Annotated in this window: 205 protein-coding genes and 2 pseudogenes (2 of these 207 only partly in view); 104 read left to right on the top strand and 103 right to left on the bottom strand. The window is 63.3% G+C overall.

Annotated elements, in window-relative coordinates:
• Window positions 1-41, top strand: partial view of a sulfate ABC transporter permease subunit CysW gene (gene cysW, locus JYG36_RS26390; RefSeq protein WP_045201758.1) — the 3' end only. Its footprint begins 832 nt before the window's first position; the window shows 41 of its 873 coding nt (coding positions 833-873); its start codon lies beyond the left edge, outside the window; the stop codon is at window positions 39-41.
• Window positions 42-44: 3 nt separating this feature from the next.
• Window positions 45-1,034 carry a sulfate/molybdate ABC transporter ATP-binding protein gene (locus JYG36_RS26385; RefSeq protein WP_045201760.1) on the top strand — a complete coding sequence of 330 codons (990 nt, stop codon included), beginning with the start codon at window positions 45-47 and terminating at the stop codon, window positions 1,032-1,034.
• A 94-nt stretch (window positions 1,035-1,128) separates the two neighbouring features.
• On the opposite strand, the gene JYG36_RS26380 is transcribed toward JYG36_RS26385, so the two are convergent.
• Together JYG36_RS26380 and JYG36_RS26375 are read right to left on the bottom strand one after the other, a co-directional pair.
• Window positions 1,129-2,730, bottom strand: coding sequence for an alkaline phosphatase family protein (locus tag JYG36_RS26380; protein WP_213602764.1), 1,602 nt, complete (start codon window positions 2,728-2,730; stop codon window positions 1,129-1,131).
• A 100-nt stretch (window positions 2,731-2,830) separates the two neighbouring features.
• Window positions 2,831-3,781 carry a LysR family transcriptional regulator gene (locus tag JYG36_RS26375; protein WP_213602763.1) on the bottom strand — a complete coding sequence of 317 codons (951 nt, stop codon included), beginning with the start codon at window positions 3,779-3,781 and terminating at the stop codon, window positions 2,831-2,833.
• Window positions 3,782-3,925: 144 nt separating this feature from the next.
• Here JYG36_RS26375 and JYG36_RS26370 point away from each other — a divergent pair, with 144 nt between their 5' ends.
• The 11 genes from JYG36_RS26370 (at window position 3,926) to JYG36_RS26320 (ending at window position 14,604) form a co-directional block, all read left to right on the top strand.
• Window positions 3,926-6,268 (top strand): TonB-dependent receptor, encoded by a 2,343-nt coding sequence (locus tag JYG36_RS26370; protein ID WP_213602762.1) that lies wholly within the window; start codon window positions 3,926-3,928, stop codon window positions 6,266-6,268.
• 247 nt (window positions 6,269-6,515) lie between these two features.
• Window positions 6,516-7,316 carry an energy transducer TonB gene (locus tag JYG36_RS26365; RefSeq protein WP_093377395.1) on the top strand — a complete coding sequence of 267 codons (801 nt, stop codon included), beginning with the start codon at window positions 6,516-6,518 and terminating at the stop codon, window positions 7,314-7,316.
• Between the two features lie 28 nt (window positions 7,317-7,344).
• Complete coding sequence (locus tag JYG36_RS26360; protein ID WP_038997727.1) at window positions 7,345-8,073, top strand: MotA/TolQ/ExbB proton channel family protein; 729 nt, start codon at window positions 7,345-7,347, stop codon at window positions 8,071-8,073.
• Window position 8,074: 1 nt separating this feature from the next.
• The gene (locus tag JYG36_RS26355; protein ID WP_045201768.1) at window positions 8,075-8,476 is read left to right on the top strand and encodes an ExbD/TolR family protein; all 402 of its coding nucleotides are present in this window, start codon (window positions 8,075-8,077) and stop codon (window positions 8,474-8,476) included.
• Between the two features lie 171 nt (window positions 8,477-8,647).
• Window positions 8,648-9,229 carry an alpha/beta hydrolase gene (locus tag JYG36_RS26350; RefSeq protein WP_045201770.1) on the top strand — a complete coding sequence of 194 codons (582 nt, stop codon included), beginning with the start codon at window positions 8,648-8,650 and terminating at the stop codon, window positions 9,227-9,229.
• 69 nt (window positions 9,230-9,298) lie between these two features.
• Window positions 9,299-10,240, top strand: coding sequence for a sigma 54-interacting transcriptional regulator (locus JYG36_RS26345; protein ID WP_213602761.1), 942 nt, complete (start codon window positions 9,299-9,301; stop codon window positions 10,238-10,240).
• A 176-nt stretch (window positions 10,241-10,416) separates the two neighbouring features.
• Window positions 10,417-11,202 (top strand): MetQ/NlpA family ABC transporter substrate-binding protein, encoded by a 786-nt coding sequence (locus JYG36_RS26340; RefSeq protein WP_213602760.1) that lies wholly within the window; start codon window positions 10,417-10,419, stop codon window positions 11,200-11,202.
• A 451-nt stretch (window positions 11,203-11,653) separates the two neighbouring features.
• Entirely contained in the window at window positions 11,654-12,319 is a 666-nt protein-coding gene (locus tag JYG36_RS26335) for an amino acid ABC transporter permease (protein ID WP_213602759.1), read from the top strand.
• The gene (locus JYG36_RS26330; RefSeq protein ID WP_093377382.1) at window positions 12,300-12,959 is read left to right on the top strand and encodes an amino acid ABC transporter permease; all 660 of its coding nucleotides are present in this window, start codon (window positions 12,300-12,302) and stop codon (window positions 12,957-12,959) included. Before JYG36_RS26335 ends, JYG36_RS26330 begins: the two co-directional genes overlap by 20 nt.
• Window positions 12,956-13,729 (top strand): amino acid ABC transporter ATP-binding protein, encoded by a 774-nt coding sequence (locus JYG36_RS26325; RefSeq protein ID WP_045201779.1) that lies wholly within the window; start codon window positions 12,956-12,958, stop codon window positions 13,727-13,729. Before JYG36_RS26330 ends, JYG36_RS26325 begins: the two co-directional genes overlap by 4 nt.
• The gene (locus JYG36_RS26320) at window positions 13,726-14,604 is read left to right on the top strand and encodes a transporter substrate-binding domain-containing protein (protein WP_213602757.1); all 879 of its coding nucleotides are present in this window, start codon (window positions 13,726-13,728) and stop codon (window positions 14,602-14,604) included. Before JYG36_RS26325 ends, JYG36_RS26320 begins: the two co-directional genes overlap by 4 nt.
• Before the next feature lie 93 nt (window positions 14,605-14,697).
• On the opposite strand, the gene JYG36_RS26315 is transcribed toward JYG36_RS26320, so the two are convergent.
• On the bottom strand, window positions 14,698-17,061 hold the full coding sequence (locus JYG36_RS26315) for a penicillin acylase family protein (RefSeq protein ID WP_213602755.1): 2,364 nt from the start codon (window positions 17,059-17,061) through the stop codon (window positions 14,698-14,700).
• An 84-nt stretch (window positions 17,062-17,145) separates the two neighbouring features.
• Between JYG36_RS26315 and JYG36_RS26310 the strand changes: the two genes are divergently transcribed.
• Window positions 17,146-17,694, top strand: a complete 549-nt coding sequence (locus JYG36_RS26310; RefSeq protein ID WP_213602753.1) for a sugar O-acetyltransferase — start codon at window positions 17,146-17,148, stop codon at window positions 17,692-17,694.
• Here JYG36_RS26310 and JYG36_RS26305 read toward each other — a convergent pair.
• On the bottom strand, window positions 17,691-18,260 hold the full coding sequence (locus tag JYG36_RS26305; protein WP_093377366.1) for a DUF6436 domain-containing protein: 570 nt from the start codon (window positions 18,258-18,260) through the stop codon (window positions 17,691-17,693). The two genes, JYG36_RS26310 and JYG36_RS26305, sit on opposite strands and share 4 nt — an antisense overlap.
• A gap of 98 nt (window positions 18,261-18,358) precedes the next feature.
• Between JYG36_RS26305 and bipL the strand changes: the two genes are divergently transcribed.
• Window positions 18,359-19,300 (top strand): phospholipase BipL, encoded by a 942-nt coding sequence (gene bipL, locus JYG36_RS26300; protein ID WP_195885428.1) that lies wholly within the window; start codon window positions 18,359-18,361, stop codon window positions 19,298-19,300.
• Here bipL and JYG36_RS26295 read toward each other — a convergent pair whose 3' ends face one another.
• The gene (locus tag JYG36_RS26295; RefSeq protein ID WP_045201792.1) at window positions 19,301-20,050 is read right to left on the bottom strand and encodes a DUF2059 domain-containing protein; all 750 of its coding nucleotides are present in this window, start codon (window positions 20,048-20,050) and stop codon (window positions 19,301-19,303) included.
• 114 nt (window positions 20,051-20,164) lie between these two features.
• Between JYG36_RS26295 and JYG36_RS26290 the strand changes: the two genes are divergently transcribed.
• Window positions 20,165-20,797: a 2OG-Fe(II) oxygenase gene (locus JYG36_RS26290; protein WP_045201793.1), complete on the top strand. Its 633-nt coding sequence runs from the start codon at window positions 20,165-20,167 to the stop codon at window positions 20,795-20,797.
• A gap of 1 nt (window position 20,798) precedes the next feature.
• The gene (locus tag JYG36_RS26285; RefSeq protein WP_195885429.1) at window positions 20,799-21,281 is read left to right on the top strand and encodes a 2-thiouracil desulfurase family protein; all 483 of its coding nucleotides are present in this window, start codon (window positions 20,799-20,801) and stop codon (window positions 21,279-21,281) included.
• 67 nt (window positions 21,282-21,348) lie between these two features.
• Here the strand turns inward: JYG36_RS26285 and JYG36_RS26280 are convergent, their stop codons facing one another.
• On the bottom strand, window positions 21,349-22,116 hold the full coding sequence (locus JYG36_RS26280; RefSeq protein WP_213602751.1) for a transporter substrate-binding domain-containing protein: 768 nt from the start codon (window positions 22,114-22,116) through the stop codon (window positions 21,349-21,351).
• Window positions 22,117-22,341: 225 nt separating this feature from the next.
• On the opposite strand from JYG36_RS26280, the gene JYG36_RS26275 reads away from it, so the two are divergent.
• Window positions 22,342-22,818, top strand: a complete 477-nt coding sequence (locus JYG36_RS26275) for a DUF4399 domain-containing protein (protein WP_045201806.1) — start codon at window positions 22,342-22,344, stop codon at window positions 22,816-22,818.
• 56 nt (window positions 22,819-22,874) lie between these two features.
• Here JYG36_RS26275 and serA read toward each other — a convergent pair whose 3' ends face one another.
• Window positions 22,875-24,104, bottom strand: a complete 1,230-nt coding sequence (gene serA, locus JYG36_RS26270; RefSeq protein WP_045201808.1) for a phosphoglycerate dehydrogenase — start codon at window positions 24,102-24,104, stop codon at window positions 22,875-22,877.
• 172 nt (window positions 24,105-24,276) lie between these two features.
• Here serA and JYG36_RS26265 point away from each other — a divergent pair, with 172 nt between their 5' ends.
• From JYG36_RS26265 to JYG36_RS26250, 4 genes are all read left to right on the top strand, one after another.
• A complete protein-coding gene (locus JYG36_RS26265; RefSeq protein ID WP_045201810.1) occupies window positions 24,277-25,674 on the top strand; it encodes a D-2-hydroxyglutarate dehydrogenase in 1,398 nt (465 codons plus the stop codon).
• Between the two features lie 41 nt (window positions 25,675-25,715).
• Window positions 25,716-26,381 carry a fumarylacetoacetate hydrolase family protein gene (locus JYG36_RS26260; protein ID WP_045201812.1) on the top strand — a complete coding sequence of 222 codons (666 nt, stop codon included), beginning with the start codon at window positions 25,716-25,718 and terminating at the stop codon, window positions 26,379-26,381.
• A gap of 152 nt (window positions 26,382-26,533) precedes the next feature.
• On the top strand, window positions 26,534-27,466 hold the full coding sequence (locus tag JYG36_RS26255) for an SdiA-regulated domain-containing protein (protein ID WP_213602750.1): 933 nt from the start codon (window positions 26,534-26,536) through the stop codon (window positions 27,464-27,466).
• An 86-nt stretch (window positions 27,467-27,552) separates the two neighbouring features.
• A complete protein-coding gene (locus JYG36_RS26250) occupies window positions 27,553-28,464 on the top strand; it encodes an SdiA-regulated domain-containing protein (RefSeq protein ID WP_195885432.1) in 912 nt (303 codons plus the stop codon).
• A 60-nt stretch (window positions 28,465-28,524) separates the two neighbouring features.
• Here the strand turns inward: JYG36_RS26250 and rpiA are convergent, their stop codons facing one another.
• Entirely contained in the window at window positions 28,525-29,196 is a 672-nt protein-coding gene (gene rpiA / locus JYG36_RS26245; protein ID WP_010222132.1) for a ribose-5-phosphate isomerase RpiA, read from the bottom strand.
• Between the two features lie 136 nt (window positions 29,197-29,332).
• Here rpiA and ilvA point away from each other — a divergent pair, with 136 nt between their 5' ends.
• Window positions 29,333-30,847, top strand: coding sequence for a threonine ammonia-lyase, biosynthetic (gene ilvA, locus JYG36_RS26240; RefSeq protein WP_045201818.1), 1,515 nt, complete (start codon window positions 29,333-29,335; stop codon window positions 30,845-30,847).
• Between the two features lie 41 nt (window positions 30,848-30,888).
• On the top strand, window positions 30,889-31,317 hold the full coding sequence (locus tag JYG36_RS26235) for a DUF2269 family protein (protein ID WP_093377338.1): 429 nt from the start codon (window positions 30,889-30,891) through the stop codon (window positions 31,315-31,317).
• A 46-nt stretch (window positions 31,318-31,363) separates the two neighbouring features.
• Here the strand turns inward: JYG36_RS26235 and JYG36_RS26230 are convergent, their stop codons facing one another.
• Window positions 31,364-32,020 carry a histidinol-phosphatase gene (locus JYG36_RS26230; protein ID WP_045201820.1) on the bottom strand — a complete coding sequence of 219 codons (657 nt, stop codon included), beginning with the start codon at window positions 32,018-32,020 and terminating at the stop codon, window positions 31,364-31,366.
• A 140-nt stretch (window positions 32,021-32,160) separates the two neighbouring features.
• Between JYG36_RS26230 and JYG36_RS26225 the strand changes: the two genes are divergently transcribed.
• Window positions 32,161-32,640 (top strand): RNA pyrophosphohydrolase, encoded by a 480-nt coding sequence (locus JYG36_RS26225; protein ID WP_010222140.1) that lies wholly within the window; start codon window positions 32,161-32,163, stop codon window positions 32,638-32,640.
• Between the two features lie 22 nt (window positions 32,641-32,662).
• A complete protein-coding gene (ptsP, locus tag JYG36_RS26220; protein WP_045201822.1) occupies window positions 32,663-34,942 on the top strand; it encodes a phosphoenolpyruvate--protein phosphotransferase in 2,280 nt (759 codons plus the stop codon).
• A 48-nt stretch (window positions 34,943-34,990) separates the two neighbouring features.
• On the opposite strand, the gene JYG36_RS26215 is transcribed toward ptsP, so the two are convergent.
• Complete coding sequence (locus JYG36_RS26215; protein WP_213602749.1) at window positions 34,991-35,737, bottom strand: NRDE family protein; 747 nt, start codon at window positions 35,735-35,737, stop codon at window positions 34,991-34,993.
• A gap of 129 nt (window positions 35,738-35,866) precedes the next feature.
• Here JYG36_RS26215 and JYG36_RS26210 point away from each other — a divergent pair, with 129 nt between their 5' ends.
• From JYG36_RS26210 to JYG36_RS26200, 3 genes are read left to right on the top strand one after another with little or no spacing between them, the layout of a single operon-like run.
• Window positions 35,867-36,649 carry a sulfite exporter TauE/SafE family protein gene (locus tag JYG36_RS26210; RefSeq protein ID WP_045201826.1) on the top strand — a complete coding sequence of 261 codons (783 nt, stop codon included), beginning with the start codon at window positions 35,867-35,869 and terminating at the stop codon, window positions 36,647-36,649.
• Window positions 36,650-36,663: 14 nt separating this feature from the next.
• The gene (lgt, locus tag JYG36_RS26205; RefSeq protein ID WP_045201832.1) at window positions 36,664-37,473 is read left to right on the top strand and encodes a prolipoprotein diacylglyceryl transferase; all 810 of its coding nucleotides are present in this window, start codon (window positions 36,664-36,666) and stop codon (window positions 37,471-37,473) included.
• 47 nt (window positions 37,474-37,520) lie between these two features.
• Complete coding sequence (locus JYG36_RS26200; RefSeq protein ID WP_045201834.1) at window positions 37,521-38,492, top strand: thymidylate synthase; 972 nt, start codon at window positions 37,521-37,523, stop codon at window positions 38,490-38,492.
• 99 nt (window positions 38,493-38,591) lie between these two features.
• Here the strand turns inward: JYG36_RS26200 and cadR are convergent, their stop codons facing one another.
• The gene (gene cadR / locus JYG36_RS26195; RefSeq protein WP_045201835.1) at window positions 38,592-39,035 is read right to left on the bottom strand and encodes a Cd(II)/Pb(II)-responsive transcriptional regulator; all 444 of its coding nucleotides are present in this window, start codon (window positions 39,033-39,035) and stop codon (window positions 38,592-38,594) included.
• An 82-nt stretch (window positions 39,036-39,117) separates the two neighbouring features.
• Here cadR and JYG36_RS26190 point away from each other — a divergent pair, with 82 nt between their 5' ends.
• The 7 genes from JYG36_RS26190 to JYG36_RS26160 all read left to right on the top strand — a co-directional run bounded on the left by JYG36_RS26190 (window position 39,118) and on the right by JYG36_RS26160 (window position 47,994).
• On the top strand, window positions 39,118-41,379 hold the full coding sequence (locus JYG36_RS26190) for a heavy metal translocating P-type ATPase (RefSeq protein ID WP_213602748.1): 2,262 nt from the start codon (window positions 39,118-39,120) through the stop codon (window positions 41,377-41,379).
• Between the two features lie 7 nt (window positions 41,380-41,386).
• A complete protein-coding gene (locus tag JYG36_RS26185) occupies window positions 41,387-42,256 on the top strand; it encodes a LysR family transcriptional regulator (protein WP_093377326.1) in 870 nt (289 codons plus the stop codon).
• Window positions 42,257-42,378: 122 nt separating this feature from the next.
• Entirely contained in the window at window positions 42,379-43,443 is a 1,065-nt protein-coding gene (locus tag JYG36_RS26180; protein WP_045201841.1) for a putative 2-aminoethylphosphonate ABC transporter ATP-binding protein, read from the top strand.
• A gap of 1 nt (window position 43,444) precedes the next feature.
• Window positions 43,445-45,169 carry a putative 2-aminoethylphosphonate ABC transporter permease subunit gene (locus JYG36_RS26175; RefSeq protein ID WP_213602747.1) on the top strand — a complete coding sequence of 575 codons (1,725 nt, stop codon included), beginning with the start codon at window positions 43,445-43,447 and terminating at the stop codon, window positions 45,167-45,169.
• A 39-nt stretch (window positions 45,170-45,208) separates the two neighbouring features.
• Window positions 45,209-46,234, top strand: a complete 1,026-nt coding sequence (locus JYG36_RS26170; RefSeq protein WP_045201846.1) for a putative 2-aminoethylphosphonate ABC transporter substrate-binding protein — start codon at window positions 45,209-45,211, stop codon at window positions 46,232-46,234.
• Between the two features lie 75 nt (window positions 46,235-46,309).
• Window positions 46,310-47,437, top strand: coding sequence for a TIGR03364 family FAD-dependent oxidoreductase (locus tag JYG36_RS26165; protein ID WP_213602746.1), 1,128 nt, complete (start codon window positions 46,310-46,312; stop codon window positions 47,435-47,437).
• Between the two features lie 2 nt (window positions 47,438-47,439).
• A complete protein-coding gene (locus JYG36_RS26160; RefSeq protein ID WP_045201848.1) occupies window positions 47,440-47,994 on the top strand; it encodes a phosphonate degradation HD-domain oxygenase in 555 nt (184 codons plus the stop codon).
• On the opposite strand, the gene JYG36_RS26155 is transcribed toward JYG36_RS26160, so the two are convergent.
• Window positions 47,977-49,341 carry a GTPase/DUF3482 domain-containing protein gene (locus JYG36_RS26155; RefSeq protein WP_045201852.1) on the bottom strand — a complete coding sequence of 455 codons (1,365 nt, stop codon included), beginning with the start codon at window positions 49,339-49,341 and terminating at the stop codon, window positions 47,977-47,979. The two genes, JYG36_RS26160 and JYG36_RS26155, sit on opposite strands and share 18 nt — an antisense overlap.
• Window positions 49,334-50,725, bottom strand: a complete 1,392-nt coding sequence (locus tag JYG36_RS26150) for a DUF2868 domain-containing protein (protein ID WP_093377299.1) — start codon at window positions 50,723-50,725, stop codon at window positions 49,334-49,336. The genes JYG36_RS26155 and JYG36_RS26150 overlap by 8 nt, the downstream gene beginning before the upstream one ends.
• A 63-nt stretch (window positions 50,726-50,788) precedes the next feature.
• Here JYG36_RS26150 and JYG36_RS26145 point away from each other — a divergent pair, with 63 nt between their 5' ends.
• Window positions 50,789-51,307, top strand: a complete 519-nt coding sequence (locus JYG36_RS26145) for a dihydrofolate reductase (protein ID WP_213602745.1) — start codon at window positions 50,789-50,791, stop codon at window positions 51,305-51,307.
• A 40-nt stretch (window positions 51,308-51,347) separates the two neighbouring features.
• Here the strand turns inward: JYG36_RS26145 and JYG36_RS26140 are convergent, their stop codons facing one another.
• Window positions 51,348-52,739, bottom strand: coding sequence for an L-cystine transporter (locus tag JYG36_RS26140; protein ID WP_045201857.1), 1,392 nt, complete (start codon window positions 52,737-52,739; stop codon window positions 51,348-51,350).
• A gap of 240 nt (window positions 52,740-52,979) precedes the next feature.
• Between JYG36_RS26140 and JYG36_RS26135 the strand changes: the two genes are divergently transcribed.
• The 4 genes from JYG36_RS26135 (at window position 52,980) to JYG36_RS26120 (ending at window position 58,159) form a co-directional block, all read left to right on the top strand.
• A complete protein-coding gene (locus tag JYG36_RS26135) occupies window positions 52,980-54,035 on the top strand; it encodes an HAD family hydrolase (RefSeq protein ID WP_093377290.1) in 1,056 nt (351 codons plus the stop codon).
• An 80-nt stretch (window positions 54,036-54,115) separates the two neighbouring features.
• On the top strand, window positions 54,116-54,649 hold the full coding sequence (locus JYG36_RS26130) for an RNA polymerase sigma factor (protein ID WP_093377285.1): 534 nt from the start codon (window positions 54,116-54,118) through the stop codon (window positions 54,647-54,649).
• A 29-nt stretch (window positions 54,650-54,678) separates the two neighbouring features.
• Window positions 54,679-55,623: a FecR family protein gene (locus JYG36_RS26125; protein ID WP_093377281.1), complete on the top strand. Its 945-nt coding sequence runs from the start codon at window positions 54,679-54,681 to the stop codon at window positions 55,621-55,623.
• Between the two features lie 130 nt (window positions 55,624-55,753).
• Complete coding sequence (locus tag JYG36_RS26120; RefSeq protein ID WP_213602743.1) at window positions 55,754-58,159, top strand: TonB-dependent siderophore receptor; 2,406 nt, start codon at window positions 55,754-55,756, stop codon at window positions 58,157-58,159.
• Between the two features lie 71 nt (window positions 58,160-58,230).
• Here the strand turns inward: JYG36_RS26120 and ilvD are convergent, their stop codons facing one another.
• Window positions 58,231-60,072, bottom strand: coding sequence for a dihydroxy-acid dehydratase (gene ilvD / locus JYG36_RS26115; RefSeq protein WP_093377274.1), 1,842 nt, complete (start codon window positions 60,070-60,072; stop codon window positions 58,231-58,233).
• Window positions 60,073-60,387: 315 nt separating this feature from the next.
• Between ilvD and JYG36_RS26110 the strand changes: the two genes are divergently transcribed.
• On the top strand, window positions 60,388-62,061 hold the full coding sequence (locus tag JYG36_RS26110) for a DUF4153 domain-containing protein (RefSeq protein ID WP_045201869.1): 1,674 nt from the start codon (window positions 60,388-60,390) through the stop codon (window positions 62,059-62,061).
• Window positions 62,062-62,118: 57 nt separating this feature from the next.
• Here JYG36_RS26110 and JYG36_RS26105 read toward each other — a convergent pair whose 3' ends face one another.
• The gene (locus JYG36_RS26105) at window positions 62,119-63,315 is read right to left on the bottom strand and encodes a class I SAM-dependent rRNA methyltransferase (RefSeq protein ID WP_010222172.1); all 1,197 of its coding nucleotides are present in this window, start codon (window positions 63,313-63,315) and stop codon (window positions 62,119-62,121) included.
• 154 nt (window positions 63,316-63,469) lie between these two features.
• On the opposite strand from JYG36_RS26105, the gene JYG36_RS26100 reads away from it, so the two are divergent.
• Entirely contained in the window at window positions 63,470-64,336 is an 867-nt protein-coding gene (locus JYG36_RS26100; protein ID WP_045201871.1) for an HDOD domain-containing protein, read from the top strand.
• Window positions 64,337-64,339: 3 nt separating this feature from the next.
• Entirely contained in the window at window positions 64,340-65,152 is an 813-nt protein-coding gene (gene mutM / locus JYG36_RS26095; RefSeq protein WP_045201873.1) for a bifunctional DNA-formamidopyrimidine glycosylase/DNA-(apurinic or apyrimidinic site) lyase, read from the top strand.
• A gap of 6 nt (window positions 65,153-65,158) precedes the next feature.
• Here the strand turns inward: mutM and ggt are convergent, their stop codons facing one another.
• The 6 genes from ggt to JYG36_RS26065 all read right to left on the bottom strand — a co-directional run bounded on the left by ggt (window position 65,159) and on the right by JYG36_RS26065 (window position 71,417).
• Window positions 65,159-66,847, bottom strand: a complete 1,689-nt coding sequence (gene ggt, locus JYG36_RS26090) for a gamma-glutamyltransferase (RefSeq protein WP_213602741.1) — start codon at window positions 66,845-66,847, stop codon at window positions 65,159-65,161.
• Window positions 66,847-67,098, bottom strand: a complete 252-nt coding sequence (locus JYG36_RS26085; RefSeq protein WP_093377271.1) for a YfhL family 4Fe-4S dicluster ferredoxin — start codon at window positions 67,096-67,098, stop codon at window positions 66,847-66,849. The genes ggt and JYG36_RS26085 overlap by 1 nt, the downstream gene beginning before the upstream one ends.
• Before the next feature lie 108 nt (window positions 67,099-67,206).
• Window positions 67,207-67,686, bottom strand: coding sequence for a pantetheine-phosphate adenylyltransferase (coaD, locus tag JYG36_RS26080; RefSeq protein ID WP_038997673.1), 480 nt, complete (start codon window positions 67,684-67,686; stop codon window positions 67,207-67,209).
• Between the two features lie 112 nt (window positions 67,687-67,798).
• Window positions 67,799-69,397, bottom strand: coding sequence for a GMC family oxidoreductase (locus tag JYG36_RS26075; RefSeq protein WP_213602739.1), 1,599 nt, complete (start codon window positions 69,395-69,397; stop codon window positions 67,799-67,801).
• A 27-nt stretch (window positions 69,398-69,424) separates the two neighbouring features.
• Window positions 69,425-69,958, bottom strand: a complete 534-nt coding sequence (locus JYG36_RS26070) for a twin-arginine translocation pathway signal protein (RefSeq protein ID WP_093377265.1) — start codon at window positions 69,956-69,958, stop codon at window positions 69,425-69,427.
• Window positions 69,959-69,983: 25 nt separating this feature from the next.
• Complete coding sequence (locus tag JYG36_RS26065; protein ID WP_213602737.1) at window positions 69,984-71,417, bottom strand: coniferyl aldehyde dehydrogenase; 1,434 nt, start codon at window positions 71,415-71,417, stop codon at window positions 69,984-69,986.
• 150 nt (window positions 71,418-71,567) lie between these two features.
• Between JYG36_RS26065 and JYG36_RS26060 the strand changes: the two genes are divergently transcribed.
• Together JYG36_RS26060 and JYG36_RS26055 are read left to right on the top strand one after the other, a co-directional pair.
• Entirely contained in the window at window positions 71,568-72,233 is a 666-nt protein-coding gene (locus JYG36_RS26060; protein WP_045201895.1) for a TetR/AcrR family transcriptional regulator, read from the top strand.
• A 39-nt stretch (window positions 72,234-72,272) separates the two neighbouring features.
• A complete protein-coding gene (locus JYG36_RS26055; RefSeq protein WP_213602735.1) occupies window positions 72,273-73,127 on the top strand; it encodes a sulfurtransferase in 855 nt (284 codons plus the stop codon).
• 13 nt (window positions 73,128-73,140) lie between these two features.
• Here JYG36_RS26055 and JYG36_RS26050 read toward each other — a convergent pair whose 3' ends face one another.
• From JYG36_RS26050 to JYG36_RS26025, 6 genes are all read right to left on the bottom strand, one after another.
• Window positions 73,141-74,133, bottom strand: coding sequence for a hydrolase (locus tag JYG36_RS26050; protein ID WP_213602733.1), 993 nt, complete (start codon window positions 74,131-74,133; stop codon window positions 73,141-73,143).
• A gap of 66 nt (window positions 74,134-74,199) precedes the next feature.
• Window positions 74,200-75,474: a M16 family metallopeptidase gene (locus tag JYG36_RS26045; protein WP_213602731.1), complete on the bottom strand. Its 1,275-nt coding sequence runs from the start codon at window positions 75,472-75,474 to the stop codon at window positions 74,200-74,202.
• Between the two features lie 121 nt (window positions 75,475-75,595).
• Window positions 75,596-76,945 carry a M16 family metallopeptidase gene (locus JYG36_RS26040; RefSeq protein ID WP_213602729.1) on the bottom strand — a complete coding sequence of 450 codons (1,350 nt, stop codon included), beginning with the start codon at window positions 76,943-76,945 and terminating at the stop codon, window positions 75,596-75,598.
• 112 nt (window positions 76,946-77,057) lie between these two features.
• Window positions 77,058-77,651 (bottom strand): 16S rRNA (guanine(966)-N(2))-methyltransferase RsmD, encoded by a 594-nt coding sequence (gene rsmD, locus JYG36_RS26035; RefSeq protein WP_045193976.1) that lies wholly within the window; start codon window positions 77,649-77,651, stop codon window positions 77,058-77,060.
• Complete coding sequence (locus JYG36_RS26030) at window positions 77,651-79,150, bottom strand: M16 family metallopeptidase (RefSeq protein ID WP_045193975.1); 1,500 nt, start codon at window positions 79,148-79,150, stop codon at window positions 77,651-77,653. Before JYG36_RS26030 ends, rsmD begins: the two co-directional genes overlap by 1 nt.
• Window positions 79,143-80,498, bottom strand: a complete 1,356-nt coding sequence (locus tag JYG36_RS26025; protein ID WP_213602727.1) for a M16 family metallopeptidase — start codon at window positions 80,496-80,498, stop codon at window positions 79,143-79,145. The genes JYG36_RS26030 and JYG36_RS26025 overlap by 8 nt, the downstream gene beginning before the upstream one ends.
• Window positions 80,499-80,728: 230 nt before the next feature.
• Here JYG36_RS26025 and ftsY point away from each other — a divergent pair, with 230 nt between their 5' ends.
• From ftsY to JYG36_RS26000, 5 genes are all read left to right on the top strand, one after another.
• On the top strand, window positions 80,729-82,243 hold the full coding sequence (ftsY, locus tag JYG36_RS26020; RefSeq protein WP_213602725.1) for a signal recognition particle-docking protein FtsY: 1,515 nt from the start codon (window positions 80,729-80,731) through the stop codon (window positions 82,241-82,243).
• Entirely contained in the window at window positions 82,240-82,911 is a 672-nt protein-coding gene (gene ftsE, locus JYG36_RS26015; protein ID WP_010222191.1) for a cell division ATP-binding protein FtsE, read from the top strand. Before ftsY ends, ftsE begins: the two co-directional genes overlap by 4 nt.
• The gene (gene ftsX / locus JYG36_RS26010; RefSeq protein WP_093377228.1) at window positions 82,908-83,939 is read left to right on the top strand and encodes a permease-like cell division protein FtsX; all 1,032 of its coding nucleotides are present in this window, start codon (window positions 82,908-82,910) and stop codon (window positions 83,937-83,939) included. Before ftsE ends, ftsX begins: the two co-directional genes overlap by 4 nt.
• A gap of 112 nt (window positions 83,940-84,051) precedes the next feature.
• Window positions 84,052-84,906, top strand: a complete 855-nt coding sequence (gene rpoH / locus JYG36_RS26005; RefSeq protein WP_038997660.1) for an RNA polymerase sigma factor RpoH — start codon at window positions 84,052-84,054, stop codon at window positions 84,904-84,906.
• Window positions 84,907-84,986: 80 nt separating this feature from the next.
• Window positions 84,987-85,496 carry a DUF1993 domain-containing protein gene (locus tag JYG36_RS26000; RefSeq protein ID WP_045193971.1) on the top strand — a complete coding sequence of 170 codons (510 nt, stop codon included), beginning with the start codon at window positions 84,987-84,989 and terminating at the stop codon, window positions 85,494-85,496.
• A 63-nt stretch (window positions 85,497-85,559) separates the two neighbouring features.
• On the opposite strand, the gene mtgA is transcribed toward JYG36_RS26000, so the two are convergent.
• Window positions 85,560-86,318, bottom strand: a complete 759-nt coding sequence (mtgA, locus tag JYG36_RS25995; protein ID WP_176794197.1) for a monofunctional biosynthetic peptidoglycan transglycosylase — start codon at window positions 86,316-86,318, stop codon at window positions 85,560-85,562.
• Window positions 86,319-86,352: 34 nt separating this feature from the next.
• On the opposite strand from mtgA, the gene JYG36_RS25990 reads away from it, so the two are divergent.
• The 4 genes from JYG36_RS25990 to trmB all read left to right on the top strand — a co-directional run bounded on the left by JYG36_RS25990 (window position 86,353) and on the right by trmB (window position 88,601).
• Window positions 86,353-86,724: a DUF423 domain-containing protein gene (locus JYG36_RS25990; protein ID WP_045193969.1), complete on the top strand. Its 372-nt coding sequence runs from the start codon at window positions 86,353-86,355 to the stop codon at window positions 86,722-86,724.
• Between the two features lie 101 nt (window positions 86,725-86,825).
• The gene (thiS, locus tag JYG36_RS25985; protein WP_045193991.1) at window positions 86,826-87,026 is read left to right on the top strand and encodes a sulfur carrier protein ThiS; all 201 of its coding nucleotides are present in this window, start codon (window positions 86,826-86,828) and stop codon (window positions 87,024-87,026) included.
• A gap of 48 nt (window positions 87,027-87,074) precedes the next feature.
• Window positions 87,075-87,869 (top strand): thiazole synthase, encoded by a 795-nt coding sequence (locus JYG36_RS25980; protein WP_213602723.1) that lies wholly within the window; start codon window positions 87,075-87,077, stop codon window positions 87,867-87,869.
• A gap of 9 nt (window positions 87,870-87,878) precedes the next feature.
• Window positions 87,879-88,601, top strand: coding sequence for a tRNA (guanosine(46)-N7)-methyltransferase TrmB (gene trmB, locus JYG36_RS25975; RefSeq protein WP_045193967.1), 723 nt, complete (start codon window positions 87,879-87,881; stop codon window positions 88,599-88,601).
• A 44-nt stretch (window positions 88,602-88,645) separates the two neighbouring features.
• Here trmB and JYG36_RS25970 read toward each other — a convergent pair whose 3' ends face one another.
• The 9 genes from JYG36_RS25970 to JYG36_RS25930 all read right to left on the bottom strand — a co-directional run bounded on the left by JYG36_RS25970 (window position 88,646) and on the right by JYG36_RS25930 (window position 95,279).
• On the bottom strand, window positions 88,646-88,969 hold the full coding sequence (locus tag JYG36_RS25970; RefSeq protein WP_010222202.1) for a DUF3392 domain-containing protein: 324 nt from the start codon (window positions 88,967-88,969) through the stop codon (window positions 88,646-88,648).
• Window positions 88,970-88,978: 9 nt separating this feature from the next.
• Window positions 88,979-90,193: a radical SAM family heme chaperone HemW gene (gene hemW / locus JYG36_RS25965; RefSeq protein ID WP_093377209.1), complete on the bottom strand. Its 1,215-nt coding sequence runs from the start codon at window positions 90,191-90,193 to the stop codon at window positions 88,979-88,981.
• Window positions 90,190-90,786, bottom strand: coding sequence for an RdgB/HAM1 family non-canonical purine NTP pyrophosphatase (gene rdgB, locus JYG36_RS25960; RefSeq protein ID WP_045193965.1), 597 nt, complete (start codon window positions 90,784-90,786; stop codon window positions 90,190-90,192). The genes hemW and rdgB overlap by 4 nt, the downstream gene beginning before the upstream one ends.
• Window positions 90,783-91,217 carry a DUF4426 domain-containing protein gene (locus tag JYG36_RS25955; RefSeq protein ID WP_045193964.1) on the bottom strand — a complete coding sequence of 145 codons (435 nt, stop codon included), beginning with the start codon at window positions 91,215-91,217 and terminating at the stop codon, window positions 90,783-90,785. Before JYG36_RS25955 ends, rdgB begins: the two co-directional genes overlap by 4 nt.
• Before the next feature lie 24 nt (window positions 91,218-91,241).
• On the bottom strand, window positions 91,242-91,862 hold the full coding sequence (metW, locus tag JYG36_RS25950; protein WP_038997652.1) for a methionine biosynthesis protein MetW: 621 nt from the start codon (window positions 91,860-91,862) through the stop codon (window positions 91,242-91,244).
• Between the two features lie 7 nt (window positions 91,863-91,869).
• Window positions 91,870-93,009: a homoserine O-succinyltransferase MetX gene (metX, locus tag JYG36_RS25945; RefSeq protein WP_045193963.1), complete on the bottom strand. Its 1,140-nt coding sequence runs from the start codon at window positions 93,007-93,009 to the stop codon at window positions 91,870-91,872.
• 125 nt (window positions 93,010-93,134) lie between these two features.
• On the bottom strand, window positions 93,135-93,725 hold the full coding sequence (locus JYG36_RS25940; protein ID WP_045193962.1) for a YggT family protein: 591 nt from the start codon (window positions 93,723-93,725) through the stop codon (window positions 93,135-93,137).
• 10 nt (window positions 93,726-93,735) lie between these two features.
• The gene (proC, locus tag JYG36_RS25935) at window positions 93,736-94,554 is read right to left on the bottom strand and encodes a pyrroline-5-carboxylate reductase (RefSeq protein WP_213602721.1); all 819 of its coding nucleotides are present in this window, start codon (window positions 94,552-94,554) and stop codon (window positions 93,736-93,738) included.
• A 38-nt stretch (window positions 94,555-94,592) separates the two neighbouring features.
• Window positions 94,593-95,279, bottom strand: coding sequence for a YggS family pyridoxal phosphate-dependent enzyme (locus JYG36_RS25930; RefSeq protein WP_213602719.1), 687 nt, complete (start codon window positions 95,277-95,279; stop codon window positions 94,593-94,595).
• Between the two features lie 66 nt (window positions 95,280-95,345).
• Between JYG36_RS25930 and JYG36_RS25925 the strand changes: the two genes are divergently transcribed.
• The gene (locus tag JYG36_RS25925; protein ID WP_093377194.1) at window positions 95,346-96,374 is read left to right on the top strand and encodes a type IV pilus twitching motility protein PilT; all 1,029 of its coding nucleotides are present in this window, start codon (window positions 95,346-95,348) and stop codon (window positions 96,372-96,374) included.
• Here JYG36_RS25925 and JYG36_RS25920 read toward each other — a convergent pair.
• The gene (locus JYG36_RS25920) at window positions 96,371-97,006 is read right to left on the bottom strand and encodes a C40 family peptidase (RefSeq protein WP_045193958.1); all 636 of its coding nucleotides are present in this window, start codon (window positions 97,004-97,006) and stop codon (window positions 96,371-96,373) included. The two genes, JYG36_RS25925 and JYG36_RS25920, sit on opposite strands and share 4 nt — an antisense overlap.
• Window positions 97,007-97,252: 246 nt before the next feature.
• Here JYG36_RS25920 and JYG36_RS25915 point away from each other — a divergent pair, with 246 nt between their 5' ends.
• Window positions 97,253-97,672, top strand: coding sequence for an NINE protein (locus JYG36_RS25915; RefSeq protein ID WP_045193957.1), 420 nt, complete (start codon window positions 97,253-97,255; stop codon window positions 97,670-97,672).
• 48 nt (window positions 97,673-97,720) lie between these two features.
• Here the strand turns inward: JYG36_RS25915 and JYG36_RS25910 are convergent, their stop codons facing one another.
• The 3 genes from JYG36_RS25910 to JYG36_RS25900 all read right to left on the bottom strand — a co-directional run bounded on the left by JYG36_RS25910 (window position 97,721) and on the right by JYG36_RS25900 (window position 102,474).
• Window positions 97,721-98,410 carry an SPOR domain-containing protein gene (locus JYG36_RS25910; protein ID WP_038997644.1) on the bottom strand — a complete coding sequence of 230 codons (690 nt, stop codon included), beginning with the start codon at window positions 98,408-98,410 and terminating at the stop codon, window positions 97,721-97,723.
• A gap of 1 nt (window position 98,411) precedes the next feature.
• Window positions 98,412-100,148 carry an arginine--tRNA ligase gene (gene argS, locus JYG36_RS25905; protein WP_045193990.1) on the bottom strand — a complete coding sequence of 579 codons (1,737 nt, stop codon included), beginning with the start codon at window positions 100,146-100,148 and terminating at the stop codon, window positions 98,412-98,414.
• 106 nt (window positions 100,149-100,254) lie between these two features.
• The gene (locus JYG36_RS25900) at window positions 100,255-102,474 is read right to left on the bottom strand and encodes a primosomal protein N' (protein WP_045193956.1); all 2,220 of its coding nucleotides are present in this window, start codon (window positions 102,472-102,474) and stop codon (window positions 100,255-100,257) included.
• 172 nt (window positions 102,475-102,646) lie between these two features.
• On the opposite strand from JYG36_RS25900, the gene rpmE reads away from it, so the two are divergent.
• From rpmE to JYG36_RS25885, 3 genes are all read left to right on the top strand, one after another.
• On the top strand, window positions 102,647-102,862 hold the full coding sequence (gene rpmE / locus JYG36_RS25895; protein WP_010222223.1) for a 50S ribosomal protein L31: 216 nt from the start codon (window positions 102,647-102,649) through the stop codon (window positions 102,860-102,862).
• A gap of 2 nt (window positions 102,863-102,864) precedes the next feature.
• Window positions 102,865-103,686 carry a thermonuclease family protein gene (locus JYG36_RS25890; protein ID WP_093377189.1) on the top strand — a complete coding sequence of 274 codons (822 nt, stop codon included), beginning with the start codon at window positions 102,865-102,867 and terminating at the stop codon, window positions 103,684-103,686.
• Between the two features lie 178 nt (window positions 103,687-103,864).
• Window positions 103,865-105,133, top strand: a complete 1,269-nt coding sequence (locus JYG36_RS25885) for a malic enzyme-like NAD(P)-binding protein (RefSeq protein ID WP_045193954.1) — start codon at window positions 103,865-103,867, stop codon at window positions 105,131-105,133.
• A 135-nt stretch (window positions 105,134-105,268) separates the two neighbouring features.
• On the opposite strand, the gene JYG36_RS25880 is transcribed toward JYG36_RS25885, so the two are convergent.
• Entirely contained in the window at window positions 105,269-107,722 is a 2,454-nt protein-coding gene (locus JYG36_RS25880) for a penicillin-binding protein 1A (protein WP_177329133.1), read from the bottom strand.
• A gap of 135 nt (window positions 107,723-107,857) precedes the next feature.
• On the opposite strand from JYG36_RS25880, the gene pilM reads away from it, so the two are divergent.
• The 10 genes from pilM to JYG36_RS25830 all read left to right on the top strand — a co-directional run bounded on the left by pilM (window position 107,858) and on the right by JYG36_RS25830 (window position 122,437).
• Window positions 107,858-108,940 (top strand): pilus assembly protein PilM, encoded by a 1,083-nt coding sequence (pilM, locus tag JYG36_RS25875; protein WP_093377178.1) that lies wholly within the window; start codon window positions 107,858-107,860, stop codon window positions 108,938-108,940.
• A complete protein-coding gene (locus JYG36_RS25870; RefSeq protein ID WP_213602718.1) occupies window positions 108,937-109,791 on the top strand; it encodes a pilus assembly protein PilP in 855 nt (284 codons plus the stop codon). Before pilM ends, JYG36_RS25870 begins: the two co-directional genes overlap by 4 nt.
• Before the next feature lie 24 nt (window positions 109,792-109,815).
• A complete protein-coding gene (locus tag JYG36_RS25865) occupies window positions 109,816-111,057 on the top strand; it encodes a type IV pilus secretin PilQ (protein ID WP_093377169.1) in 1,242 nt (413 codons plus the stop codon).
• 4 nt (window positions 111,058-111,061) lie between these two features.
• Window positions 111,062-111,580 carry a shikimate kinase AroK gene (aroK, locus tag JYG36_RS25860; protein WP_010222231.1) on the top strand — a complete coding sequence of 173 codons (519 nt, stop codon included), beginning with the start codon at window positions 111,062-111,064 and terminating at the stop codon, window positions 111,578-111,580.
• 99 nt (window positions 111,581-111,679) lie between these two features.
• Entirely contained in the window at window positions 111,680-112,777 is a 1,098-nt protein-coding gene (aroB, locus tag JYG36_RS25855; protein ID WP_213602717.1) for a 3-dehydroquinate synthase, read from the top strand.
• Between the two features lie 16 nt (window positions 112,778-112,793).
• Window positions 112,794-114,389, top strand: a complete 1,596-nt coding sequence (locus JYG36_RS25850) for an SPOR domain-containing protein (protein ID WP_213602716.1) — start codon at window positions 112,794-112,796, stop codon at window positions 114,387-114,389.
• A gap of 363 nt (window positions 114,390-114,752) precedes the next feature.
• Window positions 114,753-119,198, top strand: coding sequence for a glutamate synthase large subunit (gltB, locus tag JYG36_RS25845; protein WP_045193949.1), 4,446 nt, complete (start codon window positions 114,753-114,755; stop codon window positions 119,196-119,198).
• Window positions 119,199-119,314: 116 nt separating this feature from the next.
• The gene (locus JYG36_RS25840) at window positions 119,315-120,733 is read left to right on the top strand and encodes a glutamate synthase small subunit GltD family protein (RefSeq protein ID WP_045193948.1); all 1,419 of its coding nucleotides are present in this window, start codon (window positions 119,315-119,317) and stop codon (window positions 120,731-120,733) included.
• Window positions 120,734-120,912: 179 nt separating this feature from the next.
• Window positions 120,913-121,977, top strand: coding sequence for a uroporphyrinogen decarboxylase (gene hemE / locus JYG36_RS25835; RefSeq protein ID WP_093377152.1), 1,065 nt, complete (start codon window positions 120,913-120,915; stop codon window positions 121,975-121,977).
• Between the two features lie 112 nt (window positions 121,978-122,089).
• A complete protein-coding gene (locus tag JYG36_RS25830; RefSeq protein ID WP_093377148.1) occupies window positions 122,090-122,437 on the top strand; it encodes a YgiW/YdeI family stress tolerance OB fold protein in 348 nt (115 codons plus the stop codon).
• Window positions 122,438-122,481: 44 nt separating this feature from the next.
• Here JYG36_RS25830 and JYG36_RS25825 read toward each other — a convergent pair whose 3' ends face one another.
• Entirely contained in the window at window positions 122,482-123,711 is a 1,230-nt protein-coding gene (locus JYG36_RS25825) for an MFS transporter (RefSeq protein WP_371128663.1), read from the bottom strand.
• Window positions 123,712-123,864: 153 nt separating this feature from the next.
• Here JYG36_RS25825 and JYG36_RS25820 point away from each other — a divergent pair, with 153 nt between their 5' ends.
• Window positions 123,865-124,755: a LysR family transcriptional regulator gene (locus JYG36_RS25820; protein ID WP_045193945.1), complete on the top strand. Its 891-nt coding sequence runs from the start codon at window positions 123,865-123,867 to the stop codon at window positions 124,753-124,755.
• A gap of 10 nt (window positions 124,756-124,765) precedes the next feature.
• On the opposite strand, the gene JYG36_RS25815 is transcribed toward JYG36_RS25820, so the two are convergent.
• Genes JYG36_RS25815 through JYG36_RS25710 form a run of 22 tightly spaced genes read right to left on the bottom strand, consistent with a single transcriptional unit; the run spans window position 124,766 to window position 143,656 of the window.
• Window positions 124,766-125,212 carry a hypothetical protein gene (locus tag JYG36_RS25815; RefSeq protein ID WP_045193944.1) on the bottom strand — a complete coding sequence of 149 codons (447 nt, stop codon included), beginning with the start codon at window positions 125,210-125,212 and terminating at the stop codon, window positions 124,766-124,768.
• 15 nt (window positions 125,213-125,227) lie between these two features.
• Complete coding sequence (locus JYG36_RS25810; RefSeq protein ID WP_045193943.1) at window positions 125,228-125,671, bottom strand: hypothetical protein; 444 nt, start codon at window positions 125,669-125,671, stop codon at window positions 125,228-125,230.
• Window positions 125,672-125,696: 25 nt separating this feature from the next.
• Entirely contained in the window at window positions 125,697-126,923 is a 1,227-nt protein-coding gene (locus JYG36_RS25805; protein ID WP_093377139.1) for a beta-ketoacyl-ACP synthase, read from the bottom strand.
• Window positions 126,923-127,651 carry a 3-oxoacyl-ACP reductase FabG gene (gene fabG, locus JYG36_RS25800; protein ID WP_213602715.1) on the bottom strand — a complete coding sequence of 243 codons (729 nt, stop codon included), beginning with the start codon at window positions 127,649-127,651 and terminating at the stop codon, window positions 126,923-126,925. Before fabG ends, JYG36_RS25805 begins: the two co-directional genes overlap by 1 nt.
• Entirely contained in the window at window positions 127,644-128,114 is a 471-nt protein-coding gene (locus tag JYG36_RS25795; RefSeq protein ID WP_093377133.1) for a hotdog family protein, read from the bottom strand. Before JYG36_RS25795 ends, fabG begins: the two co-directional genes overlap by 8 nt.
• Complete coding sequence (locus tag JYG36_RS25790) at window positions 128,111-129,310, bottom strand: beta-ketoacyl-[acyl-carrier-protein] synthase family protein (RefSeq protein ID WP_213602714.1); 1,200 nt, start codon at window positions 129,308-129,310, stop codon at window positions 128,111-128,113. The genes JYG36_RS25795 and JYG36_RS25790 overlap by 4 nt, the downstream gene beginning before the upstream one ends.
• Complete coding sequence (locus JYG36_RS25785; RefSeq protein ID WP_213602713.1) at window positions 129,307-129,792, bottom strand: hypothetical protein; 486 nt, start codon at window positions 129,790-129,792, stop codon at window positions 129,307-129,309. Before JYG36_RS25785 ends, JYG36_RS25790 begins: the two co-directional genes overlap by 4 nt.
• Complete coding sequence (locus JYG36_RS25780; RefSeq protein ID WP_213602711.1) at window positions 129,789-130,532, bottom strand: class I SAM-dependent methyltransferase; 744 nt, start codon at window positions 130,530-130,532, stop codon at window positions 129,789-129,791. Before JYG36_RS25780 ends, JYG36_RS25785 begins: the two co-directional genes overlap by 4 nt.
• Window positions 130,529-131,776: an NAD(P)/FAD-dependent oxidoreductase gene (locus tag JYG36_RS25775; protein WP_045193936.1), complete on the bottom strand. Its 1,248-nt coding sequence runs from the start codon at window positions 131,774-131,776 to the stop codon at window positions 130,529-130,531. Before JYG36_RS25775 ends, JYG36_RS25780 begins: the two co-directional genes overlap by 4 nt.
• On the bottom strand, window positions 131,763-132,923 hold the full coding sequence (locus JYG36_RS25770) for a cation:proton antiporter (protein ID WP_195885477.1): 1,161 nt from the start codon (window positions 132,921-132,923) through the stop codon (window positions 131,763-131,765). The genes JYG36_RS25775 and JYG36_RS25770 overlap by 14 nt, the downstream gene beginning before the upstream one ends.
• Entirely contained in the window at window positions 132,920-135,232 is a 2,313-nt protein-coding gene (locus tag JYG36_RS25765) for an MMPL family transporter (RefSeq protein ID WP_213602709.1), read from the bottom strand. The genes JYG36_RS25770 and JYG36_RS25765 overlap by 4 nt, the downstream gene beginning before the upstream one ends.
• Window positions 135,222-135,821, bottom strand: coding sequence for an outer membrane lipoprotein carrier protein LolA (locus tag JYG36_RS25760; protein WP_093377106.1), 600 nt, complete (start codon window positions 135,819-135,821; stop codon window positions 135,222-135,224). Before JYG36_RS25760 ends, JYG36_RS25765 begins: the two co-directional genes overlap by 11 nt.
• Window positions 135,818-136,243, bottom strand: a complete 426-nt coding sequence (locus JYG36_RS25755; protein ID WP_045193932.1) for an acyl-CoA thioesterase — start codon at window positions 136,241-136,243, stop codon at window positions 135,818-135,820. The genes JYG36_RS25760 and JYG36_RS25755 overlap by 4 nt, the downstream gene beginning before the upstream one ends.
• A complete protein-coding gene (locus JYG36_RS25750; RefSeq protein WP_093377102.1) occupies window positions 136,236-137,780 on the bottom strand; it encodes an HAL/PAL/TAL family ammonia-lyase in 1,545 nt (514 codons plus the stop codon). The genes JYG36_RS25755 and JYG36_RS25750 overlap by 8 nt, the downstream gene beginning before the upstream one ends.
• Entirely contained in the window at window positions 137,761-138,699 is a 939-nt protein-coding gene (locus tag JYG36_RS25745) for a lysophospholipid acyltransferase family protein (protein WP_213602708.1), read from the bottom strand. The genes JYG36_RS25750 and JYG36_RS25745 overlap by 20 nt, the downstream gene beginning before the upstream one ends.
• Window positions 138,696-139,430, bottom strand: coding sequence for a glycosyltransferase family 2 protein (locus tag JYG36_RS25740; protein ID WP_045193929.1), 735 nt, complete (start codon window positions 139,428-139,430; stop codon window positions 138,696-138,698). The genes JYG36_RS25745 and JYG36_RS25740 overlap by 4 nt, the downstream gene beginning before the upstream one ends.
• Window positions 139,423-141,102 carry an acyl-CoA synthetase family protein gene (locus tag JYG36_RS25735; RefSeq protein ID WP_213602707.1) on the bottom strand — a complete coding sequence of 560 codons (1,680 nt, stop codon included), beginning with the start codon at window positions 141,100-141,102 and terminating at the stop codon, window positions 139,423-139,425. The genes JYG36_RS25740 and JYG36_RS25735 overlap by 8 nt, the downstream gene beginning before the upstream one ends.
• Window positions 141,099-141,644 (bottom strand): COG4648 family protein, encoded by a 546-nt coding sequence (locus JYG36_RS25730; protein WP_195885482.1) that lies wholly within the window; start codon window positions 141,642-141,644, stop codon window positions 141,099-141,101. The genes JYG36_RS25735 and JYG36_RS25730 overlap by 4 nt, the downstream gene beginning before the upstream one ends.
• Window positions 141,641-141,895, bottom strand: coding sequence for an acyl carrier protein (locus JYG36_RS25725; protein ID WP_045193926.1), 255 nt, complete (start codon window positions 141,893-141,895; stop codon window positions 141,641-141,643). Before JYG36_RS25725 ends, JYG36_RS25730 begins: the two co-directional genes overlap by 4 nt.
• A 9-nt stretch (window positions 141,896-141,904) precedes the next feature.
• Window positions 141,905-142,177: a phosphopantetheine-binding protein gene (locus JYG36_RS25720; protein WP_010222262.1), complete on the bottom strand. Its 273-nt coding sequence runs from the start codon at window positions 142,175-142,177 to the stop codon at window positions 141,905-141,907.
• A complete protein-coding gene (locus JYG36_RS25715; RefSeq protein WP_093377098.1) occupies window positions 142,152-142,964 on the bottom strand; it encodes a lysophospholipid acyltransferase family protein in 813 nt (270 codons plus the stop codon). Before JYG36_RS25715 ends, JYG36_RS25720 begins: the two co-directional genes overlap by 26 nt.
• Window positions 142,940-143,656 (bottom strand): beta-ketoacyl synthase chain length factor, encoded by a 717-nt coding sequence (locus tag JYG36_RS25710; protein WP_045193924.1) that lies wholly within the window; start codon window positions 143,654-143,656, stop codon window positions 142,940-142,942. Before JYG36_RS25710 ends, JYG36_RS25715 begins: the two co-directional genes overlap by 25 nt.
• Before the next feature lie 317 nt (window positions 143,657-143,973).
• Between JYG36_RS25710 and JYG36_RS25705 the strand changes: the two genes are divergently transcribed.
• Entirely contained in the window at window positions 143,974-144,747 is a 774-nt protein-coding gene (locus JYG36_RS25705) for a ParA family protein (RefSeq protein WP_213602705.1), read from the top strand.
• Here the strand turns inward: JYG36_RS25705 and trxC are convergent.
• Window positions 144,744-145,178: a thioredoxin TrxC gene (trxC, locus tag JYG36_RS25700; RefSeq protein ID WP_213602703.1), complete on the bottom strand. Its 435-nt coding sequence runs from the start codon at window positions 145,176-145,178 to the stop codon at window positions 144,744-144,746. The genes JYG36_RS25705 and trxC overlap by 4 nt on opposite strands.
• Before the next feature lie 109 nt (window positions 145,179-145,287).
• Between trxC and JYG36_RS25695 the strand changes: the two genes are divergently transcribed.
• Window positions 145,288-145,773 (top strand): DUF4265 domain-containing protein, encoded by a 486-nt coding sequence (locus tag JYG36_RS25695; RefSeq protein ID WP_123564839.1) that lies wholly within the window; start codon window positions 145,288-145,290, stop codon window positions 145,771-145,773.
• A 10-nt stretch (window positions 145,774-145,783) separates the two neighbouring features.
• On the opposite strand, the gene selO is transcribed toward JYG36_RS25695, so the two are convergent.
• From selO to betI, 6 genes are all read right to left on the bottom strand, one after another.
• Window positions 145,784-147,244, bottom strand: coding sequence for a protein adenylyltransferase SelO (selO, locus tag JYG36_RS25690; RefSeq protein WP_213602701.1), 1,461 nt, complete (start codon window positions 147,242-147,244; stop codon window positions 145,784-145,786).
• Window positions 147,245-147,302: 58 nt separating this feature from the next.
• The gene (gene mscK / locus JYG36_RS25685; RefSeq protein WP_213602699.1) at window positions 147,303-150,653 is read right to left on the bottom strand and encodes a mechanosensitive channel MscK; all 3,351 of its coding nucleotides are present in this window, start codon (window positions 150,651-150,653) and stop codon (window positions 147,303-147,305) included.
• A gap of 39 nt (window positions 150,654-150,692) precedes the next feature.
• Window positions 150,693-152,435 (bottom strand): potassium/proton antiporter, encoded by a 1,743-nt coding sequence (locus JYG36_RS25680; RefSeq protein ID WP_045193919.1) that lies wholly within the window; start codon window positions 152,433-152,435, stop codon window positions 150,693-150,695.
• Window positions 152,436-152,661: 226 nt separating this feature from the next.
• The gene (betA, locus tag JYG36_RS25675; RefSeq protein WP_093377077.1) at window positions 152,662-154,353 is read right to left on the bottom strand and encodes a choline dehydrogenase; all 1,692 of its coding nucleotides are present in this window, start codon (window positions 154,351-154,353) and stop codon (window positions 152,662-152,664) included.
• Between the two features lie 176 nt (window positions 154,354-154,529).
• On the bottom strand, window positions 154,530-156,002 hold the full coding sequence (gene betB / locus JYG36_RS25670; protein ID WP_045193917.1) for a betaine-aldehyde dehydrogenase: 1,473 nt from the start codon (window positions 156,000-156,002) through the stop codon (window positions 154,530-154,532).
• Between the two features lie 31 nt (window positions 156,003-156,033).
• Window positions 156,034-156,699 carry a transcriptional regulator BetI gene (betI, locus tag JYG36_RS25665; protein WP_093377074.1) on the bottom strand — a complete coding sequence of 222 codons (666 nt, stop codon included), beginning with the start codon at window positions 156,697-156,699 and terminating at the stop codon, window positions 156,034-156,036.
• 479 nt (window positions 156,700-157,178) lie between these two features.
• On the opposite strand from betI, the gene JYG36_RS25660 reads away from it, so the two are divergent.
• The 3 genes from JYG36_RS25660 (at window position 157,179) to JYG36_RS25650 (ending at window position 164,813) form a co-directional block, all read left to right on the top strand.
• Window positions 157,179-159,125, top strand: coding sequence for a BCCT family transporter (locus JYG36_RS25660; RefSeq protein ID WP_230090940.1), 1,947 nt, complete (start codon window positions 157,179-157,181; stop codon window positions 159,123-159,125).
• Between the two features lie 128 nt (window positions 159,126-159,253).
• Window positions 159,254-159,994: a substrate-binding periplasmic protein gene (locus tag JYG36_RS25655; RefSeq protein WP_093377071.1), complete on the top strand. Its 741-nt coding sequence runs from the start codon at window positions 159,254-159,256 to the stop codon at window positions 159,992-159,994.
• A 79-nt stretch (window positions 159,995-160,073) separates the two neighbouring features.
• Window positions 160,074-164,813 (top strand): dermonecrotic toxin domain-containing protein, encoded by a 4,740-nt coding sequence (locus JYG36_RS25650; protein WP_213602697.1) that lies wholly within the window; start codon window positions 160,074-160,076, stop codon window positions 164,811-164,813.
• 7 nt (window positions 164,814-164,820) lie between these two features.
• On the opposite strand, the gene JYG36_RS25645 is transcribed toward JYG36_RS25650, so the two are convergent.
• The 4 genes from JYG36_RS25645 to gpmI all read right to left on the bottom strand — a co-directional run bounded on the left by JYG36_RS25645 (window position 164,821) and on the right by gpmI (window position 170,006).
• The gene (locus JYG36_RS25645) at window positions 164,821-165,606 is read right to left on the bottom strand and encodes a divergent polysaccharide deacetylase family protein (RefSeq protein WP_213602695.1); all 786 of its coding nucleotides are present in this window, start codon (window positions 165,604-165,606) and stop codon (window positions 164,821-164,823) included.
• Window positions 165,607-165,615: 9 nt separating this feature from the next.
• Entirely contained in the window at window positions 165,616-166,944 is a 1,329-nt protein-coding gene (locus JYG36_RS25640) for a S41 family peptidase (RefSeq protein ID WP_045193911.1), read from the bottom strand.
• A gap of 87 nt (window positions 166,945-167,031) precedes the next feature.
• Window positions 167,032-168,318: a murein hydrolase activator EnvC family protein gene (locus JYG36_RS25635; protein ID WP_213602693.1), complete on the bottom strand. Its 1,287-nt coding sequence runs from the start codon at window positions 168,316-168,318 to the stop codon at window positions 167,032-167,034.
• A gap of 152 nt (window positions 168,319-168,470) precedes the next feature.
• Window positions 168,471-170,006, bottom strand: coding sequence for a 2,3-bisphosphoglycerate-independent phosphoglycerate mutase (gene gpmI / locus JYG36_RS25630; protein WP_213602691.1), 1,536 nt, complete (start codon window positions 170,004-170,006; stop codon window positions 168,471-168,473).
• Window positions 170,007-170,223: 217 nt separating this feature from the next.
• On the opposite strand from gpmI, the gene JYG36_RS25625 reads away from it, so the two are divergent.
• From JYG36_RS25625 to secB, 3 genes are read left to right on the top strand one after another with little or no spacing between them, the layout of a single operon-like run.
• A complete protein-coding gene (locus tag JYG36_RS25625; protein WP_010222286.1) occupies window positions 170,224-170,640 on the top strand; it encodes a rhodanese-like domain-containing protein in 417 nt (138 codons plus the stop codon).
• Window position 170,641: 1 nt separating this feature from the next.
• Window positions 170,642-170,896 carry a glutaredoxin 3 gene (grxC, locus tag JYG36_RS25620; protein WP_045193908.1) on the top strand — a complete coding sequence of 85 codons (255 nt, stop codon included), beginning with the start codon at window positions 170,642-170,644 and terminating at the stop codon, window positions 170,894-170,896.
• 40 nt (window positions 170,897-170,936) lie between these two features.
• Window positions 170,937-171,428 carry a protein-export chaperone SecB gene (gene secB, locus JYG36_RS25615; RefSeq protein WP_045193907.1) on the top strand — a complete coding sequence of 164 codons (492 nt, stop codon included), beginning with the start codon at window positions 170,937-170,939 and terminating at the stop codon, window positions 171,426-171,428.
• Between the two features lie 50 nt (window positions 171,429-171,478).
• On the opposite strand, the gene JYG36_RS25610 is transcribed toward secB, so the two are convergent.
• Entirely contained in the window at window positions 171,479-171,934 is a 456-nt protein-coding gene (locus JYG36_RS25610; protein WP_195885493.1) for a tRNA (cytidine(34)-2'-O)-methyltransferase, read from the bottom strand.
• Here JYG36_RS25610 and JYG36_RS25605 point away from each other — a divergent pair.
• On the top strand, window positions 171,933-172,370 hold the full coding sequence (locus JYG36_RS25605) for a hypothetical protein (RefSeq protein WP_045193905.1): 438 nt from the start codon (window positions 171,933-171,935) through the stop codon (window positions 172,368-172,370). The two genes, JYG36_RS25610 and JYG36_RS25605, sit on opposite strands and share 2 nt — an antisense overlap.
• A gap of 265 nt (window positions 172,371-172,635) precedes the next feature.
• Here the strand turns inward: JYG36_RS25605 and ntrC are convergent, their stop codons facing one another.
• From ntrC to glnA, 4 genes are all read right to left on the bottom strand, one after another.
• Complete coding sequence (ntrC, locus tag JYG36_RS25600; protein WP_093377053.1) at window positions 172,636-174,072, bottom strand: nitrogen regulation protein NR(I); 1,437 nt, start codon at window positions 174,070-174,072, stop codon at window positions 172,636-172,638.
• Complete coding sequence (glnL, locus tag JYG36_RS25595) at window positions 174,069-175,154, bottom strand: nitrogen regulation protein NR(II) (protein ID WP_038997586.1); 1,086 nt, start codon at window positions 175,152-175,154, stop codon at window positions 174,069-174,071. Before glnL ends, ntrC begins: the two co-directional genes overlap by 4 nt.
• A 256-nt stretch (window positions 175,155-175,410) precedes the next feature.
• A complete protein-coding gene (locus JYG36_RS26700; protein ID WP_213602689.1) occupies window positions 175,411-176,298 on the bottom strand; it encodes a chorismate mutase in 888 nt (295 codons plus the stop codon).
• Between the two features lie 144 nt (window positions 176,299-176,442).
• Window positions 176,443-177,849 (bottom strand): glutamate--ammonia ligase, encoded by a 1,407-nt coding sequence (gene glnA / locus JYG36_RS25585; RefSeq protein WP_038997584.1) that lies wholly within the window; start codon window positions 177,847-177,849, stop codon window positions 176,443-176,445.
• A gap of 330 nt (window positions 177,850-178,179) precedes the next feature.
• Between glnA and thiI the strand changes: the two genes are divergently transcribed.
• Together thiI and typA are read left to right on the top strand one after the other, a co-directional pair.
• A complete protein-coding gene (thiI, locus tag JYG36_RS25580) occupies window positions 178,180-179,634 on the top strand; it encodes a tRNA uracil 4-sulfurtransferase ThiI (RefSeq protein WP_213602687.1) in 1,455 nt (484 codons plus the stop codon).
• A gap of 128 nt (window positions 179,635-179,762) precedes the next feature.
• Window positions 179,763-181,583 (top strand): translational GTPase TypA, encoded by a 1,821-nt coding sequence (gene typA / locus JYG36_RS25575; protein WP_045193901.1) that lies wholly within the window; start codon window positions 179,763-179,765, stop codon window positions 181,581-181,583.
• Between the two features lie 75 nt (window positions 181,584-181,658).
• Here typA and JYG36_RS25570 read toward each other — a convergent pair whose 3' ends face one another.
• The 3 genes from JYG36_RS25570 to JYG36_RS25560 form a co-directional block, all read right to left on the bottom strand.
• Complete coding sequence (locus tag JYG36_RS25570; RefSeq protein WP_249744382.1) at window positions 181,659-182,867, bottom strand: type II toxin-antitoxin system HipA family toxin; 1,209 nt, start codon at window positions 182,865-182,867, stop codon at window positions 181,659-181,661.
• On the bottom strand, window positions 182,864-183,115 hold the full coding sequence (locus JYG36_RS25565) for a helix-turn-helix domain-containing protein (protein ID WP_213602685.1): 252 nt from the start codon (window positions 183,113-183,115) through the stop codon (window positions 182,864-182,866). Before JYG36_RS25565 ends, JYG36_RS25570 begins: the two co-directional genes overlap by 4 nt.
• 107 nt (window positions 183,116-183,222) lie before the next feature.
• A complete protein-coding gene (locus JYG36_RS25560) occupies window positions 183,223-183,687 on the bottom strand; it encodes a YkgJ family cysteine cluster protein (RefSeq protein WP_176794302.1) in 465 nt (154 codons plus the stop codon).
• Window positions 183,688-183,832: 145 nt separating this feature from the next.
• Here JYG36_RS25560 and JYG36_RS25555 point away from each other — a divergent pair, with 145 nt between their 5' ends.
• The 3 genes from JYG36_RS25555 to JYG36_RS25545 all read left to right on the top strand — a co-directional run bounded on the left by JYG36_RS25555 (window position 183,833) and on the right by JYG36_RS25545 (window position 188,036).
• Window positions 183,833-186,283 (top strand): glycogen/starch/alpha-glucan phosphorylase, encoded by a 2,451-nt coding sequence (locus JYG36_RS25555; protein ID WP_045193899.1) that lies wholly within the window; start codon window positions 183,833-183,835, stop codon window positions 186,281-186,283.
• Between the two features lie 142 nt (window positions 186,284-186,425).
• Window positions 186,426-187,436, top strand: coding sequence for a class 1 fructose-bisphosphatase (locus tag JYG36_RS25550; RefSeq protein WP_045193898.1), 1,011 nt, complete (start codon window positions 186,426-186,428; stop codon window positions 187,434-187,436).
• A 3-nt stretch (window positions 187,437-187,439) separates the two neighbouring features.
• Entirely contained in the window at window positions 187,440-188,036 is a 597-nt protein-coding gene (locus tag JYG36_RS25545) for a DUF924 family protein (RefSeq protein WP_045193897.1), read from the top strand.
• A gap of 98 nt (window positions 188,037-188,134) precedes the next feature.
• Here JYG36_RS25545 and JYG36_RS26955 read toward each other — a convergent pair whose 3' ends face one another.
• Window positions 188,135-188,923: a methyl-accepting chemotaxis protein gene (locus JYG36_RS26955; RefSeq protein ID WP_371128662.1), complete on the bottom strand. Its 789-nt coding sequence runs from the start codon at window positions 188,921-188,923 to the stop codon at window positions 188,135-188,137.
• A gap of 114 nt (window positions 188,924-189,037) precedes the next feature.
• Window positions 189,038-189,892: pseudogene (locus tag JYG36_RS26950) on the bottom strand (cache domain-containing protein); the annotation flags it as partial.
• A 369-nt stretch (window positions 189,893-190,261) separates the two neighbouring features.
• On the opposite strand from JYG36_RS26950, the gene JYG36_RS25535 reads away from it, so the two are divergent.
• Together JYG36_RS25535 and JYG36_RS25530 are read left to right on the top strand one after the other, a co-directional pair.
• Complete coding sequence (locus JYG36_RS25535) at window positions 190,262-190,516, top strand: outer membrane protein assembly factor BamE (RefSeq protein ID WP_213602683.1); 255 nt, start codon at window positions 190,262-190,264, stop codon at window positions 190,514-190,516.
• Entirely contained in the window at window positions 190,513-191,088 is a 576-nt protein-coding gene (locus JYG36_RS25530; protein WP_045193896.1) for a lipocalin family protein, read from the top strand. The genes JYG36_RS25535 and JYG36_RS25530 overlap by 4 nt, the downstream gene beginning before the upstream one ends.
• A gap of 64 nt (window positions 191,089-191,152) precedes the next feature.
• On the opposite strand, the gene JYG36_RS25525 is transcribed toward JYG36_RS25530, so the two are convergent.
• Complete coding sequence (locus tag JYG36_RS25525; protein WP_213602681.1) at window positions 191,153-192,517, bottom strand: formimidoylglutamate deiminase; 1,365 nt, start codon at window positions 192,515-192,517, stop codon at window positions 191,153-191,155.
• A 143-nt stretch (window positions 192,518-192,660) separates the two neighbouring features.
• Between JYG36_RS25525 and hutC the strand changes: the two genes are divergently transcribed.
• From hutC to JYG36_RS25455, 14 genes are all read left to right on the top strand, one after another.
• Window positions 192,661-193,371: a histidine utilization transcriptional repressor HutC gene (gene hutC / locus JYG36_RS25520; protein WP_176794301.1), complete on the top strand. Its 711-nt coding sequence runs from the start codon at window positions 192,661-192,663 to the stop codon at window positions 193,369-193,371.
• The gene (locus tag JYG36_RS25515) at window positions 193,368-193,937 is read left to right on the top strand and encodes a HutD/Ves family protein (protein WP_093377014.1); all 570 of its coding nucleotides are present in this window, start codon (window positions 193,368-193,370) and stop codon (window positions 193,935-193,937) included. Before hutC ends, JYG36_RS25515 begins: the two co-directional genes overlap by 4 nt.
• A 298-nt stretch (window positions 193,938-194,235) precedes the next feature.
• A complete protein-coding gene (gene hutU / locus JYG36_RS25510; RefSeq protein WP_045193892.1) occupies window positions 194,236-195,915 on the top strand; it encodes a urocanate hydratase in 1,680 nt (559 codons plus the stop codon).
• Window positions 195,916-195,982: 67 nt separating this feature from the next.
• A complete protein-coding gene (gene hutH, locus JYG36_RS25505; protein ID WP_045193891.1) occupies window positions 195,983-197,515 on the top strand; it encodes a histidine ammonia-lyase in 1,533 nt (510 codons plus the stop codon).
• Window positions 197,516-197,627: 112 nt separating this feature from the next.
• A complete protein-coding gene (locus JYG36_RS25500) occupies window positions 197,628-199,031 on the top strand; it encodes an L-histidine transporter HutT (protein WP_093377005.1) in 1,404 nt (467 codons plus the stop codon).
• Between the two features lie 15 nt (window positions 199,032-199,046).
• Window positions 199,047-200,252 (top strand): imidazolonepropionase, encoded by a 1,206-nt coding sequence (gene hutI / locus JYG36_RS25495; RefSeq protein WP_213602679.1) that lies wholly within the window; start codon window positions 199,047-199,049, stop codon window positions 200,250-200,252.
• Between the two features lie 10 nt (window positions 200,253-200,262).
• Window positions 200,263-201,066, top strand: coding sequence for an N-formylglutamate deformylase (gene hutG / locus JYG36_RS25490; protein WP_213602677.1), 804 nt, complete (start codon window positions 200,263-200,265; stop codon window positions 201,064-201,066).
• Window positions 201,067-201,226: 160 nt separating this feature from the next.
• Entirely contained in the window at window positions 201,227-202,198 is a 972-nt protein-coding gene (gene pip, locus JYG36_RS25485) for a prolyl aminopeptidase (RefSeq protein ID WP_045193887.1), read from the top strand.
• The gene (dtd, locus tag JYG36_RS25480; RefSeq protein WP_045193886.1) at window positions 202,195-202,632 is read left to right on the top strand and encodes a D-aminoacyl-tRNA deacylase; all 438 of its coding nucleotides are present in this window, start codon (window positions 202,195-202,197) and stop codon (window positions 202,630-202,632) included. The genes pip and dtd overlap by 4 nt, the downstream gene beginning before the upstream one ends.
• Before the next feature lie 261 nt (window positions 202,633-202,893).
• Window positions 202,894-204,609, top strand: coding sequence for a glucan biosynthesis protein G (locus JYG36_RS25475; protein WP_213602675.1), 1,716 nt, complete (start codon window positions 202,894-202,896; stop codon window positions 204,607-204,609).
• Window positions 204,602-207,175, top strand: a complete 2,574-nt coding sequence (gene mdoH, locus JYG36_RS25470) for a glucans biosynthesis glucosyltransferase MdoH (protein WP_213602673.1) — start codon at window positions 204,602-204,604, stop codon at window positions 207,173-207,175. The genes JYG36_RS25475 and mdoH overlap by 8 nt, the downstream gene beginning before the upstream one ends.
• 251 nt (window positions 207,176-207,426) lie before the next feature.
• On the top strand, window positions 207,427-208,227 hold the full coding sequence (locus JYG36_RS25465; RefSeq protein WP_176794300.1) for a transporter substrate-binding domain-containing protein: 801 nt from the start codon (window positions 207,427-207,429) through the stop codon (window positions 208,225-208,227).
• Window positions 208,228-208,303: 76 nt separating this feature from the next.
• Window positions 208,304-209,266 (top strand): amino acid ABC transporter permease, encoded by a 963-nt coding sequence (locus JYG36_RS25460; protein WP_045193883.1) that lies wholly within the window; start codon window positions 208,304-208,306, stop codon window positions 209,264-209,266.
• Entirely contained in the window at window positions 209,259-209,993 is a 735-nt protein-coding gene (locus tag JYG36_RS25455) for an amino acid ABC transporter ATP-binding protein (RefSeq protein ID WP_038999651.1), read from the top strand. Before JYG36_RS25460 ends, JYG36_RS25455 begins: the two co-directional genes overlap by 8 nt.
• A 63-nt stretch (window positions 209,994-210,056) precedes the next feature.
• Here the strand turns inward: JYG36_RS25455 and JYG36_RS26945 are convergent, their stop codons facing one another.
• From JYG36_RS26945 to ubiE, 11 genes and pseudogenes are all read right to left on the bottom strand, one after another.
• Window positions 210,057-210,761 (bottom strand): methyl-accepting chemotaxis protein, encoded by a 705-nt coding sequence (locus JYG36_RS26945; protein ID WP_490101768.1) that lies wholly within the window; start codon window positions 210,759-210,761, stop codon window positions 210,057-210,059.
• A gap of 198 nt (window positions 210,762-210,959) precedes the next feature.
• Window positions 210,960-211,973, bottom strand: a pseudogene (locus JYG36_RS26940) (methyl-accepting chemotaxis protein); the annotation flags it as partial.
• A gap of 78 nt (window positions 211,974-212,051) precedes the next feature.
• A complete protein-coding gene (locus JYG36_RS25445; protein ID WP_213602671.1) occupies window positions 212,052-212,759 on the bottom strand; it encodes a 16S rRNA (uracil(1498)-N(3))-methyltransferase in 708 nt (235 codons plus the stop codon).
• Complete coding sequence (gene tatC / locus JYG36_RS25440; RefSeq protein WP_045193879.1) at window positions 212,756-213,547, bottom strand: twin-arginine translocase subunit TatC; 792 nt, start codon at window positions 213,545-213,547, stop codon at window positions 212,756-212,758. Before tatC ends, JYG36_RS25445 begins: the two co-directional genes overlap by 4 nt.
• Window positions 213,544-213,927 carry a Sec-independent protein translocase protein TatB gene (gene tatB / locus JYG36_RS25435; RefSeq protein ID WP_213602669.1) on the bottom strand — a complete coding sequence of 128 codons (384 nt, stop codon included), beginning with the start codon at window positions 213,925-213,927 and terminating at the stop codon, window positions 213,544-213,546. The genes tatC and tatB overlap by 4 nt, the downstream gene beginning before the upstream one ends.
• A gap of 3 nt (window positions 213,928-213,930) precedes the next feature.
• Entirely contained in the window at window positions 213,931-214,200 is a 270-nt protein-coding gene (locus JYG36_RS25430) for a twin-arginine translocase TatA/TatE family subunit (RefSeq protein ID WP_045193875.1), read from the bottom strand.
• Between the two features lie 25 nt (window positions 214,201-214,225).
• Window positions 214,226-214,561, bottom strand: a complete 336-nt coding sequence (locus tag JYG36_RS25425; protein WP_010222337.1) for a phosphoribosyl-ATP diphosphatase — start codon at window positions 214,559-214,561, stop codon at window positions 214,226-214,228.
• 1 nt (window position 214,562) lies between these two features.
• A complete protein-coding gene (gene hisI / locus JYG36_RS25420; protein WP_093376980.1) occupies window positions 214,563-214,955 on the bottom strand; it encodes a phosphoribosyl-AMP cyclohydrolase in 393 nt (130 codons plus the stop codon).
• A 72-nt stretch (window positions 214,956-215,027) separates the two neighbouring features.
• A complete protein-coding gene (gene ubiB / locus JYG36_RS25415) occupies window positions 215,028-216,635 on the bottom strand; it encodes a ubiquinone biosynthesis regulatory protein kinase UbiB (protein ID WP_045193871.1) in 1,608 nt (535 codons plus the stop codon).
• Window positions 216,632-217,255, bottom strand: a complete 624-nt coding sequence (locus JYG36_RS25410; RefSeq protein WP_093376970.1) for a ubiquinone biosynthesis accessory factor UbiJ — start codon at window positions 217,253-217,255, stop codon at window positions 216,632-216,634. The genes ubiB and JYG36_RS25410 overlap by 4 nt, the downstream gene beginning before the upstream one ends.
• Window positions 217,255-218,025, bottom strand: a complete 771-nt coding sequence (ubiE, locus tag JYG36_RS25405; RefSeq protein WP_045193869.1) for a bifunctional demethylmenaquinone methyltransferase/2-methoxy-6-polyprenyl-1,4-benzoquinol methylase UbiE — start codon at window positions 218,023-218,025, stop codon at window positions 217,255-217,257. Before ubiE ends, JYG36_RS25410 begins: the two co-directional genes overlap by 1 nt.
• Window positions 218,026-218,149: 124 nt before the next feature.
• Between ubiE and JYG36_RS25400 the strand changes: the two genes are divergently transcribed.
• The 3 genes from JYG36_RS25400 to JYG36_RS25390 all read left to right on the top strand — a co-directional run bounded on the left by JYG36_RS25400 (window position 218,150) and on the right by JYG36_RS25390 (window position 219,890).
• Window positions 218,150-218,425 carry a polyhydroxyalkanoic acid system family protein gene (locus JYG36_RS25400; protein WP_045193867.1) on the top strand — a complete coding sequence of 92 codons (276 nt, stop codon included), beginning with the start codon at window positions 218,150-218,152 and terminating at the stop codon, window positions 218,423-218,425.
• Window positions 218,426-218,659: 234 nt separating this feature from the next.
• On the top strand, window positions 218,660-219,079 hold the full coding sequence (locus tag JYG36_RS25395) for a phasin family protein (protein ID WP_045193865.1): 420 nt from the start codon (window positions 218,660-218,662) through the stop codon (window positions 219,077-219,079).
• Between the two features lie 10 nt (window positions 219,080-219,089).
• Window positions 219,090-219,890 carry a phasin family protein gene (locus JYG36_RS25390; RefSeq protein WP_093376965.1) on the top strand — a complete coding sequence of 267 codons (801 nt, stop codon included), beginning with the start codon at window positions 219,090-219,092 and terminating at the stop codon, window positions 219,888-219,890.
• Window positions 219,891-220,007: 117 nt separating this feature from the next.
• On the opposite strand, the gene JYG36_RS25385 is transcribed toward JYG36_RS25390, so the two are convergent.
• From JYG36_RS25385 to phaC (JYG36_RS25370), 4 genes are all read right to left on the bottom strand, one after another.
• On the bottom strand, window positions 220,008-220,622 hold the full coding sequence (locus JYG36_RS25385; protein WP_045193863.1) for a TetR/AcrR family transcriptional regulator: 615 nt from the start codon (window positions 220,620-220,622) through the stop codon (window positions 220,008-220,010).
• A 13-nt stretch (window positions 220,623-220,635) separates the two neighbouring features.
• Window positions 220,636-222,318 (bottom strand): class II poly(R)-hydroxyalkanoic acid synthase, encoded by a 1,683-nt coding sequence (phaC, locus tag JYG36_RS25380; RefSeq protein WP_213602667.1) that lies wholly within the window; start codon window positions 222,316-222,318, stop codon window positions 220,636-220,638.
• 119 nt (window positions 222,319-222,437) lie between these two features.
• The gene (gene phaZ / locus JYG36_RS25375) at window positions 222,438-223,289 is read right to left on the bottom strand and encodes a poly(3-hydroxyalkanoate) depolymerase (protein ID WP_045193860.1); all 852 of its coding nucleotides are present in this window, start codon (window positions 223,287-223,289) and stop codon (window positions 222,438-222,440) included.
• Between the two features lie 60 nt (window positions 223,290-223,349).
• Window positions 223,350-223,537, bottom strand: partial view of a class II poly(R)-hydroxyalkanoic acid synthase gene (phaC, locus tag JYG36_RS25370; protein ID WP_213602665.1) — the final stretch only. Its footprint extends 1,492 nt past the window's final position; the window shows 188 of its 1,680 coding nt (coding positions 1,493-1,680); the start codon falls outside the window, past its right edge; its stop codon occupies window positions 223,350-223,352.

Here is a 223,537-nt window from a genome sequence, read left to right as displayed (position 1 = left end):
CCCGTATTAACCGTCTGCGCCATAACGCGGCGGAGGAATAATTCATGTCGATCGAAGTTCGTAACGTCAGCAAGCGCTTCAACGCTTTCCAGGCTCTGGACAGCATCAACCTGGATATCCACAGCGGCGAGCTGGTGGCTTTGCTCGGCCCGTCCGGCTGCGGCAAGACCACCCTGCTGCGGATCATCGCCGGGCTGGAAACCCCCGACCAGGGCAGCATCGTCTTCCACGGCGAAGATGTCTCGGGCCACGATGTGCGTGATCGCAACGTCGGTTTCGTGTTCCAGCACTACGCGCTGTTTCGCCACATGAGCGTGTTCGACAACGTCGCCTTCGGCCTGCGCATGAAGCCCAAGGGCGAGCGCCCGAACGAAAGCAAGATTGCCGAGAAGGTCCACGAGCTGCTGAACATGGTCCAGCTCGACTGGCTCAGCGACCGTTACCCCGAGCAACTGTCGGGCGGCCAGCGCCAGCGTATCGCCCTGGCCCGCGCCCTGGCGGTGGAGCCCAAGGTACTGCTGCTCGACGAGCCGTTCGGTGCCCTGGATGCCAAGGTACGCAAAGAGCTGCGTCGCTGGCTGGCGCGCCTGCACGAAGACATCAACCTGACCTCGGTGTTCGTTACCCACGACCAGGAAGAGGCCATGGAAGTCGCCGACCGTATCGTGGTGATGAACAAGGGCGTGATCGAGCAGATCGGCTCGCCGGGCGAGGTCTACGAGAACCCGGCCAGCGACTTCGTTTATCACTTCCTTGGCGATTCCAACCGCCTGCACCTGAGCGAAGGCCAGCACGTGATGTTCCGCCCGCATGAAGTGTCGCTGTCGCGTCACGAGATCGAGGGCCATCACGCGGCGCAGGTGCGCGATATCCGTCCGCTGGGGGCGACGACCCGGGTGACCTTGAAGGTCGAAGGGCAGAGCGAGCTGATCGAGGCCGAGGTGGTCAAGGACCATGACAGCCTGAGTGGTCTGGCGCGTGGCGAGACCTTGTTCTTCAAGCCCAAGGTCTGGCAGAAAGTGGCCAATATCTGAGGGCCTCATCGCGGGTCAAGCCCGCTCCCACAGGTACTGCATACACTGAACCCTGTGGGAGCTGGCTTGCCAGCGATGGGCTGCAAAGCAGCCCCTACCACACCCCGATCTTCACCACGCTGTCCTCGCGCGGTTCGCCATAGCGAAACCATTGCCCACGCCGCTCGATCTCGGCATGGCTGATGGTGGTCCGCCGCTTCAAGCTCCTGAGCCATTCGAACAGATAACCCTGGTGGGCCTCGCGCACGCTGGCATAGGCCGGGTCCGCACCCAGGTCGTGCAGCTCTTGCGGGTCGTTGAGCAGGTCGAATAGCTGTGCGCGAAAGCCGTCATAGGCCAGGTACTTCCAGCGCTCGCTGCGCACCATGGTCATCCGGCAACGGTCGATCGGCTGGCCCAGGCGCTCGCGGGCCGGGGCCTGGAAGGCGTAGTCGTATTCGGCGATGGCATAGCTGCGCCAGGCGCTGGCGGTGCCATGCAACAGCGGAATCAGCGAACGCCCCTCCAGCCGATGCTCGGCACTCGGCAACCCCAGCACGTCGAGGAAGGTCGGCAGCGCATCGATGGTCTCAACCAATCGCTCATCCACCGTGCCGCGGCTGACATCCGCCGCCGCCCGTGGATCACGCACAATCAGCGGTACGCCCACCGCAGGCTCTAGCAAAAACTCCTTTTCGCCCAGGCCATGGTCGCCGAGAAAATCACCGTGATCACTGGTGAACACGATCAGGGTGTCGTCCCAGCGGCCATTGCTTTGCAGCACATCGAACAGGCGCCCGAGCTGGTCGTCGATCTGTTTGATCAGGCCCATGTAGGTGGGGATCACTTTCAGGCGCACTTCTTCGCGAGAGAAGTTGAGGCTTTCCTGGTGCTGGCGGAACGCGACATACACCGGATGGTCGTTGCCTGGCTGAACAGCTATCGGCGCCTGCACCTGGCTGGCGTTGTAAAGCGCGTGGTAAGGCGCCGGGGCGATGTAGGGCCAGTGCGGCTTGATGTACGACAGGTGCAGGCACCAGGGCTGCTCGCCCTGGGCCTGGATGAAGTCGATGGCGCGGTCGGTGCTGTAGACCGTCTCGGAGTGCTGCTCGGGCAGGCGCGTGGGCAGGTCGGCGTTGCGCATGTGCCAGCCGCTGAGAATTTCACCGTTTTCGCCTGCGGCGGCATTGGCCCAGCTGTGCCAGGGGTTGTCGCCGGTAAAGCCGTGGTCGCGCAGGTAGCGGGTGTAGGGCGCGCTTTCGCGCTTGTCGGCGAACAGCGGGTCGTCGGGGAAGATGCCATCGTGGCGGGCAACCGGTTCGAACCCCACCTCGTTGAGCTGCTCGGCCATCAGCGGGTCGATGGCCAGCTGTTGCAAGGCCTCCTGGTTCGGCGTGGCGTGGGTCTTGCCCACCAGCGCGGTGCGGATGCCGGCAGGGCGCAGGTAGTCACCGAGGGTCAGTTCATCCAGCGGCAGCGGCACGCCGTTCCAGGCCACCTGGTGGCTGCTGACATAACGCCCGGTGTAGGCCGACATCCGCGACGGGCCGCAGATGGTGCCCTGGGTGTAGGCGCGGCTGAAGCGCACCCCGGCGGCGGCCAGGCGGTCGATGTTCGGCGTGTGCAGATGGCGGTGGCCATAGCACGAGAGGTAATCGCGACGCAGTTGGTCGCACATGATGTACAGCACGTTGCGCACGGCAGTGGGGTGGGGCATGGCAGTCACCTGGGCAGATTTCAGTTGACTGTTTTCGCCGCCCGGGGCGCGTATCACAAGCGCATTTGCCGAATGCAGTCGATGCGTTTTGCGCAATGGCTCAGATCGCCAGTTGCTCCAGGTTGCAGGCGTCGAGGGCGCGGTCGGCCTGATCAGTGAGGATGATCTGTTCGATCATCGCCTCGGCCAGCGGCGACAGGCGCAGGCGCGCCTGGCTGACGATGCCGTAGCGGGTGTAGAGCTCTTCGCAGTCGTCCGCCAGGCCATCGATGCTCAGCCGCACCAGTTTGCCGTTGGCGTTGTGCAGGGCGTCGCTGTAGGCGCCGCAGATGCCGATGGCATCGGAACTGAGCACCACCCCAAGCAGGCTGTAGCTGTTCTCGCACTCGACGTTGGCGACGAAATCCGGGCGGCCGCTGAGGTCGGCGATCACCTTGCGCAGGTTGGGTGGGCGCAGGGTGACGGCCAAGGGGTAGTGCAACAGTTGCTCGGCGCTGACGCTCGATAGCGCCGCCAGCGGGTGCCCGGCGCGGCAGCAAAAATGCCAGCGTCGAGGCCGCAGGCGCAGGGTCTGGTATTGCGGGTCGGCCTCGAAGCTGCGGGTGTCGGCGACGAAGAATTCGAACTCCTCGGCCAGCAGGCGCTTGTTCAGGCTCTGCCAGTCATCGACCTGAAACTGCACCCGCGCCTTGGGGTAGCGGCCGATGAAGCCGCCAATCGCCCGTGGCACCAGGCCCGCGGCGGGCGCCGGGCCGCAGCCGAAGCGCAGCTCGCCGGCTTCCAGGCCATTGAACTGGCTGATCTCGTTGCTCAACTGGCGCGCGCCGCTGATCAGCCGGCGCGCGTGTTCGAGCACCACCAGGCCCTGCTTGGTCGGTGGCAGTTCTTTGTGTGAGCGGTCCACCAACTGGCAGCCGGCGCTGTGCTCCAGGGCCTGGATGCTGCGGCTGAAGGCCGATTGCGAGAGGTTCACCGCGGTCGCCGCGGCGACGAAGCTGCGGTGCTCGGCAAGGGCGATCAGGTGGCGGAGTTGGCGCAGGTCTATATGCATTTTTCACATAAAAAGTATCGGGCAAATGCATTTGCTCTGCCTCTGGTGCACTCCTTATAAAGGCAATCTCTTATGCAGTAAATATATGTCGAATCATAAATAAATAACTTAAAGGAATATAAATTCCTTTGCCAGGAGCCGCCCATGAGCCCGACCCTTCGCGCTGCACCCTTGTCTTCACGGCGGCTCCAGCGCCTGCCCCTGGCCTTGCTGCTGGCCGGCAGCGCGCACTGGTTGCCGGCTCAGGCCGCCGACTCGGCAAAGCCTGAGGTCAAGGCCAGCGACAGCCAGCTCAAGACCGTCACCGTCACCGCCCGGCGCCGCGAAGAGAGCGCCCAGGATGTGCCAACGCCGATCAGCGTGCTTGACGGCCAGGCCCTGGAAAGCCAGCGGGTGTATCGCATTCAGGACCTGCAGCAGCTGGTGCCCAGCGTCAACGTCGCCTATATGCACGCGCGCCAGTCCAGCGTGTCGATTCGCGGCCTGGGCAACAACCCGGCCAGCGACGGCCTGGAAGGCAGCGTCGGCCTGTACCTGGACAACGTCTACCTCGGCCGCCCGGGCATGGCCGTGTTCGACCTCATGGACATCGAGCAACTGGAAGTGCTGCGCGGCCCGCAGGGCACGCTGTTTGGCAAGAACACCACCGCCGGGGTGATCAACATCAGCACCCGTGCGCCGAGCTTCACCCCCGAGCGCAGCATCGAAACCTCGGTGGGCGAGGATGGCTACTTGCAGACCAAGGGCACCCTGTCCGGGCCCTTGAGCGAGACCCTGGCCGGGCGCATTTCGGCCTACCGAACGCGCAACGATGGCGACATCAAGAACGAATTCGACGGCCATACCCTCAACGGCGGTTCGCGCCAGGGCTTTCGCGGCCAGCTGCTGTACAAGCCCAACGAGCAGTTCAACCTGCGCTGGATCGGCGACTACAACGAAGAAGATTCCAGCGCCGGCACTCGCCTGCTGTACAGCACCGGGCCGACCATCAATGGCGTCAACCGCTATGAAGCGCGGGCCCAGGCGGCCGGGGCGACGCTGGTCGATGGCAGCAAGCGCAAGGTCAACCTCGATGACGATCAGCAGGTCACGGTGTTCCAGGGCGGGACTTCCCTGGAAGCCAACTGGACCCTGGACAACGACTTCACCCTGACCTCGGTAAGCGCCTACCGCTGGTGGGACTTCACCCCGCGCAACGATGATGGCCTGAACGTGCCGGCGGCCTACAACGCCGGGGTGTCGGTGCGTGATAAACAGTACTCGCAGGAATTTCGCCTGGCCTCGCCAACCGGCGGCTTCTTCGACTATGTACTGGGTGCCTATTACTTCGGCTCCGACCTGGACAACAAATCCTTCGTCCATTACGGGCCCCAGGCGGATATCTGGAACGGTACGCCAGCCGGGGCTCTGGCCAATGTCAGCAGCGTCGGCAAGGGCCATATCAAGACTGACAGCTTTGCCCTGTTCGCCCAGGGCACCTGGCACCTGACCGAGCGCCTGGATTTCACCGCCGGGGTACGCGGCACCTATGAGGAGAAAAGCGCCTGGGTCGATCGCGCCGCGGCCGTCGGTGGTGCGGCGGTTGCAGGCGCTGCGGCAACTGCGCGCCAGGGTCGGGTGGGTGCCTATGAATCGGGCGACCTCAACCAGTACAGCACCAGCCCTTCGGGCTTGCTCAACCTGAGTTATCGCTTCAGCGATGACCTGCTTGGCTACGCCACCTTGTCCCACGGCGAGAAGTCTGGTGGCGTCAACCTGGCGGTCGGTACCGCCCCGGTTGCCGGCGCCGATTCGCTGCTGATCGGCACCGAGCGCGCCAACAACGCCGAACTGGGCTTGAAGAGCACCCTCTGGGACCGTCGCCTGCAGCTCAACGCCAACCTGTTCTGGACCGAGGTGCACGGCTACCAGACCAACGCCTACGACGACGCCAACCGCGTGCAGTACCTGACCAATGCCGGCTCCGTGCGCTCACGCGGGGTGGAGCTGGAAAGCACGCTGATCCCGGTACGTGGCCTGACCCTGAACATCAACGGCTCCTACAACGACGTGCGGTATCTGTCTTACAAGGACGCCCCGTGCGCCCCGGAAGTCGCTCTGCAACCGGGGGCGCCGGCGGCCTGCGACCTCAGTGGCCACCAGGTAGTCGGCGCGTCGAAATGGATCGCCAACGCCAACGGCCAGTACCAGTGGGATCTGGACAACGGCCTGCAACCTTACGTCACCGCCAGTTACGCGTTCCGCTCCAAGGCGGTGGGCACGGTCGAGGACTCGGACTTCGCGCAGATCCCCAGCTACGCCGTGGTCAACCTCTCCACCGGCTTGCGTGGCGACCTTGGCCTGGGCCAGTGGGATGTCTCGCTGTGGCTGAAGAACGCTTTCGACAAAACCTACTACACCACCCTCTGGAGCGCGGCCAACGGCGGTTATGAAGGCTTGCTCGGCACCCCGCGGACCTTGGGTGTGACCGGCCGCTACGACTTCTGAAACGGTGTTTTTCGATGCCTTTGGCGAATATTTTTCATGCCCTGCAGGCATGGCGTTTCAGGGCGTTGGCGCCAGCCCTTGAAGGGCGCGGCTTAGAGCGGTTCGGCTCATTTATATATGTGTTTTGGTTCTATCCATAACTTTAAAAATTACTTTAAGACATAAGTAACAGAAGTTGATGATCCACCCCAGCGAAGGCAATTGACCTGCCTTCGACGAAACGCACTCACGTCCCAGGAGTTGATCAATGGGTAATGTCCAGACCGCCGCCAGTGCTCACGATGTGCTTTGGCGCCAGTCGCCGAGCGGCGAGCTGGTCGACCTCGGTCGCCCGCTGCGGTTGCCGCTGGCGCAGTTGCGTCTGCAAAGCACGCCGAAAAGCGCGCTGAGCCGTCGGGAGAAGATTCTGCTCGGGGTGTTTGCCCTGGCCTTGCACGGTGCGCTGGCGTACTGGGTGAGCCAGGCGCCGACCCCGGTGTTGCCGGTGGTGCCGCCGGAAATCCCGCCGATGACCATCGAGTTTTCCCAGCCAGCGCCGCCGGCCGTCGAGCCGCCTCCGCCACCGCCACCGGCAGTGGTCGAGCCGCCGCCACCGGTGGTTGATGAGCTGGCCGCCAAACCTGCGCCCAAGCCGGTACCCAAGCCCAAGCCGAAACCTGTGCCTAAACCGGTACCCAAGCCTGCGCCCAAGGCGGTCGAGCAACCGCCCGTACCGCCACAACCGGCAGCACCACCAGCGCCCCCGGCTCCGCCGGCACCAGCGCCGGTGACCCCGGCTTCGGCCAACGCCGCGTACCTGAAGAACCCGGCGCCGGAGTACCCGTCGCTGGCCCAGCGTCGCGGCTGGGAAGGCACGGTGTTGTTGCGGGTGCGGGTACTGGCCAGCGGCAAGCCGGGTGACATCCAGATTCAGAAAAGCAGTGGCCGCCAGCAGCTCGACGACGCCGCCCTGGCTGCGGTCAAGCGTTGGAGCTTCGTCCCGGCCAAGCAGGGCGACGTGGCCCAGGACGGCTGGGTCAGCGTACCCATCGACTTCAAGATCCGCTAATTCGCGCTAACAGAAGAGAGTATTGATCATGACTGTATTGGCATCCCCCCTCGAATCCATCGAAAGCGCGGTGATCTGGCTGCTGGTGGGCTTCTCCGTCGTCACCTGGGGCCTGGCCCTGGTCAAGGGCGTGCAGTTCGTGCGCCTGAAGAACCAGGACAAACGCTTTCACAAACAATTCTGGGCGGCTTCAAGCCTGGATTCCGCTGCCGAGCTCAGCCATGCGCAACCCGGTGCCGCAGCCCGGGTCGCCCAGGCCGGTTACGCCGCTATCGCGGTCGGCGAGCCAGGCCAGCAAGCCAGCGACCTGAGCCAGGCGATCAACCATCAGGACCGCCTCGAACGTGCCCTTCGCCAGCAGATCGTGCGTGAGCGTCGCTCGCTGGAAACCGGCCTGGCGGTAGTCGCCAGTATCGGCAGCACCTCGCCCTTCATCGGCCTGTTCGGCACCGTCTGGGGCATCATGGAAGCGCTCAAGGGCATCAGCGCCGCAGGTTCGGCGAGCCTGGAAACCGTGGCCGGGCCGATCGGTGCGGCGCTGGTCGCCACCGGTGTCGGTATTGCCGTCGCGGTGCCGGCGGTGCTGGTCTACAACTACTTCCTGCGCCGCCTGAAGCTGACCGCCGCCGACCTCGATGACTTTGCCCACGACTTCTACAGCCTGGCGCAGAAGAGCGCGTTCCGGGTACTGGTGCACCCGACTGCCTACAAGGCCGCCGCTGGCCAGCACACCCAGAAAGTGAAGGAGGCATCCTGATATGGCCTTCTCGACCCAGGACAGTGACGAAGTACTCAGCGAGATCAACGTGACGCCGCTGGTGGACGTGATGCTGGTGCTGCTGGTGGTGTTCATCGTCACCGCGCCACTGCTGACCAACGCCATCCCGATCAACTTGCCCAAGACCGAGGCCGTGGCTCCGGTGGAACAGAAGGATCCGCTGGTGGTGAGCATCGACGGCGGCGGCAAGCTGTTTATCAACAAGGACGAGATCCAGCCGGATCTGCTGGAAACCAACCTGCAGGCGGCCAAGGCCAAAGACCCGGAACTGCGCGTACAGCTGCAGGCCGACGATGGCGTTAATTATGGGGAGGTGGCGCGCGCCATGGCCTCGATCGAACGTGCCGGTATCACCAAGTTGTCGGTGATCACCGCCCGCTGAGCAACATCTCTCAGGCAATGCTTCAGGGACCGGTCCTTCGGCAGGGGGTGGTCCCTTTTTTTATGGAAAATTTATATTTTTGTTATTAATAAATAGCTTCTTATTCCTTTACGAATATAACCACCCCCCTATACTGGGCCTCATGCACGCAAACGCAGCAGGAGGCGTCCCATGCGCAACGAGTCGATCCGTTACCTGATTGTGCCGGGCTGGCAAGGTTCGCCAGACGAGCATTGGCAAACCCACTGGCAGCAGGTGCTGCCCAACAGCGCCCGGGTCGAGCAGGCCGACTGGTTGAACCCGCAGCGCCAGGACTGGGTCGCAACTCTCGAGCAAGCGGTGGCCGCCGATGAGTCGCCGGTGATCCTGATCGCCCACAGCCTGGGTTGCATCACCGTTGCCCATTGGGCCGCGCAAGCCAGCGCTACCCTGTTGCGCAGGGTACGCGGTGCCTTGTTGGTGGCGCCGGCTGACGTCGAGCGGCCGACCTGTGCGCCGGCACTGCGCAACTTTGCACCGATTCCGCAGCTGCTGCTGCCGTTCCCAAGCCAGGTGGTCAGCTCCGACAACGACCCGGCTGTCAGTGCCCCGCGGGCCATGCAGCTGGCCCGTGCCTGGGGCGCCGAAACGGGCTTCCTCGCAGGTGCCGGGCATATCAACGTCAAGTCCGGGCACCGTCGCTGGGAGCAGGGCTTCGCTTACCTGTACCGCCTGCAGAACCGTCTGGAACAGCACGCTCTACGCCGCGCCTGAGCTTCAGGCGCTGACCATTTGCCTTGATTCGAACGCCCGGCCGGAAAGCGCCAAGGGCGGGAGTTTGCCATGAGTAATCACGACACCTTCGGCCAGCCTTTGTTGACGTTTCCCGAGCTGGACAAGAGCCCGCTGAGCATCCGCGCCAAGGCGCTGGTGTTCGTCGATCCGCGGTCGCGGCAATTGCGCGAAGAGCTCGAGCTGCTAGCGCCCCTGGCCCTGCCAGTGCTGATCCGCGGCGAAACCGGGACTGGCAAGGAATTGCTGGCCCGCCAGATTCATCGCGCCAGTGATCGCGGCGGCTTGTTTGTTTCGGTCAACTGCGGGGCGATCAGCCCGACCTATGCCGACGCCGAGTTGTTTGGCTACAGCGCCGGTGCTCACAGCGGCGCGGCCAGCAGCCGGGCCGGATGGTTCGGCTCGGCCAACGGCGGCACCCTGTACCTGGACGAAATCGCCGACCTGCCGCTGCCGATCCAGATCAAGCTGCTCTCGGCGCTGGAAAACCGCGAAGTCACCCGCGTCGGTGCCCAGCAACCAAACCCGGTGGACGTGCGCCTGGTCGCCGCCTCGAGCATCGACCTGGCCGAGGCGGTGAGCGCCGGCAAGTTCCACGACCGCCTGTACCACTACCTGCGCGAAGGCCAGCTGGAGCTGCCGGCCTTGCGTGAACGGGTCGGCGATATCCTGCCGTTGGCCGAGTATTTCGTTGGTATCTATAGCCCGCGCCTGAACCTGCCGGTGCCGTTGATCAGCGAAGCGGCGCAGCGGGTATTGGAGCTGCACAGCTGGCCGGGCAATACCCGTGAGCTTGAGAACGTCATTCACTTTGCCCTGCTGGTCAGCAGCGGTGAAGAAATCCTCCCCGAGCATTTGAACCTGCCGACACCCTTGAGCGCTCTGGCCAGCCAGCTGGAGCAGCTTCTGAGCCTTGGTGAGCCGGGTGAGCGCAGTGCTCTGCAACAATTGCTGGAGAAGACTCTGTTGCGTCTGACGCAACCCGCTGCCTGATGCCATGTATGGGGTGCATGGCGGCGTCCGTTGAAAATGGCATAAGCAGCAAAATAAAAGATATTGTTCTGGTATAAAAAATCTAGGTATTGTCCGCTTCAAGCCAGCTAGCAAAGTGCTGGCAACCCCCATCTTCGCCGTCGCCCGATGGCCATGTATTCGAATAAGGACTGCGCATGAAAAAGGCTCTGTTGTTGACTGCTCTGGCGGCCGCTCTGTCGGTTGCAGGTTTTGCCCAGGCGGGCGAGAAGCTGGTAGTTGCCGCTACCCCGGTACCGCACGCGGAAATCCTCGAGCTGATCAAGCCGACCCTGGCCAAGGAAGGTGTGGACCTGGAGATCAAGGTATTCACCGACTACGTGCAGCCTAACGTGCAGGTCGACCAGAAGCGCCTGGACGCCAACTACTTCCAGACCCTGCCGTACCTGAAGAACTTCAACGAAGGCAAAGGCACCCACCTGGAAACCGTGATCGGCGTGCACGTCGAACCCTTCGGCGGCTACTCGAAGAAGGTCAAGAGCCTGAGCGAACTGAAGGAAGGCGCTACCGTTGCCATTCCTAACGAAGGCAGCAACAGCGGTCGTGCCCTGCTGCTGTTGCAGAAGGCTGGCCTGATCACCCTGAAGGATCCGAAGAACGCCCTGGCGACCCCGAAAGACATCGCCGAGAACCCGAAGAAGCTGAAGTTCCGCGAGCTTGAATCGGCCATGCTGCCGCGTGTGCTCGATCAGGTCGACCTGGACATGATCAACACCAACTACGCCCTGGAAGCCGGCCTGAACCCGGCCAAGGACGCCCTGGTGATCGAAGGCGCCGACTCGCCGTACGTGAACTTCCTGGTGGCCCGTCCGGACAACAAGGACAGCGACGCCATCCAGAAGCTGGCCAAGGCCCTGACCAGCCCTGAAGTGAAGACCTTCATCGAGAAGAAATACAGCGGCGCGGTACTGCCGGCGTTCTAAGAGGCTACACACACATCCTGTGGGAGCGGGCTTGCCCCGCGATGCGATCTACCAGTCAAATCGCATCGCGGGTCAACCTTGCTCCCACAGTGCTTTCAATTCCCCGCATTGACCGCCCGGCGCAATGCCGTCAGCCACTTGATCAGTTCTTTTGCATCGAGAGAGGGGGCGCTATTCATCCTTTGTCTTCCTTGTTGGTGTGATGGGCCGACAGCGCTTGGATGGCATTTTCAGCAGAAAGATCCCGTCACCGCCAAGGATTTCGCAGGTTAGCTGTTTGGGTGATATCAATATGCAATAAAGGTATTTAAAGAAATATTTTTATACCTTTAGAGTCTACCTATTGTGCTCACCCGCACTGACAACCCCTGTGTAGAGCCGCCCGTTTACCCTCGGGCCGGTCCGAGATCCTGTCCATGTCGCATCGTCATCGTCTGCCGAGGCTCACTCCATGAGCTTCGACTTCGCCTTTATCCTTAGCACATTGCCAGCCTTTCTCAAGGCGGTGGGCGTCACACTGCAAGTCGGCCTGATCGCCATCGGTACTTCGCTGCTGGTGGCGCTGGTCAACGCCGCGATTCTGGTTTACCGCACGCCGTACCTGCAGCGCCTGGTCAAACTCTACGTGGAGCTGGCGCGCAACACGCCGCTGCTGATCCAGCTGTTCTTCGTTTACTTCGCCTTGCCGGAACTGGGCCTGAAGATGTCCGGGTTCGCCGCGGCGATCATCACCATGACCTTCCTCGGCGGCGCCTACCTCACCGAGGTGCTGCGCGCCGGTGTCGAGGCGGTGCCGGTGGCGCAACTGGAGTCCGGCCGCTCGATCGGCCTGTCGGAAGGCCAGTTGCTGCGCCATGTGATCCTGCCGCAGGCGGGGATCCTCAGCCTGCCGGCGCTGTTTGCCAACTTCATCTTTTTGCTCAAGGAAACCACCGTGGTGTCGGCGGTGGCGGTGCCAGAGATCCTCTACACCACCAAGAGCTACATCGCCCTGTATTACAAGACTTACGAGATGCTCGCGGTGCTGACGCTGATTTGCGTGCTGCTGTTCCTGCCTTTGTCGCTGCTGCTCAGCCGCCTGGAACGGAGGCTGCAACATGGCCAGTTCGGGTCTTGAGTTGTTGCTGGTGTCTTTGCCGCAACTGGGCAAGGGCGCTGCGCAAACCCTGGCGATTTCGGCGCTGAGCATCCTCTTTGCCACCCTCGGCGGCGTGCTCTACGGCGTGCTGGCGACCTTGGGCAAACGCAGTGTGAACCTGCTGCTGCGCATCTACCTGGAGCTGTTTCGGGCGATTCCGGTGCTGGTCTGGTTGTACCTGCTGTTCTTCGGCCTGCCGATTTTCTTTGCCGTGAGCATCCCAAGCTTCTGGTGTGCGGTGCTGGTGCTGTCGTTGTGGGGCGCCAGCGAAGTCGGCGAGGTGGTGCGCGGGGCGCTGCAGTCGTTGCCGCGCGGGCAGCGTGAAGCGGGGCTGTCGATCGGCCTGTCCGGCGCGCAGCTGTATGGCTACGTGCTGCTGCCCCAGGCGCTCAAGCGCATGACCCCGCCGACCATCAACATCTACACGCGGATCATCAAGACCAGCTCGCTGGCGGTGCTGATCGGCGTAGTCGATGTGATCAAGGTCGGCCAGCAGATCATCGAACGCACCTACGAGTCGGTGCTGATCTACGGCGCGCTGTTCCTGTTCTTCTTCTTCATTTGCTACCCGCTGTCAGCCGCCTCGCGCGCGCTGGAGCGCCGCTGGACACACGCATGAGCGCACTGATCGAGTTCAAGGGCTTCAATAAATTCTTCGGCGAGCAGCAGGTGCTCGACCACGTCGACCTGCAGGTGCGCAGCGGTGAAGTGGTGGTGATCCTCGGCCCCAGCGGCTGCGGCAAGAGCACTTTGCTGCGTTGCCTCAATGGCCTGGAAAGCGCCCACAGCGGCAGCCTGCGCCTGGCCGGTGAAGAGCTGCTGACGCCTGGCACCGACTGGCGTCAGGTGCGCCAGCAGGTCGGCATGGTGTTCCAGAGTTATCACCTGTTCGGCCACATGAGCGTGATCGACAACCTGCTGCTCGGCCCGCTCAAGGTGCAAAAGCGCGAGCGCCGCGAGGCCCAGGCCCAGGCCGAAGCCCTGCTGGCCCGGGTTGGCCTGCTGGACAAGCGCGACGCCTTCCCGCGCCAGCTTTCCGGGGGCCAGCAGCAACGCATCGCCATCGTCCGCTCGCTGTGCATGAACCCGCAAGTGATGCTGTTCGATGAAGTCACCGCGGCGCTCGACCCGGAAATGGTCAAGGAAGTGCTGCAAGTAATCCAGGGCCTGGCGCGCGACGGCATGACCCTGCTCATCGTCACCCATGAAATGGCCTTCGCCCGCGCGGTGGCCGACCGCATCGTGTTCATGGAGGCCGGCAGGATCCTTGAACAGCGCGACCCCGAGAGCTTCTTTACGAACCCGCAGAGCGCACGCGCGCAGCAGTTCCTGGAGAAATTCTCCTTTGTTGAAAGCCTGCCCAAAACACCCGCAAAGGAATTGTCATGAAAACTGCCCAGACGTCGAAACTGCTGTTGTCCCTACTCGGCCTGGCCTTGCTGGCCGGCTGCAACAAGGCTGAAGAACCGGGCAAGCCGGCCGCCGCTGGCGCCGCTCCGGCCACCAGCTACCTGGAAACCATCAAGGCCCGCGACAAGCTGATCGTCGGCGTCTTCACCGACAAGCCGCCATTCGGCTTTGTCGATGAGGCCGGGCGCTATGTCGGTTTTGATACCGACATCGGCCGCCAGTTTGCCAAGGACCTGCTCGGCGACGAGAACAAGGTCGAGTTCGTGGCTGTCGAGCCTGCCAGCCGTATTCCGTTCCTGCAAAGCGACAAGGTCGACCTGATCCTGGCCAACATGACCGTGACCCCGGAGCGCAAGGAAGCGGTGGAGTTCACCAACCCCAACCTGCGGGTGGCCGTGCAGGCCCTGGTACCGGAAGGCAGCAGCGTGAAAAAACTCGATGACCTGGCCGACAAGACCACCATCGTCACCACCGGCACCACCGCTGATATCTGGCTGACCAAGAACCATCCGGACTGGAAGCTGCTCAAGTTCGAGAAGAACACCGAGTCGCTGCAGGCCCTGGCCAGTGGTCGTGGTGATGCCTATGCCCAGGACAACCTGATCCTGTTCAGCTGGTCGAAACAGAACCCGGGCTACCGCGTGCTGGAAGAAAAACTCGGTGAGGAAGCGCCGATTGCACCGGCGGTGAAGAAGGGCAACATCGAGCTGCGCGACTGGGTCAACGCCGAACTGGTGCGCCTGGGCGAGCAGAAGTACCTGCTCAAGCTGTATGACCAGTATGTGCGCAAGGAACTGAGCGATGACACCAAGCCTGAGAGCGTGATTGTCGAAGGCGGTAACTGGCAGGGCTGATCAATCGCGGGGCAAGTCGGGTCGCCGCACCGCCGCTCCCATCAGTGTCGGTAGGAGCGGCGGTACGGCGACCCGACTTGCCCCGCGATGCTTTCAAGGCACCAGCTTCAAGGTGCTCTGCGCCGGAATCACCCCCATCTGCGCCTTGTGGTAGCGGCCCTCGATATAGTCCTTGGCCTGGTCGCCATAGTGGCGGTCAAACAACACCCCGCTTTGCCCGACCGGGTTGATGGTCAGTGCCTGGCCGGCATCGGCAAAGTCGATCAGGCGCCGGGTCGATGGCCCATAGGTCACCGGCCAGGGCGCCGGGCCGATTTTCGCCGACAGGTTGTTGGGCACTTCATGGCTGCCCGGCGCGGCGAACGGGCCGACGTTGAACAACAGGTTGAGCGGCTTCTGCAGCCCCAATGGGTGGTTGTGGGTCAGGGTGTGTGCCTTGCCCCATTGCCAGCCGGCCGGGTCGTTGCCGAAGGTCTCGCGCAGGTGCGCCAGGGTGTTGCCCCAGGCCTGCTTCACCGCTGCGGTGCGATCGCCGTGCTCGCTGCTGCCCTGTTTGCCCCACCAGGGTGAACCGACGTCGGCCGCCAGGCGCGGCAATGCGGCGTCGATGGCGCGGGTGCTGATCAGGGTCTGGAACCAGGTGTCGCCCAGCTCGTCGTGCAGCGCCGCGTAGGCCAGTTCGTAGAGGAACTGGTTGAACAGCGTGGCACTGACCGAGTCCACCGGATAGTCACCATTCCACGCCGCCAGTTGCTCGACCAGTTCCTTCTCCTGATCGCCCTCGGCCACTTCGCGCAGCACTGCCAGTAGCGGCGCCAGGGTGCGCGGGCCGTAATCGGTGGCGGTGTCCAGTTGCAGCGCCTGGCTGTTTTGCTGGTCCCACTTGATCTGCGGGTCGGCCAGGTGCTGGTTCAGGCGCTGGCCACGGTCGGCCAGGTTGTAATAGCCCGGCACCGGTATGTTCGCTGGCGGCTGGAAGTTGGCCGAGACGATGTAGCCGCTGGCCGGGTTCTGCGCCTGCGGGTTGGCGCTGAAAGGATAAAAACCGAGCTTGTCGGCCTGCGCCGTACTGCCATCGAGAATGAAGCCCGGGTTGACTCCGGCAGGGCGAATCGGCAACTGCGCCGCCGCCCACCAGCCGATATCGCCACGGGCGTTGGCCCAGATCAGGTTGAGCCCGGGTGCCTGGATCTTCGCCGCCGCGGCGCGCATCTTGTCGAGGGTGTCGGCACGGTTGACCTGGTAGAAACCATCGAGGATCGGGTTCTCGGTTTCCAGGAACGCCCACCACACGGCAATCGGCGTCGGGCCCGCCATGTCGCCCAGTACCGTGTTGACGATCGGCCCATGGGGCGAGCGGCGCAGGGTGATGTCCACCGGCGCCTCGTTCTTCACTGCGATCTGTTCATGGGTCTGGCTCAGGGTTTGCCACTGGCCGTTGATCTTCACTTGCTCGGGGTTGTCGGGGTTGACCTGTTCGGCGATCAGGTCGACGTCATCGTTCTGGAACATGGTCAGGCTCCAGCCGAAGTCGCGATTGTGCCCGAGCGATGCGAAGGGATTGAGCGCCTGGTGATAGCCATAGAGGTTGAAGCCGGGCGCGCTCAGTTCCGCCTCGTACCACACCGATGGCACGGCGAAACTGATATGCGGGTCGCCGGCCAGCAGCGGCTTGCCGCTGCGCGTGCGGCTGCCGGCAATGGCCCAGGCATTGCTGCCTTCGTACTGGGGAATGCCGGCATCGCCCAGGGCTTGCTGGCTGAGCTGCGCAAGCTGCTGCAGGCTTTGCCAGTCGCTGGCGGCCAGGGCTGGCGTGCTGGCCAGGGCGCCTTGCGGGTTCCAGTCGAGGTCGAAGATTTTCAGGTAGTCGGCGCCCAGCTGGTCACGGATATAGGTCAGCGCAGGCTCGGTGCGGAACGCTGCGGCAAAGCTGTAGGCCATGTAGCCGGCGATGCTGATGGTGTCCTGGGCGGTAAAGGGCCGTGGCGAGATGCCCAGCACGTCGAACTCCATTGGCTTGGGATGGCTGTCCTGCCAGGCGTTGACGCCCTCAAGGTAGGCCTGCAGGGCCAGCCAGGCGGGCGAGGTTTTGTCCTGGCGCTCGACGTAAAGCTCGGCCTGCTCGCGAATGCGCAGGCTGCGGAACAGGGTGTCGGTAGCGACCAGTTTGCTGCCAAGGATCTCGGCCAGCTCGCCACGGGCCAGGCGGCGGATGATCTCCATCTGGAACAGGCGATCCTGGGCATGCACGTAGCCCAGGGCACGGTACAGGTCGGCCTCGTTCTGCGCCTGGATATGCGGCACGCCGCGGGCGTCGTAGCGCACATTGACCGGTGCCTGCAGGCTGCTCAGGGTAACCTCGCCCTGGCGTTGCGGCAGCTTGCCGTGCACGTACCAGTAACCGCCGCCGGCGGCCGCGGCGATGACCACGGCGAGGAAGGTCAGGCTGCGCTTCATCGTGACTCCTTGTGCTTTTTAGCGGATCGTGTGGTCCGATCATCGAGGTAAAGTCGGACAGAGGATAGCCCCAAAGGAGGGAAGATGAGTCTCAGTGAAAAGCAGAAGATGCTCAGCGGCCAGCTCTATCACGCCAGCTGCCCGCAGCTGCAGGCCGAACAGATCGCCAACAAGCACTGGATGCAGCGCTACAACAACAGCGCCGAGCTGCTCAATGAGCAGCGCCATGGTTTGCTGGTCGAGCATTTCGGCAAGGTCGGTGACGGCGCGGTGATTCGCCCACCGTTCTATTGCGACTACGGCTACAACATCAGTGTCGGCACCAATGTGTTCATGAACTTCAACTGCGTGATCCTCGACGTCACCCCGGTAAGCATCGGCGATGACTGCCAGATCGGCCCGGCGGTGCAGATCTACACCGCCGACCACCCGCTGGACCCGGCGCTACGCCGCAGCGGCCTGGAAAGCGGGCGGCCGGTGAAGATCGGCGGCAACGTGTGGATCGGCGGCGGCGCGATCATCCTGCCGGGGGTGACGGTGGGCGACAACGCGGTGATCGGCGCCGGCAGCGTGGTCACCCGCGATGTGCCGGCGGGTGCCACCGTGGTGGGCAACCCTGCGCGGGTGCGCTAGGGCTGCCAGGGACAGTAGCAGCCCACCGCCATGGTGTGCGTGGCGCTGACGGCGCGGCCCTGGCTCAGGGCGAGCAGGATCGGCTCGATGAAGCTGTTGCTGGAGTTGCAGGTGGCGCCTTCGCTGTAGGGGCCGAAGTAGGCCAGTTGGCCGTTGCGGTCCCAGATCGCCACGCCGGGGGTGGCCGGCAGGTGTTCGGCGCCGGGCAGCTCGCCCAGCGGTTTGAGCGCACTGAGGGTGGCAGGAAGTTGGCCGCGGGTGCCGGGTTTTTGCACCACGTAGAACTCCACGCCTTGGGGGGCGAAGTGCTCGATCAGCTCGCCCAGGTGCTGCTGGTTGCCGACGTTGCACGGGCAGGCCGGGTCCCAGAAGTGCACCAGGCGGATCGGGCCGGGGCCGGCAATGCCCGCCGGCAGTTGCAGGCGGTCGCCGGAGAACAGCGCGGTCTGGTTGTCGAAGGTGCGCAGGTAGCGGCTCTGAAAACTGTCGTAGGCCCACCACAGGCCGGCGCCGCAGAGGGCGGCGAGCAACAGGCCAAGCAGGGTACGCAGGGGCGAGCGGGGCATGTCGGCAGTGTCCGAAAAAAGTCGCTTAGCTTGCCATGCCGGCGGCGACAGATGAATATCACAGGTCAATAACCCGCTTTTGTGTCTGGAATTCTTTTATGCCCGCGTCATTTCAGCCCGACTCCCTACGTGCCAGCCTGACCTCCCTGGCGGCGCGGCAGCCGCTGTCGACGCAGGGCCAGGCCTATCAGCGCTTCTACGGGCTGGATCTGCCCGCCCGCGAAGAGGCCCCGCAGAGCTGGCTCGGGCGCTTCGACGCCGCAGGTTTCGAGGTGGTCGGCCAGGTGTGGCTGCCGGCAGCGCCAGTGGCAACGCTGATTCTGCTGCATGGCTTTTACGATCACATGGGCCTGTACCGGCATGTCATCGACTGGGCGCTGGACCAGCACTATGCGGTGATTTCCTGCGACCTGCCGGGGCACGGGCTGTCCAGCGGCGAGCGGGCCAGCATCGATGATTTCAGCGCCTACCAGCAGGTGCTGCATGCGTTGTTCGAGCAGGCCCGCAGCCTTGAGTTGCCGCAGCCCTGGCACCTGTTCGGGCAGAGCACCGGTGGCGCCATCGTCGTCGACCATCTGCTGCATCACGGCGCCCAGAGCCCGGCCCAGGGCGAGGTGATCCTGCTGGCGCCGCTGGTACGGCCACGGGCCTGGCGCTGGTCGAAGTTCAGCTACCGGGTGCTCAAGCCGTTCGTCAACGGCATCGAACGGCGCTTCAGCGAGAACAGCAACGACCCGACCTTCTTGCCGTTCCTGCTGGCCGACCCGCTGCAGCCAAGGCGCCTGCCGACGGCCTGGGTCGGGGCGCTGCTCGATTGGGTCAAGCGTATCGAGGCGGCGCCGCTCAGCCCGCGCCAGCCGCTGATCATCCAGGGCGAATGCGACATGACCGTCGATTGGCCGTACAACCTCAAGGTGCTGGGGGAGAAGTTCGCCGCGCCGCGGATCCTGATGATCCCCGAAGCGCGGCATCACCTGGCCAACGAGCTGCCGGCGATTCGCGCGCGCTATTTCGAGTTCATCGACCAGCGCCTGGGCTGATCACTTCAGCTGCGAGGTTTCCTGGCCCACCGCAAGGCCGGCGCGGATCGCCGCCAGGGCCGCCTTGTAGTAAGCCTTGCCTTCAGCGGATTCGGCAAAGGTGGCGAACTCTTCAAGCTCGGCGTCGGACAGGTCGCGATAGACGTACAGCAAGGTGTTGTTCAGCTCGCTGCCGATCTGCTCCATCAAACGCTGGCGCTGGCCGTCGAGCAGGCCCTGGGCCTGGCCGCCACCGAGCAGGCCGGGGATCATCTGGCTAAGGCTGTCGGCGGCGACCCCGGCAATCGCCAGGCTCACTTCGGCACCGGCTTCACGGGCCGGCAGGGCCTGGGCCAGGTGGCCGATGATCAGCAGGCGGTTGTCGCTGGCCTGGACCTTGGGCAGGCCCTTGGCATTCTTGGCCAGCTGGTCGCGACGGGTGGCGAGCAGTTCGGCAGCGACGATCTTGCGCCCCAGCGGCGACTGGAAGAACGCCAGGGCCGGCGCTGGATCGCTGAGATTGGCGCGCAATTGGGCCTCGGCGCGTTTATCCACGGCCTGGGCCTGGAAGCGCTGATTGCTGTTATTGACCAGCGCCTGGTAAACCGCAGGCGGCAGGCTGTTGCGATAGCGCTGCTGGGCGGCATCGAGGGCATCGGTAAAGTGGGCGCGCTGCTCGGGCCAGCCGGCGACCTTGTAGAGTTGGTCGAGGCTGTCTGCCCAGACAGGCGTGGTGCAGATCATCATCAGCAGTAAAAACAAACGGCGCATTCAGGACTCCTGTCGGCAGGGCGCTATTGTCCTTGCCATGGCGGGGCTTTGTCGAGAAGCCATTGCATACTCTCGGCCAAGTGGCGCTGTCGGATTTCGCAGCAGATCGATACTATGCGCGACATGCACATATCCCCTGATGACCCCCTGCTGTTGCGCATCGTCGACGACCTGGCCACCCGTGGCTGGTCGCAGCAAGATACCTTTCTTCCAGAGCCTCTGACCCTGGCGCTGGCGGCCGAGTGCCGCAAACGCGCCGCCGAGGGCGAGCTGGAACCGGCAGCCGTGGGTCGGGGCGTTGCCCAGGAGGTCCGCGAGGGCATCCGCGGCGACCGCATCCAGTGGCTGGAGCCCGGCCAGGCCGAGCCTTGCGACCACTACCTGGCACTGATGGACAGCCTGCGCCTGGCCCTCAATCGCGGGCTGTTCCTCGGTCTTGAGGACTTCGAGTGCCACTTCGCCCTGTATCCGCCGGGCGCCTTTTATCGCAAACATCTTGACCGCTTTCGCGACGACGACCGGCGCATGGTTTCGGCGGTGATCTACCTCAATGAAGGCTGGCAGCCCGAACATGGCGGCCAGCTACGCATGACCCTCAAGGGTGATGTCGAGCACGACGTGCCGCCGATTGGCGGTTGCCTGGTGATATTCCTTTCCGGCGAAGTCCCCCATGAGGTGCTGCCGGCCCATCGCGACCGCCTGTCGTTGACCGGCTGGTTCCGCCGCCGTGGCAACGAGCCGTTCTGAGATGCACAAGGTCCTGGTCAGTGCCTGCCTGCTCGGCCAGCCGGTGCGCTATGACGGACGCGCCAGCGGCCATCCGGAATTGCTCCAGCAGTGGCAAAACCAGGGGCGCATCGTGCCTTTGTGCCCTGAAGTGGCCGGCGGCTTGCCAACGCCACGGCCACCGGCGGAGATCCCCGGTGGCCAGGGCGCAGCGGTGCTCGAAGGTGACACGCAGGTACTGACCGTCACGGGCGAGGATGTCAGTGTGCAATTTCTGGCCGGTGCGCAGCGGGCGCTGGAGCTGGTGCGGCGGCATGGCATCCGTATCGCGGTGCTCAAGTCAGGCAGTCCTTCGTGTGGCAATCTGCTGACTTATGACGGTACCTTCAGTGGCACCAAAGTCACCGGCGAAGGGGTGACTGTGGCGTTACTGCGCCGGGAAGGGGTGCAGGTGTTCAGTGAGCTGGAGCTTGAGGCGGCAGAGCAAGCCTTGAAACAGCTTTAACACCATCGCGGGGCAAGCCCGCTCCTACCGGGCCCGGTGGGAGCGGGCTTGCCCCGCGAAGCTTTTGTTACTTCGGCGGCTTGCTCGCATCCATCCCGAACCACTTCTGCGACAGCTCGCTCAAGCGGCCATCGGCCTTGATTCGCTGCAGGGCGTTGTCCACAGCGCTCTGGAACGCCGGGTTTCCCTTCTGAAACGGAATCGCCAGGGTCAGGATCGGGCCAACGGTGGCTCCCTTGCTCACCGCTTGCTGGCTGTCGCGGATGGCATAGGGCACCAGCAAACGGTCGCTGATGGCGGCATCGATCTGGTCGCTGGCCACGTCTTTGATCGGCTGCATGGCATCCGCGTAGCTGCGCAGGTCCACGCCTTCGACCACCCGCGCCTGTTCGGCGAACTGGCTGCCCTGGACCACGCCCAGGCTATGGCCCTTGAGGGCCTGGAGGGAACTCAGCGGGCGCTTTTCTTCCTTGCGCACGATCAGTTGGGCACTGGAATACGCGTAGGGCTCGCTGAAATCCAGGCGCTCCTTGAGCTCAGGGGTAGCGGCGATGTGGTTGATGGCGATGTCGTAGCTGCCGCTTTCAACGCCTTGCAGCAGGTCTTTGGCTTCAACCACGACAAACTCGGCGCGCACATCCAGTTCGTTGGCCAGCAACTGTCCAAGCTCGACTTCGAAGCCGCTCAGCTTGTCGTTTTCCTTGAAATTGAACGGCGCCATGTTGGCTTCTACGGCAATGCGCAGTTCACCGCGGTCGTTGACGTCGTCGATCAGCTCGGCCTGTGCCCATGGGCTGAGCAGGGTGGCAAGTAGTACCCCAATGGCAAAACGCATTTAAGCCCCTTGAATGCTTGGCAGTGAAATCGAGTCGCCGCGACTTTCTGGTGTTGTCACGGTCGAACACAACTTAAGACCACGTCAGGTGGAGGATGTTTAACGGGCGGCGAAATTTTTCTGTCACCGTTGTTAAACATGTTTTGACGCATTTGGACTATGGTAATCCACCGTTGCCGTTCGTTCAGTGGCAAGGGTTATTGAAGTAAAACACAGGAGAAGTGAATGAAAAGCCTATTTTCGCGTGCAGCCGTCGCCGGATTGCTGATGGGGGTCTCGGCCTTTGCCGCTGCCGCCGATGGCCTGAAAAGCCAGGAGCCGCCAAAAGCCGCCAAGGTCTTCATCGTTTCCCCGGCCGATGGCGCCACGGTCGACCAGACCTTCACCGTCAAATTCGGCATCGAGGGCATGGAGCTCAAGCCGGCGGGTGATCAGACCCCGCATAGCGGCCACCACCACTTGCTGGTGGACGTCGATCAAGAACCTGCAGCCGACCAGGTACTGCCAACCAGCCTACTGCCGGAAAACAACGCGCCGCTGGCGGCGGGCCCGCAAGTGCTGCACTTCGGCAAGGCACAGACTGAAGTAAAACTGACCCTGACCCCGGGCAAGCACACCCTGCAACTGGTGCTGGGCGACAAGTTCCACGTGCCGTTCAAGCCAAGCGTCGAGTCGAAGAAGATCACCGTTACCGTCAAGTAAGGCGGGCATAAAAAAGGGAGGCCATCACGGCCTCCCTTTTTTGTCGCACGGAAAACTTAGAACAGAACGCGGGAACGGATGGTGCCCTTGATCTGTTGCAGTTTTTCTTGCGCCAGGTCCGAGTACTCGGCGTCAACGTCGATAACCACGTAACCGACTTTCTCGTTGGTCTGCAGGAACTGACCGGAGATGTTGATCCCGTTTTCGGCGAACACTTTGTTGATTTCGCTGAGTACACCCGGGATGTTTTCGTGGATGTGCAGCAGGCGGTGTTTGCCCGGGTGCGCCGGCAGGGCCACTTCAGGGAAGTTGACCGACGACACGGAAGTACCGTTGTCGCTGTACTTGACCAGCTTTTCGGCCACTTCCAGACCAATGTTGGCCTGGGCTTCAGCGGTGGAACCGCCGATGTGCGGGGTCAGGATCACGTTGTCCAGGCCACGCAGCGGGCTTTCGAATTGCTCGTCGTTGGAGCGCGGCTCGACCGGGAACACGTCGATGGCGGCGCCAATCAGGTGCTTGTCCTTGATCGCCGCAGCCAGGTGATCCAGTTCGACCACGGTACCGCGGGCGGCGTTGATCAGGATCGAGCCCTTCTTCATCGCGCGGATTTCTTTCTCGCCGATCATCCACTGGGTGGATGGCAGCTCAGGCACGTGCAGCGAGACGATGTCGGCCAGGCCCAGCAGTTCGTTGAGGCTGGTGACCTGGGTCGCGTTGCCCAGTGGCAGCTTGGTCAGCGGGTCGAAGAAGAACACCTGCATGCCCAGGCTTTCGGCCAGGACCGACAGTTGCGTGCCGATCGAGCCGTAGCCGACGATGCCCAGCTTCTTGCCGCGGATCTCGAAGGAGTTGGCCGCGCTCTTGATCCAGCCGCCACGGTGGCAGGAAGCGTTTTTCTCGGGGATGCCGCGCAGCAGTAAGATCGCTTCGGCCAGCACCAGCTCGGCCACCGAGCGGGTGTTGGAGTACGGCGCGTTGAACACGGCGATACCGCGCTCACGAGCGGCGTTCAGGTCAACCTGGTTGGTACCGATGCAGAAACAGCCGACAGCGACCAGTTTCTTGGCGCAGTCGAAAACCTCTTCGGTCAGTTGAGTGCGCGAGCGGATGCCGATGAAATGGGCATCAGCGATCTTTTCTTTCAACTCAGCGTCGGGCAGAGAACCGGTGAGGTACTCGATGCTGGTATACCCGGCGGCCTTGAGGACGTCCACGGCGGATTGGTGGACGCCTTCGAGAAGAAGGAACTTGATCTTGCTCTTATCGAGAGAAGTCTTGCTCATCTGCGTAAACCTGTGTCCCGGAGAAAAATGGCAGGGAAGTGAAGCTCTCGCAGCATCGGCCTGAAGCACGATCAGCGGGGGGCGTATGCTAGCATGAGTACCCCCCGATACGCCCATCCCTGGGACGTGAAGAGTGCTCAGGGTGACTATGAATAGTTCGAGAGTTCTATCGATGACCGATTCTGCGCTGATTGATGAGCTGATGACCCTGGTAGAGCCCGGCAAGGTGCTGACCGATGCGGCCTCCCTTGAGGCTTACGGCAAGGACTGGACCAAGCACTTCGCCCCCGCGCCCTCGGCCATCGTCTTCCCCAAGAGCATCGACCAGGTCCAGGCCATCGTGCGCTGGGCCAACCGGCACAAGGTCGCCCTGGTGCCGTCGGGCGGTCGCACCGGGCTATCAGCTGCAGCGGTGGCGGCCAATGGCGAGGTGGTCGTGGCGTTCGACTACATGAACCAGATTCTCGATTTCAACGAGTTCGACCGCTCGGTGGTCTGTCAGCCGGGGGTGGTTACCCAGCAGCTACAGGATTTTGCCGAAGACAAGGGCCTCTACTACCCAGTGGACTTTGCCTCGGCAGGTTCCAGCCAGATTGGCGGCAATATCGGCACCAATGCCGGCGGGATCAAGGTTATTCGCTACGGCATGACCCGCAACTGGGTGGCCGGCCTCAAGGTCGTCACCGGCAAGGGCGACCTGCTCGAGCTGAACAAGGACCTGATCAAGAACGCCACCGGCTACGACCTGCGCCAGCTGTTCATCGGCGCCGAGGGCACCCTGGGCTTTGTGGTCGAGGCGACCATGCGCCTGGATCGGGCGCCGAACAACCTCACGGCGATGGTCCTCGGTACCCCGGATTTCGACTCGATCATGCCGGTGCTGCACGCGTTTCGCGCCAAGCTCGACCTGACAGCCTTCGAGTTCTTTTCCGACAAGGCCCTGGCCAAGATCATGGGCCGTGGCGACGTGCCGGCACCGTTCGAAACCGACTGCCCGTTCTATGTCTTGCTGGAGTTCGAAGCCAGCAACGAAGAGGTGGCCAATGATGCCCTGGCCACTTTCGAGCACTGCGTCGAGCAGGGCTGGGTGCTCGACGGCGTCATGAGCCAGAGCGAGCAGCAACTGCAGAACCTGTGGAAGTTGCGCGAGTACATCTCCGAGACCATCTCGCACTGGACCCCGTATAAGAACGACATTTCCGTGACCGTGTCGAAAGTACCGGCGTTTCTCAAGGATATCGACGCGATCGTCGCCGATAACTACCCGGACTTCGAAGTGGTCTGGTACGGCCACATCGGCGACGGCAACCTGCACCTGAACATCCTCAAGCCCGACAACCTGAGCAAGGACGAGTTCTTTGCCAAGTGCGCGACGGTCAACAAGTGGGTGTTCGAGACCGTCGAGAAGTACAACGGCTCGATCTCTGCCGAGCACGGTGTCGGCATGACCAAGCGCGACTACTTGACCTACAGCCGTTCGCCGGTCGAAATCGAATACATGAAAGCAGTGAAGGCGGCGTTCGATCCTAACGGGATCATGAACCCGGGCAAGATCTTCGCGGTCGAGTAAGCCACAGGCACAAGAGCATCCAATAGCGCCAGGAGTCGGTAATGAGCTATCAGCACCAGTATGTAGACGGCACGCGTATTCACTTTCCGCTGGGCAAGGTGGTGTGCATCGGGCGCAACTATGCAGAGCACGCCAAAGAGCTGGATAACCCGATCCCGAGCGAGCCGCTGCTGTTCATCAAGCCGGGCAGTTGCGTGGTGCCGCTGGACAGCGGCTTCAAGATCCCGACCGAGCGTGGCTCGGTGCACTACGAGACGGAAATTGCCGTGTTGCTCGGCAAGTCGCTGTCCACCAGCCCCACCGAAGAAGAAGTGCTCGACGCCATCTCCGGCTTTGCCCCGGCCTTGGACCTGACCCTGCGCGACCTGCAGGCGCAGCTCAAGGAAAAGGGCCTGCCGTGGGAGCGCTCCAAGTGCTTCGATGGCGCCTGCGTACTGCCGCCGTTCGTGCCGGTCGGTGCCTTTGAAGACCTGACTGACATCGGCATCCGCCTGACCCTCAACGGTGAGGTGCGCCAGGACGGCAACAGCGCGCTGATGCTCAACCCGATCGTGCCGATGATCCAGCACATGGCCACGCAATTCTCGCTGCTGGCCGGCGACGTGATTCTCACCGGTACCCCGGTTGGCGTCGGCCCGCTCAACCCCGGCGACCAACTGGTGCTCGAACTGCCAGGCGTCAGCCGTTTCGAAAGCCAGGTGCTCTGAACCACCGACGTGGCAGCCAGAAATACTGGCTGCCATACTGCCCGTCGGCTTTTGCCATTTTTTTCACAATCGATCCGGATAATGCTTGCGGACCTGGCTCTGCGAAATGTGCCGGTACGGTGTTATCAACTGGCAAAAAAGAGCACAAATCCATGGCCACTCCTCTTCCTTCGAGCAATTCCCTGCCGCCTGCGCGCAAGCGTGGCCTGGCCTTGCGCTGGTCCACCTGGCTGGTGGCCGCGGCGATCATCGGCTATGGCGTGGCGATCGCCATGCATTGGGATGACCGTGGCCTGCTCTGGTTGCAGGAGCGTTTCGAAAGCCAGAGCGAGCAACAGGCGAGCATCTGGTTGCCGGACTACCAGGTCGATATCGATGCCAAGGTATTGCCGGGCATGGAGGACGATGAAGCTTCAGACCTGTCCTACAACCCGGTGAGCAAAACTCTGTTCGCGGTCATGGGCAAGAATCCCTTTCTGGTCGAACTGACCCTTGACGGCGACGTGCTGCGCAAGATGCCCCTGGTGGGCTGGAGCAACCCCGAGGGCGTGGCCGTGCTTGAAGGCGGGCGCCTGGCGATCGTCGACGAGCGCGATCACAAGATGACCATCGTCACCCTTGCTGCCGACACCAAGTCGCTGAACATCGCCGATTTCCCCCAATACGACCTCGGCCCCTCGGCAAACCAGAACAAGGCCTTCGAAGCCGTGGCCTGGGACCCTCTGCAGCAGCGCATCATCCTCGGCGAAGAGCGGCCGCCGGCATTGTTCACCTGGAAAAGCGACGGCCACAGCCCGCTGACCGGCGACAAGCAGCCGCTGCCAAGCGACGAACTGGACCTGCGCAACCTCTCGGCGCTGGGTGTCGACCCGCGCACCGGGCATCTGCTGGTGCTGTCGGCCGACTCCAACATGCTCCTGGAGCTGGACGAGAAGGGCGAGCAGGTCAGCTTCATGACCCTGCTGGGCGGCTTCAACGGCCTGAAGAAGCGAATTCCGCGCGCCGAAGGCGTGGCGATGGACGAACACGGCACGCTGTACATCGTCAGTGAGCCGGACTTGTTCTATCGTTTCAAAAAGCCGTGATTTCAGACTTTTCCTACGTCAGGATTTAAGTTTCGCTTCAGTTGAGTGTGGGAAGATTCAGGCTGTCACCCAAAGAGTCCACCTGAATGCGTCGCTACATCCGCCTGCCGCTGATTTTTCTGGTTGCGAGCCTTCTCGCCTTGCTCCTGGTCGCCGTTGCCGGGCAGCAATACCGTTTGTTCGAGCGCGGCTGGTTCAACCTCAAGACCTGGTGGCAGCCGTTCGAGCAGAGCATCGGCCTGGATCAATACCAGGTGGTGCTTGAGGCGCAACCCATCGAAGGCCTGGACGACGATATCTCGGCGCTGACCTTCGACCCTGACCGCAACAGCCTGTTCACCGTGACCAACAAGCGTTCCGAGCTGATCGAGCTGTCGCTGGACGGGCGTATCCTGAGGCGCGTGCCGTTGACCGGCTTTGGTGATCCGGAGGCGGTGGAGTACGTCGGCGCCAACAGCTACGTGATTACCGATGAGCGCGAGCAGCGCCTGATTCGCGTGCGCCTGACCGACAACACGCCGTTTCTCGACGCCAAGGATGCCGAACAGCTGACCCTGGGCATTGGCCTCAATGGCAACAAAGGCTTTGAGGGCCTGGCCTACGACTCGGCCGGCAAGCGTCTGTTCGTCGCCAAGGAGCGCGACCCGATGCTGATCTACGAGGTGCATGGCTTCCCCCACGACAACCCCGAGCAGCCGTATGCGGTGCATGTGGTACAGGACCAGAAGCGTGATTCGCGGTTGTTTGTGCGGGATCTGTCGAGCTTGCAGTTCGATGAGCGCAGCGGCCACTTGCTGGCGCTGTCGGATGAGTCGCAACTGGTGCTGGAGCTGGATGTGCAGGGCAAGCCGTTGAGCACCTTGTCGCTGCGCAAGGGTTTTCAGGGCTTGAACAAGAGTGTGCCGCAGGCCGAAGGCATCGCCATGGACGATGCCGGGACCATTTACCTGGTCAGCGAGCCGAACCTGTTTTACGTGTTCAAGAAGCCGACCGAGTAGGCATTATCGCGGGGCAAGCCCGCTCCTACATTGTAGGAGCGGGCTTGCCCCGCGATGCTATCAGGCCTTGAGGCTCTTGACCCCTTCCGAAGTCCCCAGCAACAGCAGATCCGCCGGGCGCGCCGCGAACAGGCCGTTGGTGACCACGCCGACAATCGCGTTGATCTGGCTTTCCAGCTCGACCGGGTTGGTGATCTGCAGGTTGTGCACATCGAGAATGATGTTGCCGTTATCGGTCAGCACACCCTCGCGGTACACCGGGTCGCCGCCAAGCTTGACCAGCTGGCGGGCCACATGGCTGCGGGCCATGGGGATGACTTCGACCGGCAGCGGGAAGGCGCCCAGCACCGGTACCAGCTTGCTGGCGTCGGCGATGCAGATGAAGGTCTTGGCCACGGCGGCAACGATCTTCTCGCGGGTCAGGGCCGCGCCACCACCCTTGATCAGGTTCAGGTGCTCGTCGCTTTCGTCGGCGCCGTCGACGTAGAACTCCAGGTCACTGACAGTGTTCAGCTCGTACACCGGAATGCCATGACCCTTCAGGCGTGCCGCGGTCGCTTCGGAGCTGGCGACCGCGCCGTCGAAGGCGGTCTTGTGCTTGGCCAGGGCGTCAATGAAGCAGTTGGCGGTCGAGCCGGTGCCGACGCCGACGATGCTCTTGTCGTCGAGCTTGGGCAGAATGAAATCGACAGCGGCCTGGGCGACAGCCTGTTTGAGTTGGTCCTGGGTCATGCGGGCTCCGAAGCGGGGAGGAGTATCGTGAAGGCGCGTAGTATAGCGGCTAAAACCGCTGCCTTGCTGTGGTCGCCCGACAGGGCGCTGGGGTAGACTCGCAAACCCCGCCCAACCGCTCAGTGATGCTTTCCCGATGCTCGAACAGTACGTCAAGAAGATCCTCACCTCGCGCGTTTACGACGTCGCCGTCGAAACTCCGTTGCAGACCGCCGGCCAGCTGAGCAAGCGTCTGGGCAACAACATCCTGCTCAAGCGTGAAGACTTGCAGCCGGTGTTCTCGTTCAAGATTCGCGGTGCCTATAACAAGCTGGCCCAGCTCAGTGCTGAGGAACTGGCCCGTGGCGTAGTCACCGCATCGGCTGGCAACCATGCCCAGGGCGTGGCCCTGGCGGCCCGTGAGTTGGGGATCAAGGCTACCATCGTGATGCCCAAGACCACCCCCGAGATCAAGATCGAAGGCGTGCGTTCGCGCGGCGGCAAGGTGGTGCTGCACGGTGACTCGTTCCCGGAAGCGCTGGCTTATTCGCTGAAGCTGGTGGACGAGAAGGGCTATGTCTACATCCACCCCTATGACGATCCGCACACCATTGCCGGGCAGGGCACCGTGGCCATGGAAATCCTTCGTCAGCACCCGGGGCAACTGGACGCGATCTTCGTCCCGGTTGGTGGTGGCGGCCTGATTGCCGGCATCGCCGCCTACGTGAAGTACCTGCGCCCGGAAATCAAAGTGATCGGCGTCGAGCCGGACGACTCCAACTGCCTGCAGGCCGCCATGGCTGCGGGTGAACGCGTGGTATTGCCGCAGGTCGGGCTGTTTGCCGATGGCGTGGCGGTGGCGCAGATCGGCCAGCACACCTTTGACATCTGCAAGGACTACGTCGACGCGGTGATTACCGTCAGTACCGACGAGATCTGCGCAGCCATCAAGGATATCTACGACGATACCCGCTCGATCACCGAACCTGCCGGCGCCTTGGGCGTTGCCGGGATCAAGAAGTACGTCGAACTCAATGGCGTGGCCGGCCAGACCCTGGTGGCCATCGACTCCGGCGCCAACGTCAACTTCGACCGCCTGCGCCATGTTGCCGAGCGCGCCGAGCTGGGCGAGGGCCGCGAAGCCATCATCGCCGTGACCATCCCCGAGCAGCCGGGCAGCTTCAAGGCCTTCTGCGAGGCGGTGGGCAAGCGCCAGATCACCGAATTCAACTACCGCTACCATGCCGACGGCGAAGCACACATCTTTGTCGGCGTGCAGACCCATCCGGATACCGACCCGCGTAGCGCGCTGATCCAGAGCCTGACCGAGCAAGGCTTCCCGGTGCTCGACCTGACCGACAACGAGCTGGCCAAGCTGCATATCCGCCACATGGTCGGCGGCCATGCGGCGCGGGTCAGCGACGAGCTGGTGCTGCGTTTCGAGTTCCCGGAGCGTCCGGGGGCGCTGTTCAACTTCCTCAACAAGCTCGGCGGGCGCTGGAACATCTCGATGTTCCACTATCGCAACCATGGCGCGGCCGATGGTCGCGTGGTCGCCGGCCTGCAGGTACCGGATGATGAGCGCCACCTGGTGCCGGCGGCGCTGGCCAAGATTGGCTACCCGTACTGGGACGAAACCGATAACCCGGCGTACCGGCTGTTCCTGGGCTGAGCGTCTACGCTGTTGGGCAACGCCTGAGGAAGAAATAAGAAATGGAACTGCTGACTACCCTGAAAATCGCCCACATCCTGGCCACCGTGTTGCTGCTGGGCAGCGCCCTGGGGCTGGCGATCTGGACCTTTATCGCGCGCCGCAAGGGCGATGCCAGTGCCCACACCCGGCTGATGGCCCGGCCGCTGGTGTTTGTCTGGCTGTTGATGGGCATCTGCCTGGTGAGCATGCCCTTTACCGGCTGGTGGCTGGTGCACCTGATCGGCTGGCCGCTGGGCCAGACCTGGGTGCTGGGGTCCAGCGTGATCTACACCTTCGCAGCGTTCAGCTGGTTCTGGCTGCTGGCGCGGGTCAACCGCCTGCGCACGGCGCCGACTGTGGGCAACCCGAAATTCACCCTGGCGCTGGCGGTGTTCAGCGGTGTCTGTTTTATCGCCATCGCCGGGCTGATGGGTGCCAAGCCGGTCTGATCATGCGGGCTTCGGTGGGAGCGAGCAGTCGCTCCCATAGCGGCGATCAATCGCGCAGGCTGATCACCGGCCAACCGCGCTTTTCAGCTTCGGCGCGCAGGTTCGGGTCCGGATCGACGGCGACCGGGTTGGCCACCTTCTCCAGCAGCGGCAGGTCGTTCATCGAGTCGCTGTAGAAGTAGCTGTCGTCCAGGCTGTAGCCGTTTTCCAGCAACCAGCGGTTCAGACGCGTCACTTTGCCTTCACGGAAGCAGGGTATATCGGTACTGCGCCCGCTGAAACGGCCGTCGAGCATTTCGCATTCGGTCGCCAGCAGGGTCTGTACGCCCAGGCGCTTGGCGATCGGGCCGGTGATGAAACGGTTGGTGGCGGTGATGATCACCAGTTTGTCGCCGGCATCCTGGTGCTTTTTCAGCAGGGCCAGGGCCTTGGGCAGGATGATCGGCTCGACGCAGTCGCGCATGAAGTCGCGATGCCATTCGTCGAGTTGCGCCATTTCCGTGGTCGCGAGGATTTCCAGGCTGAAGTTCAGGTAGGCGTTCAGGTCCAGCTTGCCGGCCAGATAGTCCTGATAGAAGGCGTCGTTGCGGTTCTGGTACTCGACCGGGTCGAGAATGCCGCGTTCGCACAGGTAGTCACCCCAGGCGTGGTCGCTGTCGCCACCAAGGAGCGTGTTGTCCAGATCGAATAAAGCCAGGCGCATTTAAGTCACTCGCATAACATCTGAAAAGTCCCACAGAATACGGACTTTTCACATCGGTGCACATAAGGTAAACAGGCGCGTTGCTGGCCTTGTGACCTTTGTGGAACAATGCCGTGACATGCGTTTGCGAGGTTGCTGCCGTGATCGACCCCGATGGTTTTCGCCCCAATGTCGGGATCATTCTGACGAATGATCTTGGGCAGGTGCTATGGGCTCGACGGATCAACCAGGATGCCTGGCAGTTTCCCCAGGGAGGTATCAACCCCGAGGAAACGCCGGAAGATGCCCTGTACCGCGAGCTGAACGAAGAAGTGGGGCTGGAGCGAGATGATGTTGAAATTCTTGCCTGCACCCGCGGCTGGTTGCGTTATCGTTTACCCCAACGCCTGGTCCGTACCCACAGCCAACCGCTGTGCATCGGCCAGAAACAGAAATGGTTCCTGCTGCGCCTGGTCTCCAACGAGCAACGGGTGCGGATGGACTTGACCGGTAAACCGGAGTTCGACGGCTGGCGCTGGGTCAGCTATTGGTATCCGCTGGGCCAGGTGGTGACATTCAAGCGCGAGGTTTACCGCCGCGCTCTCAAAGAGCTTGCCCCGCGCCTGCTGGCGCGCGACTGACGACGGAGTTCGACCCCGAGCCATGCTCAATACGCTGCGCAAGATCGTCCAGGAAGTTAACTCCGCCAAGGATCTCAAGACGGCGTTGGGGATCATTGTGTTGCGCGTAAAAGAGGCCATGGGCAGTCAGGTCTGCTCCGTCTACCTGCTCGACCCCGAGACCAACCGCTTCGTGCTGATGGCCACCGAGGGCCTGAACAAGCGCTCGATCGGCAAGGTCAGCATGGCCCCCAACGAGGGCCTGGTGGGCCTGGTCGGCACGCGCGAAGAGCCGCTGAACCTGGAAAACGCCGCCGACCACCCGCGTTATCGCTACTTTGCTGAAACCGGCGAGGAGCGCTTTGCTTCCTTTCTCGGTGCGCCGATCATCCACCACCGTCGCGTGGTCGGGGTGTTGGTCATCCAGCAAAAGGAGCGGCGCCAGTTCGACGAGGGCGAAGAAGCCTTCCTGGTGACCATGAGCGCGCAGCTGGCCGGGGTTATCGCCCATGCCGAGGCCACCGGTTCGATCCGTGGCCTGGGCCGTCAGGGCAAGGGTATCCAGGAGGCCAAGTTCGTCGGTGTGCCCGGTTCACCCGGCGCTGCGGTGGGCAAGGCGGTGGTCATGTTGCCACCGGCCGACCTCGATGTGGTGCCGGACAAGACCGTTGATGACATCGACGCCGAACTGAAACTGTTCAACAACGCCCTGGAAGGGGTGCGCGAAGACATGCGCAACCTCTCCGCCAAACTCGCCACCCAGTTGCGCCCGGAAGAGCGCGCGCTGTTCGACGTCTACCTGATGATGCTCGAAGACGCGGCCCTGGGCGGTGAAGTGGTGCAGGTGATCAAGACCGGCCAATGGGCCCAGGGCGCGCTGCGCCAGGTGGTCGGCGAGCACGTCAATCGCTTCGAACTGATGGACGACGCCTACCTGCGCGAGAGGGCTTCGGACGTGAAGGATCTGGGCCGGCGACTGCTGGCCTACCTGCAGGAGGCCCGTCAGCTGTCGTTGGTCTATCCCGACAACACCATTCTCATCAGCGAAGAACTCACCCCGGCGATGCTCGGCGAAGTGCCGGAAGGCAAGCTCGTCGGCCTGGTCTCGGTACTGGGCTCGGGCAACTCCCACGTTGCCATCCTGGCCCGGGCCATGGGCATTCCGACCGTCATGGGCCTGGTCGACCTGCCGTATTCCAAGGTCGACGGCATCGACATGATCGTCGATGGCTACAAGGGCGAGGTCTACACCAACCCCAGCGAAGTGCTGCGCAAGCAGTACGCCGAAGTCGTCGAAGAAGAACGCCAGCTGGCCCAGGGCCTTGACGCCCTGCGCGAACTGCCTTGCGTGACCCTCGATGGCCACCGCATGCCGCTGTGGGTCAACACCGGGCTGCTTGCCGATGTCGCTCGCGCCCAGCAGCGTGGCGCCGAAGGCGTCGGCCTGTACCGCACCGAAGTGCCGTTCATGATCAACCAGCGCTTCCCCAGTGAGAAGGAGCAGCTGGCGATCTATCGCGAGCAACTGGCGGCCTTCCACCCGCTGCCGGTGACCATGCGCAGCCTGGATATCGGCGGCGACAAGGCGCTGTCGTACTTCCCGATCAAGGAAGACAACCCGTTCCTCGGCTGGCGCGGTATTCGCGTCACCCTCGACCACCCGGAAATCTTCCTGGTGCAGACCCGCGCCATGCTCAAGGCCAGTGAAGGCCTGAACAACCTGCGCATTCTGCTGCCGATGATTTCCGGTATTCACGAACTCGAAGAAGCCCTGCACCTGATCCACCGGGCCTGGGGCGAAGTGCGCGACGAAGGCACCGACGTGCCGATGCCGCCGGTGGGGGTGATGATCGAAATCCCTGCGGCGGTGTACCAGACCCGCGAGCTGGCGCGCCAGGTGGACTTCCTCTCGGTCGGCTCAAACGACCTGACCCAGTATTTGCTGGCGGTCGACCGCAACAACCCGCGCGTCGCCGACCTCTATGACTACCTGCACCCGGCGGTGCTCCAGGCCCTGCAGAACGTGGTGCGCGATGCCCACGCCGAAGGTAAGCCGGTGAGCATCTGCGGCGAGATGGCCGGTGACCCGGCGGCGGCGGTGCTGCTGATGGCCATGGGTTTCGACAGCCTGTCGATGAACGCTACCAACCTGCCCAAGGTGAAGTGGATGTTGCGTCAGGTCAGCATGAGCAAGTCCAAGGAACTGCTGGCCCAGGCCATGGGCATCGACAACCCGCAAGTTATCCACAGCTCGCTGCAGCTGGCCCTGAAGAACCTGGGCCTGGCGCGGATGATCGGGCCAGGAGTGGGCAAGCCTTTGTGAGGTTTGGGGGCTGCTTTGCAGCCCATCGCTGGCTTGCCAGCGATAGCGTCAGACCTGCAAACACACCTCCCCCAGATGCCCGCCAAGCGGCCCAAAACTGCGCTCCACTAAATGTCGCCGGCCATCGGCCTCGACAATCAGCACGGTACTGGCCCGGGTCCCGTAGTTCTGGCTGGCAATAAACACGCTCGACAATAACCGCTCGGTACCCAGGCCGACGCCGGTCTCTGGCAGCTCGCTGTCTGCCGCCGGCAGGTTATCCCCAAGTAAGTCCAGCAAGCGCTGCGGCTGTGGATCGGCCAGTTGCAATTGCAAGCCCGCACGCGCCTTGACCAGCTTTGGCCAGGGCGTATCCAGGCCGGCGTTGGACAACCCGTAAACCCCGGCGCCCAGCAGCTGCGGCGTGGCTTGCCGGGCATTCAGGTAACCCAGTTGCGTGCTGTCGGCGACCAGCAGGTTGAACCCCGAATATTGCTGGCTGCGGCTGGCCACCTGATCCAGGTAAGCCTCAACCCCAAGCTCCCCGCGCAAAAACGCCGCCACCAGCTCGCCGCGCGAGCGCGTGCCCTGGGGTTGCTGCGGGTCGCGGATATTGGTCAGCGCGGCAAAGCGGCCGTTGGGGCCGACCCCCAGCCAGGTGCCGCCGGCTTCCAGGTCGCGCCCGGCGTAAACCCCGGGCGCATCTTCCCAGGCCCCCAGTACGCGGCTGGGGCGGGCGTAGAACTCATCACGGTTGGCCGCGACGATCAGCGGCTGGGCATGCCCAGGCCGCCAGGCAAAGACGATCAGACACATAGGTGGACCTCTGTGTTTTTGCCCACTCTACCGATAGCGTCCGACGCGATCCATCGACTTAATGTGTCTTCACTAGAGCCGCAGGCCTACCTTCCGTTACCATGCCGGACTGAATTTACGGGGGCGACAATGGAATTCGTGCTCTATCTGGCGCTGGGCGCCTGCGCAGGCGTGCTGGCCGGGCTGTTTGGGGTTGGTGGCGGCATTATCATCGTGCCGGTGCTGGTGTTCAGTTTCACCCTGCAAGGCTTCGACGCGTCGGTGCTGACCCACCTGGCGGTGGGCACCTCGCTGGCGACCATTGTCTTCACCTCGGTCAATGCCATCCGCGAGCACCACCGCAAGGGCGCGGTGCAGTGGCCGATCTTTGTCTGGATGACCCTGGGGATCCTGGTCGGTGCGGGTATCGGTGCCAAGACCGCCTCGGCCATTCAGGGGCCAATGCTGCAAAAGATCATCGGCGTGTTCGCTCTGGTGATCGCCGCGCAGATGGCCCTCGACCTCAAACCCAAGGCCAGCCGCGGCATCCCTGGCAAGCCCGGGCTGACCCTCGCCGGCAGCGTGATCGGCTGGGCCTCGGCGATCTTCGGCATTGGCGGCGGTTCGTTGACCGTGCCGTTCCTGACCTGGCGCAGCCTGCCGATGCAGCAGGCGGTGGCAACCTCGTCGGCCTGCGGCTTTCCGATTGCGGTGGCCAGCGCCCTGAGTTTCATCTGGCTCGGCTGGCACGACCCGCACCTGCCCGCCCATAGCCTGGGTTTTGTGTACCTGCCGGCGTTGCTGGGGATTGCCCTGACCAGCATGTTTTTCGCCCGCTTCGGCGCGCGCCTGGCACATAAACTGTCGCCACGCCTGCTCAAGCGGCTGTTCGCCGCGCTGCTGTTTTGCGTCGGCCTTAGCTTTTTGCTTTAACGAGAGGAGTCACCATGCTGCCTTATCCGCAGATAGATCCAGTAGCCCTTGACCTGAAATGGATCAAAATCCATTGGTACGGTCTGATGTACCTGGTCGGCATCGGCGGCGCCTGGCTGCTGGCCTCGCGTCGCCTGAACCGCTTCGACCCGACCTGGAGCCGCGAAAAACTCTCGGACCTGGTGTTCTGGCTGTCCATGGGCGTAATTGTCGGCGGGCGGTTGGGCTACGTGCTGTTTTATGACCTGCACGCCTACCTGGCCAACCCGACCTTGATTCTCGAAGTGTGGAAGGGCGGCATGTCGTTCCACGGCGGCTTTATCGGCGTGATGCTCGCCGCCTTGTGGTTCGGCAAGCGCAACAACAAGTCGTTCTTCGAGTTGATGGACTTCGTTGCGCCACTGGTACCGATCGGCCTTGGTGCGGGGCGTATCGGCAACTTCATCAACGCCGAGTTGTGGGGCAAGGCCACTGATGTGCCGTGGGCGATGGTCTTCCCGCCGTTCAGCGACCCGGCGCAGTTGCCGCGTCACCCGTCGCAGCTGTACCAGTTCGCCCTGGAAGGTGTGGCATTATTCCTGATCCTTTGGCTGTACTCGCGCAAACCGCGCCCGACCATGGCCGTTTCCGGCATGTTCGCGCTGTTCTACGGTATTTTCCGTTTCATCGTAGAGTTCGTGCGGGTACCCGATGCCCAGCTTGGCTACATCGCCTTCGGCTGGTTGACCATGGGTCAGTTGCTCTGCGTGCCGATGATTGTCGGTGGCATCTTCCTGATCTGGTGGGCCTACAACCGCAAACCCACGGTCAAGGCCGCCGTTTGAATTTCCACGGCAGGGCGATCCCCTGCCGTCTTTGCTACAGGTAAGCCATGAAACAGTATCTAGATCTGGTCCGCGACGTCATCGAAAACGGCACCCTCCAAGGTAACCGTACCGGTATCCGCACCATCAGCCTGCCTGGCGCCATGCTGCGCTTCGACCTGCAGAAGGGCTTCCCGGCCATCACCACCCGCAAGCTGGCGTTCAAGTCGGCCATCGGCGAGATGGTCGGCTTCCTGCGTGGCGTGAAGAACGCCGGCGAGTTCCGTGAGCTGGGCTGCAAGGTCTGGGACCAGAACGCCAACGAAAACGCCCAGTGGCTGGCCAACCCGTTTCGCCAGGGCCATGACGACCTTGGCGAGATCTACGGCGTGCAATGGCGCCAGTGGCCGGCCTACAAGCGCATCCCGCTGAGCAACCCGGCGGCCATCGAACTGGCCAAGAGCCAGGGCTTCCAGCAGATCGCCCAGGCCGAGGAAGACGGCGAAGCCTTCGTGGTGCTGTACAAGGCCATCGACCAGATCCGCCAGTGCATCGACACCATCCACAACGACCCGGGCAGCCGGCGCATCCTGTTCCACGGCTGGAACTGCGCCCAGCTCGACGAAATGGCCCTGCCGCCGTGCCACCTGCTGTACCAGTTCCACCCGAATGTCGAGACCAGGGAAATTTCCCTGACCCTCTACATCCGCTCCAACGACCTGGGCCTGGGCACGCCGTTCAACCTCACCGAAGGCGCCGCACTGCTGTCGCTGATGGGCCGCCTGACCGGCTACACGCCGCGTTGGTTCACCTATTTCATCGGTGATGCGCATGTCTACGAAAACCACCTGGACATGCTGGGCGAACAGCTCAAGCGCGAGCCGCTGGCTGCGCCGAAGCTGGTGATCAGTGATCGCGTGCCGGAATTCGCCAAGACTGGCGTGTACGAGCCAGAGTGGCTAGAGAAGATCGAACCGAGCGACTTCAGCCTCGAAGGCTACGAGCACCACGCGCCAATGACGGCGCCGATGGCGGTCTGATCCTGTAGGAGCGGGCTTGACCCGCGATGCGGTCTGTCAGTCACATCGCATCGCGGGGCAAGTCGGGTCGCCGCACCGCCGCTCCTACAGGTACCTTAATCAGTGCCCGTGGCTTCTGCCCACATGTGAATGCTCCGCCTCTGGCGCCGTTACTGCGCCATTGACCTCAAGATGCTGCAGGATCGAGCACTGGACCTCCTTGGGATGGCAGTGCTGACGCAGTTCCAGCAGTTGCGCCTGCAGTGCCTGCAGTCCATCGATGCGCGCCTTGACGTGCTGGATGTGCTCGTCGATCAACGCATTGACGCTTTCGCACTGGTCATCCGGGCTGTCGCGCAGGTGCAGCAGGCTGCGGATTTCTTCCAGGGTCATGTCGAGGGTGCGGCAGTTGCGGATGAAGGTCAGGCGCTCGACGTGGGCCTGGGTGTACATCCGGTAGTTGCCTTCGCTGCGCGCCGGCTCCGGCAGCAGGTTTTCCCGCTCGTAGTAACGGATGGTTTCCACCGCGCAATCGGTGGCCTTGGCCAGTTCTCCGATCTTCATCTGCAAATACCTCGACAAGTGGCTTGACCCTATAGTGGCTACAGGGTGTTCACTTGGCAACAGGACATTTAAGGATGAACCCATGAATCAGCCTGTCAGCCACACCCCCGGTAAAGCTCCTCACGATCATGACCACAGCCATGATCACGCCAGGCATGAACATGCCGAGCACGCCCACAGCTGCTGTTCCCACGACGCCGCACCGGCGCTGGTGCAACTGAGCGAGGCGAGCAGCGCCGGTGCGCGCCTGAGCCGCTTTCGCATCGAGGCCATGGATTGCCCGACCGAACAGACCCTGATCCAGAACAAACTGGGCAAGCTGGCCGGGGTCGAGCAGCTGGAATTCAACCTGATCAACCGCATCCTCGGCGTGCGCCACACCCATGCCGACACTGTCGCCATCGAGCAGGCGGTCGCCTCGTTGGGTATGCAGGCCGACCCGTTGAGCGAGGCCAGCGAAGAAGCTGGCGCTGCGCCTGCGCCGGTGAAAAAACACTGGTGGCCGCTGGCGTTGGCCGGTGTTGCGGCACTGGGCGCCGAAGCAATCCACTTTGCCGAGCTAGCGCCGTCCTGGGTAGTGGCCCTGGTCGCCCTGGTGTCGATCCTCAGTTGCGGTCTGGGCACCTACAAAAAGGGCTGGATCGCCCTGAAGAACGGCAACCTCAACATCAACGCACTGATGAGCATCGCCGTGACCGGCGCGGTGCTGATCGGCCAGTGGCCGGAAGCGGCCATGGTCATGTTCCTCTTCACCGTCGCCGAGCTTATCGAAGCGCGCTCGCTGGACCGCGCGCGCAACGCCATCGGCGGTCTGATGCAGTTGAGCCCGGACCTTGCCACCGTGCAGCAAGCCGATGGCCAGTGGCGTGAGCTGGACGTCAAGCAGGTCGCCCTCGGTGATCTGGTGCGCGTGCGTCCCGGCGAACGCATCGGCCTGGACGGCGAGGTGGTCAGCGGCCAGTCGAGCATCGACCAGGCACCGATCACCGGCGAGAGCCTGCCGGTAGAGAAGGGCCCCGGTGACAAAGTGTTCGCCGGCACCATCAACCAGGCCGGGGCGTTGGAGTACCGGGTGACGGCAGCGGCCGGGCAATCGACCCTGGCGCGGATCATCAAGGCCGTGGAAGAAGCCCAGGGCGCGCGGGCGCCGACCCAGCGCTTCGTCGACCAGTTCTCGCGCATCTACACCCCGGCGGTGTTTGCCTTCGCACTGGCGGTGGCGGTGATTCCGCCGCTGTTCATGGCTGGCGCCTGGTTCGACTGGATCTACCGCGCGCTGGTGTTGCTGGTGGTGGCCTGCCCCTGTGCCTTGGTGATTTCCACCCCGGTGACTATCGTCAGCGGCCTGGCCGCGGCGGCGCGCAAAGGCATCCTGGTCAAGGGCGGGGTGTACCTGGAGGGCGGGCGCAAACTCGACTTCCTGGCCCTGGACAAAACCGGCACCATCACCCATGGCAAGCCGGTGCAAACCGACCATGAAGTGCTCGAACCGCTGTTCGAAGGCCGCGCCCAGGCGCTGGCGGCAAGCCTTGCCGATCGTTCCGACCACCCGGTATCGCGCGCCATTGCCGTGTTCGCCACTGAGCAGCAACTGCCCCTGAGCGAGGTCACGGCCTTTGAAGCCCTGGCAGGTCGCGGTGTGCGTGGCGAGATCGACGGTGAGCTGTATCACCTCGGTAACCATCGCCTGGTCGAGGAGCTGGGCCTGTGCTCGGCACAGCTCGAAGCCCGGCTCGATACCCTGGAGCGGCAGGGCAAGACCGTCGTGCTGCTGCTCGACAAGTCCGGCCCGCTGGCGCTGTTCGCCGTCGCCGACACGGTCAAGGACAGCAGCCGCGAGGCAATTGCCGAGCTGCATGAGCTGGGTATCAAGACTGTCATGCTGACCGGCGACAATCCGCACACGGCCCAGGCGATTGCCGCCCAGGTCGGGATCGACCAGGCCCATGGCAACCTGCTGCCGGCCGACAAGCTCAAGACCATCGAGGACCTGTACGCCCAGGGCCATCGGGTCGGCATGGTCGGCGACGGTATCAACGATGCGCCGGCACTGGCCCGCGCCGAGATCGGCTTTGCCATGGCCGCGGCCGGTACCGACACCGCCATCGAGACCGCCGACGTGGCATTGATGGATGATGACTTGCGCAAAATCCCGGCCTTCGTCAGGCTCTCGCGCCAGAGTGCGGCGATCCTGACTCAGAACATTGTTCTGGCGCTGGGGATCAAGGCGATCTTCCTGGCGGTCACCTTCGCCGGCATGGCAACCATGTGGATGGCGGTGTTTGCCGACATGGGCGTGAGTTTGCTGGTGGTCTTCAACGGCCTGCGCCTGCTGCGTAAATAGAGGATCTATGTTGAGTTCCGAGTTGAAAGCCTTCTACATGGTTGCCCGCCTGGGCAGCATTACCCTGGCGGCGAAGAAACTCGGGCTCAGCCAACCGACGGTAACCACGCAGATCCGCAACCTCGAAAGCCAGTACGCGGTGGAGCTGTTCTACCGTGGCGGTCGCCGCCTGACCCTCAGTGACGACGGCACGCGGCTGCTGCCGATGGTCAAGGCGCTGCTGCAGCAGGAGGCCGATATCGAGTTCTTCCTGCGCAACAGTGGCCAGGGTCAGGGCAGTTTGCGTATCGCTGCCACGGCGCCGTACTACATCCTCGACCTGGTGAAGATCTTCCGCGAGCGCTTGCCGCAGGTGGAGGTGTCGGTGGAGATCGGCAACTCCCAGCAGGTGCTGGAATTGCTCGAGGACTACCGGGTCGATCTGGCCGCCTCATCGCAACTGGTCGAGGATGCACGGCTGGTGCGGCGGGTGCTGGGTACCGATCCGCTGGTAGTGGCGGTGCATCGCAACCATGTGCTGGCCAGCCGCGAATCGCTGCCGCTGTCGGCGCTGGCCGGGCATTGCCTGCTGGTGCGTGAGCAGGGCTCGACCACGCGCAAGCTGACCGAGCAGATGCTTGAAGCGGCGGGGGTGAAGGTCGGCTCGCTGCTGGAGATCGGCAGTCGCGAGTCGATTCGCGAGGCGGTGCTGCGCAATATCGGCATCAGCATCATTGCCCGCCATGAAGTGCCGCATAACCCCGAGCTGCGGGTGCTGAGCCTGGAGGGCGCGCCGCTGATGCATGAGTATCTGTATTGCTTGAAGGAGCGGCGCCAGGCGCGGTTGCCGGCGGCGTTTCTGGGGTTGGCTCAGGAAGTGGCGGCGGTCGAGGTGTAGGAGCGGGATTTGCATCACACCAAAATCTGCCTATACCACTATCGGCAACTTTTGCCTCTGCGCCACAGAACCTTCGCATTGCCCGCCTAGCATGGCCCTCATTCGTTCGATGAGGTCCTGCCATGAACACTCCGGTCGCAAACCCTGGCGCACAGATGAAAGTGCGCGGTATCCACAAGCGCTTCGGCGCCTTTACCGCCCTGCACGATGTTTCCCTCGACGTCGCCGCCGGTGAGCTGGTGTGCCTGCTGGGCCCCTCCGGTTGTGGCAAGACCACCCTGCTGCGCTGCATCGCCGGCCTCGAGCGCCAGGATCGCGGCACCCTGTACATCGGCGACCGTGATATCTCCGAGCTACCGCCCCAGGCCCGCGACTACGGCATTCTGTTCCAGTCCTATGCGCTGTTCCCCAACCTGACCGTCGAAGCCAATATCGCTTACGGCCTGGCCGGCAGCGGTCGTGACGAAGTGCGTCAGCGGGTGGCGCAGATGCTTGAGCTGGTGGGCCTGAGCGGCAGCGAGAAGAAGTACCCCGGCCAGCTTTCCGGCGGCCAGCAACAGCGCGTGGCCCTGGCTCGAGCCCTGGCCCCGGCACCGTCGTTGCTGCTGCTCGACGAGCCGATGTCGGCCCTCGACGCCCGGGTGCGCGAACACCTGTGCAGCGAATTGCGCCAACTGCAACGCCAGCTCGGCATCACCACCCTGATGGTCACCCACAACCAGGACGAAGCCATGTTGATGGCCGACCGTATCGCGGTGATGAACAACGGCCAGGTCGAGCAGTACGCCACCCCGCAGGAAATCTACGACAAGCCGGCCACGCCGTTCGTTGCCGAGTTCGTTGGCCAGGGTAACTGGCTGCCGTTCCAGCGCCACAGCGACAGCCATGCCCAGGTCGGTGCGCTGAACATGCGCCTGGCCGATGGCGCCAGCCAGGCCCGCAGCGGTCGGCTGTTCTGCCGCCCGGAAGCGATCAGCGTCAACCCGCCGGTGCATGAAGAGAACCTGTTCCCGGCGCGGGTGCGCGAGATCACCTTCCTCGGCAATCGCTGCCGCATGAGTTTCGAATTCAATGAATTGCCAGGCCATGCCCTGCTTGCCGAAGTCGCCCCCGAGTCGATGCCGCGCCTGGGCTCCCAGGACATCTGGGTCGCCTTGCCGCCGCGCAGCCTGCAGGTGTTTGCCTGAGATGGCCGCGCCAATCGCCATGCCGATCGCGCACGCGAAGGCAACCCGGCGCGCCGGTGTTTCGCTGGGTGATCGACTGTTCGTGGTCGGCGGCAAATGGTTGCTGCTGCTTTTGCTCACCGTCGCGGTATTGATGCCGCTGCTGGCGATCTTCTGGCGCGGTTTCAGCAGCGATGCCGGCCAGGGCGGCGGCCTGGTCGCTGCTCGCGAACTGTTTGCCAGCGCCAACTTTCACTGGCTGCTGGGCAATAGCCTGAAGGTCTCGCTCAGCGTTGCGGCCATTGTGGTGCCGCTGGCCTACCTGTTCGCCTACGCTCTGCAGCGTACACTGATTCCGGCCAAGGGCCTGTGGCGCGGCATTTCGCTGCTGCCATTGCTGGCGCCGTCGATGCTCCCGGCCATTGCCCTGGTCTATCTGTTCGGCAACCAGGGGCTGCTGCGCGGGCTGCTCAGCGACAATATCTACGGCTTCTGGGGCATTGTCCTCGGCGAGGCGATCTACACCTTCCCGCATGCGCTGATGATCCTGCTGTCGGCGCTGTCGCTGGCCGATGCGCGCTTGTTCGACGCCGCCTCGAGCATGGGCGCCGGGCCTTGGCGGGCGTTTCACAGCATCACCTGGCCAGCCACCCGGCAGGCGGTGTTCGCCGCCTTCTGCCTGGTGTTCACCCTGACCATCACCGACTTCGGTGTGCCGGTGGTAGTCGGTGGCGACTACCAGGTGCTGGCGCTGGAAGCCTACAAGGCCGTGGTCGGCCAGCAGCAGTTCGGCCGTGGTGCCTTGATCGGTATGGTCCTGCTGGTGCCGGCGCTGCTCAGCTTTGCCGTCGATGCCTGGCTGCGCCGCCGTCAGGGCGATTCGATGAGTGGCCGGGCGCAGGTGTTCCAGCCACAGCCGTCGCGGCGTCGCGATGCCTGCTTCATGGCCGTGGTCATCCTGATTTGCGCGGTGCTGTTGCTGGTGGTGGGCATGGCGGTGTACTCATCGCTGGTCAAGTTCTGGCCTTACAACCTGTCGCTGTCGCTCAAGCACTACCAGTTCGACGAAACCGCCGGTGGCGGCTGGCTGGCCTACCGCAACAGCCTGACCATGGCCCTGGGCACGGCGCTGATCGGTAGCGCGGTGATTTTCACCGGCGCCTACCTGATGGAAAAAACCAAGGGCCAGCGCAGCTTGAACCTGCTGCTGCGCCTGCTCAGCTTCGTGCCGATGGCGGTGCCGGGCCTGGTGCTGGGCCTTGGCTACGTGTTCTTCTTCAACCTCAGCAGCAACCCGCTGCATGTGTTCTACGGCAGCATGGCGCTGCTGGTGGTGTGCACCATTGCTCACTACCTGACCACCGCCAACATGACCGCGACCACTGCCCTGCGCCAGCTCGATGGCGAGTTCGAGGCTGCCGCGCTGTCGCTCAAGGCACCGCTGTACCGGCACTTCATGCGGGTCACCGTGCCGATCTGCCTGCCGGCATTGCTCGACATCATTCGCTACCTGTTCGTCTCGGCGATGACCACGGTGTCGGCGGCGATCTTCCTCTACAGCCCCGACACCATCCTTGCCGCGGTCGCCGTGCTGAACATGGATGATGCCGGCAACGTCGGCGGCGCCGCAGCGATGTCGACCCTGATCCTGATTACCAGCGCCACCGTTTCGCTGCTCCTGGCCTGGGCCTCGCGCGGCCTGTTGCAACGCTCCCAAGCCTGGCGCCAGCGCGCGCCGGGTCACTGATTGCCTCTCCCAACCTGTACTGTTCAAAGGAACCGCATCATGTTCAAGCCACTTGCTCTTGCCGCTGCCGTCCTCACTGCATTCAGCGTGCAGGCCTTTGCCGCCGATACCCAACTGACGGTGTACACCGCGCTCGAAGCCGAACAGCTCAAGAGTTACAAGCAGGCCTTCGAAAAGGCCAACCCGGACATCGAAATCAAGTGGGTGCGTGATTCCACCGGCATCATCACTGCCAAGCTGCTGGCCGAAAAAGACCGCCCGCAAGCCGATGCCGTGTGGGGCCTGGCGGCATCGAGCCTGGCAATCCTCGACCAGCAGGGCATGCTGCAAAGCTATGCACCGAAAGACCTCGGCAAGATCGGCGCCAACTACCGCGATGCCGCCAATCCGCCGGCCTGGGTGGGCATGGACGTCTGGGCCGCGACCATCTGCTTCAACACCGTCGAGGCCGAGAAGCAGGGCCTGAGCAAGCCGCTGAGCTGGCAGGACCTGACCAAGCCTGAGTACAAGGGCAAGATCGTCATGCCTAACCCGGCGTCTTCCGGCACCGGTTTCCTCGATGTCAGCGCCTGGTTGCAGACCTTCGGCGAGAAGCAGGGCTGGGCGTACATGGACGGGCTGCACCAGAACATCGGCCAGTATGTTCACTCTGGCTCCAAGCCGTGCAAGCTGGCTGCTGCTGGCGAATTCCCGATCGGCATCTCGTTCGAATACCCAGCCGTGCAGCTCAAGCGCCAGGGTGCGCCGCTGGACATCGTCCTGCCGAAGGAAGGCCTGGGCTGGGAGATCGAAGCCACCGCGGTGATCAAGGGCAGCCAGCATGAAGACGCGGCCAAGCGCCTGGCCGACTTCTCGGCGAGCCCGGCGGCCATGGAGCTGTACAAGGAAAACTTCGCCGTCCTGGCCCAGCCGGGCATCGCCAAGCCGCAGACCGAACTGCCGGCCGACTACGAACAGCGCCTGATCAAGAACGACTTCGCCTGGGCTTCGAAGAACCGCGACAACATCCTCGCCGAATGGCGCAAGCGCTATGACGGCAAGTCGGAGAAGGTCGCGCAGCAGTAACCGCATCGCGGGGCAAGCCCGCTCCTACTGTAGGAGCGGGCTTGCCCCGCGATAGCATTCTTCAAGGAACCTCAGATGACCGATCTACTCATCGTCGGCGCCGGCATCCTCGGCCTGTCCCATGCCTACGCCGCTGCCCGGCGTGGGCTCAAAGTGCGGGTCTTCGAGCGCAGCGCGACGCCCCTGGGCGCTTCGGTGCGCAACTTCGGCCAGGCCCTGGTAACCGGCCAGCCACCCGGCCAGATGCTCGAACTGGCCAAGGCCAGCAGTGGTATCTGGAAGCACTGGGCGCAGCAGGCCGGCTTCGAGCTCAAGGCCAATGGCTCGCTGTTGTTTGCCCGCACTGCGCTGGAGCTGGAACTGCTCGAAGCCTTCTGTGCCGAGCGCGCGCCACAACATGATTACCAGGTGGAACTGCTCAGCGGCGCCGCCTTGAACGACCTGTACGGCGGCCAGTTCCGCCACCACCGCGCGGCCTTGCGTGGCTTGCAAGACCAGCAGTTGTATTCCCGCGAAGCGCTGCCGAGCCTGATCCGCTTCTTGCAGCAGGAACTGGATGTAGCGTTTCACTTTTCAACCTTGGTACGTGCTATCGAACCTGGTCGCGTATCGACCACGGCGGGGGACTTCAGCGCCAGACAGATCGTGGTCTGCTCCGGCCACGACTACCAGACCCTGCTCGCCGAACCCATCGCCGCCCTGCAACCGCAGGTTTGCCGTCTGCAGATGCTGCGCGCCCGGCCGCGCTTCAAGCTCGACCTGCAGCACGCCTTGCTGACCGGCCTGAGCTGTGTGCACTACGGCGCCTTCGCCGACCTGCCGCAGGCCCAGGTGCTGAAAGCGCAACTGCAGGCCAACAGCCCGCACCTGCTGGAGCATGGCATCCACCTGCTGATCAGCCCGACGCCCCATGGCGAGCTGATCATCGGCGACTCCCATGCCTATGGCAGCGATGCTTCACCGTTCAACGCCGAGCAGGTCGACAACTGGATGATCGAGCTGGCCGAGCAGACCCTGGGCGGGCGCATCGAGGTGGCCGAACGCTGGCAGGGCGTCTATGGTTCAGGCGGGCCGGGGCCGTTTTCCTTGCTGCAGGTGGCGCCGGGTATCAGTGCTGCGCTGATGCACAGCGGCGTCGGCATGAGCGTCGGCCCGGCCCTGGCCGAGCAACATATCGCCCGTTTGCTGGAGGAGAGTGACTGATCATGGTTAGTGCCGAACAGATTGTCAGCGAGGTCTTCGCCTTGTATCAGCAGCATGGCAATGAGGACTACATCGGCGAGCCGGTTTCGCAGCTCGAGCATATGTCCCAGGCGGCGCAGCTGGCGTTGGCCGAGGGCTATGACGACGAGGTGGTACTGGCGGCGTTCTTCCATGACATCGGCCATATCTGTGGCAGCGCCGAAGGCGACATGGGCGGCTATGGCGTGGTCAGCCATGAGCGTGTTGGCGCCAACTACCTGCGCCGCTGCGGCTTCAGCGAGCGTTTGGCCAGGCTGGTGGAGTACCACGTCGAGGCCAAGCGCTACCTGACCTTGCGCCAGCCGGGTTATTACCAACGCCTGAGTGAGGCCAGCCGGCGCACTCTGGAGTACCAGGGCGGGGTGATGAGCGAGGCCGAGGCCGATGCCTTCGAGCAAGACCCACTGTGTGCGGTGAGCCTGCGCATGCGCCAGTGGGATGAGCTGGCCAAGGAGATGGATGTGCCGGTGATTGACCTGCAACTGCTCAAGGGCAAGGCGCTAAAGCTCCTGCACTAGCGCATCTATCTGCTCCTGGCGCTCGGCCTGATTCACTTTCGCCCCGGGATTGAGCGACGACCACTGCGGATGCGCCCGGGCCTTGCCCAGCGCTTGCGGCAGCTTGCCTTCGCGCCAGGTCTGCTCTTGTGGCGCCGCCAGCTTGATCCGCTCCAGCGCCGCATGGCCACGGGCATCCAGGGCGTGAATCAGCTGATGCTGACGCAACGCCAGCAGGCGCAACACACTGTCGTCCACCGTCAACTCGCGCTGGCCCTTGAGTTTGCCGAGCAGGCGCGAGCCGTAGCTGCGGGCAGTCTGTAGTGCCCCGCCGGCTATCGCCCCGGCCAGCGCCGCGGCACCGAGGGTCAGGCCGCCGACCAGCAAATCGACCCCGGCCCCGGCCGCCGCACCGGCTGCCACGCCACTGCCCAGGCGTACACCGAGCAGCTTGAGGGTTTCCGGGTTGAACAGGTCATCGCCCCAGCGCCCGTCGAGCAAAGGCAGGTCGCTGCTGGCGGCGTCTTCCTTGCGAAACGCATAGAGCTTGAGCAGCGCTTCGACGCAGCGTTGCTCGCGCTGGCGCACATCGCGGCGCAGGGCTTCGATGGCCACGGCTTCGGCGCCAGGCTCGGCGACCACACTGCGCCGGCAAGCGGCGCAGTCGAGCAGCAGGTCGGCGACCAGGCGCTTGGCGCTTTCACGCCGGGCCTGGCGCTGGGCCTGCTGATCGTCGATCAGGCGTTGCAGCGCTGGTCGTGAGTGCTCCAGCATCAACGCCAGGCTTTCGTACAGGCGGCGCTCGCCGTCTTCTGGCGGGGCGACGCTGTCGAAGCGCACCAGCGCATGCAGCCCCAGGCGCGCCAGGGCTTCGCGCCAGTCAGCTTCGCGATGGTCGCTACTGGCGACGAAGTTGAGCACCGGTAGCAACGGCCTGCCGCAGCCGGCCAGCACTTGCAGTTCGTCGCGGTACTTGGCCAACACCGGCTCGCGGGCATCGATCACATACAGGCCGGCATCGCTGGCCAGCAGTTGGCGCAGCACCTTGGCCTCCTGCTCGAAACGCTGGCGCGCCTCGCTACCCTGCAGAAAGCGCTCCAGCCGTGCCGGGCCATCGAGGCGTTCGCCCGGCCGTTCCAGGCGCTCAAGGTAGTCGAGCAGGGCGATGGCGTCTTCCAGCCCCGGGGTGTCGTAGAGTTCGAGCAACGGCTCGCCGTCCACCGACAGGCGTGCGCCCTCGACATGACGGGTGGTGCTCGGCCGATGCGAGACCTCGCCGAAGCCGACATCGCGGGTCAGGGTGCGCAGCAGCGAGGTCTTGCCAACGTTGGTGTGGCCGACCACGGCCAGTTTCAGCGGCTTAGTCATGGCCATGCTCCAGCCAGTTCAGCGGGGCGCTGTCGGCGTAGCTCAAACCCAGCTGTTCCAGGGCCTGATGCCAGTCGCCCAGGCGTTCAGCGTCCAGCGCCTGACCGGGCATTGCCTGCAGCAGCCAGATGCGCGTGGCCCCGGCATTGCGCGCAAGCTCGGCGAGTAGCGCCAGGCTGCCGCGGTCGGGCGAGCGGCGCGGGTCGCAGGCAATCGCCAGGCGCGCTGGCGGAAAACGGCTGAGCTGTTCCAGCAGTTTGTTGCGCGACTCGCGGCTATCGAGGATACCGGCGTTGCTCACCGTTGCCGGCAGGGTAGGTGGCCACGGGCGTTTGTCGTCCAGCTCCAGGCCGACCAGCAGGGCGCCTTCGCTGTGTTCTTCACCAACGCCACGCACGATCTGCGGCAAGGCATCAGGCGCGGCGTCGTTGACGCCCAGGCGTTCGCTGCTGGGCATCAGCACATCGCGCAGCTGGCTGTAGCCGGGCAGCTTGAGGTCCAGTTGCAGGCGTGCCCGGCCACTGCGCCAGCGCCACAGGCACAGGGCGGCAAGCAGCAGGCGCGGAACGATACCGTATACCAGCAGCACGCCGAGCAGCCAGCCGGCCCAGGCCTGGCGGGCCAGCTCAAGTGCCGGTTGCGTGTCGCCGCTGGCGCGGATCATGGCCACGTCCGGCACGCTGAAGCCGAGTAATGCGGGCAGGGCGCCAAGGGCCTGGGTCAGGGCGACGAAGGTGTCGGCGCCGAGAATGGTGGTTTCCCAGACGAAGCCGTAACGTCGGGTGGCCAGCAGCATCAGCAGCATCAACAGCGCAGCGCTCAAGGCCAGCAGCCACAGGCTGTGCACCAACAGGCCGAGCAGCCAGCGATTGAGTTTTTGTCGCTGCAGCATCACCAGCAGGGCGGGGGCCAGGTGTGCGGCCTGGGCATCGCGGGCGAATTTTTCGCTCAGCCACAGCCACAGGCGACCAAGGCTGGCGCCCTGTTCACCGGCCAGAAAAAAGCCCAGCAGCCAGCCCAGCAACAGCAGCAGGTTCAACCCGAGCAGGCTGCCCAGGGCCCAGAACACGTTGACCGGGCGCAGGCTGTCGCCGAGGGCGGCCAGGGCCAGGCCGGCGCCGCTGAGCACGGCCAGTACCACCAGGGCTGCCAGCGCCAGGCGAGCGCCTTGTTTCCAGTGTTGCAGGGCGCTGCGCATGCCGTCGCGTTCGGCCAGCCACAGGGCGCGGCTTTCGATGCGCGCCGGCAGGTCGCCGCCTGCCTGGCGGGCGCGGCGGTTGGCTTCCTGGTCTTCCAAGGGGCCTGCATGTTCTTCGCGCAGGCGCACGGCTTCGGTGAGCCAGCGTTTGTCCAGGTCAGTCAGTGCAGTCACACGGTCTTCCATTGATCAAGTCAGCCCAAAGCATAACCCAGGCATCGAAGATCGGGCTTTGCTATCCTCGCCGGCATGAAAACATCACTCCCCCTCAGCCTGATCGCGGCCCTCGCCGAGAACCGCGTGATCGGCATCGACAACAGCATGCCCTGGCACTTGCCGGGGGATTTCAAGTATTTCAAGGCCACCACCCTGGGCAAGCCGATCATCATGGGGCGCAAGACCTGGGATTCGCTGGGTCGCCCACTGCCGGGGCGCCTGAACCTGGTGGTCAGCCGCCAGCCGGGCTTGCAGCTCGAAGGTGCCGAAGTGTTCGCCTCGCTGGAGGCTGCCATTGAGCGTGCCGAGCAGTGGGCACTGGCGCAGGGCGTCGACGAGCTGATGCTGATCGGCGGCGCGCAGCTGTATACCCAGGCCATCGAGCGCGGCCTGGCGGATCGCCTGTACCTGACCCGGGTTGAGCTCAGCCCGCAAGGGGATGCGTGGTTTCCTGAGTTTGATCCGGCGCAGTGGAAGCTGGCGTCGACTCAGGCCAATCCGGCTGAGGGTGACAAGCCGGCGTATCACTTCGAGGTCTGGGAAAAGGCCTGAAATGCATCGCGGGGCAAGTTGTGGCCCCGCGATGAGGTCGTCAGGAGTGCGTCAGCTGCGCATGTTCCTGCGCATCCAGCACCGACTTGTCGGTCTGTTTGAGCATCTGGCTGGTAATCGCCCCGGCCGTCATTGAGCCGTTGACGTTCAGCGCCGTGCGGCCCATGTCGATCAGCGGCTCGACCGAGATCAGCAAGGCCACCAGCTCCACCGGCAAGCCCATGGCCGGCAATACGATCAGCGCCGCGAACGTCGCACCGCCGCCGACACCGGCAACACCTGCCGAGCTCAGGGTGACGATCGCCACCAGGGTGGCAATCCACAGCGGGTCAAACGGATCGATGCCCACCGCTGGCGCCACCATCACCGCCAACATTGCCGGGTACAGGCCGGCACAGCCGTTCTGGCCAATGGTTGCGCCAAATGACGCGGCAAAGCTTGCGATCGACTGCGGAATACCCAGGCGCAGGGTTTGCGCCTCGATGCTCAGCGGGATGCTGGCGGCGCTGGAGCGGCTGGTGAAGGCGAAGGTCAGTACCGGCCAGACCTTGCGGAAGAAGCGCAGCGGGTTGACGCCGCTCATCGCCAGCAGCACGCCGTGTACCACGAACATCAGGCCCAGGCCGATGTACGAGACCACCACGAAGCTGCCGAGCTTGAGGATGTCGTCGAGGTTCGAGCTGGCCACTACCTTGGTCATCAACGCCAGCACGCCGTAGGGGGTGAGCTTCATCACCAGGCGCACCAGGCGCATCACCCAGGCTTGCAGGGTGTCGATGGCGGCCAGGGCGCGGTTGCCCTTCTCGGCGTCATCCTTGAGCAACTGCAGGGCGGCCATGCCGAGGAACACGGCAAAGATCACCACGCTGATGATCGAGGTCGGCTTGGCCCGGGCCAGGTCGCCTACCGGGTTGCTGGGGATGAACGACAGCAGCAATTGCGGGATGTTCAGGTCGGTGACCTTGCCCACGTAGTCGCTCTGGATCGCCGCCATGCGCGCGGTTTCGGCGGTACCGGCCACCAGGCCTTCGGCGGTCAGGCCAAACAGGTTGGTCAGCACGATACCGATCAGCGCGGCGATGGCCGTGGTGAACAGCAGCGTGCCGATGGTCAGGAAGCTGATCTTGCCCAGCGACGAAGCATTGTGCAGGCGCGCCACGGCACTGAGGATCGAGGCGAAGATCAGCGGCATGACGATCATCTGCAGCAACTGCACGTAGCCGTTGCCGACCAGGTCGAGCCAACTGATGGTGGCCTTGAGGACCGGGTTGCCGGCGCCGTAAATGGCATGCAGGGCAGCGCCAAACAGCACGCCGAGGACCAGGCCGACCAGCACTTTCTTGGCCAGGCTCCAGTTGCCATGACGGGTTTGCGCCAGGCCTAGTAGCAAGGCCAGGAACGCCAGCAGATTGAGAGACAACGGCAGATTCATTGAAGCTCCAGGAAAAAAGGCGGGGCATCGCCTCTGTGTGCGATTGCGAACAGAAATGCTAACAGCATGAAAACCAACGAATTTATATCGAAATGGAATTTCGATAGTCGTTTTTGGAATAACGCCAGGTCGCAAACAGAATGCTCGTGGCCGCTCAGGGGCGTGTCGGTGTCGCTGTCGGGTCGGTGCGCATTGCAGGCTTTGCTAGCGTGGGCGGGCCACTTTTCTGGAGAAAAGCACATGACGTCTGCCCCGAAAATCCTCGCCGCCGGCCTCGCCCTGTTGCTTACCGGGCACAGCTGGGCCACCGAGCTCAAGCACTGGCCGGCCGAGGCTGCCAAGCAACTGGACAGCATGATCGCGGCCAATGCCAATAAGGGCAACTATGCGGTCTTCGACATGGACAACACCAGCTACCGCTTCGACCTCGAAGAATCGCTGCTGCCGTTCATGGAGAACAAGGGCCTGCTCAGCCGCGACAAACTCGACCCGTCGCTCAAGCTCATCCCCTTCAAAGACACCGCCGAGCACAAGGAGAGCCTGTTCAGCTACTACTATCGGCTCTGCGAAATCGACGACATGGTCTGCTACCCCTGGGTCGCCCAGGTGTTTTCCGGTTTTACCCTCAAGGAGCTCAAGGGCTATGTCGACGAGCTGATGGCCTCGGGCAAGCCGGTGCCGAGCACCTATTACGAGGGTGATCAGGTCAAGCCCATCGAGGTGCAACCGCCGAAAGTGTTCGCCGGCCAGGCCGAGCTGTTCAACAAGCTGATGGAGAACGGCATTGAGGTCTACGTGATCAGCGCCGCCTCCGAAGAGCTGGTGCGCATGGTCGCTGCCGACCCCAAGTACGGCTACAACGTCAAACCGCAGAACGTGATCGGCGTCAGTTTGCTGCTCAAGGACCGCAACAGCGGCGCCCTGACCACCGCGCGCAAGCAGATCAGCGCCGGCAGCTATGACCCGCAGGCCAACATGGGCCTTGAGCTGACCCCGTATCTGTGGACCCCGGCCACCTGGATGGCCGGCAAGCAGGCGGCCATCCTCACCTATATCGACGAATGGAAGAAGCCGGTGCTGGTCGGTGGCGATACTCCGACCAGTGACGGCTACATGCAGTTTCATAGCGTCGACGTGGCCAAGGGCGGCATCCACCTGTGGATAAACCGTAAGGCCAAGTACATGGACCAGCTCAACGGCATGATCGCCAAGCATGCCGCGGCGCAGGCCAAGGAAGGCTTGCCGGTGACGGCGGACAAGAACTGGGTGATCGTTACGCCGGAGCAGATTCAGTAAGCAAAATAGATATCAATTGCGAATTCATCTCATCTTCTGCTAGCGTGCGCGCACCTTGAGGTCCATCGCCAGGAAGTACCGTGTCTTCGTGGAATACGCAGATTGCCCGCCTGTTTGCCGAGCACAAGAAAGCGCTGGAAGCCTTTGTTGCGCGCCGCACGGGCAATTCGCAGGTGGCAGCCGACCTGACCCAGGAGTCTTTCCTGCGCCTGGCGCGGCTGCCTGCCGACAAGAAGATCGACAACCTGCCGGCCTTTCTTTTCACCATTGCCAGCAACCTGATCCGTGACCACCAGCGCCAGGCCATCCGCCGCGAGCGCCTGGACGGCGGTGAGCCCAGCGACGAGCTGGCCTGCGAAACGCCCGGGGCCGACGAGCAACTCTCGGCGCTGCAGGAACAAGCGCTGATGCACGAGGCCATTCAGGCCCTGCCCGAGGCGACCCGGCATATCTTCCTGCTTTATCATGTCGACGAATGTTCCTACCGGGAAATTGGCGAGCGGCTGCAGATTTCCCCGCGTAGTGTCGAATACCAATTGCGCCGTGCGCTGATCGACTGCCGGGCCTTTATCAAGGCGCGCTTGCTCAGTGGCACGCCGGGGCCGCGTCCATGAACCGGCCATTTGCAGTGACGGATACCCCGATGACCGACCCTCACGCCACGGATGCCGACGACCTGTTCGCCGAAGCCAGTGGCTGGTACTACCGCCTGCAGGCCGACGACGTCACGCCCGCAGAACGTGAGGCCTTCAGCGCCTGGCTGGGCCAGGGCCCGGAACAGGCCCAGGCCTGGGACGAGGTGCTTGGCCTGCTCGGGGCCCTGCGTGAGCCGGCACGGCAACTGCGTCAGGCCCAGCGCGCGCGTTGGCGCCGACCGCGGCTGCAGCTCTGGGCGAGTGCCGCGGCGGTATTGCTGATGGTCGCTTTACTGGTGAATAGCCCCTGGCCGGACCGCTGGCGTGCCGACTACGCCACCGCCACTGGCGAGTCGCGCAGCATTGCCTTGGCGGACGGTTCGCAACTGCAGCTCAACACCGACACGGCCGTGCAGGTCGAATTGGCAGGTGGCGAGCGGCGGGTGCGGCTGCTGCGTGGCGAGGCGTGGTTCGAGGTCAGCCATGATCCGGCGCGGCCATTCGTGATTCGCTCCGGCGATGGCTGGGTGAAGGTGGTGGGCACGCGTTTCAGCGTCGCCCGGGAAGGTGACCAGACCCGAGTGCGGGTTGCCCAGGGCAAGGTCCAGGTCGGTGCCGACAGCCATCAGTCGGTGCTGCTGGAGCCTGGTCGCGCCGTCGAGTATCGCGGCACACAACTGGGTTCAGCACATGCTTTCGATGTGGCCGCCGAGTTCGCCTGGCGCCAACGCCAGCTGGTGTTCCGCGAACAGCCGCTGGTCGAAGTGGTCGATGCCCTCAACCGCTACTGGCCGGGGCAGACCCTGGTGCTGGGCGAGGGCCTGCGCCAGCGCAAGGTCTCGGGGGTGTTCGAGATCGACAAGCCCGAGGCGGTGCTCAAGGCCCTGACCCACACCCTGGGCCTGCGCGCCGAGCATTACACCCCGTATCTGCGGGTGTTGCGTGAGGGCTGAAAAATTTCTTACGAAAGTTTCAGGGTTTCCCCAGTAGCTGACGTCCTTGATCTCGTAGGCGCAAATAATAAGCACTCTCAGACAGTGCGGCGCTATTCAACGACTTCGACGATTCTGGGGAGCTTCACTGATGGAACATACCACCGCCACCCGGCGCCTGCCCGGCGTGCCCACCCTGCTGAGCCTGGCCATTGCCCTGTGCTGCGGCACACTGGCAACGCCGATACTGGCCGCGCCTGCCGCGCAAGCGCAGGAGTATCGCTTCGAGATTCCGGCGCAATCGCTGGATGCAGCGCTGGCGGCTTTCAGTGCGGTTACCCGGGTGCAGGTGCTGGTCGGCGCCGAGGTCACTCAGGGCTTGCGCTCCCCGGGCATCAGCGGCAGTTATCCACAGGACCAGGCGTTGGCCCGCCTGCTGGCTGGCACCGGCCTGAGCGCCAGCTACATCGATCGCGACAGCGTGACCCTGGAAAAACGCCAGGGTGAAGAGGCGGCGCTGCAGTTGGGCGCGACCATGGTCGGCGGCAAGGTGCTTGGGGCTACTACCGAAGGCAGCCAGTCCTACACCACCGGTGCGTTGACCATCGGCAAGGGCGAACAGAAGCTCAAGGACATTCCGCAGTCGGTGTCGGTGGTCACCCGCCAGCGCCTGGACGACCAGAACATGAACAGCCTGCAGGACGCCATGCGTCAGGTGACCGGGGCGACGATCAAAAGCTACAACTCCGGCTCCAGCCTCAACGACGTGTACATGCGCGGCTTCCTGGTCGATCAGGTGCAGGTCGATGGTGTTTCGCAAATGACTGGCCAGGGCGACCTGATGACCAGCTTCGACCTGGCGATGTTCGACCGCGTCGAAGTGCTGCGCGGGCCTTCCGGCCTGTACCAGGGCGCGGGTGAACCTGGTGGCACCATCAACCTGGTGCGCAAGCGCGCCCTAGGCCAGTTCGCCCTGAGCGGCGAGCTGTCGGCAGGCTCCTACGATCATTACCACTCGACCGTCGACATCACCGGCCCGCTCAACAGCGACGGCAGCCTGCGCGGGCGCTTCGTCACCGCCTACGAAGACAACAAGTCCTTCGTCGACTACGCCCAGAACGAGCGGCCAATGGTTTACGGCCGGCTGGAATACGACGTGACCCCGGACACCACCCTATCGCTGGGCGGCGCCTATCAGAAAAACCACTCCACCCCGGCGTTCGGCCTGCCGGCGTACGCCAATGGCAAGCTGCTGGACGTCAAGCGCTCGACCTTTGTCGATGCCAAATGGAACGAACTGGACGAGCACGTCTGGGAAAGCTTCTTCGAAGTCGATCATGCCCTGGACAACGGCGGCCAGTTCAAGACCTCGCTGACCTACCGCGACGCCGAGACCCCGACCCGCAACTTCACCTGGAGCGACGGTGCGGTCGACCCGGCCACCGGCGCCAGCTCGGCCGTGGCCTATTCCTACTACACGCACATCAAGACCCTGGGCCTGGACAGCTTCGTGACCTTGCCAGTGGAAGCCTTTGGCCGTACCCACGAGCTGACGGTGGGCGCCGAATACCAGCACCTGGACAAGGACTTCACCTACGGCGGCGGAGAATACTTCGACACCAACGTGTTCGACCCGGGCAGCATCAATATCCCTAAGCAGAAGTACCAAATGGACAACGGCAACTGGTCGAAATCGCACCAGTACGGCCTCTACGCCCGCACCAAGATCAGCGCCACCGACTGGCTGGACGTGATCCTCGGCAGCCGGGTGACCTGGTTCGAAAGCGAAGCGCACAACGCCAACGCCTTCTTCAACAACTTCAACAGCACCGAGTCGAGCATCAACCGCAAGGTCATCCCCTATGGCGCGCTGGTGGCCAAACTGACCCCGGAACTGTCGGCCTATGCCAGCTACACCAGCGTGTTCAAGCCGCAGACCGATGTGAATGCCGGCGGCGAGACCATCGCCCCGCGCAAAGGCAAGCAGTACGAAATCGGCCTCAAGCGCGAGTTTTATGAGGGGCGCTTGAATGGCAGCGTGGCGCTGTTTCGCATCTACGACGAAAACCGCGCCGAGCTGGTCGCCAACAACCAGTACTACGAGCCGCAAGGCAAGATCCGTAGCCAGGGTTGGGAAACCGAGCTGAGCGGCAACCTCACCGACAACTGGAGCATCAGCACCGGCTACGCCTTCACCATGCTCAAGTCGCTGAGCGGCGAAGACACCAACCAGGGCACCACCATCACCCCCAAGCACAACTTCAACCTGTGGACGCGCTACGAGTTCGCCGATGGCCCGTTGAAGGACTTCAGTGTCGGTGGCGGGCTACGGGCGGTGAGCGCCACCTACTACAAGCGTGACGTCGACTTCGTCCAGGGCGGCTACAGCATTGCCACGGCCCAGGTAGGGTACAAAATCAACCAGAACCTGTCGGCAACGCTGACGGCCAACAACCTGTTCGATCGTACCTACTATGAGCGGGTGGACAGTTCGTGGGGGTCGAACTTCTATGGCGAACCGCGCAACCTGACCTTTACTGTACGGGCCAAGTACTGAGTTGAGGCCATCGCGGGGCAAGCCCGCTCCCACACCTGTGGGAGCGGGCTTGCCCCGCGATGCTTTTCTGCTTACAGCCCGTCGAGCAGTGCCTTGTTACGTACCGCGCCCTTGTCGGCGCTGGTCGCCAGCAGGGCGTAGGCCTTGAGCGCCGTGGTCACTTTGCGTGGGCGCGCTTCGACCGGCTTCCAGCCTTTCTTGTCTTGCTCGACACGGCGCGCCGCCAGCTCTTCATCGCTGACCAGCAGGTTGATCGAGCGGTTGGGGATGTCGATCAGCACCTTGTCGCCGTCCTGCACCAAGCCGATAGCGCCGCCGGCTGCGGCTTCTGGCGAAGCGTGGCCGATCGACAGGCCCGAGGTGCCGCCAGAGAAACGGCCGTCGGTGAGCAGGGCGCAGGCTTTGCCCAGGCCCTTGGACTTGAGGTACGAGGTCGGGTAGAGCATCTCTTGCATGCCCGGGCCGCCTTTCGGGCCTTCGTAGCGGATGATGACGATGTCACCGGCCTTCACTTCGTCAGCAAGGATGCCGCGCACGGCGCTGTCCTGGCTTTCGAAGATCTTGGCGTTGCCTTCGAAGACGTGGATCGACTCGTCGACGCCGGCGGTTTTCACCACGCAGCCGTCCAGGGCGATGTTGCCGTACAGCACGGCCAGGCCGCCTTCTTGCGAGTAGGCGTGCTCGACGCTGCGGATGCAGCCGTTTTCACGGTCGTCGTCCAGGCTCGGCCAGCGGGTCGACTGGCTGAACGCGGTCTGGGTCGGAATACCGGCCGGGCCCGCCTTGAAGAAGTGGTGCACCGCTTCGTCGCTGGTCTGGGTGATGTCCCACTTGGCGATGGCTTCTTCCATGCTCGGGCTGTGCACGGTCGGCAGGTCGGTGTGCAGCAGGCCGCCACGGGCCAGCGAGCCGAGGATGCTGAAGATGCCGCCGGCGCGGTGGACGTCTTCCATGTGGTACTTCTGGATGTTCGGCGCCACTTTGCACAGCTGCGGCACTTTGCGCGACAGGCGATCGATGTCGCGCAGGTCGAAAGCGATCTCGGCTTCCTGGGCGGCGGCCAGCAGGTGCAGGATGGTGTTGGTCGAACCGCCCATGGCGATGTCGAGCATCATGGCGTTCTCGAACGCCTTGAAGTTGGCGATGTTGCGCGGCAGTACGCTCTGGTCGTTGTCGCCGTAGTAGCGCTTGCACAGCTCGACGATGGTGCGCCCGGCCTGCAGGAACAGCTGTTCGCGGTCGCTGTGGGTGGCCAGGGTCGAACCGTTGCCCGGCAGAGCCAAGCCCAGGGCTTCGGTCAGGCAGTTCATCGAGTTGGCGGTGAACATGCCGGAGCACGAACCGCAGGTCGGGCAGGCGCTGCGCTCGTACTCGGCGACTTTTTCATCGCTGGCAGTGGAGTCGGCGGCAATGACCATGGCATCGACCAGGTCCAGGCCGTGGCTGGCCAGTTTGGTCTTGCCGGCTTCCATCGGCCCGCCAGAAACGAAGATCACCGGGATGTTCAGGCGCAGGGCGGCCATCAGCATGCCGGGGGTGATCTTGTCGCAGTTGGAGATGCAGACGATGGCGTCGGCGCAGTGGGCGTTGACCATGTACTCGACCGAGTCGGCGATGATCTCGCGGCTTGGCAGCGAATAGAGCATGCCGTCATGGCCCATGGCGATGCCGTCGTCGACCGCGATGGTGTTGAATTCCTTGGCCACGCCACCGGCGCGTTCGATCTCGCGAGCCACCAGCTGGCCGAGGTCCTTCAGGTGCACGTGGCCCGGGACGAACTGGGTGAACGAGTTGGCGATGGCGATGATCGGTTTCTTGAAGTCTTCGTCCTTCATCCCGGTGGCACGCCAGAGGGCGCGGGCGCCGGCCATATTGCGGCCGTGGGTGGACGTTTTCGAGCGGTAATCAGGCATGAAGCACTCCTGGCGGCTAATCAGGTAACAAAAAGGGGAGTGAGCTTCTCTTGTCCTTTGCACCGAAGGCAGGTGGCCGCTGGTACGGATGAAGCCAAGATCGCCGCGGGATCGCCGTGCGCTCGGCCAGAGCTCATAAACCCGCCGGGGATGACTGGCGATGAATAGCCCGATTCTACACCGCTGCGGCCTTGAGGGAATGGCGTTGTGATAATTGGCCGTTGGCGCAGCCCGCAAGGTAAAGGCCTTGGCGTCGGCTGCCAGGCTTTGGGTAGACTTGCGCGCTTCGCACCCCACTGGCCAAAAGGATTTGCAATGCCTGCGATAAGTCGATCTTTACTGTTCTACCTGGCCATTGGCCTGCTGCAAGGCCTGGTGTTCCTCTTCGCCAGGCACATCCAGATTGATATCGCCGGGCTGCCATTTGGCCTGTGCGCCGCCGTGCTGGTGGCCGGGGTCAACCTGCAACTGCTCGGCAGTGCGGTGTTGCAACGCGGTACCGCCTGGCTGGTCCTGGGCCTGACGCTGCTGATCGGCTTTATCAGCAGCTGGACCTTCAGCCAGGACACCCTGGGCTGGGTCTGGCAGAGCTCATGGCTGGCCGCGGTTGTGGTGACCTACATCGGCACCGCCTTCATCCTCAGCTGGCCGACCCGCGAAGGGCTGCGGCCGCGTTATGAAGACCTGTTCCGGCATGCCTGGAACAACATCTTCATCGTCCTCCTGGCGCTGCTGTTCACTCTGTTGTTCTGGCTGCTGCTGTGGCTGTGCGGGCGCCTGTTCCTGATGCTCGGCATCCCCCAGGTCGAAGATGTGCTGACCTCGGCGCCAGTGGTGCGTATCGGTCTGGCTGTGGTGTTCTCCCTGGGGATGCGCATGGGCCTGGAGAACGAAAAGGTCATCGGCCTGTTGCGCGGTGTGCTGCTGACCCTGTGCCGTGTGTTGCTGCCACTGAGCGCACTGATCGCCTTGCTGTTCAGCCTGATGCTGCCGTTTACCGGGTTGCAGCCGATCTGGAACACCGGCTACTCGACCACCATCCTGCTGTTGCTGGTGGCCATCAACCTGTTTTTGGTCAACGGCGTGTTCCAGGATGGCCATCAGGCCAATCCCTATCCGGGTGTGCTCAAGCGCCTGGTCGAGGCCTGCTTGCTGTGCTTGCCGGTGCTGGTGGCGTTGGCGGGCTATTCAAGCTGGTTGCGGGTGAATCAGTACGGCCTGACGCCTGAGCGTATTCTCGCCCTGTTGCTGATTGGTGTGATGCAGGTGCACAGCCTTGCTGCGCTGTGGGCGGTGTTCGCCTCGGGCAAGGGCTGGCTCAATAGCCTGCGGGTCAGTAACCCGTGGATTGCCCTGCTCAGCGCGGTGCTGGTGGTGCTGTTCTATACCCCGCTGCTGAACCCTTTGCAGCTCAGTGCCAACAACCAGGTCGAGCGCTTGCTTAGCGGGCGCACCGCGATCCAGGAATTCGATGCCAGAACCTTGTATCACGGCCTGGGCAAGCCGGGACGTGAGGCGTTCACGGCGCTGCAAGAGCGGCTCAAGACTGACGAGCTGTTCGACGCTGAAGGGCGCAAGAGGCTGCAGTGGATCATGGAAGAATCCCACGCGCGGTACGGCGAAGACACTCGCGGGCCGAAACTGGAATGGTTGGGCCCCGAGCAGCCTGGCAGCGAGGCGTTCGCCAAGATGGTCATGGCCGAGACTCAATGCACCGGCAGGGGCTGCTTTTTGTGGGGCGTGGACATGGATGGCGACGGGCGCAACGAAGTGTTGATGATCCCGCGGCACACCTACGCATCCAGCGTTTTTCTGTTTGCCCGCGAGGGCAAGGGTGAGTGGCGCGAAGTCGGTAGCCTGCACAGTATTCGCGATAACACCGAGCGCCTGGTTCAGCTGATCCGCCATGGCCAGATGAAACCGGTGATGCCGCGCTACAAGACGCTGACCATTGATGGTGTCGACCTGACCTGGCAGCCCAACCGCTAGCGTCTTGCAGGCGAAAAAATCCCGGCACCAGGCCGGGATTTTTTATTGCACCCCGCCTTAGCTGTTGGGCAGCAGGCGGCAGGTGATGCTCTTGATGTAGCGGGTTTCCGGGATCGCCGGGTGCACCGGGTGATCCGGGCCCTGGCCGCCGCGCTCGAGCAGCTGGATGTTGCGGTCCAGGTGACGGGCGCTGGTCAGCAGGATGTTCTGCAGGTCGTCTTCAGGCAGGTGCATCGAGCACGATGCGCTGACCAGAATGCCGTCCTTGGTCAGCAGGCGCATGGCTTGCTCGTTCAGGCGGCGGTAGGCGCCTTCGCCGTTTTTCAGGTCTTTCTTGCGCTTGATGAAGGCGGGCGGGTCGGCCACGATCACGTCGAAACGCTCTTCGGAGGCCTTGAGCTCTTTCAGCGCTTCGAACACATCGCCTTCGATGCAGGTCAGCTTCTCGGCAATGCCGTTGAGCCCGGCGTTACGCTCGACGCCGTCCAGAGCGAAGCCCGAGGCATCGACGCAGAACACTTCGCTGGCACCAAAGGCACCGGCCTGCACGCCCCAGCCGCCGATGTAGCTGAACAGGTCGAGCACGCGCTTGCCCTTGACGTACGGCGCCAGGCGCGCGCGGTTCATGCGGTGGTCGTAGAACCAGCCGGTCTTCTGGCCTTCCATGACCGGCGCCTCGAACTTCACGCCGTTCTCTTCCAGGGCCACCCACTCCGGCACCAGGCCGAACACGGTTTCAACGTAACGGCCCAGGCCTTCGGCGTCGCGCGCGGCCGAGTCGTTCTTGAACAGGATGCCGGTGGGCTTGAGCACCTGGACCAGCGCGGCAACCACGTCATCCTTGTGCTGTTCCATGGTCGCCGAGGCGAGCTGGACCACCAGGATATCGCCGAAACGATCGACCACCAGGCCCGGCAGCAAGTCGGAATCGCCGTACACCAGGCGGTAGAACGGCTTGTCGAACAGACGCTCGCGCAGCGACAGGGCTACGTTGATGCGGTGCACCAGCAGCGATTTGTCCAGGGCCAGCTTGGCGTCACGTGACAGCAGGCGGGCGCAGATCAGGTTGTTCGGGCTCATGGCGACGACGCCCAGGGCCTTGCCGCCGGCGGTCTCGAGGATCGCCTGGTCACCGGCCTTGAAGCCATGCAGCGGGGTCGCGGCGACGTCGATTTCGTTGCTGTAGACCCACAGGTGGCCGGCGCGCAGGCGGCGGTCGGCATTGGCTTTGAGACGAAGGCTGGGCAGGGACATGACGTCGCTCCGGGAAAAAAGAGCGGGATTATAACCCGATGCCTGACGCCTCGATGGGGAATAGCGACAAATTGCAACAGAGCGATGGCCTTTAGCTTCACCGCTGGCCAGTACGATCAGGTTAGAATCGCCGCTCAGCCCCGAGTGTGTACTTATGTCCCAGGAACTCTCCGCCGAACAGATCCAGCATGCCCTGCAAGGCATCAGCGTACCGCCGCAGCCGCAGATCATGGTTGACCTGCAGTTCGAGCAATACATGCCCGACCCTGACCTGGAGGTGATCGCCAAGCTGATCTCCCAGGACCCGGGCCTGTCCGGCGCGCTGCTCAAGCTGGTCAACTCGCCGTACTACGGCCTGACCAACAAGATCGCCTCGATCCAGCGCGCGGTGAACCTGCTCGGCAGCCGCTCGATCATCAACCTGATCAACGCCCAGTCGATCAAGGGCGAGATGAGCGACGACACCATCGTCACCCTCAACCGTTTCTGGGACACCGCCCAGGACGTAGCCATGACCTGCCTGACCCTGGCCAAGCGCATCGGCTCGCAGGCGGTGGACGAAGCCTATGCCCTGGGCCTGTTCCACGATTGCGGCGTGCCGTTGATGCTCAAACGCTTCCCCGAGTACATGAGCGTGCTCGAGGATGCCTACGCCAGCGCCGGTGCCGAGCAGCGGGTGGTCGACACCGAGAACCAGGTGTTCAACACCAACCACGCGGTGGTCGGTTACTACACCGCCAAGTCGTGGCGCCTGCCCGAGCACCTGAGCAACGCCATCGCCAACCATCACAACGCCCTGGCGGTGTTCAGCGATGACTCGGCGCGCAACAGCCAGCTGAAAAACCTGCTGGCGATCCTGAAAATGGCCGAGCACATCTGCGCTTCGTACCGGGTGCTGGGCAACCAGAGCATCGACCACGAATGGAATACCGTCGGGCACCTGGTGCTCGATTATGTCGGCCTGTCCGAGTATGACTTCGAGAACCTCAAGCAGACCATTCGCGAACTGGGCGGTCACTGATCCATGCCGGAATTGCCAGAAGTCGAAACCACCCGGCGCGGTATTGCGCCCTACCTGGAGGGCCAGCGGGTCAGCCGGGTAATCGTGCGCGACCGGCGCCTGCGCTGGCCGATCCCCGAGGACCTCGACATTCGCCTTTCCGGGCAGCGCTTCGTCAAGGTCGAGCGGCGCGCCAAGTACCTGCTGCTCAATGCCGAAGTGGGCACCCTGATCAGCCACCTGGGCATGTCCGGTAATTTGCGCCTGGTCGAGATTGGATTGCCGGCGGCCAAGCACGAGCATGTGGATATCGAACTGGAGTCGGGCCTGGCCTTGCGCTACACCGACCCGCGGCGCTTCGGCGCGATGCTCTGGAGCCTCGATCCGCTCAACCATGAGCTGCTGATCAAGCTCGGCCCGGAGCCATTGACCGATCTGTTCGACGGCGAGCGGTTGTTCCAGCTGTCGCGGGGCAAGTCGATGGCGGTCAAGCCGTTCATCATGGACAACGCGGTGGTGGTCGGGGTTGGCAATATCTATGCAACCGAGGCGCTGTTCGCTGCCGGTATCGACCCGCGCCGCGAAGCCGGGGGCATTTCCCGGGCGCGCTACCTGAAGCTTGCGATCGAGATCAAACGCATCCTCGCCTGCGCCATCGAGCGCGGCGGCACCACCTTGCGCGACTTTATCGGCGGCGACGGCCAGCCGGGCTACTTCCAGCAGGAACTGTTCGTCTACGGGCGCGGGGAAGAGCCGTGCAAGGTCTGCGGCAGCATCCTGCGTGAGGTCAAGCTTGGCCAGCGCGCCAGCGTCTACTGCCCGCGCTGCCAGAAGTGAAGGTGCTCAGCGCGGGCTGAGCACTTGCGCGGCGCCCACGCCGCGGGGGTCGCTGGCGGCTTCGAGGGTTTGCCCGGCCTTGTCCCAGTACAGCACTTGCTGATTGCCATAGCTGCGGCCCAGGTCCTTGAGCGGGTAGCCGCGTGCTTGCAGCTCGCGCTGCTGCCCGGTGCTGAAAGCCCCCGGTTCGTGCTCGACCACATCGGGCAGGTACTGGTGGTGATAGCGCGGCACCGCCGGCCATTCGGCCACCGGCCGGCCCTCAAGAAAGCCCATCATCGACAGCAGCACCATGCTCGGAATACGGCTGCCGCCCGGCGTGCCGAAGGCGGCGAACTGGGTCGGGCTCTCGATAAAGCTCGGGCTCATGCTCGACAGCGGCCGTTTGCCGGCGGCCACGGCATTGGCCTGGCTGCCGGCCAGGCCGTAACTGTTGCTGCCACGCGGGTCGGCGGCAAAGTCGTCCATTTCGTTGTTCAGCACCACGCCGGTGCCCGGGGCAGTAAACGCGGCGCCGAACGGCAGGTTGACCGACAGCGTCGCGGCCACGGCATTGCCGTCAGCGTCGATCACTGCAAAGTGGGTGGTGTGATCGCCCTCGCGCCAGGCCGGGGCGGGGGGCAGGCTGCTGCTGGGCGTGGCCTGGCGGACGTCGATGCTGTCGGCCAGCGACGTCAGGTAATTACGCGCGAGCAGCTGTGGTATCGGATTGCTGACGTAGTCCGGATCGCCGAGCAGGCCGCGGTCACGGTAGGCCCGGCGCAATACTTCCAGTACGTAATGGCTGCGCTGTACAGGCTCGGCGCTCTGCCAGGGCAGGCGCTGCAGCATCGCCAGGCTCTGGGCCAGGGCCACGCCACCGGCCGAGGGCGGCGGGGCGCTGATCAGTTCGCGTTGATTGGCCAGTTGGTAGCGCAGCGGCTCGCGTTTGGCGGTGCGGTAGTTGGCCAGGTCATCCAGGCTCCAGATCCCGCCCGCGGCCTGTACCCCCTGCACCATGGCCTGGGCGGTCGGGCCGGCATAGAAACCGTCGCGGCCCTGGCTGGCGATACGTTCAAGGGTTATGGCCAGTTGCGGTTGGCGGATTTTAGCGCCCAGGGCCGGCACTTCACCGTTGATCAGGAACAGACGGGCGCTTTCTGGATCGTCGCGCAGTGCGCTCAAGCGCATCTGCGCGCGGTCGCGATAGATGCGGTCGACGGCAAAGCCCTGGTTGGCCAGGCGAATAGCCGGGGCCAGGGTACTTTTCAGTGGCAGCTTGCCGTAATGGGCAGCAAGGTCGGCGAGGGCTGCCGGCAAGCCGGGAATCGCCGCCGCCAGCGGGCCATTGATCGACAAGCCCGGCTGGACCTTGCCGTCCTTGAGGTACATGGCTTCGCTGGCCTTGCCAGGTGCGCGCTCGCGGGCATCGATAAAGGCATAGCGGGCGGGTGTGTCGCCCTCGCGCAGCAGGAAGAAGCCGCCGCCGCCCAGGCCTGAACCATAAGGCTCGACCACCGCCAGCGCGGCGCTGACGGCAATGGCGGCGTCAAAGGCGTTACCGCCCTGCTCGAGAATTTCACGTGCGGCGGCAGTCGCGTCGCTATGCGGCGTGGCAATCGCCGCGCGGCCCGGGCCTTGTGCCTGGGCACTGACCATCCCCAGCGCCAGTACGGCGCCAAGGACCAGCGGGGCAAGCCGGGCGACGAACGGCATCAGGCCTTGCCGGTAATTCGGCGGTATTTTTCCATCAGCTGCTCTTCGCTCTCCGGATGCGCTTCATCCAGCGGGATGCAGTCAACCGGGCAGACTTGCTGGCATTGCGGCTCGTCGTAGTGGCCGACGCACTGGGTGCACAGGTTGGGGTCGATCACGTAGATCTCTTCGCCTTGAGAGATCGCAGCGTTCGGGCACTCGGGTTCGCAGACGTCGCAGTTGATGCAATCGTCGGTGATGATCAGGGACATGGGGACTCCGGCCAGGGCTCAGAACCCGGGCATTTGAAAACCAATGGGCACAATTGTGCCGCATTAGCGCCCGCAGTGCACGCGGGCGCCATGGTCAAATCACCGATGTCACTTCTTGAAGCGTTCGGTCAGGGCCTCGGCCACCACCGGGTGGACGAATTTAGTGATGTCACCGCCCAGCGCCGCGATTTCCCGGACCAGGGTCGAGGAAATGAACGAATAGCGCTCTGAAGGGGTGAGGAACAGGCTCTCGACGTCGGGCGCCAGTTGGCGGTTCATGTTCGCCAGCTGGAACTCGTACTCGAAGTCTGAAACAGCCCGCAGGCCGCGCAGGAACACATTGGCCTGCTGTTCCTTGGCGAAATGCGCCAGCAAAGTGGAGAAGCCGATGACTTCGACATTGGGCAGGTGCTTGGTGACCTCGCGAGCCAGTTCCACCCGTTGCTCCAGCGGGAACAGTGGGTTTTTCTTCGGGCTGGCGGCGACCGCAATGATCACCTGGTCGAACAGCCGCGAGGCACGCTCGACCAGATCGCCATGGCCCTTGGTAATAGGGTCGAAAGTACCTGGGTACAACACTCGGTTCATCGCGTCGTCCTGGCAGGAGTGCGTTGGGGAGTCGGATGGTATCGCAGCAGTGGCGGTCGGCCAAGTCGCCCGACCACGCTGAAGGCACTATAGACAGTGCGGCCATTTGTTGTCATCTGCCAGCCACCAGGCGCGCGGCCAGGGCGTCGCTGAGCCGGGCACTGAGGCCGTACACCGACAATTGCGGGTTGGCGCCGATGCTGGTGGGGAACAGCGAGCCGTCGTGAATCGACAGGTTTTCCAGCTGATGGTGCCGGCCCAGGCTGTCGCACACCGCCTGGCGCGGGTCTTCGCCCATGGCGCAGCCGCCCATGACATGGGCGCTGCCCAGGCGGGTACGAAACAGTTCAAGGTTCAGGCCGTCGATCATCTGCCGCGCCTCGGCCAGGTTTTTTGCATGGCGGGCATCGCTGTGCACCGGCATCACGCTGTCGGCGCCAGCGGCGAACTGGATCTCGGCCATGCTCTGGAAAGCCCGGCGCACGCCGTCCCAGGCATAGGCCGACAGCGGGTAGTCGAGCACCGGCGAGCCATCGCCGCGCAACTGCACCTCGCCGCCGACGCTGTCGGGGTGAAAACCGTCGCGCAGCAGGGCGAGCATCACGTGGGTGTGCGGCAGTTGCTCCATGCGCAGGGCGTTGTCCTTGCCGAAGCTGCCCAGCAAGGTGCTGGCCAGCGCCGGGTGCAGGGGCGGCACCTCGAGCTTGTAGCCGATCGGCCCGTTGACGCCGTCGCGCCACTGGAAATGGTCGGAGTAGATCGACTGCGGCGCGCCGTAGAACGGATTGACCTTGTCCTTGAACAGCCCGGCGCTGAAGTTGACCAGGTGCAGGAAGGTCCGCTTGCCCAGGCGCTCATGGGGGTCCGGAGCGTCCGAGCGCAGCAGCAGGCCGGGGCTGTTGATGCCGCCACCGGCAAGGATGTAATGCCGGGCCTTGACCCGGATCTGCCGGCCAGTGGGCTCGACGCAGCGCGCGTCCATGGCCACGCACTGCAGGCCGCTGATCTGTTCGCCGTTGTGTTCCAGGCGCTCGGCGCGGGCCAGGTACAGCAGCTCGCCGCCGTGCTCAAGGGTCGCCGGGATGCTGGTGACCAGCATCGACTGCTTGGCGTTGACCGGGCAACCCATGCCGCAATAGCCCAGGTTCCAGCAGCCGCGCACGTTGCGCGGGATCACTTTCCAGCTGTAGCCCAGCGCTTCGCAGCCGCGGCGCAGTGCTTCGTTGTTGGCGTTGGGCGGCATGATCCATGGCTCGATACCCAGGCGCTGTTCCATGCGTGCGAACCAGGGCGCCAATTCGGCGCTGCTCAGGCCTTTTACCCCGTGTTCGCGGGCCCAGTGCTCCAGGGTTGGCGCGGGGGTGCGAAAGCTCGAGGTCCAGTTGATCAGGGTAGTGCCGCCGACTGCGCGGCCTTGCAGGATGGTGATGGCGCCGTCCTTGCTCATACGCCCGATGCCTTCCTGGTAGAGGCTGGCGTAGGCCTGGTCTTCGAGCATGTGAAAGTCGCTGCTGGTTTTCAGCGGGCCTTCTTCGATGAGCAGTACCTTGAAGCCTGCAGCACTGAGCAGCTCGGCACTGGTGGCGCCGCCGGCGCCGCTGCCGATAATGGCGATGTCGGTTTCAAGGCTCAGGTCCTGGTCCAGGCGCGAGGCATCACGGGTTTTCCAGCCACGGCCAAGGCCGTCGCGAAACAGGTCGGGTACGGGCATGTTCAGCCTCTTGTGGTTATCGGTGGATCAGACCTTGGGTGGCCCTGGGTAGCCGCAATGGGCCCAGGATTGCGGCAGTTCGTACCAGGCCATGTGCAGCAGTTGCAGCAGCGAGGCATGGCCCATGCGCAGCAGGTTCAGCGAGCTGTCCTGCCAGCGCTGCAAAAAGGCTTCGATCTGCACACTGCTGGCGTTGTCCCAACTGCCCCAGATGCCGGTCAACGGCCCGCGGGTGAGCGTCATGGCGAGCACGTCGAACAGTTGCCGGGTCAACTTGAGCATGGCCGGCGACAGCGCGGCGAGCTTGTTGTCCAGCCCGCGCAGCAAGGCTTCGCGGTTGTCCGCCGCCTGGGTGCCAGCCAGGACTACCGGAATCAGCGCGTGGAGGATCGGCAAGTCGTTTTCGCGCAGGGTAATGAAGCCGCTGGCCGGTGTTTGCGCCGAGCAGCCGCTAAGGCTGGCGCCCAACCCGGCGGTGGCAAGCAAGGCGCTGGCGCCGAGGCTGAACTTGAGCAGCCCACGCCGGCTCAGCGCGGGGTTTACAGGCAGGCTTGTGGTCATTGTTATCAGGCCCGAGGGTGGTTTTTCAGCGAATGAACAGTGTGTACACCAGCTTGAGCAGCCCCTTGCCGTAAGGCGGGTAGATCAGCCGCGCGGCGTTGAAACGCTGCTTGGCGAACACCGCCTTGGCCTTGCTGAAGGTCAGGAAACCTTCATGGCCGTGGTAATGGCCCATGCCCGAGGGGCCAATGCCGCCGAACGGCAGGTCGTCCTGGGCGACGTGCAACAGGGTGTCGTTGAGGCACACGCCGCCAGAGTGGGTCTGTTCCAGTACCCGTTGCTGCTCGCTGCGCTCGTAGCCGAAGTAATACAGCGCCAGTGGGCGCGGGCGTTGATTGATGTAGGCCAGCGCCTGGTCGAGGCTGTCGTAGGGCACCAACGGCAGCAGCGGGCCGAAGATTTCGTCCTGCATCACGCGCATGTCGTCGCTGACTCCGAGCAGCAGGTGCGGCGGCAGGCGCCGGCCATGGCGTGGCTCTTGTGGGTACAGGTCGATGATCTCGGCGCCCTTGCTGCGGGCATCCTCGAGATAACTCTCCAGGCGGGCCAGGTGGCGCGGGTTGATGATCGCGCTGTAGTCCGGGTTGTCGGCCAGGGTCGGGTAAAAGCGCCGCACGACGTCGCGGTAGGCCGTGGCGAAGTCCCCCAGGCGATCACGTGGCACCAGCACGTAGTCGGGAGCCACGCAGGTCTGGCCGGCGTTGAGGGTCTTGCCGAAGGCGATGCGTTCGGCGGCGTCGGCCAGCGGCACGCTGGCCGAGACAATGGCCGGCGATTTGCCGCCCAGTTCCAGGGTCACTGGCGTTAGGTTGTGCGCGGCGGCGAGCATCACCTGGCGGCCGACGCTGGTGGCCCCGGTAAACAGCAGGTGATCGAACGGCAGGCGCGAGAAGGCCTGGGCAACGTCGGCCTCACCCAGCACCACGCTGACCAGGTCTTCGGGGAAGATCTTGTCGAGCAGTTGCTGGAGCAACAGGCCGGTCGCCGGGGTTGCTTCGCTGAGCTTGAGCATTACCCGGTTGCCGGCGGCCAGGGCGCAGGTCAGCGGGCCGATGGCAAGAAACAGCGGGTAGTTCCACGGCACGATGATGCCGACCACTCCCAGCGGTTGGTACTGGACCTCGGCGCTGGCCGGCTGGAAGGCCAGGCCGACCTTGCGCCTGGAGGCTTTCATCCACTGCTTGAGGTGCTTTTCGCCATGGCGCAGGCCCTGAATGCTCGGCATCAATTCGGCCAGCAGGGTTTCGTTGGCGCTACGGCCAGAGAAATCCTCGTTGATCGCTGCGATCAACGCGTCCTGTTGCTCCAGCAGGGCTTCGCGCAGGCTTTTCAGCCATTGCCGGCGCTGTGGCGCAGAGGGCAGGGGGTTGCCGGCAAAGGCCTGGCGCTGGGTGGCGAACACCGCGTCAAGGGCGGCGAATTCGGTGGGCGGCAGGGAGCGAGTAGCGTCGGCGAGCATGCGAAACTCCACGGCAAGGCAGGTTTTCTAGAGCATATACTCTAATATGTGCCCGGTGCGACTGTTTTTCACAGCGCCTGCGGGTACATACCGGTGTGGATACACCGTAAGATGGACCTATTCATTCAAGCTCAACGCCTGGAATTGATCATGGCCCCGCGTATCAAGACCCGCGAGCGCATCGTGCAGAACAGCCTGGAGCTGTTCAACCAGCAGGGCGAGCGCAGTGTCAGCACTAACCACATTGCCGCGCACATGGAGATTTCGCCCGGCAACCTGTACTACCACTTCGCCAACAAGCAGGAAATCATCGCCGTGCTCTTCACCCAGTATGAAGAGCTGGTGGAAAGCTTTTTGCGCCCGCCCCAGGGGCGTGTTGCAACAGTCGAAGACAAGCGCTTCTACCTCAAGGCGTTGCTGGCGGCGATGTGGAACTACCGCTTTCTGCACCGCGACCTGGAACACCTGCTCGACAGCGACAAGGAACTGGCCGCCCGTTACCGGCGCTTCTCCCAGCGCTGCCTGCTGCAGGGCCAGGCGATCTACCGCGGCTTTGTCGAGGCCGGCATCGTCGAGATGGACAGCGTGCAGATCGAGTCGCTGACCCTCAATGCCTGGATCGTGCTTACGTCCTGGGTGCGTTTTCTCTGTACCACTCGCGAAAATTCCGCGCACTTGAGTGAAGAAGCCTTCAAGCGCGGTGTCTATCAGGTATTGGTGCTGGAGCTTGGCTTCGTCACCGCCAAGGCGCGCCCCGCCGTCGACGCCTTGTGCCAGGAGTTCTACGTTTCGCTTAACCAGGCGCTGGAGCAATAACGCCCGGGCCTTATCCGTTCAATCGTTCAGGAGACTGTCATGCCCCTCGCGCAACTGATCACCGCCCAGCAATTGGCCGAACGCCTGGAGGCGCCGGCGCTGGTGATTCTCGATTGCCGTTTTGCCCTGGAAGACATCGATTATGGTCAGCGCAGTTATGCCGAGGGGCATATTGCCGGGGCGCACTTTGCCGACCTTGAGCGCGACCTCAGCGGGCCGATCATCAAGGGCGTGACCGGCCGCCACCCGTTGCCGGACCCGGAGCGTCTGGTCGAGCGCCTGCGGGACTGGGGCATCGACAACGACAGCGAAATCGTCCTCTACGACGACGGTCCAGGTGCCTTCGCGGCCAGGGCCTGGTGGCTGCTGGCCTGGCTGGGCAAGCGCAGTGGTGTATTCATCCTCGATGGCGGCCTCAAGGCCTGGCACGCGGCCGGGCTGCCGCTGAGCCTCGATCCGCCGGTCAGGCGCGAAGGCAACTTCAGTGGTGAGCCGGACGCCAGCCTGGTGCTGGATGCTGCGCAGTTGGGCGAGCGCCTGGGCAAGCCGGAGCTTACGTTGATCGATGCCCGTGGCCTGCCGCGCTTTCGCGGCGAGGTCGAGCCGATCGATCCGGTGGCCGGGCATATTCCCGGTGCACAATGCGCAGCCTTTACCGACAACCTCGGCGCCGACGGGCGGTTTCTGCCGGCCGAGCAGCTCAACCAGCGCTTTGCCCAGAAGCTGGACAAGCGTTCGCCAGAGCAACTGGTCGCTTACTGCGGGTCGGGGGTGACGGCTTGCCACAACCTGTTTGCCCTGGCGCTGGCGGGGTATCCGCTGGGCAAGCTGTATGCGGGCTCGTGGAGTGAGTGGATTACCGACTCCAAGCGGGCGGTGGCCACTGGCGACTGAAAAGCATCGCGGGTCAGTTTCCAGCCAGCCACTGCGGAATCCGCCGCTCCAGGTAATACCCCGGATTCCGCACGCTGCCATCGACAAACCCTACATGTCCGCCCCGCGCATGCAGCTCAAAGGTGGTCTGCGCCGCCAGTTCATTGGCTGCTGGCAAGCTATGGGCGAACACGAAGGGATCATCGCTGGAATGGATGATCAGCGTCGGCGTGCGGTTCTCGCCCAGAAAATACCGGCTGGAAGCACGTCGGTAGTAGTCCTTGGCATCGCTAAAGCCATTGAGCGGCGCGGTCACCCGGCCGTCGAAATCCCAGAAGGTGCGCAGGTTTTCCAGCGGCCCCAGGCGCTCCAGCGCGGCCAGCCCTTCGTGGTGGCCGTGATGCTGGAAGTGGCGCTGCTTGTCCTTCACATAAGCGAGCATGGCGCGCATGAAATGCGCCTGGTACACCCGGGAAAAACCCAGGCCGATGCGGTCGGCGCACTGGTCCAGGCGAAACGGCACCGACACCGCCACCGCCGCCTGCAACTGGCTGGCCGAGCCGGCTTCGCCCAGGTGCTTGAGCAGCACATTGCCGCCCAGCGAATAACCCACGGCATACAACGGCGCTTGCGGGCGCTGGGCGCGCAGGTGATCAATGGCTTCGGCCAGGTCTTCGCTGGCACCGGAATGGTAGCTGCGTGGCAGCAGGTTGGGTTCGCCCGAGCAGCCGCGCCAGTTCAGCGCCACGCTGGCCCAGCCACGGTCGGCCAGGGCCTGCTGCATGCCGATGACGTACGGCGAGCTGGACGAGCCGGTGAGCCCGTGCAGCACCAGCACCACCGGGGTTGTCGCTTCATGGGGGCCGTGCCAGTCGATGTCGAGGAAATCGCCATCAGCCAGCCACAGACGTTCGCGCTGGCGGCTCAGGGCCGCTGACTTGCGCCATAGTGGCCCCCAGAGCGTCTGCATGTGCGGATTGCCCAGCCCCAGGGCGGGTTTGAAGGGGCTGGGGGTTGAGGCAAACATCGTGGCGTACTCGCAGATCTGTTTCAGACAAGTGTATGTCCGGTTACTGGCAGTTGCCCGCACCGATCAGCCGGTTGCAGGCTCGATGTTCGGCAAGGCGTCTTGTTCGACCGTCGGGCCGACACTGATTTGCACCAGCTTGTCGAGCTTCAGGTGTTTTTTCAACGCGACTTTCAGCTGATCCAGGGTCAGCGCCTGGAGCTTGTCGAGAAACGCCTGGCGGTTGTCCAGCGGCAACTGGTTGACCCCGGTGTGGGTCAGGATATCGCTGATCTGCTGGTTGCTCACTGAACCCAACAGGTAGCTGCCGCGCAGCTTGTGCTTCGCGCCTTCAACCTCCTGCGCGGTCGGCCCCTGTGCGGCGTAGTCTGCAAGTAATTGCTCGAGCAACGCCATGCTGGCATCGCGGTACCTGGCCTCGACCGCAGTGGTAAAGGTCCAGAGGCCGCTGGCAGGGTGCTGGATCAGCTTTGATCTGGCGCCATAGGTCAAACCACGTTGGCTGCGCAGTTCATCGAACAGGCGCGAAGTCGCACCGGGGCCGCCCAGAATCAGATTGGCCAGGGTCAGCGCCGGTGCATCGGCATGGTGCACGTTGATGCCGGGTATGGCAAACAACAACAGCGCCTGGCTGCCCGAATGCTCAAGGTGATAGATCTCCGACTCGAAAGCAGCGGGCACGGGTAAAGGTGAGAGTGCCGGCCCGTCGGGCAGTGCTGACGAAACTTGAAGCGCAATGGCTTGAGCCTGCTCAAGCGAAAGGTCACCGACCAGGGTGATCAGTGCATTGCCCGCAGCGAACGCTTGCTGGTGAAATGCGCGGATATCGGCAATGGTCAGCGATTCAATTGCCTGCCTGGTGCCGGTGCTGTTCGTCGCATAGGGGTGATTGGCGTAAGCATGTTGGTAAAGCAGGTCGGTGGCCCTGTAGTTCTGGAACTCCTGGCGTTGTATGAGCTGGCTGGTGAGCTGATCCTTGATCGCCTGCAGCTTGTCATCGGCAAGTTGCGGTTTGCCGAGCACACCTGTCAGCAAGCCGACGGCTTTGCTGCTGTGCTCCTGGCTGCTGAGGCTGCGCAGGGTTACGGCCAGGCTGTCTCGCCCGGCCTGCTTGTGAAACTGTGCGCCGACCGCATCGAAGCCTTCGGCAACCTGCAGGGCATCGTACTGGCCTGCGCCCTCATCGAGCATGCCCAGGGTGAGTTGTGCCAGGCCTGCTGCGCCATCATCGCGGGCGCTGCCGGCAGCGAATACAACCTGCAGGTCAAACATCGGCAAATGGTTGTTCTGCACAAACAACACCTGGCTGCCCTGAGGCGTGTGCCACGATTCGATCGGCAATTGAGGGATGCTTGTCAGGGGGGCGGTGGATTTCAGGGATTGCAGCTCAGCCGCAGCGCTCTGGGCGTATGCAGTGACAGATGCTATCAACAGGACGATCGGTAAAAGGTTTCTCCTGAACTTATTCATCATCGGCCTCCTTGGCCTGCAGGTAGGCGACCGTAAGCCGTTCGCGGGTGAAGTAGGTGTTGGCAGCCTGCTGTAGTTGTTCAGGCGTTATTCGCGCCAGGTCGTCGGCATCATTGTCCAGTTGAGCGGCTGGCAAGCCGCTGCCGAGCAGGGCAGCCAAGTCGCCGGCCTGATAGTCGAGGGTGTCGCGGGCGAAGGTGTTTTCTGCCAGCAGCAGTGTTCGCGCCCGGGCAAGTTCGTCAGGTTCGGGAGGGTTTTTTTTCAGTGCCTGCAGTTGTGCCCAGATCGCCGCTTGCAGTTCGTCCAGTGGTCTGGGCTGAACGGTATTGATTGAAGCCTGGATCTCGAACAGGTTATCGCCCCTGGCCACCGGGTCGTAGCTGACTTCAGGGCGTGTCAGCAGAGTTTGCTGGCGCTCCAGCCGGGTGCTGAGGCGGGCGCTCAAGCCTTTGCCCAGCAGGGCCGAAAGCAGGCGCAAGGCATGTACGTCGGTTGCCGACGCTGCGCTGGCATAGGTCGGCACGTTGAAGGCCATGACCAGGGTTGGCGTACTGACATCTTCGTAGACCGTAACCTGACGGGGGCCGGGGGCAGCGGTCTGAAGGGGCTTCTTAATGAACGGCAGGTCTTGGCGGGGGAAACCGGCAAAATACTTTTCAACCTCGCGTTTCACCGCATCACGCTGTACATCGCCAACGATGATCAGCGTGGCATTGTTGGGCGCGTACCAGGTGCGATACCAGGCGCGCAGTTCTTCGTTGTGCATGCGCTGCAGATCGCTCATCCAGCCGATCACCGGGGTGTGATAGCTGCTTTGCGGGTAGGCAATGGCCTGCAGTTGCTCAAAGAGCCTTAGCAATGGATCGCTATCGACATTCTCTCGCCGCTCAGCCTTGACCGCTTCGATCTCGCGAACGAACTCGTGTTCGCTGAGCACTGCGCCTTTGAGCAGATCGGCATTGAGCTCCAGCGCTACAGCCAGCCGATCACTGGGGAGCGTCTGATGATGCACGGTGAAGTCACGGAGGGTGTAGGCGTTGTCCTCGCCGCCCAGGCGTTCGATGATCTGTGAGAGCTGACCCGGGGCGGTCTTGGCACTGCCTCGGTAGAGCAGGTGTTCGAGGGCGTGGGACAAACCGGACTGCCCGGGGTACTCATGGCTCGAACCGACCTTGACCAGCATATGTGTGGTGACCACGGGCGCCCGGCGGTCTTCGCTGATGACTACGTGCAGGCCGTTGTCGAGGGTGAACTCATGGCGAATGGAGGGTTCGGCCAGGGCCTGGCCGGATAGCAGAAACAGGCCGAGCAGGCTGCTCCTGAGGGAGGTGCGTCGATCCATGACAGTGGTCCTTGTGGTTGAAAACAAGGCGCACGATCAAGCAAGCGTAAAGGTGAAAGGCGTTAGATATTTAGCGGGCACGACCCGGCGGCGGCCGGGTCGTGCTGATTGCTTAGCCGCGCTGCCAGAGTGCGTAGTAGACCTGGCCGGCCTTTTTCTCGCGGTGCAGGCGCCAGTTGCCGGGCAACTGCAAGGTCGATGGCGGGGTTTCGCTCTCGGTGTAGATCCAGGCGTTTTCGGCCAGCCACTGACGCTCTTCAAGCAGGGCGCAGGTGGTCGGCAGCAAGCCCTGGTTGAACGGCGGATCGAGGAACACCAGGTCGAAGGCCAGCTTCGGCTCACCCTGCAGGTAGCGCTGGGCGTCGGTCTGGATCACCTGGCCGCGAGGGCAGCGCAGGGTCTCGAGGTTCTGCCGCAGGCTGGCGATGGCCGCCGGGTTGCTGTCCAGGGCCACGGAATCGCCCGCGCCACGGGACAGCGCTTCGAGGTACAGGGCGCCGCTGCCGGTGTAGGCGTCGAGCACCTTGGCTCCTTCGATGTGCGGGGCAAGCCAGTTGAACAGGGTCTCGCGGACCCGGTCCGGGGTTGGGCGCAGGCCCGGCGCGTCAGGGAAGCCCAGGCGCCGGCTGCGCCATTCGCCGGCAATGATGCGCAGCTGGCCCTGGCCGTGGTGCGGCTTGGCCGGTTTTGCGGATGGACTGGCCATTAATGCTCCGGTACGCCAAGCGGTTGCTCGGCGGGTTTGTCAGTGGGCGGCGGCAAGGGTTTTTGCGGCACGCTTGGCCCGGCGGTGACGATAACCATCTTGTCAGCGGCCAGGTGTTTGTTCAGCGCTGCCTTGACCTGTTCAGTGGTCAGTTGCTGGGACTGCTGCATGTAGTCTTCCAGCCAGGTCAGTGGCAGGTTGTAGAAGCCGATGGCACCCAGTTGGCCAACGATGCTGGCGTTGCTGGCATTGGACAGCGGGAAGCTGCCGGCCAGTTCCCGCTTGGCGTCGTCCAGCTCAGCCTGGCTCGGGCCGCTCTTGAGGTAGTCGGCGAGGATGTCCTGGACCAGCTTGAGGGTGCCTTCGCTGAGCTCGGCACGGGTCTGCAGGTTGATCATGAACGGGCCACGCACCTGCATCGGGCTGAACACCGAGTATACGCCGTAGGTCAGGCCGCGTTTCTCGCGCACTTCGCTCATCAGGCGGGTGCCGAAGGTGCCACCCCCGAGGATCTGGTTGCCCAGCGACAACGCCGGGTAGTCCGGATCGTTACGATCAATGCCCAGTTGCGCGAGCATCAGGTGGGTCTGCTTGGACGGGAAGTCAATGTGGGTTGCGCCGGCCTTGGGTTCGCTTGGCTGGGCCACTTTGGCCAGGGCCGGGCCTTTTGGCAGGGCCGAGGACACCTGTGCGGCAATGGCTTCGGCTTCGCTGCGGCTCAGGTCGCCGACCAGGGCGATCACCGTATTGCCAGCGGCATAGGCCTTGGCGTGGAAGGCACGCAGTTGCTCCAGGGTGATCGGCGCAATGCTCTTGGCGGTGCCGTCACTCGGGTGGGCATAGGGGTGGGTGCCGTACAGGCGCTCGAACAGCTCGATGCTGGCCAGCTTGCCGGGGTTCTGCTTCTGGTATTCGAAGCCGGCCTGCATCTGGTTCTTGATGCGCGCCAGGGCGTCCTGCGGGAAGGTCGGCTTGCCGACCACTTCGGCGAACAGCTTGAGCGCAGGTTCGCGCTTGTCGGCCGCGCTCAGGCTGCGCAGCGAGGCCACGGCCATGTCGCGGTAGGCGCCGTTGCCAAAGTCGGCGCCCAGGCCTTCGAAGCCTTCGGCAATGGCGGTGACGTCCTTGCCGGCCACGCCTTCGTTGAGCATGGCGTTGGTCAGGGTCGCCAGCCCCGGGGCATCGCCGTCCTGGCTACTGCCGGCGGCGAAAGTCAGGCGCAGGTCGAACATCGGCAGCTCGCGGGCTTCGACGAACAGCACGCGGGCGCCTTCGGCGGTGTTCCAGGTCTGGATGTTCAGTTGCCGGCGGCTTGGCGCCTTGCCATCCAGCTCGGCCAGCGATTGCAGGGTGTTGGCCGCCTTGGCTTCGGTGACCGCAGCCGGTTGCGCGGCGTTATCCGATTGCGCAGGTTTGGCCAGGAAGAACGCCAGCAGGCCAATCAGCAACAACAGGCCCAGGCCGATCAGGGTGTAGCGGGGTGCGCTGCGTTCACTCATGAGCGTTCTCCTCGGGCAGTACATGGGCAACGCTCAGGCGTTCATGGGTGAAATAAGTACGGGCGGCGTTCTGGATGTCGGCCGGGGTCACGCTTTTGAGCTCGTCCAGCTCGCTGTCGATCAGTTTCCACGACAGGCCGACGGTTTCCAGTTGGCCGATGGCGGTGGCCTGGCTGCTGATCGAGTCACGGTCGTAGACCAGCCCGGCGATGACCTGGGCACGTACGCGCTCAAGCTCTTCAGCCGACGGCGGGGTGGTTTTCAGCTCGTCGAGCAGCTTCCAGATACCGGCTTCGACGTCGGCCAGGGTCTTGTGCTTTTGCAGGTTCGGCATGGCCGAGATCACGAACAGGCTGTCGCCGCGGGTGAACGGGTTGTAGCTCGACGACGCCCCGGTGACCAGCTCCTGGCCGCGCTCCAGGCGGCTTGGCAGGCGCGCGCTGTAGCCGCCGTCGAGCAATGCCGAGATCAGCCGCAGGGCGTGCACGCTGCGCGGGTCCTTGGCGGTGGCCAGGCCCGGGGTGTTGAAACCGTAGATCAGGCTCGGCAGCTGGGTTTGCACATGCAGGGTGGTTTCCCGCAGGCCCGGCTCGGCCAGTTCGAGTGGCAGCTTGGCCGGTGGCACCGCGCGTTTCGGGATGGCGCCGAAGAAGCGCTGGGCCAGGCCCTTGACCTCGTCGACGGTGACATCGCCAACCACCACCAGGGTGGCGTTGTTCGGCACGTACCAGGACTCGTACCAGTGGCGCAGTTCCTCGACCTTCATGCGGTCAAGGTCTGCCATCCAGCCGATGGTCGGGGTGCGGTAGCTGCTGGCCGGAAAAGCCATGGCGCTGAACAGCTCGAAGGCCTTGGCGTTGGGCTGGTCGTCGGTGCGCAGGCGGCGCTCTTCCTTGATGACCTCGATCTCGCGGCTGAACTCGTCGGCCGGCAGGCGCAGGCTGGCCATGCGGTCGGCTTCAAGCTCCAGGGCCACCGGCAGGCGGTCGCGGGCCAGTACCTGGTAATAAGCGGTGTAGTCGTCGCTGGTGAAAGCGTTCTCTTCGGCGCCCAGGTCGCGCAGGATGCGCGAGGCTTCGCCAGGGCCGAGCTTCTCGCTGCCTTTGAACATCATGTGTTCCAGGGCATGGGAAAGGCCGGTCTGGCCCGGTGATTCGTAGGTCGAACCGACCTTGTACCAGATCTGCGAGACCACCACCGGCGCCCGGTGGTCCTCGCGCACGACCACTTTCAGGCCGTTGTCGAGAATGAATTCGTGGGTGGGTTGCGTATCGGCGGCGAAGGCCGCGAACGGCAGACAAACTGTGCTGAGCAACAGGCCAGCGGCGCGGCGGGCTAGAGCATTCATACGTTGTTTAACCTGTAGGACTGCCCGCGTGGTCTTAGCGTCGGCGGGCTTGGAGGTGCTAGGATACTGATCCGGTTGCCTGAGGACCATGCCTGTCATGGAACCAGCCCGAAGGCTTGATGACAAAATGCTGCGCAAGAACGAGCCGGATTAAAAGTAGACTGTTCTGCGTTAAAAGAATTTAAGAAGCGCCGCAGTGGCGCATCGCTACCCTGAGATAGCCGTCTTCCATGTTTGGTTCCAACGACGACAAAAAGACGCCGGCCGCGGCTGGTGAAAAGAAAGGCCTGTTCGGCTGGTTGCGCAAAAAACCGCAGCAACCCGTAGCCGAACAGCCGCAAAACCCCATTCCGGCTGAAGCGGAGCAACCGGCTGCGTTGCCGGTCGAAACGCCGGCTGCCGTTGCCCCGGTCGAGGTGGCTGCAGCACCTGTTGTTGCGCCTGCACCGGTTGCTGTTCCAGAGCCCGCTGCCGTTGCGCCCGTTGCGGCGCCGGTCGAGGTCCAGCCCGCAGCGCCCGTCGGCCTGGTGCTGCCCGTGCCGGAAGAGCCGGTTGCCCTGGTCGCCGACCTTGAGCCACACACACCGCCGCCGATTCCGCCGCGCCAGGAGCCTGCTCCCGCGCCAGTGGTTGAGCCAGTGTTCATCGCGCCTGAGCCGGTGGTGGTTGCACCTGAGCCGGTTGTAGCGCCGGAACCAGTGGTAGTGCCCGAACCCGAGCCTGTACCTGTAGTTGCTGCTGTTGCAGCGCCAGTTCCGGTTGCCGAGCCAGCCCCGGCCGAGCCAGCCGCACCTGTGCGCAGCGAAGAGAGCAAGGGCGGCTTCTTTGCCCGCCTCAAGCAGGGCCTGTCGAAGACCAGCGCCAGCATTGGCGAAGGCATGGCCAGCCTGTTCCTCGGCAAGAAGGCCATCGATGACGACCTGCTTGATGAAATCGAAACCCGCCTGCTGACCGCCGATGTTGGCGTCGAAGCCACCTCGGTTATCGTCCAGAGTCTGACCCAGAAGGTCGCGCGCAAGCAGCTGGCCGACAGCGACGCGCTGTACAAGTCGCTGCAAGACGAGCTGGCCGACCTGCTCAAGCCGGTCGAGCAACCGCTGCACATTCAAGCCCAGAGCAAGCCGTTCGTGATCCTCGTGGTCGGCGTCAATGGCGCCGGCAAGACCACCACCATCGGCAAGCTGGCGAAGAAGCTGCAGCTTGAAGGCAAGAAGGTCATGCTCGCCGCGGGTGACACCTTCCGCGCCGCAGCGGTCGAGCAGTTGCAGGTCTGGGGCGAGCGTAACCAGATCCCGGTCATCGCCCAGCACACCGGTGCCGATTCGGCTTCGGTTATCTTCGACGCCGTGCAAGCCGCCAAGGCCCGTAACATCGATGTGCTGATCGCCGACACCGCCGGCCGCCTGCACACCAAAGACAACCTGATGGAAGAGCTGAAGAAGGTTCGCCGGGTCATTGGCAAGCTCGATGCCGACGCGCCGCACGAGGTGCTGCTGGTGCTCGACGCCGGTACTGGCCAGAACGCCATCAACCAGGCCAAGCACTTCAACCAGAGCGTTGAACTGACCGGCCTGGCCCTGACCAAGCTCGACGGTACCGCCAAGGGTGGGGTGATCTTTGCCCTGGCCAAGCAGTTCGGCCTGCCGATCCGCTATATTGGCGTGGGCGAAGGGATTGACGATCTGCGCACCTTCGAAGCCGAACCCTTCGTGAAAGCACTGTTTGCCGAGCGGGAGCATCCATGATTCGATTCGAACAGGTCGCCAAGCGCTACCCCAATGGTCACGTTGGCCTGCATGAGTTGAGTTTTCGGGTGCGTCGGGGCGAATTCCTGTTCGTGACCGGCCATTCCGGCGCCGGCAAAAGTACTCTGCTGCGCCTGCTGCTGGCCATGGAACGCCCTACCAGCGGCAAGCTGCTGCTGGCCGGGCAGGACCTGGGGCAGATCAGCAACGCGCAAATCCCGTTCCTGCGCCGGCAGATCGGCGTGGTGTTCCAGAACCACCAGTTGCTGTTCGACCGTACCGTATTCAACAACGTCGCCCTGCCGCTGCAGATCCTCGGCTTGTCCAAGGCCGAAGTGGCCAAGCGGGTCGACTCGGCGCTCGAGCGCGTGGCCCTGTCGGACAAGGCCGAGCTGTACCCGGGTGACCTGTCTACCGGCCAGCAGCAGCGCGTCGGCATTGCCCGCGCCATCGTTCACCGCCCGGCCTTGCTGCTGGCGGACGAACCCACCGGTAACCTCGACCCGCGCCTGGCCGCGGAGATCATGGGCGTTTTCGAAGATATCAACCGCCTGGGCACCAGCGTACTGATCGCCAGTCACGACCTGGCGCTGATCGCGCGCATGCGCCATCGCATGCTGACCCTGCAGCGCGGCCGCTTGATCGGCGATGGGGAGGCCGGGCAATGAGTGCGACACGCAGTCCCAAGGTTTCCGAGCGGGTAGCGCCAAAAGCCGCTGACCCTGCGCCGGAAAAGAAAAAAACCGGCGGCGGCCACGACGATGACGGCCCGGATTTCCGTACCCTGCTGCACGCCTGGCTGGAAAGCCACCGCTCAAGCCTGCTCGACAGCCTGCGGCGCCTGGGCAAGCAGCCGATCGGCAGCTTCTTTACCTGCCTGGTGATGGCCGTGGCCCTGAGCCTGCCCATGGGCCTGTCGTTGCTGCTGAGCAACGTCGAGCGCCTGGGTGGCTCGTGGCAGCGCGCGGCGCAGATTTCCCTGTACTTGAAGCTCGATGCCAGCAGCCACGACGGCGAAGCCTTGCGCGAGCAGATCAAAGGTTTGCCAGGGGTTGCCGAGGCCGAATACGTCAGCCGCGAGCAGGCCCTCAACGAGTTCCAGCAGCAGTCCGGCCTGGGCGAAGCCCTGCGCGAACTGCCGGAGAACCCGTTGCCTGGGGTCGTGGTGGTGACTCCCGCAGAGGTCGACAAGCCGGCGCTGGAAGCCCTGCGTCAGCGCCTGGCCGAGCTGCCCAAGGTCGAAGCCGCGCAACTGGACCTGGTGTGGGTCGAGCGCCTGGCGGCGATTCTCAAACTGGGCGACCGCTTTGTCTTCGGCCTGACCGTCTTGCTGGTCTCGGCGCTGCTTTTGGTAATTGGTAACACAATTCGCCTGCACATCGAGAACCGCCGCACCGAGATCGAGGTGATCAAGCTGGTCGGCGGCACCGACAGCTATGTGCGCCGGCCTTTCCTGTACATGGGCGCCTTGTATGGCCTGGGTGCCGGGGTATTGGCCTGGGGCGTGCTGGCGTTTGGCCTGAACTGGCTGAACGACGCGGTTATCGGGCTCTCCGGGCTGTACGGCAGTGATTTTGCCTTGGCCGGGGTTCCGTCAGCCGATGGTCTGTCCCTCTTGCTTGGGGCGGTGTTGTTAGGGTATATCGGTGCTTGGATTGCGGTCGCCCGCCACTTGAGCGAGCTTGCACCGCGATAGTGTCTTTTTGCTGGTATTGACTCTTTTCATTTTTAGGGAACTTGTTTCGCGGTTCCCGGTCAATGTTGGCAGTGCCTTTGGCACGAGTTTAGTGAGTCGGAGGTTTTTTCGTATGACCACTTCGTTGCAACCTGCCTATGCCCTGGTTCCCGGCGCAAACCTGGAAGCCTATGTGCACACGGTCAACAGCATTCCATTGCTGACGCCCGAGCAGGAGCGTGAACTGGCCGAGAGTCTCTACTATGAGCAGGATCTTGGGGCGGCTCGGCAGATGGTGCTCGCCCACCTGCGTTTTGTTGTACACATCGCTCGCAGCTATTCCGGCTACGGGCTGGCCCAGGCCGACCTGATTCAGGAAGGCAACGTTGGCCTGATGAAAGCGGTCAAGCGCTTCAACCCGGAAATGGGCGTGCGCCTGGTGTCCTTTGCAGTGCACTGGATCAAGGCCGAGATTCACGAGTTCATCCTGCGTAACTGGCGCATCGTCAAGGTGGCGACCACCAAGGCCCAGCGCAAGCTGTTCTTCAACCTGCGCAGCCAGAAAAAACGCCTAGCCTGGCTGAACAACGATGAAGTTCATCGTGTCGCCGAAAGCCTGGGTGTCGAACCGCGTGAAGTGCGTGAAATGGAGAGCCGCCTGACCGGTCAGGACATGGCCTTCGACCCGGCCAGTGAAGCCGACGACGACAGTGCATTCCAGTCGCCGGCCAACTACCTGGAAGACCACCGTTACGACCCTGCGCGTCAACTGGAGGATGCCGACTGGAGTGACAACTCCACCAGCAACCTGCACGAAGCCCTGCAAGGCCTGGATGACCGCAGCCGCGATATTCTCTATCAGCGCTGGCTGGCCGAGGAAAAGGCCACCCTGCATGACCTGGCCGAGAAATACAGCGTGTCCGCCGAGCGGATCCGCCAGCTGGAAAAGAACGCGATGAACAAGGTCAAAGCCTTGATCGCGATCTGAGCCGCGAAACGGCAATACCCAAAAAGCCCCGACGTGTCGGGGCTTTTTCATGATTCTCCGCCACCCTTGTCGAGACTGCTATGACCATTTCCTTGTATGCCGCTTCTGTTCCTGTCTTCAAGCAAATGCTCAACGCCTTGAGTGATGTGCTGAACAAGGCCGAAGCTCACGCCACGGCGAAAAACATTGATCCAAGCGTTTTCCTCCAGGCTCGCCTGTATCCGGATATGTTTCCGCTGGTTCGCCAGGTGCAGATCGCTGTTGATTTCGCCAAGGGCGTTTCGGCGCGCCTGGCTGAGGTCGAGTTGCCGAAATACGATGACAGCGAAACCACCTTTGCCGAGCTGCAAGCGCTGATCAGCAAGGTCCTGGCTTTCCTGGACGGCATTGCGCCGGCGCAGATCGACGGCAAGGAAGGCATTGAAATCGTGACCCGTCCGGGCACGCCGAAAGAGAAGCGCTTCAGTGGCCAGGCCTATTTGCTGACCTACGGCCTGCCGCAATTCTTCTTCCACGTCACCACCACCTACGCAATCCTGCGTCACAACGGTGTAGAAGTGGGCAAGCGTGACTACATGGGCGCGTTCTAAAACGTTTACCCAGTAATGGGCATGCAGTAAAAACCCGGCAAAGCGTGCGCTTTGCCGGGTTTTTTATTGCTTCCAAGGTGCCCGACGTGGGCTGTCCAGCTGGGCCAGGTAGCTGTTACCGCCGAGCTGGCGCATCTGCTGGCGAATCCAGCCTGCGCGTCGCGCCACATAAGTGCTGGGCCGGCTGGCGCTCCAGTTCAGCGGGCTGGGCAGCACCGCAGCCAGCAGGCTGGCCTGCTGGCGCGAAAGCTGGCTGGCATCGACGCCGAAGTGGTGCCGGGCGGCCGCCTGTGCACCAAACACGCCTTCGCCCCACTCGGCGCTGTTGAGATAGACCTCAAGAATCCGCTCTTTCGACCATAGCAGCTCGATCAGTGCGGTGAACCAGGCTTCGAGCCCCTTGCGCAACCAGCTACGGCCGGCCCAGAGGAACTGGTTCTTGGCCACTTGCTGGCTCAAGGTGCTGGCGCCGCGGATGCTGCCGCCGCGCTCGTTATGGGCCAGCGCCGCCTGGATGGCGTTGAAGTCAAAGCCCCAGTGGTTGGCGAACTTCTGGTCTTCGCCAGCAATCACAGCCACTTTCAGCTCATCGGAGATTCGCTCCCACGGCTCCCAGTCCCGTTGCAAGTCGATCGGCTGGCCATCGACCCAGGACTCGACCTTGCGCTCGACCATCAGGGCGGTGCCGGGCGGCGGCACCCAGCGAAACACCAGCACCAGCAGGGCGCTGCCTGCGGCAAACCACAGCAGGGCACGGGTGAGGCGACGGAAAATGGAAGACAGCATAGGCGATGGCTTGGCCGAAGCGATGGAGCGGGCCATTATACAGACCCTGTGCTGACTAGGAGTCTTCCCAATGCTGCGTAGTTTTCTGCTGCTTTCGGCGTTTTTCGGCTTTACCGGCGTGGCCCTGGGCGCCTTTGCTGCCCATGGCCTCAAGGGCCGGCTGAGCAGCGAATACCTGGCGATCTTTCATACCGGCGTCACCTACCAGCTGGTACACGCCCTGGCCCTGCTCGCGGTAGCAGTGCTGTCGGTGCACCTGCCCGGGCGTCTGGTCGGGTGGGCCGGTGGTCTGTTCACCCTGGGGATCCTGCTGTTTTCCGGTAGCCTGTATGTGCTGACCCTGAGCGGCATCGGCAAGCTCGGTATCATCACTCCCTTTGGCGGCCTGGCGTTTCTCGGCGGATGGCTGTGCCTGGGCCTTGCAGCCTGGCGCCTGAGCTGACCCGCGAGTCCGGATCGAGACGAATGGCGCGGCCCGGCCTTGGGTTTGCGCCCTGATCAGGGCTAGAATGCGGGCCCCTAAAAATAATGGCGGCCGTGCGCATGCGCATTCAACTGAACGGTGAACCTTTCGAATTGCCCGATGGCGAAAGCGTCGCGGCCCTGCTCAACCGGCTTGACCTGGCGGGTCGCCGGGTGGCGGTCGAACTCAACCTGGACATCGTGCCGCGCAGCCAGCACGACGTCACCACGCTGAACGACGGCGACCAGGTTGAAGTGGTGCACGCCATTGGCGGCGGCTAGGCCTTCGCGCTTCACCTGCAAGTCCCTCAACCTTCAAGAGGATTACCGATGAGCAACGTACGTAGCGACAAGCCCTTCACCCTGGCCGGTCGTACCTTCCAGTCGCGCCTGCTGGTTGGCACCGGCAAGTACCGTGACCTGGAAGAAACCCGCCTGGCCATCGAGGCCTCCGGCACCGAGATCGTCACGGTTGCCGTGCGCCGCACCAACATCGGCCAGAACCCGGGCGAACCGAACCTGCTCGACGTGCTGCCGCCCGATCGCTACACCATCCTGCCGAACACCGCTGGCTGCTATGACGCGGTCGAAGCCGTGCGCACCTGCCGCCTGGCCCGTGAGCTGCTCGATGGCCACAACCTGGTCAAGCTCGAAGTACTGGCCGACCAGAAGACCCTGTTCCCCAACGTGATCGAGACCCTCAAGGCCGCCGAAGTGCTGGTCAAGGACGGTTTCGACGTGATGGTCTACACCAGTGACGACCCGATCATTGCCCGCCAGCTGGCCGAAGCCGGTTGCATCGCGGTAATGCCACTGGCCGGGCTGATCGGTACGGGCCTGGGGATCTGCAACCCGTACAACCTGCAGATCATCCTCGAAGAATCGAAAGTCCCGGTGCTGGTCGATGCCGGTGTCGGTACCGCGTCCGACGCCACCATCGCCATGGAAATGGGCTGTGAGGCGGTGCTGATGAACTCGGCGATCGCGCACGCACAGCAGCCGGTCATGATGGCCGAAGCCATGAAACACGCCATTGTCGCTGGCCGCCTGGCTTACCTTGCCGGGCGTATGCCGAAAAAACTCTATGCCAGCGCGTCGTCGCCGCTGGATGGTCTGATCAAGTAAGAGCCCCTGATGACCGAATCGCAAGAAACGCCGATCACCACCGAAGGCGAAGAGCGCCAACACCGCCGCATCAAGAGTTTCGTGATGCGCGCCGGGCGCATGACCGAAGGCCAGCAGCGCGGCCTGGACCAGGGTGGGCCGCTGTTCATCCTGCCCCTGGCCGAGAGCCCGGTGGACTACGACCAGGTCTTCGGCCGCTCGGCGCCGCGTACCCTGGAGATCGGCTTCGGCATGGGCCACTCCCTGCTGGAAATGGCTGCTGCCGCGCCGGAGCAGGACTTCATCGGTGTCGAAGTGCACCGTCCGGGTGTCGGTGCGCTGCTCAACGGCGTGCTGACCCAGGGCCTGAAGAACCTGCGGGTGTATGACTGCGATGCCATCGAAGTGCTGAACAAGTGCGTGGCTGACAACAGCCTCGACCGGCTGATGCTGTTCTTCCCCGACCCTTGGCACAAAAGCCGTCACCACAAGCGTCGCATCGTCCAGCCGGAGTTCGCGCAGCTGGTGCGCAGCAAGCTCAAGGTGGGGGGCGTGTTCCATATGGCCACCGACTGGGAGCCCTATGCCGAATACATGCTGGAAGTGATGAACGTCGCCCCGGGTTATCGCAACCTGGCCGCCGACGGCAAGTGCGTAGAGCGTCCGGCCGAGCGCCCGATCACCAAGTTCGAACGCCGCGGCGAGCGGCTTGGGCATGGGGTGTGGGATCTGAAGTTCGAAAAACTGGCGTAGGTGATGTCAATCGCGGGGCAAGTCGGGTCGCCCCGCGATGCTTTTCAGCGCCGATCGGCAACCACGCCAATCAACACCAGCACAATCAGCAACACCGGCGCCAACGCATAGTTGTTGAACTGTGCCAGCCCCTTCACCACCCACGGGGTGGCATAGATCAATGCCGCACCGCTGCCGATCATCACCAGCAAGGCCATGAACGGTACGCGCAAGGCGCCTGCAAGGCCGCCCAGGCGTTGTTCGACCCAGCCTTTGATATCGGTGCCAAACAGCACCAGCAAACAGCCCACCAAGGCCAGGGAAATCTCCGACAGGTTGCTGCGACTCCAGCGGGAAACGGTCGAGAGCAGGTCGAGTACCAGGTCCATTCGCAATCCTTAGGTCAAGAAATACTGCAGCAGGTCGTTGAGGAACAACTGGCCACGCGCGGTAGCGACCAGTCGCGTCGGTTCGACCTGCAAAAGCCCTTTTTGTTCGGCTTCCCGCCGCGCCGCCGCCAGTTGCTCCAGGGGCAGGCCGGTACGCTGGCTGAACAGCTCGATGTCTACGCCCTGGGTCAGGCGCAGGGCGTTCATCAGGAACTCGAAGGGCAGCTCGTCCACTGGCAGCAGCTTTTCGCCGGCCTTGAAGGGCTTGGCCGGGTTCAGGTAGTCCTTGGGCAGCCGCGTCTTCCAGGTGCGCAGGATCCGTCCGTCGGGGTGGCTGAGTTTGCCGTGGGCGCCGGCGCCGATGCCGATGAAGTCGCCAAAGCTCCAGTAGTTGAGGTTGTGCCGCGCGGCGCGGCCCGGCTGGGCGTAGGCCGAGACTTCGTACTGGGCGTAGCCGTGGCTGGCCAGCAGGGCCTGGCCGGCTTCCTGGATGTCCCAGAGGATGTCGTCTTCGGGCAGCAGTGGCGGCTGGTTCCAGAACACCGTGTTCGGCTCCAGGGTCAACTGGTACCAGGACAGGTGCGTGGGGTTCAGCGCAATCGCCTGGCGCAGGTCGCCCAGGGCGTCGTCCAGCGTCTGGTCAGGCAGGCCATGCATCAGGTCGAGGTTGAAGTTGTCGAAGCCGGCATTGCGCGCCATGTCGGCGGCGCGAATCGCTTCGTCACCGTTGTGGATGCGACCCAGGGCTTCGAGCTTGGCCTGCTGGAAGCTCTGGATGCCGATCGACAGGCGATTGATGCCCAGTTGCCGGTAGGCCTTGAACTTCTCTTGCTCGAAGGTCCCAGGGTTGGCTTCGAGGGTGATCTCGATGTCGCTGGCAAACGGGATGCGTTGCTCCACACCGACCAGCAAGCGCCCCAGCGCGCGGGCGCTGAACAGGCTCGGGGTGCCGCCGCCAAAGAAGATCGAGCTGATCGGGCGGCCATGGACGTTGCCCAGCTCCTGGTCGAGGTCGGCGAGCAGGGCGTCGACGTAGGCTTCTTCCGGCAGTTCGGGGGTGGCGGCGTGGGAGTTGAAGTCGCAGTACGGGCATTTACGCACGCACCAGGGGATATGGATGTACAGCGCCAGGGGCGGCAGCTGTGGCAGGGCCGCCCGCGGTGCTTGGGAAGTAAAGCCAGCCTCGCCCAGGTGCAGTGGCTGTGCCGGCGAATGCTCGGTCATGCCAGGCCCAGACGTTGACGCAACAGGCTCATGGCGCGGGCACGGTGGCTGATCTGGTTCTTGTCGGCAGGGCTCAGCTCGGCGCTCGAGCAATCGCGCTCCGGCACCCAGAACAGTGGGTCATAGCCAAAGCCGTGCTCGCCGCTGGCCTGGGTCAGGATGCGCCCGTGCCACAGGCCTTCGCAGAGGATCGGCAGCGGGTCGTCGGCATGCCGGACCAGGGCCAGGACGCAGACGAACTGGGCGCCGCGCTGCTCCTGCGGGACGTCCTTGAGCACGTCGAGCAACTTGGCGTTGTTGGCCGCATCGCCTTTGCCATCGGCATAACGAGCGGAGTAGATGCCCGGCGCGCCGCCGAGAAAGTCCACCGCCAGGCCCGAATCATCGGCCAGCGCCGGCATGCCGGAAATGCGCGCGGCATTGCGCGCCTTGAGGATGGCGTTTTCGACGAACGACAGGCCGGTTTCTTCCGGCTCGACGCTGCTGAATTCGCCAATGGAACGCAGTTGCACGGTGTCACCGAGCATGGCCTGCAGTTCCTTGAGTTTGCCGGCGTTATGGCTGGCCAATACGATTTGCTGAAAAGTCATCATTCGCCTGGAAAAAGCTCTTGGTTGAAGCTGATGGTTTCGGTCTTGCCACCAATGCCAACGTCGATGGTGAAGGTCCGGGTTTCCTGTTGTTCAACAGGGAACTGGGCGATGTAGTAGATGGCGCCCTGTTCGGTGATCTGCTTGAACTTCAACGGCACCGAGTTGCTGGTCAGGTCCTTGACGGTGCCGCTGACCTGGGTGACCAGTGGCTTGCCAGCCTTGATCACCGAGACGTTGATCACGCCCTGGTTCTTGCTGCGCACCAGTTCCGCAGCCTTGGCAATATCTGGTTGCAGGAAGGTCGAAATGAAAGTGCTGTAGTGCACCGTGGTGTCACCGAACACTTCCTGGCGCTCGCCCTTGATGGCATCGGCGGCGACCGCCGTCACACTCAGGCAGGCAGTCAGTAAAAAACTCAACAAGCGGCCCATGATCGTTCTCCTCCGGTGTGCGGGTTAAACCGCGACCTTGTGTTCGGTAAGGCCGGGGCTGCTGACACGGTAAATGCCGATCTCACCTAGAAGATTAGGCCATAGCTTGCTCGCCCACCCGTGGCGGTGCAAATGGTCGACCGCCAGGCGGTCGAGGACCTGGGCGCGGCGTTCGCTGCACAGGGCCTCGAAGTCTTCGAAGGTACAGAAGTGGATGTTCGGCGTGTTGTACCAGGTATACGGCATGAAGTCGGAAACCGGCATGCGACCTTTGGTCGCCAGGTACCAGCGGCAGCGCCAGTGGCCGAAGTTGGGAAAGGTGATGATGCACTGGCGGCCGACGCGCAGCATTTCGTCGAGAATGCGGTCGGGGTATTCCACGGCCTGCAGGGCCTGGGTCATGACCACCACGTCGAAACTGTTGCTGGCAAAGTTGCCCAGGCCCTTGTCGAGGTCCTGCTCGATGACGTTGACGCCCTTGGCCACGCACTGGGCGATGTTGTCGGGGTCAATTTCCAGGCCGTAGCCGGCCACCTGCTTGTGGTCGCGCAGCGACGCCAGCAGTTCACCGGTACCGCAACCGAGGTCGAGTACCCGGCTGCCGGCGGGGATCCAGTCTTGGATGATTTCCAGGTCGGCTCTCATAGGCTCCTCAGCAGACGATGCGGTTCATGTAGTTCGTGAATCCCGTGATGTAGCGCGGGGTCGGGATCAGGAAGGCATCGTGGCCATAGGGCGAATCGATATCCAGGTAGCAGACGTTCTTGCGCGCGGCGATCAGCGCATCGACGATCTCCCGCGAGCGTGCTGGCGAGAAGCGCCAGTCGGTGGTGAACGACATCACGCAGTAATCCGCGGTGACATGCGCAAGAGTCGCTGCCAGGTCGCCGCCGTGGCTGGCAGCCGGGTCGAAGTAATCCAGTGCCTTGGTCATCAGCAGGTAGGTGTTGGCGTCGAAACGCCCGGAGAACTCCTCGCCCTGATAGCGCAGGTAGCTTTCAACCTGGAACTCGACGCTGTGGAAGTCGTAGTTGAGCTTGTCGCTTTTCAGCTCGCGGCCGAATTTCTCGCCCATGGAGTCATCGGACAGGTAGGTGATGTGCCCGACCATGCGCGCCAGCATCAGGCCGCGCTTGGGGATCACGCCCTGATCCTGGAACGAGCCGCCGTGGAATTCCGGGTCGGTGAGGATGGCCTGGCGTGCCACCTCGTTGAAGGCGATGTTCTGTGCCGAGAGCTTGGGTGCCGAGGCGATGTCCAGGCAATGACGCACGCGATCGGGGTAGGTGATGGTCCACTGCAGCGCCTGCATGCCGCCCAGGCTGCCACCGACGACGGCGGCCCATTGTTGGATACCCAGGCGATCGGCCAGGCGCGCCTGGCTGTGCACCCAGTCTTCCACGGTCAGTACCGGGAAATCGGCGCCGTAGGGCTTACCGGTGAGCGGGTTGATGCTGCTGGGGCCGGTGCTGCCGTTGCAACCGCCAAGGTTGTTGAGGCTGACCACGAAGAAACGATTGGTATCGATCGGCTTGCCGGGGCCGATGCAACTGTCCCACCAGCCCGGCTTGCGATCGTCGGGGCTGTGGTAGCCGGCGGCATGGTGATGGCCGGACAACGCATGACAGATCAGCACGGCGTTGCTGGCGCTGCTGTTGAGCGTGCCGTAGGTTTCGTAGATCAGTTCATAGGCGGCCAGCGAGCGACCGCAGGCCAGCGCCAGCGGCTCGCTGAACTGTGCCAGTTGCGGTGTTACCAGACCGACCGAATCTTCGGGAAAGACAGTGGACATCGACCCTGCTCACGCTTGAATGAGGCGTAAGTCTAAAGACCACTGCGAAGTGCGGCAAGGAAAGCATCGCGGGTCAAGCCCGCTCCTACAGAAGTGCTGTGGGAGCGGGCTTGCCCCGCGAGTGATCAGACCAGCAGTCGCAGAATCTCCGGCATCCCGCTCATCGCCGCCAGGTTGTTGATCACCAGCATGTCGATCAGCTTCAGCGCCATGAACGCCAGGATCGGAGAGATATCCAGGCCGCCGAGGTTCGGCAGGATGCGGCGGAACGGCGCCAGAAACGGGTCGCAGATCTGGTTGATCAGCTCGGCGCCCGGGTTGTGGCTGCCCGGCGCGACCCACGAGAGGATCACGCTGATGATCAGGGCGAAGAAGAAAATCTTCAGAAACAGCGCGGTCACGCCAATGATCGACCAGACCAGCAATTGCAGCGGGTTGCCGGTGGTGCCGTAGGCCAGCAGCAGGGTCAGGCCCATCACCAGCAGCTGGATGATGATCGCCAGCAGCAGCGACGACATGTCCAGGCCGAACAGGCTCGGTATCACCCGGCGCATCGGCTTGAGCAGCGGTTGGGTGGCGCGTACGGCGAACTGGCTGAGCGGGTTGTAGAAGTCCGCGCGCACCAGTTGCAGGACAAAGCGCAGCACCACGATCAGCAGGTACAGGCTGCCGAGGGTCTGCAGCACATAGATTGCAGCGGTGTTCAATCCGATCATCTTCGGCTCCTTAGTTGCCCAGTTGTTCAGCCATTTCGGCCGAGCGGTGCGCAGCGGCACCCAGCGCCTGTTCCACCAGCGCTTCGAATCCATTGGCCTGGAACGACTTGATCGCCGCTTCCGTGGTGCCGGCCGGTGAGGTGACCCGACGGCGCAGTTCGGCGGCGTCAACATCGCTGCTGACCGCCATGTGCGCAGCGCCCAGGGCGGTTTGCAGGGTCAGCTTGGCGGCGGTTTCTCGTGGCAGGCCGAGTTTCTCGCCGGCGGCGGTCATGGCCTCGATCAGCAGGAAAAAATACGCCGGGCCACTGCCGGACACCGCAGTCACGGCATCCAGCTGTTGTTCGTTGTCCAGCCACAGGGCGATGCCCACGGCCGACAGCAGTTGCTCGGCCTGCTGGCGCTGGGCCGGCGAAACCTCGGCGGTGGCGAACAGGCCGCTGACGCCCTGGCGCAGCAGCGCCGGGGTGTTGGGCATGCAGCGCACGATCGGCTGGGCGCCGAGCCAGCTGTTCATGCTCGCGCAGGTGATCCCGGCGGCGATCGAGACGGCCAGTTGCTCGGGCTTGAGCTTGGGCTTGAGCGCTTCGCACACGGCTTTCATCGCCTGTGGCTTGACCGCCAATACCACCACATCGGCGCCTTCGATGGCCTGGGCGTTGTCGGCGAACATCTCGATGCCGTGCTCGGCATGGATTTTCGCCCGCTGCTCGGCGCCCGGATCGCTGGCGCGGATCTGCGAAGCTTCCAGGCCCTGGGCGCGCAGGCCGCCGATCAGGCTGGCAGCCATGTTGCCGGCGCCGATAAAGGCAATACGAGTCTTGCTCATGTCAGGTCCTTGATAGGGAAAGAGGGAAAAAGCATGGGTCAGGGCTGGCCGTAGTCGCGGGCACCGAACAGCGCGGTGCCGATGCGCACCCAGGTCGCGCCCTGGGCAATCGCGGCTTCCAAGTCATGACTCATGCCCATGGACAGGGTGTCGAGGGGTAACTGAAGGTTCGCCTGCAACTCGCGAACCCGGGCGAAGGCCGCTTGTTGGGCGGCCTCGTCGTCGGTCGGCTCGGGAATCGCCATCAACCCGCGCAGGCGCAGGCGTGGCAGCGCGGCGATGGCGCTGGCCAGGGCCGGCAGCTCTTCGGGCGTGCAGCCAGACTTGCTGGCTTCGCCACTGACGTTGACCTGCAGGCAGATGTTCAGCGCTGCAAGGTTGTCAGGGCGTTGCTCGGACAGGCGTTGGGCGATTTTCAGACGGTCCACGGAATGTACCCAGTCAAAGTGCTCGGCAATCGCACGAGTCTTGTTCGACTGAATGGGGCCGATGAAGTGCCAGGTCAAGGGCAGGTCGGTCAATTCGCCCTGTTTGTTCAGGGCTTCCTGCAGGTAGTTCTCACCGACATCGCGCACCCCGGCGGCGAAGGCTTCGCGCACGGCAGCGGCGGGTTTGGTCTTGCTCACGGCCAGCAGCTGCACGGCCGCAGGCTCGCGCCCGGCGGCCAGCGCGGCGGCACGGATGCGTGCGGCGAGCGTGGAAAGGTTGTCTGCTATGGTGGACATTGATCGATGCCAGCGGCTCTTTGGGTCTGCGGCATTCTACCTGCTTGGCGGCCTTTGGGGAGTCTCATGGATGTGACTGAACTGCTGGCGCTGGCTGTGCAAGCCGGTGCCAGTGACCTGCACCTGGCGGCGGGCGAGGTGCCGGCGCTGCGTTTTGGGGGGCGTTTGCGGCCGCTGGAGCTGGCGGCGCTGACGCCGCAAGACATGGACGAAATGCTCGGGCAGGTAATGTCCGCGGCGCAGCAAAAGGATTTTGAAACACATCTGGATATCGACTTTGCCTTTGCCGTGCCAGCATTGGCGCGCTTTCGGGTCAATGCTTTCCAGCAACTGCATGGCGCCGCTGCAGTGCTGCGGGTGATTCCGGCGCAGGTCAGCAGCCTGGCAGAACTCGACCTGGGGGATGTGTTTCGGCAAATTGCCGAGCTGTCGGGCGGGCTGGTGCTGGTTACCGGGCCCACAGGGTCGGGCAAATCGACCACCCTGGCGGCTCTGGTCGATCACCTGAACCGTGAGCGGGCGCTGCACATCGTCACCCTCGAGGACCCCATCGAATTTATCCACAGCTCGCAGCGCAGCCGCATCAGCCAGCGCGAGATCGGCCGGCACACCCGGGGTTTTGCCCAGGCCTTGCGCGCAGCATTACGTCAGGACCCGGATGTGATCATGCTCGGTGAACTGCGCGATCCGCAGAGCATTCGCCTGGCCCTGACTGCAGCGGAAACCGGGCACCTGGTGCTGGCCACGGTGCATACCGGCTCGGCGGCTAAAACCATTGACCGCCTGGTGGATGTGTTCGCCGCCGAAGAGAAGCAACTGGTACGCGCCATGCTCGCCGAGTCGCTGCAGGCAGTGGTCTCGCAGGTTCTGGTGGAGAAGGTTGGCGGCGGCCGGCTGGCAGCCCACGAGATACTCCTGGCAACGCCTGCGGTGCGCAACCTGGTGCGCGAGGGCAAGGTGGCGCAGATTTATTCGGCGATACAGACAGGCGGGGCACAGGGGATGCAGACCCTCGACGCGTGTCTGCAGGGCCTGGTGCGTCAAGGGCTGGTCAGCCCTGAAAGCGCCCGGGAGCGGGCGCCGGGGCGTTTCTAGCGTTTAGCCAGGGCCAGTTGCTGGCTTTTTGGTAAGACACGTTTGGCAACCACGTAACGGCTGTTCCAGTACGGCTTGTTCAGGGTGTCGATGCTTACCCGTTTGCCAGTGCGCGGCGCGTGGATGAAGCGGTCGTTGCCCAGGTAGATGGCGACGTGGTTGACCCGGCGGCTCTTGATGTTGAAGAAGATCAGGTCGCCGGGCTTGAGGTCGTTGCGATCGACTTTTATGCCGTGGCCGCTGGCCATGGCGTTGGAGGTGCGGGGCAGGTCGACTTCATCGATGTCGTTGAAGGCGTACTTGACCAGGCCGCTGCAGTCAAAGCCCTTGCTCGGGCTGCTGCCGCCCCAGCGATACGGGGTGCCGAGCACGTTGACCGCGCGGCTGAGCACATCGCTGCTCTGCTGCGGCGACATGGCCGCGGCAACCGGCAGCGGTTTGCCCGGGCGAGCGCTGCGCTTGGGGCTGTGCTGGACTTTGTTGCTGCTGACGTTCTTGTGTGGACGCGCAGCAGTGGAATTGGAGGTGTACCCGGAGAAACCGTTGGGTAACCGTTGCTCACGATTGGTGGCGTGGGCAGCCAGTGGCAATAATAGGCAGATGGTCAGCCATGTCTTGAAAAAAGGACGCATAGGCAGGGCTCTGGTTGGTTAGCGCGCAACTTTATAACAGCTTTTTGATCAAATTCTGATCCGTTGGTCGATTCCAGGGGGCGGCAAAAACCGGCAGAAGCGGCGATTGGCCTGCATTCGAAAGGCGCGGGCCAGACAGGATAGGGGTTTGCGGCGGGTAGGGTGGCAAATGACCACACGTCGGCTTGCCACAGAAAAGTCACATTTTTCTTTAGAAAATTTATCGATAACCCACAGGGGCTATGAATGAACAGTTATCAACAGGGCGGTCAGCTACACGACACCCACAGCAAGGTGATCGGTTATCTGCTGTGGATTTTCGGCTTCACCGGTTCGCACCGCTTCTACTATGGCAAGCCGGTCACTGGCACGATCTGGTTCTTTACCCTGGGCCTGCTCGGCATCGGCTGGTTGATCGACCTGTTTCTGATTCCGGCGATGGACCGCGAAGCCGACCTGCGCTTTCAGCCGGGCCCACTGGACTACAGCCTGGCGTGGATCCTGCTGACCTTCCTCGGGGTGTTTGGCGTGCACCGCATGTACCAGGGCAAGTGGATCACCGGCCTGATCTACCTGTGCACCGGCGGGTTATTCCTGGTGGGGGTGCTGTATGACTTCTGGACGCTCAATACCCAGGTGTCACTGGCCAACGCCCAGCGGCGTTAAGGCCTGAAGCCTTGTCGCAGTGAATGCGACAAGGCTTTTACGGCGAGGTTACTGGCGGGTCTGGCGCTGCTGCAACAACAGGTTGCTGAAGCCGCTGCCGGCCAGTTGCTTCTGCGCCACGGTCAGCTGCTCACGGTTGCTGAACGGGCCAACCAGCACGCGGTACCAGGTTTCTTCCTTCACCGTGCCGGACTCCACCTTGACCGCCTGGCCGAGCAGGATGATCTGCGCGCGGACCTTGTCGGCGTCGGCCTGCTTGCGGAACGAGCCGGCCTGCAGGAAGAACTGGGTGGTCGCCGCCGGCTTGATCACCGGTGGTGCAGGTGGTGGCGTTTGGCCCATCAACGCGGCCTGGGCACGAGCGGTGTCGATCTTCGCCGCTTCCGCCGGGGTGACCGGAGGTTGCGCCGGCACCGGCGGGGTTTTCTCCGGCACCGCTTCAGGCGGCACGATCACTTCCGATTCCGGCAGCAAGGTATAGAAGTCGTACTTGGGCTTCACCGGCTGCTGCGGGCTTGGTGCGGTCTTGTTGGCTTCGGCGACCTTCTCGGCCTTCTGCTGCTCGGGCTTGGTGCGCTTGACCTCGCCGTTGCCAGGCTCAAGCTTCATCAGAAACACGACAAAGGCGCCCACCGACAAGCCGATTGCCAGCCACAGCCAGCCCGGGATCGGCTGCTTGGCAGGTGCCTGATAGCGACTCGCGCCGCGCTTGGGTGCGGGTTTTTTCTTGGCAGCCAACTTACATGCGCTCCAGGGTTTCCAGGCCGAGCAGTTGCAGACCTTGCTTGAGGGTACGACCGGTCAGGGCGGCCAGACGCAGGCGGCTCTGCTGCTGTTCAGGGGTGTCGGCGGCGAGGATCGGGCAGTTCTCGTAGAAGCTCGAGAACAGGCCGGCAACGTCGTACAGGTAAGCGCACAGCACGTGCGGCGTGCCCTTCTCGGCGACGTTGTTGAGGATCTCGCCGAACTGCGCCAGGCGCGCGGCCAGGTCCTGCTCCTGCGGTGCTTGCAGGATGATCTGTCCGTCGACTTCTTCAAAGCTCTTGCCCAGCTTGCGGAACACACCGGCGACGCGGGTGTAGGCGTACAGCAGGTAAGGCGCGGTGTTGCCTTCGAAGTTGAGCATCAGTTCGAAGTTGAAGCTGTAGTCGCTGGTGCGGTGCTTGGACAGGTCGGCGTATTTCACCGCGCCAATGCCGACCACTTCGCCGATGGCGCGCAGGTCGGCCTCGGCCAGCTCCGGGTTCTTCTCCTTGACCAGGGCGTAGGCACGCTCCTTGGCTTCGGTGAGCAGGTCGATCAGCTTCACCGTGCCGCCGTCGCGGGTCTTGAACGGACGGCCGTCGGCGCCGTTCATGGTGCCGAAGCCCATGTGCTCCATTTGCATCGGGTGGCCGACGAAACCGGCGCGGCGAGCCACTTCGAACACCTGGTTGAAGTGCAGGGCCTGACGCTGGTCGACGAAGTACAGGGCGCGGTCGGCCTTGAGCACGTTGCTGCGGTAGCGCACGGCAGCGAGGTCGGTGGTGGCGTACAGGTAGCCGCCGTCGGCTTTTTGCACGATCACCGGCAGTGGCTCGCCTTCGGCGGTTTTGAATTCTTCAAGGAATACGCACTGGGCGCCCTTGCTCTCGACCAGCAGACCCTTGGCCTTGAGGTCGCTGACGACATTGGCCAGGTCGTCGTTGTAGGCGCTTTCGCCCATGACGTCGGCCATGGTCAGTTTGACGTTGAGCAGTTCGTAGGTCTTCTGGCAGTGCGACAGCGAGATGTCCTTGAAGCGGGTCCACAGCTTCAGGCATTCCGGGTCGCCGGCTTGCAGCTTGACCACCAGGCCACGGGCGCGGTCGGCGAACTCTTCGGACTCGTCGAAGCGTTTTTTCGCCGCACGGTAGAAGTTCTCCAGGTCCGACAGCTCGTCGCTGGTGATCGGGTTTTCCTGCAGGTAGGCCATCAGCATGCCGAACTGGGTGCCCCAGTCGCCGACGTGGTTCTGGCGGATTACGTCATCGCCGAGGAACTCCAGCACGCGGGATACGGCGTCACCGATGATGGTCGAACGCAGGTGGCCGACGTGCATCTCCTTGGCCAGGTTAGGGGCCGACAGGTCGACCACCACCTTCTGCTGCGGGCCGGCTTTCTTCACGCCAAGCTTGGCGTCGGCCAGGGCCGCGTCCAGGCGCGAGGCCAGGGCCTGGGTGTTCTGGAAGAAGTTGAGAAAGCCTGGGCCTGCGATCTCGACCTTGCTTACCTGCTCGTCGGCAGGCAGGGCGGCGATGATCTTCTCGGCCAGGTCGCGCGGTTTCATGCCGGCAGGCTTGGCCAGCATCATCGCGATGTTGCTGGCGAAGTCGCCGTGGGTCTTGTCCCGGGCGTTCTCCACCTGGATCGCCGGCGTCAGCCCTTCAGGCAGCACACCGTCGGTGACGAGTTGGGTGAGGGCTTGCTGGATCAGCTGGCGAATGGTGTCTTTCATGGGCTTCTCTTTCGACCGCAAGCGCGGCGGCGCTTCGATGCGCAGGTGGAAAAACTGGACATTATCCGTTGCCGGGGCGAGGTTGCCAACCTTTGGGCCAATGCTGTCAGTACAAATCCACCGGATCGACATCCAGCGACCAACGCACCTGGCGCCCGGACGGCATCTGTTCCAACACTAGCAACCAGGCGCTGATCAGTCGATGCAAAGGTGCCCTGGCATTGGCCTGGAGCAACAATTGCGCACGAAACCGCCCGGCACGGCGTTCCATCGGCGCCGGTACCGGACCTAGCAACTCGATGCCGTGCAGGTTCTGTTCGGCCAGCAACTGCTCGGCGGCGCTGCAGGCTTCATCGAGAAACCCCTCGGCCTGCCCCGGCTTATGCGCTTCGGCGCGCAACAGCGCCAGGTGCGCGAAAGGCGGCAGGCCGGCGGCGCGGCGCTCGCTCAGGGCCTGCTCGGCAAAGGCGAAGTAACCCTGCTCGGTCAGTTGCACCAATAAAGGATGGTCGGCCAGGTGGGTCTGGATGATCACCTTGCCCGGCTCCTCGGCGCGCCCGGCGCGGCCGGCGACCTGGACGATCATCTGCGCCATGCGCTCGCTGGCGCGAAAATCGCCGGAGAACAGGCCGCCGTCGGCATCGAGGATCGACACCAGGGTCACCCGCGGAAAATGGTGGCCCTTGGCGAGCATCTGGGTGCCAACCAGGATGCACGGCTGGCCGCGCTGGATGGTGGCGAACAACTGGTTCATCGCATCCTTGCGCGAAGTGCTGTCGCGGTCGACCCGCAGCACTGGGTAATCCGGAAAAAGAATGCTCAGGCGCTCCTCGGCGCGCTCGGTGCCGGCACCCACCGGGCGCAGGTCGACTTTGTTGCACTGCGGGCACTGGCGCGGCACGCGCTCATCGTAGCCGCAGTGATGGCAGCGCAGCTCGTTGGAGCGCTGGTGCACGGTCATGCGCGCATCGCAGCGTGGGCATTCGGACATCCAGCCGCAGTCATGGCACAGGAGCGTCGGCGCAAAGCCGCGGCGGTTGAGGAACACCAGTACCTGCTGGCCGGCCGCCAGGGTCTGGCCGATGGCTTGCTGCATCGGCCCGCTGATGCCGCTGTCCAACGGCCGGCTCTTCACATCCAGGCGCAGGAAGCGCGGCTGCTGGGCGCCGCCGGCGCGCTGGTTGAGGCGCAGCAGGCCATAGCGGCCGCTGTGGGCGTTATGCAGGCTCTCCAGCGACGGCGTGGCCGAGCCCAGCAGGATCGGGATGTTCTCCTGGCGCGCGCGCACCAGCGCCAGGTCGCGAGCGTGGTAGCGCAGGCCTTCCTGCTGTTTATACGAGCCGTCGTGTTCTTCGTCGATGATGATCAAGCCGGGGTTTTTCATCGGTGTGAACAATGCCGAGCGGGTGCCGATGATGATGTCGGCCTCGCCGTCACGTGCGGCCAGCCAGGCATCCAGGCGCTCGCGGTCATTGACCGCCGAGTGCAGCAGGGCGATGCGCGCGTTAAAACGCTGCTCGAAGCGCGCCAGGGTTTGCGGCCCCAGGTTGATCTCCGGGATCAGAATCAGCGCCTGCTTGCCGGCCTCCAGGGTTTCGCGGATCAGCTGCAGGTAGACCTCTGTCTTGCCGCTGCCGGTGACCCCGGCCAACAAGAAGGCATGAAAGCTGTCGAAGCCTGAGCGTACCGCATTGAAGGCGGTGCGCTGCTCGTCGTTGAGCGGCAGCTCCGGCTGCGCCAGCCAGTGTTCGTGGCGTTCCTGGGGCAAGTGGCGGCGCACCTCGACCTGCACCAGCTCCTTGGCCAGCAGCAGGTCGAGGCTGTCCTTGCTCAGCATCAGCTTGCTCAGCAGGGTATGGGCCACGCCATGGGGGTGCTGCGCCAGGGTTGCCAGGGCTTCGCGCTGGCGCGGCGCGCGGGCGATGCGCGGGTCGTCCAGGCGCGCGCCTGGGGCCACTTGCCAGAAGCGCTCCTGGCGCGCTTGCGCCGGTTCGCCCTGGCGCAGCAGCACCGGCAGGGCCCAGCTCAGGGTATCGCCGAGGCTGTGCTGATAATACTGCGCAGTCCACAGGCACAGCTTGAACAGTGCCGGCGGCAGCGGCGACACCGGATCGAGCAGGGCGATTGCGGGCTTGAGCTTGTCGGCCGGCACCTCGCTGGTGTCGCTGATCTCGATCAGGATGCCGATCATCTCGCGTCGACCAAACGGCACGCGGATACGCATGCCCGGGGTCAGTGCCTGGCGCGCCATGCTTGCCGGTGCCCTGTAGTCGAACAGCCGCCGCAGGGGCGAGGGCAGGGCAAGGCGTAGAATGACGTCGGACACGCGAAAGGTTCTCTGCAGGGGGAATTCCAGGGTCCGGCGAGCCTAGCAGACGACCGCCGGTCTAAGCGACAACTTGCGTTGGCTGTTTGCTCTGGTATTATTCCGACCCTATTTTGCGTGCGGTATTCAACAATGGTGTTGAGTGGCGGCACGTCAGCACTGAGGAAACACCATGAAAGCCGATATCCATCCGGTATACGAAGCTGTAGAAGTTACCTGCAGCTGCGGTAACAAATTCGAAACTCGTTCGACTCTGGCCAAGGCCCTGCCGATCGACGTTTGCAACCTCTGCCACCCGTTCTACACCGGTAAGCAGAAGGTCCTGGACACCGGCGGCCGCGTACAGAAGTTCGCCGATCGCTTCGGCATGTTCGGTGCCAAGAAGTAAGATTGCGCGACGCTGGCCCGATGGGTTTGGCATTGCTGCTGAAAAAGGCGTCCCTCGTGGGCGCCTTTTTTATGGGCGCGATCTGGCAGTTGCCGGCCCTGGCATTCTGCGCGGCACCGGTCGATGCGCAGGTGGTCAGCGTGCGCCAGGTGGTCGATGGCGATACCTTGCGTCTGAATGATGGCCGCAGTGTTCGCCTGATTGGCATTAATGCACCGGAAATCGGTCGCAAAGGTCGCAGCAGTGAAGCCTTCGCCGAGGCTGCACGGCAGCGCTTGCAGGCCCTGGTCAAGGCCAGCGGCGGGCAGGTGGGGCTGGTTCCTGGCGTCGAGGCGCGGGACAAATATGGCCGTACTCTGGCGCATGTCTACGGCCGCTCTGGCGACAATTTCGAAGCACAACTGCTCAGTGAAGGCCTTGGCTACCGGGTTGCGGTGGCCCCCAACGTCGCGTTGGCCGGCTGCCAGGCGCAGGCCGAGCGCGCCGCTCGTCAGGCCGGTAAAGGCCTGTGGCGGCAATCGCCATTGACCCCGGCAAGCGCCGTGCGTCAGTCCGGTTTTGCCCTGATAAGTGGCAAGGTGATGGATATCCAGCGCAATCGCGGGGGTATCTGGATCGAAATCGACGATTCTCTGGTGCTTCAGGTGCCGGCACGCCTGCAGCGCAATTTCCCCTCTTCGTTCTTCACTGATCTGAAAGGTCGATCGATCGAAGCCCGCGGTTGGGTGCTGGATCGTTCCCGCAAAGGTGGCCTGAAGCCGGGACAGCAACGCTGGTTGCTGCCCCTGACCGATCCGTCGATGCTGGAACGGGTCGAAAGATAAAAAATTGTCTACATTTTTAATTTCGATTGTACACATCGAAACCCTTGCAGGCCGTGGCTCTTGGCGGAAAGTCGTAGGTTAAAGGCCTTGACACAAGTGACCGGGCAGTCTTGTCGGCCCTTTGCTCTTTGCGTATCCTCGGCGGTCCGTCAGAACAGTAAATAGCGGAATGCCCACCATGTCAGATTTGAAAACTGCCGCTCTCGAATACCACGCTCAACCTCGTCCGGGGAAACTGAGCGTCGAGCTCACCAAACCTACCGCGACTGCTCGCGACCTGGCGCTGGCCTACAGCCCTGGCGTGGCTGAGCCGGTTCGCGAAATCGGTCGCGATCCGGAACTGGCCTACAAGTACACCGGCAAGGGCAATCTGGTAGCAGTCATTTCCGACGGCACCGCCATCCTCGGCCTGGGTAACCTCGGCCCACTGGCCTCCAAACCGGTCATGGAAGGCAAGGGCGTTCTGTTCAAGCGTTTCGCCGGTATCGACGTGTTCGACATCGAAGTCGACTCCGAGAGCCCGCAAGCCTTCATCGACACCGTCAAGCGCATCTCGATCACCTTCGGTGGCATCAACCTGGAAGACATCAAGGCGCCAGAGTGCTTTGAAATCGAGCGCGCGCTGATCGAACAGTGCGACATCCCGGTATTCCACGATGACCAGCACGGCACCGCGATCGTTACCGCCGCCGGCATGATCAACGCTCTGGAAATCGCTGGCAAAACCCTGGCCGACGCCAAGATCGTCTGCCTGGGCGCCGGTGCCGCCGCCATCTCCTGCATGAAACTGCTGGTGAGCATGGGCGCACAGATCGAGAACATCTTCATGGTTGACCGTACTGGCGTGATCCACGCTGGCCGTGACGACCTGAACCAGTACAAGGCGGTGTTCGCCCACGCTACCGACAAGCGCACCCTGGCTGACGCCCTGCAAGGCGCTGACGTGTTCGTCGGCCTGTCCGGCCCGAACCTGCTGAGCCCTGAAGGCCTGAAGTCGATGGCGCCGAACCCGATCGTGTTCGCCTGCTCCAACCCTGATCCAGAGATCTCCCCGGAGCTGGCCCACGCCACCCGTAACGACGTGATCATGGCTACCGGTCGTTCCGACTACCCGAACCAGGTCAACAACGTACTGGGCTTCCCGTTCATCTTCCGCGGTGCCCTGGACGTTCGCGCCAAGCGCATCAACGAAGAAATGAAGATCGCTGCCGCCAACGCCCTGAAGGACCTGGCCAAGCTGCCAGTGCCTAAGGAAGTCTGCGCAGCCTACGGCGTCGACGCCCTGGAATTCGGTCGTGAGTACATCATTCCGAAGCCAATGGACGCTCGTCTGATCACCGTGGTTTCCGATGCCGTGGCCAAGGCCGCGATCGAGACTGGTGTGGCGACCCTGCCGTATCCGAAGAACTACCCGCTGAAAAGCGTGGATGACGTGTTCAACGGCTAAGCTGTTGTAGCGTCATAACAAAAAGCCCCGGCTCGCGAGAGTCGGGGCTTTTTTGTGGGTGACGGCTGTGGATCGGTGTTGGCTTCATCGCTGGCAAGGCCAGCGCCCACAAAGGATCTGTGGGCGCCTCCGTCATCAGAACAGATCGATCGGCGCTGCCTCGTCCGCTGGCAGCGGGCTGCCCGGTGCGCTGCCGTTACCCAGCTCGTTGACCGAAGGCGGTGTGTCTTCGGCCTTGAACAGCTCGAAGTAGGCGTTCGGCGTGCTTGGCGTCGCCGCCCGGCCGCTGACCGGGTCGACGCGCAGGCTGAGGATGCCTTCCGGCTCGGCCGGGGCATGGTTGGGCTTGTCTTTGAGTGCAGCGCCCATGTAGCTCATCCAGATCGGCAGCGCCACGGTGCCGCCGTACTCGCGGCGGCCGAGGGTTTCCGGTTGGTCGAAGCCGGTCCAGACGGTGGTTACGTAGTCGGCGTTGTAGCCGGAGAACCAGGCGTCCTTGGATTCGTTGGTGGTACCGGTCTTGCCGGCGAGGTCAGTACGGCCCAGGGCCAGGGCGCGGCGCCCGGTACCGCGCTTGATCACGTCCTGGAGCATGCTGGTGAGGATATAGCTGGTGCGCCCGTCAATGATGCGCTCGGCCACGGCCGGCGGCTGGGCGACGGCGGCGGCCGGATCGCTGGCCACGGTGCTCAGGCCTTCGCCCGGCAGCTGGGTGCTGATCGGCTGCTCGGGGGCGGCGATGCCGGCTTCGACCTGTTCGCTTTGCGGGACCCGTGGCGGGTTGGCAGTGAACAGGGTCTCGCCGTTGCGGCTCTCGATGCGTTCGATCAGGTATGGGCTGATCTTGTAGCCGCCGTTGGCAAAGGTGCTCCAGCCGGTGGCGATTTCCATCGGCGTCAGGGTTGCGGTGCCCAGGGCCAGCGACAGGTTGGGCGGCAGGTCCTGCTTGTTGAAGCCGAACTTGCTGATGTAGTCGATGGTCGGGCCTACACCCATGGCCTGCAGCAGGCGAATCGATACCAGGTTGCGCGACTTGTACAGCGCCTCGCGCATGCGGATCGGGCCGAGGAAGGTGTTGGTGTCGTTCTTCGGCCGCCAGACCTTGTCCAGGTATTCGTCGACAAATACGATCGGCGCGTCGTTGACCAGGCTGGCGGCGGTGTAGCCGTTGTCCAGCGCAGCGCTGTACACGAACGGCTTGAAGCTCGAGCCCGGCTGACGCTTGGCCTGCATGGCGCGGTTGTAGTTGCTCTGCTCGAACGAGAAACCGCCGACCAGGGCGCGGATCGCACCACTGTTCGGGTCCAGCGATACCAGCGCGCTCTGCGCCCCCGGCACCTGGCTGAATTTGAGGCTGCCGTCGTCCAGGCGCTGCACGCGAATCAGGTCGCCGACCTGGGCAACGTCGGCAGGCTGCTGTGGTGCACGGCCCTGGCTGTTGGTGTTGAGGAACGGGCGGGCCCACTTCATGGTCTCCCAGGCCACCGACTCCTGGTTGCCGGCGCGGGTCAGCACCTGCAGGCCGGTCTTGCTGACTTCGGTGACGATCACCGGCTCCAGGCCGCCCAACGGGCGTTGCTTGCTCAGTTCCTGCAGCCAGGCGTCACGGGTCTTGCCCGGGAAGCGCGACTCGGGGCCACGGTAACCATGACGCTCGTCGTAGGCGGTGAGGCCGTTGAGTACGGCTTTGTTGGCGATTTCCTGCAGGTCGCTCGGCACCGTGGTGGTGACGCGGAAGCCTTCGGTGTAGGCATCGCTGCCGTAGCGGCCGACCATTTCGGCGCGGGCCATCTCGGCGATGTAGGGTGCGTTAACTTCTGGGGTCGGCACGTGGTAGCTGGCGTTGATCGGTTCGGCCAATGCTGTCTGGTAGCTGGCTTCATCAATTTTGCCGAGCTTGTACATGCGCCCCAGGATCCAGTCGCGGCGCTCTTTGGCGCGCACCGGGTTGGCCAGTGGGTTGAAGCGCGACGGCGCTTTCGGCAGGCCGGCGATCATCGCCATCTGCGCCAGGCTGACATCGCGGATCGACTTGCCGTAGTACACCTGCGCGGCGGCCTCGATGCCGTAGGCGCGGTTGCCCAGGTAGATCTTGTTGACGTACAGCTCGAGGATCTCGTCCTTGGTCAGTTCGCGTTCGATCTGCAGGGCCAGGAGAATCTCGTTGGTCTTGCGCGAGAAGCTGCGTTCGCTGCTGAGGAAGAAGTTCTTCGCCACCTGCATGGTGATGGTGCTGCCGCCGGTCTGGATGTGCCCGGACTTGAGCAATTGTGTTGCAGCACGCATCAGGCTGCTGGGGTCAACGCCGTAGTGATTGGCGAAATTGTCGTCTTCAGCCGACAGCAAAGCCTGGATGAAATGCGGCGGAATGTCGGCAAAACGGATGGGCGAGCGGCGCATTTCGCCGAACTCGGCGATCAGCTTGCCGTCGCTGCTGTAGACCCGCAAAGGGATCTGCAACTGGATGCTTCTGAGGGCCTCTACCGAGGGCAAGCTGGGGCTAAGATACAGAAATGCGCCGCTCAGACCGAGCACGAGCGCGCAGATGACTGCGACGAAAGACCACCAGAAGAACTTCAGCAGGCGTATCAAGGCTTTAGGGCGTCCAGATAAAAGAATGGGTTGCGCGCGGGGCCAGCGGACAAAGGATAAACGCTGGGCATTATAAGCATTTTTCAACTCGCCGCGTTACGCACGCGGCTGTCGCCAGCAAGGAAAAAACCAATGCTTGGACGCTTCGGCATGGATGCCGGTTCACTCCTGGGGGTAGAAATTGCCCCGCCGTCTATCCGACTGGTGCAATTGCACCGGCGCAAAGGCGCGTGGCGCGTGCGGGCCTGGGCGCTTGAACCGCTGCCTGTCGGGGCCATGCTCGACGGCTGGATTGCCGACCCTGAGGTGGTCGGCCTGGCCCTGAAACGCGCGCTGCAGCGCAGTGGCAGCCGCTGTCGGCAAGCCGCCGTGGCCTTGCCGGCGGCGCGGGCTATCAGCAAATCTATAAGCTTGCCGGCGGGTCTGGCCGATGCTGAAGTTGCTGCGCAGGTGCACGATGCCGCTGAGCAGTTCATTCCCTTCGACCTTGAAGACACCGCGCTGGATTACCGGCTGCAGGCGCCGGCTGGCGCTAATGCGGTGAGCGTTCAGGTCGCGGCCTGTCATCGCGGTTTGCTGGAAACACTTGAGGCCACCTTTGAAGTCGCCGGGCTCAATGCACGGGTGCTGGAGATCGATAGCCAGGCGCTGCAGCGTGCTCCGGCAGTAGCGCTCGACGCCGAACTGGGCCACGCGGGCTCGAGCCTGGACGTGGCCTGCGCCCTGGCCATGGGCGGCGTGCGACTTAATTTGTTGCCATGGCGCGAGCGCCGCCAGCGTCTGCGTACTCGAGGGTTTCAGACAGGCTGTGCAAGTGTTGTGCTGCTGGTTGCCGTTGCCAGTGGTCTCATCGACCAGCATTTTCGTGGCGTCATGCAGCAGTCGCTCAGCCCGCCCGGCGGGCAACTGGAGCCCGAGGCTTTGCGGCAGGAACTGAGGCAGTTGCAACGCTTGCAGGCTGGCCGGCATTTCGCCGTGGATGTCTTCGAGCAGGTTGAGCGGGCCATGCCCGATGGCGTGTACCTGACCGCACTGAGCCAGGAGCCAGCTGTGCTGAGGCTTGCCGGCATGGCCGGTTCGGCTGCACTGGTTGCGGAACTGGCAGACCGCCTGAAGTCTTCATCCTTGATCAGTACTGCCGAATTGCAGCAGCTAAGTGCGGTCGAGGAGGGGCATGCGTTTGAGCTGGTAGCAGCCCTTGAGGTTGCACCTTGAGCTTCTGCGGTGTGCTGGCAAGTCGAGCCTGGCCAGTGCAGGCGTTGATACTGACGGGCTTGCTGGCGCTTCTGGCAGGCCTGGCTTACGCCGTGCATTTACGGCCGCTGATGACGCAGGCGGCGCTGATGGTCGATGCCTTGGCGCACGCCAACGCAGACAGCGTTGAGCCGACGGCCGAATTGCACAGCGGCTTGCAGCAAGCGCGCTGGCAATTGTCGGCAGGGAGCGCCGAGCCTGCCGTGTTCGAGTTGCTCTCCCGCCTGGCCGAGGCCCATGAAGTGGCCATTGAACAGTTGCAGGTAGTCCAAGCGTCGACCGCTGAGCATTACTTGGAACTGCCCGTGCAACTGCGCTTGCGTGGCGCCTTTTCGGCGCTTGCCGAATTTTTCGCGGACCTGGCCGCGCAGCCGCGGCTGATTACCGTGCAAGGGCTTTCGCTGAAGCCGGCCGATGCGCAGTTGCTGCACATGGAATTGCAGGTTCGCTCATACCAGCCTCGCTCGCAGCCGCAGTTGGCCCCTGGCGCGCAGCCACAGGCGGCGCAGCGACGGCCGGTTGCGATGCTGCGCAATCCATTCGCTCCATCTGCGCTGGCGGTGCATGCCGATGTCTTGCAGCGCCTGGCGCTGGAGCAGCTGGAAATGGTCGGCAGCCTCGCCAGTCGCGGCGTGCGCTACGCGCTGATCCAGGCTGATGGCCGCGTGCATCGGCTGCAGGTCGGTGACCGCTTGGGGCGTGACCAGGGGCAGGTGGCCGAGATTGGCGAGCGCCATGTCGAGGTCATCGAACAGGTTTTTGTTGCCGGCCAAGGCTGGCAAGCGCGGCGGCGAACTCTCGCCCTGCGCTGAAGGTGCCGACCAGGGAGGTCATCGATGGGCAAGGGGGCTGTGGTTGGGGCGCTGATAGGCTGTTGCCTGTCTGCCGGCGCGTTTGCGGGCAAGCAACAGTACGGCGGTGAGCCGTTGTCATTGAATTTTCAGGATGTCGAGGTGCGTACGGTACTGCAGGTGCTGGCTGATTTTTCCGGGGTCAACCTGGTGGCCAGTGATGCGGTGCAGGGCAAGGTGACCTTGCGCTTGCAGGATGTGCCCTGGGACCAGGCGCTGGAGCTGGTGCTGCGCAGCAAGGGCCTGGAGCAGCGCAAGGATGGCAATGTATTGCTGGTCGCACCGCTTGCCGAACTGGCCGGGTCCGCGCCGTCGCGGCGCGAGCTGATACCGATCCACCACGCCAGGGCCACCGATATCGCCGAGCTTTTCCACAGCCTGATGGCCCATGAGGCCGGCGGCGCCAGCCATGGTTCGCTGAGTGTCGATGAGCGCACCAACACCCTGGTCGCCAGCCAGTCGCCGGAACGTCTGGAAGAGCTGCGCAGGTTGATCGGCGAACTCGATGTGCCGGTACGCCAGGTCATGATCGAGGCGCGGATCGTCGAGGCCAACGTCGATTTTGAAAAGAGCCTGGGTGTGCGCTGGGGTGGCCAGGTGCAGTTGGGCAAGGGCTTGAGCCTGGGTGGTGGCGATACCTTCGTCGACCTTGGCGCGGACCGGGCATCGTCGAGTATCGGCTTTGGCCTGGTGCGCAACAGTGCGCTGCTCGACCTGGAACTGAGCGCCATGGAGCGCACCGGCAACGGCGAAATCATTTCCCAGCCCAAGGTCGTCACCGCTGACAAGGAAACTGCGCGGATCCTCAAGGGCACCGAGGTGCCGTATCAGGAAACCAGCGGCAGCGGCGCTACCTCGGTGACCTTCCGCGAGGCCTCGCTGTCCCTTGAGGTCACCCCGCAGATCACCCCGGACAACCGTGTAATCATGGTGGTCAAGGTGACCAAGGACGAGCCCGACTACCTCAACGCCCTGGATCACGTGCCGGCGATCCGTAAAAACGAGGTCAACGCCAAGGTGCGTATCAATGATGGCGAGACCATCGTCATCGGCGGCGTGTACTCGACGGTGCAAAGTAAAGTTGTCGACAAGGTGCCATTTTTCGGCGATGTGCCGTATGTTGGGCGGCTGTTTCGTCGCGATGTTCTACAAGAGAAAAAATCCGAGCTGCTGGTCTTCCTGACTCCGCGTATCATGAGTGACCAGGCGATTGCTGTGAGTCGTTGATTCTGTGCGAAATTTGATACTTGTGGGGCCGATGGGTGCTGGCAAAAGCACCATCGGCCGCCTGCTGGCCAAAGAGCTGCGCCTGCCGTTCAAGGATTCCGACAAGGAAATTGAATTGCGCACCGGCGCCAATATCCCGTGGATCTTCGATAAGGAAGGCGAGCCGGGCTTTCGTGACCGCGAGCAGGCGATGATCGCCGAGCTCTGCGCGTTCGATGGCGTGGTGCTGGCTACCGGTGGCGGCGCGGTAATGCGCGATGCCAACCGTCAGGCCCTGCATGCCGGCGGGCGAGTGGTGTACCTGCACGCCTCGGTCGAGCAGCAGGTCGGGCGCACCTCGCGTGATCGCAACCGGCCGTTGCTGCGCACCGCCAACCCGGAGGCGACTTTGCGCGCGCTGCTGGAAGTTCGCGACCCGCTATATCGCGAGATCGCCGATCTGGTGGTGGAAACCGACGAACGGCCACCGCGAATGGTGGTGCAGGATATTCTCGAGCGCTTGCAGAAGTTGCCGCCCCGTTAAGCCAGGACTATCCTCGGCGACCAGTCATGCCGTGACAGGGCACACCGTTATCGCGCGGTTCGAGCCATCGATGCCGCGCCTAGTTCATTGTGGGGACACATGCAGACACTAAAGGTCGAATTGGGCGAGCGTAGCTACCCGATCTACATTGGCGAAGGCCTGCTGGATCAACCTGAACTGCTGGCGCCGCATATCGCTGGCCGGCAGGTCGCCATCGTGTCCAACGAGACTGTCGCACCCCTCTATCTCGAACGCCTGAGCAAGACCCTGGGTGCCTATTCGGTACTGCCGGTGGTGTTGCCCGACGGCGAGGCCTACAAGAACTGGGAAACCCTGCAGTTGATCTTCGATGCGCTGCTGACCGCCCGCCACGACCGCCGCACTACCGTGGTAGCGCTTGGCGGCGGGGTGATCGGCGACATAGCCGGCTTTGCCGCCGCCTGCTACCAGCGCGGCGTGGATTTCATCCAGGTGCCGACTACCTTGTTGTCTCAGGTCGATTCGTCGGTAGGGGGCAAGACCGGCATCAACCACCCGCTGGGCAAGAACATGGTCGGTGCCTTCTATCAGCCCAACGCGGTGCTGATCGACACCCGCAGCCTCAATAGCCTGCCGCCGCGCGAGCTGTCGGCAGGCCTGGCCGAAGTGATCAAATACGGCCTGATTTGTGACGAACCCTTCCTGGGCTGGCTCGAAGAGCATATGCAGGCCTTGCGCGGCGTTGACCAGGTGGCGCTGACCGAGGCCATTCGTCGTTCCTGCGCGGCCAAGGCTGCGGTAGTGGGCGCCGATGAGCGCGAGTCGGGCGTGCGTGCCACGCTGAACCTGGGCCACACCTTCGGTCACGCCATCGAGACCCACATGGGCTATGGTGTGTGGCTTCACGGTGAGGCCGTCGCGGCGGGCACTGTAATGGCCCTGGAAATGTCCATGCGCCTGGGCTGGATCAGCCAGCAGGAGCGTGACCGTGGTATCCGTCTGTTCCAGAACGCAGGCTTGCCGGTGGTGCCGCCCGCCGAGATGACCCCGGCGCAGTTCATGGAACACATGGCAGTAGATAAAAAGGTACTCGACGGTCGTCTGCGTCTGGTCCTGCTGCGCCGCATGGGCGAAGCGGTGGTCACCGACGACTATCCGAAAGAGATTCTTCAGGCCACGCTGGCCGCGGATTACCGCGCGATCGTGGCCCAGCTTTGAGGTTGATGAGCGTCCGATGACTAGTTTGCATGCCGACGAGGCCTTTCTCGGCCATTACCAGTTGAACCACGACCCCTTCGCTGCACGGGTGCCGGGTTTCAAATTCTTCCCAGCCCAGCGCAAGCCGGTACTCGGCCAATTGCACCACCTGGCCCGCTACAGCCAGTTGCTGCTGGTGGTCACTGGCCCTCAAGGCAGTGGCAAGACCCTGCTGCGCCAGGCCCTGGTGGCCAGCACCAACAAGCAATCGGTGCAGAGCGTGGTGGTTTCCGCCCGTGGCGCCAGCGATGCCGCCAGCCTGCTCGGCCAGGTGGCCCAGTCATTGGGCGTGGCCCAGGCTGAAGTCCCGGACATCCTTGCCCAGGTGGTACAACTGGCGCTGACCGGGCAGGAAGTCTATCTGCTGGTGGACGATGCGGAACAACTTGGCGAGTCGGCACTCCAAGCCTTGCTGGAGTTGGCGGCGGGTACCCCGGAAGGGCGTCCGCATGTCTTCCTGTTTGGCGAGCCGTCACTGATCGCCGGGCTGGAAGAGCTCAATGCCGAGCAGGAGCGCTTTCATGTCATCGAGCTTGAGCCCTACAGCGAAGAAGAAACCCGTGAATACCTCGAGCAGCGCCTGGAAGGTGCCGGGCGGGGCATCGAAGTGTTCAGCAGTGAGCAGATCGTTGATATTCACCAAAACTCTGACGGCTGGCCCGGGACTATCAACCAGGTTGCCCGCGATACCTTGATCGAAGCCATGATCGCCAGCCGGACCACGGCGAAGCGACCATCAATGGGGTTCAATATGCCGAAGAAACATGTGCTGGCGCTGTCTGCAGTTGTCGTGGTCGCCGTCGCGGCCGCCGTGCTGATGCCGAAGAAGGGTGATCAGGCGCCAACTGCCCCTGCCGAACAGGCGCAACTGCCGCTGGGCGAAGGTCAGCCAGGCAATGCCCAATCGAACAACGGCGGCCCGGCGATCGAATTCGCCGGCAATTCGCAGCCGATGCCACTGCCGCTGGTAGGTCAGTCGCAACCGGTCATGCGTGGCCCGCTGGCCGAGTCTACCGGCATGGGTGAAGGCGAAGAGTCGACGCCAGCCGGCGAAACCGCGCTGCAACCCTCTACTCCGCCGACCGTCACCACTATCGCGCCACCGGCAGGAGTCACCGCTGGCCCTGCGCCAACCCCGGCGCAACCGGTTGCACCTGTGCAGCAGTCGGTAGCACCTGCTGCCAGCAAGCCGGTTGCTCCTGCAGCCAAGCCTGCGCCAACCCAGGTTGCAACCGCCAAGCCTGCGCCCAAGCCCGCCGAGAAGCCGGCCGCCAAGCCCGCAGCCGGTGGTAGCTGGTACGCCGGGCAGAAGCCGGGCAATTATGTCGTGCAAATCCTCGGCACCAGCTCCGAAGCGTCGGCCCAGGCCTACGTCAAGGCTCAGGGTGGCGACTATCGCTACTTCAAGAAAACCCTGCAGGGCAAGCCGCTGTACGTCATCACCTACGGCAACTTCGCCAGCCGTGATGCCGCCCTGGCTGCAATCAAGGCCTTGCCAGCCAAGGTCCAGGCTGGTAAACCTTGGCCTCGTACCGTCGCCAGCGTCCAACAAGAACTGGCCTCGACCCGCTGATATAGCCTGGTGGCACTACCCCCGCCACCTGCTGAGCGACTCCTGAACATCGGTCAAGCCTGCTGCGTACTGCGCGGCAGGCTTTTCTGTCCCAGACTGCCGGCCACAAGCCGTTCTTGCAGTCCAGGCTGAAACGCTTCAGACTCAAGCCATGCCGTTACCACGGCGCACGCTTAAAAACATTCAAAAATGCGACATGGACTTACGGCAATTCGTCGTAAATTTGTGGGCTTCCCTGTCGCTGTGCAACAATGGCTCCCCTATTGCCCCCGCAAAGCTGGCATTCGTTCGGCGTGGATGGTAAGTGGTTGTACTAAAAAAAGATTTGCCTTGGTGAGAGGCGAACCTGGTGAGAAAGTGTCTATGAAAACAGGTCTGTACCATCCCGAAGAATTCAAGGATAACTGTGGTTTCGGCCTGATCGCCCATATGACGGGCGAACCCAGCCACCACCTTTTGCAAACGGCCATCCAGGCCCTGACCTGCATGACCCACCGCGGTGGGATCAACGCCGACGGCAAGACCGGCGACGGTTGCGGTCTGCTCATGCAAAAGCCCGATCAGTTCCTGCGTGCCGTGGCCCGCGAACAGTTCGCCACTGAGCTGCCCAAGCAATATGCGGTCGGCATGGTGTTCTTCAATCAGGACAACGCCAAGGCTGAAGCCGCGCGCGCCAACATGAACCGCGAGATCCTCGCGGCCGGCCTGCAACTGGTGGGCTGGCGCAAAGTGCCGATCGACACCAGCGTCCTCGGCCGCCTGGCCCTGGAGCGCCTGCCGCAGATCGAGCAGGTGTTCATTGGCGGTGAAGGCCTGAGCGATCAGGAATTCGCCATCAAGCTGTTCAGTTCGCGTCGTCGCTCTTCGGTGGCCAACGCCGCCGACACCGACCACTACATCTGCAGCTTTTCGCACAAAACCATCATCTACAAAGGCCTGATGATGCCGGCGGACCTCGCCGCCTTCTATCCGGACCTCAGCGACGAGCGCCTGCAAACCGCGATCTGCGTGTTCCACCAGCGCTTCTCCACCAACACCCTGCCGAAATGGCCGCTGGCGCAGCCGTTCCGCTTCCTCGCCCACAACGGCGAGATCAACACCATCACCGGTAACCGCAACTGGGCCCAGGCGCGGCGCACCAAGTTCGCCAACGACCTGATCCCGGACCTCGAAGAACTCGGCCCGCTGGTCAACCGCGTCGGTTCCGACTCCTCGAGCATGGACAACATGCTCGAACTGATGGTCACCGGCGGCATCGACCTGTTCCGCGGCGTGCGCATGATCATTCCGCCGGCGTGGCAGAACGTCGAGACCATGGACGCCGACCTGCGCGCGTTCTACGAATACAACTCCATGCACATGGAAGCATGGGACGGCCCGGCCGGCGTGGTACTGACCGAAGGCCGCCATGCGGTGTGCCTGCTCGACCGCAACGGCCTGCGCCCGGCGCGCTGGGTCACCACCAAGAACGGCTACATCACCCTGGCGTCGGAAATCGGCGTGTGGGACTACAAGCCTGAAGACGTGATCGCCAAGGGCCGGGTCGGCCCGGGGCAGATCTTTGCCGTGGACACCGAAACCGGGCAGATCCTCGACACCGATGCCATCGACAACCGCCTCAAGTCGCGCCATCCGTACAAGCGCTGGCTGCGCCAGAATGCCCTGCGCATCCAGGCCGACCTCAGCGATGACCAGGGCGTGGCCAGCTACGATGCTGACCAGCTCAAGCAGTATATGAAGATGTTCCAGGTCACCTTCGAAGAGCGTGACCAAGTGCTGCGTCCGCTTGGCGAACAAGGCCAGGAAGCGGTCGGCTCGATGGGCGACGACACGCCGATGGCGATTCTTTCGCAGCGCGTGCGCTCGACCTACGACTACTTTCGCCAGCAATTCGCCCAGGTCACCAACCCGCCGATCGATCCGCTGCGTGAAGCGATCGTCATGTCGCTGGAGATCTGCCTGGGCGCCGAGCGCAACATCTTCCAGGAATCCCCAGAGCACGCCTCGCGGGTGATCCTCAGCTCGCCGGTGATCTCGCCCGCCAAGTGGCGCTCGCTGATGAACCTCGACCGCCCCGGCTTCGAGCGTCAGTTGATCGACCTCAACTACGTCGAGAGCCTGGGCCTGGAAGCGGCGGTGCGCAACATCGCCGATCAGGCCGAAGAAGCCGTGCGCAGCGGCAAGACCCAGCTGGTGCTGAGCGACCGCCATATCGCCCCGGGCAAACTGCCGGTGCATGCCTCGCTGGCCGTCGGTGCGGTGCATCACCGCCTGACTGAACTGGGCTTGCGCTGCGACAGCAACATCCTGGTGGAAACCGCCACCGCCCGCGACCCGCATCACTTTGCCGTGCTGATCGGCTTCGGCGCTTCGGCGGTGTACCCGTATCTGGCCTACGAAGTGCTGGCCGACCTGATCCGTACCGGCGAAGTGCTCGGTGATCTTGAAGAGGTCTTCAAGTACTACCGCAAGGGCATCTCCAAGGGCCTGTTGAAGATCCTCTCGAAGATGGGCATCTCGACCGTCGGTTCCTACCGGGGTGCACAGCTGTTCGAAGCCGTCGGCCTTTCGGAAGAAGTGGTCAACTTGAGCTTCCGTGGCGTTGCCAGCCGCCTCAAGGGCGCACGCTTCGTCGACATCGAGAATGAGCAGAAGCTGCTCGCCGCCGAAGCCTGGAGCGCGCGCAAGCCGATCCAGCAGGGTGGCCTGCTGAAGTTCGTCCACGGTGGCGAGTACCACGCCTACAACCCGGACGTGGTCAACACCCTGCAGGCCGCCGTGCAGCAGGGCGACTACGCCAAGTTCAAGGAATACACCGCACTGGTCGACAAGCGTCCGGTGTCGATGATCCGCGACCTGCTCAAGGTGAAAACCCTGGAGCAGCCGCTGGAACTGAGCGAGATCGAACCGCTGGAAGCGATCCTCAAGCGCTTCGACTCGGCCGGTATCTCCCTCGGCGCGCTGTCGCCAGAGGCTCACGAAGCTCTGGCCGAGGCGATGAACCGCCTGGGCGCGCGCTCCAACTCCGGTGAGGGCGGCGAAGACCCGGCCCGCTACGGCACCATCAAGAGCTCGAAGATCAAGCAGGTGGCCACCGGCCGCTTTGGCGTCACTCCCGAGTATCTGGTCAACGCCGAAGTGCTGCAGATCAAGGTTGCCCAGGGCGCCAAGCCGGGTGAAGGCGGCCAGCTGCCAGGCGGCAAGGTCAACGGCCTGATCGCCCGGCTGCGTTACGCCGTGCCTGGCGTGACCCTGATTTCACCTCCGCCGCACCACGACATCTACTCGATCGAAGACCTCTCGCAGCTGATCTTCGACCTCAAGCAGGTCAACCCGCAGGCGCTGGTCTCGGTCAAGCTGGTGGCAGAAGCCGGTGTTGGCACCATCGCCGCCGGCGTGGCCAAGGCCTATGCCGATCTGATCACCATCTCCGGCTATGACGGTGGCACCGGCGCTTCGCCGCTGACCTCGATCAAGTACGCCGGCGCGCCGTGGGAACTGGGCCTGGCCGAAACCCACCAGACCCTGCGCGGCAACGACTTGCGCGGCAAGGTCCGGGTGCAGACCGACGGCGGCCTGAAAACCGGCCTCGACGTGATCAAGGCGGCCATCCTCGGCGCCGAAAGCTTCGGTTTCGGTACCGCGCCGATGATCGCCCTGGGCTGCAAATACCTGCGTATCTGTCACCTGAACAACTGCGCCACCGGCGTCGCCACCCAGAACGACAAGCTGCGCAAGGATCACTACATCGGCACCGTCGACATGGTGGTGAATTTCTTCACCTACGTCGCCGAAGAAACCCGCGAGTGGCTGGCCAAGCTGGGTGTGCGCAGCCTCGGCGAGCTGATCGGGCGTACCGACCTGCTGGAAATGCTCCCCGGCGAAACCGAGAAGCAGAAACACCTGGACCTCAGCCCGTTGCTGGGCAGCCCACACGTGCCGGCCGACAAGCCGCAGTTCTGCGAAGTCGACCGCAACCCGCCGTTCGACAAGGGCGTGCTGGCCGAGAAGATGGTCGACATGGCCCTGCCGGCCATTCGCGACCTGTCGGGCGCGGAGTTCGAGCTGGACATCTGCAACTGCGACCGCTCCATCGGCGCGCGGATCTCCGGCGAAATCGCCCGTCTGCACGGCAACCAGGGCATGGCCAAGGCACCGATCACTTTCCGCTTCAAGGGCACTGCCGGGCAGAGCTTCGGGGTGTGGAACGCCGGTGGCCTGAACATGTACCTCGAAGGCGATGCCAACGACTACGTCGGCAAAGGCATGACCGGTGGCAAGCTGGTGATTGTGCCGCCTGCGGGCAGCCCGTTCGCCACCCAGCACAGCGCCATCATCGGTAACACCTGCCTGTATGGTGCCACGGGCGGCAAGCTGTTCGCCGCCGGTACCGCGGGCGAGCGCTTTGCCGTGCGCAACTCCGGTGCCCACGCGATTGTCGAGGGCACGGGCGATCACTGCTGTGAGTACATGACCGGTGGCTTTGTCTGCGTTCTGGGCAAGACCGGTTACAACTTCGGCTCGGGCATGACCGGTGGTTTTGCCTACGTGCTGGACATGGACAACAGCTTCGTCGACAAGCTCAACCACGAACTGGTCGAGATCCAGCGCATCAGTGGCGAGGCCATGGAGGCTTATCGCAGCCACCTGCAGCGCGTGCTGGCTGAATACGTCGAAGAAACCAACAGCGAATGGGGTCGTGAGCTCTGGGAAAACCTGGACGATTACGTGCGGCGCTTCTGGCTGGTCAAGCCGAAGGCGGCCAACCTGAAGAACCTGCTGTCCAGCACCCGTGCCAACCCGCAGTAGCGGCAAGCGGCAAGCCTCAAGCTGCAAGTTCAAAGCAGTACGAGGTTTGCCGGCCCACGTGATCGTCTTGCAGCTTGCAGCTTGAAGCTAGCAACTGCGGTAAAGAGGTATTGAAAATGGCTGAACGTCTCAGCAATGACTTCCAGTTCATCGAGGTCGGGCGCAAGGATCCGAAGAAGAAACTGTTGCGTCAACGCAAGAAAGAGTTCGTGGAAATCTACGAACCCTTCAAACCCCAGCAATCGGCCGAGCAGGCCCACCGCTGCCTGGGTTGTGGCAACCCGTACTGCGAGTGGAAGTGCCCGGTGCACAACTTCATCCCCAACTGGTTGAAGCTGGTTTCCGAAGGCAACATCCTCGCCGCCGCGGAGCTGTCGCACCAGACCAACACCCTGCCGGAAGTCTGCGGCCGGGTGTGCCCGCAGGACCGCCTGTGCGAGGGTGCCTGTACCCTTAACGACGGCTTCGGCGCGGTGACCATCGGTTCGGTGGAGAAGTACATCACCGACACCGCCTTCGCCATGGGCTGGCGCCCGGACATGTCCAAGGTCAAGCCGACCGGCAAGCGCGTCGCCATCATCGGCGCCGGCCCGGCCGGCCTGGGCTGCGCCGACGTACTGGTGCGCGGCGGGGTAACCCCGGTGGTGTTCGACCGCAACCCGGAAATCGGCGGCTTGCTGACCTTCGGCATCCCCGAGTTCAAGCTGGAAAAGACCGTGCTGAGCAATCGCCGCGAAGTCTTCACCGGCATGGGCATCGAGTTCCGTCTCAATACCGAGGTGGGCAAGGATGTCAGCATGGAGCAACTGCTCGAGGAATACGATGCGGTGTTCATGGGCATGGGCACCTACACCTACATGAAGGGCGGCTTCCCCGGTGAAGACCTGCCGGGCGTGCACGATGCCCTGGACTTCCTGGTGGCCAACGTCAACCGCAACCTGGGCTTTGAAAAGTCGCCGGAAGATTTCGTCGACATGAAGGGCAAGAAGGTCGTGGTCCTCGGTGGTGGCGACACGGCGATGGACTGCAACCGCACCTCCATCCGCCAGGGCGCCAAGGCCGTGACCTGTGCCTACCGTCGTGACGAGGCGAACATGCCCGGCTCGCGCAAAGAGGTGAAGAACGCCAAGGAAGAGGGGGTGAAGTTCCTCTACAACCGCCAGCCGATCGCGATCGTCGGGGAAGACAAGGTCGAAGGTGTGAAGGTGGTCGAGACCCGTCTCGGCGAGCCGGACGCCCGTGGCCGCCGCAGCCCCGAGCCGATCCCGGGTTCCGAAGAGATCATCCCGGCCGATGCCGTGGTCATCGCCTTCGGTTTCCGTCCGAGCCCGGCGCCGTGGTTCGAGCAGTTCAGCATCCAGACCGACAGCCAGGGCCGCGTGGTGGCGCCGGAGAAGAACACCTACAAGCACCAGACCAGCAACCCGAAGATCTTCGCCGGTGGCGACATGGTCCGCGGTTCCGACCTGGTGGTGACGGCGATCTTCGAGGGGCGCAATGCCGCCGAGGGGATCTTGGATTACCTGGGCGTCTGAAACAGCTTCGCGGGACAAGCCCGCTCCTACAGAACCTGTGTAGGAGCGGGCTTGACCCGCGATGAATTCAACAAAATCTATTGACCTGTCACAAGTCGATAGACAAAAGGCACGGTTGATACCGTGCCTTTTACGTTGGGCTCTGAGAAAATGCCCCCACTTTTTTTCCGGATGCCGACATGACTGCCTTGAAGAACGATCGTTTTCTGCGCGCCCTGCTCAAGCAACCCGTAGACGTCACCCCGGTGTGGATGATGCGCCAGGCCGGCCGCTACCTGCCGGAATACCGCGCCAGCCGCGCCAAGGCCGGCGACTTCATGAGCCTGTGCATGAACCCGCAGTTTGCCTGCGAGGTCACCCTGCAGCCGCTGGACCGCTACCCGCTGGACGCCGCGATCCTGTTCTCGGACATCCTCACCATCCCCGACGCCATGGGCCAGGGCCTGTATTTCGAAACCGGCGAAGGCCCGCGCTTCAAGAAGGTCGTCAGCACCCTGGCCGATATCGAGGCGCTGCCGATCCCTGATCCGCAAAAGGACCTGGGCTACGTCATGGACGCGGTCAGCACCATCCGCCGCGAGCTCAACGGCCGCGTGCCGCTGATCGGCTTCTCCGGCAGCCCCTGGACGCTGGCCACCTACATGGTCGAAGGCGGCTCGTCGAAAGACTTCCGCAAGACCAAGGCCATGCTCTACGACAATCCGCAGGCCATGCACCTGCTGCTCGACAAACTCGCGCAGTCGGTCATCAGCTACCTCAACGGGCAGATCCTCGCCGGCGCACAAGCGGTGCAGATCTTCGACACCTGGGGCGGCAACCTGTCGGCGGCGGCCTACCAGGAGTTCTCCCTGGCCTACATGCGCAAGATCGTCAGCGGCCTGATCCGCGAGCACGAAGGGCGCAAGGTGCCGGTCATTCTCTTCACCAAGAACGGCGGCCTGTGGCTGGAAAGCATCGCCGATGCCGGCGCTGATGCCCTGGGCCTGGACTGGACCTGCGACATCGGCGAAGCGCGCCAGCGCGTCGGCAGCAAGGTTGCCCTGCAGGGCAACATGGACCCGACCGTGCTGTACGCCAAGCCAGAGGCCATTCGTGCCGAAGTCGGGCGCATCCTCGCCAGCTACGGCAAGGGCAGCGGTCATGTGTTCAACCTTGGCCACGGCATCACCCCCGAGGTTGATCCGGAGCACGCCGGCGCGTTCATCAACGCTGTGCACGAGCTGTCGGCGCAATACCACCAGTAAGCAGCGCTGCAACACGAAAACGCCCGGCCTATGCCGGGCGTTTTGCTATTAAGGTTCAATTCAGCCTGCATGGGTAATCTGGCTCCATCGAAACCCAGACAGGATCTTCACCATGAAAACCCGTTACCTCGCTCTGCTGCTTGCCCCGCTGTTCAGCACCGCTGCCCTGGCCGCCGGCTACACCGGCCCTGGCGCCCAGTCGGTGACCACGGTGGCTGCCGCCAATGACGCCGCTGACGACACCCCGGTTGTGCTGCAAGGCTACGTCATCAAGAAAGTGAACAACGATGACAAGTACGAGTTCAAGGACACCACCGGCACCATCACCGTCGAGATCGATGACGAAGACCTGCCGGCAGTAGCCTTCAACGACAAGACCAAGGTCAAGCTGACCGGTGAAGTCGAGAAGCACCTGATGAGCCGTGAAGTGGATGTCGACCTGGTTGAAGTGATCAACTAAACAATGCATCGCGGGGCAAGTCGGGTCGCCCCGCGATTTGCATTTCAGGCCTTGGCCGGCAACCGGCTCAGGTGCACCGCCACCAGCAACGCCACCACCAGCAAGCTGCCAATGAACAGGCCGATGCCGTTCCACCCCGCCTGATGCCAGAACACCCCGCCCGCTGTACCCGCCACACTCGACCCCGCGTAGTAACTGAACAGGTACAACGACGACGCCTGGCCCTTGGCCTTGGTCGCCCGGCGGCCGATCCAGCTGCTGGCCACCGAATGCGCGCCGAAAAAGCCGAAGGTGAACACCAGCATGCCGACGATAATCAGCGCCAAGGGGCTGAGCAGGGTCATCAACAAGCCGCTGAACATCAGCAAAATGGTTGCCCAGAACACCTTGCGCCGGCCCAGCTTGTCGGCCAGGGCGCCGATCTGCGCCGAGCTGTAGATGCCCGACAGGTACACCACCGACAGCAGCCCGACCAGCGCCTGGCTCATGTGATAGGGTTCGGCCAGCAGGCGATAGCCGATGTAGTTGAACAGGGTGACGAACGCGCCCATCAGCAGGAAGGCTTCAAGGAACAGCCACGGCAAGCCTGCATCGCGAAAGTGCAGGGTAAAGCCGTCGAGCAGGCTGCGCGGGTGCAGCGAGCGCGGGCGGAAGTTGCGCGATTCGGGGAGGATCTTCCAGAACACCGCCGCAGCAATCAGCGCCAGGCCACCGATCACCAACATCGCCGTGTGCCAGCTGACGAAGTCGATCAGTACCCCGGTGATCAGCCGCCCGCTCATGCCGCCGATGGCATTGCCACCGATGTACAGGCCCATGGCCAGGCCAATGTGCTGGGGGTGGATCTCTTCGCTCAGGTAGGTCATGGCTACCGCCGCCAGGCCGCTGAGCGACAACCCGAGCAGCGCGCGGGTCAGCAGCACGCCGTGCCAGCTGGGCATCAGGGCGCTGACGATGGTGCACAGCGCGGCGCAGAACAGGGCGAAGACCATCACTGGCTTGCGCCCGATGCGGTCGGAAATCGGCCCGGTGATCAGCAGCCCGAAGGCCAGCATGCCGGTGGACACCGAGAGGATCAGGCTGCTCTGCGCGGCACTGATGGAAAATTCCTGCGACAGCAGCGGCATCATCGGCTGTACGCAATACAACAGGGCAAAGGTGGCAAAGCCGCCGCAGAACAGCGCCAGTACGGTGCGCAAAAAGGCCGGGGTGCCTTTTTCGATCCAGCTTTCGTTGAGGGTGGCGACGATTTCGTCCAGCGGAGCAGGGGGCAATTCGTGGGCGTGTGGCGCAACAGCAGTTTTCACGGGTGACCTCGGGGGCGCTACGGCCTGTCAGGCAGTGAAAAAAGCATATAGCTGGCTAATGATCATTTCCAATATATTGTTCGACCTGTTTAAGAGGTTTTACGACCTATTGGAGCCGCCATGGAATTGCGTCACCTGCGCTACTTCATTGCCGTCGCCGAAGAGCTGCATTTTGGCCGGGCGGCGCAGAACCTGGGGATCTCCCAACCACCGTTGAGCCAGCAAATTCAGGCCCTGGAGCAGGAGCTGGGGGCGCGCCTGTTCGAGCGTACCAATCGTCGGGTCGAGCTCAGCGAGGCCGGGCGGCTATTCCTTGAAGAGGCGCGGCTGGTGCTGGCGCAGGTCGACAAGGCCGCCGATGTCGCCCGGCGCGCGCAATTGGGCGAGCTGGGCGAGATGAAGATCGGCTTCACTTCGTCGGCGCCGTTCAATTCGAGCATTCCCAAGGCCATTCACGCCTTTCGCCAGCGCTTCCCGGCCGTGCACCTGAACCTCAAGGAGATGAGCAGCCGCGACGTGGCCGATGCCTTGCTCGACGAGTCGATCGAAGTCGGCCTGATGCGGCCGTTGGCGTTGCCCGAGAGCCTGAATGCCGTCGAGCTGTTTCGCGAGCCGCTGGTGGCGGTGATCAATGCCGCTCACCCGTTGGCCGAGGGCAGCGAAGCCGGGGTGCATATGGCCGAGCTGGCCCACGAACCCTTTGTGTTTTTTCCGCGTAGCTACGGCAGTGGCTTGCATGCGCAACTGCTGAGCCTGGCGCGTCAGGCCGGGTTCAGTCCGCATTTTGCCCAGGAGGCGGGGGAGGCGATGACCATCATCGGCCTGGTGGCTGCGGGGTTGGGGGTATCGGTGTTGCCGGCTTCGTTCCAGCGCATGCGTATCGATGGCGTGGTGTACCGGACCTTGCTTGACGACGACGCGGTGACGGCGGTGTGGCTGGTGCAGCGCCGCGCTGCGCCGTCGGCGATGGCCAGGGCGTTTGCCGAGCTGTTGACCCGGCAAGCCCTGTAACGCAGCTGAGTTACTGGACCTTGGCCAGGTCGCCCTTCAGTGCAACGCCCGCCATGACTGCGCCGGCGTGGCATTCGTAGGTGGTGGCGTCCTTGCGCTCGTTGCGCTTGTAGTAGCTGCTGATGTTGGTCACGGCGTTGGCGCCGACCTTGCGCGCGGCGTCCTGCATGGTCAGCAGCGCCGATTGCAGGGCCCATTCGCAGGCCGCTTCATCAGACTTGTTGAAAGCGTTGGTCTTCTTGTTGGTGATCGCCGCCGGGCTGACCACGGTGACCTTGCCTTTTGGCTGCACGCCGGCCAGGTAGAACTTCACCGAACCGTCGAGCTTGTTCTCGGCGGTCATCTGCGCCACGACTTTCTCGAACGGCAGGTAGTGAGTGGTGTCGCGAGCCTGGCTCAGGCCGGGCAGGGCGCAGAGCAGCAAAGTGGCGGTGGCGGTCCAGGTTTTCAGACGCATTGTGTCGTTCCTTGATTATTTGACAGTGTTCGAGTGCTGTTCGTTGATGGCGCGTTGCACCATGTTTTGCGCTTCCATCCTGTTCAGCTCTTGCAGGATGCTTTTGTCGAGGTTGTTCACCCAACGGTTGTAATTACGGTGAATCTTGCCGTTCTTGTAACCCAGCTCGCGGCTGTCGCGGTAGTTGATGCGAAAGTTGCTGACGCTGTAGCGGATGTCGATGGCGGCATAGAAGGTATTGCGCACCAGGATGTCGGCCTGGATCAGGTTCGGGCTGACCGTGCGTGCGGTCCAGCCGCGCTCGGCGACGGCCTTGAGGATGGCCTGCTGCACTTGCTCGTGGCTGTAGTTGTGGCCGACCACAAGTTGCTCTTGCGGGGTCAGTACCGGCTTTGAGGTACAGCCAGCCAGGCCCGCCAGGGCCAGGCCGAGGACAGCGGCGCGAATCAATGAAGACATTCCTTTCTCTCCAGCAGGTTTGAGGTCAGGTCCAGCGACGGAAAATCAGCGAGGTGTTGACCCCGCCAAAGGCGAAGTTGTTGTTCATCACGTAGTCGTGACTCATGCTGCGAAACTCGCCGCACAGGTAGTCCAGCTCGCCGCAGCGCGGGTCGATGTGCTCAAGGTTGAGGGTGTGCACATAGCGGTCGCTGTTCATCATCTCGATGCTGAACCAGGACTCCAGCGCGCCGCAAGCACCGAGGGTGTGGCCGAGGAAGCTTTTTTGCGAGCTGATCGGCATGCGCGGGCCGAAAAGGCTGCTGGTGGCCAGGGTTTCGGCGATGTCGCCCTGCTCGGTGGCGGTGCCGTGGCCGTTGACGTAGCCAATGGCAGCCGGCGTGAGGTTTGCGTCTTCCAGCGCCAGCTCCATGGCCCGGCGCATGGTCGCCTGCTCCGGGCGGGTGGTGTGCTGGCCGTCGGCGTTGCTGCCAAAGCCGACGATCTCGGCATAAATGTGCGCGCCCCGGGCCAGGGCGTGCTCGAGCTCTTCGAGCACCAGCATGCCGCCGCCTTCGCCGATCACCAGGCCATCGCGACCGCTGTCGTAGGGGCTCGGGCTCTTGTGCGGGGTGTCGTTCTTGAGGCTGGTGGCGTACAGCGCGTCGAAGACCATCGCCTCGGTCGGGCACAGCTCTTCGGCGCCGCCGGCGAGCATCAGCGGCAGGCGGCCGAACTTGATCGCTTCATAGGCATAGCCGATGCCCTGGCTGCCGCTGGTGCAGGCGCTGGAGGTCGGGATCAGGCGCCCGGTGAGGCCGAAGAAGATACTGATATTGGCTGCGGTGGTGTGCGGCATCATGCGCACGTAGGAGTTGGCGTTGAGGCCTTCGGCCACCGAGTTGAGCAGCATGTTGCCGAACGCCTTGATCTCGTCGGTACTGCCGGTGGACGAGCCGCAGGCCACGCCCATGCGCCCGTCGCGGATCGACGGGTCGTCGAGCAGGCCGGCGTCGCGCAGGGCGTTCTGCGCTGCCGCCACGGCCAGGCGCGAGACCCGACCCATGCTGCGCAGCTGCTTGCGGGTCCAGCCGCTCGGCACCTTGAAATCGTCGATGGGGCCGGCCAGGCGCGTATTGAGCTCCTCGAAACGGTCCCATTCATCCATGCGGCGAATGCCGCTGCGGTTGCTGGCGAAGTTGCCGGCAATGGTCTGCCAGTCGCTGCCCAGCGAGGTGATACCGGCCATGCCGGTGACGACCACACGTTTCATCAGCACAGGCCTCCGTTGACCGCCAGCACCTGACGGGTAATGTAGGCGGCTTCGGCCGACATCAGGAAGTTCACCGCGCTGGCGACTTCTTCCGGGGTGCCCATGCGTTGTGCCGGGATCATCTTCAGCAGCTCTTCAACCGGTACGTGCTCGTCGAGCATGGCGGTATCGATCAACCCCGGGGCAACGCAGTTGACGGTGATCTTGCGCTTGCCCAGCTCGATTGCCAGGGCCTTGGCGGCGCCGATGACGCCGGCCTTGGAGGCGCTGTAGTTGACCTGGCCACGGTTGCCGATCATGCCCGACACCGAGGTGATGCAGACGATACGCCCGGCTTTGCGCCGGCGGATCATCGGCATCATCAGTGGGTGCAGGACGTTGTAGAAACCGTCGAGGTTGGTGCGCAGCACCTGGTCCCAGTCGTCTTCGGTCAGCGCCGGGAAGGCGCCGTCGCGGGTCAGGCCGGCGTTGCAGACCACACCGTAGTAGGCGCCGTGGGTTTCTACGTCATCAGTGAGGATGGCCGCGCAGGCGGCGCGGTCGGCGACGTCGAACTGCAGCACGCGGGCTTGCTGGCCCAGGCCCCGGACTTCTGCGGCAACGGCGTCGGCTTCACTGCGCCCGTTTCGGCAATGCAGGACCAGGTCGAAACCGGCGTGCGCCAGGCGCAGGGCAATGGCCCGGCCAATGCCACGGCTGGAACCGGTGACCAGGATGGTGTCAGTCATGGGGGGACTCCTCAGGGCCCGCTTCGGCCAGGTAGCTGGCCACCTGCGGCGGGCGAAAAACGTTCAAACGGGCCATGGCATGGATGCCCGGGCCGCGCAGGTGACACTCGAACACGCCCATGCCGTTGTCGTCTTCGAGCGAGCGCAGGGCATGGATGCGCAAGTGGGCACCGGCAGGGAAATGTTCGACATTGCATTCGAATTTACGCGTGCCGAGCAAAAAGCCCAGCTCCACCGGCTGGCCTTGCTGGCGCGCGCGGCAACCGGCATAGGCGGCCACGCTCTGGGCCATCAGCTCGATGCCGACCCAGGCCGGCAGGCTGCCGTCGGCGCGGTTGAACAGGCCGCCGGGGCGTACGGTCAGGTGGGTATGGATCTGCTCTTCATCGAACGACTCGACCTGATCGATAAGGATCATGTCGCCGGCGTGCGGCAGCAGTTCGGCCAGTGGCCAGGTGATCATGGGGTGTCTCCGAGAATCAGGCTGACATTGTTGCCACCGAAGGCGAACGAGTTGCTCATCAGGCGTCGCGGGCCGCTGGCCGGCAGGCGCTGGCTGGCATCGGCCAGGTTCAGGGCTGGCAACTGCGGGTCATCGACGCCATCCCAGACATGCGGCGGCAGGCGCCCTTCGGTATTGCCGGCGGCCAGGCTCAGCCAGCAGAACGCCGCTTCCAGTGCACCGGCGGCGCCCAGGGTGTGGCCGGTCATCGGCTTGCTCGACGAGCAGGCCAGCTGGCTGCCAAACAGTTCATGCACGGCCAGGCTTTCCATGGCGTCGTTGTGCCGGGTGGCGGTGCCGTGCAGGTTCAGGTAGTCGATGTCTTGTGGTTGCAGGCAGGCATTGTCCAGCGCCTTGCGCATGGCCTGCAAGGCGCCCTTGCCGCCGGGCTCTGGCGCCGAGATATGGTGCGCATCGGAGCTGGCACCGGCACCGAGCAGGGCAATGCCGGGGCCTTCGTGGTTGGTATCGCGAGTCATCAGGAACAGTACCGCCGCTTCGCCGATGTTGATGCCATTGCGGTTGACCGAGAACGGGTTGCAGCGCTCGGCGCTCACCGCCTCGAGGGAGCTGAAGCCGTTGAGGGTCAGCTTGCACAGGCTGTCGACACCGCCGCAGATCACCGCATCGCACAGCCCCAGGTCGAGCAGGCGCCGGGCGCTCATCAAGGCCCGGGCGCTGGAAGTGCAGGCGGTGGAAATCACATAGGCCGGGCCGCTCAGTTGCAGCCAGTCGGCAAGGAAATTGGCCGGGGCGCTGAGCTCCTGCTGGGCATAGTCGTAGCTGGGCGAAAATTGTTGCTCGCGCAGGTAGTGGGCGATGCCCTCGCTGGCCTCCTTGATGCCCGAGGTGCTGGTGCCCAGGACGATACCGATGCGCGGGCGGCCAAAGCGGGCGATGGCCGCTTCGATCGCTGAGCTGATCTGCAGGCAGGCCTCCAGCAGCAACTGGTTGTTGCGGCTTTGGTGGGCCTGCAGGCCGGCAGGCAGCTCGGGCAGTTCGCCGTGCACGGCTGCTACCGGCAGGCTGCGCTGCGCTACCCAGCCCTCCTCGACGCGCATGCCCGAGCAGTCGCCGGCAAACAGTTTGCGGGCAACTTCGGCCTGGCCGCGCCCCAGGGCGCAGACCAGGCCCAGGGCATTGAGGTAAGCGGTCATGGCGTGTTCTCGCTGGGCAGTGGGCTGACTAGATAACGCAGGCCCTGGCCCAGGTTCAAGGTGAAGTCGTCGGCTTGTCGGTAGTCGACATGCCAGCGCTCACCCAGCCAGCGTTGCTGGCCTTGCTGGCGGGCGCCGGGGTAGAGCGTTTGCACCTGCTCGGCCGGGGTCATGGCGAACAGCAGGGCGGCGAACAGTTCACGGGCACCCGGGTTGGGTGGCAGCAGGCCATCGGCTTGCCACTGGCCGTCGTTGAGCAACTGCCGTGCCTGCGGAATGCCCAGCAAGTCCAGCAACGACCAGCGCAGGCTGGCGTCTTCGCGCTGGATCACCAGCAGCCAGTCCTGGCTTTGCCCCGCCTGTTGGCGCTGAATATGCAGCTGCATCGGCAGCGTCAGCGCCGGCATTTGCGTGGGCAGCGGCACCCGGCTGGCGCAGGCGCTCAGCAGGGCAAAGGCGAGGATCAGCAACAGGCGTTTCATGCACTCGGCTCGGTGGGGTTCAATGGTTTGCGCGCCACCACGTTGACCAGGGTTTCTTCGCGCTGGCCGACGGGCGGCGGCTTGCGCAGGCCGAAGCGTTCGAGCAGGCCGAAGTCGCTGGAACGGCTCCACCACAGGTACGGGTAAGAGACATTCTGCGCGCCGAATTCGAAGCCCTGGTCGCGCAGCATCTGCAGGTACTGTTCGGCGCTTTTCTGTACATGCATGGGGTGACGGAACAGCCAGCGGATCACCCAGGTGTCGATATAGGCTTCGGTGGACTCGGCGAACAGCAGGTAGCCGCTGGGCTTGAGCACCCGGTAGAACTCGGCCAGGGCCTTTTCCTGCTCGACCAGGTGGTGGAAGGTCTGGTGGCAAAAGAGCATGTCGACGCTGTTGTCGGCAAACTGCAAGGCCGCGCAGTCACTGCCGCGCAGCTCGACATTCAGCCCCAGGCGCCGGGCCTCGGCCTGGCTCAGTTCGAGGCTGTGCGGGTCGGCGTCGGTGCCCAGCAACTGGCCGGGGCTGAACACCTGCTGCAGGTACTGGAACGACTTGCCCTGGCCGCAGCCGGCATCGAGCAGCACCGGTGCTTGCGGCAGCGGCGCGTCGAACAGCCGGCGCAGGTCGTTGATCGCCACCCGCAGCACGTGGTGCTGCCAGGTATGGCTACGCAGGAACCAGAAGCCGAAGCGGGTTTCCTCGACGTAGCTGTCGCTGAGGAAGGGTTGTTGGCTCATGCTGCCGTCCTTGCACAGACTTCGGCGAGCATGCGCAGGCGCCGCTTGGGCTCGGCCACGAACGGGTTGCGCGGGTCCCAGGCATAACCGGCGAGGATCGAGCTGATCATCGCGCGGATTTCCGGCGAGCTGGCCGGGTGGTAGATGACGTCCTGGAAGCTGCCGTTGTACCAGCCTTCGACATAGGCGCGGAAGGTATCGACGCCGCGCTTGAGCGGCTCGGCGAACTCGCTCTGCCAGTCGACGTTTTCACCTTGCAGCTGGCGGTGCAGCACGCCGGCGGCCATGCTCGCCGAGCGCATGGCGATGGTTACCCCGGAGGAAAACACCGGATCGAGGAATTCGGCGGCGTTGCCGAGCAGGGCAAAGCCCGGGCCGTGCAGGGTCTTGACGTTGGCCGAGTAGCCGCCGATGGTCCGCGCCGGGGTGTCCCACACGGCGTTGGCCAGCACCTTGGCCAGGCTTGGGGTCTGGGCGACGAAGTCTTTCAGGCAGGCATCCAGGTCAGCCGGCGCGGCGGCAAAGTGCTCGGCGGCGGCGACCACGCCCAGGGAGCAGCGGCCGTTGCTGAAGGGAATGGTCCAGAACCAGATATCGCGGTGCTGCGGATGGGTGGTGATGAGGATTTTTTCGCGGTCGAACGCCGGGTGGTCGATGCGGTCTTCGATGTGGGTGAACACCGCCTGGCGCACCGGAAAGCTCGACGGCGCTTCGAGGTCCAGCAGGCGCGGCAGGACGCGGCCATAACCGCTGGCATCGAGGACAAACTCAGCTTCGACGCGGTACTCGCTGCCATCCAGGCGGCGCACGCGCAGCTGCGGGCGGGCACGCTCGAAGTCGGCGGCGATGATCTCTTCTTCGTAGCGGATTTCCACGCCCTGGGCAGCGGCCTGGTCGGCCAGCAACTGGTCGAACTGGGCGCGCTGGACCTGGAAGGTGCTTGGCTTGCCGTTGCTGAAGGTGTCGCCAAAATCAAACGCGCTGTATTCCTCGCCCCAGGCGAAGGCCGCGCCGTTCTTGCGCTGGAAGCCTGCCGCTTCGAGGGCCGGGAGCATGCCGGCTTCCTCGACGAAGTCGATGCAGTGCGACAGCAGGCTCTCGCCGATGGAAAAGCGCGGAAAGCGCTGGCGCTCGATGATCAGTACGTCGTGGCCATTGCGCTTGAGCAAGGCCCCGGCGATGGCGCCGGACGGACCGGCGCCGATGATCAATACCTGCCGTTGTTGCAGTTCAGTGTTCGGCATAAGGCCTCCTTGCCGGTTGGGCAGTCTTCAATGGAATCCGGTGCAGGCCGGCCAGCGCGGGCATCAGCGTGGCGACCAGGCTCATCAGCATCAGCGCGAAGTACAGCGCCGGGCTGATCAGCTGTTGTTGCAGCAGCAGGTTGAGAAAGACGATCTCGCTCAAGCCGCGAATATTGAGCAGCAGGCTTTCCCGCCATTTGCTCGCGCCGGCGAACGACGGCGTCGCCCAGCACAGGCCCAGCCAGTTGCCGAGCAGCTTGCTGACGATCGGTAACAGCAGCAAGGCACTCAACTGGATGGCATCGAAGCCCTGCAGCACGTTGTGGATATCGATCTGGATGATGCCGAAGGTCATGATCAGCGGGATCGCAATGCCGTTCTGCAGGCGTTTTATCCACAGCGCCGACAGCGGCATGTGCAGTGGCAGCTTGAGCCAGGCCAGGCAGCACAGGTAGCCGATACCGAAAATCAACGCATTGAGGCGGTAGTGCTCGGCAACGAACAGCAGGGCGAAAAAGCCCAGGCTGTAGACCCACGGCCGGCGCAGGCCAAGGGCGTAGAGTGGCAGCGGCAGGCAGGCGCCCAGCACGGGCAGCAGCAGGCTCACGGGGTCGAGGCTACCCTTGCCCAGGCCAAACAGCAGCCAGCAGGTCAGGTCGATGAGGATCGCCGACTGCATCAGACGCCGGGTCGCTGCGGGCGGATAGTCAATGTTGCGCAGGTACAGGTAGAGCACCGGAATGGCGGTGATGGCGAACACCAGCCCAAGCGCCAGGGTGGTCAGCCAGGGCTGCGTCGGCAGCAGCAAGGCGCCGCAGGCCAGGCCACAGGCAAAGGGCACCAAGAAGCTCGGCAGGGCGATCTTCAGGCTCTGGCGGTCGAACTTCAGCTCCACCACGTCAGCCAGAATATGCCCCAGCAGCAGGGCGAAACTCAGGCCATACAGGGTTTTCAGCCAGGACGGCGCCACCAGCGCAGCGCCACTGAGCTGCCAGTGCGGCTCGACCCAGAACAGCATCAGCAGCGGCAGGCCGAGGGTCGCCAGCAGCAACTGGCTGACAATCGGGATCAGCCCCAGGCGCCGGCCCAGCTCACTGGCGATCCAGAACAGTGCCAGGGCCAGGACCCAGAACAACACGATACTCATGCCGCCTGTTCCTTGTGGCCGGTGGCAGCCCAGGGCGCCAGGACAAAACTGAAGGCCAGGCCGAGGCTCACCGCCAGGCCAAAGTTGCTCACCGCCGGGGTGCTCGACACCGCCAGCAGGCCGAACGACAGCCAGGTGGTGGTCGCCGCCAGCAGGGTGCCGAGCAGGCTGACGGCGGCGCCGCCGATCTGCTCATGCATGAGGATCGCGTAGTCGACGCTGATGGCGGTCACCAGCAGCAGGCCGAACAGGCTGAACAGGGTCAGCGGCTGGCCCAGCCAGCCCAGGCAGGCCAGGCTGCACAACGCGGCGAGTAGCGGCAGGGCGACGATGCGCAGGGCACCGCCGAGGCCGAACGGCAGGATCAGCAACACCACGATCAGCGCGCACGACAACAGCTTGAGCTCGGCGGCGCTGACCTGGGTGGCGGCAAACACCCGGTTGAGGTCGCCGAGGCGGTCGACCAGTTGCACGCCGTCGAGGTCGTCGGCTTGCAGGCGCAGCAATGCCGGATCGTTCAAGCCCTGGAGGCTGACGATGGCGGCCACGCCCTGGCCATCGGCGCCCAGCCACAGGGTGCGCCAGGGCTCGCCCAGCGGGCCGCTGAGGGCGTGATCGATGTCGAGGGTAGGCAAGGCCTGCACTTTTGCCAGTTCCGCCTTTAACGCGCTTTGCGGTACGCCCAGGGCCAGCAGCGGCTGCAGTGGCAGGCTGCCCAGTGCATCGCGTACCTGTTGCTGCTCGGCAGGGCTGGCGACCAGTTGGCTGAGGGCCATGTAGCCCTTGAGCTTGTCGGTTTCGACCAGTTCATCGAGCCGCGTGCTCAGCGCTTGCAGGCGACCCAGCAACTGCGTCTGGTCGGCGCCGCGAACCAGGTAGAACTGGCTGGTGGGCTGGTAACCGGTGATGCGTGCCACGGCCTGGGCTTCTTCGAGCAGTTGCGGCGGGCTGCCGACCCACTGGCGGATGTCGTTGCGGCTGTCCAGCTGCCACAGGCCCGCCGCGCAAAACAGGATCAGCAGGCCGAGCAACACCGGGCTTGGCACGTTGTTCAGTAGCTTCAGACGCAGGTCCACCAACCATTGGGCAATGCGCAGCGGCCATTGCGCCGGCTGCAGCTCGATACCCTTGAGCAATGCCGGCAGCAGGCACACGGCGCTGAGGTAGGCGCCGACCAGGCCGGCGGCGGAAAACACGGCGATCTGGGTCAGGGCCGGGAACGGCGTGAAGGCCAGGGCCAGGTAGCCGATGCAACTGGTGGCCAGGCTCAGGCTCAGGCCCGGCAAGGTCAGCCGCAAGGCCGGCCAGGCACGCCAGGGGCGCAGGCTCCAGCTCTTGGACAGGTAGTGCAGCGGGTAGTCGACGGCGACACCGATCAGGCTTGAGCCGAGCACCAGGGTCATCACGTGCATCTGGCCGAACAGCGCCACGCAGGCCACCGCACCGAACAGCATGCCGACCAGCACCGGCATGAACGCCAGCAACACCCGCAGGCGCCGGAACGTCAGCAGCAACAGCAAGAGGATGCCGACCGTGGCGCCGCCGCCAACCCAGGTGATTTCCTGGCTGGCCTGGCGCTGGCCGCTGGCGGCATACAGCAAGCCGCTGGCGGCCAGCAGGCGGGCGCCGCGCTGCCCGGCTTCAACCCGGCTGGCGGCGAGCAGGTCGGCGACCTGCAGCGGCAGTTGCAGGTCGAACGCATTGCCCAGGGTGCGCGCGCGCAGCAGCACCCAGTGCTGGCCGTCGGCCTCGGCCAGCAGCGCGCCGCTGGCGGTGTCCAGTTGTACCGCAGCAGGGCGTGGCTGGCTGTTCTGGATGCGCCCGGTCAGGCCCAGCCAGTCGTCCTGGCTGGGCACCAGGCTGAAGCCGGCAAAGGGATCGTAGAGGCTCTGCACGCGCTGCTCGATAAAGCCTTGCGGGTTATCGACCAGGCTGCTGCGGTCGGCGCGCGAGAGCATCGCCAGGCGCCCTTGCAGCAACTGCTCGCGCAATGCCTGCAGGTCGGTTTGCAGGCTCCACTGGACCTTCTCGAACAGGCCGCTGGCCTGCCATTGCCCGGCCAGGCGCTGGGCCAGGGCGATGGCCTGGTCACGCTGGGGATGGCCGACCAGCACCAGCATCTCGCGGTTCAGCGGCTCCTGCATACGCTGTTCGGCGCGTTGCATCAGCGGGTCCTGGGTGGCGCCGGGCACCAGCGTCATCAGGTCGGCAGACAACGGCGCGGCGCGGTGCCATTGCCAGCCGGCGAGGGCCAGCACAGCGATCAGCAACAACAAAAACAGCCGTGGCAACAGGCGCTCACTCGGCAAAATCGCGGCGCTCCGTGTCGGTCAGGCTGGCGCTGCTGCTCGATGGCATGCGTAGCACCGTGCTGTCGCCCTGGGTTTCCAGCAACTGGATGCGTTCGACGTAGCGCCCGCCCTCGATATCGATCTGGCTGAACACCTGCTTGAGCAGCAGCGAGCGCGGAGTCAGGCGCAGTTGCCAGTGCTGGGCATCGCCTTGCAGGCTCAGCTCGAAGTCACGCTGCAGGCCGCTGCTGTCGCCTTGCAGCACGGCGAAGAACAGGCGGTTCTGCTCGGCGCCGGCGCTCTTGCCCGGCAGCATCTGCCAGCCGGACGGGTCGCGGCGGGCGATGCCCTGGGCGTTGAGGCGGTAGTCCTGCTTGAGCGGCGTTTGCAGCAGCCACAGCAGGCCATGGTCACGGGCGAGCACGAACTGGCCTTTGCTGACCAGTGGCTGTGGCAGGGCACGCAGGTGCTTTTCCTGGATGAACGGGCCCTTGATGACCGCAGGTTCGCCCAGTTGCTTGCTCAGGTCATCGAGGCCAAAGGCGTGGGCCAGGGTGCAGCTGGCCAGCAGGCCAAGGCACAGCAGGCCACGCAACAGCGTCTTCATGGCAGCACCTTGTTCACAGCGTCGATCATCACCTGCGGCGAGGCCAGTTGCATCTCGCCGCTGGCGATCTCGACCGCGACCTGCACCGAGCTGGCGCGGGTCATGCGTGCGCCAGTGACGGCATCGCTGATCAGGTAGTTGATCTTCAGGCGGTTCTCCCACTCCACCAGGCTGGCGCGCACGTTCAGGCGCTGGCCGAAGGTGGCGCCACGCACATAGCGCAGCTGCAGGTCGATCACCGGCCAGGCGAAGCCGGAGGCCTGCATCTGCAGGTAGTTGTGTTCGAGCCTGTCGAGCAGCGCGCAGCGCGCCACCTCGAGGTATTTGACGTAGTGGCCGTGCCAGACCACCAGCATGCTGTCGACATCGAAGAACGGCACCAGCACTTCGCTATCGACGTGCAACACTCCCTGACTACGCATGCAGCCTCCAGTGTTGTTCGGCTATTCGGCTCAGGCACAGGCGCAGGTCGCCTTCCAGGGCACGGTCTTCGATGACCGGGGCGAAGTCTTCGAGCAGCGCGGCGTGCATCTGGGCCAGTGCTGGCGGTAGGTCGCGGGCGTCGGCTTCGCGGCCGCGCAGCCAGACACCCTGGTTGGCCGCCAGCAAGGTCGCGGCGGCAACCTGTTCGGTCAGTTCGAGCGTGCGCAGGGCATCGCGGGCGGCGATGGTGCCCATGCTCACTTTGTCCTGGTTGTGGCACTCGGTGGAGCGCGAGAATACGCTGGCCGGCATGGTGTTCTTCAACGCTTCGGCAGTCCATGCGCTGGCGCCGATCTGCACCGCCTTGAAGCCGTGGTTGAGCATCGCCCGCTCGGCGCTGGCGCCCGACAGGTTGCTCGGCAGGCCATGGTTGTAGCGGCTGTCGACCAGCAGCGCGAGCTGGCGGTCGAGCAGGTCGGCGACATTGGCCACCAGGTTCTTCAGGCTGTCCATGGCGAAGGCGATATGGCCGCCGTAAAAATGCCCGCCGTGCAGCACGCGTTCGGCTTCGGCGTCGATGATCGGGTTGTCGTTGGCACTGTTCAGTTCGGTCTCGATAAAACCGCGCAGCCAGCCCAGGCTGTCGGCCAGCACACCGAGCACATGCGGTGCGCAGCGCAGCGAGTAGCGGTCCTGCAGGCGGTGCAGCGGCGCGGTTGGTGCGTCGATGGCCAGATCCTGGCGCAACCAGGCGGCCACCTGCATTTGCCCCGGGTGGGGCTTGGCGGCGAACAGGCGCTCGTCGAAGTGCTCCGGGTTGCCTTGCAGGGCGACCACGTTCAGCGCGGTGATGCGCGTGGCCAGCTTGAGCAGGTAATCGGCGCGGGCGAAGGCCAGGCAGGCCAGGCCGGTCATCACCGCGGTGCCGTTCATCAGCGCCAGGGCTTCCTTGGGCCGCAGCACCAGCGGCTGCCAGCCCAGTTCACGATGGACGTCGGCGGCGCTGCGGCGCTCGCCGCGGTACAGGACCTCGCGCTCGCCCGACAGGGTGGCGGCCACGTAGGACAGCGGCGTCAGGTCGCCGCTGGCGCCCACCGAGCCTTCCTGGGGAATCAGCGGCAGGATGTCGTGGGCAAGAAACGCCTGCAGGCGCTCCAGCAGCTCGACGCGCACCCCGGACACGCCATGGCACAGCGACTGCAAGCGGGCGGCCAGCACCGCGCGGGTGGCCGGTGCATCGAGCAATTGGCCGAGGCCACAGCCGTGGAAGGTGTACAGGTGCTTGGGCAGCGCTTCAACATGCTCCAGCGGCACCGCCACCACGCACGAGTCACCGTAGCCGGTGGTCACGCCGTAGATCACCCCTTCCTTGTCCAGCAGCGAGTCGAGGAACTGCGCGCCACGGGCAATCCGCGCGCGGTACTCGGCGTCGTCCTGCAGGCGGGTTTCGGTCTGGCGATTGGCCAGGGCGAGGACGTCTTCGATTGCCAGCGGCAACGCGCCGAAGGTCACGGGCTTATGCGGATGCATCGTCATCGGTCTTCCAGAAAGGGTAGAAATTGAACCATTGCTGCGGCGCTTGCAGGCAATAGTGGCCCAGGCGCTCGGCATAGCGCCCGGCCCAGTCGGCGATCACCTGATCGCGCTGGCCGCGGCGCCATTCGATGGCCTCGGCGAAGGGTTCGAGAATCACCTGGTAGCGGCCTTGCTGCTTGAGGCAGAAGAACAGGTTGAGTCGGCACTTGAGCAGCCCGGCCAGTAACCACGGGCCTTGCGGGAAGGCGGCGCGGTGGCCGAGAAAATCCGTCTCGACCGTGCGTGCGCCATGCAGTGGCACGCGGTCACCGGCAATCGCCAGCCATTCGCCGCGGTCCAGGCGCTGGCTCAGTTGCAACATGATCGCCGGGTCCAGCTCGCTGACCTGGATCAGGCGCAGGTTGCTCGCCCCCGATTCACCGAGCAGGCGATTGAAGCGTTCGGCGTGCTTGGTGTGCACCAGCACGTTCATGGTCACTTGCTCGCCGAGCTCGGCCAGGGCGCGGCAGACTTCAAGGTTGCCCAGGTGCGCGCCGACCAGCATCTGCCCGCGCTCGGCGCGCAGTTGAGTGCGCAATTGTGCCGGGTCGACGATTTCGATCTGCTCCAGGCGCAGCTTGCCGTTCCACACGTCGAGCTTGTCCAGCAGGGCCTCGGCAAAGGCCATGAACTGGCCGAACACCCGCCGCTGGCTGGGGCGCAGGCCGGTTTGCCCGCTCCAGTCGGCCAGGCGCTGCTGGTATTGCCAGATGCTCTGCCGGGCGCGGCGGCCAAACACGAAGAAGTACAGGACGATGCCATACAGCACCGGGCTGAGCAGGCGTCGGCCGAGCAGTTTGATACCGAAGGCGGTCAGCTTCATCAGCCAGAAGCTGCCGCGCTCCTGGTGGTCGGCCCAGTGTTGTTCGCCGTTGCTCATGCCTGCCACCGCCGCCAGAGGATCGCCGGGGCACGCAGCAACATGCCGAAGAACAGCTTGGTGTGCATCTTCGAGATCAAGGCGTTGTCGTGGAACAGACGAAAGTGCGAGAGGCCATCGGCCGGGTAATGCACCTTGGTCGGCAGCCAGCGCATCGGCTGGTTGCGCCAGGCCAGGCGCACGAGGATCTCCGGGTCGAAGTCCATGCGCTTGCCGAGCTTGACCGCGTCGATCAGCGCCAGGGTTGGCGGCAGCGGGTAGACGCGAAAGCCGCACATCGAATCGGGAATCTGCAGCGACAGGCTGTTGATCCACACCCACACGTGAGTCAGGTAGCGCGCGTACAGGCGGCCCTTGGGCACACTGGCGTCGTACTGTGGATAACCGCAAATCAGCGCCTGTGGATAAGCCTGCGACTGCTGCAGAAAACGGCTGACATCGGCCAGGTCGTGCTGGCCGTCGGCATCCACCTGCAGGGCATGGCTGAAGCCCAGGCGTGCCGCTTCGCGCAGGCCGGCCATGACCGCGCCGCCCTTGCCCTGGTTGACCTGCAATGTCACCAGATAAACCTGCTGCTGTTCGGCCAGCTGGCGCAGCACGGCGGCGCAGGCCGGGCTGCTGGCGTCGTCGACCAGTACGCAAGGCAGGCCGGCTGCGAGCAGGTCGGCAACTACCGCTGGCACCGCCAGTTCGTGGTTGTACACCGGGATCACCGCGCAGGGTTTATTCACCGATGGCCTCCAGCACGATGCGGCCGCTGGAGCAGGCTGCCCCGGCATTGCTGTAGGCAAAGTAGAGCTTGCCGCGCTCGGCATCGAAGCGCAGGGTCAGTTGCAGCGGGTCGCCGGGGCGCACCAGTTGCTGGAACTTCAGCACTTCCATGCCGGCGAACTGGCGTGGCCGGTCGAGCAGTTGTTGCCCGAGCGCCAGCGCCCAGTCGACCTGGACTACCCCCGGCAGTACCGGCGTCTGCGGGAAGTGGCCGTTGAAATAGGCAAGGTCTGCCGACACCGCCAGTTGCAACTGCAGTTCGCCGTTGACTTCGGCCTGGCTCAGCACTTCCGGGCCTTTGGGCCGTGGTGCCAGCAGCAGGGCTTCGAGCTCGGCCTGGGGCAGTTTGCCCTGGGCGTTGAACGGCAGTTGCCGCAGCAGCCGCCAGCGTCGGGGCAGGGCCAGGGCTTCGCAGTGCTGGCTGAGGTGCTGGCGCAGGCCTTCGGTGAGTGCGCGTCGGCCCTGATTGCGCAGGGCATGCAGGCCTGCGGCGCTGAGCACCAGCAGGGCGCCAAGGCTGGCGCGGTTTTCCTGGATCACCGCCAGGCGCGCTTCCTCGACCCAATCGTGGGCGACCAGGGCCTGTTCGAGCATTGGTAGGGAGATGCGTTTTTCTTCCAGTTTGACGATCCGGTCCAGGCGCCCGAGCAGGCGGAAGCGCCCGTCAGCGGTGAACTCGACGGCATCGGCGCTTTGCTCGATATGGCCGGGTGGCAAATAGGTCGATTCGATACGCAGCGCACCCTGTTCATTCTGGCTCAGGCGCACCTCGGCAAAGGGTTGCCACGGGCTGTCGCCCTGGCGCCAGGCAATGCCGCCGGTTTCCGAGCTGCCGAGAATTTCGCTCGGCCATTGCTGCAGGCGCTGGTGCAAGGCCTGGGCGGCGCTGGCCGGCAGCTCGCCGCCGGAGGAAAACACCCGGCGTACCGCGCTTAACGCGGGCCAGTCGAGGTTGTCGCCCATGCGCTTGAGCAGCGCCGGGCTGGCCACCCAGGCAAAGGCCGGGTGCTCGCGGCTGGCGCGCTGCAGGTCTTCGGGGAAGGGCAACTGGCGACGCACGAACGGGCGCCCGGCACACAGCGGCCAGAGCACGCGAAACAGCAGGCCGTAGATGTGCTGGGCGGCGACGCTGCCGATGATGCACGCAGCGCCCAGCTCTGTGCCCCATAGCTGTTCCAGGGCCTGCACTTCATTGGCCAGCTGGCGCAGGCTCTTGTCGATGCGCTTGGGTTCGCCGCTGGAGCCGGAGGTGCACAGGCTCAGCAGGCAAGCGTCCAGGTCCAGTTGGGCAGCGGCCAGGGGCGTTTCCAGCAGTGCATCCAGCGCAGTGTCTTGCGCCTGGTCGCTCAGCCACAGCTCGACTTCGCCTTGCCAGCGCTGGCGGGTCTGGACTTGCAGGTCGGCCGGCAGCAGCACCTGTACGCCGGCGCGCCAGGCGCCGAGCAGGGCCACGGCCAGCTCGGCGGCGTCTTCCAGGTGCACGGCAATGCGCTTCACACCACGGCGCTCAAGGCCAGCGGCCAGTTGCAGGGCTTGCTGGCGCAGGCCCGCGTGGTCCAGCGCCGGGGCGAAGGTTACCGGGCGCGGCGCGTCGCTCGGGTGCAGCAGTTGCTCAAGAGCAATCCATTTCATGAGCGTCCTCGCACGCGTTGTCTTATCAGCCATTCAATGGCAAACAGCAGGCCCATCAGCCCGTAGGCGATCAGGCCGTTGTACAGGGTCCACCAGCTCAGCGGCGCCCACAGGGTCAGGGCGGCGGCGACCAGGCCGTTGGCCAGGAAGAACAGGCTCCAGACCTTGGTCACCTGGCGTGTGTAGTGGATCGCCACCTCGGGCAGTTGCGGCTCGCGCAGGCGCGCCAGGCGCTCGGCCACCGGCGGGCCGAATTTCAGGCTCAGGCCGAACAGGCCAAGCATGAACGCGCTGATCAACACCGGGTACCAACGCAGCAGCTGCGGGCTGTTGAACAGCGCCAGCAACGCGCAGAAGGCAATCGCCGCCACGGCCATCCAGTGCCCGCCGGGGCGCCGCGGTTCGCTCAAGGCGCGCGCCAGCCACAGGCCGCCGAGCAACAGGCCGAACTGCCAGGGGGCAAAGTGGGCCATGCCAAAATGCACCGCAAAGGGGTACAGCAGACCGGCCAGCAGCAGGCCGAGGCCGATCAGGCGTTTCATGCCGCGTTGTTGACCAGGCGGTAGACCGCCTCGACCACGTCGTTGACCGTACGTACGGCCTTGAACTCGTCGGCGGCGATTTTTTTGCCGGTCTGGCGCTTGATGTGATCGATCAGGTCGACCGCGTCGATGCTGTCGATTTCCAGGTCCTGGTACAGGTTCGATTCCAGGCTGATGCTGGCCGGGTCCAGTTCGAACAGTTCGACCAGGGCATCGCGCAGGGTGTTGAAGATGTCTTCGCGGGTTTGCATGGTGCTGTCTCAGGCTGCCTGTTTGGCGGTGACGAAAGCCGCAAGGCTGGCCACGCTGGTGAAGTGGTTACGGGTGTCCTTGGCGTCGGCGTCGATCTTGATGCCGTACTTCTTCTGGATCGCCAGGCCGAGTTCGAGGGCGTCCACCGAATCCAGGCCCAGGCCTTCGCCGAATAGGGTCTGCTCGTCACCGATGTCCTGGGCGCTGATGTCTTCAAGGCCCAGGGCGTCGATGATCAACAGCTTGATGTCGTGGTTAAGGGTGTTCTGTGGATCGCTCATCTTCGGCGAGCTCCTTGGTGAAGTGCTGATGCAAATAGTCGTTGAGTTTGCGCGAGGCCTGCGGGGCGGGGCCTTGTGCGGCGAAGGCCTGCGGGTCGATGTCGGCACCGACCTGCAGGCTGAAATGCACCCGGCGCTGGGGTATGCGGTACCAGGGTTCGGCCTTGGTCAGGGTGCTGGGGGTGACCTTGATGGTTACCGGGGTAATGATCTGCGCACCGCGCAGGGCGATGGCCGCTGCGCCGCGATGGAAGGCCGGCGGTTGGCCCGGCTGGGTGCGCGTGCCTTCGGGGAAGATGATCAGGGTCTGGCCGCCTTGTAGTGCGCCGACGGCGCTGTCGAGCATGTCCATGCTGCCGTCGTTGCTGATGTATTCGGCCGAACGCACCGGGCCGCGGGTGCAGGGGTTGTGCCAGAGGCTCTGCTTGACCACGCAGTTGGCCTGGCGAACCAGGCCGATGAGGAACACCACGTCGATCAGCGACGGGTGGTTGGCAATGATCATCTGCCCCGGGCGGCCGAGTCTTTCCGCGCCCTTGACCTCATAAGTGAGCACGCCGCTGGCGGCCATGAAACGAATGAAACGCCAGAACAGCCAGCTGATGGTGTGCCGCGCGCGCTGGCGATGGCGTACGCCGTCGCCGGGCAGGCAGGCCAGCAGCGGGAACACCAGCAGGCGCAGGCACAGGCCGCCGACACCGAACAGCAGGAAGCTGACGGCGGTGGCGAGCAGGCGCCAGTAATAGGCGTCGCGTGGTCTGCTTATGGCTTGCGTTGCCAGTTCCATGTGCGACTCTTCCAGGTGTGGGTATAGGTGCTTTCGCCCTTGAGCAGGCAACGCAACCAGCTCAGGGCATGGGGTTCGCTCGCAGCCGCGCCCGCGCTGTTATCGCCAAGGGTCAGTTGCCAGTCGTCGCCAGGCGTCAGCAGCAGGCCCAGGGCGTAGGCAAACGGCACGTCATCGATCCACGGGCCGTAGGCCGCGGGCGGCTGTTCTTCAGTGATTATCAGCAGCACTGCCGGGGCGCCTTCGCGCAGCAGGCAGGCGGCTTCCATCACGCCGTGTTCGAAACCGTCACCGGCAGCGGCCAGGGCGGTCATTTCGCTGGTTTCGCCACGCATGATCGACCACAGGCCGATCACCGCGTTGTGTACCGACAGGCTGAACTGGGTTGGCGACAGCGGCTGCTCGTTGGCCAGGTCGCTGAGTATCTCGAAGGTGCGTGGGGTTTCGCCATGCCGGGAGACGAACACCAGCGGCAAATCCTGCATTCCTTCGGCCAATGGCCAGCCCACGGCAAAGGCCATGCGCGCCAGTCGACTCAGGCGCCGGCGCTGCATGGCCGGCAAAAACGACACATCCGGTGCCTGTTCAGCCACTGCCGGGCAGTGCTGTGCCTGGCTCCAGGCCTGCCAATCGGCAGCCGTCTGCAGGCCTGGCGCCCACGCGCGCCACTGGCTGATATTGAATGTGATCACTTAGCTGTACTTCCCGCCCTGAGGGACTTCCTTGCCGAGGGAGTGACTCGGAACAACGACCTGACAGGGGTGTGGCGCAATCGCCGAGTGGCGCGCATTATCCCGGTGGAGTTGGTGTGTAGCAAATATTGGTTGTACGGATTGTCGTCTGCAACAGACAGCGGTCCCGAAGATTCGTCGGACCGATCCGAGGTTTCCCGACCAATGGCGGTGTTGTTTATTCGGTCGGATCGCCGAAAACTTGAGCCATTGGCGGCTGGTCAAGCCGTCATTGGCCGCACATACTCGCTCATCCCCAGACACACGGAGGTCTTTCCATGCGGCGCGTGGTATTCAATCAGAAAGGTGGCGTTGGCAAGTCGAGCATTGCCTGCAACCTGGCAGCGGTGAGTGCCAATGAAGGCTATCGGACCCTGCTGATCGACCTGGATGCCCAGGCCAATTCGACCCAGTACCTCACCGGGCTGACCGGCGAGGACATTCCCATGGGCATTGCCGACTTCTTCAAGCAGACCCTGTCGTCCGGGCCGTTTGCCAAGAAGAACAAGGTCGATATCTACGAAACGCCCTTCGACAACCTGCATGTGGTGACCGCCACCGCCGAGCTTGCCGACCTGCAGCCCAAGCTTGAGGCCAAGCACAAGATCAACAAGCTGCGCAAACTGCTCGATGAGCTGGACGAGGACTACGACCGGATCTACCTGGACACTCCGCCAGCGCTGAATTTTTATGCGGTTTCGGCGCTGATCGCTGCCGATCGTGTGCTGATCCCCTTCGATTGCGACAGCTTCTCTCGCCAGGCCCTGTATGGCCTGCTGGCCGAGATCGAAGAACTAAAGGACGATCACAACGAAGAGCTGCAGGTCGAAGGCATCGTCGTCAACCAGTTCCAGGCCCGCGCCAGCCTGCCCCAGCAGATGCTCGACGAGTTGATCGCCGAGGGCTTGCCGGTGCTGCCGGTGTACCTCAACAGCTCGGTGAAGATGCGCGAATCACACCAGGCCAGCCTGCCGCTGATTCACCTGGAGCCTCGGCATAAACTGACCCAGCAGTTTGTCGAGCTGCACGCTCTGCTCGAAGAAAACGTCTAGACGCCCTGGCTGCGCAGCCACTCCAGCAGTTGCTGGAGTGGGAATGCACCGCTCTGGCGCGCCACTTCCCGGCCGTTTTTGAACAGGATCAGGCTGGGGATCGAGCGAATCGCCAATTGCCCGGCCAGTTGCTGGTTGGCCTCGCTGTCCAGTTTGGCCAGGCGGCAGCGCCCGTTCAGCTGAGCGGCGGCCTGGGCGAAGATCGGCGCAAACGACTTGCACGGCCCGCACCAGTCGGCCCAGACATCGATCAGCAACGGCAGGTCGCCCTTGATCTGGCTGGCGTAATCGCCCTGTTGCAGATCGAACGGCGTGCCCAGCAGCACCGGGTTCTTGCAGCGGCCGCATTTAGGGCTGTCGCCGAGGCGCTCGCCGGGGATGCGGTTGAGGCCGTTGCAGTGGGGGCAGGGGATAAGTAATGGGTCAGTCATGACAGCTCCGGGAATTGCGACCGGTTTACGGTCGTCCGCGGTTCAAGCCCGCGCCTTTATGTTCAATGGTTTAGCATGTGCGCCTTGTACACCGGCCATGGAGTGCCCGATGGATTGCCAGCATTCAGCGCATATCCGCATTTTTGTCGATTTCCGATCCAATGGCGAACCAGCTTTCGAGAGCGTGCCGGTCCGTCAGATCGATGCCAATACCTTTGAGCTGCTGTCGTCACCAGGGTTGGCACTCGACCTGGCTCGTGGCGACACCATCCGCATCAACCACCCGGACCAGCGTGCCGAAGTGCTGCAGCGCGGTGGCAACTTCTGCATTCATATCTATGCCGACGACCTGCCCCAGGAGGCTGTCGACACGCTGCAAGACGAAGTGCAGACGCTGCTCGGTGGTACTCTGGATGGTCGTTACAAGGGCAACCTGACTCTTGCCATCCCCTCGCGTAACGGTTTTGCAGCCATCCGTGAAGTGTTCGACCGCTTTCGCCAATGCACCGGTGTCGAGTGGTACTACGCCAATATCTATCGCAACCTGGACGATGATGAGGATGAAACCCTGCTCAACTGGTGGCTCGACAGCTGAGGCGTAAGCCTCACGACGAGCAACTGATCTCCAGGTGCTTGCCCCATTCCGGCGGCCGCTGGGCGTAGGCCTGCATGCCCGGCTGCTCGTCGAACGGTTTGCTCAGCACTTGGTGCAGGCGGCGTACTTCCTCGTAGTCACCCCCCTCGGCCGCCTCGATGGCGCGCTGGGCCAGGTAGTTGCGCAGGATGTACAGCGGGTTGACCGCATGCATGCGCTCGCGCCGGCCCTCGGCGTTGCCGGGTTCGCGCTGCAGGCGCGCCAGGTAATCGGCTGACCACAGGTCAAAACCGGCCAGATCGATGAAGTCGTCGCGCACCACCTGCAGCGCCTGCTCGGCAGGCTGGTCGCCGAGATGGCGGAAGAACAGGGTGTAGTCCACCGCGCCGGGCTGCATCAGTTGCAGCAGGCGCTCGATCAGCAGCTTGTCGTCGTCTTCGGCCTGGGTCAGGCCCAGGCGCCGGCGCATCAGGTCCAGGTAATGGGCCTCGTATAGCGGCAGGAACAGCCCCAGGGTTTGCTTCAGCGCTTCGACGCTGATAAACGGCGTCAGGGCCTGGGCCAGGGCGCTGAGGTTCCAGTGGGCAATGGGCACCTGGTTGCTGTAGCTGTAGCGACCCTGGTCATCGGAGTGGTTGCAGATGAAGTTGGCGTCGAAGTCGTCGAGGAAGGCGTAGGGGCCGAAGTCGAAGGTGATGCCCAGAATCGACATGTTGTCGGTGTTCATCACCCCGTGGCAGAAACCATAGGCCTGCCAGCGGGCAATCAGCTCGGCATTGCGCTCGACGATGGTGCGGAACATCGCCAGGTACGGCTCGGGTTCGTCCTTGCACTCGGCAAAGTGGCTGTTGAGCACGTGCTCGGCGAGGATGCGCTGCTGCTCGGGCTGGCGGGTGTAGTAGAAGTACTCGAAATGCCCGAAGCGGATATGGCTCGGCGCCAGGCGCAGCAGCATGGCCGCGCGCTCCTGGGTTTCTCGCCACACCGGCGTGCTCGAGCCGATCACGCACAGCGCGCGGCTGCTGGCGATGCCCAGGGCCGGCAGGGCCTCGCTGGCAAGGAACTCGCGGATCGACGAGCGCAGCACGGCGCGGCCATCGCCCATGCGCGAGTAAGGCGTCTGCCCGGCGCCCTTGAGGTGCAGGTCCCAGGACTGGCCGGCGTCGTTGCGCACCTCGCCCAGCAACAGCCCGCGGCCATCGCCAAGGCGCGGGTTGTAGGAGCCGAACTGGTGCCCGGAGTAAACCATAGCCCGCGGTTCGGCCTCGGCCCACAGCTTGTGGCCGCTGAACAGTTCGGCAAATACCGGCGAATGGGCTTCAGTGGGCTCAAGGTCGAGCAGCGCCATGGCTGCCTCGCTGGCGACCACCAGGCGCGGTTCGGCAATCGGCTCGGGCAGCACCGAAGTAGAGAAGGCATCGCCCAGGCGGGCGAAACGGTTATCGAAAGTCAGTTCGTCGAGGGCTTTCAACGGCCATCTCCTGAAGAAAACCTGAGCATTCTGCAAGGGTATGGCCGCTGGCGTCCAGTCAGGCCGGTTTGCCGCTGGCCTCGTCGCCGGGCTTCTCGCCATCGCTGGCGTTTGGCAGCACGGTCTTGTCGAGGTTTTCCACCGGGACCATCTTGTATTCCTGGCCCTGCATGTTCTTCAGGTAGATCTCCATCTGCCGGAAGGAGATGTTGATGTGTTGCTTCTTGAACTCTTTGTTGATGTAGCGGTTGATCTCGTCGAGCACCGGGTTGCGGTCGCCCAGGTCGCGCACGTGCATGCGCAGCTCGTGGTCCAGGGTGCTTTCGCCGAAGTTCAGGAAGTAGACGATCGGCGCCGGCTCCTTGAGTACCCGCGGGTTGTCGTTGGCGGCCTTGAGCAGCAGGGTGCGCACCAGGTCCAGATCCGAGCCGTAGTCGACGCCGAGCTTGAGGGTTACCCGGGTGATGGTGTCGGTCAGCGACCAGTTGATCAGTTGCCCGGTGATGAAGGTCTTGTTCGGGACAATGATGTCCTTGCGGTCGAAGTCGGTGATGGTGGTGGCGCGGATGCGGATCTTGCTCACCGTGCCGGAGAGGTTGCCGATGGTGATGGTGTCGCCAATGCGCACCGGGCGCTCGAACAGGATCATGATCCCGGAGATGAAGTTGGCGAAGATCTCCTGCATGCCGAAGCCCAGGCCCACCGACAGTGCCGCCACCAGCCATTGCAGTTTGTCCCAGCTGACGCCCAGGGCTGACAGGGTGGAAACAAAGCCGACCCCGGCAATCACGTAGGACAGCAACGTGGTGGTGGCGTAGGCACTGCCCTGGGCCAGGTTCAGGCGTGACAGCACCAGTACTTCGAGCAGGCCCGGCAGGTTGCCGGCCAGGGCAATGGTGATGCCGATGATCACCAGTGCGCCCAGCAGGTCGCGCAGGCTGATCGGCACCATGCTCATGGATGCGCCGGTGCCGCTGGTGTACTCGTACAGGGTGATGTTGTCGAGGTAGGCAAACACGCTGATCAGGTCCGACCAGACCCAGTACAGGGCGGCGATGAAGCCGCCGAGCAGGGCCAGGCGAATCAGGCGCAGCGACTGCTGGTTGACCTGTTCGATGTCCAGGGTCGGCTCTTCGACCAGCACTTCGCCATCCAGGCCTTCCTTGGCCGCCTGGCGCTTGCTCAGCGCCCGCTGGTAGGCCAGGCGCCGGGCAGCCACGGCCAGGCCGCGGACGAAGGCGGCTTCGATCACCAGCCAGAACATCAGCAGGTACAGGGTATCGATCAGGCGGTCTGTGAGCTTGAGCGCGGTGTAGTAATAGCCAAAGCACACGGCGATGAACAGCGCCACCGGCAACGCGGTAAAGGCCACGCCCACGGCCTTGCGAAACAGCGAGGTGTTGCGGTGGGTGGGACTGCTCAGCAGCAGGCGGCTGAGCAACCAGGCCATCAGCGCATAGCAGGTCAGCACCACGCCGATGCCGAGCACGTCTTCAGCCAGCGCCGAGGGTTGATGTTCGGCCACCGCCACCACCCCGACCAGGGCCAGGACCACGGTGCCGAGGCGGCGGATCCAGCCACGGAGGAATTCGACCTGGGGCTTTTCCCAGCGAAAGTGCAGCTCGGCCACGCCGCCCGGGGCGAGTATCCGGTAGGCGGTGTAGAACACCAGCCAGGCCTGGGCCACCTGGAACAGCGCCGAGGCGAGGTTGGCGTTCTGCCCGCGGGCGTCGACCTGCAGGGCATAGCCGCACAGGGCCAGACCCAGGCTCAGGGGCATGGCCAGGAGGATGTTGATCAGGATCGCCTGGGGCGTGTGCCACTGGCTGTCACGCTTGAAGTGGCCGACATCCTGGTGAACCTTGGTCAGGCGCGCATACAGGTATTTGCGCCGCCACAGCAGGGTGCCGATCAGCAACAGCAACGGCAGGAACAGCAACGGGCGCTGGGCCAGGCCGTCGGTCAGCTCGCGCAGGCCTGAACCCCAAGGCAGGCTGACAACCTGTTTTTGCAGGCGCTCGGGCACGCTGCGCAGCCATTCCAGGTCCAGTGGCTTGTTGCTGGGAATCCAGAACATCTGCTCATCAAGGGTTGCACGCAGGTTTTGTGCGGTGCTGAACAGTTGCTTCTGGTTCAACTGCAAGGTGATCGATTCGTTGAGCAGCGCGCTCAGTTCACGGTTCAGGCGTTCGAGCAGGTCGCTGCGAGTGATCGCCACTTCCAGCAAGGCCTTGCGCAGTTGCGGGGTGACGGTCTCGGGCGGTTGCGCGGTGAGCAGCTTGTCGACATAGCTGCTCGGGCTGCTGATCTGCTCGCGCTGTTGGTTGATCTCGAACTGATACAGGCGGATGTCGGCGATCTGGTCGGCCAGGTCGCGGTCGAGCTTCAGGTGCGGCAGCGCCTGCTTCTGCTTGTAGAGGATCTTCGACAGCAGCAGGCTGCCCTTGAGCACGCTGATCTGCTCGTCGAGGGCCTGGTCGCTCTGGGTCAGGCTGTCCAGCTGCTGCTTGGTCTTGAGGTTCTGCTGGGTCAGGTCGTTGAGGCTGTCGGTGCTGCGCAGCAGGTAGTCGGAGAGCTTGAGGTTGGCGGCGCTTTCGGTGGCCAGCAGGGTGCTGCCGCCAGCTTTCTGCGCTTCGATCGACTGTTCGGTGACGGTTTGCTGGGACTGGGCCAGGCGCTTCTGGTTGATCAGCGTCTGCAGGTCCTGGATCTCCTGTTCCAGGCGCGCGGCGCGCTCGATCAACAGGTCATGCTGGCTGTTGCCCAGGTCTTGCAGCAGGCTGTTGCCTGCCAGTTCCTGGCGGCGCAGCAGGGTCAGGGCGTTGAGCGCGGCGAGTTCGGCGTTGAGCTGGTTGCGCTGGTCGGCGCTGAGCGGCTTGCCGCCGTCCTTGCCGATCTTCAGGCTGGTGTTGATCTGCTGGGTGCGGGTCTGGTTGGCGCTGATTTCTGCCTGGGCCCGTTCGGGGCGGGTCTGCGCGGTGATGGTCAGGCTGTTGGCCTCGGACAGCGCTTTTTGCAGTTCGCCCTGCTCGGTGGTGCGCTCGGCCAGCAATTGCTCCAGCTGCGGCACGCTGGAGGCAGCGTAGCGCTGGGTGACCGGGATCACCTTGCTGTCCTTGAGCTTGGCCAGCTCGCGCTGGTTTTCGCTGGTCTGGCGCGGCGCGTCGTTGAGCTGGTGCTTGAGCGCGGCGAGCTTCTTCTCGCTGTCCTCTTTGTTGCCGAGGAAGGCCAGGGTCTTTTCGAGCACCTGCTGCAGGGCTTTCTGTTCAGCCTCGGGCAGCTTGCGTTCGGCGATCTTGTCCAGGCTTTTCTGGATCGCTGCCGTGGTCGGCGGTTCCGCCGCCCACACCGGGGAGAAGGACAGGCACAGCCCGATCAGGGCTGCGCTTAAAAACGTGCGCAGGGACATAGGCAGAAAATTCGTACAGGCAGAGGCGAAGAACGGAGTTTAAAGGAACAACCCTGGGCCGGGTCGAGTACCTTCGGGGAATTTGACGCCCACTTTGAGGATCTTGTTCCCTTCCATCACTGCAACCGTCCACAAGGTGCTGTTCCATTCGATCTGGTCGCCGACCACCGGCGCGCCGCCAACCTTCTGCGCGATGAAGCGGCTGAGTGGCGTGTGCGGGTCCTGACCGTCGAGCTGCAAACCGTACAACGCCGCTACAGCCCCCAGTTCTGCGTCCCCTTCGAGCACGAAGTCACCAAAGAAGCGCAGGTCCAGGCCTCGCTGCGGTGCCTGGCTGAACAGCTTGCCGAGGGCCGGCAGGTTGTGTTCGTGGCCGATCACGCAGAGCAGGTCGTCGACTTCCAGGGTGGTACTTCCCGACGGATGGAGCAGTTGCTGGCCGCGAAACAGTGCGGCGATGCGGGTGCCTTCGGGCATTTTCAGCTCGCGCAGGGCGGCGCCGATGCACCATTTTTCGGCGCCCAGGCGATAGACGAACAGCTCCCACTCGCTGGTGATGTGCACTTCCAGGGCCGAGCGGGAGATTGGCGCCGGGTCTGGCGGTACTGTCACTTTCAGCAGCTTGGCCACCCACGGCAGGCTGGTGCCCTGCACCAGCAGCGAGACCAACACGATGAAGAACGCCAGGTTGAAGAACAGCTGCGCATCGGGCAGCCCGGCCATCAGCGGGAACACCGCGAGAATGATCGGTACCGCGCCGCGCAGGCCGACCCAGGAAATAAAAGCTTTTTCGCGGCCATGGAAAGCCTTGAACGGCAGCAGGGCGGCGATTACCGACAGTGGCCGGGCGAAGATGATCATCCACAGCGCCAGGCCCAGTGCCGGCAGGGCGATGGGCAGCAGGTCGTGCGGTGTGACCAGCAGGCCGAGGACCAGGAACATGCCGATCTGCGCGAGCCAGGCCATGCCGTCGAGCATGTGCAAGATGCCATGGCGACTACGGATCGGCCGGTTGCCGAGCACCAGGCCGCACAGGTACACGGCGAGGAAGCCGCTGCCGTGCAGGGCGTTGGTCAGCGAGAACACCACCAGGCCGCCAGCCACTACCAGGATCGGATAGAGGCCGCCGGCGAGGTTGATGCGGTTGACCAGTTGCAGCAGCAGCCAGCCGCCACCCAGGCCCAGCAGGCCGCCGATGCCGAACTCGCGCAGCAGGTGGGTGAGCAGGCTCCAGTGCAGGCCGGTCTGGCCACTGGCGATCATCTCGATCAGGGTCACGGTGAGGAACACCGCCATCGGGTCGTTGCTGCCCGATTCAATCTCCAGGGTTGCCGTCACCCGCTCGTTCAGGCCTTTGCCGCCGAGCAGCGAGAATACCGCTGCGGCGTCGGTGGAGCCGACGATGGCGCCGATCAGCAGGCCCTGGATCAGGCTCAGGTCGAACAGCCAGGCGGCGACCATGCCGGTCAGGCCGGTGGTGATCAGCACGCCGACTGTGGCCAGCGACAGCGCCGGCCACAGGGCCACGCGGAAACTCGCCACCCGCGTGCGCAGGCCGCCGTCGAGGAGGATCACCGCCAGCGCCAGGTTGCCCACCAGGTAGGCGGTCGGGTAATTGTTGAAGATGATGCCGCCACCGTCGACCCCGGCAATCATGCCGACCGCAAGGATGATGACCAGGATCGGGATGCCCAGGCGCGATGACAGTGAGCTGACCAGAATACTTGCACCTACCAGCAATGCGCCGATCAAGAACAGGCTATTGATGGTGGACGCATCCAAAGGCAGTACTCCGGGGAAAAGCAGGAAGGAGGGGCGGTTTGCTTCGAATATCAAGCAGGTCGCGTGCCAAGGATTCTAACCTGAGGGGTTGGCGGGCTGTAAAGGGTTAATCGCGGGGACAAAAAAAGCACTCCTTGGAGTGCCTTATTGTGTTGCTACTTGCGGGCCTCATCGCGGGTCAAGCCCGCTCCCACAGGTAGGAGCGGGCTTGCCCCGCGAAAAAGGCTTAGGCCTGCTTGACCTCACGCATCGCCTTGCCTTTGACCGGCGCGCCGTTGGCGACGTAGTACTTGGCGGTGCTACGTGGCAGCGGCTGGCGGTTGCGGATCTTGTCGGCGATTTTCTCGGCGATCATGATCGTGGTGGCGTTGAGGTTGCCGGTGATGATGATCGGCATGATCGAGGCATCGACCACACGCAGGCCCTGCATGCCATGCACGCGGCCCTGGCCGTCGACCACGGCCATGTCATCGTCGCCCATCTTGCACGAGCAGGACGGGTGGAACGCGGTTTCGGCGTGCTCGCGAATGAACTTGTCCAGTTCTTCGTCAGTCTGCACGTCGGCGCCTGGGCTGATTTCGCGGCCACGGTAGGCGTCCAGTGCAGGCTGGGCCATGATTTCGCGAGTCAGGCGGATGCCGTCACGGAATTCCTGCCAGTCCTGCTCGGTGGCCATGTAGTTGAAGAGGATGCTCGGGTGCTGGCGCGGGTCTTTCGACTTCAGCTGGATACGGCCGCGGCTAGGCGAGCGCATCGACCCCATGTGGGCCTGGAAGCCGTGTTCCTGTACGCCATTGCTGCCGTTGTAGTTGATCGCTACTGGCAGGAAGTGGTACTGGATGTTCGGCCATTCGAACTCTTCGCGCGTACGGATGAAACCGCCCGCTTCGAACTGGTTGCTGGCGCCGATACCGGTGCCCTTGAACAGCCACTCGGCACCGATGGCCGGCTGGTTGTACCAGAGCAGCGACGGGTACAGCGATACCGGCTGAGTGCAGGCGTACTGCAGGTACAGCTCAAGGTGGTCCTGCAGGTTTTCGCCCACGCCCGGCAGGTCGTGAACCACAGGCACGTTGAGGCTTTCGAGCAGAGCACGCGGGCCAACGCCGGAGCGCTGCAGCAGTTGCGGCGAAGCGATGGCGCCGGAGCAGACGATCACTTCCTTGCGCGCACGGGCTTCGACGCGCTCTTCGCTGGCGCCGACCAGGTAGCTCACGCCAACAGCGCGCTTGCCGTCGAACAGCACGCGATCGCTCAGGGCGTGGGTGACGATGGTCAGGGTCGAACGCTTTTTGGCAGTGTCCAGGTAGCCGCGGGCGGTGCTGGAGCGACGGCCTTTAGGCGTGACGGTACGGTCCATTGGGCCGAAACCTTCCTGCTGGTAGCCGTTGAGGTCTTCGGTGCGCGGGTAACCGGCTTGTACGCCGGCTTCGACCATGGCGTGGAACAGCGGGTTGTTGCCGGCTTTAGGCGTGGTGACGCTGACCGGGCCTTCGCCACCGTGATAATCGTTGGCGCCGATGTCGCGGGTTTCCGCCTTGCGGAAATACGGCAGGCAGTCCAGGTAGCTCCAGTCTTCCAGGCCTGGCAGTTTTGCCCAGCCGTCGAAGTCCATGGCGTTGCCGCGGATGTAGCACATGCCGTTGATCAGCGACGAGCCACCCAGGCCCTTGCCGCGACCGCATTCCATCCGGCGGCCGTCCATGTGCGGCTCCGGGTCGGTCTCGTAGGCCCAGTTGTAGCGACGGCCTTGCAGCGGGAACGCCAGCGCGGCTGGCATCTGGGTGCGAAAGTCCATGCGGTAGTCTGGGCCACCGGCCTCGAGCAGCAGGACGGTAACGCCTTCGTCTTCGGTCAGGCGGGTCGCCAGGGTGTTACCGGCAGAGCCGGCACCGACGATGATGTAGTCATATTCCATGGCTTTCTCCGAAAGCAGCTGCAAGCCTCAAGCTACAAGCCGCAAGAAACAGCGGTCGTGCAAGGCTCGCGATTTAGTGGGCGCTGCAAGTGCCGGTTGGCATAACGCGCACCGGCTTTTACTTGCAGCTTGCAGCTCGAAGCTTGAGGCTTCAGAGCATCTGGCTACGTGTCACCTCAGAAAACCGAGTTGTACGCACCCAGTTCCACCTGCACCGATTTAATACGAGTGTACTGAGCCAGCGAGCTCACGCCGTTTTCGCGGCCAACGCCGGATTGCTTGTAACCGCCAACCGGCATTTCGGCTGGCGACTCGCCCCAGGCGTTGATCCAGCAGATACCGGCTTCCAGCTGGTGGATGATGCGGTGGGCGCGGCTGATGTCGTTGGTGCAGACGCCCGCGGCCAGGCCGTATTCGGTGTCGTTGGCACGGCGGATGACTTCTTCTTCGGTCTCGTAGGAGAGGATGCTCATTACTGGGCCGAAGATTTCTTCCTTGACGATGGTCATGTCGTCGCGGCAGTCGGTGAACACGGTCGGTGCCACGAATGCGCCCTTGGCGAATTCGCCTTCGGTCAGACGCTGGCCGCCGCACAGAACGCGTGCGCCTTCTTCCTTGCCCTTGGCGATGTAGCCCAGCACGCTTTCCATGTGGGCGAAGCTGACCAGCGGGCCGAAGTTGGTGTTTTCGTCTTCAGGGTTGCCAACGCGGATACGCGCAACGCGCTCGGCGATCTTGGCTTCGAAAGCCGCTTTCATCGAGGCAGGAACGAACACGCGGGTGCCGTTGGTGCAGACCTGGCCCGAGCTGTAGAAGTTGGCCATCATGGCGATGTCAGCGGCGCGATCCAGATCGGCGTCGTCGCAGATGATCAGCGGCGACTTGCCGCCCAGTTCCATGGTGACTTCCTTGAGCGTCGAGCTCGAAGCGCTGGCCATGACTTTCTTGCCGGTGGTGGTGCCGCCGGTGAAGGAGATTTTCTCGATGCGCGGGTGCTCGGTCAGCCAGGTGCCGACTTCGCGGCCGCTGCCGGTCAGGACGTTGAACACGCCGTCCGGCAGGCCGGCTTCGGTGTAGATCTCGGCCAGTTTCAGGGTGGTCAGCGAGGTGACTTCGCTCGGCTTGAAGATCATCGCGTTACCGGCCGCCAGGGCTGGTGCGGATTTCCACAGGGCGATCTGGATCGGGTAGTTCCAGGCGCCGATACCGACGGTCACGCCCAGCGGCTCGCGGCGGGTGTAGACGAACGAGCTGTCGCGCAGCGGGATCTGCTCGCCTTCGATGGCCGGTACCAGGCCTGCGTAGTATTCCAGCACGTCGGCGCCGGTGACGATGTCGACGTAGCGGGTTTCGGAGTACGACTTGCCGGTGTCCAGGGTTTCCAGGGCGGCCAGTTCATCGTTGCGCTCGCGCAGGATGTCGACGGCGCGGCGCAGGATGCGCGAACGCTGCATGGCGGTCATCGCTGCCCAGACTTTCTGGCCACGTTCGGCGCTTTCTACCGCGCGCTCGACATCGGCTTCGGTAGCGCGTTGCACCTGGGCGAGGACTTCGCCGTTGGCCGGGTTGATGGCGTCGAAGGTAGCGTCGCTGGAAGCGTCGACATAACCACCATCAATGTAGAGTTTTTGCAGTTCGAAACGGGCCATAGTGTCCTCGCAAGTGCATATGTGTGTTTGGCTATCCGTGCAGCGCTCCTGCTTGTTTGGCAATCGCGACGCGCGGTGGTTCAGAGGCCTGGTTTTGCGTGTCCGGGCTCGTCTGTTTCGCCAGTTGTAAATCCATGTATTCGTAAGCGATTTGTTTCGCCTGGTCGGTGTCGAAAGCGTCTCCGGACAGCGCACCGCGCAGCCACAGACCGTCGATCAAGGCTGCCAGCCCGCGGGCCGCGCTGCGTGCTTCTGGCAACGGCAGGGCGCGGCGGAACTGGCAGCACAGGTTGGAATACAAGCGGTGATCGTTGATCCGCTGCAACCTGTGCAAAGACGGCTGGTGCATGCTGGAGGCCCAGAAGGCCAACCAGGTTTTCATTGCCGGGCCGTTGACCTGGCTGGCGTCGAAGTTGCCTTCGATGATCACCTGCAGGTGGGCGCGCGGGCTGTTGTCCTTGAGCGCCTGCCGGTTGGCGACGACGTTCTCGTTCAGCACGCTCATCAAGTACCGCATGGTCGCTGCGATCAGGCCGTTCTTGTCCTGAAAGTAGTGACTGATGATGCCATTCGACACACCGGCCAAACGGGCGATCAGCGCAATGCTGGCGTCACCCATGCCGACCTGGTCGATGGCCAGCAACGTGGCTTCGATCAACTGCTGACGGCGGATGGGTTGCATACCGACCTTGGGCATCTTGCAAATCTCCTCAGGCCTGCGAGCAGTCGACGAGCGGCTGCCTCGGCGAAGGCCAGTCTATTTTGTTTTGATTGAACGTTCAATCAACAAAGAATAAGCTCTGCGACAATCTGTGCAATTGACAGGTTTTTCCTACCTGCGGTTTGCACAAATTGGCACCCCAAAAAGACGTGGAACCCCCGGAATACAAGGTGTTGACGGGTGTAAACGGCGCGTTGAACAGATCTGCCGAGCGGTATAGCACCGCGCGGCCAACCCTCGGGACGGGGTTTTCGGCCTGTTTTTTTCAACGCAATCGATTCGGGATCACGGTTTTTTCAAGGTGCTTTTATAACACCTGCAGCTGTGGGGCTATTGCACCATTTGCTCGGGTAACGATTGTTTCGTGTTTCTCTCGCACTGCCCGGAGCATATGTGCAATGAGTTCTGCCTCCCTAATCAAGACCCCTGCCGAGAGGGTCCGGGTCAACAGCGTGGTGTTCTTCACCTCGACGTTGCTGATCCTGTTGTTGACTGCCTTGCTGATCGCAGTTCCCGAAACCGCCGGCCGCGTGCTGAACGAGGCTCAGGCCTGGTTGTCGCGTAGCTTCGGCTGGTACTACATGCTGGTGATTGGCGGCTACCTGCTGTTCGTCATCGTTCTGGCCTTCTCCAACTTCGGCAAGCTCAAGCTTGGCGGCAAGGATGACAAGCCGGACTTCAGCTACGGTGCCTGGGCCGGGATGCTGTTCTCCTCCGGTATCGGTATCTCGCTGCTGTACTTCGGTGCGTCCGAGCCGCTGGATCACTACTTCAACCCGCCTGAAGGCGCACCGGCCAGCCTGCAGTCGGCCCGTGAAGGCCTGCAGCTGACCTTCCTGCACTGGGGCCTGCATGGCTGGGCGATCTATGCCCTGGTCGGCCTGTCCGTTGCCTACTTCGCTTACCGCCACAACCAGCCGCTGGCCCTGCGCTCGGCGCTGTACCCGCTGGTCGGCGAGCGTTGGGTCAAGGGCGCCGCAGGCCACACTGTCGATATCTTCGGCATGTTCGTGACCCTGCTGGGCCTGGTGACCAACCTGGGCATTGGCTCGATGCAGGTATCCTCGGGCCTGGAATATTTGTTCGGCATGCAGCACAGCGACACCAACCTGCTGATCGTGATCCTGGTGATGAGCACCGTGGCGACCATCGCCGCCGTGTCGGGTGTGGAGAACGGCATCCGCCGCCTGTCCAACCTCAACATCATCCTGTTCAGCGGCCTGCTGCTGTTCGTGCTGCTCAACGGCCCGACCCTGCACCTGCTCAACAGCTTCGTGCAGAACATCGGCGACTACCTCAACGGCGTGGTGCTCAAGACCTTCGACCTGTACGTCTATGAAGGCGACAGTGACAAGTCCGAGCGCTGGCTGGGCCTGTGGACCGTGTTCTATTGGGCCTGGTGGATTTCCTGGGGCCCGTTCGTCGGTATGTTCATTGCCCGCATTTCGCGCGGTCGTACCGTGCGCGAGCTGGTCGCCGGCGTACTGCTGATCCCGCTGGGCTTCACCCTGGCCTGGCTGTCGATCTTCGGCAACTCGGCGCTGGACCTGGTCATGAACCAGGGCGCGGTGGAGCTTGGGCGAACAGCGCTGGAACAGCCGGCGATGTCGATCTACCAGTTGCTCGAGCACTATCCGTTCGCCAAGATCGTGGTCGGTGTCGCGATTTTCGTTGGCTTCGTACTGTTCCTGACCCCGGCCGATTCCGGCGCGGTGATGATGGCCAACCTTTCCTGCAAAGGCGGCCATGTCGACGAAGATGCACCGAACTGGCTGCGTATCCTCTGGTCGGCGATCATTACCGTGGTCACCATCGGTTTGCTTCTGGCCGGTAACTTCCAGGCCATGCAGACCATGGTGGTACTGGCGGGGCTGCCGTTCTCGGTGGTGCTGGTGCTGTTCATGTTCGGCCTGTACAAGGCCATGAAGCAGGACAGCCAGGTCGAGCAGGAGCAGGCCGAACTGGCTGCCCGTGGTCGTCGCGGTTTCAGCGAGCGCCTGAGCCAGCTGGACCTGCAGCCAACCCAGGCCATCGTTCAGCGCTTCATGGACAAGCGCGTCAGCCCGGCGCTCAAGGAAGCGGCTGCGCAGTTGCAGACCCTGGGCTTCCAGGTGCAGACCCGGGTCGGCCAGTCGCGCTCGGCCATGGGCCTGCGCATCGACATGGAAGAAGGCAATCCGTTCGTTTATGAAGTGAGCCTGGACGGTTACCTGGCCGCGCCGAGCGAGGCACCGGTGGAAGGCGAGACGGAAGTGCGCCAGCGCTTCTACCGCGCCGAGGTGTACCTGCACAATGGCAGCCAGGAGTACGACCTGATGGGCTTCACCCCGGAGCAGATCACCCGTGATGTGCTCGATCAGTTCGAAAGCCACCGCCAGTTGCTGGGGCGTGTCTATAGCTGACAACGGCTGATGCACCGCAAGGGCTCTGTTCGCAGGAACAGGGCCCTTTTTGTTGTGATACCGGTGCAGACTGGACAGGCGCAGCAGGCCCCGGCACTCTTGGCGTTGCCAAGGAGCCCGGTGCCATCATGTTCAAGCGTCTTGTCCTGTTGTTGTGCAGTTGCCTGTCGTTCAGCCACCTCGCCCGCGCCAGCGAGCCTGTGGTGCTGCTCACCGAAAACTTCCCGCCCTATAACATGGCCATCAACGGCAAGAGCTTCGCCCGTGACGATGGCATCAACGGCATTGCCGCGGACCTGGTGCGCGAGATGTTCAAGCGCGCCGGGGTGCCCTACAGCATGACCTTGCGTTTCCCCTGGCAGCGCATCTACGAGCAGGCCCTGCAAACGCCCGGCTACGGCGTATTCGTCATGGCCCGCCAGCCGGAGCGGGAAAAGCTGTTCAAGTGGGTCGGGCCGTTGGGGCCGGATGACTGGATTTTGCTGGCCCCCGAAGGCAGTCCGATTGCCGTCAGCAACCTCCAGGAGGCCAAGCGTTACCGCATCGGGGCCTACAAGGGTGATGCGATCGCCGAGTACCTGGCCGCGCAAGGCCTTAACCCGGTACTGGTGCTGCGCGACCGTGACAACGCGAAAAAACTGCTGAACGGCGAAATCGACCTGTGGGCCAGTGGCGATCCGGCTGGTCGCTACCTGGCGCGTCAGGTAGGTGTGAGCAAGCTCAAGACGGTGCTGCGTTTTCACGGTGCCGAGCTGTACCTGGCGCTCAATCGCGAAGTGCCGGACGAGGTGGTGAACAAACTGCAGCAGGCCCTTGAGCAGATGCGCCGCGACGGCTTTGTCGAGCAGGTGTTCGCTCGTTACCTGTAAAAGTCCTGAGCAATAGTTAACGCAGGCAATGCGATAGGTGTCGTTATCGTCACGGGTCCCTTACCCAGAGACAACGACAATGACCATCGCCTTGGACTCCTTTGAGCAAACTGTCGGTCTGGCGTTTGCTTCCCGGCCAACGCTGCGCGCTGTAGTGCATCAGCAATTGGTGCAGCGGCTGGCCAAGCAATACCCCGAAATCGACAAAAACTACCCGCAACTGCGCGAGTCAAGAGAGATTTATCTCTGTACGCGAGAGCCTGAAGATCTCGACACAGTGACGATAAAGTCACTGGCCGAAGTCTTTCTCGAAAAGCTCATCTCGCAATCAACCTTCAATTTCACCGGGGTTGAGCTGACCAATTGTTTCCTGAGCTTTACCCCTACGCCCCGACCCATTTATGACCGCGACCTGGCCGGTGGTCTGGACAGACTTCCTGATCTGACCCTGGTCACTGACGCGCTCAATGAGCTGCTGGCCAATGTCGAGCCGTTTCTTCATCGCGCCCAGGTCGACTTCTGGCAGGCGCGAAGCCGTTCGGGGGGTACGCCTCTGCAGGAGGTGAGTCACATGCTCAAGGCCGCCCTGGCCAGCGGGGTTGAAGCACAAGGCCTGGATGATGAGCAGCGCAACTGCATTTATGCGCTGTTGGCGGCGAGTAATAGCACCAAGTGGCACAATCCCAGCGGGGTGCCTGAAGTTTTTGTACTTGATGTCACGGTGGCTAGTGGCGAGGCCCGTTACCAGCAGTTGCTGCCGGACCTGTTGGTGACACTGACATTGGCCGATCGCAACATCGTTCTGTTGTGCAAGCCCAGTGGGCGTATCGATGCCTTTGATTCGCTGGACAGCATGGCCCAAAGCCTGAGTGATGGGCTGGCCCTTGAGTATCAGCTTGATTCATTCGCTTGGGATCGATACCCCATCACAACCGACATGTTCGCGATGCAGGGGGCAGTGCTCCTGAACTTGCTGCTTGAAGGTCTGGAGCCTGTGAACGGGCGGCATTTCAGCACCGTAGTCGAGCTGGAGCAGGGGTACGCTGCCTTGACCGATCCAGCGTCTTTCTTCAGCGCACATCCTTACCGGCTGTTGCAGTTACGGCAGGGCGAATCCGAACTGCCGCAATGGTTGCGTCAAGCTTCCCTGGCTGATCGACTGGAGTACCGTGCGCGGGTGCTGGATCTGCTGGTCGCGCAAGCCAGCTCCAACGGCAAATCCTCCCTTGATGGCATCCTTGATCTACGCGCCTTCACGCGCAAGTCCCTGCTGGAACTGATGCGCGCTGACCATCCGAGCGAGGCTAACTATGACGCCGATGACCTGGTGCTGGAGTTCTGGTTGGCGCGTGGGGTTGCGGGTACATCGTCAGGGAGCGTTGAGGTCAAGCGGTTGTCCCTGACTGAATTTGCCATTGGCAACCTGGGCTCGGCCAAGGGCGTCAGGTTGGAAAAAATCACGCACAAAACCGACCAGCAGCTGTGGTCCTGGTTGACTACCGATTACCTGAAAGCGCTGGTGCAGCGTGCAGATATCGGTCGCACCTATCCCCAGTACCTGAGCAAAAGGCTTCAGGATACGGACCAGAACGTCGAGCGGATAAGCCTGTTTGCCATGGAGCAGGCAAGCCAGTTGCCGCTCCTTGCGCTCAAGGCCAAGATCGATGGAGCGCTGTCTGAAACCGGTTACCAGCGTGTTGTCGCGTTCTTTCGAGCGGACAGCGGTGAGGGTCAAAGCCTGTTGGCGCCTTTGGCGTTCAAGCGTGAGGAGGCTGCCAGCGAAGCCGATCGAGTGACCAATACCTTTGTGTTTATCTCGGCGCACGCTGCGGGAAAGGTCGTGCTCTACCGGCCAATGAGCGCCGACAGACCGTTCCAGGAGTTTGCCAGCCAACAGGCGTTGCTTGAACAGATCCTGGCAGACGAGGGGCTGCAGCAAGGCATTTTGGCCTGGATGAGCAGCGACGCTCAGCGGGTATATGCCAATGGCGGTTTCCAGGAGCCGCATCTGCGTCGGCCTGTTCTCGATACTCAACTGGAGCTGGAGCCCGTTCAGCCGGCACAGCTGGAGTTGCAGGGCTGGCAACCGGGAGCGGACACCAACTTGTACATGGCCAATTCGCAGATGCTGGTGGAGCTGGCCGAGCGCGAGACGATCTCCAATGCCGAAGACCGCTGGGCGATGCTGCTCGAGGGTGCAGGCTTGTTGTTCAACCTGCTGTTCAGCGTGGCGACGCCGTTTTTACGGGGTCCGGTGGCTGTGGTTGCCTGGCTCGTTCAGGGCGCGCTGACGGTGCATGCTGATGCAGGTGCATTGAAAAATGGCAATGAGTTCGAAAAATCAACGGCAGTGGTCGATCTGCTGCTCAACCTGGTCATGGTGTTGTTTCACGCCAGCCTGCCGAAGGTCGAGCCGCCAGTTGCCGCAGACAAGCGTGAGATTCCGGTCTTTGGTCCGCGGCGCCGGGTCATACCCTCCCTCCCCCGGGTCAATGCTGTCCAGGGCAAAACCTTTCCGCGCGCTGCTCTGCGGGGGAAAGCGGACCTGGAGCTGGACTTTTCCTGGTATGGGCCACGGGGGCTCAAGCTGAGCCCGACGGATTATCCTCGACCGCTCTCCAGTTACCGCTCAGCGACTTCACTGGAGAATCATTCGCCGTTGAGCCAAGGGCCGTACCGGGGGCTTTACCTGCTTGGGGAACGATACTACGCGTCGATTGAAGGTCATGTTTATGCCGTCAGGGCGGACGCCCAAGGGGAGCAGGTGGTCGACGAGCAAGGCCAGACTGGCCCCTGGCTGACCCTGGACAACAATTCGTGGCAGTTTGATCTGAAGCTGCGGCTCAGAGGAGGGGGCCCCAAGCGGCGAGTGGCTGGGCAACAGGACGCCAACCAGGAAGCGGTCAGCAAGCTGCAGTCCGAGATCGGTGAACTGGACCTGAAAAACAATGCACTGGTCGCCAAGATAACACCGCAGTGGGCATCGATGGCGGAGCATTCGAGTGAGTTGCAGAGGTTGCTGAACCTGCGCGATAGCTTGCAGGCGCGTACTGATCAAGGTGATACCACTGAAGGTCTCAGCGCATTGCTCGACAGTACAGGTATGAAGATTGCTGATAAGAAGGGCATGCTGGACACGACACGCAGGGCGCTGATCGACACATTGGAACAGTCAATCAATATCGACCTGAAGGTGGAGGTCAGCATGAAAGAGCTGCTCACGCCGAAGTACGCCAAATTCATGCCTGAAGTCACGGCAAGGCCGATGAAACAGCGACGGGGCATGGTGCGCAAGCAGCTCCTCAGGAACTATGTGTTGGTCCATGATGAACTGATATTGCTGGCCAGGTTCGATGAGTTAGCTGCGCTTCGCAAACAAATAGTAACCTTGCCGGCAACCCCGGAACAGGCGGCGGTGTACAACACTTACCGAGCAAGGCATATGGCTGTGGTGCCATTGCAGCTGCGTATACAGGAGATAATGGAAAAACTGGACGTGCTGCTGATTGATACATTGAACGACGGCACTATTGCCTATGACGGCAAGCAGGAGCAGGTCCACAGTATTGTTGGTCAGCGCTCAGTGACAACATTGCAACTGAGAACAGACCTGATCAGGGACCTTGCCGAGCTCTCGCTGGAACGACTGTCTGGCGCCGATGAGCAGACACTTGTTTCCACCAACGATTACCTGATTGGCAAGTCCGTCAGCGGTGCAGGCAGTACCCTGGATGAATTGATCAGCGGCAACTTTACCTCAGAAGAAACCATCAGCGGTCTGCAAAGCGTGCAGAGTGAGTATGCCAATGCCTTGACCATGGTCGACTATCTTGAGCGCTTTGGTGGTGTGGCGGTAAACAAGCAGGCACTCAATTATTACAAGGAGCAGGTGCGGCTGGTTAAAGCGACGGCGGAGCTTGAGCTGGAGGCGGCCGTTCGCGAGCAGCAATGGAAGACCCCGCTACCGTTCAAGCGTTTGCCGTACAAGCCACGGACCGGCATGCGTCGAGTGGTTCATTTGCGAGGAGGCAAAACACTGGTCGGCGAAGAGACGCAACTGCTCGGCGAGCCAGTGGTCGAGCAGCGTGACCCCGTGAGCAAAAAGGTGCTTGGCACCTACCACCAGCAGGGTGACGTCTGGGTCGAAGTGGTGGAGGCCACGCTCCCGGTTGAGTCTGCGCCCGTGACCGCCAGTGAGCGGGCGCAGGCACGTACTCAGGCTCCGCGCCTGAACACCGAGGTTGCCGGTGTAATCGCCCTGGCAAAGCGCTACATCGCCTCGAACGAACCACACAGCTTGTCTTTTGTCATCGAACGTCATGTCGAGAAACTTCAGCGCGTAGCCAAAATGCTTGAAGGCACAGACGCCGCAGCCAATGACAGTGCATTGCGAGCAACTGTGGAGCAGAGCATCAGCCACTTGAATGAGCGCAAGCGCACTCTGCTGAAGACGCTGCATCTGGCCAGCAGTCGACCGACGGGTGAAAGTCTTGCCTACCTTCACGCTGAAGGGCAGATCACCATCGCCAGGACCGTTGAGCGCAAGAGGCTGGCAGCTGACGATTACCTGGATGTCTATGAGGTGCGCAAGGCGCAAGGGCCTGTGCGGGACAGCGGTTTATGGGAAGTGCATCTGCACTACAGCTCCCAGGCCGCCAACCGGCGTCAGTTCAGCAAAGGCCATCTGAAACTCTGGGCCGAGCGCACGTGGGGACGCGAGACACAGTTGCAGGCGGCGAAGACTAACCAGCAGTTCCTGGAGATCTATCGGGCAGACCTGAAGGCCAGTCAGCTCGAACGAATCCTTCCCTGGGATTGACGAAGGCTCACTGGGCCGCACGAGCAGGGCTGTAAAGGCCCTGCTTGCCGTGAGCCGGCATCGCCCGGTTGCCGCGCTCGGCGATCATCTGCGCTATTTCGATCCATTCGATGCCCTGGGCCTTGAGCTTGGGCAGTTCGCGCTCGAGCACTTCCAGGGTCTGTGGATAAGGATGGCCGATCAGCACTGCTGTGCCCTGCTTGCGCGCCAGGGCGATGCCCTGTTGCAGCTGGCCGGCAATGGCGTCGGTGGTGCGCACGTCATCGAGAAAGACATCCCGCGAGACGCTGGCCAGGCTGATGTCCTGCGCGGATTTGGCGGCTACCGTGGTGGCGCTGGTGCGGCTGTCGACGAAGAACAGGCCGCGGCGCTGCAATTCTCCCATCAACCAGGCCATAGCCGCAGGCTCGGCGGTCATGCGGCTGCCCATGTGGTTGTTGATGCCGACGGCATAGGGGACTTTGTCGAGCGCCGCGTTCAGCCGTCGTTCCAGCTCCGGCAGCGGCGTGCCGGGGTGCCAGGCGTAGGGGCCGGTCGCCGGGTCCATGGGCATGTGCAGGATCACCGTCTTGCCGGCGCGATGGGCCTGGCGGGCGAAGTCGGTGGCATGCGGGGTATCGGGCATGATCGCCAGGGTCACCGGCCCGGGCAGGGCCAGGGTGCGTGAGTCGCGCGCAGGGTTCTGCCCCAGGTCGTCGATGATCAGTGTCAGGTAGGCCTTGCCCCCATGAGCCGGCGCCGCCAGGGCGACGCCGCTCATCAGGTACAACAGGGCCAACAGCAGGTAACGCATCGACTGGCCTTATTTACCCTGGGTGATGCTCAGGCCCTTGAGCAGGCTCAGGGCCTGGCTCAGCTGGTAATCATCGTCCTGTGGGCGTGGCTTGGCACTGCCGGCCTTGCCCGACGGACGGTCAGCGCCGCCGTTGCCGTTGCCCAGGTGACCTTGCAGGTCGGCTTCCTTGAAGTTCTCGCTGTCCTGCTCGGCAGTGATCTTGGCGCGGCGCACCTCGATGTCCGGGACGATGCCCTGGGCCTGGATCGAGCGGCCGTTGGGGGTGAAGTACAGCGCAGTAGTGATCTTCAGTGCGCGGTCGTTGTTCAGCGGCAGTACGGTTTGCACCGAGCCCTTGCCGAAACTGTCGGTGCCCATCAGCACGCCGCGTTTCTGGTCTTGCAGGGCGCCGGCGACAATTTCCGAGGCCGAGGCGCTGCCGCCGTTGATCAGCACCACCAATGGCACGCCTTCGCTGGCATCGGCCGGGTCGGCGGAGAAGCGCAGCTCGGAGTTGGCGATGCGGCCCTTGGTGTAGACGATCAGGCCCTTGGTGAGGAAGTGGTCGGCCACTTCCACGGCTGATTGCAGTACGCCGCCTGGGTTGTTGCGCAGGTCCAGGACCAGGCCGCGCAGCTTCTTGCCGTTGTCCTTGCGCAGCTTGGCCAGGGCCTTGCCGACTTCTTCGCCGGTCTTGACCTGGAACTGGGTGATGCGGATGTAGCCGTAGCCGTCTTCGAGCATCTGGCTCTTGACGCTCTTGACCTGGATGACCGCACGGGCAAGGGTGACATCGAAGGGGTTGCCGCCGTCGCGCACCAAAGTCAGGGTAATTTTCTCGCCGACCTTGCCGCGCATCTTGTCGACCGCTTCGGTCATGGTCTGGCCACGGGTCGGCTGGCCGTTGATCTTGACGATCAGGTCGCCAGCTTCGATGCCGGCGCGCGAGGCCGGGGTCTCGTCGATCGGCGAGACCACCTTGATGAAGCCGTCTTCCATGCCCACTTCGATGCCCAGGCCGCCGAACTCGCCGCTGGTGCTCTCCTGCAGTTCAAGGAAGTCTTCCGGGCCGAGGTAGGCCGAGTGCGGATCAAGGTTGCTGAGCATGCCCTTGATGGCGTTTTCCAGCAGGGTCTTGTCGTCTACCGGTTCGACATAAGCAGCCTTGATGCGGTCCATGACCTCGGCGAAGGTGCGCAGCTCTTCCAGCGGCAGCGGTGCCTTGGCCGAGGGTGCCGAGACCGTCGTCGCTGGAATCGCGGCGGGCTTGGCCGGCTCGGCCGCGCGGGCCAGGGGCGCGCCGAGGACCATGGCGATGGTCAGGGCCAGCGAGGTGAGGCGAGGCGATTGCAGCATGTCGAACGAACTCCTGATCCTGGTAGCGCTCCGTAGAGCATCGGCGCAGCCCGAAGTTGCGCTACGCCGTCAAATAAGGGGTGTTGCCTATCCCTGGGCACGGCACCATTGTGCGGGGTCACTGGGGCGGCCCTGCTGGCGGATGGCGAAATACAGCCCCGAGCTGTCCTGGCCACCGCTGTTGCCGACGGTGGAGATGGCCTCACCGGCCTTGACCACATCGCCGGCGCTCTTGAGCAGGCTCTGGTTATGGCCGTACAGGCTCAGGTAACCATTACCATGGTCGAGAATGACCAGAAGTCCAGCGCCGCGCAACCAGTCGGCAAACACTACCCGGCCGCCATGCACGGCGCGCACCTGGCTGCCTTGGGAGGCGCTGATCATTACCCCGTCCCACTTGGCCCGTGAGTCATCGCCGCGAGTTTCGCCAAAGCGTGCCAGCAATCGACCATTGACGGGCCATGGAAGTTTTCCCCGTGCAGCAGAAAAAGCCCCGCCGAAGGTTTCGCCGCTGCTGGACACCAGCGGGCCGGGAAGCGCCTTGGGCTTTTTCGGCGCGTCGCTGCTGTTGGCGGCGAGGGCTTCGCGCTGGCGTTGTTTTTCCGCTTCCTGGGCGGCGAGCAGGGCTTTTTGCCGTGCTTCTTCGGCCTCGCGGGCTTGACGGGCGAGGGTTTCCTCGATGGTCTTGAGCACCTTGCTCAGGTCGGCCTGGTCCTGCTCACGGGCCTGCAGCTTCTGGTCGCGGGCCTTGACGTCGTTGTTGAGCTTGGCCAGCACCTCTTTACGCTCGGTGCGGACTTTTTCCAGCTCTTGGCGCTGGCTGTCGAGGGTGCCTTGCTGGGCCAGCAACTGGGCCTGCTGCAGGTTGATGTCTTTTTCGACGTTGGCCAATTGGCGCAAGGTCTCGTTGAAATTACGCAGCTGGGTCAGGCGCGCCTGGCTCAGGTAATCGTAATAAGTCAGGGTGCGGGCGAATTTTTCCGGATTCTGCTGGTTGAGCAGCAGCTTCAGGTACTCCTCGCGGCCATTCTGATAGGCCGAACGGGCCTGGATGGCGATCAGTCGTTGCTGTTCAATGCGGGCGCTCTGGAGTTTTTTTTTCTCGGTATCAAGGCGCTCCAGTTCGCCTTCGGTCTTTTTTAGTTCGAGTTGCAGGGCCTCCACCTGCTTTTCCAGCTTGCCGATGTCGGTTTCGGTTGAGCGCAGGTCTTTCTGCACGCCGGATTTTTCTTCCTGCAGCTTGCCAAGCATCTTTTTCAGCTCGGCAATGTCCTGGCGCGTAGCGTCCAGTTGCTGCTGGGTTTGCGCGCGCTCATCGGCAAAAGCCGGACTGAGCAGGCAAGACAGGGCGAGTACGATCAGGGCGCGAAACATGGGGTGGGCGGCACCAGGCATAGAGACTGGCCTAGTATGCCCGCCATAGGCGGCAAAAAAAACGGCTTTAACTACAAGCGGCAAGCCACAAGCGGCAAGAAAAGCGGGTCAATGGGCTCTTTCTTGCGGCTTGCAGCTTGTCGCTAACGGCTTTAGCCGTCGATCAGAATCGAGGTGCCAGTCATTTCTGCCGGTTTTTCCAGGCCCAGCAGCTTGAGCATGGTCGGCGCCACGTCGGCCAGCACGCCGCCTTCGCGGACCTGCACCTTGCGCTTGCCGACATAGATGAACGGTACCGGCTCGGTGGTGTGCGCAGTGTGCGCCTGGCCGGTGCATTCGTCTTCCATCTGCTCGACGTTGCCGTGGTCGGCGGTGATCAGCGCTTCGCCGCCGACCTTGTCCAGCGCCTCGACGATGCGCCCGACGCACAGGTCCAGGGCCTCGACGGCCTTGACCGCGGCCTCGAACACGCCGCTGTGGCCGACCATGTCGCCGTTGGCGTAGTTGACCACGATCACGTCGTAACGCTGCTGCTCGATGGCTTCGACAATGCGGTCGGTGACTTCCGGTGCGCTCATTTCCGGCTGCAGGTCATAGGTGGCGACCTTCGGCGACGGGATGAGGATGCGCTCTTCGCCTTCAAACGGCTCTTCGCGACCACCGGAGAAGAAGAAGGTGACGTGGGCGTACTTCTCGGTTTCGGCGATGCGCAGCTGGGTCTTGCCGTTTTTCGCCAGGTATTCGCCGAGCACATTGTTCAGGCTGCCAGGGGCAAAGGCGGCCGGCGCCGGGATTTTTGCCGAGTACTGGGTCAGGCCGATGTAGGCAGCCAGTTTTGGCAGGCGTGCCCGTGGGAATTCGTTGAAGTCCGGTTCGACGAACACCCGCGACAGCTCGCGGGCGCGGTCGGCACGGAAGTTCATGAAGATCACTGCGTCGCCATCTTCGACCTTTACCGCTTCGCCAATGCGCGTGGCCTTGACGAATTCGTCGCTCTCGTCGCGGGCGTAGGCGGCTTCAAGGCCGGCCAGGGCGGTGTCGGCGGTGAATTCGGCGCTGCTGTCGACGATCAGGTTGTAGGCAGCCGATACGCGGTCCCAGCGGTTGTCGCGGTCCATGGCGTAGTAGCGGCCGATCAGGCTGGCGATGCGGCCCTTGCCCAGTTTGGCGAAGGCGGCGTCGAGCAGTTCGATCGAGGATTGCGCGCTTTTCGGCGGGGTGTCGCGACCGTCGAGGAAGGCGTGCAGGTAGATTTTCTCGGCACCGCGTTTGGCGGCAAGCTCGGCCATGGCCACCAGATGGTCCTGGTGGCTGTGCACGCCGCCATCGGACAGCAGGCCAAGGATGTGCACCGCCTTGCCGGCGCCGACGGCCTTGTCGACCGCGCCGCGCAGCACGGGGTTTGTGAAGAACTCGCCGTCCTTGATCGCCTTGGTCACCCGGGTGAAGTCCTGGTAAACCACGCGGCCAGCACCGAGGTTCATGTGACCGACCTCGGAGTTGCCCATCTGCCCGTCCGGCAGGCCGACATCCATGCCGGAGCCAGAGATCAAGCCGTGCGGCTGGGTGGCGCGCAGGCGATCGTAGACTGGCGTGTTGGCCGAATAGATGGCGTTGTATTCGTGGCTTTCGCTGTGACCGAAACCATCGAGGATGATCAGGACCAAGGGTTTTGGCGTGCTCGTCATCAATCCCACACTCACGGTTGTTCAGATGATAAAGACACGCATTTTAGGGCAAATTGGCCACGAATGACGAATTAACCTTGCAGGCCCGACGGCGCGGGCCGACGGGCTGTAGCCCGGCAATGAGAATTACTGGCGATAACCCTGCCCGGCGGGCTTTGGCCGACCTTGGGGGCTGTGTATACTGGCCAACATTTTTAATGGCCTGGAACACCCTCCGATGGTTGCTCACCTGATTGAATTCGCAACAAATCACTATCTGCTGGTCGGTATCTTCGTCGTTCTGCTGGTTTTGCTGATCGTCACCGAAGCACGCAAGGGCGGCCGCAGCCTCAGCACTGGCGAACTGACCGCGCTGGTCAACGCCGACAAGGGTCTGGTGATCGACATCCGTTCGAGCAAGGACTACGCCGCCGGTCACATCGTGGGCGCCGTGAACATTCCCCAGGACAAGGTCGCCGCGCGCATCGGCGAGCTGGAAAAGCACAAGGCCAACAAGACCCTGATCATCGTCGACGCCATGGGCCAGCACGCCGGCACCACCGCGCGCGAACTGCTCAAGGCCGGCTTCACCGCTGCCAAGCTGTCGGGCGGCGTGTCGAGCTGGAAGGCCGATAACCTGCCGTTGGTGAAGTGACATGAGCAACGTCATCGTCTACTCCAGCGATTACTGCCCTTACTGCTCGCGGGCAAAATACCTGCTTGAAAGCAAAGGCGTGGCCTTCGAAGAGATCAAGGTCGATGGCAAGCCTCAGGTGCGCGCCGAAATGAGCCAGAAGGCCGGTCGTACCTCGGTGCCGCAGATCTGGATCGGTTCCACCCACGTCGGCGGTTGCGACGACCTGTATGCCCTGGAGCGCGCCGGCAAGCTCGATGCGCTGCTCAAGGCCTGAATCAGAAACCCATTAAAGACTCTGGAAAGAAGGATCTGTCATGACTGATCAACAGAACAACGACGCCGCAGCCGCAGCCGACGATAACGCTCCGCAATTCTCCCTGCAGCGCATCTACGTGCGCGACCTGTCGTTCGAAGCGCCAAAAAGCCCGGCGATCTTCCGTCAGCAGTGGGAGCCAAGCGTTGCCCTGGACCTGAACACCAAGCAGAAAGGCCTGGAAGGCGACTTCCACGAAGTCGTGCTGACCCTGTCGGTGACCGTGAAGAACGGCGACGAAGTGGCCTTCATCGCTGAAGTGCAACAAGCCGGTATCTTCCTGATCAAGAACCTCGACCCGGCGTCGATGAGCCACACCCTGGGCGCGTTCTGCCCGAACATCCTGTTCCCGTACGCCCGTGAAGCGCTGGACAGCCTGGTGACCCGTGGTTCGTTCCCGGCGCTGATGCTCTCGCCGGTCAACTTCGACGCCCTGTACGCTCAGGAAATGCAACGCATGCAGGAAGCTGGCGAAGCCCCTTCGCTGCAATAAGCCTGTTGCGATGAAGCAAAAAGCGCCCCTCGGGGCGCTTTTTTCTTGGCTCAGGCAAACCCTTGCTGGCGCCAGGCTTCGTACACCGTCACCGCCACCGTGTTGGACAGGTTCAGGCTGCGGCAGCCCGGGCGCATCGGCAGGCGCAGGCGCTGCTCGGCGGGCAGGCTGTCCAGCACCTCGGCCGGCAGGCCACGGCTTTCGGGGCCGAACAGGAAGGCGTCGCCCGGCTGGAAGGCGGTTTCGTGGTAAGGGTGCGAGGCCTTCGTGGTGAAGGCGAACAGCCGCGGCTGGCCAAGGCTTTCCAGGCAACTGGGCAGGTCTGGGTGGCGCTTGAGCGTGGCATACTCGTGGTAGTCCAGACCGGCCCGGCGCAAGCGCTTGTCGTCCAGCTCGAAGCCGATCGGCTCGATCAGGTGCAGGTGGCAACCGCTGTTGGCGCACAGTCTGATGATGTTGCCGGTATTCGGCGGAATCTCTGGTTGAAAGAGGATGACGTGAAACATGCACGGCTCCGAACATAAAGATGTCGAGCATTCTACTCCTGAACCGGACCCGCGTTCGCAGCTATGGCCGCGCGTGCTGTTTTCCCTGGCGCTGTTCGGCATGCTGGTGGGGCTGATGATCGGTCGCCTGACTGCGCCAGAGCCACGGGTGCTGGAGCAGGTCGAGGTGGTCGAGGCGGGCTTGAACCTGTGGTTCAATGAAGAGCCCAAGCTGCACGGTGAAGAAGTCGAAGGTACCCTGGCGCTGCTGTTCGAGGCCGAGGGCAAGGTTGCGCGGGGTCAGTTGCAGTTGCAGGGCAAACCGGTGAGCTGGCGGGTGCAGCACAGTGACGGCGGCTTGCTTGTGACCCTGGTCGCGGCCCGCCCTCTGCATGGCGAATGGGCCGGTGCAGAGGAGGGCGGACGCTGGCGGGTGCAGGTGAAACTGCGCGAATAAAAGAGGGGATTCCCCGGCCTGCCTGTACCAAGGTCCCCAAAACTGGAAGTACTGATACTAATGCAGGGTGTGTGCCAGTTTTGTTGCAGTGCGGGAAATGGCGGGTTTTAAGGGGTTAGGCGGGGTTAGGCGGGGGATGTGTGCTTTGCTGCGGTGCGCAGGGCACAGGTTCGGTGCAAAAGCATCGCGGGGCAAGTCGGATCGCCGCACCGCCGCTCCCACACCAATTGGTAGGAGCGGGCTTGCCCCGCGATCAGGTTACCGCTCAGGCCTCGTCGTCGCCGTCCTCGTCACCGCCATCGACCTTCATCCCCAACTCCTTGATCTTGCGCGTCAGGGTGTTGCGGCCCCAGCCCAGCAGCACTGCGGCATCGCGGCGGCGGCCGGCGGTGTGCTTGAGGGCGGTCTCGATCATGATCCGCTCAAAACTCGGCACGGCGCTGTCGAGCAGGCTCGATTGGCCGCGGGCCAAGGCCTGGTCTGCCCACTGGCGCAGGGCCTGTTCCCAGTTGGTCACCGGCGCTGAATCTTGCGGCAGGTTAAGCAGCTCGGGTGGCAGGTCGCCGATATGCACTTCGCGTCCGGAGGCCATCACCGTGATCCAGCGGCAGGTGTTTTCCAGCTGGCGCACGTTGCCCGGCCACGGCAGGTTGCGGATGAACTCCTCGGTTTCGGCCTTGAGCAATTTCGGCTCCACCGCCAGTTCCTGGGCGGCGCGGCCGAGGAAGTGGCGGGCCAGGGTCGGGATGTCTTCGCGACGATCGGCCAGGCGCGGGATGTGGATGCGGATCACGTTCAGGCGGTGGAACAGGTCTTCGCGGAATTTGCCGGCCTGCACCAGGGTTTCCAGGTTCTGGTGGGTGGCGGCGATGATTCGCACATCAACCTTGACCGGCACATGGCCGCCTACCCGGTAGAACTCACCATCGGCCAGCACCCGCAGCAGGCGGGTCTGGGTATCGGCCGGCATGTCGCCGATCTCGTCGAGGAACAGCGTGCCGCCATCGGCCTGCTCGAAGCGTCCGCGGCGCAGGTTGGCAGCGCCGGTGAAGGCGCCTTTCTCGTGGCCGAACAGTTCCGATTCCATCAGGTCCTTGGGGATCGCCGCCATGTTCAAGGCGATGAACGGCGACGCCGCCCGTGGGCTGTGGCGGTGCAGGGCGTGGGCGACCAGTTCTTTACCGGTACCGGACTCGCCGTTGATCAGCACGGTGATGTTGGAATGGCTCAGGCGGCCGATGGCGCGGAACACCTCCTGCATTGCCGGTGCTTCGCCGATGATCTCCGGGGTGCGGGTCAGGCTCGGGGCGACGTCCAGGCCCTGTTGCTCCTGGGCGTGCTGGTTGGCGCGCTTGACCAGCGATACCGCCTCGTCGACATCGAATGGCTTGGGCAGGTATTCGAAGGCGCCGCCCTGATAGGACGCCACCGCGCTGTCGAGGTCGGAATGGGCGGTCATGATGATCACCGGCAGGCGCGGGTGCTGCTCGCGGATCTGCGCGAGCAAGTCCAGGCCGCTGGCGCCGGGCATGCGGATGTCGGAAATGATCACGTCGGGCTGTTGCCGGGCCAGGCGGCTCATGACCCCGTCGGCGCTGTCGAAGCTCTGGGTGGTCATGCCTTCCTGTTGCAGGGCCTTTTCCAACACCCAGCGGATGGAACGATCATCATCGACGATCCAGACAGTTTCACTTCGGCTCATGAGGCGGTGGCTCCTTGTTCCAGCGGCAGGAAGATCGAGAAGGTGGTGTGGCCAGGGTGACTGTCACATTCGATCAGGCCCTGGTGCTGGCTGATGATGTTCTGGGTAATGGCCAGGCCCAGCCCGGTCCCGTCCGGGCGGCCGCTGACCATGGGGTAGAAGATGGTTTCCTGCAGCTCGGCAGGGATGCCCGGGCCGTTGTCGATGATCTCGATTCGGGCCACCAGGCGGTGACGGGTGTGGCCGATGGTGAACTGGCGCATGGCCCGGGTGCGCAGGCTGATGCGGCCCAGGCGCAGCTCGTTCTGGCCGCTGATGGCCTGCATGGCGTTGCGCACGATGTTGAGCACCGCCTGGATCATCTGTTCGCGGTCGATCAGCACGTCCGGCAGGCTCGGGTCGTAATCGCGCACCAGGGTGATGCCGCCCTGGCTTTCGGCCTCGACCAGGCTGCAGACCCGCTCCAGCACCTCATGGATGTTGGTCAGGGCCAGCGACGGCAGCTTGTTCGAGCCGAGCATGCGGTCGACCAGGTTGCGCAGGCGGTCGGCCTCTTCAATGATCACATTGGTGTAATCCTTCAGGCCCTCCTCCGGCAGCTCGCGGGCCAGCAGCTGGGCGGCGCCGCGAATGCCACCGAGCGGGTTCTTGATCTCGTGGGCCAGGCCGCGCACCAGCATCTTGGTGGTTTCCTGCTTGGACAGCTGGGCCTCTTCCTTGGTGATGCGCAGCAGGCGGTCACGCGGGTGCACTTCGAGCAGCAGCAGGGTCGCGCCCTTGCTGAGGATCGGCGTTACCGCGTAGTCGACGGTCTGGGTCTGGCCGGTCAGCGAGGTCAGCTGGGCTTCACGTTTGGTAAAGGGGTGCGCGTGCTCTACCGCCTGGCGCAGGGAGTTCAGCGCCTCGGGCGATTCGGTGAACAGCTCGCTGATGAACTGACCATGGCTGCGCTGGCCGCTGATGGCCAGGAGCATCTCCGCTGCCGGGTTCATGTACTCAAGGCGCAGTTCGGCATCGAGCAGGATGGTGGCGGTGGTCAGGTTGTCCAGTAGCAGTCGGTGCAGTGCATCGCTGATGGTCATGGGGCGTCGTTGACCTCTTTTGGCTCATACAACCTCGGCCTGGGCCCAAGTCGCGGTCGCTGGTAATCCGCTGGTACAAAGAAAATGCAAAAAGCAAACCAAGGCTCCGAAAAGAAGCGGAATTTCCGGATTAAGACCTGTATTTGCGCGAAAAATGCCTACAAAGTCCTGAGATCACGCTTCTTGTGAACCAAAATGGGCTGAGTTGCTCAGGTGCAGGCAGATGCGTGCACCAATATAGAGCATAGAGGAAGGATTACTGCGGCGAGCACAAATGCGTGGTGGCGCGGATCAGCGCCAAGGATTGCTGCGGGTCTCGGGCTCGTTGCGCGATGGCCTGGGCAAGGGTTGCCGGGCAATGGGCCGGGCGGTTGCGATCAAACTCGGCCAACTGGCTGAGCAGGGTGCGCTGCAGGCGATCCAGCTGCGGGCGCAGTTGGCTGCCCAGATCGACCCGCGGGGTTTGCGGTGCGCTGCCGACGGCATGCCAGCGCGACAGCGCGCTGTACTGCAGCAGCTTGTTGGCTTCGATCTGATCGGCGAAGAACAGCGCTGCCCGTTGCCCGTCGACACCAAAGCGCAGGGCCTGGGACTGGGCATTGGCAATCACCTGCTGCTCGCGTTCGGGGGCTTCTACAGCCTGCTCTGAGTCCCATTTGTTCAGGGCAACCGCGTGGGCGATGTGCAGGCGCTGATCGATGCTGTCGAGCAAGGCGGCGAGTGGTGTGGTGGCTGGCGCAGGCTGGGAAAGCGGCACACCCTGGCTGCCGGCATAAAAAACAATCAGTTCGGCCGCTTGCGCGCCTGTACGCCCGCGATGCACGCCATCGACGATCTCGGCGAGGGCGTCTCCGGCCTTGATGCTTACCTGTTTGTTGCTGTCGCGGGTTTCCACCAGCAGTTCACCTGCAAGCAGGTAGCCGGCGTTGGGCAGCGGATGGCTGTGCCAGTCGAGGGTTGTTTCAGGCGGAATGTGGATTTTAACCAGGGTCAGTTCCGCTGGCCCGTCGGGGTAGCGCGGGTAGGGGCTGCCGTCCCAGGCGGTGTTGGTGCGTAGCAGCACCTGTGATTCGAGCGGTGCTGGCGGGGTACTGCAGCCTGTCAGCAAGGCAAGCAGGGTGAGTGTGATCGGGGTGCGGGTCATGATGGGCTCGGGCGTGGATTGCTGAGCCAGCATGGTCGAGGTCAGGAGGCTGACCTATCGGGAACATCTGAAGAATATGTATGAAAAAGGCCTCCCGAAGGAGGCCTTTTTTCAAGCTACGCCGCTTGCGCGAGCGTCACTGGCTTAGCAGCTGTAGTACAGCTCGTATTCCAGTGGGTGTACGAAGGTGCGGACCTTGATTTCTTCTTCGCTTTTCAGCGCGATGTAGGCATCGATGAAGTCGTCGGAGAACACGCCGCCCTTGGTCAGGAACGCACGGCCTTTGTCCAGCTCTTCCAGGGCTTCTTTCAGGCTGCCGCAAACCTGTGGGATCTCTTTCGCCTCTTCAGGCGGCAGGTCGTACAGGTTCTTGTCGGCGGCATCGCCTGGGTGGATCTTGTTCTGGATACCGTCCAGGCCGGCCATCATCAGTGCTGCGAAGCACAGGTACGGGTTGGCAGCCGGGTCCGGGAAGCGCGCTTCGATGCGGCGGGCTTTCGGGCTGGAAACGTACGGGATGCGGATCGAGGCGGAACGGTTGCGCGCCGAGTAGGCCAGCATGACCGGTGCTTCGAAGCCTGGTACCAGACGCTTGTAGGAGTTGGTAGCCGGGTTGGTGAAGCCGTTCAGGGCCTTACCGTGCTTGATGATACCGCCGATGAAGTACAGGGCGGTGTCGGACAGGCCGGCATAGCCTTCGCCGGAGAAGGTGTTCTTGCCATCTTTGGAGATGGACATGTGCACGTGCATACCCGAGCCGTTGTCGCCGTACAGTGGCTTAGGCATGAAGGTAGCGGTGCGGCCGTAGGCGTCGGCAACGTTGTGCACGCAGTATTTGAGGGTCTGAACTTCGTCAGCCTTCTTCACCAGGGTGTTGAACTGCACGCCGATTTCGTTCTGGCCGGCAGTTGCCACTTCGTGGTGGTGGACTTCGATGACCAGGCCCATTTCTTCCATGGCGTTGCACATGGCAGTACGGATTTCGTGGTCGTGGTCGAACGGTGGTACCGGGAAGTAGCCGCCTTTGACGCCTGGACGGTGGCCTTTGTTGCCGCCTTCGACGTCCTGGTCGGACATCCACGAGCCTTGCTCGGAGTAGATCTTGAACATCGAGCCGGAGATGTCGGACTTGAACTTCACTTCGTCGAAGATGAAGAACTCAGGCTCTGGGCCGACGAACACGGTGTCACCGATACCGGTGGTCTTCAGGTACTCTTCGGCGCGGCGGGCGATGGCGCGTGGGTCGCGGTCGTAGCCTTGCATGGTCGAAGGTTCGATGATGTCGCAGACCAGGATCAGGGTCGGCTCTTCGGTGAACGGGTCGAGCACGGCGGAGGAGTCGTCCGGCATCAGGATCATGTCGGAGGCTTCGATGCCTTTCCAGCCAGCGATGGAGGAACCGTCGAACATCTTGCCGGCTTCGAAGAAATCTTCATCCAGCGCATCACGAGCTGGCATGGTCACGTGGTGCTGAGTGCCTTTGGTGTCAGTGAAGCGCAGATCAATCCATTTAACGTCATGATCTTTGATGAGTTGAACCGACTTCGACATAGTGTCCTCCGGGTGGGGTAGAGCTTGCCTGTGCAGCCCTTTAATTTGGGTGATGCCGGGCGCGAATAGTCGGCCAAGGCAACCTGCCTCACAAGGGAGCAAATTGCATGCCAGTGCCCCGAGTTGGGATTTTTGCCCCAAACCCAAGCGTTTTCGCCCGATTCGCTGAAATCAGCGGTTTTTTCTGCACCCTTACGATGCGCTAAACAGCCATGATGCACCATAACGGTGCGAGAAAAACCTTCTGTACAAAAGTTGCTCAAAGCTTGAGCAATTTCCGCTATAATCCGCGCCCCACTTTTTTAGTCGGCACCTCGCGCGCTGTTTTTCATGAAACTAATCGTAAAAGTCTTCCCAGAGATCACCATCAAGAGCCGGCCGGTTCGCAAGCGCTTCATCCGTCAACTGGCCCGCAACATCCGCAACGTGCTCAAGGACCTCGATCCTGCGCTCGCGGTTAACGGTGTCTGGGATAACCTCGAAGTGATCACTCACATCGAGGACGAGAAGGTCCTGCGCGAGATGACCGAGCGTCTGAGGTGCACGCCGGGCATTGCCCATTTCCTGCAGGTCGACGAATACCCGCTGGGTGATTTCGACGACATCGTCGCCAAGTGCAAGCAGCACTTCGGTCACCTGCTGGCGGGCAAGCGCTTCGCCGTACGCTGCAAGCGCGGCGGTCACCACGATTTCACCTCGATGGACGTCGACCGCTACGTCGGCAGCCAGCTGCGCCAGCAGTGCGGCGCCGCCGGTATCGACCTGCGCACGCCTGAAGTCGAGGTGCGCATCGAGGTGCGCGACAAGCGCCTGTACGTCATCCACAACCAGCACAAAGGCATCGGCGGTTACCCGCTGGGCGCGCTGGAGCAGACCCTGGTGCTGATGTCCGGTGGTTTCGACTCCACCGTCGCCGCCTACCAGATGATGCGTCGCGGCCTGATGACCCACTTCTGCTTCTTCAACCTTGGCGGCCGCGCCCACGAGCTGGGGGTGATGGAAGTCGCCCACTTCCTGTGGAAAAAGTACGGCAGCAGCCAGCGCGTGCTGTTCGTCAGCGTGCCGTTCGAAGAAGTGGTCGGCGAGATCCTCGGCAAGGTCGACAACAGCTACATGGGCGTGACCCTCAAGCGCATGATGCTGCGCGCGGCGACCAACATCGCCGACCGCCTGCAGATCGACGCCCTGGTGACCGGTGAAGCCATCTCCCAGGTCTCGAGCCAGACCCTGCCGAACCTTGCGGTGATCGACTCGGCCACCGAGAAGCTGGTGCTGCGCCCGCTGCTGGCCAGCCACAAGCAGGACATCATCGACCAGGCCCAGCAGATCGGCACCGCCGAGTTCGCCAAGCACATGCCTGAATACTGCGGCGTGATTTCGGTGAACCCGACCACTTGCGCCAAGCGTCATCGCCTCGAGCATGAAGAGAAGCAGTTCGACATGGCGGTGCTCGAGCGTGCCCTGGAGCGCGCTCGGCTGATCTCCATCGACCACGTGATCGATGAACTCAGCCAGGATATCCAGATCGAAGAAGTCAGCCAGGCGCTGGCCGGGCAGGTGGTGATCGACATTCGCCACCCTGATGCCCAGGAAGACCAGCCCCTGGAACTGGACGGCATCGAGGTCCAGGCCTTGCCGTTCTACGCCCTGAACAGTCGCTTCAAGGAGCTGGATGCCACGCGCCAGTACCTGCTGTATTGCGACAAGGGAGTAATGAGTCGCCTGCATGCCCATCATCTGCTCAGTGAGGGACATGCCAATGTGCGCGTTTATCGTCCGACATAAGACGCCGGGGCTATATGGCGGGAGCATCCGCCATCGCCCTCCCGACCACCGGGCCGTTTGAGCGCCATTCATTCATATTCGCCGCCTAGACTGGGCGGCAACCCGAATCCTCTGATCGAGATACACACGTGATCGAAAATCTGCGTAACATCGCCATCATCGCCCACGTTGACCATGGTAAAACCACCCTGGTCGACAAACTCCTGCGTCAGTCCGGCACTCTGGAGCGTAACGAGCTCAACGACGAGCGCGTCATGGACTCCAACGACCAGGAAAAAGAGCGCGGTATTACCATTCTGGCGAAAAACACCGCCATCAACTGGAACGGCTACCACATCAACATCGTCGACACCCCCGGCCACGCCGACTTCGGTGGCGAGGTTGAACGTGTAATGTCGATGGTCGACTCCGTACTGCTGCTGGTCGACGCTCAAGACGGCCCTATGCCGCAAACCCGTTTCGTGACCAAGAAGGCTTTCGAAGCCGGCCTGCGTCCAATCGTGGTGATCAACAAGGTCGACCGTCCGGGCGCGCGTCCTGACTGGGTTCTGGACCAGATCTTCGATCTGTTCGACAACCTCGGTGCCACCGACGAACAGCTGGACTTCAAAGTCGTCTACGCCTCGGCCCTGAACGGCATTGCCGGTCTGGACCACACCGAAATGGCCGAAGACATGACCCCGCTGTACCAGTCGATCGTCGACAACGTACCGGCCCCTGCTGTTGACCGTGACGGCCCGTTCCAGATGCAGATCTCGGCACTGGACTACAACAGCTTCCTCGGTGTTATCGGTGTTGGCCGTATCGCTCGCGGTCGCGTCAAGCCGAACACCCCGGTGGTGGCTATCGACGTCGATGGCAAGAAGCGCAACGGTCGTATCCTCAAGCTGATGGGTCACCACGGCCTGCACCGCGTTGACGTCGAAGAAGCCCAGGCTGGCGACATCGTCTGCATCAGCGGTTTCGACGAGCTGTTCATCTCCGACACCCTGTGCTCCCCGGACGCAGTTGAAGCGATGAAGCCGCTGACCGTTGACGAGCCAACCGTTTCGATGACCTTCCAGGTCAACGACTCGCCGTTCTGCGGTAAAGAAGGCAAGTTCGTGACTTCCCGCAACATCAAGGAACGTCTGGACAAAGAGCTGCTGTACAACGTTGCACTGCGCGTTGAAGAAGGCGACTCGGCTGACAAGTTCAAGGTCTCCGGCCGTGGTGAGCTGCACCTCTCGGTTCTGATCGAAACCATGCGTCGCGAAGGCTTCGAAATGGGTGTTGGTCGTCCGGAAGTGATCATCCGTGAAGTCGACGGTGCCAAGCACGAGCCGTTCGAAAACGTCACCATCGACATCCCTGAAGACTCCCAGGGCAAGGTCATGGAAGAAATGGGTCTGCGTAAAGGCGACCTGACCAACATGGTTCCGGATGGCAAGGGCCGTGTACGCCTGGAATACAACATTCCAGCCCGTGGTCTGATCGGTTTCCGTAACCAGTTCCTGACCCTGACCAACGGTGCAGGCATCCTGACCTCGATCTTCGACCGTTACGCTCCGATGAAGTCCGGCCACATGTCCGGCCGTCAGAACGGCGTACTGGTTTCGGTTGAAACCGGCAAGGCCCTGACCTACTCCCTGGAAACCCTGCAGGCGCGCGGCAAGCTGTTCGTCGAGCACGGCCAGGAGATCTACAACGGTCAGATCGTTGGTCTGAACAGCCGTGACAACGACCTGGGCGTCAACCCTACCAAGGGCAAGAAGCTCGACAACATGCGTGCTTCGGGTAAAGACGAAACCATCGCCCTGGTTCCACCTGTTCGCTTCACCCTGGAACAGGCTCTGGAATTCATCCAGGACGACGAGCTGTGCGAAGTGACCCCTAAGTCGATCCGTCTGCGCAAGAAGATCCTCGACGAAGGCGAGCGTACCCGCGCTGCCAAGAAAGCCAAGAACTGAGTCTTAGTTCCGGCTGAATGAAAACGCCCCCGGTCGCAAGGCCGGGGGCGTTTTTTTGTGCGCGGAAAGTGTGAATCAGCCGAAGGACTGTTCGAACGGCGCGGCGCTGGCGCGGATGGCAGCAGCTATGTCCGGTGCTTGTTCCGTCAGCTCCTGATGATGCAGCAGTGTGCCTTCGACGGCTTGCAGGATTGCCTGGATGCGGCTTTTGGGGTCACTGACACGGCAGCGTTTGGCGAAGTCGAGAATGGTCAGGCGTGAGGCAAAAAGCGACTTCTGCCCATTGAGGTCCAGCGCCAGTGTGTCTCGCGGAAGGTAGGCGGTGGTATTGACGATGTCATAAGCCGGCGCGAGCACGGCATCATTGGCGTAAGGCGTGCTGTACAGCAGGCCGAAGTTCTTCAGGTGCGCATCGCCGTTGCCGACGATGCAACTCAAGGCGACCATGTCGAACAGCGCCTGAAGGTTCTCCAGCTGTTCCATCGGTGCGGTAAACACCTCTATGGCTTTGGCGATGTGCTCGTAGCTTTTACTGTATTTGCCAGCAGTACCCAGGCCCATCAACACCGCCATGTCTTCGAAGCCAAGCGGATTCAGCTGTGCATCACGGTCGAAGCGGCGCATGACGAACATGCGCTTGTCCTTGGACAAGTAGAACTCTGGTGTGGTTATTCCGGCTGCGCTGGCAATCGACATGCACAGGTACTCGTTGATCGCCAGGTGGGGGAATTCACCCTTGCCGCTTTTTACAATCAGGTCAGCGGTGGTGGCGGTCGCCTTGTAAGGGGCTTCGGCCAGTTCCGGCACCAGCACTTTGGGCTGCACGCCAGAAATACCGGAGCGCAAGATGTAGCGCTGGACCAGTTCATTGAAAATATCCTCGGTACCGTCCCAGGCAAGAATCTCGCTTAGGCGTTCGCCTTTGCCCGGGTTGTCTTGCTGCTCGATCAGGCGCTGCACTTCTGGTGCGGTGACGAATACGCGGCCGATAGGCGAGTTGCTGCCGGAGATCGCCAGCAGCAGCATCGGGTTGACGGTTGCTACCTTGGCCAGGCGATTGCGCAGTTGCTCCAGTACATAGCCTTCGGGCAGGTTCATCTGGAAAATCGGATGAAGGTCCCTGGATACGAAGTCGTCGCGGCGAGGGGGCATGGTCATGCTCACCGCAATCGAGGCCGAGGATGAGTCGCTATAGCGAAAGACGTAGTCGCCGTTTGGCTGCTGGTAAATCTTGCCGCTGACGCCTTGAGGCGTTGACACCAGCAGCTCGTCTGCCGCGCTCACCGGAACACGTCCTCAAGCTCATCCAGGGTCGGCAGGGACTTTGCCACGACCTCGACGTCGCAGCCGAGGGCATTCAATGCTCTGCTGTAAAACGAGATAGCGACGGTGCTTGAGCCCTGCTCGATCTCACTGAGCTTCTGCCGAGTGATGCCGATACGTTCCGCCAGTTGCACTTTGGTCAGGCCGCGGCGTTTTCTCATCTGCCCGATGCTGTGCCCGATGCGCTGGGAAATTAGCGTGGTCTGCATGTTACGTATCCATAACATTAGCTGGTTAATGTCAGGTAAACATAACATGGTGTCATCGTCAAACGCCCAGCTCGCTTCGGTCGGGCGTTCCGATCAGTGGTCGTCGCTTAGCGCGAGCGCACCGCAGGCTTGGGGATATATGCGCAATACCCCGGCCGCGGGCCGATCCGTGGATGGTTGCGGCAGGTGTCCGGGCGCTTGTCGTAAATGGTGCACATGCGACTTTTACGGTCCAGGTACAGGCAATCGTCGTTGCTCATCTGCGCCAGGGTGAAAATCCCCGACTTCTGGTTGAAGCGCTGGATGATCCCGTCCTTCTGCAAGCGCTTGGCAATGTTCTTCGGCGGCTCGCCCACCTCGAACTCATCCACCACGCCCATGCGGATCAGGTCTTTGATTTTCACTTCCGTCGGCAAGGTGCAGCAGGTCGAGTTGCAGCCTCCGCACATATGGCTTTGGTACTTCTGCCAGGTTTCCAGTCGGTCGACTTCGGCGGCGGCAATCAGGGTCGGTTTCATCGGGCTCAGGCTAGAAGAGTCTTGTGGGCGCGCGATGATACCGGAGTTGATCAAATTGTGAACAACCATTTGCCGCTTTATTCCGGGTTTGTTTGCCGCTGGCCGCAAGAAAGTCGCGAACCAGAGCTTCCCCTCTGTGTCGAACGGTCTAGGCTGAGAAATCTCCATCCGCATTCGTCAACTTGCCCGAGGACGTCGCATGTCTCAGGAACCACTCGCTCGTGACGCAGAGGTGGCCGCTTTTCGCACCGCTGTGCTGGATAAATTGACCTACGCGGTCGGCAAGGACCCGGAGCATGCCTTCGATCACGACTGGTTCGAAGCCATTGCCCTGGCTGCCCGCGATCACATGGTCGACCACTGGATGGACCATACCCGGCAGATCTACCGCAAGAGCCAGAAGCGGGTGTATTACCTGTCGCTGGAGTTCCTGATCGGTCGTCTGCTGTACGACAGCCTGAGCAATCTCGGCCTGCTCGATGTTGCCCGTGAAGCGCTGGACGGGCTTAACGTCGACCTTGAGCGCATTCGCCTGCTGGAGCCCGATGCGGCGCTGGGTAATGGCGGCCTGGGGCGTCTGGCGGCGTGTTTCATGGAGAGCATGTCGACCCTTGGCATCGCCGCCCACGGTTACGGCATTCGTTACGAGCACGGCCTGTTCCGCCAGGCGGTAGTCGATGGCTGGCAGCAGGAGCAGACCGAGAACTGGCTGGATTTCGGCAACCCCTGGGAGTTCGAGCGGGCCGAGGTGATCTACCCGATCAGCTTTGGTGGCAGTGTCGAGACCGTGCACGACGCCAGTGGCCAGCAGCGCCAGGTGTGGTGGCCGGCCGAGACGGTGCGTGCGGTGGCCTATGACACGCCGGTGGTCGGCTGGCGCGGTGCCAGCGTCAACACCTTGCGCCTGTGGCGGGCGCGGGCATTGGAAGAACTACACCTGGAGCGCTTCAATGCCGGCGATCACCTTGGCGCTGTCGCCGAAGTGGCGCGCGCCGAAAGTATCTCGCGGGTGCTGTACCCGGCCGACAGTACCGAGGCCGGCCAGGAGCTGCGCCTGCGGCAGGAGTACTTCTTTGTTTCCGCCTCGCTGCAGGACCTGCTGCGCCGGCACCTGAACATGCATGACAGCCTGCTCAATCTGCCGCAGCAGGCGGCGATCCAGCTCAACGACACCCACCCCTCGATCGCGGTCGCCGAGCTGATGCGCCTGCTGGTCGACCAGCACGAAGTGCCCTGGGACACCGCCTGGCAGCTGACCGTCGAGACCCTGGCCTACACCAACCATACTTTGCTGCCCGAAGCCCTGGAAACCTGGCCGGTGGGTTTGATGGAGCGCATGCTGCCGCGGCACATGCAGATCATCTACCTGATCAACGCCTTTCATATCGACGCCCTGCGCGCCAAGGGCATCCACGATTTCGACGTGCTGCGCGCGGTGTCGCTGATCGAGGAAGACAACGGCCGCCGGGTGCGCATGGGCAACCTGGCGTTCCTCGGTTCGCACAGTGTCAACGGCGTATCGGCGCTGCACACAAAGCTGATGCGCAGCACGGTGTTTGCCGAACTGCACAAGCTCTACCCCGAGCGAATCAACAACAAGACCAACGGCATCACCTTCCGTCGTTGGCTGTTCCAGGCCAACCCGCAACTGACCGGCATGCTGGTCGAGGCCCTCGGCGCCGACCTGCTCGATGACCCGCAGGGACGCCTGCGCGACCTTGAGCCGTTTGCCGACAAGGCGTCGTTCTGCAAGCAGTTCGCCGCCCAGCGCCTGCACAGCAAAAAGGCCCTGGCCAGCCTGGTCCAGGAGCGCCTGGGCATTACCCTCAACCCCGAGGCGATGTTCGATGTGCAGGTCAAGCGCATCCATGAGTACAAACGCCAGTTGCTCAACCTGCTGCACACCGTGGCCCTGTACCAGGCCATCCGCGCCGAACCTGGCAGCGGCTGGGCGCCGCGGGTGAAGATCTTCGCCGGCAAGGCCGCCGCCAGCTATCACCAGGCCAAGCTGATCATCAAACTGAGCAACGACATCGCCAAGGTGGTCAACAACGACCCGACCGTGCGCGGCTTGCTCAAGGTGGTGTTCCTGCCCAACTACAACGTCAGCCTGGCCGAGAGCATCATTCCGGCGGCCGATCTGTCCGAGCAGATTTCCACCGCCGGCTACGAGGCGTCGGGCACCAGCAACATGAAATTCGGCCTCAATGGCGCGCTGACCATCGGCACCCTGGACGGCGCCAATGTCGAAATGTGCGAGCAGGTCGGGGCCGAGAACATGTTCATCTTCGGCCTGACCTCCCAGCAGGTGGAGGCGCGCAAGCGCAGCGGCGACTTTGGCGCCAGTGCCGCGATCGGTGCCTCCCATCGGCTCAACGACGTGCTCCAGGCCATTCGTGGCGGGGTGTTTTCACCGGATGACCCGGCCCGTTATGTCGGTTTGGTCGACTCGCTGGTGGCTTATGACCGCTTCCTGGTGTGCGCCGATTTCGATGCCTACTGGGAAGCGCAATTGCGCGTCGAAGCGCTCTGGCGCGAGCCCAGGCAGTGGTGGCGCATGGCAGTGCTCAACAGCGCGCGCATGGGCTGGTTCTCTTCGGACCGGACCATCCGCGAGTACGCCACGGATATCTGGAAAGCCCTCGACTAAGCTGCAAAGGCCGGCCCGGGAGCGCTGAACTCTCGGGCCGATGTGCCGTCTGATCGGCCAAGCGTGTCTGATTGCTCGCTAGCGCTTCACTCTCCCTGTAAACTGCGTGGGTTTTTATTACCCCCTTCCTTCGGAGCCTTACATGTCCCGCGTTACCCTGAGTCGCTATTTGATTGAGCAGACCCGCAGCAACAGTACCCCTGCCGATCTGCGCTTCCTGATCGAAGTGGTGGCGCGTGCGTGCAAGGAAATCAGCCACAACGTCTCCAAAGGCGCGCTGGGCGGTGTCCTGGGCAGCATGGGCACCGAGAACGTGCAGGGCGAAGTCCAGAAGAAACTCGACGTGATCTCCAACGACATCCTCCTCGAAGCCAACGAGTGGGGCGGTCACCTGGCCGGCATGGCTTCCGAAGAGATGGACAACGCCTACCAGATCCCGGGCAAATACCCGAAAGGCGCCTACCTGCTGGTCTTCGACCCGCTGGACGGTTCGTCGAACATCGACGTCAACGTCTCGGTCGGCACCATCTTCTCGGTACTGCGCTGCCCGAACGAATACCTGAGCCAGAACGAGAGCCTCAACGAGCAGGCCTTCCTGCAGCCAGGCACCAAGCAGGTTGCCGCCGGTTACGCGATCTACGGCCCGCAAACCATGCTGATCCTGACCCTGGGCAACGGCGTCAAGGGCTTCACCCTGGACCGCGAACTGGGCAGTTTCGTACTGACCCACGAGAACATCCAGGTGCCGGAAACCACCGCCGAATTCGCCATCAACATGTCCAACCAGCGCCACTGGGAAGAGCCGGTGACCCGCTACGTGGGCGAGCTGCTGGCCGGTGAAACCGGTCCGCTGAAAAAGAACTACAACATGCGCTGGATCGCCTCGATGGTTGCCGATGTGCACCGCATCCTGACCCGTGGCGGCCTGTTCATGTACCCGCGCGACGCCCGTGAGCCATCCAAGCCGGGCAAGCTGCGTCTGATGTACGAAGCCAACCCGATGTCCTTCATCATCGAACAGGCCGGCGGTGCTTCCACTGACGGTCGCCAGCGCATCCTCGACATCCAGCCAGAGAGCCTGCACCAGCGCGTGGCAGTGTTCCTCGGCTCCAAGCAGGAAGTCGAGCGCGTTACCGGTTATCACAAGGAGTAAATCATGCTCGCACCTTGGCAGCCTTTGCTGGAGTGGTGGTTTGGCTGGGGCACCAGCCCCCAGGATGTGGCTGACGAGAAGAGCACCTTGTGGTTCGGCAAGCACCACGACGACGAAGCGCGTGAGCGCTTCGGCGAGCTGGTCGAGCAAGCGCTGGCCGGCGGCCTCGATGAGTGGCTGCAAAGCCCGCAGGGCTGGCTTGGCCTGGTGTTGTTGCTCGACCAGTTGCCGCGCATGATCCACCGCGACACGCCGCGCGCCTTCGATGGCGACCGACGTGCCCAGGTGCTGGTGATGCAGGGGCTGGACAAGGCCTGGGATTACCAGTTGCTGCCGATCCAGCGGGTGTTCATCCTGTTGGTGCTGGAGCATGCCGAGGTACTGGACTGGCAGAACATCAGCGTCGAGCGTTACCAGTTGCTGCTCGATGCCCAGCCGGATGCCGATCGGCGCTTGTTCGAAGGGTTCCTTGACTACGCCGAGCAGCACCAGCGGGTGATTGCCCGCTTTGGCCGCTTCCCGCATCGCAATCTGTTGCTGAATCGGCCGAGTACCGATGAAGAGATGGATTTTCTGCTGGAGCCAGGCTCGAGGTTTTGAGTTGAATTCATCGCTGGCAAGCCAGCTCCCACAGAGATTTGCATTGCCTGTGGGAGCGGCGGTGCGACGACTCGACTTGCCCCGCGATCAGCTTCACGTCAGATCCTGAAACTCCCCACCAGCTGCTTCAAACGATTGGCCTGATTCTCCAGGTCATTGCAGGCGCGCAAGGTTGCCTGCAGGTTCTCTACCCCTTCCTGATTCAGCGTATTGATTTCGGTGATGTCGACATTGATCGACTCGACCACGGCCGTCTGCTCTTCGGTGGCGGTGGCTACCGACTGGTTCATGCCGTCGATCTCGCCGATACGCAGGGTTACGCTGCCCAGCCGCTCGCCGGCCTGGTTGGCGATGCCGACGCTGTGCTGGCTGTGGCTCTGGCTTTCGGTCATGGTGCTGACCGCCACCTGAGCACCAGCCTGCAGCTCTTCGATGATGCGCTGAACCTGCTGCGCCGAATCCTGGGTGCGGTGGGCGAGGTTGCGGACTTCGTCGGCCACCACGGCAAAGCCGCGTCCGGCCTCGCCGGCACGGGCCGCTTCGATGGCGGCGTTGAGCGCCAGCAGGTTGGTCTGCTGGGAAATGCCGCTGATCACCTCGAGAATCTGGCCGATGTTCACCGTGTTGGCATTGAGCGTCTCGATGTTGCCGCACGAGTCGCTGATTTTCGCCGACAGTTGGTTCATCACTTCGATGGTCTGCTCGACCACCTGCTGGCCCTGCGCTGCCAGGTTGCGCGCGTCGCTGGAATGTTGCGAGGCGAGGGCGGCGTTCTGGGCGATTTCCTGGGCAGCGGCGCCGAGCTGGTTGATCGCCGCAGCGACGCTGCTGGTGCGGCTCGACTGCTGGTCGGCATTGTGGATCGAGGCGTTCGAGGCACTGACCACGCGCAGCGCCACTTCGTTGACCTGGCCGGTGGCCGAGGCCACTTCGCGGATCGACTCGTGAATACGCTCGACAAAACGGTTGAACGATTGGCCGAGGCTACCGAATTCGTCCTGGCCATGAATGCGCAGGCGCCGGGTCAGGTCGCCTTCGCCTTCGGCGATGTCGTGCATGGCCCGGCCCATCACGTGCAGCGGCTCCATCAGCACACGAATCAGCACGCCGAGCAGGGCGATGATGATCAGCACGGCAATCACCGTGGCCACCACTGCAGAAGTGCGCAGTTCGCTGAGCATGGCGAAGGCGAAATCCTGGTCGAGCTCCAGCGCCACGTACCAGTCCGCCGACGCCACGCCGTTGACCTTGGTGAAGGTGATGAACTGCTTGTGGCCGTTGAGCTCGGCTTCTTTCAGGCCGCTACCAACCTGCGGGGTGTCTTGCGGGTAGGCGTCGCTGAGGTCCTTCAGCACCAGGTCGGCTTTCGGGTGGACGAGGATCTTGCCCGCGCCGTTGACGATGAAGGCCTGGCCGTGGCCGTCGAAGTTCAGCGCGTTGATGATCGCGCTGATGCTATCCAGATCGGTGTCGACGCCGTTGACGCCGATCAGCCGGCCCTGGTGCTGCACCGGGGTGGCCAGGGTGATCACCAGCTTGTTGGCCGACGCTGAAATGTACGGCTCGGTAATGATGGTCTGGCCGGCGCTGGTGGCGGCCTTGTACCAGCCGCGCACCCGCGGGTCGTAGTCGGCGGCGCGATTGCCCAGCGGCACCGACTGCATGTAGCCGTCCTGGCCACCGAAGTAGGTCAGCAAAAAATTGCTGCCGTACACCGGCAAGCTCAGGCTGCGGGTCAGGCTGTCCTTGCTGGCGCCATCGATGGCGACTTGCTGGGACAGCGACTGCAGCAGCTGCATGCGGCTTTGCAGCCAGGTCTGGATATTGCTGCTGGTCAGGCTGCCGAGCTCCTGCATCGAGGCTTCGGTGTTGCTGCGCAGGGTCTGGCGCTGGCGGTAATCGTTGAACAGGATGAAACAGGTGAAGGCGACAGCGACCACCAGGGCGGCGGCGAGCAGAATCTTGTGGCTGAACTTCAGGTTTTTTGTCATTGCGAGGTCTGTCTGCACAAGGCGGGTCAACGGGTGGGGCGCGGCAATCGGTCGCAGCGCCTTCCTGTGTCGTCCGTTATGGGCAAAAGATTAATCGCAGAACTCACCAGTCGACCAATGGCGGGGCTTTGACGCCAACAAAACCTGGGCGCTCGGGAACCGGATGAGCTTTTTCCCTTCTAAGCTGTCGGTAGGCCACCGCGCCTGCACCCTCATGTCCAGGAGTGACCCTTCATGTCGTTGCGTTCCCTCGCCCTGCTGTCCTTGTGCGTGTTCCTCACTGCGTGCAACAAGATCAACCAGGAAAACTATTCACAGCTCAAGTCCGGGATGGCCAAGGCCGAGGTCGAAAAACTGCTCGGCGCGCCGACCGATTGCTCGGGCGCCCTGGGCATGTCCAGCTGCACCTGGGGCGACCAGAAGACCTTTATCAGTGTCCAGTACGCCGGTGACAAAGTGCTGATGTATTCCGGGCAGGGCCTCAAATGAAGCGGTTGCATCTGCTGCTGGCGCTGTGCGCCGGGTTGATCCTCGGCGGCTGTGCCAGCACCGGCGCAGGCTCGCTGGAGCCCAAGACTGCCGGCAGCGTCGACCTCAAGCGCTACCAGGGCAAGTGGTATGAACTGGCGCGGCTGCCGATGTTCTTCCAGCGCGACTGCGCCCAGTCCGAGGCTCATTACAACCTCAAGCCGGACGGTAATGTCGGGGTGCTCAACCGCTGTCAGACCCTGCAAGGTGAATGGCAGGAGGCCAGCGGCACGGCCACTGCGCAGGTGCCGGGCAAGACAGACAAGCTCTGGGTGGAGTTCGACAACTGGTTCTCGACCTTGCTGCCTGGGGTCGCCAAGGGCAACTACTGGATCCTTTACGTCGACGACAAGTACCAGACCGCGCTGGTCGGCAATCCGGATCGCAAGTACCTGTGGATACTTTCGCGCACCCCGACCATTCCGGCGTTGCAGCGCGAAAGCCTGCTGGCCAAGGCGCGCCAGCAAGGCTACGACACCCAGCGGCTGATCTGGCGGGTAACGGACAAGGACATGGCGGCGCACAAGCCTTGATACCCAAATCGCTGGCAAGCCAACTCCGACAGTGTAGGAGCGGGCTCGCCCCGCGATGGCGTAATCAGCCCAACAGGCTGCGCAGCACCCCGGCAAATTCCCGTGCGCTGTCTTCTTCCTGGGCATGGCGACCCTGGCGCACGACCCACTGGCCGTTGACCATCACATCGCGCACCTGACGGTCACCGCCGGCAAACAGCCAGCGGTTGAGAATGCCGTCTTCACTGGCTGTCGCCAGGTACGGGTCGTTGCCATCGAGCACCAGCCAGTCCGCGCGCTTGCCCACCGCCAGTTCGCCAATCGGCTGGCCCATGGCCTGGGCGCCGCCACTCAGGGCGGCGTCGTACAGGGTGCGCCCGACCATCGGCTGATCGCCGCGGTACAGGCGGTTACGGCGCTGGTCACGCAAACGCTGGCCATATTCCAGCCAGCGCAATTCCTCTACCACGCTCAATGACACATGGCTGTCCGAACCAATCCCCAGGCGCCCGCCGCAGGCCAGGTAATCCACGGCCGGGAAGATGCCGTCGCCCAGGTTCGCCTCGGTGGTCAGGCACAAGCCGGCGACCGCGCCGCTGCGGGCCATCAACTCGACTTCGTCGGGCTCGGCATGGGTGGCGTGCACCAGGCACCAGCGCTGATTTACTTCGGTGTTCTCGTAGAGCCACTGCAACGGCCGGCGCCCGCTCCAGGCCAGGCAGTCGTCAACTTCTTTCTGTTGCTCGGCGATATGGATGTGCACCGGACAGGCCTTGTCGCTGGCAGCCATGACCTCGGCGATCTGCTCCGGAGTCACCGCGCGCAACGAATGGAAACACAGGCCCAGGGCCTGCGCCGGCTGCTCGGCGAGCAGCGGTGCCAGGCGTGCCTGCAGGTTCAGGTACTGTTCGGTGCTGTTGATAAAGCGCCGCTGGCCTTCGTTCGGTGCTTGCCCGCCAAAGCCGGAGTGGCTGTACAGCACCGGCAACAGGGTCAGGCCGATGCCGCTGGCGCGCGCCGCAGCGCTGATGCGCAGCGACAGCTCCGCCGGGTCGGCGTAGGCCTGGCCCTGGGTGTCGTGGTGAACGTAGTGGAATTCGGCGACCGAGGTATAGCCGGCCTTGAGCATCTCGATGTAAAGCTGGCGGGCAATGACCTGCAGCTGCTCAGGGCTGATCTTGCCGACCAGGCGATACATCAGCTCGCGCCAGGTCCAGAAGCTGTCATTGGGGTTGCCGGCCACTTCCGCAAGCCCGGCCATGGCGCGCTGGAAGGCGTGCGAGTGCAGGTTGGCCATGCCCGGCAGCAGCGGGCCGGCCAGGTGCTCGGCGCCTTCGGCCGAGGCGTTGGCCTCGATGCGGGTCAGCAGGCCGTCGGCGCCGACCTCGATTCGGACGTTTTCGGCCCAGCCTGTAGGCAGCAAAGCACGTTCGGCAAAGAAGACGGACATCGGCACGGCACCTCATTGTGATTATTTGTATATACATATACAGACGTTTGCCTGCTGGGTAAACTCCGGCAAGCTACCGTTCATTCAACCGAACAAGGATATCTTCCGTGCCGACACCTCCTGTCTCCGCGCTGGTTGCCCAGATGGGCGAGGGTCCGGCGCCGCTGTATGCCCGGGTCAAACAGATGATCGCCCAGCAGATCCAGAATGGCAGCTGGCCGCCGCATCACCGGGTGCCGTCCGAGAGCGAACTGGTCAACCAGTTGGGCTTCAGCCGCATGACCATCAACCGCGCCTTGCGCGAGCTCACCGCCGAAGGTTTGCTGGTGCGCATGCAGGGCGTCGGCACCTTTGTTGCCGAGCCCAAGAGCCGTTCGGCGCTGTTCGAGGTCAACAACATTGCCGACGAGATCGCCGCCCGTGGCCACGAGCACAGCTGCAAGGTGATCATCCTCGCCGAAGAGGCCGCCGGTTCCGAGCGCGCCCTGGCCCTGGACATGCGTGAAGGCCAGCGGGTGTTCCACTCGCTGATCGTGCATTACGAGAACGGCGTCGCCGTGCAGATCGAAGACCGCTTCGTTAATGCTGCGGTAGCGCCCGAATACCTCCAGCAGGACTTCACCCGGCAAACGCCCTACGCCTACCTGTCCCAGGTCGCACCCTTGACCGAGGGCGAACACGTGGTCGAGGCGATTCTTGCCGACCCGGATGAATGCCGCCTGCTGCAAATCGAACCGGGCGAGCCGTGCCTGCTGATCCGCCGCCGCACCTGGTCTGGGCGCCAGCCAGTGACTGCCGCTCGTCTGATTCATCCCGGATCCCGTCATCGCTTGGAAGGACGCTTCAGCAAATGAGCCAGTTGCAGGTATTACGCGCCAAAGACTACCCCCGCATGCCATGGAAGAACGGCGGCGGCAGCACCGAAGAGATTGCCCGCGATGCCGGCGTCGGCCTGGACGGCTTCGGCTGGCGCCTGTCGATTGCCGATATCAGCGAGTCCGGTGGCTTTTCCAGCTTTGCCGGGTATCAGCGGATCATCACCGTGCTCGAGGGCGAGGGCATGCGCCTGCAGGTCGATGGCCAGCCGACGCGGCCGTTGCTGCCGTTCGACGCCTTTGCCTTCAGCGGCCAGAGCCAGGTCAGTTGCACGCTGCTCGGTGGTGCAATTCGCGATTTCAACCTGATCTATTCTCCCGAGCGCTACAACGCGCGCCTGCAGTGGCTCGATGGCAGCCAGCGGCTTTTCAGTTCGGCCACGACCGTGCTGCTGTTTGCCGTGGCTTCCCAGGTCGAGGTGACGCTGGACAGCGGTGTGCAGCTGCTTGGGCGCTATGACTGCTTGCACCTGGAGGCGAGTCAGGGCCTGCAGACCTTGAACATTCAGGGGCGCTGCTGCCTGATCGAGCTCAGCCCGCGCTGAGTGTGTTACGCCTCGGCCGTTCAGCGCGGCCGAGGCTGTTACCGATTGACCCAAAGTGGTGCAACGCCACTGATCCCCTTGGTTCGACCGCTCATCTCCTGGAAAAAATTTTAATTCGCCACAGCCCGCGCATCGCGGGGCTCTAGCACCTGCGTTGGCGCCGGGAAAAGCGCACTGATCAGGAGTTGGCACTTCAATTGCCTATGCTTGTACATACAAGTAAAGATGTGTTTGTATAAGTGCCATGACCCACCCAATGCCTGGGTTGCTCTGGACCGATCGCTTAGGAGCCATTTCCGTGACTGACAACAACTTCAAGAAATTCCGTGACGTCGAAATCCGCGCAGCGCGCGGCAACAAGCTGACCGCCAAAAGCTGGCTGACTGAAGCACCGTTGCGCATGCTGATGAACAACCTCGACCCGGAAGTCGCCGAGAACCCGAAAGAGCTGGTGGTGTACGGCGGTATTGGCCGTGCCGCGCGTAACTGGGAGTGCTACGACAAGATCGTCGAGAGCCTGACCAACCTGAACGACGACGAAACCCTGCTGGTGCAGTCGGGCAAGCCGGTCGGCGTGTTCAAGACCCACAGCAACGCCCCACGCGTACTGATCGCCAACTCCAACCTGGTACCGCACTGGGCCAACTGGGAACATTTTAACGAACTGGATGCCAAGGGCCTGGCCATGTACGGCCAGATGACCGCCGGCAGCTGGATCTACATCGGCAGCCAGGGCATCGTCCAGGGCACCTACGAAACCTTCGTCGAAGCCGGCCGCCAGCACTACAACGGCAGCCTCAAAGGCAAGTGGGTACTGACCGCGGGCCTGGGCGGCATGGGCGGCGCCCAGCCACTGGCGGCGACCCTGGCCGGCGCCTGCTCGCTGAACATCGAATGCCAGCAGAGCCGCATCGACTTCCGCCTGAGCAGCCGTTATGTCGATGAGCAAGCCAAGGACCTGGACGACGCCCTGGCGCGCATCGCCAAATACACCGCCGAAGGCAAGGCCATCTCCATTGCCCTGCTGGGCAACGCCGCCGAAATCCTGCCTGAACTGATCAAGCGTGGCGTGCGCCCGGACATGGTCACCGACCAGACCAGCGCCCACGACCCGCTCAACGGCTACCTGCCAGCCGGCTGGACCTGGGAGCAATACCGCGACCGTGCGCAGACCGAACCGGCTGCGGTGGTCAAGGCCGCCAAGCAATCGATGGCTGTCCACGTTCAAGCCATGCTCGAGTTCCAGAAGCAGGGCGTGCCGACTTTCGACTACGGTAACAACATCCGTCAAATGGCCAAGGAAGAGGGCGTTGCCAATGCCTTCGACTTCCCGGGCTTCGTACCGGCCTACATTCGTCCGCTGTTCTGCCGTGGTATCGGTCCGTTCCGCTGGGCGGCGCTGTCGGGTAATGCCGAAGACATCTACAAGACCGACGCCAAGGTCAAGGAACTGATCCCGGACGACGACCACCTGCACAACTGGCTGGACATGGCTCGCGAGCGCATCAGCTTCCAGGGCCTGCCGGCGCGTATCTGCTGGGTTGGTCTGGGCCAGCGCGCCAAGCTGGGCCTGGCGTTCAACGAAATGGTCCGCCGCGGCGAGTTGTCGGCGCCGATCGTTATCGGCCGCGACCACCTGGACTCCGGCTCGGTATCCAGCCCCAACCGTGAAACCGAATCGATGCAGGATGGCTCCGACGCCGTCTCCGACTGGCCGCTGCTCAACGCCCTGCTCAACACCGCCAGCGGTGCGACCTGGGTGTCCCTGCACCACGGTGGTGGCGTAGGCATGGGCTTCTCCCAGCACTCGGGCATGGTCATCGTCTGCGACGGTACCGACGAAGCTGCCGAGCGGATCGCCCGGGTACTGACCAACGACCCGGCTACCGGTGTCATGCGTCACGCCGATGCCGGTTATCAGATCGCCATCGACTGCGCCAAGGAACAAGGCTTGAACCTGCCGATGATCACGCGCTGATCTGCGCTAAATGGTTGATACTGATATCTATGCAGGCGCCTACGCCTCACGAGTACGGAGCATTAACGTGACTGAATTGACCCTGAAGCCTGGCACCCTGACCCTGGCTCAGCTGCGTGCGATCTACCAGCAGCCGGTAAAACTCAAGCTGGATTCCAGCGCTGACCAGCAGATCGACGCCAGCGTCGCCTGCGTCGAGCAGATTCTCGCGGAAAACCGCACCGCCTACGGCATCAACACCGGTTTCGGCCTGCTGGCCTCGACCCGTATCGCCAGCCACGACCTGGAAAACCTCCAGCGTTCGCTGGTGCTGTCCCACGCCGCCGGCGTCGGCCAACCGATCGACGACGCCCTGGTGCGTCTGATCATGGTGCTCAAGGTCAACAGCCTGAGCCGTGGTTTCTCCGGCATCCGCCGCAAGGTGATCAACGCCCTGATCGCGCTGATCAACGCCGAAGTCTATCCGCACATCCCGCTCAAGGGTTCGGTCGGCGCGTCCGGCGACCTCGCCCCGCTGGCACACATGTCGCTGGTACTGTTGGGTGAAGGCAAGGCGCGTCACAACGGCCAATGGCTGTCGGCCACCGAAGCCCTGGCGGTTGCTGGCCTTGAGCCGCTGACCCTGGCGGCCAAAGAAGGCCTGGCACTGCTCAATGGCACTCAGGCATCCACCGCCTTTGCCCTGCGCGGCCTGTTCGAAGGTGAAGACCTGTTCGCCGCGGCCATGTCGGTCGGTGGCCTGACCGTCGAAGCCGTGCTCGGTTCGCGTTCGCCGTTCGATGCGCGCATCCACGAAGCCCGTGGCCAGCGCGGCCAGATCGATGCAGCCGCGTGCTACCGCGACCTGCTGGGTGATGGCAGCGAAGTTTCCGCCTCCCACGAGAACTGCGGCAAAGTCCAGGACCCGTACTCGCTGCGTTGCCAGCCACAGGTCATGGGCGCCTGCCTGACCCAGTTCCGCCAGGCCGCCGAAGTGCTGGTGATCGAAGCCAACGCCGTGTCCGACAACCCGCTGGTATTTGCCGCCGAAGGCGACGTGATCTCCGGTGGTAACTTCCACGCGGAGCCGGTGGCCATGGCCGCCGACAACATGGCCCTGGCCATCGCCGAAATCGGTTCGCTGAGCGAGCGCCGCATCTCGCTGATGATGGACAAGCACATGTCCCAGCTGCCGCCGTTCCTGGTTGCCAATGGCGGGGTCAACTCCGGCTTCATGATCGCCCAGGTTACCGCCGCGGCCCTGGCCAGCGAGAACAAGGCCCTGGCGCACCCGCACAGCGTCGACAGCCTGCCAACGTCTGCCAACCAGGAAGACCACGTGTCGATGGCCCCGGCTGCCGGCAAGCGCCTGTGGGAAATGAGCGACAACGTGCGCGGTATCCTTGCCATCGAATGGCTGGCTGCCTGCCAGGGCCTGGACCTGCGCGAAGGCCTGAAGACCTCGCCGAAGCTGGAACAGGCGCGTCAAACCCTGCGCAGCAAGGTTGCCTACTACGACAAAGACCGCTTCTTCGCCCCGGACATCGAGGCGGCCATCGCCCTGCTGGCCGAAGGGCGCCTGACCGGCCTGCTGCCGGCCAAGGTCCTGCCTAGCCTGTAATTGCTCCCGGGGCCCTTCGCGGGGCAAGCCCGCTCCCACTTCGGGGGCGGGCTTGCCCCGGGATTGGCGCGCCCGTTCATTCTCACGACCAGAACAAGAATAAGGACGTGACATGCAAGAAGCTCAAGGACTCAAGCGCGGGCTGACCGCGCGACACATTCGTTTCATGGCGCTGGGCTCGGCGATCGGTACCGGGCTGTTCTACGGCTCCGCCTCGGCCATCCAGATGGCCGGCCCTGCAGTACTGCTGGCCTACCTGATCGGTGGTGCAGCGGTCTTCATGGTCATGCGCGCGCTGGGCGAAATGGCCGTGCACAACCCGGTGTCCGGTTCCTTCGGCCACTACGCCAGTACCTACCTGGGGCCGATGTCGGGGTTTATCCTCGGCTGGACCTATGCCTTTGAAATGATCATCGTCTGCCTCGCCGACGTCACCGCCTTCGGCATCTATATGGGCTTCTGGTTTCCGGAAGTGGCGCGCTGGATCTGGGTGCTGGGCATCGTCTTCCTGATCGGCGGCCTGAACCTGTGCAACGTCAAGGTGTTCGGCGAGATGGAATTCTGGCTGTCGCTGCTCAAGGTCGGCGCCATCGTCGCGATGATCCTCGCCGGTTTCGGCATCATGGCCTTCGGCCTGAGCAATGCCGCTGCCGATAACGCCGTGGGCATCAGCAACCTGTTCGAGCATGGCGGCTTCATGCCCAACGGCATTGGTGGCCTGATCGCCTCGTTTGCCGTGGTGATGTTTGCCTTTGGCGGCATCGAAATCATCGGCATCACCGCCGGTGAAGCCAAAGACCCGCAGCGCGTTATCCCCAAGGCAATCAACGCCGTGCCGATGCGCATCCTGCTGTTCTATGTACTGACCCTGTTCGTATTGATGTGCCTGTACCCATGGCCGCAGATCGGCAGCCAGGGCAGCCCGTTCGTGCAGATCTTCAGTAACCTGGGGATTGGCTCGGCGGCGACCGTGCTGAACATCGTGGTGATTTCCGCCGCGGTCTCGGCGATCAACAGCGACATTTTCGGCGCCGGGCGCATGATGTATGGCCTGGCCCAGCAAGGTCAGGCGCCCAAAGGCTTTGCCAAGATCTCCCGGCATGGCGTGCCATGGATGACCGTGCTGGTCATGGGCGCAGCGTTGCTCGGCGGTGTGGTGCTCAACTACCTGATCCCGGAAAACGTATTCCTGCTGATTGCCTCGATCGCCACCTTCGCGACCGTCTGGGTGTGGCTGATGATCCTGGTAACCCAGGTTGCCATGCGCCGCAGCATGAGCCGTGAAGAAGTTGCCCAGCTGAAATTCCCGGTACCGTTCTGGCCTTATGGCCCGGCGGCGGCGATTGCCTTCATGCTGTTTGTCTTCGGCGTACTTGGGTACTTCCCTGATACTCAAGCCGCGCTGCTGGTCGGCGTGGTCTGGGTACTGTTCCTGGTGGTGGCCTACAAACTCTGGTGCAAGCCGCAGGTGGTTGCCGCCGAGCAGCCGCTGGTGCAGGAACCCTCTCAACTCTGATCAAGGAGACTCTGGATGAAAACCCTCTGGCAGCATTGCCATGTGGCAAGCATGGCGCAAGGTACTTACTCGATCATCGAGGATGCGGCGATCGTCACCAGCGCCGGCCATATCGAATGGATCGGGCCGCGCCAGCAGCTGCCGGCCCTGGTCGCTGACAGAACCGTGGACCTGGGCGGCGCCTGGGTCACTCCGGGGTTGATCGACTGCCACACCCACGCGGTGTTTGGCGGCAACCGCAGCGGCGAGTTCGAGCAGCGCTTGCAAGGCGTCAGCTATGCCGAGATCGCCGCCCAGGGCGGCGGCATCGCCAGTACCGTGCGGGCGACCCGCGCGGCCAGCGAAGACGAGCTGTTCGCCAGTGCCCGCCAGCGCGTGCAGGCGCTGATGCATGATGGCGTCACCACCCTGGAGATCAAGTCCGGCTACGGCCTTGACCTGGCCAGCGAGCGCAAGCTGCTCAAGGTTATCCGCCGCCTTGGCGAGGAACTGCCGCTCACCGTGCGCAGCACCTGCCTGGCAGCCCACGCCTTGCCACCGGAATACAAGGATCGGGCTGACGACTACATCAGCCATATCTGTGACGAAATGCTCCCGGCCCTGGCGGCCGAGGGTTTGGTGGATGCAGTGGATGCCTTCTGCGAGTACCTGGCGTTCTCGCCGGCCCAGGTCGAGCGGGTGTTCATCAAGGCTCGCGAACTGGGCCTGCCGGTCAAGCTGCATGCCGAGCAACTGTCGTCGCTTGCAGGCTCGAGCCTGGCGGCGCGTTACCAGGCGCTGTCGGCCGATCACCTGGAATTCATGACTGAAGACGACGCCATCGCCATGGCGGCGGCCGGGACCGTAGCGGTACTGCTGCCCGGTGCGTTCTACTTTCTGCGCGAAACCCAGTTGCCACCGATGGACGCGCTGCGCAAGCATGGGGTGAAAATTGCCATTGCCAGCGACCTCAACCCCGGCACTTCGCCGGCGCTGTCGCTGCGGCTGATGCTGAACATGGCCTGTACCCTGTTCCGCATGACCCCGGAAGAAGCCCTGGCCGGTGTCACCCTGCATGCGGCAACCGCTTTGGGCCTGGGCGACAGCCATGGTTCGCTGGAAGTGGGCAAGGTTGCCGACTTTGTCGCCTGGCAGATCGAGCGACCGGCTGACCTGGCCTACTGGCTCGGCGGTGACCTGCCCAAGCGGGTGGTGCGCCTGGGCGATGAAATTTCCAATTGAGAGAGGGCGTATGGACAAGGTACTGAAATTTCACCAGGGCACGCTGCCGCTGCTGATCAGCATGCCCCACGCCGGTTTGAAGCTGACCCCAGCGGTGCAGGACGGCCTGGTCGGGCAGGCGCAAAGCTTGCCGGACACCGACTGGCACATTCCGCAGCTATATGAGTTTGCCCAAGGCCTGGGCGTGAGCGTGGTCGCCGCCGAGTACTCGCGTTTCGTCATTGACCTGAACCGCCCGGACGACGACAAGCCGCTGTACGTTGGCGCCACCACCGGCCTGTACCCGGCCACGCTGTTTGAGGGCGAGCCGTTGTTCAAGGACGGCCAGGCGCCGTCGGCACAGGAGCGGGTGGGGTACCTGGAAGCCATCTGGCGGCCCTACCACGACACCATTCGCAGCGAGCTGGCGCGCCTGCGCGAGCAGTTCGGCTATGCCTTGCTGTGGGATGCCCACTCGATTCGTTCACACATCCCGCACCTGTTCGACGGCAAGCTGCCGGACTTCAACCTCGGCACCTTCAATGGCGCCAGTTGTGATCCGCAACTGGCCGAACGGCTGCAAGGTGTTTGTGCAAAATTTGAGCAGTACAGTCATGTGCTCAATGGCCGCTTCAAGGGTGGGCATATCACCCGCCACTATGGCGACCCGGCCAACAACATTCATGCAGTGCAGCTGGAGCTGGCGCAGAGCACCTACATGGAAGAGGTCGAGCCGTTCAAGTACCGCGAGGACCTGGCGGCGCCGACCCAGGTGGTGTTGAAGCAGTTGCTCCAGACCTTGCTGGCGTGGGGCAAGGAGCGCTATTCACGCTGATTGTGCGGCGCCTGCATCGCGGGGCAAGCCCGCTCCCACAGTTCTCGTTGGAGCGGGCTTGCCCCGCGATGAGGCCCCAAAGCCATCACAGGTACATGCTCAAAGCGCAATTCAGGTTTATGATGCCCAACGGCAGAATAATTCCCACACGGAGTGCGTAATGCAGACCTTGTACCCGCAGATCAAACCCTACGCCCGGCACGATCTGGCCGTGGAAGCACCGCATGTGCTGTATGTCGATGAAAGCGGTTCGCCGGAAGGTCTGCCGGTGGTGTTCATCCATGGTGGCCCGGGTGCCGGCTGCGATGCCCAGAGCCGCTGCTACTTCGACCCCAATCTGTACCGCATCATCACCTTCGACCAGCGCGGCTGCGGCCGTTCGACCCCGCATGCCAGCCTGGAAAACAACACCACCTGGCACCTGGTCGAAGACCTGGAGCGCATCCGCAAGCACCTGGGGATCGACAAGTGGGTGCTGTTCGGCGGCTCGTGGGGCTCGACCCTGGCCCTGGCCTACGCCCAGACCCACCCCGAGCGCGTGCATGGGCTGATTTTGCGTGGCATCTTCCTGTGCCGCCCGCAAGAGATCGAGTGGTTCTACCAGGCCGGCGCCAGCCGCCTGTTTCCCGATTACTGGCAGGACTACATCGCGCCGATTCCGGCCGAAGAGCGCGGCGACCTGGTCAAGGCTTTCCACAAGCGCCTCACCGGCAACGACCAGATCGCCCAGATGCACGCAGCCAAGGCCTGGTCGACCTGGGAAGGGCGCACCGCGACCCTGCGGCCCAACCCGCTGGTGGTCGATCGCTTCTCCGAGCCACAGCGCGCGCTGTCGATCGCCCGGATTGAATGCCACTACTTCACCAACAATGCCTTCCTTGAACCGGACCAGTTGATCCGCGACATGCCGAAGATCGCCCACCTGCCGGCGGTGATCGTGCATGGTCGCTACGACGTGATCTGCCCGCTGGACAACGCTTGGGAGCTGCACCAGGCCTGGCCGAACAGTGAGCTTAAGGTGATTCGCGACGCTGGCCACGCGGCCTCGGAGCCCGGCATCACCGACGCCCTGGTGCGCGCCGCCGACCAGATGGCCCGGCGCCTGCTCGACCTGCCCCTGGAAGAAGCATGAAGGGCTTGCTGCAACGCGTGCGTGGCGCGCGGGTGGATGTCGAGGGCAAAACCGTTGGCGCGATCGACCAGGGCCTGCTGGTGCTGGTCGCGGTCGAGCCGGGCGATACCCGCGGCCATGCCGACAAGCTGCTGCACAAGCTGCTCAACTACCGGGTGTTCAGCGACCCACAGGGCAAGATGAACCTGTCGCTCAAGGATATCGGCGGCGGCCTGCTGCTGGTGTCGCAGTTCACCCTGGCCGCCGATACCCAGAGCGGCCTGCGCCCGAGCTTTTCGACGGCTGCGCCGCCAGCGCTAGGGGCCGAGCTTTTCGACTATTTGCTGGCCCAGGCGCAGGCGCAACATGCAACGGTTGCCAGTGGTCAGTTCGGTGCTGACATGCAAGTGCACCTGGTCAATGATGGCCCCGTAACATTTATGTTACAAATCTGATGGCAAAAAACCCCTGTTTGCGGGAAAACAAGGGGTTTTGTAGCATAAATAGTTTGATCAGCCTGATGCGTTGTAACGCAGCCTGCTGGATAATCGCGCGCCATGTGGGCCTGCGTTCGTGGGTTCGTTTCACTCTGACTTGAGACTGTCCGGAACCGTTTGGGGAATCATTGCGCCCTTTCGGAGTCCGAACAGTGCTCGCCAACCTGGCATATGTCGCTGGCCGTTGGTTTTATGATCTGTTTTCGGCGAGGGTTGCTCGTGATTGTAAGTCCCTGTAATGCACCAAGAACTCCTGGCAATCGGCTGCGCACGGCGCTGTTGGCAGGCGCAACGCTGGTAAGCCTGCTCGGCGCAGGCCAGCTCTGGGCGTTCAACCTTGACGATGTCGCGGCCAAGGCGAAGGATCTTGCCGGACAAAAGTACGAAGCGCCGAAAAGCAATCTGCCGGCGGTGTTCCGTGACATGAAGTACGCGGACTACCAGAAAATCCGCTTCCTCAACGAAAAAGCCGAGTGGGCCAAGGACAAGACGCCGTTCAAGCTGTCCTTCTACCACCAGGGCATGCATTTCGACACACCGGTCAAGATCAACGAAATCACCACCAAGGCGGTGAAAGAGATCAAGTACGACCCGACTCGTTTCGATTTCGGCGACCTGCAGTTCGACGCCAAGGCCACCGAGAAGCTGGGGTACGCGGGTTTCCGCGTGCTCTACCCGATCAACAAGGCCGACAAGCAGGATGAAATCATGACCCTGCTGGGCGCCAGCTATTTCCGCGTGGTCGGCAAGGGCCATGTGTATGGCCTGTCGGCCCGTGGCCTGGCGATCGACACCGCGCTGCCGTCGGGTGAAGAGTTCCCGCGCTTCACCGAGTTCTGGGTCGAGCGGCCAAAGCCTGCCGACAAGCAACTGGTGATCTACGCGCTGCTCGATTCGCCGCGTTCCACCGGTGCCTACCGCCTGACCCTGCGTCCGGGCAGCGACACCATTGTCGACGTGCAGTCCAAGGTGTTCCTGCGTGACCACGTCAGCCGCCTGGGCATCGCCCCGCTGACCAGCATGTTCCTGTTCGGCGGCAACCAGCCGTCCAAGGTACTCAACTACCGTCCGGCCCTGCACGACTCCGAAGGCCTGTCGATCCATGCCGGCAATGGCGAGTGGCTGTGGCGCCCGCTGAACAACCCGAAACACCTGGCCGTGAGCAACTTCAGCGTCGAGAACCCGCGTGGTTTCGGCCTGCTGCAACGCCAGCGCGAGTTCAGCCAGTTCGAAGACCTCGACGACAACTACCAGAAGCGTCCAAGCGCCTGGATCGAGCCGGTCGGTGACTGGGGCAAGGGTACCGTCGATCTGGTCGAGATCCCGACTGCCGACGAAACCAACGACAACATCGTGGCCTTCTGGAGCCCGGAGAAACTGCCGGAGCCAGGCACCCCGTTCGAATACGCCTACCGCCTGCACTGGACCATCGACGAGTCCAACCTGCATTCGCCGAACCTGGGCTGGGTTAAGCAGACCCTGCGCTCGACCGGTGACGTCAAGCAGTCCAACCTGATCCGTCAGCCCGATGGCAGCGTGGCCTTCCTGGTCGACTTCGAAGGCCCGGTATTGGCTAAACTGCCGGAAGACACCGCCGTGCGCAGCCAGGTCAGCGTTGGCGACAATGCCGAAGTGGTCGAGAACAACCTGCGCTACAACCCGGACATCAAGGGCTGGCGCCTGACCCTGCGGTTGAAGATCAAGGATCCGGGCAAGTCCGTGGAAATGCGCGCCGCCCTGCTGCGTGACGTTCCGGTCGAGCCGGCCAAGCCTGCCAAACCAAGCAAGCAGGACAAAGCCGCGGCCAAACACGCCAAGGCCGACAAGCCTGCCGAGCAACCTGCCGCCGACGCGGCCTCCACCACCGGGGCACCGGCCACCACCGAACAGGTGCTGACCGAGACCTGGAGCTATCAGTTGCCTGCCGATGAGTAATGCCCATACCCGGCCAGAATCGCTCAGCGAATACCTGGCCCACCTGCCCCTGAGCGACGAGCAGCGCGCGGAACTCGCCCGTTGCTCCTCGTTCAGCGAGCTGCATCAACGCCTGTCTGCCCAGCCGGGCGCCGACGCTGCCGAGGCCGTCCAGGCCTCGGTGGGCGAGCGCCTGCACGTGACCTGCGCCGAAGAGCTGCAAGACGCCGAGATGCTCGCGGTGGACGGCAGCGGCCGGGTGTGCCTGAAGGCCACGCCGCCGATCCGGCGCACCCGGGTAATCCCCGAGCCGTGGCGGACCAATATCCTGATCCGCGCCTGGCGCCGCCTGACCGGCCGCACCAACGCCCCGGCCCCGGAAAAACGCGAGCTGCCCAAGGCACGCTGGCGCTGGGTCGGTTCGATGCGCCGCTACATCCTGCTGGCGCTGATGCTCGGCCAGACCATCGTCGCCGGTTGGTACATGAAGGGCATCCTGCCGTACCAGGGCTGGTCGTTCGTCGACCTCGACGAGGTCATGCACCAGCCGCTGCTGCAAACCGCCACGCAAGTCTGGCCGTATGCCCTGCAGACCAGCATCCTGATTCTCTTCGGGATCCTCTTCTGCTGGGTCTCGGCGGGTTTCTGGACCGCGCTGATGGGCTTCCTCGAGCTGCTCACCGGGCGGGATAAATACCGCATCTCCGGCAGCAGTGCCGGCAATGAGCCGATCGAGGCCGGTGCCCGCACCGCGATCGTCATGCCGATCTGCAACGAAGACGTGCCGCGGGTGTTCGCCGGCCTGCGGGCGACCTTCGAGTCGGTGGCCGCCACCGGTGACCTCGACCGTTTCGACTTCTTCGTGCTCAGCGACACCAACGACACCGACATCGCCGTGGCCGAGCAACAGGCCTGGCTGGAAGTCTGCCGCGAGTCCAAAGGTTTCGGGCGGATCTTCTACCGTCGCCGGCGTCGCCGGGTCAAACGCAAGAGCGGCAACCTCGACGACTTCTGCCGGCGCTGGGGCGGCGACTACCGCTACATGGTCGTGCTCGATGCCGACAGCGTAATGAGCGGCGAATGCCTGACCAGCCTGGTGCGCCTGATGGAGGCCAACCCGGACGCCGGGATCATCCAGACCGCGCCGAAAGCCTCGGGCATGGACACCCTGTATGCGCGCATGCAGCAGTTCGCCACCCGCGTCTACGGCCCGCTGTTCACCGCCGGCCTGCACTTCTGGCAGCTCGGCGAGTCGCACTATTGGGGCCACAACGCGATCATCCGCATGAAGCCCTTCATCGAGCACTGCGCCCTGGCGCCATTGCCGGGCAAGGGCGCCTTTGCCGGTGCGATCCTCTCCCACGACTTCGTTGAAGCGGCGCTGATGCGTCGTGCCGGCTGGGGCGTGTGGATTGCCTACGACCTGCCGGGCAGCTACGAAGAACTGCCGCCGAACCTGCTCGACGAGCTCAAGCGCGACCGGCGCTGGTGCCACGGCAACCTGATGAACTTCCGCCTGTTCCTGGTAAAAGGCATGCACCCGGTGCACCGTGCGGTGTTCCTCACCGGGGTGATGTCGTACCTGTCGGCGCCGTTGTGGTTCTTCTTCCTGGTGTTGTCGACCGCGTTGCTGGCGACCAACACCCTGATGGAGCCGCAGTACTTCCTCGAACCGCGCCAGCTCTACCCGTTGTGGCCGCAGTGGCACCCGGAGAAAGCCATCGCGCTGTTCTCCACCACCATCGTGCTGCTGTTCCTGCCCAAGCTGCTCAGCGTCATCCTGATCTGGGCCAAGGGCGCGAAAGAGTTCGGCGGGCGCTTCAAGGTCACCGTGTCGATGCTGCTGGAGATGCTCTTCTCCATGCTCCTGGCGCCGGTGCGGATGATTTTCCACACCCGCTTCGTGCTCGCCGCGTTCCTCGGCTGGGCCGCGACCTGGAACTCGCCGCAGCGTGACGACGACTCCACTCCTTGGAGCGAAGCGGTACGCCGCCATGGTCCGCAAACCCTGCTGGGCGTGGCCTGGGCACTGCTGGTGGCCTGGCTCAACCCGAGCTTTTTGTGGTGGCTGGTGCCGATCGTCGGTTCGCTGATGCTGTCGATCCCGGTCTCGGTGATCTCCAGCCGCGTGCACCTGGGCCTGCGTGCCAAGGACGAAAGCCTGTTCCTGATCCCTGAGGAATACGCCACGCCGCAGGAGCTGCTGGCCACCGACCAGTACACCCACGAGAACCGCTGGCATGCCATGCACGACGGTTTCGTACGTGCCGTGGTCGATCCGCAGCAGAACGCCCTGGCTTGTGCCCTGGCGACCGCTCGCCACGGTGTCGCGGCGCCGATCGAGGCACTGCGTGCCGAGCGTATCGCCAAGGCCCTGGAGGTCGGCCCGAGCGGCCTGGACGGCAACACCCGCCTGGCCCTGCTCAGCGACCCGGTCGCCCTGGCGCGCCTGCACACGGCGGTCTGGGATGGGCAGAACGAGGCCTGGCTGAGCGTCTGGCGCCAGTCGATCGCCAACGATCCGCACTCGCCGCTGCTGCCGCTGCATCCAGAGCCTGCGGCGCAGCCTTCGATGGCCAGCGCCTGATCGTCTGACAGGCTCAAGCAATCGCCGGCAACGCCGGCTCTCACAGGGTTGTATGCACAACTGACCTTGGGGGAGCCGGTGTTGCCGGCGATGCTTTTTCTGGTATCAATGCGTAACAAAGTCATCTTCGGCTATATGTACCGTGCCGTTCATGCGTTAGCATCCCACCCCGAATATCTCGCACCCGTCGCTGTAGGACGGTTCGCGCCAAAAATAAAATTCGAGCTTTCCTGCTAGGGGATCTGGTGATGATTAAGAAGTATCTGTCGATGCTGCTGGTCGGCGTCACGGCGCTGGTTGCGGTAAGTGCCGCGCAGGCGGCTGGTGCCATCGATGACGCGGTCAAGCGCGGCACCCTGCGTGTCGGCATGGACCCTACCTACATGCCGTTCCAGATGACCAACAAGCGCGGCGAGATCATCGGCTTCGAGGTCGATATCCTCAAGGCCATGGCCAAGTCCATGGGCGTCAAGCTGGAGATGGTCTCCACCGCCTATGACGGCATCATCCCGGCGCTGATGACCGACAAGTTCGACATGATCGGCAGCGGCATGACCCTGACCCAGGAACGCAACCTCAAGCTGAACTTCAGCGAACCCTTCATCGTGGTCGGCCAGACCCTGCTGATCCGCAAGGAACTGGCAGACGAGATCAAGTCCTACAAAGACCTGAACAACGACAAGTACCGCCTGACCTCCAAGCTCGGTACCACCGGCGAAATGGTCGCCAAGAAGCTGATCGGCAAAGCCAAGTACCACGGCTACGACAACGAGCAGGAAGCGGTGATGGACGTGGTCAACGGCAAGGCCGACGCCTTCGTCTATGACGCGCCGTACAACGTCGTGGCGGTGAACAAGGCCGGCGCTGGCAAGCTGCTGTTCCTCGACAAGCCGTTCACCTTCGAACCGCTGGCCTTCGGCCTGAAGAAGGGCGACTACGACAGCCTCAACTTCATCAACAACTTCCTGCACCAGATCAAGCACGACGGTACCTACGATCGAATCCACGACAAGTGGTTCAAGGACACCGCCTGGCTCAAGGACATGGAATAAGGCCAAGGCCCCACGCCTGGCTTGAAACCCGACGCGCAGGCTGGTCCTGCGCGTTCGCTTTTACGGAAGTACCCTCGTGATCAAACACAACAAAGCCCAGTGGCCCTGGCACGGGCTGACCGCGCTGGTCCTGATCGGCCTGGCGATCAGCCTGTATTACGCGACCTCGCTGATGTCCTACGAGTGGCGCTGGAACCGGGTGCCGCAATATTTCGCCTACCAGGCCGAAGTCGCCCAGCGCGTGAGTGAAAACGGCACCATCGAAGCCATCGTCAGCAAGGGCGACATGGCCAGCGTCACCGTACGTGACGAGAGCGGTGGCGAGCAGGTCTTCGAGGTCGAGCAGGCCAGCGTACAGCTGTCGCGCGGCGACGATGTGGCCGAAGGCGACCTGATCGGCGTTACCCACCACTGGGCCGCGGGCCCGCTGGCCTGGGGCCTGTGGACCACGGTGTGGATCTCGGTCGCCTCCGGTGTGCTGGGGCTGTTGATCGGCTTGTTTGCCGGGCTCTGCCGGCTGTCGAACAACCCGACATTGCGCGACCTGTCGACGGTCTATGTCGAGCTGGTGCGCGGCACGCCGCTGCTGGTGCAGATCTTCATCTTCTACTTCTTCATCGGCACCGTGCTCAACCTGTCCCGGGAGTTTGCCGGGGTGGCGGCGCTGGCGCTGTTTACCGGCGCCTACGTCGCCGAGATCGTCCGTGCCGGGGTGCAGTCGATTGCCAGGGGCCAGGGTGAAGCGGCCCGTTCGCTGGGCCTGAGCGCTGGCCAGTCGATGCGTCATGTGGTGCTGCCGCAAGCCTTCAAGCGCGTGCTGCCGCCGCTGGCCGGGCAGTTCATCAGCCTGGTCAAGGACACCTCGCTGGTCTCGGTGATCGCCATCACCGAACTGACCAAAAGCGGTCGCGAGGCGATCACCACTTCGTTCTCGACCTTCGAGATCTGGTTCTGCGTCGCCGGCCTGTACCTGTTGATCAACCTGCCGCTGTCGCACATGGCCAGCCGGCTTGAGCGGAGGCTTGCGCAAAGTGATTGAAGTCCGTGACCTGGTAAAAGTCTTCGACACCCGTGGGCAGGTGGTGCGCGCGGTCGATCACGTCAGCACCGACGTCGCCAAGGGCGAAGTGCTGGTAGTGCTCGGCCCTTCGGGTTCGGGCAAGTCGACCTTCCTGCGCTGCCTGAACGGCCTGGAGTCGTTCGATGAAGGCACTGTGGCCATCGACGGCCTGCAGTTGGCCGACCCGAAGACCGACGTCAACGCCTACCGCCGCGAAGTCGGCATGGTGTTCCAGCATTTCAACCTGTTCCCGCACATGACCGTGCTGGAGAACCTGTGCCTGGCGCAAAAAGTCGTGCGCAAGCGCGGCAAGGCCGAGCGCGAAGCCAAGGCCCGTGCGCTGCTGGAGAAGGTTGGTATCGCCCAGAAGGCCAACGAGTACCCATCACGCTTGTCCGGTGGCCAGCAACAGCGGGTGGCGATCGCCCGCGCCCTGGCCATGGACCCCAAGGTGATGCTGTTCGATGAGCCGACCTCGGCGCTCGACCCGGAAATGGTCGGCGAAGTGCTCGATGTGATGAAGACCCTGGCCCTGGAAGGCATGACCATGGTCTGCGTCACCCACGAAATGGGCTTCGCCCGGGAAGTGGCGGATCGGGTGCTGTTCTTCGATCACGGCAAGCTGCTGGAAGATTCGCCGCCGGAGGCGTTCTTCACTTCACCCAAGGACCTGCGCGCCCAGGCGTTTTTGCGCCAGGTGCTCTAGGGCCTCATCGCGGGGCAAGCCCGCTCCCACTTATGTGGGAGCGGGCTTGACCCGCGATGCTTTCTACAGCTGGAACTTGCCGACCAGCGTCTGCAGATGCGTCCCCAACCGCGCCAGCTCGACGCTCGACGCCGCGGTCTCTTCACTGGCGGCCGAGGTCTGGTCCGACACGTCGCGCACATTCATCACGCTCCGGTTGATCTCTTCGGCCACCGCGCTCTGCTGCTCGGCAGCAGCGGCGATCTGCTGGTTCATCGCCTGGATCGACGACACGGTGCGGGTGATGGTTTCCAGCGAGGTGCCGGCGCGGCGGGTCAGCTCGACGCTGCTGTCGGTCAGGCCGCGGCTGGCGTCCATGACCGTGGCAACCTGCTGGGTGCCGTTTTGCAGGCCGGCGATCAGCTGTTCGATCTCTTCGGTGGACTGCTGGGTGCGCTGGGCCAGGCTGCGCACTTCATCGGCGACCACGGCAAAGCCACGCCCGGCTTCACCGGCGCGGGCAGCTTCGATGGCGGCGTTGAGGGCCAGCAGGTTGGTCTGCTGGGCCACCGACTTGATCACATCGAGCACACTGCCGATCTTGTCGCTTTCGGCCTTGAGCTGGCCCATGGCTTCGCTGGAGTGGTTGACCTCGCTGGCCAGGCGCTCGATCTGGGCGATGGCTTCGCCGACCACCCGATCGCCTTCGCGGGCCTGCTGGTCGGCCATCACCGCCGCCTCGGAGGCTTCCTCGGCGTTGCGCGCGACTTCCTGCACAGTGGCGGCCATTTCGTTCATGGCGGTGGCGACCTGGTCGGTCTCGACCTTTTGATTGTTGACCCCGGCGCTGGTCTGCTCGGTGACTGCCGACAGCTCTTCGGCGGCGCTGGCAATCTGGGTGACGCCGTCGCCGATGCCACCGATCAGTTCGCGCAGGCTCACAGTCATGCGCTGCATGCTGCGCTGTAATTGGCCCAGCTCGTCACGGCGATCGACCTTGAGGTCGTGGCGCAGGTCGCCACTGGCGACGCGGTCGGCGGCGTTGAGGGTCTGGCGCAGGGGGATCACGATCTGCCGGGTAATCGCCCAGGCGGCCAGCAGGCCGAACAACAGGGCCAGCACGGTGGCCAGGGCTAGCATCGACTTGGCATGCTGCGACTCTGCATCGCGCAGGCCGGTGAGGGTGGTGGTCAGTTGCTGGCTTTGCTCGATCAGGCTCTGGCCGAGCACGATCATGTGCTGCGCGGCCTGCTCGGAGGCGCTTTGCGCATTGCCGAACTCGACCACCGCGCCACGGTAGTTGCCCAGGGCGCGGGCGGCCTGGTTGAAGTTGCTGGTGTAACTGGCCGGCAGCACTTCGGCCAGGGTCTTGAGCTGCGAGGTGGCCTGGTCGATGGCTTCAAGCGCCGTTTGCTGGAACTCGGGCTTGCCGCTGTAGGTATAGCCACGCACCTGGAAGCGCGCCTGTTGCAGCAGTTTGCTGGCGCCGACCACGCTGTTGAACAGGTTCAGATCGCTGCCGCCGAGCAGTTGTTGCTCGACCTGGGCAATCAACGCCGCGGCCTCGTCGGCGCTGCTGCCGAGCACGGCGCGAGCGGCTTCGCGCTGCTGGGCGGCTTTGTCGGCACTGGTCAGGGCCTGGTGGTACTGGCGCACGGCGTCGTGCTGCTGCTCGATCCGGCGGCGGTTCTCGGGCAGGACAATACGTTGGTCGACCGCTTGCAGCTGGCGTTCAAGCGCCGCCAGGGCGTTGCTCAGGCCCTGCGCTGCAGCCTCGTCGCCCTTGAGCTGGAAGCCCTGGCGGGCAATGCGCAGCTCCAGGGTGGCCTGGTGCACCTGGGAGATGCCGCCCAGGGTGTCGCCACGCTCGGTAATGCCGTTCAGGCCCTGCCAGCCGGTCAGGGTAATGGCCAGGGTCAGCAACAGGACCAGGCCGAAGCCGATGCCGAGTTTGAGATTGACGCTCACGTTACCCAGGTGCTGGGCTAACCAACGGTACATGGTGGGACTCCATTGCGATCGGCAGAGGCGATTATTGTTCTGGTGCCAATGCATCGGCCTGGAGCGGCAAAACTGAAGTCAGAACAAGCGTGCCAATAGCGCGGTGACCGCGGTCTCGACGCGCAGGATGCGTTCGCCAAGCTGTACCGGGGCAAGGCCGGCTTTGCCCAGCAGGTCGATCTCGTAGGGAATCCAGCCACCTTCCGGGCCGATGGCCAGGGTAACGGGCTCGTTCAACCCGCGTGGGCACGGCGGGTACTGGCCAGGATGGCCAACCAGGCCGAGGGTGCCGGCGCTGATGGCTGGCAGGCGGTCTTCGACAAACGGCTTGAAACGCTTTTCGATGATGACTTCGGGCAGCACCGTGTCGCGGGTCTGCTCAAGGCCGAGGATCAGCTGTTCGCGGATCGCCTCGGATTCGAGGAACGGTGTTTGCCAGAAGCTCTTTTCGACCCGGTAGCTGTTGACCAGGATGACCTTCGGCACGCCCATGGTGGCAACGGTCTGGAACACCCGGCGGAGCATCTTCGGCCGTGGCAGCGCCAGCACCAGGGTCAGCGGCAGTTTGGCCGGAGGCGGCTGGTCGAAACTGACCTTGAGTTCTGCTTCATGGCCTTCCAGGCGCAGGACTTCGGCCTGGCCCATCAGCCCGCCGATACGCCCGACCCGCAGGCTGTCGCCCACTGCCACGCGGTGGATTTCCTGCATGTGGGTGAAGCGCCGGTCAGCCAGCACCACACGGTCGGCCGCGATGAAATCGGCTTCTTCGAGTAACAGCAGGTTCACGGCTGGGTCGCTGGCGGTTGGTCGTTATGGTCGTCGGCAGCATCTTGCGGGTGCTCGCTGCGTTTGCGGATCAGCCCGCCAAACAGCACGCCGATCTCGAACAGCAGCCACATCGGCACCGCCAGCAGGGTCTGCGAGAAGATGTCCGGCGGGGTGAGGATCATGCCGACCACGAAGCAGCCGATGATCACGTACGGGCGGATCTTTCTCAGGTACTTCACGTCGACCACGCCGATCCACACCAGCAGCACTACGGCCACCGGGATCTCGAAGGCCACGCCGAAGGCGAAGAACAGGGTCATGACGAAATCCAGGTAGCTGGAAATGTCCGTCATCATCGACACCCCTTCCGGGGTGGCGCTGGCGAAGAAGCCGAAGATCAGCGGGAACACCAGGAAATAGGCGAAGGCCATGCCGGCGTAGAACAGGATGATGCTCGACACCAGCAACGGAATGGCGATGCGCTTTTCATGGCGGTACAGGCCCGGCGCGATGAAGCCCCAGATCTGCTGCAGGATCAGCGGAATGGCCAGGAACAGCGAAACGATCATGGTCAGCTTGAACGGCGTCAGGAACGGCGAGGCGACGTCGGTGGCGATCATCGTCGCGTTGGCCGGCAAGTGCGCGCGCAATGGCGCCGAGACCAGGGTGTAGATCTGCTGCGCGAAGGAAAACAGCCCGGCGAAGATCAGGAAGATGGCCGCGACGCAGCGCAGCAGGCGTGTACGCAACTCGGTGAGGTGCGAAACCAGCGGCATCGGCTGGTCGTTTTCCGGAATATCGCTCATGGGGCTCGCGGTGGCTGTGTCGGTTCGGTGGGCGCGCTGGTGGCTGGCGGCGCGGGTTCGCTGCTGACCGGGGCGGGCGCCGGGGCGCTTTCGCTGGTGGCTGCCGGGGTTGCCGGCGGCTCGGGCGTGACGCTGTTGGGGTTGAGGATCTTGCGCGCTTCCTGCTCCATGGAGAGGATGTGCTCGTTGTGCAACTGACGACGGATGTCATCGGCGCCGATTTCGCGCTCGACCTCCTGCTTGATCGCATTGAAGCTGCGCTTGAGCCGGCCGATCCACAGCCCGGCGGTGCGCGCGGCACCCGGCAGGCGCTCGGGGCCGAGCACCAGCAGGGCCACCAGGCCCACGAGCAACAGTTCGCTGAAGCTGATCCCGAACATTGATCAATCTTTCCTGATCGGCTCTTCGACCTTGTGGGCCTGGCCGTCGATGGTCTGCGGCTGGTTCAGCGGCGAAGCGGCCTGGGGCTGGACCGGTTGCACTGGCGGTGGCGTCTGCTCGGCCGGCTTGGACTCTTCTTCGTTCATGGCTTTCTTGAAGCCCTTGATCGACTCGCCCAGGTCGCTGCCGAAGTTCTTCAGCTTCTTGGTACCGAACACCAGTACCACCACGACCAGCAGGACGATCCAGTGTTTCCAGTCAAAAATACCCATGGTGCAATCCCTCGAAATAATTCAGTTAGGCCGACGGCTGACGCGCTGCTTTCTCGGCGTGCCCGGACAGGCCGAAGCGGCGGTCCAGTTCGTCCAGCACCGCCTGCGGGTGCTGGCCCAGTTGAGCGAGCATGACCAGACTATGGAACCACAGATCGGCGGTCTCGTAGATGACATCGCTGCAGTCGCCACTGTGGGCGGCGTCCTTGGCGGCGATGATGGTCTCGACCGACTCTTCGCCGAGCTTTTCCAGAATCTTGTTCAGGCCCTTGTGATACAGGCTGGCCACGTACGAGCTGTCGGGCTCGGCGCCTTTGCGCGCTTCCAGTACTTCGGCCAGGCGGGTCAGGGTGTCGCTCATGTCAGTGTCCTGCGCTGTAGATGGCATTCGGGTCCTTGAGGACGGGGTCGACGGTCTTCCACTCACCGTGCTCGAAGACCCGGTAGAAGCAGCTTTCGCGGCCGGTATGGCAGGCGATATGACCCAGTTGTTCCACAATCAGGATGATCACGTCGGCGTCGCAGTCCAGGCGCATTTCGTGCAGTTTTTGCACGTGGCCGGACTCTTCGCCCTTGCGCCACAGTTTGCCACGCGAACGTGACCAGTAGATGGCCCGCTGCTCAGCGGCGGTCAGCGCCAGCGATTCGCGGTTCATCCAGGCCATCATCAGCACGCGCCCGGTCTTGTGGTCCTGGGCGATAGCCGGTACCAGGCCATCGCTGTTCCAGTTGATCTCGTCCAGCCAGTCTTTCATCTTCGACTCCAAAACCGGGTTCGATCCTTCGCCGAACCCTTGCGCTAGTGTGCCAGCCAGCGGCCCGGCTGGCTATCGACGCACGATCAGGTAGAGGCCGGCGGCCAGCATCAGCCAGGCCGGCCAGGCAGCAGGGGCGCTGAGGCTCACCGCGCCGGCTGCCAGAGTGGCGCCGCCGCCAAGCAGGCCGGCACCGAGCAGGCGCAGGGCCCAGTGATCGCTCTTGTGCTGCCAGGGTGCTGGCGGGTCGGCCAGGTGCGGCTGCGACATGCGCTCGAGCAGGTCGCGGGTCATGCCGGCCAGGTGCGGGATCTGCTCGACCTGGCCATGCAGGTTCTGCAGCAGGGTCTTGGGGCTGACGCGCTCGCGCATCCAACGTTCGAGGAACGGCTGGGCGGTGCTCCACAGGTCGAGGTCCGGGTACAGCTGGCGGCCCAGGCCTTCGATGTTGAGCAGGGTTTTCTGCAGCAGCACCAGCTGCGGCTGGACTTCCATGTTGAAGCGCCGCGCGGTCTGGAACAGACGCATCAGCACCTGGCCGAAGGAAATATCCTTTAACGGTTTTTCGAAGATCGGCTCGCACACGGTGCGGATCGCCGCTTCGAATTCGTTGAGCTTGGTCTGCGCCGGTACCCAGCCCGAATCGATGTGCAGCTGCGCCACACGGCGGTAGTCGCGCTTGAAGAAGGCAAACAGGTTGCGTGCCAGGTAGTCCTGGTCCTCGGGGGTCAGGCTGCCGACGATGCCGCAGTCGATGGCAATGTACTGCGGGCTCCACGGCTTGACCGTGCTGACGAAGATGTTGCCAGGGTGCATGTCGGCGTGGAAGAAGCTGTCACGAAACACCTGGGTGAAGAAGATCTCCACGCCGCGCTCGGCGAGCATCTTCATGTCGGTGCGCTGGTCGGCCAGGGTCGCAAGGTCAGTGACCTGAATACCGTAGATGCGCTCCATCACCAGCACTTTCGGCCGGCACCAGTCCCAGTAGACCTGGGGCACGTACATCATCTCCGAGCCTTCGAAGTTGCGCTTGAGCTGGCTGGCGTTGGCCGCCTCGCGCAACAGGTCGAGTTCGTCGTAGATGGTCTTTTCGTAGTCGTTGACCACTTCCACCGGGTGCAGCAGGCGCGCATCGGCCGAAACCCGTTCGGCACCGCGGGCGATCAGGAACAACCAGGCGAGGTCCTGGGCAATGATCGGCTTGAGGCCCGGGCGCACGACCTTGACCACCACCTCTTCACCGCTCTTGAGCTTGGCCGCGTGGACCTGGGCTACCGACGCCGAAGCCAGCGGCTCGACGTCGAAGCGGCTGAACACTTCGCTGATTTTCGCACCGAGCTGTTCTTCGATCAGGGCGATGGCTTTTTGCGGATCGAACGGCGGAACCCGGTCTTGCAGCAGCATCAGCTCGTCGGCGATGTCTTCGGGCAGCAGGTCGCGGCGGGTCGAGAGCAACTGGCCGAACTTGATGAAGATCGGTCCCAGGTCCTGCAACGCCAGGCGCAGGCGCGCGCCACGGCTAAGCTGCAGCTCCTTGCGCGGTAGCCAGCGCCAGGGCATGGCATAGCGCAGGCCCATCAGCCACCAGGGCAGGGGCAGGGCGAACAGCAGGTCATCGAGACGGTAACGGATCACGACGCGCTGGATGCGCAACAGACGGCGGACGGCAAGCAGCTTCATGCGTTATCGCTGGTATCAAGGGATCGGGCAAGGCGCTCGATGCGCGCCTCAAGGCGTTCAATATCGACTTTGAGCGTGTCGAGTTCGCCGAAACGGGCTTCGGCTTCGCGCTGGCCGACCAGGGTCCGGGCCTCTTCGGCGAGGTACTCGGAAAGGTTCTGGTTGAGCGCCGCCAGGCCCTGGCGGGTCCAGTTGGCGCGGCTGCGCAAGTGGCCGCTGAGCAGTTGCGTGGCGACCGGGCCGAGCCAGCGCGAGACTTCGTACTCCCAGTCGAGCTCCAGGTCCTGCAGTACCGCCACCAGGTCGAGCAGCACCGCACTGTCGCCTTCAAGCTCGACCTGCGGGCTGTGCAACACGGCGCTCTTGTCCTGGCTCAGGGCCAGGCGCAGCAGGCTGCTGGCCGGCGCGCGCAAGGTGCAGTCGGCCTCATTGGCCCAGTGCGTGGCAAGCATCAGGCCTTCGTCACTGGGCAGGATGAACAGCTGCAGGGCCGGCTGGCGGCAGTCGATGGCAATCACCTTGCCGTCGAGCGGGCGCAGGCGCGGCAGCGCTGTGCTGTCCAGGCGCAAAACACGGTTGAGGCCGTGTTCGACGCTGGCGAGCAGGCCGGCCAGGAGCATCAGGGCTTGATTCCGCGGTGCAGGGCGACGATGCCGCTGGTCATGTTGTGGTAGGTGACGCGGTCGAAACCGGCCTCGACCATCATCGCCTTGAGGGTTTCCTGGTCAGGGTGCATGCGGATCGATTCGGCCAGGTAGCGATAGCTTTCCGAGTCGTTGGTGATCAGCTTGCCGGCCAGCGGCATGAAGGCGAACGAATAGGCATCGTAGACCTTGGACATCAGCTTGTTGGTCGGCTTGGAAAATTCCAGCACCAGCAGGCGGCCGCCGGGCTTGAGCACCCGCAGCATGGAGCGGATGGCGTCTTCCTTGTGGGTGACGTTGCGCAGGCCGAAGGCGATGGTCACGCAGTCGAAATGGTTGTCCGGGAACGGCAGCTTTTCGGCGTCGGCCTGGACGAACTCGATGTTGCCGGCCACGCCGCGGTCGAGCAGGCGGTCGCGGCCAACCTTGAGCATCGACTCGTTGATGTCGGCCAGTACCACTTGGCCGGTGGGGCCGACCAGTTGCGAGAACTTGGCCGCCAGGTCGCCGGTGCCGCCCGCGATGTCGAGCACCCGGTTACCCGGACGCACGCCCGACAGCTCGATGGTGAAGCGCTTCCACAGGCGGTGCATGCCGCCGGAGAGCACATCGTTCATCAGGTCGTACTTGGCCGCCACCGAGTGGAACACCTCGGCGACTTTCTCGGCCTTCTGGCTTTCCGGCACGTCTTTGTAGCCGAAGTGGGTGGTGGGTTCGGCGTGGTCGCCTTTGCGCTGATCGTTCATATCGCTTCACCGGAAAAAATTACTGGCCATTCTAGGGCGTACGGTCGGATTTGTCTTGGCGGGGTGTGTCGCAGGTGGGGCGCGGGCATAATATAAGTATGCCTTCGAACCCAGGATTGAATGAATGACCCAGATCAGCGTTGAACGCAAACACAGCCTGGGCCGCGACGCGGCCCGGCAAAAGGCCGAGGCACTGGTCGACAAGCTGGCCCGCGAATACGACCTCAAGGCCAGCTGGAATGGCGACCGCGTCGAGGTCAAGCGCAGTGGCGCCAACGGCAGCGTGCAGATTGGCGAGGACAGCATCAAGGTCGAGCTGAAGCTGGGCATGATGCTGTCGATGATGAGCGGTACCATCAAAAGCGAGATCGAGCGGGCGCTGGATAAGGCGCTCGCCTAGCGGCTCAAGGGGGGAGCTGCAAGCTTTAAGCTGCAAGTGGTTCGCGGTGAGTGGGAGGGGCACGACAGTTTCAAGATCACCGCTGCCTTTCTTGCCGCTTGAAGCTTGAAGCTTGAAGCTTGTCGCTGCCCCCTTTATTAGTGTGCCAATTCTAATTTTTCCCCCTACCTTGTGCTCAAGCCCAACTTCCCTGGGCAGTTCCTCCATTTCCGTTCAGAGCGTGAGGTGCAGAGCATGGCCAAAGTTATCCTGAAGAAAAAAGACGACGCCCAGCGCACGTTGGGTGAAGTGCGCAGCTACGCGCGCAAGATCTGGCTGGCAGGTCTCGGGGCTTACACCCGGGTCGGCCAGGAAGGTGCCGACTACCTGAAAGAGCTGGTCAAGGCCGGTGAATCGGTAGAAAAACGTGGCAAGAAAAAGCTCGATGCCAAGGTCGATGCCGCCAACTCCGAGATCGATTCGGTGAAGGGCGAACTGAGCAGCGTGAAGGGCAAGGTCGAGGTTCAACTCGACAAAATCGAAAAGGCTTTCGACACACGGGTCGCGAGCGCCTTGAATCGCATCGGCATTCCGTCTAAACATGACGTGGAGACACTCTCTGTCAAGCTCGATGAGCTCACGGCATTGCTTGAACGTGTCGCACGTAAACAATAAGGAGAGCGGGATGGCTGGCAAGAAGAATACTGAAAAAGAAGGCAGCTCCTGGGTCGGGGGGATCGAGAAGTATTCCCGCAAGATCTGGCTGGCTGGTTTGGGTATCTACTCCAAGATCGATCAGGATGGCAGCAAGGTGTTTGACAACCTGGTCAAGGAGGGTGAGAAAGCTGAAAAACTCGCCAAGGGCTCTGTCGACTCCGCCAAGGCAACCGCCAAGTCGGCGACCTCGCGCATCAGCGACGTCAAGGACCGCGCCCTGGGCAAGTGGGACGAGCTCGAAGGTGCTTTCGACAAGCGCCTGAACAGTGCGATCTCGCGTCTTGGCGTACCGAGCCGCAGTGAGGTCAAGGCGCTGCATTCGAAGGTCGATACGCTGACCAAGCAGATCGAGAAGCTGACCGGTGCATCGGTTACGCCTATCTCGAAGAAACCGGCAGCGAGCAAGACCGCAGCCAAGCCATTGGCCAAGGCTGCAGCGAAACCTGCGGCCAAGCCTGCAGCCAAGCCAGCAGCGAAAACTGCGGCGGCAAAACCTGCAGCCAAGCCAGCGGCGAAAACCGCAGCGGCTAAACCTGCGGCCAAGCCAGCAGCCAAGCCGGTAGCAGCCAAGCCTGCAGCCAAACCGGCTGCGGCGAAGAAGCCGGCAGTGAAAAAGCCAGCGGCCAAGCCAGCAGCGAAACCTGCAGCGGCGAAGCCGGCGGCCCCTGCGGCCAGCGCTGCACCGTCGCCAAGCCCGGCGCCAGCAGCCGGTGCTGCAGCGGTCGCACCGGTGTCGTCGCCATCGGCAAGCCCGACCAGCCAGGCCTGATTTCAGGCGGCTGTCAGTCTACGCCCGGCCTTGTGCCGGGCGTTTTCATTATGGGTGTTGTACCGGGTTTGTGGGAGCCGGCCTTGCCGGCGAACAGGCTGCGAAGCAGTCCTAGGGTCAGCCATCCAGATACCTCAAGGCCAGCTGCTCTGCCGCATACCGCGACCCCGCCTCCAGGTGCGGCGCCACCAGCATCATCACCTGGTAGACCACCACTCCGACTTCACCTTCGCGAGCCAGCACCCGTTGGTAATCGAGCGAGAACAGCAGGGTCAGGGTGATCTGTTCCACCAGTTGCCCCAGCGCCCGCGTATCGCTGAGCACCTGGCCCTGGGCCTTGAGGCTGGCCAGCAGCGCCGCCAGGGTACGCTTGAGGGCGTTGAGCAGGTTGCGCATGCCGCGGGCCAGCTTGGGCAGGCGCCCGGTCAGGTTCGACAGGTCCTGGAACAGAAACCGGTACTGGGCCATGCGCTCGACGATCAAGTGCAGGAACAACCAGTAGTCCTCGGCATCCAGGCGCACTTCCAGCGGCGGGTCGAGCAGCGGCGTGAGCTCGTCCTCGAAGCGTTCGAACAACCCCAGCACCAGCGGCTCCTTGCCGTGGAAGTGGTAGTAGAGATTGCCCGGGCTGATGCCCATTTCGTTGGCAATCTCCAGGGTCGAGACATTCGGCTCGCCCTGGCGGTTGAACAGTTGCAGGGCACATTCGAGGATACGGTCGCGGGTTTTCATCCGTTCTTCTTGTTCAGCGCGCCTGCACGTAGCTGCCGGGCGCGGGGTCCATGGGAGGGTAGTTCTGGTTGCCGAGGGCCATCAGGGTTTCGCGCTGCACGCCGGAGCGTGCCTGAATCCACTCCAGCCACTGCGGCCACCAGCTGCCGTCGACCTGCTTGCCATCGTAGAGCCAGGCCCGCGGGTCGCTGCTCAGGCGCGGGTTGTCGACGTAGTGCGCCTTGGGGTTGCCCGGCGGGTTGATGATGCTTTGCACATGGCCGCTGTTGGCAAGGATGAAGCGCTTGTCGCCGCCGAGCAGTGCCGCCGAGCGGTACACCGCATCCCAGGGGGTGATGTGGTCGTTGCTGCCGGCGACGCTGAAGCTGTCGACGTTGACCTTCTGCAGGTCGATCGGCGTGCCGCATACCTCAAGACCAGCGGCGCGGGCCAGCGGGTTGTGCTTGAAGAAGTCCAGCAGGTCGCCGTGCAGCGCCGCCGGCAGGCGGGTGTTGTCGTTGTTCCAGTAAAGGATGTCGAACGCCGGTGGCGCCTTGCCCAGCAGGTAGTTGTTGACCCAGTAGTTCCAGATCAGGTCGTTGGGGCGCATCCAGGCGAACACCCGGGCGATCTCGCGGCCATCGAGCACGCCTTGCTGGTAGGAACGGCGCTTGGCCGCTTCGAGGGTCTGCTCGTCGGCGAACAGGCTCGCCGGGCTGTCGATCTGGCTGTCGAGCAGGCTGACCAGGTAGGTGGCGCTGCTGACCCGGCGCAGTTGGCGCTTGGCTTGCAAATGGCCTTGCAACGCCGCCATGGTCAGGCCACCGGCACAGGCGCCCATGAGATTGACCTCGCGGCTGCCGGTGATCGCCCGGCACACGTTGAGTGCTTCCTCCAGCGCCTCGACATAACTCGACAGGCCCCACTCACGGTGGCGCGGGTCGGGATTGCGCCAGCTGATCATAAAGGTCTGCAGGCCGTTCTTGAGCATGTACTGGACGAAGCTGTTGGCCGGGCTGAGGTCGAAGATGTAGAACTTGTTGATCTGCGGCGGCACGATCAGCAACGGCCTGGCGTACTGTTTTTCGCTCATCGGCTTGTACTGGATCAGTTCCAGCAGCTCGTTGCGAAACACCACCGAGCCCGGCGTGGTGGCCAGGTTACGGCCGACTTCGAAGGCCTGCGGATTGACCTGGCGCGGCAGGCCGTCGTTGTGGCGCAAATCATCGAGCAGGTGGTTGATGCCGCGCACCAGGCTCAGGCCGCCGGAGTTGAACAGCTCCTTGACCGCCAGCGGGTTGAGCAGCGAGTTGCTCGGCGCCACGGCATCGTTGAGCAGGGTGAACAGAAAGTGTGCGCGGGCGCGATCATCGGGTGCCAGCTGGCTTTCATCGATCCACAGGCGGGTCTGCTTCTGCCACGCCAGGTAGGCCTGCAGGCCGCGGCTGTAGATCGGGTTCTGGCTCCAGGCGGGGTCTTTGAAGCGGTTGTCTCGAGGGCCGGGCTGGTAGGGCGTTTCACCCAGCAGCACCTTGCCCAGCTGACCGCCCAGGGCAAGCATGTGCTTGGCGGTATGCAGCGGATGGCGCAAGCCATGACGGCTGACGCTGCGCAAGGTCGAGAGCAGGTCGCGGCCGCGCAGACCGCTGATTGCACTCTGCACGTTCATATAGGTGGCGGGGACCGGTAGCGATCCCTTAGCGGGTTTGTCTTTCATCAGGCAACACTCCGTCGTCAGGCCATCAACAAACACATCAATGCAAGAGCGACACCAACCTCACGCCGCGCACCCGGGGTGCCTGGCATCCTGCCATGGGCTCGGGTGTGGCAGGCGTCTCAGCTGCTGGGGGCGGGCCGAGGGTGCATGACGGCGCGTTGGCGCTCTTGCTGGAGAAACTTCATGATGATCGGGGCGACGGCCTCGGCCCGGGTGATCAGGAACAAGTGGCCGTCGTCGATTATGTGTAGCTGGGCATTGGGAATTCGCCAGGCCAGCAGGCGCATGTTGATCAAGGGAATCAACGGGTCATCGTCACCGGCCAGCACCAGGGTCGGCTGCTGGATCTTGTGCAGCCAGTGAATGCTGGTCCAGCCAAGCCCGGCGAACAGTTGCCAGTAGTAACCGAGCTTGCCGCCTGAGCGCACCTTGGCCGCGTGCGACAGGGCCAGGTCCGGGTCCCGGCGAAAGGCGCCGCCGTAGATCTGCGGGGCGATGCGGATCACATGGGACGGCTGTACGTAGCGCCTTGGGCTGGCCATCAACCACAACACCTTGGGCTTGCCCGGCACCATCACCGCGCCAGCGGCGGTGGCCGCCAGCACCAGTTTCTTGCAGCGCTCGGGGTAGTCATGGGCGAACTGCTGGGCCAGCGCCCCGCCCCAGGACACGCCAATGACATTGACCTGGCCATAGTCGAGGTAGTCGAGCATGCGCGCGGTGAGCTTGGCCAGGCCCGGAAAACGGTAGGGGTGGCGCGGGGTCGATGAACCGCCGACCCCCGGCACGTCGAAAGCAATTACCTCAAGGTCCGGGTCCAGGGCCTGGATGAAGGGGAACACCAGCTCCAGGTTGGCGCCGATGCCATTGAAGATCAGCAAGGGCGTCAAGTGCGGCTTGCCGGGTCGGACGGCGGTGCGGATGGTCTGGCCATCCAGGTCGACGGTCCTGAAAATATACGGTTGCGGCATGCGCGAAGCCCTGTGTTGGATAAACGCCGCAGCCCTCGCGAGCTGCGGCGGTGTTCGCTATCAACGCTCGTGAACGTAGGTCCCTGGCGCGGCGGCACCGGCGACGTAAGCCTTGTTGCCAAGGTTGACCGGGGCTTTTTTCAGCTTGCCGGAACGCTCGGCCAGCCAGGTGTGCCAGTACAGCCACCAGGAATCGGTGTGCTTGGTCGAGTTCTCTTGCCAGTCGAGGGCGCTGGCGGGCATTTCAC

The sequence above is a fragment of the Pseudomonas sp. SORT22 genome, from assembly GCF_018417635.1.
In the GTDB taxonomy this organism is placed as follows: Bacteria; Pseudomonadota; Gammaproteobacteria; order Pseudomonadales; family Pseudomonadaceae; genus Aquipseudomonas.
The sequence above is the reverse complement of the archived record's forward strand: the minus strand, read 5'-3'. Positions and strand labels throughout refer to the sequence as shown.

What these genes read in the sequence shown, in the direction of transcription:
- JYG36_RS26385 (WP_045201760.1), top strand. Translation starts at nt 45, where the DNA reads ATGTCGATCGAAGTTCGTAACGTCAGCAAGCGCTTCAACGCTTTCCAG.
- JYG36_RS26380 (WP_213602764.1), bottom strand. Translation starts at nt 2,730, where the DNA reads ATGCCCCACCCCACTGCCGTGCGCAACGTGCTGTACATCATGTGCGAC.
- JYG36_RS26375 (WP_213602763.1), bottom strand. Translation starts at nt 3,781, where the DNA reads ATGCATATAGACCTGCGCCAACTCCGCCACCTGATCGCCCTTGCCGAG.
- JYG36_RS26370 (WP_213602762.1), top strand. Translation starts at nt 3,926, where the DNA reads ATGAGCCCGACCCTTCGCGCTGCACCCTTGTCTTCACGGCGGCTCCAG.
- JYG36_RS26365 (WP_093377395.1), top strand. Translation starts at nt 6,516, where the DNA reads ATGGGTAATGTCCAGACCGCCGCCAGTGCTCACGATGTGCTTTGGCGC.
- JYG36_RS26360 (WP_038997727.1), top strand. Translation starts at nt 7,345, where the DNA reads ATGACTGTATTGGCATCCCCCCTCGAATCCATCGAAAGCGCGGTGATC.
- JYG36_RS26355 (WP_045201768.1), top strand. Translation starts at nt 8,075, where the DNA reads ATGGCCTTCTCGACCCAGGACAGTGACGAAGTACTCAGCGAGATCAAC.
- JYG36_RS26350 (WP_045201770.1), top strand. Translation starts at nt 8,648, where the DNA reads ATGCGCAACGAGTCGATCCGTTACCTGATTGTGCCGGGCTGGCAAGGT.
- JYG36_RS26345 (WP_213602761.1), top strand. Translation starts at nt 9,299, where the DNA reads ATGAGTAATCACGACACCTTCGGCCAGCCTTTGTTGACGTTTCCCGAG.
- JYG36_RS26340 (WP_213602760.1), top strand. Translation starts at nt 10,417, where the DNA reads ATGAAAAAGGCTCTGTTGTTGACTGCTCTGGCGGCCGCTCTGTCGGTT.
- JYG36_RS26335 (WP_213602759.1), top strand. Translation starts at nt 11,654, where the DNA reads ATGAGCTTCGACTTCGCCTTTATCCTTAGCACATTGCCAGCCTTTCTC.
- JYG36_RS26330 (WP_093377382.1), top strand. Translation starts at nt 12,300, where the DNA reads ATGGCCAGTTCGGGTCTTGAGTTGTTGCTGGTGTCTTTGCCGCAACTG.
- JYG36_RS26325 (WP_045201779.1), top strand. Translation starts at nt 12,956, where the DNA reads ATGAGCGCACTGATCGAGTTCAAGGGCTTCAATAAATTCTTCGGCGAG.
- JYG36_RS26320 (WP_213602757.1), top strand. Translation starts at nt 13,726, where the DNA reads ATGAAAACTGCCCAGACGTCGAAACTGCTGTTGTCCCTACTCGGCCTG.
- JYG36_RS26315 (WP_213602755.1), bottom strand. Translation starts at nt 17,061, where the DNA reads ATGAAGCGCAGCCTGACCTTCCTCGCCGTGGTCATCGCCGCGGCCGCC.
- JYG36_RS26310 (WP_213602753.1), top strand. Translation starts at nt 17,146, where the DNA reads ATGAGTCTCAGTGAAAAGCAGAAGATGCTCAGCGGCCAGCTCTATCAC.
- JYG36_RS26305 (WP_093377366.1), bottom strand. Translation starts at nt 18,260, where the DNA reads ATGCCCCGCTCGCCCCTGCGTACCCTGCTTGGCCTGTTGCTCGCCGCC.
- bipL (WP_195885428.1), top strand. Translation starts at nt 18,359, where the DNA reads ATGCCCGCGTCATTTCAGCCCGACTCCCTACGTGCCAGCCTGACCTCC.
- JYG36_RS26295 (WP_045201792.1), bottom strand. Translation starts at nt 20,050, where the DNA reads ATGCGCCGTTTGTTTTTACTGCTGATGATGATCTGCACCACGCCTGTC.
- JYG36_RS26290 (WP_045201793.1), top strand. Translation starts at nt 20,165, where the DNA reads ATGCGCGACATGCACATATCCCCTGATGACCCCCTGCTGTTGCGCATC.
- JYG36_RS26285 (WP_195885429.1), top strand. Translation starts at nt 20,799, where the DNA reads ATGCACAAGGTCCTGGTCAGTGCCTGCCTGCTCGGCCAGCCGGTGCGC.
- JYG36_RS26280 (WP_213602751.1), bottom strand. Translation starts at nt 22,116, where the DNA reads ATGCGTTTTGCCATTGGGGTACTACTTGCCACCCTGCTCAGCCCATGG.
- JYG36_RS26275 (WP_045201806.1), top strand. Translation starts at nt 22,342, where the DNA reads ATGAAAAGCCTATTTTCGCGTGCAGCCGTCGCCGGATTGCTGATGGGG.
- serA (WP_045201808.1), bottom strand. Translation starts at nt 24,104, where the DNA reads ATGAGCAAGACTTCTCTCGATAAGAGCAAGATCAAGTTCCTTCTTCTC.
- JYG36_RS26265 (WP_045201810.1), top strand. Translation starts at nt 24,277, where the DNA reads ATGACCGATTCTGCGCTGATTGATGAGCTGATGACCCTGGTAGAGCCC.
- JYG36_RS26260 (WP_045201812.1), top strand. Translation starts at nt 25,716, where the DNA reads ATGAGCTATCAGCACCAGTATGTAGACGGCACGCGTATTCACTTTCCG.
- JYG36_RS26255 (WP_213602750.1), top strand. Translation starts at nt 26,534, where the DNA reads ATGGCCACTCCTCTTCCTTCGAGCAATTCCCTGCCGCCTGCGCGCAAG.
- JYG36_RS26250 (WP_195885432.1), top strand. Translation starts at nt 27,553, where the DNA reads ATGCGTCGCTACATCCGCCTGCCGCTGATTTTTCTGGTTGCGAGCCTT.
- rpiA (WP_010222132.1), bottom strand. Translation starts at nt 29,196, where the DNA reads ATGACCCAGGACCAACTCAAACAGGCTGTCGCCCAGGCCGCTGTCGAT.
- ilvA (WP_045201818.1), top strand. Translation starts at nt 29,333, where the DNA reads ATGCTCGAACAGTACGTCAAGAAGATCCTCACCTCGCGCGTTTACGAC.
- JYG36_RS26235 (WP_093377338.1), top strand. Translation starts at nt 30,889, where the DNA reads ATGGAACTGCTGACTACCCTGAAAATCGCCCACATCCTGGCCACCGTG.
- JYG36_RS26230 (WP_045201820.1), bottom strand. Translation starts at nt 32,020, where the DNA reads ATGCGCCTGGCTTTATTCGATCTGGACAACACGCTCCTTGGTGGCGAC.
- ptsP (WP_045201822.1), top strand. Translation starts at nt 32,663, where the DNA reads ATGCTCAATACGCTGCGCAAGATCGTCCAGGAAGTTAACTCCGCCAAG.
- JYG36_RS26215 (WP_213602749.1), bottom strand. Translation starts at nt 35,737, where the DNA reads ATGTGTCTGATCGTCTTTGCCTGGCGGCCTGGGCATGCCCAGCCGCTG.
- JYG36_RS26210 (WP_045201826.1), top strand. Translation starts at nt 35,867, where the DNA reads ATGGAATTCGTGCTCTATCTGGCGCTGGGCGCCTGCGCAGGCGTGCTG.
- lgt (WP_045201832.1), top strand. Translation starts at nt 36,664, where the DNA reads ATGCTGCCTTATCCGCAGATAGATCCAGTAGCCCTTGACCTGAAATGG.
- JYG36_RS26200 (WP_045201834.1), top strand. Translation starts at nt 37,521, where the DNA reads ATGAAACAGTATCTAGATCTGGTCCGCGACGTCATCGAAAACGGCACC.
- cadR (WP_045201835.1), bottom strand. Translation starts at nt 39,035, where the DNA reads ATGAAGATCGGAGAACTGGCCAAGGCCACCGATTGCGCGGTGGAAACC.
- JYG36_RS26190 (WP_213602748.1), top strand. Translation starts at nt 39,118, where the DNA reads ATGAATCAGCCTGTCAGCCACACCCCCGGTAAAGCTCCTCACGATCAT.
- JYG36_RS26185 (WP_093377326.1), top strand. Translation starts at nt 41,387, where the DNA reads ATGTTGAGTTCCGAGTTGAAAGCCTTCTACATGGTTGCCCGCCTGGGC.
- JYG36_RS26180 (WP_045201841.1), top strand. Translation starts at nt 42,379, where the DNA reads ATGAACACTCCGGTCGCAAACCCTGGCGCACAGATGAAAGTGCGCGGT.
- JYG36_RS26175 (WP_213602747.1), top strand. Translation starts at nt 43,445, where the DNA reads ATGGCCGCGCCAATCGCCATGCCGATCGCGCACGCGAAGGCAACCCGG.
- JYG36_RS26170 (WP_045201846.1), top strand. Translation starts at nt 45,209, where the DNA reads ATGTTCAAGCCACTTGCTCTTGCCGCTGCCGTCCTCACTGCATTCAGC.
- JYG36_RS26165 (WP_213602746.1), top strand. Translation starts at nt 46,310, where the DNA reads ATGACCGATCTACTCATCGTCGGCGCCGGCATCCTCGGCCTGTCCCAT.
- JYG36_RS26160 (WP_045201848.1), top strand. Translation starts at nt 47,440, where the DNA reads ATGGTTAGTGCCGAACAGATTGTCAGCGAGGTCTTCGCCTTGTATCAG.
- JYG36_RS26155 (WP_045201852.1), bottom strand. Translation starts at nt 49,341, where the DNA reads ATGACTAAGCCGCTGAAACTGGCCGTGGTCGGCCACACCAACGTTGGC.
- JYG36_RS26150 (WP_093377299.1), bottom strand. Translation starts at nt 50,725, where the DNA reads ATGGAAGACCGTGTGACTGCACTGACTGACCTGGACAAACGCTGGCTC.
- JYG36_RS26145 (WP_213602745.1), top strand. Translation starts at nt 50,789, where the DNA reads ATGAAAACATCACTCCCCCTCAGCCTGATCGCGGCCCTCGCCGAGAAC.
- JYG36_RS26140 (WP_045201857.1), bottom strand. Translation starts at nt 52,739, where the DNA reads ATGAATCTGCCGTTGTCTCTCAATCTGCTGGCGTTCCTGGCCTTGCTA.
- JYG36_RS26135 (WP_093377290.1), top strand. Translation starts at nt 52,980, where the DNA reads ATGACGTCTGCCCCGAAAATCCTCGCCGCCGGCCTCGCCCTGTTGCTT.
- JYG36_RS26125 (WP_093377281.1), top strand. Translation starts at nt 54,679, where the DNA reads ATGACCGACCCTCACGCCACGGATGCCGACGACCTGTTCGCCGAAGCC.
- JYG36_RS26120 (WP_213602743.1), top strand. Translation starts at nt 55,754, where the DNA reads ATGGAACATACCACCGCCACCCGGCGCCTGCCCGGCGTGCCCACCCTG.
- ilvD (WP_093377274.1), bottom strand. Translation starts at nt 60,072, where the DNA reads ATGCCTGATTACCGCTCGAAAACGTCCACCCACGGCCGCAATATGGCC.
- JYG36_RS26110 (WP_045201869.1), top strand. Translation starts at nt 60,388, where the DNA reads ATGCCTGCGATAAGTCGATCTTTACTGTTCTACCTGGCCATTGGCCTG.
- JYG36_RS26105 (WP_010222172.1), bottom strand. Translation starts at nt 63,315, where the DNA reads ATGTCCCTGCCCAGCCTTCGTCTCAAAGCCAATGCCGACCGCCGCCTG.
- JYG36_RS26100 (WP_045201871.1), top strand. Translation starts at nt 63,470, where the DNA reads ATGTCCCAGGAACTCTCCGCCGAACAGATCCAGCATGCCCTGCAAGGC.
- mutM (WP_045201873.1), top strand. Translation starts at nt 64,340, where the DNA reads ATGCCGGAATTGCCAGAAGTCGAAACCACCCGGCGCGGTATTGCGCCC.
- ggt (WP_213602741.1), bottom strand. Translation starts at nt 66,847, where the DNA reads ATGCCGTTCGTCGCCCGGCTTGCCCCGCTGGTCCTTGGCGCCGTACTG.
- JYG36_RS26085 (WP_093377271.1), bottom strand. Translation starts at nt 67,098, where the DNA reads ATGTCCCTGATCATCACCGACGATTGCATCAACTGCGACGTCTGCGAA.
- coaD (WP_038997673.1), bottom strand. Translation starts at nt 67,686, where the DNA reads ATGAACCGAGTGTTGTACCCAGGTACTTTCGACCCTATTACCAAGGGC.
- JYG36_RS26075 (WP_213602739.1), bottom strand. Translation starts at nt 69,397, where the DNA reads ATGCCCGTACCCGACCTGTTTCGCGACGGCCTTGGCCGTGGCTGGAAA.
- JYG36_RS26070 (WP_093377265.1), bottom strand. Translation starts at nt 69,958, where the DNA reads ATGACCACAAGCCTGCCTGTAAACCCCGCGCTGAGCCGGCGTGGGCTG.
- JYG36_RS26065 (WP_213602737.1), bottom strand. Translation starts at nt 71,417, where the DNA reads ATGCTCGCCGACGCTACTCGCTCCCTGCCGCCCACCGAATTCGCCGCC.
- JYG36_RS26060 (WP_045201895.1), top strand. Translation starts at nt 71,568, where the DNA reads ATGGCCCCGCGTATCAAGACCCGCGAGCGCATCGTGCAGAACAGCCTG.
- JYG36_RS26055 (WP_213602735.1), top strand. Translation starts at nt 72,273, where the DNA reads ATGCCCCTCGCGCAACTGATCACCGCCCAGCAATTGGCCGAACGCCTG.
- JYG36_RS26050 (WP_213602733.1), bottom strand. Translation starts at nt 74,133, where the DNA reads ATGTTTGCCTCAACCCCCAGCCCCTTCAAACCCGCCCTGGGGCTGGGC.
- JYG36_RS26040 (WP_213602729.1), bottom strand. Translation starts at nt 76,945, where the DNA reads ATGGATCGACGCACCTCCCTCAGGAGCAGCCTGCTCGGCCTGTTTCTG.
- rsmD (WP_045193976.1), bottom strand. Translation starts at nt 77,651, where the DNA reads ATGGCCAGTCCATCCGCAAAACCGGCCAAGCCGCACCACGGCCAGGGC.
- JYG36_RS26030 (WP_045193975.1), bottom strand. Translation starts at nt 79,150, where the DNA reads ATGAGTGAACGCAGCGCACCCCGCTACACCCTGATCGGCCTGGGCCTG.
- JYG36_RS26025 (WP_213602727.1), bottom strand. Translation starts at nt 80,498, where the DNA reads ATGAATGCTCTAGCCCGCCGCGCCGCTGGCCTGTTGCTCAGCACAGTT.
- ftsY (WP_213602725.1), top strand. Translation starts at nt 80,729, where the DNA reads ATGTTTGGTTCCAACGACGACAAAAAGACGCCGGCCGCGGCTGGTGAA.
- ftsE (WP_010222191.1), top strand. Translation starts at nt 82,240, where the DNA reads ATGATTCGATTCGAACAGGTCGCCAAGCGCTACCCCAATGGTCACGTT.
- ftsX (WP_093377228.1), top strand. Translation starts at nt 82,908, where the DNA reads ATGAGTGCGACACGCAGTCCCAAGGTTTCCGAGCGGGTAGCGCCAAAA.
- rpoH (WP_038997660.1), top strand. Translation starts at nt 84,052, where the DNA reads ATGACCACTTCGTTGCAACCTGCCTATGCCCTGGTTCCCGGCGCAAAC.
- JYG36_RS26000 (WP_045193971.1), top strand. Translation starts at nt 84,987, where the DNA reads ATGACCATTTCCTTGTATGCCGCTTCTGTTCCTGTCTTCAAGCAAATG.
- mtgA (WP_176794197.1), bottom strand. Translation starts at nt 86,318, where the DNA reads ATGGCCCGCTCCATCGCTTCGGCCAAGCCATCGCCTATGCTGTCTTCC.
- JYG36_RS25990 (WP_045193969.1), top strand. Translation starts at nt 86,353, where the DNA reads ATGCTGCGTAGTTTTCTGCTGCTTTCGGCGTTTTTCGGCTTTACCGGC.
- thiS (WP_045193991.1), top strand. Translation starts at nt 86,826, where the DNA reads ATGCGCATTCAACTGAACGGTGAACCTTTCGAATTGCCCGATGGCGAA.
- JYG36_RS25980 (WP_213602723.1), top strand. Translation starts at nt 87,075, where the DNA reads ATGAGCAACGTACGTAGCGACAAGCCCTTCACCCTGGCCGGTCGTACC.
- trmB (WP_045193967.1), top strand. Translation starts at nt 87,879, where the DNA reads ATGACCGAATCGCAAGAAACGCCGATCACCACCGAAGGCGAAGAGCGC.
- JYG36_RS25970 (WP_010222202.1), bottom strand. Translation starts at nt 88,969, where the DNA reads ATGGACCTGGTACTCGACCTGCTCTCGACCGTTTCCCGCTGGAGTCGC.
- hemW (WP_093377209.1), bottom strand. Translation starts at nt 90,193, where the DNA reads ATGACCGAGCATTCGCCGGCACAGCCACTGCACCTGGGCGAGGCTGGC.
- rdgB (WP_045193965.1), bottom strand. Translation starts at nt 90,786, where the DNA reads ATGATGACTTTTCAGCAAATCGTATTGGCCAGCCATAACGCCGGCAAA.
- JYG36_RS25955 (WP_045193964.1), bottom strand. Translation starts at nt 91,217, where the DNA reads ATGGGCCGCTTGTTGAGTTTTTTACTGACTGCCTGCCTGAGTGTGACG.
- metW (WP_038997652.1), bottom strand. Translation starts at nt 91,862, where the DNA reads ATGAGAGCCGACCTGGAAATCATCCAAGACTGGATCCCCGCCGGCAGC.
- metX (WP_045193963.1), bottom strand. Translation starts at nt 93,009, where the DNA reads ATGTCCACTGTCTTTCCCGAAGATTCGGTCGGTCTGGTAACACCGCAA.
- JYG36_RS25940 (WP_045193962.1), bottom strand. Translation starts at nt 93,725, where the DNA reads ATGATCGGATTGAACACCGCTGCAATCTATGTGCTGCAGACCCTCGGC.
- proC (WP_213602721.1), bottom strand. Translation starts at nt 94,554, where the DNA reads ATGAGCAAGACTCGTATTGCCTTTATCGGCGCCGGCAACATGGCTGCC.
- JYG36_RS25930 (WP_213602719.1), bottom strand. Translation starts at nt 95,279, where the DNA reads ATGTCCACCATAGCAGACAACCTTTCCACGCTCGCCGCACGCATCCGT.
- JYG36_RS25925 (WP_093377194.1), top strand. Translation starts at nt 95,346, where the DNA reads ATGGATGTGACTGAACTGCTGGCGCTGGCTGTGCAAGCCGGTGCCAGT.
- JYG36_RS25920 (WP_045193958.1), bottom strand. Translation starts at nt 97,006, where the DNA reads ATGCGTCCTTTTTTCAAGACATGGCTGACCATCTGCCTATTATTGCCA.
- JYG36_RS25915 (WP_045193957.1), top strand. Translation starts at nt 97,253, where the DNA reads ATGAACAGTTATCAACAGGGCGGTCAGCTACACGACACCCACAGCAAG.
- argS (WP_045193990.1), bottom strand. Translation starts at nt 100,148, where the DNA reads ATGAAAGACACCATTCGCCAGCTGATCCAGCAAGCCCTCACCCAACTC.
- rpmE (WP_010222223.1), top strand. Translation starts at nt 102,647, where the DNA reads ATGAAAGCCGATATCCATCCGGTATACGAAGCTGTAGAAGTTACCTGC.
- JYG36_RS25885 (WP_045193954.1), top strand. Translation starts at nt 103,865, where the DNA reads ATGTCAGATTTGAAAACTGCCGCTCTCGAATACCACGCTCAACCTCGT.
- pilM (WP_093377178.1), top strand. Translation starts at nt 107,858, where the DNA reads ATGCTTGGACGCTTCGGCATGGATGCCGGTTCACTCCTGGGGGTAGAA.
- JYG36_RS25865 (WP_093377169.1), top strand. Translation starts at nt 109,816, where the DNA reads ATGGGCAAGGGGGCTGTGGTTGGGGCGCTGATAGGCTGTTGCCTGTCT.
- aroB (WP_213602717.1), top strand. Translation starts at nt 111,680, where the DNA reads ATGCAGACACTAAAGGTCGAATTGGGCGAGCGTAGCTACCCGATCTAC.
- JYG36_RS25850 (WP_213602716.1), top strand. Translation starts at nt 112,794, where the DNA reads ATGACTAGTTTGCATGCCGACGAGGCCTTTCTCGGCCATTACCAGTTG.
- gltB (WP_045193949.1), top strand. Translation starts at nt 114,753, where the DNA reads ATGAAAACAGGTCTGTACCATCCCGAAGAATTCAAGGATAACTGTGGT.
- JYG36_RS25840 (WP_045193948.1), top strand. Translation starts at nt 119,315, where the DNA reads ATGGCTGAACGTCTCAGCAATGACTTCCAGTTCATCGAGGTCGGGCGC.
- hemE (WP_093377152.1), top strand. Translation starts at nt 120,913, where the DNA reads ATGACTGCCTTGAAGAACGATCGTTTTCTGCGCGCCCTGCTCAAGCAA.
- JYG36_RS25830 (WP_093377148.1), top strand. Translation starts at nt 122,090, where the DNA reads ATGAAAACCCGTTACCTCGCTCTGCTGCTTGCCCCGCTGTTCAGCACC.
- JYG36_RS25820 (WP_045193945.1), top strand. Translation starts at nt 123,865, where the DNA reads ATGGAATTGCGTCACCTGCGCTACTTCATTGCCGTCGCCGAAGAGCTG.
- JYG36_RS25815 (WP_045193944.1), bottom strand. Translation starts at nt 125,212, where the DNA reads ATGCGTCTGAAAACCTGGACCGCCACCGCCACTTTGCTGCTCTGCGCC.
- JYG36_RS25810 (WP_045193943.1), bottom strand. Translation starts at nt 125,671, where the DNA reads ATGTCTTCATTGATTCGCGCCGCTGTCCTCGGCCTGGCCCTGGCGGGC.
- JYG36_RS25805 (WP_093377139.1), bottom strand. Translation starts at nt 126,923, where the DNA reads ATGAAACGTGTGGTCGTCACCGGCATGGCCGGTATCACCTCGCTGGGC.
- fabG (WP_213602715.1), bottom strand. Translation starts at nt 127,651, where the DNA reads ATGACTGACACCATCCTGGTCACCGGTTCCAGCCGTGGCATTGGCCGG.
- JYG36_RS25795 (WP_093377133.1), bottom strand. Translation starts at nt 128,114, where the DNA reads ATGATCACCTGGCCACTGGCCGAACTGCTGCCGCACGCCGGCGACATG.
- JYG36_RS25790 (WP_213602714.1), bottom strand. Translation starts at nt 129,310, where the DNA reads ATGACCGCTTACCTCAATGCCCTGGGCCTGGTCTGCGCCCTGGGGCGC.
- JYG36_RS25785 (WP_213602713.1), bottom strand. Translation starts at nt 129,792, where the DNA reads ATGAAACGCCTGTTGCTGATCCTCGCCTTTGCCCTGCTGAGCGCCTGC.
- JYG36_RS25780 (WP_213602711.1), bottom strand. Translation starts at nt 130,532, where the DNA reads ATGAGCCAACAACCCTTCCTCAGCGACAGCTACGTCGAGGAAACCCGC.
- JYG36_RS25775 (WP_045193936.1), bottom strand. Translation starts at nt 131,776, where the DNA reads ATGCCGAACACTGAACTGCAACAACGGCAGGTATTGATCATCGGCGCC.
- JYG36_RS25770 (WP_195885477.1), bottom strand. Translation starts at nt 132,923, where the DNA reads ATGAGTATCGTGTTGTTCTGGGTCCTGGCCCTGGCACTGTTCTGGATC.
- JYG36_RS25760 (WP_093377106.1), bottom strand. Translation starts at nt 135,821, where the DNA reads ATGAAGACGCTGTTGCGTGGCCTGCTGTGCCTTGGCCTGCTGGCCAGC.
- JYG36_RS25755 (WP_045193932.1), bottom strand. Translation starts at nt 136,243, where the DNA reads ATGCGTAGTCAGGGAGTGTTGCACGTCGATAGCGAAGTGCTGGTGCCG.
- JYG36_RS25750 (WP_093377102.1), bottom strand. Translation starts at nt 137,780, where the DNA reads ATGACGATGCATCCGCATAAGCCCGTGACCTTCGGCGCGTTGCCGCTG.
- JYG36_RS25745 (WP_213602708.1), bottom strand. Translation starts at nt 138,699, where the DNA reads ATGAGCAACGGCGAACAACACTGGGCCGACCACCAGGAGCGCGGCAGC.
- JYG36_RS25735 (WP_213602707.1), bottom strand. Translation starts at nt 141,102, where the DNA reads ATGAAATGGATTGCTCTTGAGCAACTGCTGCACCCGAGCGACGCGCCG.
- JYG36_RS25730 (WP_195885482.1), bottom strand. Translation starts at nt 141,644, where the DNA reads ATGAAACGCCTGATCGGCCTCGGCCTGCTGCTGGCCGGTCTGCTGTAC.
- JYG36_RS25725 (WP_045193926.1), bottom strand. Translation starts at nt 141,895, where the DNA reads ATGCAAACCCGCGAAGACATCTTCAACACCCTGCGCGATGCCCTGGTC.
- JYG36_RS25720 (WP_010222262.1), bottom strand. Translation starts at nt 142,177, where the DNA reads ATGAGCGATCCACAGAACACCCTTAACCACGACATCAAGCTGTTGATC.
- JYG36_RS25715 (WP_093377098.1), bottom strand. Translation starts at nt 142,964, where the DNA reads ATGGAACTGGCAACGCAAGCCATAAGCAGACCACGCGACGCCTATTAC.
- JYG36_RS25705 (WP_213602705.1), top strand. Translation starts at nt 143,974, where the DNA reads ATGCGGCGCGTGGTATTCAATCAGAAAGGTGGCGTTGGCAAGTCGAGC.
- trxC (WP_213602703.1), bottom strand. Translation starts at nt 145,178, where the DNA reads ATGACTGACCCATTACTTATCCCCTGCCCCCACTGCAACGGCCTCAAC.
- JYG36_RS25695 (WP_123564839.1), top strand. Translation starts at nt 145,288, where the DNA reads ATGGATTGCCAGCATTCAGCGCATATCCGCATTTTTGTCGATTTCCGA.
- mscK (WP_213602699.1), bottom strand. Translation starts at nt 150,653, where the DNA reads ATGTCCCTGCGCACGTTTTTAAGCGCAGCCCTGATCGGGCTGTGCCTG.
- betA (WP_093377077.1), bottom strand. Translation starts at nt 154,353, where the DNA reads ATGGAATATGACTACATCATCGTCGGTGCCGGCTCTGCCGGTAACACC.
- betB (WP_045193917.1), bottom strand. Translation starts at nt 156,002, where the DNA reads ATGGCCCGTTTCGAACTGCAAAAACTCTACATTGATGGTGGTTATGTC.
- betI (WP_093377074.1), bottom strand. Translation starts at nt 156,699, where the DNA reads ATGCCCAAGGTCGGTATGCAACCCATCCGCCGTCAGCAGTTGATCGAA.
- JYG36_RS25655 (WP_093377071.1), top strand. Translation starts at nt 159,254, where the DNA reads ATGTTCAAGCGTCTTGTCCTGTTGTTGTGCAGTTGCCTGTCGTTCAGC.
- JYG36_RS25650 (WP_213602697.1), top strand. Translation starts at nt 160,074, where the DNA reads ATGACCATCGCCTTGGACTCCTTTGAGCAAACTGTCGGTCTGGCGTTT.
- JYG36_RS25645 (WP_213602695.1), bottom strand. Translation starts at nt 165,606, where the DNA reads ATGCGTTACCTGCTGTTGGCCCTGTTGTACCTGATGAGCGGCGTCGCC.
- JYG36_RS25640 (WP_045193911.1), bottom strand. Translation starts at nt 166,944, where the DNA reads ATGCTGCAATCGCCTCGCCTCACCTCGCTGGCCCTGACCATCGCCATG.
- JYG36_RS25635 (WP_213602693.1), bottom strand. Translation starts at nt 168,318, where the DNA reads ATGTTTCGCGCCCTGATCGTACTCGCCCTGTCTTGCCTGCTCAGTCCG.
- gpmI (WP_213602691.1), bottom strand. Translation starts at nt 170,006, where the DNA reads ATGACGAGCACGCCAAAACCCTTGGTCCTGATCATCCTCGATGGTTTC.
- JYG36_RS25625 (WP_010222286.1), top strand. Translation starts at nt 170,224, where the DNA reads ATGGTTGCTCACCTGATTGAATTCGCAACAAATCACTATCTGCTGGTC.
- grxC (WP_045193908.1), top strand. Translation starts at nt 170,642, where the DNA reads ATGAGCAACGTCATCGTCTACTCCAGCGATTACTGCCCTTACTGCTCG.
- secB (WP_045193907.1), top strand. Translation starts at nt 170,937, where the DNA reads ATGACTGATCAACAGAACAACGACGCCGCAGCCGCAGCCGACGATAAC.
- JYG36_RS25605 (WP_045193905.1), top strand. Translation starts at nt 171,933, where the DNA reads ATGCACGGCTCCGAACATAAAGATGTCGAGCATTCTACTCCTGAACCG.
- JYG36_RS25610 (WP_195885493.1), bottom strand. Translation starts at nt 171,934, where the DNA reads ATGTTTCACGTCATCCTCTTTCAACCAGAGATTCCGCCGAATACCGGC.
- ntrC (WP_093377053.1), bottom strand. Translation starts at nt 174,072, where the DNA reads ATGAGCCGAAGTGAAACTGTCTGGATCGTCGATGATGATCGTTCCATC.
- glnL (WP_038997586.1), bottom strand. Translation starts at nt 175,154, where the DNA reads ATGACCATCAGCGATGCACTGCACCGACTGCTACTGGACAACCTGACC.
- JYG36_RS26700 (WP_213602689.1), bottom strand. Translation starts at nt 176,298, where the DNA reads ATGACCCGCACCCCGATCACACTCACCCTGCTTGCCTTGCTGACAGGC.
- glnA (WP_038997584.1), bottom strand. Translation starts at nt 177,849, where the DNA reads ATGTCGAAGTCGGTTCAACTCATCAAAGATCATGACGTTAAATGGATT.
- thiI (WP_213602687.1), top strand. Translation starts at nt 178,180, where the DNA reads ATGAAACTAATCGTAAAAGTCTTCCCAGAGATCACCATCAAGAGCCGG.
- JYG36_RS25565 (WP_213602685.1), bottom strand. Translation starts at nt 183,115, where the DNA reads ATGCAGACCACGCTAATTTCCCAGCGCATCGGGCACAGCATCGGGCAG.
- JYG36_RS25555 (WP_045193899.1), top strand. Translation starts at nt 183,833, where the DNA reads ATGTCTCAGGAACCACTCGCTCGTGACGCAGAGGTGGCCGCTTTTCGC.
- JYG36_RS25550 (WP_045193898.1), top strand. Translation starts at nt 186,426, where the DNA reads ATGTCCCGCGTTACCCTGAGTCGCTATTTGATTGAGCAGACCCGCAGC.
- JYG36_RS25545 (WP_045193897.1), top strand. Translation starts at nt 187,440, where the DNA reads ATGCTCGCACCTTGGCAGCCTTTGCTGGAGTGGTGGTTTGGCTGGGGC.
- JYG36_RS25535 (WP_213602683.1), top strand. Translation starts at nt 190,262, where the DNA reads ATGTCGTTGCGTTCCCTCGCCCTGCTGTCCTTGTGCGTGTTCCTCACT.
- JYG36_RS25530 (WP_045193896.1), top strand. Translation starts at nt 190,513, where the DNA reads ATGAAGCGGTTGCATCTGCTGCTGGCGCTGTGCGCCGGGTTGATCCTC.
- JYG36_RS25525 (WP_213602681.1), bottom strand. Translation starts at nt 192,517, where the DNA reads ATGTCCGTCTTCTTTGCCGAACGTGCTTTGCTGCCTACAGGCTGGGCC.
- hutC (WP_176794301.1), top strand. Translation starts at nt 192,661, where the DNA reads ATGGGCGAGGGTCCGGCGCCGCTGTATGCCCGGGTCAAACAGATGATC.
- JYG36_RS25515 (WP_093377014.1), top strand. Translation starts at nt 193,368, where the DNA reads ATGAGCCAGTTGCAGGTATTACGCGCCAAAGACTACCCCCGCATGCCA.
- JYG36_RS25500 (WP_093377005.1), top strand. Translation starts at nt 197,628, where the DNA reads ATGCAAGAAGCTCAAGGACTCAAGCGCGGGCTGACCGCGCGACACATT.
- hutI (WP_213602679.1), top strand. Translation starts at nt 199,047, where the DNA reads ATGAAAACCCTCTGGCAGCATTGCCATGTGGCAAGCATGGCGCAAGGT.
- hutG (WP_213602677.1), top strand. Translation starts at nt 200,263, where the DNA reads ATGGACAAGGTACTGAAATTTCACCAGGGCACGCTGCCGCTGCTGATC.
- pip (WP_045193887.1), top strand. Translation starts at nt 201,227, where the DNA reads ATGCAGACCTTGTACCCGCAGATCAAACCCTACGCCCGGCACGATCTG.
- dtd (WP_045193886.1), top strand. Translation starts at nt 202,195, where the DNA reads ATGAAGGGCTTGCTGCAACGCGTGCGTGGCGCGCGGGTGGATGTCGAG.
- mdoH (WP_213602673.1), top strand. Translation starts at nt 204,602, where the DNA reads ATGAGTAATGCCCATACCCGGCCAGAATCGCTCAGCGAATACCTGGCC.
- JYG36_RS26945 (WP_490101768.1), bottom strand. Translation starts at nt 210,761, where the DNA reads ATGGCCGCCACTGTGCAGGAAGTCGCGCGCAACGCCGAGGAAGCCTCC.
- tatC (WP_045193879.1), bottom strand. Translation starts at nt 213,547, where the DNA reads ATGAGCGATATTCCGGAAAACGACCAGCCGATGCCGCTGGTTTCGCAC.
- tatB (WP_213602669.1), bottom strand. Translation starts at nt 213,927, where the DNA reads ATGTTCGGGATCAGCTTCAGCGAACTGTTGCTCGTGGGCCTGGTGGCC.
- JYG36_RS25430 (WP_045193875.1), bottom strand. Translation starts at nt 214,200, where the DNA reads ATGGGTATTTTTGACTGGAAACACTGGATCGTCCTGCTGGTCGTGGTG.
- JYG36_RS25425 (WP_010222337.1), bottom strand. Translation starts at nt 214,561, where the DNA reads ATGAGCGACACCCTGACCCGCCTGGCCGAAGTACTGGAAGCGCGCAAA.
- hisI (WP_093376980.1), bottom strand. Translation starts at nt 214,955, where the DNA reads ATGAAAGACTGGCTGGACGAGATCAACTGGAACAGCGATGGCCTGGTA.
- ubiB (WP_045193871.1), bottom strand. Translation starts at nt 216,635, where the DNA reads ATGAAGCTGCTTGCCGTCCGCCGTCTGTTGCGCATCCAGCGCGTCGTG.
- JYG36_RS25410 (WP_093376970.1), bottom strand. Translation starts at nt 217,255, where the DNA reads ATGCTCCTGGCCGGCCTGCTCGCCAGCGTCGAACACGGCCTCAACCGT.
- ubiE (WP_045193869.1), bottom strand. Translation starts at nt 218,025, where the DNA reads ATGAACGATCAGCGCAAAGGCGACCACGCCGAACCCACCACCCACTTC.
- JYG36_RS25400 (WP_045193867.1), top strand. Translation starts at nt 218,150, where the DNA reads ATGACCCAGATCAGCGTTGAACGCAAACACAGCCTGGGCCGCGACGCG.
- JYG36_RS25395 (WP_045193865.1), top strand. Translation starts at nt 218,660, where the DNA reads ATGGCCAAAGTTATCCTGAAGAAAAAAGACGACGCCCAGCGCACGTTG.
- JYG36_RS25390 (WP_093376965.1), top strand. Translation starts at nt 219,090, where the DNA reads ATGGCTGGCAAGAAGAATACTGAAAAAGAAGGCAGCTCCTGGGTCGGG.
- JYG36_RS25385 (WP_045193863.1), bottom strand. Translation starts at nt 220,622, where the DNA reads ATGAAAACCCGCGACCGTATCCTCGAATGTGCCCTGCAACTGTTCAAC.
- phaC (WP_213602667.1), bottom strand. Translation starts at nt 222,318, where the DNA reads ATGAAAGACAAACCCGCTAAGGGATCGCTACCGGTCCCCGCCACCTAT.
- phaZ (WP_045193860.1), bottom strand. Translation starts at nt 223,289, where the DNA reads ATGCCGCAACCGTATATTTTCAGGACCGTCGACCTGGATGGCCAGACC.